Genomic DNA, 230686 nt, shown 5'->3' on the forward strand with positions numbered 1-230686 from the left:
TGTAAAAGTTACTACATCGCCTACATTTGGATTTGTATTACTTACACTTTTTAATAAACTTAAATCTGCAGTTTGTGGTGTAATGACTGAAGCTACTTCATCATCTTCACTCTGATCGCCATCATCATTATCTGGTGTACTATTTGGATCAAACTGATCACTTGCCGTAATCTCTGCGATATTAATATGGCTGATTCCTGATCCTGGCGCTAATACTCTTGCTGTATAGCTTAAATCTAACGTATTACTTCCTGCTGTTGCTGATACATTCAAGCCACTCCAACTTAATACATTTCCTATTTGTGTAGCTGTTCCTGAACTTACAATTACTAAACCATTCGGAACTGTATCTACAACACTTACTCCTGTGGCATCACTCGTTCCGTCGTTTGTAACTGTAACTGTATACGTAATAACATCGCCTACATTTGGATTCGATACACTTGATACTTTCGCTAATGATAAGTCTGCGCTTTGTGGAATTACTGTAAATGTAATTTCGTCATCGTCCTTGATTCCATCTCCTTTGTCATCAACTGTATTATCTGTTGATGGATCACTGTCTGGGTCAAATTGATCACTTGCTATTATACTTGCTGAATTCCTATATTCGTTTGCAGCACCAGTTGGTGCATTTACGGTTGCTGTATAACGAACTTTAATATTATCATTTATTGGAATATTTAAATTTGACCAAATAATTGTATTTGGTGTACTACCTATTGATCCTCCATTTAAAATGGTTCCTAATGTATATCCACTTGGTAATATATCCTCAACTGTTACTCCTGTTGCAGAACCACTACTTGCTGGCGCTGCTGCATTACTTACTGTTAATTCAAACGTTAATACATCTCCAACATTAGGAGTTACGCTTGAACCAGTCATTAAAGCTTTTGTTATACTTAAATCTGCTGATTGTAATGTAATTACCTGATTATCTTCATCATCTTCACTTTGATCACCATCATCATTATTCGGATTACTATTAGAGTCCTCACCATCTGCCGCTGTTATTTGTGCAATATTTTTATATTCATCTACAGCTCCTGTTGATGCATTAATGGTTGCCTGGTATGTTAGTTGAGTTCCATTAGAATTCCCTACCTGAACGGTTAAACCACTCCATGTAATAGTATTTCCTGTTAGCGTTCCTGCATTACTAATGTTAGTAATATTACTATACCCCACAGGTAAAACATCTGCAACACTTACATTTGTACCTATACTTGGACCTGAATTTATTAAAGTTATTTTAAAAGTTACTATACTTCCAACATTTGGAGTTGAATTATCTACACTTTTAACTAAACTTAAATTAGCACATTGCTCTATTATAACTGTAACAGGTACTTTTGCACTTTCACATATTCCATTTGAATTACTAACGTAATATGTTTTACTACCAACTGTTGATGTATTTGGTATAGGTGCTGATGATAACATCGTTGTTGCATTAGAATCATACCAAACAATTGTGCCTGAACCTGTAGCTGTTAACTGAGGTGCTGGACTATATTGACAATAAGTTATATTGCTTATTGTTGTTGGTAATTCTGGTACAGGAACTTCTTGAACCTCTACTTCTGTAGAAGTTGTATTTCCACAATTTTCTGCATCAGTTACTACCACTTTATAAAACCCAGGTTGTAATCCAGTATAACTTCCATCTAAATCACCATCGGATTGAGAAGCATTAACAAAACTCCCCCCAGAGCTAGTTGCATATATTAAATCATATACTAAAGGAGCTATGCCACCTGAAGCTGAAGCTGAAACCGACCCATTACTATAACCTTGACAACTATCTGTTCCATTTATTGATGATATTATAGCTGTTGTTGGGCCTACAATTGTTATAGTTACATCATCTGTATCTGGCACACATATTGGGCCATTAGATACTGTCCAGGTTAAAATGGCAGTTTCACCTGGCACAGCTCCCGTTAATGTTAACGATGTAGTTGGGCTACTTGGACTATCAAAACTAACGGTAAAATCTGGTGAAGAATTAACACTCCATGTACCTATACCAACTAAAGGTGGTATAGCGCTTAATTGTGGATTATCTGTACAAACATTTATTGACGCTGATCCTGCATCGGCTGTTGGCTGCTCATAAATTGTAATTGCTATGTCGTCTATTTTTCTACATGAAGAGCCTGATACTCCATTACTTGTTGTCCATCTAAAATAATAAACTCCCGGTGCTGTTAAACCACTTACTGGTGATTTAGGATCTGATGGTGTAAAAGCTGGTGTTGGTACACCAGATGTGCTTAATGAAGATAAAAAAGACCATGTACCACCTGTTGCAGCAGTAGCATCCATAGTCGCTGTACCTGGTGCTGCTCCACAAATATTAATATCAGGTCCAGCAATCGCTGCTGGTGGTTCTTGATTTGTTACATTCATTGTATCTGACAATGATGCTGGCGAACAACCACCTCCTGGTGCGTTTAATGTATATGTAAACACATAATCTTCCCCTGGTGTAATAGTAGCTGTAGCTATATTATCACTAACAGCTGTAATTGTTGGCGCAGGTCCTCCTGTACTTGAATTTAAAGACCATGTACCCTCAGAACCTGTTGTACCTTCTAATACTACTTCTGTAACACTACATAAGTTTTGATCTGATCCAGCATCTGCTGGAGCCACTACGGTTACCGTAACATCATCAGATGTAGTTAAAGTAGTATTACATGATGGATCTCTACTAGGTTCTTTTGGTGAAGTTACCCAACTAAACAAATAATCACCAGTAACTAAACCACTAATTCCTGTACTAGGATTATTCGCGTCTGTTATAGATGGGGAATTGGGTCCAGATATAAATTGCCAAGAACCTTTACCTACTTGTGGCGAAAATAATGCGTTTAAATTACCACTATTGCTATCACATATTGTAAAATCTGAACCTGCATTTGCTACTGTAGGTTGATTTGCAATGGTAAAAACTACTCTATCATTTGTTGTACAACTTGCGGTAAAAACCCTCCATTCAAACTCGTATAAACCATCAGCTAAATTAGAAAATATTGCTGTTGAGCTATTAATATTATCTACAGTCCAACCAGCACCACCGTAAGTTTGCACCCATGTACCCTGACTAACTGGTGTAGCAGCAGTCATTGTAATAGATCCTGACCCACAAACATCTTGATCTGCTCCTGCTGAATAAGGTGAAGCTGGAGTAACGGAAACTGTTACTTCATCTGAAGTAGTATTATTAGGACACGTAACACCTCCTGAAGCAGTCCATTTAAACACATAATTTCCTTCTTGTAAACTTGTTACTGTAGTATTAGGATCACTTAGTGTAGTAATATCACCACCAGCAGGACCACTTTCTTTTGTCCATTCACCACTACCACTCGTAATCGTTGAGCCATTTAAAGATGTTGTGTTACCTGTTACACAAATATCATTTCCTGCACTTGCTAAACTAGGACCTGTATTATTGTTAACAGTTATTACAACATCATCTGTTGCAGTACCACATTGATTCGTTATGGTATACGTAAATGTATACACTGTATTTGCTTGTAAACCTGTTACCAGTGTTTTTGGGTCATTTAAAGAAACTATTGTTGGTCCTAATGGAGAAACACTCCATGTTGCTAATTCATTTTCAAAAACATTAGTTCCATCTAGTTGATAATTCCCTAAACAAACTGTAGCATCTGCTCCTGCAAAGTTTCCTGAGTATGATGGGTTACTTATTGAAACTGCTACTTTAACTTCATCTGAATTACTTTCATTTAAAACTCCATTAGGTCCAGATGAAATGACCCATCTGAAGTAATAAACTCCTCCTACCAAACCTGTAACAGAAGTTGAAGGATCGTTTTCATTTGTAATTATTGCTGTATTTGGACCACTTACTTGCGACCAAGTTCCTACTCCTTGAGAAGGAGTATTACCCGTTAATGTTGTCTGAGTTGTTGGTACACATACATAAATATCTGTTCCTGCATTTGCATTTACAGCTAAACCTGATATTTTAACTATAATATCATCTGAAGCCACAGTACAACCTATATCTGTATTTCCTCTTGGTTCTCTTGTTGCTCTAATAACATAAGTACCTATTTGAGTGAATGTTCTTGTAAAACTATTAGCATTACCTATATTGATTACCCCGGTAGTAATTGGACCGCTTATTACTTGATAACGTGTAGGTGTATTTATAGTTGGACCTGTTTCTTTGGTTACACCAAATATAATATCCGCTTCACCTGAACCATTTAATGTTGCAAAAATACATTCTGAAGGAGAACCGTTATCTGTTAAAGTTACTGACAAAGGGTTTTTAATAAATTTAATTTGAACATCACCAGAACTTGTACAGGCTGTGCTTGTACCACTTGTTACAGTATATCGTAGCCTATAAACAGCGTTATCTCCCCCTGCATTAACGTCTAAACCATACACTGTAGGCGTTACAACTCCTGATACAATATCTTGTTGGGTAACACCATCACTATTAAAAGTAGCTGTACCAAAACCTGGCCCTGGGTTTGTAATAATCTCCCACATAACTGTTTCTCCTGGTTTTTCAGGCGGGTTTGCAGCTAATGTGTATTGTGTTGTTGGGTTAGAAGGATTATTACATATACGTATGTTACGGTCATTTATTAAAGAACCTGCATTTGTAACACTACCTGCTGGGGCAGGAACTGTAATTTCAACTGTATCTGTACCTGAAACACAAGCCCCGCTTACTGTCCATCTAAATGTATAGACTCCTGGTACTAATGGACTAACACTAGCGTTATTATTGGTTGAGTTACTAAAACTAGGGTTACTAGGTCCACTGACTAACTCCCAAATACCTGCTGGTTGACCAGAAGGTGTATTACCTGCAAAAGAACCTTGTAAATTATAACTTGTATTAACATCGTAACATGCACTAAGTGTCTCATCTGAACCTGCAGTAACAGGAGAATCTCCCCCTAAGTTTGTTACATTAATTCTTGAAACACCGTCACAAGTCGCTGGATTTCCGTCGGTAAGCCTCCACTCAACAATAGAAGTACCTGCTGAACCTGTTGGAAATGTAATACCAGATGTATTTGACGTAGCATCTGCAAAAGACACTCCTGCTCCATTACCTCCTAAAACCGACCATTCACCTGTAAAGCCAGCTGGTGGTGCTGTACCAGATAAAAAGTATCCTCCTGGACAACCTGTTATATCAGAACCCGCATCAGTTGTTGGAGCATTTGTTACAGTAATAGTAACATCTTGTGAAGTTGGCAAACCATTACTACATAGAACCATTAGCCTAAATACGTATGAATTACCACCTGTTGCCCCTGTTATTATAGGCTTGTAAATTGATGGATCACTTATACCAACGGTTGGCCCAGAAACCTGAGACCACGATATTGTTGATGTATTTACATTTGCATCACCTGAACCATCTAACTGTAATTCAACCCCTTCACAAAAAGAAGCACTTGCTCCTGCATTAACCCCACAGTTAGGATTGGTTGCTTGTGCATAAATTTTAAATTGAAAAATAAATAGAAAAAGTATTAAACTAAATTTAAAATATTTTTGTTTCATATACGTTAATTTACAATAAGCTAAAGATGATTTTGAATTAAACAACAATTTTTGAACAATACACGTTTATGAACACCGTTCTATTTTTAGTAAAAAACTTGGATAGTTTAATTTCTTTTTTTTAAAAGTAATAAATATTTTTAACATTAATGTTTACGCTAATGTTAAAAACCCAAAAATTAAAAGCGCTATTATAAATAAGACACTTATTTATTTATAATGTCACATAAAATAATTATCTATTTATATCTACAACTACTAAACCTATATTTTATAGATATATAAAAAAAAGCAACCAAATTTGGTTGCTTTTTTTATTTATTCAAAATTTAAACAGGAAACTCTTAAATAGATTCTCCTAATTCTTTTAGTTTAGAGGTATTTTCAGCCATCATTAACTCATCAATAATTTTCTGAATATCACCATTTATAATATTCGATAAATCATATAATGTTAATCCGATTCTGTGATCAGTCATACGACCTTGTGGAAAGTTATACGTTCTAATCTTAGCAGATCTATCTCCAGATGTAACCATGGTACCTCTTTTTAAAGCATCTTCGGCATTTTTCTTAGCCAATTCCATTTCGTATAAACGAGAACGTAATACTTTAAAAGCTTTTTCTTTATTTTTATGTTGCGATTTCTGATCTTGACATTGCGCTACTAAACCAGTAGGAATGTGCGTTAATCGTACTGCCGAATACGTAGTGTTTACCGACTGACCTCCTGGACCTGAAGAACAGAAAAAATCGATACGTACTTCTTTTGGGTTTATCTCTACATCAAATTCTTCTGCTTCCGGAAAAACCATACAAGTAGCTGCCGATGTATGCACACGACCTTGTGTTTCTGTTTGCGGTACACGTTGTACACGGTGCACACCTGCCTCAAACTTTAAAGTTCCGTAAACATCATCTCCAGAAACTTCAAACTGAATTTCTTTAAATCCACCATTGGTTCCTTCAGAATAATCTACTGTACTCACTTTCCAACCTCTACCTTCACAGTATTTAGTATACATTCTAAACAATTCACCTGCAAAAATACTTGCCTCATCACCACCTGCACCAGCTCTAAGTTCAACTACTGCATTCTTAGCGTCTTCTGGATCTTTAGGTATTAACATGAATTTTATTTCATCTTCTAAAACCGGAATACGCTTTTTAGCCTCATCCATTTCCATTTTAGCCATTTCAGTCATTTCTGCATCACTTCCGTCTGCAATAATTTCCTTAGCCTCTTCAATTGAATCAGTTAGACTTTTATACTCATTACCTTTTTCTACAACCTTACCTAAATCTTTATATTCTTTACTTAATTTAGCGTAACGTTTTTGATCCATTATAATATCTGGTTGGATAATTAAATCCGAAACCTCATCATAACGTTGTTTTATAATTCTAATTTTATCTAACATCTTCTAACTTTTCTGGTTTGCGAATTTACGTTTTTTATCGGAATTATTTTTAAAATTCAATTAACTATATTTGATTTAAAACCGATTTATTAATAATGAAAACATTGCAGCTTTATTTTCTTTTTTATAAAACTACGTTTTTCCTTCCCTTAGCGCTTACTCTTTTTGTTGTGCTAAAATATAGAATGATGCCATTGGCTGTACTTGCCTTATTTACAGCTTCTTTATTAGTTTGGTTTTATCAGAATTTTATTAGTGATCCAAAAAAAGAAAAACTCTATTTCTACTACAATTTAGGAATTACAGAACTAAGCCTATATACTTTTGTTTTTATTATCAACCTAATTATTTCCACAACACTAAATACTTGCCTAAAATGGATTGTTTAGAAATTGATAATATCGAACTAAATTTTGGCGCTACCGAAATTTTAAAGGCTATTTATTTTAAAGCTGAAAAAGGAAAAATTACAGGAATATTGGGAAGTAACGGGTCAGGAAAAACATCTTTATTAAGAATAATATTTGGCGAATTAAAACCAAAAACAAAATTACTTAGAATTGATAACAAACCTATTTTAACAGCTTTATATAAAAAAGGATACATAAAATACTTACCCCAATTTCATATTATTCCTGAAAATATTTCTTTAAAAAATGGATTTACTTTTTTTAATGCCTCTTTTGATGATTTTTTAATTGATTTCCCTCATTTTGAATCACAAAAACATCATTATTTTTCGGAGTTTTCTGGAGGAGAAAAAAGACTGATAGAAACGTACATCATCTTAAAATCTGATGCGAAAATTATATTGTTTGATGAACCTTTTTCTCATTTAGCGCCGCTTTATATTAAAAAACTAAAAGAAGTGCTACAAGTTGAAAAACAGCACAAAATAATTATTATTACCGATCATTTATATAAAGATATTTTAGATATTTCTAACACCTTATATTTACTAAAAGATGGCTGGAACAGGTTATTAAAATCTCCCGAAGAATTGATTCAATACAACTATATAAACGCCTTATAAAAACCTAAACTCATGAAAAACTACTTCCTTTTATTCTTTGCAATTGCATTATTCTCTTGTAAAACAGCACAAAAAACGCAACCAAATTGGCTCGTTGGTAAATGGGAACGTGTAAATGAAAAACCGGGTAAAAGCACCTTCGATTTTTGGAATAAAGATTTAACAGCTATCGGTTTTACGCTAAAAAATTCGGATACTATTTTTAAAGAAATAATGAGTATCGTAACTGTTAAAGACACGTTGCATTTAAAAGTTGAAGACGTAAACGAAAAACCTACTTTATTTAAGTTTACCCAACAAACAGACACTTCTTTTGTCTGTGAAAACAAAGAAAATGAGTTCCCTAAGAAGATTTATTATTTTTTAGACAAACAGCAATTAAAATGTAAAATATCTAATGAGGAGTTTTCTGTAGATTTTGTTTTTGATAGAACTGAATAAACAAACACCTCCACTAGAAACATTTTTTATATATTTAAACAAAATTGCAACACCTAACAACTCGACTTATTATATAATACTCTATTTTCGAGTTAAAAGAACCTTTTGTTCTTATATAGCGAGTTGCCAGCAAGCTAAAAATGACGAACCAATTAAAAACATATTTACTAGACTACTTTAATTTTGACTCTAACGATGATGAATTACTTGAGAAATATTTTGTAATAAAAAAGTACAAGAAAAAAGATTTCTTAATACAAGAAAATACAAAATCATCAGATTTCTTTCTAATTCTAGAAGGTTATGTTAGAACATTTCACATTTCTGAACAAGGGGAAGAAATAACAACTGAAATATTGGAGAACGGAGAGTTAGTATGCTCTATGTACAGTCTATTAAAAAATGAAAAAACATTTGAAAACAGTCAATGTATTGGTGACTGTCTGGTATGTATAATATCTGAAAAAACATTTGAAAAATTATGTACCGAAAACCCACAGTGGTTTCAGCTTGGAATGAAATTCTTGAAAAATGACATTTTAAAAAAAGAGGAAAGAATAAGAGGCTTTTCAAAACTTAAGGCAAATGAACGTTATCAAAAATTAATATCTGAAAAGCCAAATATTATTCAAAATGTTCCAATAATTTATATCGCGTCATATTTGGGTATAAAACCCGAATCTTTAAGTCGTTTAAGAAGTCAAACTATCATTTCCTAACAATTGTTATCTTTTATGTATTTTGGACTAAGTTTCTTTGTTGTCTAATTTAAACAATATAGAAATGCAAGAAACATCACTTATAACAGGTGTCAATGGACATTTAGGGAACAATCTTTTGAGAAACTTACTTTCAAAAGGAATTAATGTAAAAGGCACAGTAAGAAACATAAATAACAAAGAACCTTTCCGAGGTTTAGATTTTACACCAACCTATGCAGACTTAACCGATAAAGCATCATTGCTTAAAGTGTTAGAGGGAATAGATATATTATACCAAGTAGCAGCTGTATTCAAATTATGGACAAAAAATTCTGAAAAGGATATTTATGAAGCCAATATGTTAGCTACTAAAAACATTATGGAAGCTGCAGCTGAAATGAATATCAAAAAAATAATTTATGTGAGTTCTATTGCTGCAATTGGCAGAGAAACTATACCAATGAATCCCAATACTTTCAATGATGAGAAAGAGAATATATACTACAGGTCAAAAATTGATAGTGAAAAATTAGCTTGGAAAATAGCCCAAAAGCATAATATAAAAATGATAAGTGTTTGCCCATCTGCTATGATTGGAGAGAATTGCACAAAATTAACACCTTCCCACAATATGTTACGAATGGTGTTAAACAAAGAAATATTTGCAGATAGTCAATTTTATATTAATTGGGTTAATGTTAAGGATGTTGCTGAAGGATGTTACTTGGCAGCTCTAAATGGTAGAAATGGAGAACGTTATGGATTAGGAACTTCCAAAGCAATTGGTTTAACAGAAATAATTCACCTTGCTCAAGAGTTATTTCCTGAACAACAAATAAAGACTCCATTTAAAATGCCCAAATGGATGTTAGATTTAAGTGCTTTTTACTTTGAAATTATGTCAAGGTTTAATGGAAAAGAGCCAATGCTACAGAAAAATCAAGTTAGGATGTATTTTAACTTACATCAAGATATGGATATAAGTAAATCTGAAACAGAATTAGGCTATAAACCAACTGAACCTAAAATTGCGATTAAAAATGCTTTAAAGTTTTTGAATGAAAATAAAGCCATAATGTAAAAAATCCAGCAGGTAACAACGTATAAAAATAATAAGGAGTTAAGTGTCAAACTAAAACAGAGTGCTTTTCAACAAAGCCCGCCAAATTTACAATTTGTAAGATTTTAAAAAATAAATTAAAACTAAAATTGTAAATTTGGCTAAGTATCAACTGAAAAGTAAGTATCTTTTAATCTCTTACTATTATTATACAAACCGTTACAACATTGAATCCAATACTCTAAATTAAAAAAAAGCCATTGACTTTATTTATGGAAAATGAATTAATCAAAAGTGATATATTAAATATTGTAAAATCAATCATACCCTACGATAAATTAGAGGAGGAACACATAAAAGACATTATTGAATGGATTTCAAGTGGAGTGAATATTTTTAGAATAAAAAAAGATGCAATACCTCCAAAACACCTTGTCAGTTATTCAGTTGTAATTGATTTAGAAAAACAAAAAATATTGCTTTTAGACCACAAAAAAGCATTATTAATGCTTCCAAGCGGAGGTCATATAGATATAAACGAAATGCCATTTGAAACTGCTAAAAGGGAGCTCTATGAGGAATTGGAATTATCATTAGAACCAATTTTAAAAAATAAAGCAATACCATTTTTCGCTACCGTGACACAAACAGTTGGCATAAGCGAAAAGCATACTGATGTTTCATTATGGTTTTTGTTTAAAGGAGATTCAACTAAGGATATAAATAATGAAACGAGTGAATTTAAGAAAGAGTTTGAAGATTATCATTGGTTAGATTTTAATAAAATATTATCAATGCCAATATCTAGATTTGACCCACATATGCATCGGTTTGTTGAAAAACTGAAACTGAATTTAGTCGAATAACCTGAACCTAAAAAAACAACGAAATGGCAACACCTATATAATTTATTGCTGTTCTCGCCTACTTACTAAATTAGTTACCTAAACTACGCAAAAAACCATATACAAACACGATAAAAGAACCTCTATTCTTCATATAAGAAGTTGTAAAACATTTGTGAACGGAATCTTAAATTCGCTAGAATAAGTTAGCTGAAACTTATATATATTATTGGAATAAAATACACTATTTTTTATGCTTTAATTAACGTGTTTTTTTATTAAACTTAACATTTGTATTATTGAAATATGATAGGTTTGTATTGAACTATTTAATAATCTATTTTATGAAAAAAATTTTAATAATTACAATCTTATTTTCTATTTTTAATACTAATGCACAAACTGGAAACGAAATTAAAGGAAATCAATTAGAAAGGAAAAATGAAATAAAACTTAACGCTTATTTTACAGCTTTGGGACTTTTTGAAGTGACTTATGAAAGGAGTTTAAATAGAAAATCATCCTTAGGAATAACTGGATTATATACTTTTAGTAAAAAGTACGATGAGGATACAAATTTTCTAATATCTCCTTTTTATAGAAGATACTTTGGCAAGAAATATACTTCAGGTTTTTTTACTGAAGGATTTGCGACAATAGGCTCTGTTGATGGAAAACAATTAACTGATCTAAATGGAAATTTAACCTTAAATGAAGGTCCTGATGTAGTTGATTTATCACTTGGTTTAAGTCTTGGATATAAATGGACTACCAAAAACGGAATTACTTTTGAGGCTATATTTGGAATGGGAAGAAATTTATTTAATGATGATAAAACAGACCATAATATTATTAATCGTCATGCAATAAATATAGGTTACCGATTTTAGTCTAAAAAAAAGTTTTAAAACACCGTATATAATTTATTACCGGCTTCTTGCCTACTTACGAAAGTCCGCGAGGACTTTCTTGGTTAGTAATTATTTACTAAATTAGTTCCTTAAACCACGCAACAAACCATATACAAACACGATAAAAGAACCTCTATTCTTCATATAACAAGTTGTACATTATTAATAAAATCAATCAAAATGGACATTAAAAAAATAATTAACACCTCAAGTTTAACAGAAAACTCTAAACTTCAAATCATTACGATATATGATAAAATAACAAAGGTTTTTCTTAAATATGAAAATGAAGAACTAGGAGAAATAATAAAAGAGGAAAAATTATTAGCTCAACTTGAAAGTTTCATTCAAAGTATTGCAGATAATACATTAGGAAAGCTTTTAGTTTCTGAGTTATTTCCAAAAAAGGTTCAGAATACTGAAAAAATCATATCCTTTAGTATACGAATTAGCCGATATGAAGGATGGCTTACTTTATATAAATTTGAGAGCGAAAAGAATTATGATGATGTAGCAGATATTACGGTGGATTGTTTAGCGCAAATTGGTTGCTCTGAGGCTTTGAATGAAGCTGGTGAAAATGGACATTACTTAATTGAAGATCTACTGGATGATATTGATAAATTATTGAGGATCTGCTTAAAAGAATATCTTTCATTAGAAAAATTGATAGAATGGGAAATAAAACAACCAATTCCCATATATTATAGTTCAAACTATGAGGAAGAGTGGGATGATGCTCATGAAGGAATTTTACTTACAACGCTGAAATAAAAATATTTTACAGTAAAATAATGAAAAAAAATAAAGGAACAACATTAGTTCATTAGTTGTGATTAGAATGATGTTTACAATACTTGGATTAACTGTTTTTCCTGATAATTAAACTATAAAACCGTTAGTTTAACTCTAATTTATAACCAACACCATGTATGTTGGTTAATTTTACAGAACTGTCTTCTTTTAGTTTTTTACGCAGTTTAGAAATATAAGTATCTAAACTTCTACCTACAAAAACACCGTTATCTTCCCAAACCTTTTTTGTTAGCTCATCTCGTTTTATAATTTGATTTGGGTTTGCAACAAAAATTGCTAATAATTCACATTCTTTTTTAGAAAGATTTATCTCTGTTGCTTGTTTCACTAATTTATTTTGCTCTGGATAAAATTGAAAAATTCCTATTTTAGTTGCTTCATTTTTATCATCCGTAGGTAGTTCTTTTATTTTTTTCTTAGAGAGTTTATAATCGAATAAAAAAACAACTAAAAGCAAAACAAAAACAATTAAAAAGAGGTTTTTATTAAAAGGTACTATTGTTCTATTTGTAAATTTTAACTTTATAATGTAACAACTCTTTGGTAAAATTCTTCCCTTACAAGGAACAATATCCTTTTCTATTTTATTTTTTATTTCAAAGCTATACGCTACTTCATTATCTGAACATTGCAAAACTTCTACTCTATAATAATTAGATAATTCTGCTTTTTTAAAACTACTATCTACTATAGCAACTAAATTACTAGGTTCAAAAGAAAGCTGATTTTGAAACGATATTTTATATGTAAAATCATCAAACTTAGTTACTGGAAACACTAAAGAGGTAGCGTCTTTATTAGAAAGTAATAATTGATTACCTACATCACGCAAAGAAACTTTTACCCTTTCCGAAAAGTCTTCATTCTTTTTATTCGACGGAGAAAATATCCAACTTAAAAAAAGAAGGAGTACTAAAACACTGTATATATAAATTTTATTTCTGCTCATAATTACCGTAAATAACCTACATTTTTATGACTTTTTACAACAGTTGACACTTCTTTTACATTTTTTTGACACTCTTTGGAGTTGCTAACCTTAATTTTATCATGCTCCTAAAATAATAGATGAATTTCAATTCAATAATAACTCTTAAATCTCTATAAAATGAAAAATGTAATAATATGTTACTGCCTTATTTTTACCATAAGCTGTAAGAAACAAAATATTAAGGATACAAATTTAACTGCCGTCAACAATATAGCAAGTCAATATACAACTACACAAACTTCTTTAAACTATTTTGATAGTCTAAAAAGAAAAAATACTGAGCCTTACAAATTAAAATTAGCTTCAAAAAAATTACAAAATAATGAATATGACCTATCAATCTCAATGGAATTATTTAACAATGCTCATTTCATATCTCCGAATGCTAAACGTAAATTTAAAGGGAAGTTTAAAGTAGTTTTTGACACTACTGATAAATTTAGTTTATTAGACAAGCTTATTGAAATTCCTCTTTCTACAGAAGAATATGATGAACATCCTTTTGTAAACGGAACTGTTAATTGGGTACGAGAAAACACGGTGTATCATCAAAAAATAAAACGAACTAATAACGAGAGTTTTCAAGTAAAAGGGTATATTCAATTTACTATTGAACCAAAATGTACTTTAGAGAAAATTCCTTTTATTATAAAATATGAAAATAGTAAAATGAGAATTGAACTATTTGGTTGTTAATCTAGACATATGAAACATATAAAAACAGATATTATATTCAATAAAAAACTAACACAATGAATAATAAGATTATAACACTTATTGCTTTACTATTATTTAGTGCTACAACTATATTTTCGCAAAAGGATGAATTTAATTTAATTGCACTTGACTCTACTTGGGGGCAAGAAGTCATTCGTTTTCCTGCCAGGCATATGGATTATATAGGAGTTGGTGAAGTTAGATTCCCACCTAAAAGAGGCTGGATTAAACCTAAACACGATTTCTTTTGGTCGTACACCTATGCTTGGTCTATAGATGTTAATAGGAAAATCCCTGCTAAAGAATTAGAGATGGATTTAGTAAAATACTTTAATAGCTTGAATAAAATTGACATGAACGCTAAAGCGGATGAAAAATATTCATCAGCTGTAATATCAAAAATTAAAAAACAAAAATCTGTAACTTATTATAAAGGATCTGTAAAAATATTTGATCGTTTTGCAACTAAAAAAATGATTACACTAAATGTTTTAATTGAAAACTTTCATTGTAAAAAGAATGAAAAAACAATACTATTATTTAAATTTTCACCGAAAGATTTAACACATAAAACTTGGGCAACATTGAACGATATAAAATTGCTCTCAGATTTATGTAACTAAAAAAAAGCCTCAGAAAATTCTGAGGCTTTTTTAAAAAATTTATTTTTATCTACTAATACTCAAAAGTACCGTATTCACTTTTTATAGTTAACTTTTTATTAGAAGCATCTTCTACACGACCAATAATTTTAGCATCCACATTAAACGATTTTGAAATAGAAATAATATCTTCAGCTACTGATGGAGAAACGTACAATTCCATTCTATGACCACAGTTAAAAACCTGATACATTTCTTTCCAGTCTGTTTTTGATTGCTCTTGTATCAATTTAAACAATGGCGGAATTGGAAACATATTATCTTTTACAATATGTAAATTATCAACAAAATGTAAAATTTTAGTTTGTGCTCCACCAGAACAATGAATCATTCCGTGTACCTCATCCGAAGAAAATTTTGATAAAATTTCTTTAATAATTGGTGCATATGTTCTTGTTGGTGACAATACCAATTTACCTGCATCGATAGGTGAATCTTCAACTTTGTCTGTTAATTTTGTTTTTCCTGAATACACTAAATCCGAAGGTACCGAAGCATCAAAACTCTCCGGATATTTATCGGCTAAATATTTATGAAAAACATCATGACGCGCAGATGTTAATCCGTTAGAACCCATTCCTCCGTTATATTCAGTTTCGTAATTAGCTTGACCAAAAGACTCTAAACCAACAATTACATCGCCTGCTTTTATATTTGCATTATCAATAACATCGCTACGTTTTATACGTGCAGTTACCGTAGAATCTACAATAATTGTACGCACTAAATCACCAACATCGGCAGTTTCACCACCTGTTGAATGAATGGTTACTCCAAACTTTTTTAAATCATCAATCAATTCTTCTGTTCCGTTAATAATTGCTGATAAAACTTCTCCAGGAATCTTACTTTTATTACGTCCAATTGTTGACGATAACATAATATTATCTGTAGCACCTACACATAATAAATCATCAATATTCATAATTAGTGCATCTTGTGCAATTCCTTTCCAAACAGAAATATCTCCTGTTTCTTTCCAGTACATATATGCTAAGGATGATTTTGTTCCTGCACCATCGGCGTGCATTATCAAACAATAATTATCATCATTTGTTAAATAATCGGGTACAATTTTACAGAATGCTTTTGGAAACAATCCTTTATCAATGTTTTTAATTGCATTGTGCACATCTTCTTTAGATGCTGATACTCCGCGTTGTGCGTAGCGTTTAGAAATTTCTTGACTCATTTGTTGTGTTGTTGTTACTGCAAATTTAGTTTATCTAAATTTTAAATCAATAAAAAAGCGAACGTTTTTTAACGTTCGCTTTTTTATTGATTTAAAATACATTATTCCCAATCTGGCATTGTTGCATTTGTAAATAAAGTTACTCTTTCTATATTTCCAGATAAATTAGTTTTTACAACGTTTTGCTGAGAAACACCATCGTTAGAGGTATTTACAAAAATAACATCTGCTTCGTTTGGTGAAAATCTGGGATCCAAATCATTTGTTCCACTATCTTTATCATCTTCAGAAACATCTGTAAAAGTCATATCAGTAAAATCATAAATAAATATTCTAGTGTCTAATTGCCTATAATTTGTAGCTTGATGATTAGAAGCATCTCTTGTAAATAATAATTTATTACCAGAGGCTGATAAATTTAATCCCCCTAAAGCACCTTGCACTCCAGAGATCACGGTATTTAAAATATTCCCGTTTAAATTGATCATTAAAATTGATCCGTTATAACCATTTGCATCGTTTGTTTTTAAAGCTATTTTTAATCCATCGCTACTCCAATCACATTCTGAAATTAAGCTACCATCTGCAGTTTCATATATTTCTTCTAAGCCACTTCCATCTTTATTTATCGTATATAATTTATTAAAATAAGGATATAATAGTTTACTACCATCTGGTGACCATGAAAAATCTAACTCATTTAAGTTAAAACCTGCTACAGGAATCGTAGATGTTACTTTTTTTATATCGCCACCATTTGTCTTCATCGTATATATATGTGCTTCGTTATTATCTATTCTTAAAAAAGCTATTAAGTTGGTTACATTATTTTTTCTAGGTCTCCATGAGTTTAAATTTGAATTTGTTAGTGCTACAGAACTAGAAACAATTCCATTATCATCATTAAAACTCGATGAATAAATTATATTATTACTTGCTATATTTTTAACATAAAAATACCTATTCCCTGGGTCTTGTTTAATTGTAAAAGAGCGAGTACTACTTATTACATCTTCATTAATACCATCCGTTACTTCTATGCTCCAAAAATATTTTGCTCCATATTTTAAATTCGAAAGTGTATATATTTGCTCTTTTACATCTGTGATTCTAGTTACATCGTTATTAAAATCATTTCTAATTTCAATTGTGAATGTTAATTCATCCTCATCAAGATCTGTTGACTCCCAAGATAACTCAACTTCATTTAATAAATCGATAGTTCCATCTTCTGGTGTTAATAATACTGGTTGTGTTGGTGGTTTATTTAAAGCTGTTGAAATCTCCATTTCTAAAACAATATTTACCACACCATCTTTACTCACTGTAGCCCCCTCAAATGTATCTAAATGCCCCTCTTTTGTTGCCTGTATCGAATATTCTTGCACTTCAATTTCTTCAAAACTAAAATTACCATCAGTATCAGTAAATACCGTATTATTACTAGGCGAAATAGTAACTTTTACATTTTCTAACGGTGTAAAATCTTCTTTCTTAACAACTTTACCAGTTAAATTCCCAAATTCTACCAAACCTATTGTTCCGTCTTCTTCACAATTAATAAAAAAGATGGTAATTAATAGTATACTTATTGTTTTTATAACTTTTTTCATTTTTATTTTCGTTTAAAAATATACATTAATTCCTGCTCCGAAACGCCAAACTAAGTCGTTTTTCTCTCCTACAATTTGCCTATCTAAATTATCACTTAACAGCATATTATACTCGCCGTTTATAAAAATACCTACTTTGTTTGTTATTAAATACTCAACTCCCAAACCTCCTTGGAGTTTAAAAAAAGTATCCTCTAAATTTTTTCTAGATATTGAACCAACACCTCCATAAATATATGGCGTGAACTTCTCATATGGTAAAATAGTATATTCAATATTGAGCCCTGAAGTTATAAAAGCTTCATGAAAAATTCCTTTATTATCTAACTCAAACCGTCCCACAGTTCCCCAAAAATTAAATTTAGGATCATCAAATGTGTATTTGAACTTAAAATCAAAACCAAACTGATAAGTTGAATTCGCATAATCTCCTCTTATACTAGATACTCCTACGCCTGCACCTACTGCATACTTAGCTCTTCGGCTTTCTTGTTTTCGATCGTATAGTTTTGTTTTATCTGCTTCAATTTTCTCTTTCTCATAAGCTTTTGTTACATAATCTATCGCAGGCTTACCTCCTTTAGGTTGCCACACTCCATCAACAATTCCTTCAACGATTAATAAATCTACAGCTTTATCTATCGCTTCTTTTACGGCTAATTGTGCTGGTTCATTTTTTGTAACGCCCGTTTCAACCTCTAACAACCTTCTTAAAGCTACATAACGATATAAATTTGCTGAAATTCCTTGTGATAAAATAGTTTTCGAAACATATACGTTCTTTAATATTTCTCCTGTAGATGTTGATACTATTCTTAAATAAACTGTAATTCTATCTTGTCGATATTGATTTGACGCACCAACACCGAAATAACGTAAACCAGAACCTCCTGTTATAATATTTGAATCATATGAAACAACGCCTCCTTCTATAATAGTTCCTGCAAAAAGTAAAGGTGGCATTGTTACCTTTTTTCCGTTTGCATATTCCTGACGTGTATTTCTTATTATTTGTCGTTCATTTAAAAGATTCCCTATATTTTCTCTTTCAATAGGTCTAAACCAGCCCGATTCCTCCAGCGATTTTAATAAAATAGTAGTTCCTCCTTGTGTTATTGCTGTACTAAACGTAGATCCGTTTTGTACCGGTTTATACTGCCCTGTTTGATCTCTAAATTTATATACCCCTACAACAATTTTTTCTGATGGAAGAAAACTTTTAGCTAAAAACTCAGGAGAAGTACTTTCTCCTATCCTAGCTTTTGTTTGCGTAAATGGTTGATTAAAATAGGCTCCGCACCCCGTTAACATAGTAAGTGCTAACAAGTAAATAATACTTATCTTTTTTTTCATAGTAATTTTAATTACCCCCAGGGATTGTTATTTGAGTTTGTTCACCATTTGTAATATTTAGTATACTTACATTTAAACCATTTGTTCCTGGTGTTATTTCAACAACTAAATCGCCAAAAGTATAAGTACCTACTGTTAAATTAGTATCACCTAACTGCTGTTGAAATAAACTCTGCGACAGCGAACTAAGTAATCTATTATTTAAACTATTGGTAAAGTTTTCTAAAGCAGTTGGCACATCTCTCTGAGTATCTTCCTCCTCTGTAAATTCATTCTGAGCTGTAACTGATGCTATTATTTGCTGATAATTAAATGCATCTCCTCCAAAAAATGGACTTATTGGTTTATATACCAAATCTTGCGAATACACAAAACTAGAAATAAGAATTAAAATAAATAGTAGTTTATGCTTCATAACGGGTAGTTTTTAGTTGTTATATTTTATTTTGAAAGGTGTTTTTTTTTCTTTGATTATATACTCTTAAATTCCTCATTGCTCTTACAACATTTATCTTTAAATATTCTTCTTCTGGCCTAGCAAAAAACTCATGAATCTTCTTTCTATCAACCTCTACAGACAACATACTACTACGACCCATTGCTGGTTTTTCTACTATTTTTATAATAAATGGATAATTTTTTCCAGTAACTAAATACTCTTTATAAAAAAGATCATGATAATCTTTACCAATCTTAGTCATTGCTTCATCTATAACAATTCCTTTAATTAAAAACTGTTCTTCATCTACTATTTTTTTTGTTTTTACTTTTTCTTTAGGTAAGAGAAATAATGTATCCCTATTAATTAATTTACCTTTGTGTTTTATAAATAAATAAACCCTTAGTTCATCGTCTTTTTTAATATTTACTTTAATTGTAGACAACTGTTTTTCTTCTTTTGGCTTCAATGAAAAATCATCAGATTGATTGTTTTTTGAAATATTTCCCGAACTTCCTTTTTTTAATACCACAAAATTATAATTCAACTCATTTATAAAAAACGATTCTGCATTTACAACCTGAGCTCTTAGCGTTAAAAAATCATCTGTTCTTGCTAAATTTATTATCCCTTTAATTTTATACGCATCAAATTCTTGGGCGTGAGAATAAAACATCATAACAATTCCAAAAATCAAAAAAAATGTATGCTTTTTTTTCATTTTAAACAGTTATTTAATAATTAATGATATTCATTTTTGCTCCACCAAACTGAGCTATTTTCAAATTTTCAAACAACGAATTGGTTCCTTTTATTTTTAATAAATTTGAATTTCCTGTTTGTAGCACTCCTAAATTCATCGACTGTGTATTTCTATAGTTTAAAAATTGATAATTATTTTTATCCCCTATTTGATACACTTTATGCGTTCCTTTAGAAAATTTATCGTTGATGTTTGCCACATTTTTATCTCCTATTTGTTTTAACGAAATTGTACTAACCTCCTCTTGCTGTCTATTTGAGAAACTACCTGTGGCACTTTCAAATAATTGCAACGTGCTTAATTGTTTATCACTCGAAAAATAACTTGGTAATTTTTCATCTTGTGCTTTAACTAAAACTGAAAAAAGCAATACAAAAACAATAAGAATTCCTTTAATTAACTTCATCGCTTTATATTTTTAATTAAAAAAATGGAGTGAGAATAGTATTCTCACTCCATTTTAAACTGTTAAATACTACCTGGTCCAGATTGAACTACTTGTGCTTTATTCATATTACCTACTTGTAATACACACGAAGCATTGTTTCCATTAGCATAAGCATCTTGATTAACCTTAGATTGGTTGTTATTACCTATTTGATTTACTAAACTACAGTTATTACCTTCGTTTGAATATTGATCTACACATGATTTATTATCATCTCCTACTTGATTTACAGTAGATATATTACAAATTGACGCATCATCGGTAGTTGTTACTTGAGTTTCATTTGAGCTATTTCCATTACCTGTTTGATAAACCGAAGCAAAATTATGGCTACCTATTTGATCTTGTTCCACAGCATTATCATCACCTACTTGGTTAGCAAAAGCTTCACTACCACTAGATTGATTAGGTCCACTCGTTTGCTTTTGAACAACTGAGTTATTGTTACCTGTTTGATACAAAGAAGCTTGGTTATTATCATATCGTTGTTTTTGGTATGATTTGTTTCCATTTCCTATTTGTGACGCGTATGTTTCATTCCCTTCTGCCTGACCAACACCTACATCTTGTCTCGCATAGTTGTCATCACCTCTTTGCCAAATACGAGCTTTGTTGTCATTACCAAACTGCTTAATATCCGCTCCGTTTCTATAACCTGCTTGATCAGTAGACGCTAAATTACCATCCCCTCCAGGAATAAAGTTTGAGTTATCTTGTCTTATTAAAGACATATTGCTGTTTCCGTTTTGAGTTCCTTTCGCCTCATTACTATCTCCAACCTGCTGAATGTCTACTTTATTTTTTCCTATTGTAATAAAATTACTAGGCATTTGTGCTTGCTCAACTTCACAATCTGCACATGCAGGCCTCTCACTATTAACACGCTCCTCTGCATGAGCAGTTGAGAATACTGTTTTTCCTATTACACCAGTGTTACCTGTATATGTTTCAACATTTTGCGTTTGAGAAAACGCGATTCCTGTAGCTAAAAAAGCAGCTACTATTAATAATTTTTTCATAATAAAATAATTTTAAAATACGATTAATTAGTTTTTAGCACAACACAGTTACACCTATACTCTTAACGAAATATAAAACTGGAGTACCATTAAAATGCAGGGTAAAATAAAATTACTAGGGTAAAATGAATGACTAAGGAGCGTCATTTTTCATTTTCATCAACCTTAAAAAAGGCAGTTATAAAAACTATATATAGTTTGCGTGTTTAAACATAGCTAATATACAAACTATTCATCTCTATTTAAAAAGATAATTATAATCAACAAACATTTATTAATCTGTAAAATGCAAAAAAAGAAGAGAAACAAAGGGAGTTACATTCTTTTTAATTGTTTTTTTTAAAATAAAAAAAGGAGGAAAACACCCCCTTTTTTAAAGATATTTCTTCTGTTAAAAAGAGTATTTATTATCTAGTAAATAATAATTCTCTGTATTTTGTTAAAGGCCATAAATTATCATCTACAAGTAATTCTAACTTATCGCAATGGTAACGAATCTCCTCAAAATAAGGTTTTACTTTAATACAGTAAGTAGTTGCATTCTCTTGTCCTATTAACTTATTTGCTTTTTTACGCTCTTCTGTCATTTTCTCAATTTTAGAGTTTATTTCTGCAATATGTCCAGAAATTCTCTTAATCAAATCGATTTGTTCTTTTGCGTATTGCTCAAAATCTTTCCCGAAGATTTCTTTTAATCCTTTTACATTTTCTATTAATGTATTTTGATACTGAATTGCAGTAGGAATCACGTGATTTCTTGCGACATCTCCTAAAACTCTACTCTCTATTTGAATACGTTTAGAGTACTCTTCTAATTCAATTTCATGGCGGGCTGCAACTTCCACTTTATTCATTACACTCATTTCTTCAAAAAGCGAAATTGTTTTTTCAGAAATCTTTGCCTTCAATGCTTCTGGAGTCGTTTTATGATTACTCAATCCTCTTTTTTCAGCTTCCTTCTCCCATTCAGCAGCATAACCATCTCCTTCAAATCTAATTTTCTTCGATGCTTTAATATACTCTCTTAATACGTTAAAGACAGCTTCATCTTTTTTAAGATTTTTAACATCAATTAACTTATCAACTTCTATTTTAAATTCTTTTAATTGCTTAGCTATAATAGTATTTAAAACCGTCATAGGACCTGCACAATTAGACCAAGACCCAACAGCTCGTAATTCGAATTTATTTCCTGTAAAAGCAAAAGGAGATGTTCTATTTCTATCGGTATTATCTAATAATATTTCCGGAATTTTACCTACAATATTTAATTTTAAATCTGTTTTTTCTTGAGGGGATAACTTTCCTTTCGTTACATTTTCCAACTCATCTAACACTTCGGATAATTGCGAGCCTATAAATACAGAAATAATTGCTGGTGGTGCTTCATTTGTTCCTAAACGATGATCGTTACTTGCGCTTGCCATTGAAGCACGAATTAACTCTTCATAATCATGAACTGCTTTAATCGTATTTACAAAAAAAGCTAAGAACTGTAAATTTTTCATCGGCGTTTTCCCGGGGCTCAATAAATTAACTCCAGTATTTGTTGCCAATGACCAATTATTATGTTTTCCCGACCCATTAATTCCTGCAAATGGCTTTTCATGAAATAATACTTTAAATTGATGACGTTGCGATACTTTCTCCATCACATCCATTAATAATGAATTATGATCTACGGCTAAATTTGCTTCCTCAAAAATTGGCGCTAACTCAAACTGATTCGGTGCCACTTCATTATGACGTGTTTTTACAGGAACTCCTAACAACATACATTCTTGCTCCAGATCACGCATAAAACTCATCACTCTATCAGGAATCGACCCAAAATAATGATCGTCTAATTGTTGCCCTTTTGCTGATGAATGCCCTAATAATGTTCTTCCAGTCATCATTAAATCAGGACGTGCAGATACCAAAGCGGTATCAATTAAAAAATACTCCTGCTCCCACCCTAAAGTTGCATTTACTTTTGATACATTTTTATCGAAATATTTACAAACTGCTGTTGCCGCCGTATCTACAGCTTGCAAAGCTCTTAACAAAGGTGCTTTATTATCCAGTGCCTCACCGGTATAGGCTACAAAAATCGTTGGAATACATAATGTTGTACCATATATAAAGGCTGGCGATGTAGGGTCCCAAGCAGTATAACCGCGAGCTTCGAATGTATTTCTAATTCCGCCATGCGGAAAACTCGAAGCATCTGGTTCTTGCTGTACTAATTGTCCGCCATCAAAACGTTCCATTGCTCCACCACCCTCAATCGTTTCGAAAAAAGCATCGTGTTTTTCTGCTGTTGCACCAGTTAATGGCTGAAACCAATGTGTATAATGAGTAGCTCCTTTAGATAGCGCCCAGTCTTTCATGCTCACCGCAATTTGATCTGCTATTTTTCGATCAATTTTATTTCCGAATTCAACTGCATCCATCACACTTTTATACGCATCTTTTGTCATATACTGACGCATTGCTTGTTCATTAAAAACATTTTCCCCAAACAATTCAGAACGACGTCCTTTTTCTTCTATAGAAATTGATTTTCTGTGTAAAGCTTCTTTTAAAGCGTTAAATCTTAAAGTTGACATTATATAAGGTATAAATTCAATGTCAAAAATACACATTTTATTTAAAGCAACACCCCTAAATAAAATAGGGGTTAGATTAAATTAAAGTTAATTTTTAAATTTTAACCCCTATAAATTTTAATATTAAATATAAAATATTCATTTTTGCAATGAATTTAATCCTAAAATAGATTCACACAGTATCATGGCAAAAATTAAGTTAGAGTACATTTGGTTAGATGGGTATAAACCAACACAAAACCTAAGAAGTAAAACAAAGGTTGAGGAACACGAGAATTTTCAAGGAACAATTGAAGAGTTAGGAAACTGGTCTTTTGATGGTTCTTCTACAAAACAAGCTTCTGGTGGAGCATCAGATTGCTTACTTGTTCCTGTTGCAATCTACCCAGATCCTGCAAGAGACAACGGCTATTTAGTTATGACAGAAGTTATGAATGCTGATGGAACTCCGCATGAAACTAACGGAAGAGCTACTATTGATGACGATGATAATGATTTTTGGTTTGGTTTTGAGCAAGAATATTTTATTATGGATACAGCTACTCAATTACCTTTAGGATTTCCTATTGGAGGATACCCTGGACCACAAGGAATGTATTACTGCTCTGTAGGTGGAAAAAACACACACGGGAGAGATTTTGTTGAAGAACATGCTGATTTATGTATTGAAGCAGGATTAAATTTTGAAGGGATCAATCAAGAAGTTGCTTCGGGTCAATGGGAATACCAATTATTCGCACAAGGCGCAAAAAAAGCAGGTGATGAAATTTGGATTTCTAGATACTTATTAGATAGATTAACAGAAAAATTTGGTTACTATATAGAATATCATCCTAAACCTGTAAAAGGAGACTGGAATGGTTCTGGAATGCATGCAAACTTCTCTAATGAAGTTTTAAGAACTTGTGGTTCTAAAGAAGTTTATGAAACTATTTGTGAATCATTTAGAGCAGTAACAAAAGAACACATGGCAGTATATGGAGCATATAATAATGAGCGTTTAACAGGCTTACACGAAACTGCCTCTATAAACGACTTTAGCTATGGTGTTTCTGATAGAGGAGCTTCAATTCGTATTCCTATTATCACAGTTGAGAAAGGTTGGAAAGGATGGCTAGAAGACAGAAGACCTGCTTCTAACGGTGATCCTTATAAAATTGCAGCCAGAATTATTAAAACTGTAAAACCAGTAAGCGAACAATTCAAATAAATTATTTCCATAACAACACACACTAACAACAACTAAAAAGCCTTTAAATTAATTTAAAGGCTTTTTTTTATTTATTAGATCTACTTACTACTTCAAGGTTAAATAAATAAACGCAAAGTAAGACACTAACAATATAATTCCATCTTTCCAATTTAACCTTAATTTCCTAGGAAAAAACACCAATGGCAATACCGCTAATGAAATTGCTAACATCCAATAGATATCGTTATTTACCAAACTTAACGCATCCGACTTTATTTCTATCGGTGTAATCATTGCCGTGATTCCTAAAACAGCCAAAATATTAAACACATTCGAACCTATTAAATTCCCCAAAGAAATAGCTTTTTCTTTTTTTAATACCGCTATTATTGAAGCTGCTAATTCCGGAACACTTGTTCCTACAGAAACGATTGTAACACCAATAACAGCATCACTAACGCCTAAACTTTTAGCTAAATCAACTGAACCTGTTATCAACAATTCAGATCCTGCCCATAAGCAAAAACCTCCAATCGCTAAAAAAAACACAATTTTATACAACGGCAATGCTTCATCATCTTCTGGCATTTCATCTACCACTGCGGTTTTTTGAAAACGTAATAAGTAAATCAAAAACACCACTAATATTCCAAACATAATAATTCCTTCATATTGCTGAATTGTATTATCAAAAGCAATAAATAAATACAACAAAAAAGATGCAACCATCATTACTGGCCAATCTGTTTTATAAAAACTCTTTTCAACCTCTATCGTCGAAAGAATCAAAGTAATCCCTAAAACCAATCCTAAGTTTGCAATATTAGAACCAATTACATTTCCTACAGCCAAACCTGTCGCACCATTCAATGCCGATTTAATACTCACTATTAATTCAGGCGCTGAAGTTGCGAAAGAAACCACGGTCATACCAATTACAATCTTCGGTACATTTAATTTTAAAGACAAGCCTACTGCCGCTTTCAATAACCAATTACCACCAAGAACCAACAAGAACAATCCTATTACTATATATATGATACTCATCTATTATTATTTTTTGCGAAGATAGAACTTTGATATGAAAATATACAACCGTTAAAAAACATCAAAAACACAGGCGGTTCTTTTTTAAATTTTCTCTTTTTTTTATGATTGATTAAAAATCAAAAAGGCAAAAAAGCACATTTACAAAACCTATTTTCCTTTAGTTTTAAAAACTCATCACAAAAACCCCTTTATCTTATTACATATTTAAACTACTACATTAACTATAAGTTTCAATAAATAACACAAACAAAGTAAAATATGTTTTACTTTAAAACAAAAAACACTTTTTAAACTTAAATACAAATAAATTAAATCATACGAAACCTTTTGGAAGTATGATTCACTTTGATATATATTGATAAAACAATTCCGGAATCGATCAATATTAACTATTAAAAATACTAAAATCTATGATCACTATTACTCTTAAAATAATTACTATTGCAGTTAAAATTGCAACTATACTAACACTTTTATATTAATCAACTTTAAAATCACATTATAACTATGCTAACATTTATCGGAGTATTACTAATTATTACAGGGTTAACTACCATTGTATTAAATTCAATTATTAAAAACAATAAAACATTAAATTGGTTCACCCTACAAAGAAGCATCCAACTTACGGTACTCGGTGCTCTTATGAGCATCATAACAGGAATGTTTTTTTACGCTGATGCAGGTACAGCTTATGCAGTACAATATGTGTCTGGTGGAGACAAGATGATTACCACACAAGGTTTAAAACTTAAATGGTGGGGAAGAATTATTCCGCTTTCATATGAAACATCAATAAAAGATATTATTGTTGATGACGAAAGTGAACTACCAAAAAGTGACCGAGGAATTTACAATAGAAAAGCTCAAAAATGGGAATTCAGTGACGCAATTAAAGCAGAAATAAGTACTTCTGTAATTGTTGGAGTTAACATTAATGATGAAGAGGTTTTCTTGAATATGGCAGATAGAAACAGAAGTGAATCTAAATTGATTTACGGAAGAGTTTTACCTAATATTGACGCAGCTATTAAAAACACCTGTAAATTAATGGACGCACAGGATTACATTTCTGGTCAAGCATCTGATTTTGATAGATACTTTAGAGATCAATTAGAAAACGGAATGTATCAAGTAGAGCAATATTACGAAGCTGAAAATATGAACGAAATTGTAGGTGACACCACAACAATTAGAAAAATAAAAGTTGGCAAATCTAGTAAGCAAAAAAAATTCAGAATAAAAAGAAACGAAAACGGTACCATTATTAGAGACAATTCAAATACTTTAAAGCAATATGGTTTAAAAATTTACCAAGCTCAAGTAACTGGTATCGATTGGGAAGCTTCTTTTGATGAACGTTTAGATTTACAAAAAAATGAAGTTGCGCAAACACAACTAGAAAAACAACAAGCAGAACGCGAATATTATAGAGCTAAAAAAGAGGTTGCTAAAGGAGAATCTGAAAAAGCGAAAGAAAGAGCTCGTTTAGAGAAAATTCAAATTCAGCAAACCATTGAAGCAGAAACTGAAGCGAAGGTAGCTGGATTCAACTTAATAAAAGAGAAAAAACAGTTTGAAGTAGAGCAATACAAAGCTAAAAGTAAAAAAGTTGCTGCAGATGCTATGTATTATGAAAACTCAAAATTAGTTAGCGCTGGTTTAACGCCGCAAGAAAAAGCAGAATGGAATTACAAAACAGCTGTTGGTGTTGCAGAACAAATAAAAGATTTACAATTACCTCAAACCTATATTGAAGGTAGTAAAAACGGGAATAACGGAAATTTATTACAATCGTTAATTGGTGCTGATCTTGCAAAAAAAATGATGGAAAATAAAAAATAACCACATTTTCACAACAATAAGTGAAGTAATGCTTTTTACTTCACTTATTTTAACAAATTATTTTTCAGTATTTTTGAAACAGAATCAAACTTATAATGAAAAAACAATTCTTTAAATTTTTAGCTAAATTAAACAAAGCACTTTTTCCTTCTTTTACAAAAAGGGAGCTAGATATTTCTAAAGCATCAAAATTTCAATTAGCAATTATTGGATGGCGCGCTTTTGTAACCACAAATTCATTGGATTAAAATTTTACAATTATGAAAGAACACATAAAAATATATACCGGAACCACAATTTTAACAAACAGGCTTGCTTTTTTACTTGATGAAGCAAAAATAGCTACCTTAATTAAAGACAGTAAAGAATCTGGTCGATTAGCAGGATTTGGAACCACAGAAGCATCTTGCGAATTATTCATCTATAAATCTGATTCTGAGGCTGCTCAAAAAACCATAAATGACTTCAAGCAAGAACTTGGTGAATAATTAAAAAATTATTTTTAAAAAAAGTGTTTTTTTATTTTTTAGAATCAAAAAACAGCTGTATATTTGCACCCGCAAAACGGCCTCGTGGCGCAACTGAATAGCGCACTTGATTACGGCTCAAGAGGTTGCTGGTTTGAATCCAGCCGAGGTCACAATAAAAACCACATATTAATTTATGTGGTTTTTTTTATTTTAATAAAATACTTTTGTCCTTATAATATATAAACAGAATTATCTTGAATACTGTTTTTAATATATTTTAAAGTAATTAAAATATATTGAGGGTTTTTATTACAAAAAAACTGTAATTTATTGTTTTTTTATGATGTATACTTTTGTCTAACTTATAATTACCAAACCTTTTTTTGTGGTGCACCAAATAAAACCTTGATGATCTACGAGTCATTCACTTGTAAAAAACAGTACTTCTATCTTGTTTTATATTGTCGTTATAGGTTTCAAAAGCTTGAACGCGTAGAACTTATTGCCCTAATAAAAAGAACAAAATCCAGTAAAAAAATGTAAGGAAAAACGCATTAGAACTAATCATTTTACAAAATGAAAAAAATAAGAGTTTTGAATTTAATTAAGCAGATAAATAACACAACCTCTCCCTGAACGATTATCACAAATAAGTACCGTTTATTTCAAAATACAACCGATTATAATTTATCGATATTTTTACTGTTATCATGTTTATATTTGTACTATTAAAAATTAAAAAAGGTGTTAAAAAACTATACTATAGGTATTATTGATGACGATAAAAAAAGCATTGATTTACTATCTTTTTATTTAAAAGAATATTTCCCAGACCTTAAGATTAAAGCGACAGCGCAATCATTTAATGAAGGTTTATCACTTATTAACTCTGGAAACTTAGACCTTATTTTTATAGACATTCATTTAAATGATGACATTGGTTACGAACTCTTAGATATTGCGAGTACTAAATCTGCTCAAATTATATTTATATCTAGCTACGAAAAACACGCCATTAAAGTATTTAAATACAATCCTATAGATTATTTATTAAAACCTTTTGGTATTAAAGAACTATGCACTTCTGTAAATCGCGCTATTGAAGAAATTAAGCAAAAAAAAGAAGATAAAAACGAGATTAATAATCAAGAGTTTATCGCACTTCCAGTAGGAAACCTTATTAAAATGATTAAAATTAATACTGTAAAGTATGCTGAATCTAACGGGAATCTTACAAAATTCTATTTAAATGACAATACTTCTCTTATAGCTAATAAAAACATTGGTACCTATGAAGAGTTATTAGGGGATCAAAATCTATTCAGAATTCACAAAAAATACATCGTAAATTTACTACATGTAAAAACCATTCATAAATCTGATGGCTTTTATTGTGAACTAACCGACGGAACCACACTTGATGTTTCCCGAAGAAAACAAGAACCTTTGCAAAAAAAACTACTTTTAAAGTAACAACTCACTCTCCTTTAACATTTTACTCATAAAAAGGTAAAGAGCGGTATCGTTCTTTACCTTTTTTTTATGAATAATTTTTCAACATATAAAATAAACATCTCTAATTATAAACTAACCTTAATTAAAGAAGATAAATCGTTTTCGAACTACTTAAATTAATCTTTCCTCACCCTCTCTTTATACCGTTTATTTTAATATATCACCGTTAGTCATTTTACCTATTAAAAGCAATCTATTCCAACTTATTTTTGCTAATTAAATAAAACTGTTACCCCCTGATTCATCTAATATTTAATTATTAACTAATTTTTAAAACAATGAATAATTTAACTCGAAGTATCTTTAATACTTTGCGCTTTACTTCTTTAAGAACAAGTAAAGAGTCTAACTTTAAACTAATTAGAACAATACCAATTGTATTACTTCTTTGCTTAACAGCTAGTTTAACGTATGCTCAAAATTACGAGTTAGTAACAGTAAACTCTGTAGCAACAGGTAGTGGAACCAACAATGCATTATTTAATGTATCCTCTCCTACAATTCCTTTACTTGCTCATATTAGAGCTGAGAGAGTTTCTGGACCAGAAGATGGTAATTTTCAAATAAGTGGAGACAACATCAGATATACTAGTAATTCATCTGTTAGTGGAATTCCAAACAATCTGAGCCGAATTAGATTTACCTTTTTACAAGCAGATGGTATTACTCCAATACCTTTAAATGATTTTCGTTTTGTTGTTAATGATATTGATGGCCCTAACAATGAAGCCTTAGCTACCGATTGTGGTTCTAACGTACGTTTTTCAGCAACAGCAATTCCAACAAATTTAACTATTGACAATACACCTCCTGATTTAAATGCCGTAGGCTCACAAAACGAAAGCAACGGCTCTACCAGTAGGATAATGTATGAGTTTAATGACATTTCTTATGTAGAATTTGACAACTATGCAAATAGTGGCTATTTAAAAGATTTTGATTTAAATGACAATGATTTTCCCATTAGTACACCTTTATACACTGTATGTTTAGGTGACAATGATGGCGATAATATTACTGATGACATCGATTTAGATGATGACAATGATGGAATACTAGACGTTGTTGAAGCAGGCGGAAATGATCCTAACGGAGATCATGATGGAGATGGGCTACCTAACTATCTTGATATTGAAGATAACACAGGAGATCATCCTACTTATACAGCAAACGCTGATGGAACAACAACTATTTACACAGATAGTGATAGTGATGGAGTACCTGATATTTATGAAGCAAGTGCAGATGCAGATTCAATCCCAAATCACTTAGATAATGATTCTGATAATGATGGTTGTCCAGATGTTAACGAAGTTTATGGCTCAGGAACAGATACTGATTCAAATGGTTATTACGGAGCTGGAATACCTGTTGTAGATGCAAATGGTTTAGTAATAGCTGCAGGTATAACTGGGGCAACTTACAATACATTACCAAACGATCAAGATACAAATAGTGTCGATGATTACTTACAGGCTAGTATTGCTTTGGTTGGTATCACAACGCAACCTACTGATAATTTATTAGTTTCTACCAATTCTAATCAAACTTTTACCGTAACAGTAAATACTTCTGGCACAGGAACACCTGTTTCATACCAATGGCAGTTAGACTCAGGTACTGGTTTCAGTAATTTAACTAACGGAGGCGTATATAGCGGAGTTAATACACCAACACTTAGTTTAACAGGTGTTACAAATACTATAGACGGATATTCTTATAGAGTTGTTTTAACAACCCCATCATATATATGCGATACTGATTATACTAGTACTGCAGCAATAATAACTTTTGATTCAGACGGTGATGGTGACCCTGACACAACAGACCCCAATCCTTCTGACCCTTGTGATTATACACCAGGAAGTATTGCTGATACAAATGATGCCGTTTGGCAAGATGGAGACTGTGATGGTGATGGTGTAACAAATGGAGATGAAGATAACGATGGAACGGATCCTAAAGACGATTGTTCTTTCTTAACGGGAAATATTTCTATTACTGTTACCTCTACAAGTGATTGTGATGGTGATGGTGTTACTAATGCTGATGAAGATAACGATGGAACGGATCCTAAAGATGATTGTTCTTTCTTAACGGGAAGTATTTCTGTTGCTGTTACCTCAACAGGTGATTGTGATGGTGATGGTGTTACTAACGCAGATGAAGATAACGACGGAACGGATCCTAAAGATGATTGTTCTTTCTTAACGGGAAATATTTCTGTTGCCGTTACCTCAACAGGTGATTGTGATGGCGATGGTGTTACAAACGCAAATGAAGATAACGACGGAACGGATCCTAAAGATGATTGTTCTTTCTTAACGGGAAGTATTTCTGTTGCAGTTACCTCAACAAGTGATTGTGATGGTGATGGTGTTACTAACGTAGATGAAGATAACGATGGAACGGATCCTAAAGATGATTGTTCTTTCTTAACAGCAAGTATTTCTGTTGCCGTTACCTCAACAAGTGATTGTGATGGTGATGGTGTTACAAACGCAGATGAAGATAACGACGGAACAGACCCTAAAGACGATTGTTCTTTCTTAACGGGAAGTGTTTCTGTAGCCATAACCTCAACAGGTGATTGTGATGGTGATGGTGTTACAAACGCAGATGAAGATAACGACGGAACGGATCCTAAAGACGATTGTTCTTTCTTAACAGGAAGTGTTTCTATTGCCGTTACCTCAACAGGTGATTGTGATGGTGATGGTGTTACTAATACTGATGAAGATAACGACGGAACGGATCCTAAAGATGATTGTTCTTTCTTAACAGGAAGTATTTCTATTGCCGTTACCTCAACAAGTGATTGTGATGGTGATGGTGTTACTAACGTAGATGAAGATAACGATGGAACGGATCCTAAAGATGATTGTTCTTTCTTAACTGGAAGTATTTCTGTTGCTGTTACCTCAACAGGTGATTGTGATGGCGATGGTGTTACAAACACAGATGAAGATAACGACGGAACGGATCCTAAAGATGATTGTTCTTTCTTAACAGGAAGTGTTTCTATTCCCGTTACCTCTACAGGTGATTGTGATGGTGATGGTGTTACTAATGAAGATGAAGATAACGATGGAACGGATCCTCTAAGTAGTTGTTCATTCAATAACGGAAGCATTACTTTACCAGTTACATCAACAGGTAATTGTGATGAAGATGGAGATGGAGTTACCAACAGCGATGAGATTGCTGACGGAACAGACCCAACAAATCCATGTGAATTTAATCCAGCACACATTACGCTTACCCCTAGTTTAGCATGGAGTAATGGTGATTGTGATAATGATAACGTATTAAACGGAGAAGAATTTATTCATGGAGATACCGATGGAGATGATATTCCTGATTATTTAGATACTGATGATGATAATGATGGTATAGATACTGTAAATGAAGATTATAGCGATACAGATTTATCTGATGGAAATGTTGATGCTACAGGAGATAACGATCCTACAAATGATGATTCAGATAATGATGGAACTCCAGATTATTTAGATGAAGATGATGATGGTGATGGTATTTTAACTGTTGATGAAAATCCAGATCCTAACAATGATGGTAATGGTTTTGGTAACGATGCTTTTGATAGTGATGGTGATACCCTTTCTGATTATTTAGAGGTTAATGATATCGATTTATCAAATGATACTGATGAATTAGAAATATTCAATGCAGTAACCCCAGATGGTGACGAAAACAATGGCGTATTTACAATTCGTAATATTGAATTGTATCCAAACAATGAGTTACATGTTTATAATCGTTGGGGAGTAGAAGTTTACAATACAAAAGGCTATGGACAAGATGGAAAATACTTTTCAGGAGAATCTGGTGGTCGTATAACTATTCAACAGAATGAAAAATTACCTGTTGGAACTTACTTCTATGTATTATCATATAAAAACAATCAAGGAACAACAAAAAAGAGATCTGGTTATTTATATATCCAACGCTAAAAATTAAGAAAGGAAGTAGCATTCTTAAAAATGCTACTTCCATATCAATTTAAAAAAAAGAATCATTATAATGAAAAATATATTCTTAACATTAGTACTTATTATTACCTCGGTCTTTTGTACCGATGGTTTTGCTCAACAAGACGCTCAGTATACGCAATACATGTATAATACGATAGGCATAAACCCTGCCTATGCAGGTCAAAGAGGTGCTTTAAGCATCTTAGCCTTACATCGTTCACAATGGGTTGGTTTAGATGGTGCTCCAAAAACTCAAACTTTAAGCGTGCACTCTCCTATTGGAGTATCACAACAATTAGGTTTAGGTTTATCAATAATCAACGATAAAATTGGCCCTACTCAAGAAACAACAATTAGTGCAGATTTTTCTTATACAATTCCGGTATCTGAAAACGGTAATTTATCATTCGGTCTTAAAGGTACTGCGCATTTATTAAATGTAGATTACAATAAATTAAACATTTATAACCCAGGTGATAATTTACTAAACGAAAACATTAATGAATTTTCTCCTAACGTAGGTTTAGGATTGTACTATCGCCATGCTGATACTTGGTATTTAGGCTTTTCAGTTCCTAGCTTGCTAGAAACGGATCATTTAGATAATCAATCGCTATCTACGTCAAAAGAACGTATGAATTTTTACCTAACAGGTGGTTACGTATTTAACTTAAGCGAAAACACAAAGTTCAAACCTGCTTTTTTAACCAAAGCAGTTTCTGGAGCTCCTTTACAAGTTGATTTATCAGCTAATTTTATGTTGCATGAAAAATTTATTTTAGGAACAGCTTATAGATGGAGTGCTGCTTTTAGTGGAATGCTTGGTTTTCAAGTAAATGATCAATTTTTAGTTGGTTTTGCTTATGATCGTGAAACAACTGAGCTTGGTAATGCGCAGTTTAACGATGGTTCTTTCGAATTATTTCTTCGATTTGAATTGCAAAAAATAGGTAAAATATTTTCTCCAAGATTCTTATAAACGATATTACAATGAAAAAAAGAATACACATAATTGCAGCCATAGCTGTGTTAAGTTTTAATGTCTCTTTCGCTCAAACGGGTAAAATAAAAAAGGCAGATAAAGCTTATAATAAATTCTCTTACATTTCTACTACAAAAACACTCTTACAGTTAGTAGGAAACGGAACCGCTAACGTTAATCAATATCAACAGTTAGCAAATGCGTACTATTTTACAGGCGATATGGAATCGGCTACGAAAACATACAAAACTTTAATGGCTTCAGAAGAAAAAGAAGCTATCGAAACTGAAAGTTACTTTAGATATGTGCAAAGTTTAAAAGCAACAGAAAACTATACTGAAGCTGATAAATGGATGCGTGAATTTTGTGAATTAGAGCCTAACGACTCTAGAGCTAAAGCATTTAAAGCACAACCTGATTATTTAACTCAAATTGAAAAACTTTCTGATACTTTTAAATTAGAAAACTTAAGTATCAATTCAGAAAATTCAGATTTCGGTACGGCTTTAAACGATTCTAAATTAATTTTTGCTTCATCAAGAAAAGAAGGAAAAACCTACAATTGGAATGCACAGCCTTTTTTAGATTTATACACATTAAATTCTGATAATGAAGTTACTGAATTAAGAGGTGATGTAAACACAAAATACCACGAATCATCTTCTGTTATCACAAAAGATGGTAACACTTTGTACTTTACTCGAAACAATTATTTTAAAGGAAAATTCAAGAAAAATAAAGACGATGCGCATACTTTAAAAATATACAAAGCAACTAAAGTTAAAGGTGAGTGGACTAACATTGAAGCACTTCCTTTTAATAGCAATGATTATAATGTAGGCCACCCTGCTTTAAACAAAAACGGAACTGTTTTATATTTTAGTTCTGACATGCCTGGTGGTTTAGGAGCTTCTGATATTTATAAAGTAAACATTGCTGGTGATGGTTCTTTCGGTTCTGTAAAAAACCTAGGTAAGGGAATTAATACAGAAGGTCGTGAAAACTTTCCGTTCATCAGTCAAAAAGGAACATTATATTTTTCATCTAACGGTCACTTAGGTTTAGGGGGCTTAGATGTTTTTAAAGTAGATGATATGAATGCTACTAATAAAGTAATCTATAATTTAGGAGAACCTGTCAACAGCCCTAAAGATGATTTTGCTTATATGATTAACGAAACTACTTTAAAAGGTTTTGTAAGTTCTAATCGTGCTGGCGGAAAAGGAGATGATGATATTTATAGTTTCACCAAAAATCCTTGCGAGCAATTGGTTAGTGGTGTAGTTACTGATGTTACAACAAAAGCAATTATTTCTAATGCTACTGTTTTAGTATACGATGCAGCACAGCAAATTATTGCTACTTTGGTTTCAGATACTCAAGGAGCCTTTAGTTTTAAATTAAAATGTAAAGAACAAACGTATAAAGTTGTAGGTTCTAAATTAGATTTCGATCCTACTGAAATTTCTTTTGCTGTAGACAATTTTTTCAATGAACCTGTTCAGTTAGAGATAGCTTTAACACCAATACCAAAGGCCGCTGAAGTAGGTGCTGATTTATTTAAGCTTTTAGATTTAAAACCAATTTTGTTTGACTATGATAAATCGAACATTAGACCAGATGCTCAAATTGAATTAGAAAAGGTTATCGCCTATATGAAAGAATTTCCGAAGGTAAAAATTGATATACGTTCTCACACTGATTCTCGTGGTAGAGACGCTTACAATTTAGCTTTATCAGCTCGAAGAAACAGCTCAACTGTAACTTATATCATCACCAAAGGTGGTATTTCTAAAGAGAGAATCAAAGGAAAAGGTTACGGAGAAACAATGTTAACTAATAAATGTGCGAATCGTGTAAAGTGTTCTAAAGAAGAGCACCAAGCAAACCGTAGAAGTGAATTTATAGTAACAGAAAACTAAACACCCTTACAGATTATATTACTAAAAAGAGTTCCATAAAGGAACTCTTTTTTTTACCTTAATATAGAATTAACGAAACTCTAATAACCTTATTTACGCACCAAAATGAACAAACTAAAGCAACCAAACACTTTACACTAAAATGCGAGGATTAATTTTACTAAGGACATATAAAAATCGACTCCAATTCCTGAAATAGAGCACAAAACTTAATTCTTATAATTACATGTTCTCGTATAAATGAAGTTTTACTATAAATTTACAGGGTTTTAAAACCGAACCGGACACCAATAAACTCATTATCTTAATTGCATAAAAAAACCTCGAAGTTATAATTACTTCGAGGTTTTCATAAAACTAAAACACTTTAATTAGTTGTTTTTACGTTTGTTTTTCCTTCTAGAATATAAAAATAAGAACGCCTATTCTTTTGGTGCTCTTCTTTAGTACATTTATTTTTATTTGCATCATCACAGTGATTTAATAATTGACTTTCGCCAAAACCTAAGGCACTTTTAATCCTATTTGATGCTATTCCTCTTGATACTATATAATCTCTTGTTGAGATAGCTCTATTGGTTGATAAACTTTTATTATACCCTTTTGTACCTCTACTATCTGTGTGAGATTCTATTTTAATAACCATTTCTGGATGATTTTTCATTACCGATACAATGTGCTCTAATTCATATTCAGCATCTTCTCTAACATTAAATAAATCGAAATCAAAATAAATAGGGTTTATAACAATTTGATTTTCTATTATTAACGACTCTAATTGTAAATTAGCCTTCACGGTTTCTTTATTCACATCTAACGTTTGCGCATTTTTTTGATCATTTCTATAATCCTCTTTAGACGCTGTTACCGTAAACTTTCTTTCACAATCTATAGTTTCAAAAACATAACTACCATCTTCTTTAGTTGCTTGCTTTGAAACGGGATTACCTTGGTCATCTATCAACATCACCTGTACATCTGGCATTGGTTTACCTGTAATAGAATTTGTTACAATACCTGCAATATTTTGTTTACAATCATAAATTAAAAAACTATAAATATCATCATCTCCTTTTCCTTTTTTTCTATTTGACGAGAAGAATCCTTTACTCTTTTCTTTATTGATAACAAAAGAAAAATCATCTTTAGGTCCATTTACAGGCGCTCCTAAATTTATTGGATTTGTAAATTCTTTATTTTTGATTTTTGATTCAAAGATATCTAAAGCGCCTAAACCTAAATGACCATCCGAAGCAAAATAAAACGTATTATCAGCTCCTACAAAAGGAAACATCTCTCTACTTTCAGTATTAATTTGTTTTCCTAAGTTTACAGGAACTCCATAGGTGTCATTTTCTAATACAGCTACTTTATAAATATCTGTTTCTCCAAATCCACCAGGCATGTCAGACACAAAATAAAGCGTCTTTTCATCAGGACTTAATGCTGGATGACCACATGAATAATCATCTGTATTAAATGACAATTCTTTTACATCAACCCATTTATTGTTTTCTTTTCTTGCTTTATAAATTTTTAAGTGAACTGTACGATCTTCATCTTTTCTTAACTTCTTACCATCATAATTATCTCTTGTAAAATATATTGTATTACCATCACTGGTTATGATAATATTTGATTCGTGATAACGCGTATTTAAATCTACTAATTTTTCTGCTTCAGAAACATCGAAAACTCTATTTTCATCAACTTCTTTTAATTCTGAACTATAGATATTTAAAAAAGGTTGTTTATTCCAATCATATATTTTATTATCCTTTTTTAGACCTGTAGGCTTTGTTGAAGCAAAATACAATCTATCATTATATAAAAAACCACCAAAATCAGAATACTTTGTATTGGTAGAAACATTATAGATATCTACATAAATTTGTTCTTTATTCGTATACTTTACAAAATAATCTTCATTTTCTTCTAACGCAACTGCCCTACTATCTGTTTCTTTTAAAACTTTTAACTTCTGTAGCCATTTATCCGACTCCGTTACATTTCCGTTACTCTTAAGAACTTGAGCATATCTAAAAAAATGTTGCGTGGTTTCTTTCTTTTCAAAACTCTGCATCAATTTCTCATACCATTTCTCAGCTTTTTCAAATTCTGCATTATAGTAATATGAATCTGCTAATCTACTTAACACTACTTGCGAAGTATCTCCTTTTTCATATATTAACTCATACAGTTCTGCTGATTTTTTATATGCAAATTCTTCAAAAAACTTATTTGCTGCAGACTGTCGTTGCCCAAAACCAACAATGCTCGTTATTAATAATACAAATAGTATTGTTTTTTTCATAAGTTATTATTTTATAAAACCTTAATAATTTTATTATACTCTTTATTATCTACACAACACAAATTACAGATTTTCTGAAGACTAACTTTTATCTTTTTAAAAAAATATAATCAATGACAAAAGTATCATTTTTAATGTAAACTTCTTAAATTTAAAATTAGATATTTATTTTACAAAAATGCAACTACCTAATAATTAAGTAATTTACAGATACTACATCTTTTTTATCACTTACAATTCTTACAAAAAAAGACCTTAAACAAATGTTCAAGGCCTTTTAACCAAACTTAGTATAAAAACTAACTACTACTATTTTTAATTCCTCTAAGGCTTTCTACAAGAAACTTCTCTTTTCAAAAAATATCCTAAAAAAAGGAATACACAAGGGGAAATTTTTACTCAGAGAAGTAAATTTAAGGGGTACTTTTATAATTAATTCAATTATTTATTCCATTGTTTACACTCTTATGACACCTTTTTTTTCAAAAGGTCACATAAGCGTATAAAAAAACTCAAAAAAAAGTTTTTTTTGAGTTTTTAATCTAAATATTCCCTTAAAATTATTCGATGTTCAGGTGTTGATTTATCATAGTTTTCAATCAGTAACTCTACTATTTCAGGAGACTTAAAACCAACTTCCTTTTTTGATTTATATTTTGAAACATATAAATTATAAGCTTCTTTATTTTTTTCAAAAATTAAAAAATGTACTTCATTTAAAACACAAAAACAAATTTCATTTCCTGAAAAAGCTGTTGATTCATCCTTTATAAAATCAGAGAATTCGTAATACCTAAAAACATTTTCCATATTAAACGATCTCTGCTGATAAACCTAATTGCAATAATTTAGAACACCTTGGCTCTAACTCTTTATAAGCACCCGTTTTAACGGTACACTTACCTTTATAGTGTACTAAAACAGAACATTGCTCAGCTTGTTCTAAGGTATGATCACAAACAGCTACCAAACTATCAATTACATGATCAAAAGTATTTACATCATCATTATGTAAAATAATTTCGTGCTTTTTTGTTTCTTGAATCAAGACATCTAGCTCTTCTTGTATTTTCTCTATTGTACTCATTTTTACTATTTTTGATACTGCAAAGCTACCCAATTATTTCTGTTAATTGTTTTATTTAATGTTAAACCGTGCTTTGAAACCGCTGCATCTATAATCGAAATGTCTTCTTTATAAAATCCACTTAACAATAAAACTCCGTTTTCATTTAAGCAGTTTGTATAAATATCCATATCGCTCAATAAAATATTACGGTTAATATTTGCAATAATAATATCATATTTTTTATCCATTAAAAGAGACGAATCACCTTCATAAACCGTAATATTTTTACAATTATTTCTTTGAACATTTTCTAACGAATTTTCGTAACACCAAGCATCAATATCTATCGCATCTATTGGGTTAGCTCCTTTCATTTCAGCAAAAATTGCTAAAATCCCCGTTCCGCATCCCATGTCCAACACTTTTTTGTTGGCAACATCTAAATTAAGTAAATGTTGTACCATCATATGAGTGGTTTCATGATGCCCTGTACCAAAACTCATTTTTGGCTCTATAACGATATCGTACTTTAAATTAGGATTCACGTGAAATGGCGCTCTAATACTTACCAAGTCATCAACTTGAATTTGATTAAAGTTTTTTTCCCACTCTGCATTCCAATTTGTTTGGGCGATTTCATTGTGCTGAAAACTGATCGAAAACGCTGCTGATTTTAAAATAAAAACAGCGTCTAATAAATTTTCTTTCCAATCGTTTTTCTGAATATATGCGGTAACTCCGTTTTCATTCTCCACAAAACTTTCAAAACCAATTTCACCTAATTCAGCTATTAAAATTTCAGTTGCTGGTTCTTTTGGTGTTACTTCAAAAATATACTCTATATAAATATTATCCATTAAATTGATTTAATTATAGCTATAAAATCATCCGCTTTTAAGGCTGCTCCTCCAATTAATCCACCGTCAACATCTGGTTTAGAGAAAATCTCTTTAGCATTTGCTGGATTTACACTTCCGCCATATAGAATTGAAATATTTTCTGCCACTTCACTTCCATACTCTTTAGCAATAATATCTCTAATAAAAGCATGCATTTCTTGTGCTTGTTCTGGCGATGCTGTTTCTCCGGTTCCTATTGCCCAAACAGGCTCATATGCTAAAACAATTTTAGAAAAATCGCCTTTCTTTAAGTGAAACAATCCTTTTTTCAATTGACTTTCAACTACATTAAAATGATTTTCTGACTTTCTATCTTCTAAAACCTCACCAAAACAAAAAATTGTTTCTAGTTTGTTTTCTAACGCAGTGGTTACTTTTTTCGCGAGGATTTCATCTGTTTCTCCGAAATACTCTCTACGCTCAGAATGTCCAAGAATCACTAAATCTAATCCTAAAGAAGTTAACATATCCGCAGAAATTTCTCCTGTAAAAGCACCACTTTTAGATTGATGCATGTTTTGAGACGCTACTTCAATTTTTGATTTCTTAGTTCTTTTAAGTGCCGTTTGTAAATTCACAAAACTTGGAGCGATAATTACTCTAGTGTTTTTACCTACTTTTTTCTTTGTTCCTTTCTTAATCCCTTTGATTAACTTTTTAGTTTCATCAAAGTTCATATTCATCTTCCAGTTACCTGCAACTATTTTTTTTCTCAAAATTACGTTAATTTTATATTCTTACTACTGTTTTAATGCGGCTGTTAATCTTGGATCTATAGATTCTGCTACGTGCGCCAAAGATGTAATTCCTTTTTCATTTACAACCATATAACTTGGCACATCTTTTATTCCTAAACCTTTTGCATATCCTCCTTTAAGAGCTGCTGGTAAAAAATAATGTTCACCCTCTATATTAAAAAATCGCTCTATTCCTTTTTTCCACTGCGGAATTGTTTTATCTATTGATAAAAAAACAAAAACAACATCAGGGTTTTCTGCTTTCAACTTTTTAATTGCTGGTATTCCGGAAATACATTCTGCACACCACGAAGCACAAAGCTCAAACATTATTTTTTTTCCTTTATGCTTTGCTAAAATTTCTTTAAATGTGATTGATTCTTCATTTAAAGTTAAAAATTTCTCATTTAAAACTTCCTGTGGAAAAGCTAAAGGTTTTTCTGAATTACAAGACACAAATAAAACGAAAGCGAATAAGTAAATTATTTTTTTCATATACTAGGTTTTTATTTTTTTTAACAGTTAAAAGTACGTTATTTTTTTAATAGTTTAACTTAACTTCTGCGAAACCTTAGTTTCGTTAAAAACGATTATTTTTCCTGATTCATCAATTACCAAATAACGAGGAATCCAACTTAAACCAAGAAATTTACCGAAGCTTCCTTCCCAACCTGATTGCATAAAATAATGCTGCCCTTTTATTTTTAATCTTTCAACCCCTGCTTTCCATGAGTCCAAATCTCTATCTAACGATAAATATAAATATGTTATTTCCGGACTCTCTTCTTGCAGCTTTTTAATCTCAGGTAAGCTTTCAAGACAATCTTTACACCAAGATGCCCAAACATCAATCACCATTTTTTTTCCGTGATTTTTAGCTAAAATTTCTTTGAATGCAATCTCTTCATCTTCTATAGAAATAAAAATATCATTTAAAGCTTCATTAGAAAACTCTGAGGGGCTGTAAACCGAACATTGCAACAATAACATTGCAGTGAAAATTAATACTATACTTTTTTTCATCTTACTTAATCTTATTATTAATTTTATTAGATACACTTGATGATTTAAAAAGTTCTATTTCTCCTTTTTTACTCAAAATCATAAACCTCGGAATTGTTTTTAGTTTTAAAAACGCTCCTAGCTTCCCTTTTCCTTTCTTTGGAATGTAATAATGTTGTCCTTTTACTTTTATATTCTCAAGTCCTCTTTTCCAGTCGAAATAAGAATGATCTACTGACAAAAAAACATATTTAATTGACGGATTCTTCTTTTGAAATGCAATAACATCATCAAAACTATCTTGACTTACCGGACAATACGTTGCAAAAACTTGTACAAATTGTTTCGTTCCTTTATTATTTGCTAAAATTGTTCTTAACGTAATTGAATCTCTATCAATTGTAACTAATTTCTCATCTAAAGCATCATTTGTAAAAGATGTTGGTTGAAAAACAGCACAACTATTCAACGTTAAAAGGACTATCAAAAATAAAAATACTCTCATTTTAATTTAATTTTATTCGTGGATCTAACCAACTATAAATAACATCTACCAATATATTTATCAATATAAATAATGTTGCAACAACCAACACACTTCCCATAATCACAGGTAAATCTAACGTATTTAGCGAATTTACTATTTCTTTACCTAAACCGTTCCAATTAAAAATATACTCAACAAAAACCGCTCCTGCCAACATCGATGCAAACCAACCAGAAATAGCAGTTACCACAGGGTTTAACGAATTTTTTAAAGCGTGTTTACGAATTACCTGATACATTGTTAACCCTTTTGCTTTTGCGGTTCTTATATAATCTTGATTCATCGTTTCTAACAACGAGTTCCGCATTAATTGAATTACTACTGCTAACGGACGAATACCTAGCACAATTGCTGGCAACAACAAGTTTTTCCACTGAATACGCATTCCTTCCCCGAAATCATCAACTTCATACAAGCTACCTGTCATTTCTAAACCAGTATATTCATGCAATACAAATCCGAAAAACCAAGCAAATAAAATTGCCGAGAAAAAAGACGGAACGCTCATACCTAATGTACTAATTACCGCTATAATTCTGTCGAAAAAAGTATCTTTATATAAGGCTGATAAAATTCCTAAAACGATTCCTAATAACAACGCCATTACAATTGCAAAAATTGCTAAAACTGCTGTATTGGGCAATGTTTCTGAAATTACTTCGGATACATTCTTTCCATTTTTTTGAAATGATTGTCGTAAATACGGATATTTAATCACCAAATTTATATCGCTGATTGAAAATAATTTTTGCGCAGTATATTTTCCTTCGGATAAAAAAGTATAATCATCAGTATTATTACTATGCAACGACAACGGCGAAACATCATTTAAATAATACAAATACTGTGTAAATATCGGTTTATCAAAACCATACTTTTGTCGTATATTCTCAAGCTGTTCAGTATCTTCTCGCTGGTCTAACATCATTCTTGCCGGATCGCCTGGCAACACATTAAACAAAAAGAAAATAACAGTAACGACTCCAAACAAGGTTAAGAATCCGTAGAAAATTTTATTAATTATATATTGAAACATCTATAACAAAGATAAAAGAAAGTGTTAAAAAAGTGTACTTTTGTATAACTTTTACAACAACACATGACTACACAACAATTAGTTAACGAAATTAAAAGAAAAAAATCGTTTTTATGCATCGGTTTAGATGTCGATTTAACTAAAATACCGCAACATTTATTAAAAGAAGAAGATCCTATTTTTGCCTTTAACAAAGCAATTATTGATGCAACTCATCATTTATGTGTTGCTTACAAACCCAACACCGCTTTTTATGAAGCATACGGAATTAAAGGTTGGAAATCTTTAGCAAAAACAATAAAATATTTAAACGAAAAGCATCCTGAAATTTTTACTATTGCAGATGCCAAACGTGGCGATATCGGAAATACCTCAACCATGTATGCAAAAGCTTTTTTTGAAGATTTAGCATTCGATTCGGTTACCGTGGCACCATATATGGGAAAAGATTCTGTAGAGCCTTTTTTAGCTTTTGATGATAAACATACCATTATGTTGGCATTAACCTCTAACCAAGGTGCATTCGATTTTCAAACAAAAACTGTAGATGGTAAAGAGTTATATAAACAAGTTTTAGAAACCTCTAAATCTTGGAAAAATTCAGAAAACCTAATGTATGTTGTGGGCGCTACCAAAGCCGAATACTTTACAGAGATTAGAAAAATTATTCCTGATAGTTTTCTACTAGTTCCTGGTGTTGGTGCTCAAGGCGGAAATTTACAAGATGTTTGTAAATATGGAATGAGCGAAAACGTAGGTTTACTTATTAACTCATCTCGCGGAATTATTTACGCATCTAACAACGAAAACTTTGCAAGTGAAGCTGCTAAAAAAGCAGCAGAGTTACAATTGCAAATGAGTGTTATCTTAAACTAGTTACATGGATTTCAAAGACCAAATGAATAGAGTTTTTGAATTACCCGAAACTCCAAAAAGAATAATCTCTTTAGTTCCTAGTCAAACTGAATTATTGGTTGATTTAGGTTTGGAAGAACTTATTGTTGGTGTTACTAAGTTTTGTATTCACCCATCTTCTCTAAGAAAAATTAAAACAGTTGTTGGTGGTACAAAAACCATAAATATTGATAAAATTAAGGCTTTAAATCCTGATATTATTCTTTGCAATAAAGAAGAAAACACCAAAGAGATTGTTGAAGCTTGTGAACAAATTGCACCAACTCATGTTTCTGATATTTTTACACTTGATGATTCTATAGAACTTATAAAGCAATACGGTGAAATTCTTTCTTGTAGAAAAGAAGCCGAAAATATCATTGAAAAATTAGACAATGAGTTTGTTAAATTTCAACAATTTATTAAAAATACTGAAGAAAAAAAAGTAGCTTATTTTATTTGGAGAAATCCATGGATGGTTGCCGGAAAAAATACTTTTATCAATCATCTTTTAGAACTCAACAACTTTAAAAATATTTATAGTAACAAAGAGCGTTACCCAGAAATTAACTTAAAAAAGTTATCTAAAAATGATGCGCTGGATTTTATTTTGCTTTCTTCTGAGCCTTATCCTTTTAAAGAAAAACATATTAATGAAATATCAACCTATTATAAAGGTTCAAAAACTATTTTAGTTGATGGAGAAATGTTTTCTTGGTACGGAAGTAGATTATTAAAAGCTTTCGATTATTTTATAAAATTACACGACAGTATTAGATAAATCTTTATCTAAATATTTAACTCTATTTAATTTTTCTAGCACTTGCATTGCTTTAAATGCCGATCGATCACTCTTACATTCATCTTCATACTTATAATCACTTGCTCTTTCAACCAATTTACGATACCTCTCCTCAAGGTGTTTTCTGTAGCTATGTAATTGACTGATTCTTGACATTCTTACTTTAGTTTTACGGAACCTAAATATACATAATTATTTGAATTACAACGCTATAAAAATAACTCACTTATAAAAAACAGGTTTTTACCTATTATAAATAGGACACATATAAAATAAAACCCGAACAATTTCAAAAACATTGTTCGGGATTTTTAATTATTTAATACTAAAATTCGTCTTATTTTATATCTTTTAATAAAACCTCAACTGCTTTTTGCAACTGAGCATCTTCTCCTCTTTCTTTCCAACCCGGAGCATTTTTTACTAAATAATCTGGAACTGCAGGTGCTTCATTCTCCATGTTTTTTCCTGATTTTTTCACAAACCAAGCCCTAAACGGCATACGAATAGATCCGTTTTGTAATCTTGCAGATCCTGTAGAAACTACGGCCCCAAATGTTGGTTGCCCTACTAATTTACCTAAACCTAAGTTTTTAAATGCATGTGAAAAAATCTCAGCATTCGAATAACTATTCTCATTACACAAAGCAACTACAGGTTTTGTATTTACTGATAAAATTGCACGTTCGTTAAACGGATAATTTTTATTGAATTTTTTATTATTCTTTAAACTTTTAGCAGCACCTCTTGGTACCGTATACGCATGCTGATCTACATTTAAAACAGCCATTAATCGGTCGGTTGTCCAACCACCACCGTTATAGCGTACATCAATTACAATTCCTTTTTTTCCATATCCACTTGCTTTTAACTCACGTTCAAAACGCTCGAAACTTGGCATATTCATTCCTTGTATATGAATGTAACCTAATTGTCCGTTTGAATATTTAGCTACTAATTTTTTACGAGACGTTATCCAAGCTTCATACTGTTGACTCCTAATAGATCGTTGCGGTCTTAACACCACATCTTTACCATTTTTTAAACTTAACAACACTTCGTTACCTTGTGTATTTTTTAATAGTTGATAAAAATTAGTATTTTTAGCTATTTCTTGTCCATTTACAGCAGTAATAACATCCCCTACTTTTAAAGTACTTTTCGATTTATCTGCAACCGTGTTTTGTAAAATATAATTCACTTTTACGCCACCTTTCGTATTTACTACATCTACACCTAGTAAACCTACTTTATCGTTTATATTTCTAGGCGCAGTACCTCTATACCCCATATGGCTGGCATTTAACTGCCCTAATAATAAATTATACATGTACGTATAATCTTGATGTGTTGTTGCTGACAACACCCAAGGTCTATATCTTTTTACCAAACCATTCCAATCATAACCGTGAAATTCTGGATCGTAAAAACCAGCTGTTAACACTCTTATTCCCTCTTCAAAAACCTGCTCGTATTCTTTTTTAGTATTTTTAGTATAGGTAGCCGAATGTGGTAATTTAGTTACTTTATCTGATTTTGTATCTAACTGATTTAAACTTCCTCTTGATGTAAAGTAAACTTTTCCTTTATTTTCTGATATTCCTCTTGCTCCGCTTACACTTTTAATTGCTTTTGGTTTGCTTCCATCCCATTTTACTTTATAAGTGCTTCTTTTTTTATTTGCTGGATTTGTTGCTGAAAAATAAATAAATTTACTGTCGGCACTAAACATCGGACTGTATTCATCATCCTGTAAAGAAGTTACTTGTACCAAACGGTCGTAAATTTTATCTTGATCAATTTTAACAACAACAGTTTTTTTCTTCTTTTTCTTATCTTTTTTATCAGATTTACTTTTCTTTTTTTCTTTTTCTTCTGGATAATAACTTCCTTCTTCGTGATCTATTTTAGATTTTTCCCAATCGGTTTTATCTAACCAAACCATCCAAACATCATAATTCATTCCGCTTCTATTCGATAAAAATGCTAATTTTTTACCATCGGCACTCCAAACAGGATTTGCATCACTTCGTGGATGCATAGAAACGTTCATTTTTATAGATTTATCAGCAATCGACTGGATGAATATTTCGCTATCAAAATTTAAATCCTCTTGAGAATACGCTATGTACTTACTATCCGGACTCCAAGAAACGCCTTCGGCCGCAGCCCAAGAATTTGAATATTCTTTGGCCTTAATAATTTTCCCATCTTTTAAATCAGCAATCATTAAAATTCCACGACCAACTTGATAAGCTATTTTTTTTCCGTCAGGAGATACTAACGATCCCATTACATCTTCTTTATGATTCGTCAATTTCGTCACCTTTGTTTTTAAACTACGGTGTAAACCAACTAGTGTATCTGTAGAAACTGCGCTATATAATTGATAAACCCCGCCTCTATCCGAAGAAAAAACAACAGTTTTATCATTTATCCATTGCGGATTACGGTCTCTAAACAAGTGCTTACTTACGTTATTAGAATGCTTCTTTTCTTTATTGTTTTCTTTTACAAAAATTTCGCCGTTAATTTCAAGTGCAATACTTTTTCCGTTAGGTGAAACTGCGTAACTACTAATTCCGTTTGAAACTGTTTTTGTTATTTCTTCCTCAAATCGATTATCCGAAGCAATCTGTAAGTTTAATTTTTGTTTCGAACCATTTTCAACCTTAAATAAATTTACACCACTTAAATAAATAAACGCTCCATTATTACTTACTGAAAACTCTCTAACTCCATCTTTTTTTTCTGATGTTAATTGAGTGGCATTTCCATTAGCTGTTCCGTTTGATGAAATTGCTTGTTTATATACATTATAACGTCCGCTTTTTGCGCCTATATAATATAAGTTTCCGGTCGCATCCCACTTTGGAGAATGATCGTTTTTGTTACTTGTGGTAATTTGATTGTATTTTTTAGTATCTGTATTATAAATCCAAATATCTCTTTGAGCAGAACCCGAATAATCTTCACGCGCAATACGACAAGCTCCTTTGGTAAATGCTATTAATTTTCCGTTAGGAGAAACTGAGGCTAACTCACCATAAGCTGTTAATAATCGCTCTGGTGTTCCGCCGTTTTCATTTACAGTATACATTTGTTTATCCCATTCTGGACCACGATAAACTCTTCCTGTAGTAAATACAATGGCATCTTTTGAAGTCCAATCTGTAGGGATATTTGCCGTTGGATAATACGTTAATTGTTTGGGTACACCTCCATTAAGAAACGTTGTAAACACGTTATCATTTCCTTTTCTGTTTGATGAAAATGCAATTTCGGTATCGTCTGAGTTCCAAACAGGATTACTCTCATATCCTTTATGAATTGTTAGCCTTTTTGATTCTTTATTATTCAAATTATACACCCAAATATCTCCATGATAACTAAAGGCCATCTTTGAACCATCATTACTTATAGCAGGTTTTCGAATTAAAGAATTTTGCGAAATTGCAATACCAAAACTAAATAGCATTGCGAGTAGAAATATATTTTTTTTAGACATCCGTTTGATTTTATACAAACGAAGTTAAAGTATTCGTAATATTTTTAGAAAATTTTAAGACTTTTTAACTTTTCATTTTCTAAAAACTTAGTTAAACGACAACAATTTTCTCATTATTATTCACATATTTTACAATCATCTTTGTCTTGAATTTCACCAACAAGTTTACCTTCTTCATTTAATACAAAACCGCAACAATCCATAAACCCTTTTGCTATTAATTTACGAGCACGTTGAATTTGTGATTTTGTTGTTGGTAAACTTTGTTTTAAAATATTGGCAACTTCTTGCTGCTTCAACCCTTTAATATCAGATAAAAACAAAGGATCTCTATATATTTTAGGTAATTTTTGCAAAATGCCTTGTAAGCAATCTTTTTCAGTGTGCTCTTGTTCTTCTATTTTTGTTTCAGTTTCGAAACTAGCCAATTCAAAAGTTCTATTTGTGCTTTTAAAATAATCCATCACAGCGTTTCTAGCAATGGTAAAAATCCAAGATTTCAACTTGGTAACATCTTTTAATGTATGTAACTTGGTGTGTATTTTTATAAAAGTGTCTTGCAAAATATCATCTGCTATTGCAACATTTTTTACCTTACTTAAAATAAAGTATTTAACATCATCTGCATATTTTTTCCAAACTTGATTTGTTGTCATTCTATATTGAAATAAAAACAGAAATTATTCTTTATAAATTTAAGAATAATTTCTGTTATAATTAACAAACTTGTGGTTTAACAGTTGCAATTGTTACATGAACAGCTCTCGCAAGTACAATTTAAACAATTTCCTGTTTTACAACCATCACAATTACACGTACATTGATTTTTATATTTCATGATATTTAATCTTTAAATTCATATAGTAGACTTTATAATATCAAAAAAGATGCGTTTTTAAGTATAAAAAAACACGTTAAATAATAATTATTTAACGTGTTTTAAAAAGTTACTACTTTTATATCATTATAGTTCTTCTTTTAATTTACTTTTTCGCCGCTTACATACGTTGCTAAAACTTTTGTATTCGGAATTTCATCACCTTTAACAGTTACAATATCATTCTCTAAAATGATAAAATCAGCAAGTTTACCTACCTCAATACTTCCTTTTTCGGTTTCTTCAAAATTAGCAAAAGCATTCCAAATAGTCATTCCTTTTAAGGCATTTTCTCTAGATAAAGCATTATTCATTTGATAACCTTCTTTTGGATATCCTTTTAAATCTTTTCTGATAGTTGCAGCGTAATAGGTATACAACGGACTCACATTTTCAATAGGAAAATCTGTTCCTAAAGCAACTTTTCCGTATTGTTTTAGTAAATCCTTATATGCATAAGCACCTTTAATTCTTTCTGACCCAACACGATCTTCTGCCCAGTACATATCGCTTGTTGCGTGTGTTGGTTGAATTGATGGTAAAATGTTTTTAAAATGATAAAAGTCTTTTAAATCTACAATTTGAGCATGTTCAATTCTCCAACGACGATTTTCTTTATTTTTCAATACTTTGTTATACGTATTAAGCATTACATAATTTGCAGAATCACCAATAGCGTGCGTATTCATTTGATATTCTGAAGTAGCAATTCTTTTCGCTAAACGCTGAAGATCATCATACGAATTTACCAAAGCTCCAAAATGCCCTTTTTTATCAGCATATTCATCCTTTAAAGCAGCTCCTCGCGAACCTAAAGCTCCATCTGCATATACTTTTACCGAACGAACATGTAACTTATCAGTTTTAATAATTCCTTTTTTAAGATAATAATCTAGATTTTCTTTATTATTAGAAATCATTGCGTACATACGCATTTTTAAATCGCCTGATTGCTGCAAACTATCTATCAATTCTATTACTTGCTTATCTAAACCAGCATCATCAACAGTTGTTAATCCTAAATCAAAACAAATTTTCTCAGCATCTTTTAAAGCCTGAATTTGTTCTTGTTTATTCGGTTTTGGAACTTTAATAAAACTCATTGCATTATCAATTAACACCCCCGTAAGTTTTCCGTCTTTGATAAGAATTTCGCCTCCATCAATTTTAGTATCAATTGTAATACCTGCTAAATTGATTGCCGCCTGATTTACCAACATTGCATGTCCGTCAATTCTACGAACGGCTACAGGAATATTAGGAAACAATGCGTCTAATTTTTCTTTGGTAGGAAACTCTTTAATCTCCCAATCATTTTGATCCCAACCACGGCCAGTTATAAATACTGTGTTTTTTTCTTTTTGAAATGCAACTAACTTTTCTAATACCTCTTCGTAGCTTTTTGTTCCTACTAAGTTCACTTTTTGTTGTTGTAAACCTAAACCGTAAAAATGGCAATGTCCATCTATAAAACCAGGATATACCGCTTTGTTTTTAGCATCAATAATTTTTGATGATGTGTATTTATCTAGTATCTCTTTACTGGTTCCGATAGCTATAAATTTACCCTCTTTAATTGCAAAACTTTCAGCTTTATCAAAATTAGAATTAACGGTATATGTGTTTGAGTTAATTACAATCGCGTCTACTTTTTCTTGTTGTTTACAAGAAACAACAGCGATTGAAATTACAAAAAGTAATAATAATTTTTTCATGAGTTTGAATATATTAAATAAGCGATATATAAAAGTAAGAATTGTATAGGCAAGCGTATAATTGCGATTTTCTTAGAACCAATTGCAGGTTTTTCTTTAAATAAATCCCATATGTGTAATGGTAAAAAAATAACCATCAATATAAAAAAACCGATGGCTGCATTTTTTACTGTTGCATTAAATAAAAGACCTATTCCGATAACAAATTCTACAAAACCAGCAGCATAATTTACTAGTAACTTTGGTAATGGCTTTGGTATAAATCCGTTAAAAAAACGTGGCTTTACAAAATGCATAACCCCTATATATCCTAAAAACACTCCGAAGATTATTCGGAGTGTTAAAACTAAAATATCCATAATTTATGGCTTTAGTGTTTCTTTATTGTATAAATATTTATCCATCAAATACACAATACTTGCCATTGATGCGCTTCCTAATTCTAGTTCGCGTTTGTTTACCTTATCAAAAGTATCAGTAGCTGCATGATGGTAATCAAAATAACGTTGTGAATCTGGGCGATATCCAACCAGAGTAACATGTTCGTCTTTTAAAGGACCAATATCCGCACCACTTCCGCCTGCAGTAATATCATGCAATCCGTAAGGGGCTAATAATTTTTTCCAGCTTTGTAATAATTTCCTGTTTTTATCATTTGCATCAATAGAAAAACCTCTTGGTGTGTGTCCGCCTGCATCTGATTCTAGAGCACCAATATGATGTTCTTTATTTAATTTTGCTAAACGCGCATATTCTGTAGCACCACGCAATCCATTTTCTTCATTCATAAAAAAGACAATGCGAATGGTATTTTTAGGTTTAATATTGTTCTTTTTTAATAAGTAAGCTACTTCTAACGATTGTACAATTCCTGTTCCGTCGTCATGAGCGCCATCACCTAAATCCCAAGAATCTAAATGCCCACCAATAACCATAATTTTATCTGGATTTTCACTTCCTTTAATTTCTCCAACCACATTGTGTGAAGGTGCATCTGGTAGTGTTTCACAGCTTTGTTTTAAATAAAATTTAAGTGTTGGATTCTCTTTTAAATGCTTACTTAAATTTTCGGCAGCACGAGAACTAATTGCTGCTGAAGGAATATATTCTGATTTAGGAATATCTCCATATCCCATTGATCCTGTATGCGGATAGTCATCTATTCCATTTGTCATAGAACGAACAATAACTGCTTTCGCTCCGAACTTACCAACTGCTGCTGCTCCGCCAAAACGCTGACCAACACATCCGCCGTAGGCTTTAAATGTTTGAATTAATGTATTATCAAATGCTCCATTAAAAAAAACTATTTTTCCTTGTGCTTTGGCGCCTAATTTTTCAGCTTCTTTTAAACTTTTTACCTCAATAACTTCGGCTGTAATTCCGTTAATTGGTGTTGCAATAGATCCTCCGATAGCACAAACAGGCACATTAATTTCTTTGCCGTTAAAATTATAATTAGCTACTTCTTTTTCTCCACGAACCCAATGCGGTACCATAACCGGCTGTAACCAAACTGAATCCAACCCTACTTCGTTCATTAATTTTTCACTCCAAATAACTGACTTCGCTGCTCCTTCTGAACCAGATAAACGGCTACCAACATTTGTAGTTAAATCTCGTAACCATTCGTAGGATTTACCCTCGGTTAATGCAGCGTTAAATAAGTGTTTTATTTGCGTAGAATCTATTTTTTCTTCCGAAGAAAAACCTTTAGAAGTTAAAGATGTTTCTTTGTTTTTTGTTTTACAAGAAATTATAAATAGTCCTGAAATTAGTAGTAATGATAGTTTTTTCATTTATGACACTGTTTTAAAGTGCCATAAATGTAAGTTTTATATTTTAATATCAGAGCCGATAGCCAAGGTTTTAATTTAAAGCCGTTTGCTATGGATTAAGCACAACTATTCTTTATAAATAGTTACGTGTACAGATATTTAGATTCTTGTTTTAGAAAATAGAATCAAACTTCCAAGTTAAACCTCCCATGGCCTGAAATCCTTGTACATTAAAGTTATTAAATCTCTGATAACTATTATTTAATACATTATTAAGATTTAAAAACACAGAAAATGAGTCATTGAAATGATAACCACCATTAAAATTTATATCGAAATAATCATCTAAATCAATCGTTGAAAAAGTTTCTAATGGTAAAGTATCATATAATTTTCCTTTTCGCTGTCCTACAAAAAAGAAGTTAGCACCAGCAAACCATTTATTAGTTTTGTATGTACCAAAGAGTTCCCCTTTAATTTTTGGAGTATTCCAAGGTTCTAATTCATTTGTTAACGTAAATTTATTAAACTGTCCGTTTAAACCTACACTAAGGTTTTTAATTCCATCAAAAGCAACTTCACCAAAAAAGGATACTAATTTAATATCATCATATTCCGTATTAAAAGAATTTCCATAATCATATCCGAAGAAAGAAAAGGCATCTGTTCCTGCATTATTATTTCCGTCTGATTTTGATTGATTCAATGCAAAAAACGGATTGTTTTCTATCTCAGCATAACTTGCTTTAAAATTATAGCTAAATTGAGAATCTAACCTTCCTTTAATTCCCGCAAAAGCATTGTACTTTTTATTTGTTTGTAATATGTTTTGAGTTGGAGAAATGTAAGGGTTTTTATCTGATAATGATTTATAGGTATTTGTTTTTAGGTCTCCCGACACTCCAACAAAAACATTCGCAAAATCTTTCACTATAGGATACGAAACCTCTATATCTGGGCAGATAAAAAAGTTGTTATTTTTATTTTGAATGTCTAAAGAAAAGTATGCTTTTGCCCCTATTTTTATCGCTAAATCTCGTACTCTAAAGTTATATGTTGGGTGCGCACCAAAAGTAAAAAAACTATGTTTTAACTCACTTCTAGTATTATAACTATTTTCGAAACTGGTTCCTAAATAACTTAACGTTGTATTAATGTAAAGATCATTTAATTCGCGGTGAAAATTATTTAAAGGAAATTTAAATTTTGCATTTCCATCAATTAAAAACTCACTACTACTCATTGCATCTGTTAAAAGCGAAACGGCAGCATTTCCTTCTTCTAAATAAGAATCCTCGAATTTAATGTTTCCGAAAATTGTAAACGAATTGTAAGATTGTTCTTCTTCTATGGCGCTAACAGTGGCATCAGTGAAATTTATATTTGTTGGTAAACCATACCAATTGTGTTTATTTCTTTCAGCTTTTAAACCTGCTTTCCAACTTAAATAACGTTCTTGCTGCGCATAAAACAAACTTAAATTTAGATCATAAAAAGTACTACTTAAACGTGTTTTTTCAACAGGATCTGCAGATAACAAGAATTTTAAATGCGCTCCGAATTCACTATTATAACTTTCGTTTCTTCTTATATGAGCTTCCAAAAAAGGGCTAATTTTATTCCCCAATCCTAAAGAAAAATAATTATCATATAACGCTTCTTTTTTTCCTAAATCTAACTTTTTCATCACACCGCTTTTAGGAATAAAAGTTGAAGCAACAGGCACTGAAAAAATAGTATATTCTAATTCTTTTTTCTGCGTTTCTTTGGTGTGTTTTATTATTGGTTTTTGCTTAATTTTAAAAGCATCGGTAATTTTAGGAACATAAGAAGTAACTACATTAACAACTTCTGTTTTTATAATGGTATCCTTTGCTTTTTCGGGTGCTTTTTTTTCTTGCGCATTTGCAATTGAAATTACAAATAAAACAAGTAAACCTAAGTGCTTTTTAATTGATTTAATCATTGAACTCTTTTTTGTTTTTAACAAATTTTAGTTTTGGGTGTTTACTGATTCGTTTGTTTTTGCTTCTTTATTCTTTATCGAACGAAGTTCGTTTGTAGCTTCTTCGGTAACATCTTTATATTGTGTAAAATTCTTAACAATATTTTCTAATATATAAGTAGCCTGATATGCATCTTTTAAAGCGTAATAATTTTTAGCCATTATAATATAACTTTTAACACCCCAATATTTATATGATGAGTAATTGGCTATTAAATTTTGCACCGCTTTATTAGATGTTTCGTAATCTTTATAATCGTTTAAAAAGAAAGCATTATAATACAATGTTTCTGCTTTTAACTCGCCCGTTGCTGTTTTACCAACTTCGTTAAAAAACTCTTCAGCTGTTAAAAAATCATTTGTTTTAAAAGCCGCACGTGCCATAATTATTTTAGCATCCTCAGTTATATTTGCTTCCATTTTACCAGCTCCTAAAACTTTTTCAGCATAGGTAATCGCATTCGAATATTCTTTCTTTTTATAATACCCTTTCATTAAATTACTTTGAGCAAAAATGATATTCTGCGGATAGTTAGCTTCTTTTTCAAGTTGCTCTAAAACAGGCATTCCCTTATCCCAGTTTTCTTCTTCTAAATAAATTTTAGCCAATTTAGTTAACGCTTCTTCTGAAAATTCACTTTTATTTTGACTAATTACATAACTATAATGTGGAACTGCACTTTTAAATTGATGTGTATTATTATACGATTGTGCTAAATAAAAATGAGCTTTTAAAGCATTTATTCCAGTAGGAAATGTTTGAAGATATTTATTAAAACCTTCGATTGCTTTAGTGCTATTGTTCTCTAAAAATTTATTCTCTGCAGATTGGTAAGTCGCATTATCTAACTCGGCATCTGAAACATTTATAAATTTCACACCCTTAACCCATACAGCATACTCATCTACTTTACCAATATCTATATATACATTTTTAATATTGGTGACCGCTTGTTTTGCTTCTTTTGAATTTGGATGTTTTGCTACCACCTCTTTATATTTCTCTAAAGCTTCTGTATTTTTATTATTGTTATAATACAATAAACCCTGACGTAACAACACATTAGGTACATAATTACTACTTGCGTGTTTTAACAACAAACTATTGTAAGTTTCTTGCGCTTTGCTAGAGTTATTTATCGTTGTATATGTTGTTGCTATCTGAAACAAGGCATCATCTTGTAATTGAGAATCCGCATAATTATTAACTAGCGTTTTTAAATTTTTGATTTTAGTTTCGTTTTCTCCCATAAACCCGTAACTCATACCAGTTTGATATTGCGCATAATCTGCACCAACACCACCTTCGTTAATTACTTTTTTATATGAATTAATTGCTTTTGAAAAGTTTTTGGAAGCATAAAACGAATCACCTAGTCGGTTTGAAGCATCATCATTTATATCATTATCATCATATTTAATATCTAAGAACTCCTGAAAATGTTTCGCTGCATCCTCATATTTCTTTTGTTTAAAATAAGTGTAAGCAATGTTGTATTCTAACTTTTTAGTATCCTCTAAATTTGTGTCTGTAATTAGTAAAAAGTTCTTTAAAGCTTCGTTGTAATTTCCTAATAAATATTCCGTTTCTGCAAACCAAAAAGTTCCTTTATTAATAACAATATTATTTTCTGATAAAGTAGCCTGTAAAAAATAAGGCTTCGCGGCTAATAATTTACTTTCATTAAATAACTGAATTCCTCTATACAACGAAACTTCGTTTGCTATCTTTTCGTTTTCTGGTGATTTAACACTATTTAAATAATCTAAAGCACCTTGATAATCTTGCTGATGCAAATAAGAAGTAATTAATAACTCGTTTATTTCAGCAGTATTTGGTGAATTTGGATATTTTGCTAAAAATCCTTTTAAAACATCAGGAACACTTTCGTACGGATTTCCTTGCTCGTAACTTAATTTCGCATAACTTAACGATGCACTTTCAGTTATTTTAAGGTCAAATCCCATCTCGCTCGCATTTTTAAATGCATTTAAAGCTGCTGGTTTTTGCTGTAATTCTAAATAACATTCTCCTAAATGGTAGTAAGCATTTTGTGCTACTTTATTGTTACCTCCTATAATTTTATTAAAATTACCAATTGCTGCTTCGTAGTTTTTTTGTTGATAATAAGCATAACCTAAATAATAATAATCGGTATTTGTCCACTTACCTCTTTTACCTTTATAAGCTTTTAAATAAGGAATTGCTTGGTCATATTTTTTAAGATTGAAATAACTCTCTCCAACTATTTTAGAAATTTGAGATATCTCTTTTTCATCTTTTGATTCTTTTAAAAGTTTTTCACCAATTTTTACTGATTTATCAAAACGCCCGGCTTTAAAACTGATATCTAAAATATAGTAATTTGCTTTTGCTTGATAAGTAGCATCATTTGCTAATTGACTTAAATTATCCTCCGCTTCTCCAAAATTTTCTTGTTTGTAAGCAATATATCCGAAGTAATAACGCGCATCGTTTCCATAAATAGGGTTCCCTAACAAGGTTTGAAATCGAGACTTAGCATCTTTTAAATAATTAGAAACCAACAATGCATATCCCATTTTATAGTTCAACTCGTCTCTTTCTGGCTGACTTAATAGTTTTTCATTTACCTTTTGATACCATTTTAATGCGTGAGCCGCCTTTCTGTTTGCAAAATAATAGTTCCCTACGTTTAAAAAAGCCTTTTCTTTTTTGTTACTATATGGATGATTTTCTACAAACGCCAACACTTTATCATTTCCATCATCTTGAATCAGTTTTATAGCGCACATTGCATCATAATAGTCGGCATCAGCTTTGCTATTTTTATGATCTCCTGATTTTTGAGACACCTCAACAAACAACTCCTGTGCGGCTGCATAAGCTTTGTTATTATAAAGCTTTATTGCTTTATGATAATCGGATGTAATTTCTGAATTAATAGCTGATTCTTGGGCTATTATAGTTGTTGAAAAGACTATTAAAAATAACAAATAACAGCTTTTATTATAACAAATAAATCTCATGTTTTTTTAGATATATAAGAACTATAACGTTCTTTTTTTGTTTTTGTTGGTAAACGATGCATCAAAAGTAAGAAATGTTATAGAATTAAGTAATAAAATTTTAGATTTGTAAAAACGAATCGATATATGGAAAGACCTGTTTTACATCTTGAAAATGCTGATATTTATCAGCAAGATAATTTAGTATTATCAAAAGTTAACTTCAAATTAAATAGAGGTGATTTTTATTATTTGATAGGAAAAACAGGAAGCGGAAAAAGTAGCTTACTAAAAACCTTGTATGGCGATTTACGCTTGCAACGTGGTTTGGGCGAAATTGTAGGTTTTGATTTAAAACAGATGAAAGAAAATGACATTCCTTTTTTAAGAAGAAAACTAGGAATCGTTTTTCAAGATTTTAAACTTTTAAATGATCGAAATGTTTTTGAAAATTTAGAGTTTGTTTTAAAAGCTACCGGCTGGAAAAACAAAACCGATATGAAAGATAAAATCTATGAGGTTTTAGACAAGGTCGGTATGAAAGAAAAGTATTATAAGAAAACATTCGAACTTTCAGGAGGTGAGCAACAACGAGTTGCTATTGCAAGAGCATTATTAAATGATCCTGAATTAATCTTAGCAGATGAACCTACTGGTAATCTAGACCCAAAAACTTCGTTAGAAGTAATGCAACTTTTAAATAAAATTCATATTAGCGGAAAAACAATTTTAATGGCTACTCATGATTATCAATTAATTGTAAAATTTAAGCAAAAAACAATTAAGTGTGAAGGTGGAGAATTGTTTGAAGTTGTACAGCAACAACAATAAAAAAATAATTTTCATAAAAAATAACCCACTTCACGAATGAAGTGGGAAATTGCTATGAAAAACTATGAAAAAGAAACACTATTAATGTTTCTCTATAATAAAGACGTTGTGTTTTAAAGAACCTTACAACTTTAACATTAAAAAAAGACAAACCCCTGAATAATTAAGTTATTCAGGGGTTTTATAATATTTGTACTAAATACTGTTTATAAGTTTAAAGCAGCATTGTTATTTTTAACAGCTTCAGCAGAAGCAGCTAAATGCTCTTTTTCAGCAGCTGATAAATTGATTTCAACAATATTTTCAATTCCGTTTTTACCTAAAACAACAGGAACTCCAATACATAAATCGTTTAAACCGTATTCACCATCTAATAAAGTAGAACAAGGGAATATTTTTTTAGTATCACAAGCAATAGCTTGTACCATACCAGAAACTGCAGCACCTGGCGCATACCAAGCAGAAGTACCTAATAAACCAGTTAATGTAGCTCCACCAACTTTAGTATCTTGCATAACTTGTTCTAATCTTTCTTCTGATAAAAATTCAGAAACAGGAACAGAGTTACGAGTCGCTAAACGCGTTAAAGGCACCATTCCTTTATCAGAGTGCCCTCCAATAACCATTCCGTCTACATCAGAAATAGGCGCTCCTAAAGCTTCTGCTAAACGATATTTAAAACGAGCAGAATCTAAAGCTCCACCCATACCAATAATTCTATTTTTAGGTAATCCAGTTGCTTTATGCACTAAATAAGTCATTGTATCCATTGGGTTAGAAACCACAATGATAATCGTGTTAGGTGACTCTGCTACTAAACTAGCGGCAACCGTTTTTACGATACCTGCATTGATACCTAATAATTCGTCACGAGACATACCCGGTTTACGAGCAATACCAGAAGTAATTACACAAACATCCGATTCTGCAGTTTTACTATAATCACCAGTAGTACCTGTAATTTTAGTATCAAAACCATTTAAAGAAGCCGTTTGCATTAAATCCATTGCTTTACCTTCAGCAAAACCTTCTTTAATATCTACTAATACAACTTCTGATGCGAAATTTTTAATTGCAATGTACTCTGCACAACTTGCACCTACAGCACCTGCTCCTACAACTGTTACTTTCATTTTTTTATATATTTAATTGTGATGATTAATTTAAGTTGCACAAAAATAACGATTTGGCTATGGATATAAAAACAAAACCTCATTGAAATTTCAATGAGGTTTTGTTTTTATGTTATTTATTTTTTATCTAAAACTAAAAGCAATACCTGCATTTACAGAATTATATTCTTGCATTGTATAACTTCCAAATATTTTAAAGAAACCTAAACTTAAACGTGTACCTATAGTTGCGTTAAAGCCACCTGTACTTGTACTTAAAGATAAAGGGTTTTTACCAAGGTCTTCTCTAACAGTAACAGAAGGTATGGTTGAAGATTGGTAATTGGCATGAAAGCTGTCACCTTTTACATCTAATTTAGTATTACCGCCATTATAGCCAAAACCACCATAAAAATTAATGATAGGGAAGTTAATAGACGCAATTGCTTGTACTGTATATGTATTTAATCTAAATTCAGTAACTCCATTTCTAACTTCAATATCTCCATCAACATCACCGATAGTGTAATCAACATTCATGTTAGTGTATGCAGCTAATAAAGAAACATGTAATGGTAGTTTATCTAAAGGGCCAAACCAACTAGTAATTTCTTTTTTAAGACCAATACCAAATAAACCAGCTTTTACATCATCAGATCCTACTTTAGGAACATAACGTACCATCGCTTCTAATTTAAAAGGCAATCCTAAACCTACCTGAATTGCTGGTGCAGGGGCTATATTTACACCTTCACCTTTTGGCATTGTAAAATCAGTTGATACATCTATTCCATTTGATTTACCATTAAAAGTTAAGGTAGGTGTATTTATGTTATCTTCTGCAGCTATCGTAGGAGAGGTTGTGTTGCCATTAAGGTCAATATTATCTGATAAACCTAGCTTTGTTAAGTTAAAAATTTCATCTTTAGAGGGAACAAAAGAGCCACTTGCAGCGATTGTTATATCAAATCCAAATTTTTTATGGACTTTAGCGGTATGGTACCAACCATTATTCATACTATAAATTACCCCTTTCATAGCAGGATCTATATATGCGTTTGTTAGTTTTGAAGCATCTTCTTTTGCTAAAAGAATTGTTTCTAATTCTTGTGCTTTTGCATTAAAAGCTAAAGCGAAAACAGCTACTAATGATAAAATTATTTTTTTCATTTTACTAGGTTTTTATTTTCTACAAATGTAATAAAAAAGCTCAACCTTTTTAGATTGAGCTTTTTAGTTTTATTTAATTATGATTGTTACGCATCAATATTTGCATATTTTGCATTACGTTCAATAAAATCTCTACGTGGTGGTACTTCATCTCCCATTAACATAGAGAATACTCTATCAGCTTCTGTTGGACTATCAATTACTACTTTACGTAAGGTTCTAAACTCTGGATTCATGGTAGTATCCCACAACTGTTCTGCATTCATCTCCCCAAGACCTTTATAACGTTGAATATTTACGTTTCCTCCTAGTTTTTGAGCAATTAAATCACGTTGATTATCATCCCAAGCATATTCTCTTTTTTGTCCTTTTTTAACTAAATATAAAGGTGGCGTTGCAATATAAATATATCCTTGTTCAACCATTTCTTTCATGTATCTAAAGAAAAAAGTTAAAATTAAAGTTGCAATATGTGATCCATCTACATCGGCATCACACATAATAACTACTTTATGGTAACGAACTTTAGATAAGTTTAATGCTCTTGGATCTTCTTCTGTTCCGATAGAAACTCCTAAAGCTGTAAACATATTTTTGATTTCTTCGTTTTCAAAAACTTTATGCTGCATCGCTTTTTCAACATTTAAAATCTTCCCACGTAGTGGTAAAATTGCTTGAAAATTACGATCTCTACCTTGTTTTGCTGTTCCACCTGCCGAATCTCCCTCAACTAAGAAAATTTCACATTGTGCTGGATCAGTTTCAGAACAATCTGATAATTTACCAGGTAAACCACCAATACTCATTACAGTTTTACGCTGTACCATTTCACGCGCTTTACGTGCTGCATGACGTGCATTGGCTGCTAAAATCACTTTTTGAACAATGATTTTTGCATCATTAGGATTTTCTTCTAAGTAGTCAGTTAACATTTCTGAAACCGCTTGAGATACAGCTGAAGATACTTCTCTATTTCCTAATTTTGTTTTTGTTTGTCCTTCAAATTGTGGTTCTGCTACTTTTACAGAAACAATAGCTGTTAATCCTTCACGGAAATCATCACCAGCAATTTCAAACTTTACGTTTTTTAATAATCCTGATTCATCAGCATACTTTTTTAATGTATGTGTTAAACCACGTCTAAATCCAGATAAATGTGTTCCTCCTTCGTGTGTATTAATATTGTTTACATACGAGTGTAAGTTTTCTGAATACGAGGTATTATAAACCATGGCAACTTCTACCGGGATACCATTCTTCTCCCCTTCCATAGAAATTACAGTGGCTGTAAGTTGCTCGCGAGTAGAATCTAAATATTTAATAAATTCTGGTAAACCTTCATCACTATGAAAAGTTTCTGAAATAAAATTACCTTCATCATCTGTTGTTCTCTTATCTGTTAAGGTTATTGTAATCCCTTTATTTAAGAAAGATAACTCGCGCATACGAGTTGCCAATGTATCGTAATTAAATTCTGTAGTTTGCTTAAAAATTGATTTGTCTGGTAAAAAGGTTACAATTGTACCCGTAAAATCAGTTTCTCCTATTGTTTTAACTGGGTATAAAGCTTTTCCTTGAGAGTATTCTTGTTGCCAAACTTTACCTTCTTTATGAACCGTAGCAGTTAAAAGGTCTGAAAGTGCATTCACACAACTTACACCAACACCGTGCAATCCACCAGAAACCTTATAAGAATCTTTATCGAATTTACCACCAGCACCAATTTTTGTCATTACAACCTGTAATGCAGAAACACCTTCTTTTTTGTGAATTCCTACAGGAATACCACGACCATTATCTTTTGTCGTAATCGAATTATCTTCATTTATAATAACATCTATAGCGTCACAATGACCTCCCATTGCTTCGTCAATAGAGTTATCTACAACTTCATATACTAAATGGTGTAAACCTCTAACACCAACATCTCCAATATACATTGAAGGACGCATTCTTACATGCTCCATTCCTTCTAATGCTTGAATACTGGAAGCATCGTAATTATTTTTATTTTCTTCGCTCATGATAAGTGAATTATTTAAGTTTTAATTTGAATAAACTTCCTAAAATAAAGAAAGTTTAACTTAACAAACTTACGTTTTTTTAAGGTGAAATAAAAGGGTTTAAAAGAGTAGTAGTGCTTTTTTATTGTTTTTTGATAAAAATAAAAAACGCTTTAAAACAGTGTTAAAACACTTTATTGTTGATTTTGGTGTTTTTGCAAGGTAGTTGAAATGATTAATAACAATAAAACCCCGCATAAGCGAGGTTTTATTGTTGAGGTTCTATTTTTTTACGACAGTTTCACAACTAAATCTTCTGAATTTACCATTACTCCACCTTTTAAAACGATTTGTTTTATTGTTGAGTCTTCAGTCGCTGTAATTGTAGTTTCCATTTTCATGGCTTCAATAATAAACAACGGTTGGTTTTTTATAACTTTTTCACCTTCTTTTACTAAAATAGTAGATAGCATTCCTTGTAATGGAGCGCCTATTTCTTTTGAATTATTTTTATCCGCTTTAGCGTTAATGATTTTATCAATTTTTATGGATTCATCTTTTATTTGAACAGATCTACCTTGACCATTCACTTTAAAATAAACCGTTACCATTCCGTCGTTATTTGGTCGTCCCACAGAATCTAAAGAAATAAGTAATGTTTTTCCTTTGTCTAGTTCAACAATAATTTCTTCGCCTCTTTCCATACCATAGAAGAAATTTTTGGTTGGTAGGTTTAATAAACTATCATATTTTAAATGTTTATTAAAAGCATCGGTAAATACTTTTGGATATAACTTATAAGATAAAAAATCTGTAATATCAATAGGTCTACTTAAATCGTTTTCAAATATTTTTCTGAACTCTGCGTATTCTTTATCAATATTTAAAGGTTCTATATGAGCGTTTGGTCTATCAGTATACGGTTTTTGATCTTTTAAAATTAGTTTCTGAAGATCTTTAGGAAATCCATCAACTGGTTGGCCTAAATCGCCTTTAAAGAAACTAACTACAGATTGCGGAAAAGAAATTGTATCACCGCGCTCTAAAACATCTTGTACCGTTAAATTATTACTTACTAAATATTGCGCCATGTCTCCAACTACTTTAGAACTTGGAGTTACTTTAACAATATCACCAAAAAGATGATTTACGTCTCCATACATTTTGGTAATTTCATGAAAACGATCTTCTAATCCTAATGCTTGTGCTTGTGGTTTTAAATTTGAATACTGACCACCCGGAATTTCATGTTTAAAAACTTCTCCTGAACCTGCTTTTAAACCAGATTCAAACGGATAATAATATTCTCTAACAGCTCCCCAGTAATTAGAATACTCATTTAAAGAATCAATATTTAAATTACTTTCTCTGTCATTAAATTTCATCATTTCTACAACCGAATTAAAATTAGGCTGTGATGTTAATCCTGATAATCCGCCAAGGGCGACATCTACCACATCAACCCCAGCTTCAATGGCTTTTAAATAGGTGGCTGATTGAATAGATGAAGTATCGTGTGTATGTAAATGAATTGGAATGTTTATTTCCTGTTTTAATGCCGAAACTAATTCGAAAGCAGCATAGGGTTTTAACAAACCAGCCATATCTTTTATGGCAAGAATATGTGCACCAGCATTTTCAATGTCTTTGGCTAATTGCGTATAATATTTAAGATTGTATTTTTTGTTCTTCGGATTTAAAATATCGCTTGTATAACAGATTGATCCTTCGGCTAAACCATTTGTTTTATTACGAACATGTTCTATACAAGGAGCGATGGATTTCATCCAATTTAAAGAATCAAAAATTCTGAATATATCAACTCCATTTTCCCAAGATTGCTCAACAAATTTTTCAATTAAATTATCAGAATAAGCCGTGTATCCAACTCCGTTAGAACCTCTAATTAACATCTGAAGTAATACGTTTGGCATTGATTTACGCAATAATTGTAAGCGTTCCCACGGATTTTCTTGTAAAAAACGCATACAAACATCAAACGTTGCGCCTCCCCAAACTTCCATACTAAAAATGTCAGGATTGTTTTTTGCGTATCCTTCTGCTACTTTTAACATATCAAAAGTTCGCATTCTGGTAGCTAATAAACTCTGGTGAGCATCACGCATTGTGGTATCTGTAAAATGAACTTTCTTTTCATTTTTTAACCACTGAGAAAATTTTTCTGGTCCTAATTCTGTTAATAAATCTTTTGTTCCTTTAGGGAAACTAGCATTTGCATCAAACTTAGGAACGATAGGTTTTACGAATGTTTTTGTTGTGTCTATTTTTTTTACATCCGGATTTCCGTTTACAATAACATCACCTAAATAAGTAACCAATTTTGTGGCTCTATTTCTAGGAGCTTTAAAAATAAATAAATCAGGTGTTTCTTTGATAAAATTAACAGTTACTTCTCCTTTTCTAAAAGTTTCGTGCTTTAAAATATTATCAAGAAAAGGCATGTTTGTCTTTACTCCTCTAATTCTAAATTCAGCCAAAGCTCTACGAACTTTTCTACAGGCGCCATCAAGAGTTCTGCTGTTTGCAGTAACTTTTACTAGCATCGAATCGAAAAATGGAGAAATAACAGCGCCTTGATAAACACTACCAGCATCTAAACGAATTCCAAATCCAGAAGCACTTCTATAGGTAGTAATTTCTCCGTAATCTGGTTTAAAATCGTTCTGCGGATCTTCGGTTGTAATTCTACATTGTAGCGCATAACCATTTACTTTTACAGCTTCTTGGTTTGGTATTTTTATTTGTTGATCTGCTAGTTTATATCCGCCAGCAATAAATAGTTGAGTTTTTATTAAATCGATATTTGTTACCACTTCGGTAACCGTATGTTCTACCTGAACCCTTGGATTTACTTCAATAAAATAGATAGAATCATCATCGTCAACCAAAAATTCTACCGTACCAATATTATTATAATCAACTGCTTTACAAATATCGATTGCATATTTATAAAGCGCATCTTTTATTGTTTGTTTTAAATCGAATGAAGGTGCAAATTCAATTACTTTTTGATAACGACGTTGCACAGAGCAATCGCGTTCAAAAAGGTGTACTGTGTTTCCGAAATTATCGGCAACAATTTGTATTTCTATGTGTTTCGGATTTTCCACAAATTTCTCTAGAAAAACAGTGTCATCACCAAAAGCATTTAACGCTTCACGTTTACTTTCATTAAAAGCTCTTTTTAATTCGTCGGCTTTTCTAATAACACGCATTCCTCTTCCACCACCACCAGAAGCAGCTTTTAACATAATCGGATATCCAATTATTTCAGCTTCACTTAAAGCAACATCAATATTTACTAGCCGCTTTTCGTTACTTCTTATTACGGGAATATTATTTGCAACAGCAACTTCTTTTGCTGTGATTTTATCTCCTAAAGATTTTAATACAGATACTTTTGGCCCTATAAAAATAATACCATTGTCCTCACACTTCTGAGCAAGATCTGCATTTTCAGATAAAAAACCATAACCAGGATGCACTGCATCTGCACCACTTTCTAATGCAACCCTAATAATTTCGTCAATATTTAAATACGGTTTCAGCGGTGCATTATTTTCGCCTATTTGATAAGACTCATCTGCTTTATATCTGTGTAATGAATATCTATCTTCAAAGGTGTAAACACCTACCGTTTTAACATTGATTTCTGTACAGGCTCTAAAAATTCTGATAGCAATTTCCCCTCTATTTGCGACAAGTACTTTTTTAATTTTCATTCTTATTGTGGTGTGTTTAGAAAATAGTTAGCGAACATTCGCTATAAATGTAATAAATGCTGATGAGATTATCAATTAATTTTTAAATTAGAATATCATAGTTTGTTAACTATCAACTTAAAAACTAGTTTTAATACGCATCGTCATGTACGCTCATAATTGCTCTACCTGATGGTTCGTTCATGTTTTTAAAAGCCTCATCCCATTCTAATGCAATTTTTGTGCTACAAGCAACACTTGGCTCTTGCGGAACACTTAACGCAGCCGTATCACTAGGAAAATGGGCTTCGAAAATGGCTCTGTAATAAAACTCCTCTTTGTTTTGTGGTGTTTGTATCGGAAATCTAAATTTTGCATTAGCCAATTGTTCATCTGTAACTTCCTTGTCTACTACTTCCTTTAAAGTATCAATCCAATCATAACCTACACCATCAGAAAATTGTTCTTTTTGTCTCCAAGCAACGCTCTCTGGCAACATATCTTCAAATGCTTTTCTAATCACCCATTTTTCCATACGTTCTCCGTTAATCATTTTATCTTTCGGATTGATGCGCATAGCAACATCTATAAACTCTTTATCTAAAAACGGAACACGTCCTTCAATTCCCCAAGCCATTAAACTTTTGTTAGCTCGTAAGCAATCGTACATGTGTAATTTATCTAATTTACGAACCGTTTCTTCGTGAAATTCTTCGGCATTTGGGGCTTTATGAAAATATAAATAGCCTCCAAAAATTTCATCAGCTCCTTCACCAGATAAGACCATTTTAACCCCCATCGATTTAATAACACGTGCCATTAAATACATTGGAGTAGAAGATCTAATAGTGGTGATGTCATACGTTTCGATGTTGTAAATCACATCTTTAATAGCATCTAAACCTTCTTGAATAGTGAATTTTATTTCATGGTGAATTGTTCCGATATGATCGGCGACTTTTTGAGCAGCCGCTAAATCTGGCGAACCTTCTAATCCAACAGAGAAAGAATGTAATTGCGGATACCAAGCTTCCGATTTATCGTCTGATTCTATTCTTTTTTGCGAGTATTTTTTAGCAATTGCTGATATTACAGAAGAATCTAATCCGCCAGAAAGTAAAACACCATAAGGCACATCACTCATTAATTGTCTGTGTACAGCAGCTTCTAAAGCTTCTTTAACTTCTGTAATACTTGTTTCGTTTTCTTTTACAGCGTCGTAATCTGACCAGTCTCTTTTGTACCATTGCACAAACTTTCCATCTTTACTAGACATATAATGCCCTGGAGGGAATAATTCAATTTTAGCACAAACACCTTCTAGAGCTTTTAATTCAGAAGCAACATAAAAAGTTCCGTTTTGATCCCAGCCAATATATAAAGGAATAATCCCCATATGATCACGAGCAATAAAATACTCGTCTTTTTCAACATCATATAAAGCAAAACCAAAAATCCCGTTTAAATCATCTACAAAATCAACACCTTTTTCTTTGTAAAGTGCTAAAATCACTTCACAATCAGAAGCTGTTTGAAACTCATAAGAACCTGTAAGGTTTTTAGCTAATTCTCTGTGGTTGTATATTTCTCCGTTTGCGGCTAAAATTAATTTTTTATCGGCACTAAATAAAGGTTGCTGACCAGAAGCGGGATCAACAATAGCCAAACGCTCATGTGTCATAATAACTTTAGCATCACTATAAATTCCGCTCCAATCTGGGCCACGATGTCTAATCTTTTTAGACATTTCTAATAACTGAGGTCTTAAACTCTCAGAAGACTCTTTTAAATCAAACGCACATACAATTCCACACATAACTTTTATATTTTTATTACCTCAAACAAATTGAGATATTTAGTTCTTATTTATGCTGCAAATAACACTAATAAGTTTGTATATATAAACAAAGTTTTTATTTTTAGTTTCAAAACTAAACTTAAAAATATTTTTTTATATAAAAATGCAACCTACAGAATGATTTTTATTAAATAAACTTTCTTTTTTCTAAATGAGAATAAATATATACTTGTAAAATTTCATTAATTAATAAAACTGAATATATTTGCAGCGGTTTTTCTTTATGTTTTTAAAGAAAATTAAAAGGGAATTAGGTGCAACACCTAAACTGTACCCGCAACTGTAAACTTTAAGCCTAATTATTGGCTACTTGTTATGTTCTTACGCCACTGTTTTTACGGGAAGGCTATAACAAGATGTAAGTCAGGAGACCTGCCAAAAAATATTCATTAGTTTTTACTTTCGGGATTAAAAGTAATTGCAAATAATCTTATACATTTAACTATATAACAATAAATTAGGTATTGATATTTATAGATGTATAATTACGTTTTTAAAATTTTAAATTAATTATAGAATGACACGTATTTATAACGTAGTATTATTGTGCCTTGCTATGGCATTTTTTTCATGTTCAGAAGATTCAAAAGAACCTGAGCCTATTTATGACAACTCATTTATTTTAACTTTTGAAAGTGATAAAACTACAATAGGTCACCTAAATGAAAAACAAGAGTTTACCCCTAAAGTATATGAATCTTTAAATGAAAATACAATTTCTTTTTCGGGGTTTGATAAACAACTATTTTTAGTAAGTCAAAATGGGCCTACTTATGTATCAAAACTAAATTTAGAGAATTTAAATTCAGAAACGGAAATTACAAATTCTCAGATAACAAGCCCCTCTTATTTAACTATGTTTTCTGAAACTAAAGGATTAATGATATCAACCGGAGGAAGAGGAAGAAGAAGAACTTACAATTTATCTTATTTTGATGTTACCAATGGAATAGGAGAAAAAATAGATGAAATATCAACTAAAGTTTTATACGCTAAATCAGCACTTTTAGTAGACAACAAAAATGTTTTAATAGCAGATGATAAAGAACTAAAAATATTAGATATAGATAACAAATCTATTAAAGTTCAATTAACTTTTGAAGATGCTATTTGCGGAATTTTTAAAGACAAAGACAATATAATTTGGTTGGTCACAGAAAAAAGAACTGGAGATGCCAAAATCATTAGTTTGAATACAGATTATTCGATAAAAGAAACAGTAACCGTAAACGACACTACTCTTAATTTATTTAAAACAAGCATGTTTTCTATGAATAAGACAAGTAACCACATGTATTGGTCAGAAGTAGCTACAGGATTGGTGTATCGTTTTAACACAGAAACTAAAACTATTGAAGAGTTTGCAAATCCATCAACTAACAACATTTTATTAACTTCTGTAATAAGAGAACACCCAATTACTAAGCAAGTATATGTATTAGGTTTTGAAGATTTTTTTGATACAGAAAAAAGTGTATTAATAATATATAATCAAGATAAAACTGTTTTTAAAACAATTAAAAACGTAGGAAACTCTCCTATAGACATTTATTTTTCAAATGTTAAATATGAATAACATTTTATAACAAAATGCATTTTTAATAAAATAAATTTTGCAAACACAAAAACACTTTATACATTTGCCGTATAATGATGAAACAAAACAACATATGGTGGTGGAACTCTCTTAAAAATTAAGTGAGAAGAAACCTATATGTATATATTATAAAGAAAAGGCTTATCTCACGATAAGCCTTTTTTGTTTTTTAAGCATAAAAAAAATGAGCAAAACAATATTTAAAACAATTAGCAAAAAGCGTATTTCAGATACCATTACTCCAGTAGGTTTATACTTACGGTTTAGAGATAAATATGCCAACACACTACTATTAGAAAGCTCTGACTATCATAGTAAAGAAGAAAGTTTTTCGTTTATAGCTATTGATCCTATAGTAACTATGAAAGTTGAAAACGATGCTTTTATAGTTTCAAAACAAGGAAAAATTGTAACCAAAAACACCATCAACAAAAACTTTTACAGCTTGTTTGATGATTTTTCAAAATCAATCACCTTAGATTGTCCTGCTGAATTAAAATCATTCAACGGATTATACGGATATTCAACTTACGATAGCGTTCAGTATTTCGAAAACATACAGCTAAACGTAAAAGATTCGCCGTCAAAAATACCTGTAATGCAGTACAGTTTTTACCGATTTATTATAGCAATCAATCATTTTAATGATGAAATGACGCTGATAGAAAATATTGAAGAAGGAACGGAATCGAGAATTTCAGAAATAGAAACTATAATAGAAGCGCAGGCTTTTAATACGCAAAAATTTGAAATTAGCGGAGAAGAAACTTCAAATTGCACGAATGACGATTTTAAAGAATATGTAAAAAAAGCAAAAGCACATTGTAAACGTGGCGATGTTTTTCAATTAGTATTATCACGCCAATTTCAACAAAAATTTAAAGGAGATGAATTTAATGTGTATCGAGCATTACGCTCAATAAATCCTTCACCTTATTTGTTTTATTTCGATTATGGCTCATTCAAATTAATGGGATCTTCACCTGAGGCACAAATTAAAATAAATGCAGGAAAAGCGATCATCAATCCAATTGCTGGAACCTTTAGAAGAACTGGCGATATGGCTGAAGATATTAAGTTAGGTAAAAAGTTATCAGAAGACAAAAAAGAAACTGCCGAGCATGTAATGTTGGTAGATTTAGCCAGAAACGACCTAAGTAAACACGCCGAAAACGTAAAAGTTGAAATTTTTAAAGAAGTACAATATTTTAGTCACGTAATTCACTTAGTATCTACCGTGCAAGGTAAAATTAAAGGAAACCCAATTGAAATAGTAGGAGACACCTTTCCTGCCGGGACTTTAAGCGGCGCACCTAAATACAAAGCCATGCAGTTAATTGATACTTACGAAAATCAATCGCGCGGATTTTATGGTGGTGCAGTCGGAATTATAGGCCTAGACGGCTCGGTAAATTTAGCCATCGCCATTCGCTCTTTTGTTAGCAAAAACAACGTTTTGTATTACCAGGCTGGTGCGGGAATCGTAATTCATTCCGACGAAGAAAAAGAGTTGCAAGAAGTAAATAATAAATTAGCAGCATTAAAAAAAGCGTTGACTTTAGCTGAAAATATTTAGGGCGTTTTAACAGGCTTTCCACTATATCTTTTTATTGAAAATAATAAAAAGGATGCCGTTTCAATCCCTAACGCAAAAAAACAAAAGATGAAAATATTAGTACTAGATAATTACGATTCGTTTACCTATAATTTGGTACACATGATACAAGATATTACAGGTAATTTGCCTGATGTATATAGAAATGACGAAATTTCTGTAACAGAAATAGAAAGGTACGATGCCATTATTTTATCACCAGGACCTGGAATTCCTGATGAAGCAGGTATTTTAAAAGAGGTTATAAAACAATATGCAGGTAAAAAACCTATTTTTGGGGTTTGTTTAGGCTTACAAGCAATTACAGAAGTTTTTGGAGGAAGTATAGAAAACATGGGAGAGGTTTTTCATGGTGTTGCCACAGAAATGGAAGTTGTTAATAAAGAGGCTGTTATTTTTAAAGGAATTACACAAAAATTTCAAGCGGCAAGATATCATTCTTGGATTGCTTCAAATAAAAACTTCCCAACAGAAATTAACATTACAGCTGTAGATGAAGATGGCGGAATTCAAGCAATTGAACATAGCGTATTTAATATATCAGCAGTACAATTTCATCCTGAGTCAATATTAACTGAAGTTGGCGAGCAGATTGTTAGAAATTTCTTAGAGAATATTAAAAAGTAACGTCATTACGAGTACAACGAAGTAATCTCTTAATAGATAAACAGGTTGCCACAGCAAATTATCATTTGCTTGGCAATGACAAGATTAAATTATGAAACAAATATTAAACGATTTATATCAACATAAAAGATTAACAAAACTACAAGCAAAACAAGTTTTGATTGATATTGCTTCGGGTAAATTTAACGAAGCGCATTTGGCTTCTTTTATGACGGTTTTTATGATGCGTCCTATTTCGGTTGAGGAGCTTTCGGGTTTTAGAAATGCGTTGATAGAATTAGCAATAAAAGTAGACTTTTCTGATTATAACACCATCGACATTGTTGGTACAGGTGGCGACGGAAAAGATACTTTTAACATCTCTACATTAACGTCTTTTATTGTTGCCGGAACCGGACAAAAAGTAGCGAAACACGGTAATTATTCAGTGTCATCTCAATCAGGTTCGTCTGATATGTTAGAAAGTTTCGGATATAAATTTATCAATGACGAAGCTGTTCTAAAATCACAATTAGAACAAGCTAATATTTGTTTTTTACACGCGCCAAAATTTCATCCAGCAATGAAAGCAGTAAGCTCAACAAGAAAAGCATTAGCGTTAAAAACGTTTTTTAACATGTTAGGACCTTTAGTAAATCCTAGCTCACCTAAAAATCAATTATTAGGAACTTTTAGTTTAGAAGTTGCCCGTTTGTATAATTATATTTTACAAGAGGAAGATACAAATTATGGTATTGTTCACGCCTTAGATGGTTATGATGAAATATCTTTAACAAGCGGATTTAAATTGTTTACCAAAAACGGAGAGCAATTAATTAACCCGGAAGATGTAGGTCAAAAAAGAATAGAACAATCAGCTATCTTTGGAGGAAAATCTGTTGCTGATGCTGCAAAAATATTCAAAAATATAATTGAAGGAAATGGTACCGAAGCACAAAATAGTGTGGTATTAACAAACGCAGCATTTGCCTTAAAAATTGTTGATGACAAGAAGAGTTTTCAAGATGCTTACGAAGAAGCAAAAGATTCTTTGTTAGGATTAAAAGCGAAAGATTGTTTAAATAAATTAGTGAAATAAATTAAATGTCAGTTCGAGTAAATTTATGAAGAATGAATAAATTTGTATCGAGAACAAAATGACTTCTCGATATAATTTTCTCATAAAATCGAAAATCACTCGAAGTGACAAAGAACGAGAAAAAGAGTTTTCAAGATGCAATAGATTCTTTGTTAGGTTTAAAAGCGAAAGATTGTTTAAATAAATTAATGAAATAAATTAAATGTCAGTTCGAGTGAATTTATGAAGAATGAATAAATTTGTATCGAGAACAAAATAACTTCTCGATATAATTTTCTCATAAAATCGAAAATCACTCGAAGTGACAAAGAACAAGAAAAAGAGTTTTCAAGAAGCAATAGATTCTTTGTTAGGATTAAAAGCGAAAGATTGTTTAAATAAATTAGTAAAATAAATTAAATGTCAGTTCGAGTAAATTTATGAAGAATGAATAAATTTGTATCGAGAACAAAATAACTTCTCGATATAATTTTCTCATAAAATCGAAAATCACTCGAAGTGACAAAGAATAGCAATATGACAATACTCGATAAAATAATAGCGTTTAAAAAAACAGAAATAGCCAAGATTAAAGCAGAAGTTCCTGTAAGTAAATTGGTGGAAAGTCCGAATTTTAAAAGTGCTCCTTTTTCATTAAAAAAAGAACTATTAAAAGTTGGTTCAACAGGTATAATAGCAGAATTTAAACGTCAATCTCCATCAAAAGGAATCATTAACGATAAAGCTACTATCTTAGAGGTTACGGAAGGTTATTTAGACGCAAATGTAGCAGCGCAATCAATTTTAACAGATACTTCTTTTTTTGGAGGAACCATGGCGGATCTATTGGAAGCTAGAACCGTAAATCAATTACGACCAATTTTAAGAAAAGATTTTATTGTAGACGGATTTCAAATTGTGGAAGCTAAAGCAATCGGTGCTGATGTTATTTTATTAATAGCAGCTTGTTTAACCAAGCAAGAACTTAAAAATTACGGTCAGTTAGCAACAGATTTAGGTTTAGAGGTTTTGTATGAAGTTCACACGCAAGAAGAATTAGATAAAATTAACGATTTAGATAATAAGATTATCGGAATTAATAATCGTAATTTAAAAACTTTCGAGGTAGATTTAGAGCATTCTATAAAACTGGCAAGTCAAATACCAGATACAGCAATTAAAGTTTCTGAAAGCGGAATTTCTGACCCAAGAATTATTACTGGATTAAAAGAGCATGGTTTTCAAGGTTTTTTAATTGGTGAAACTTTTATGAAAACCGATAATCCGGGATTAGCGTGTAAGGAATTCATCGATCAAATACGATAGACAATATCAGTTCGAGTGAATTTTTAGAAACGATAAATTTGTAACAATAGTAAATTAACTTCTCGATACAATTTTCTCTTAAAATCGGAAATCACTCGAAGTGACAAAAAAAATAAATATGAAACTGAAAATCTGTGGAATGAAATACATAGAAAATATCCAACAAGTTGCAGCGTTACAGCCAGATTATTTGGGATTTATTTTCTATGAAAAATCAAAAAGAAATTTTGAAGGCATCATTCCTGATTTACCAAAAGAAATAAAAAAAGCAGGTGTTTTTGTAAATGAAATTCCCGAAATAGTGGTTTCATTAGTAGAAGAGTATGCTTTAAATATGGTGCAACTTCATGGCGATGAATCTCCAGAGTATTTACAAAAATTAACAACCATTTTTAAAGAAAGTATTGCAGAAAAACATCAAAAGGCAAAATACAACATGCCTGAGTTGGTAAAAGTTTTTGGAATTAAAGATGCGTTTGATTTTGATTCTTTACATCCATATTTAGAAACGGTTGATTATTTTCTATTTGATACAAAAGGAAAAGAACGAGGCGGAAACGGGGTTACTTTTAATTGGCAGGTTTTAGAGAATTATCCTTTTGAAAAACCATTCTTTTTAAGTGGCGGAATTGGACTAGAAGAAGCATCAGAAATTAAAAAATTACAAGCAACAGGTTTGCCTATTTATGCTTTAGATGTAAATAGTAAGTTTGAAGAGTCAGCTGGTTTAAAATCAGTAAAAGACATAAAGAAGTTTAAAGAAACTTTAAAAATATAATAAATCATCGAACAGAACCTGTTTCAGGTTGATGAAAAGTTAAAAAACAAAGAAATGGAATCAGAATTTAAACCAACTAAAGAAGGATATTACGGACAGTTCGGAGGTGCATTTATTCCTGAATTATTATATCCTAACGTTAAGGAGTTAGAAGATAATTATTTAAAAATATTAGGTTCAGATGCTTTTCAGGAAGAATATAAAGATTTGTTACAGCATTATGTTGGTCGCCCTAGTCCGTTGTATTTAGCAAAACGTTTATCAGAAAAATATGGTGCAACGATTTATTTAAAACGAGAAGATTTAAATCATACAGGAGCTCATAAAGTAAACAATACTATTGGTCAGATTTTAGTTGCAAAACATTTAGGAAAAACTAAAATAATTGCAGAAACAGGTGCGGGACAACACGGAGTAGCAACGGCAACGGTTTGTGCATTGATGGATTTAGAATGTGTTGTTTTTATGGGAGAAACCGATATAAAACGACAAGCACCAAATGTAGCGCGCATGAAAATGTTGGGAGCAAAAGTTGTTCCGGCAACAAGCGGAAGTAAAACATTAAAAGACGCAACCAACGAAGCAATTCGTTATTGGATTCAACACCCAGAGACTTATTATTTAATAGGATCTGTGGTTGGCCCGCACCCTTACCCAGATATGGTTGCACGATTACAAGCAGTTATTTCAGAAGAAATGAAAGTGCAATTAAAAGAATATACAGGTAAAGAAAATCCGGATACAATAATCGCTTGTGTTGGTGGAGGGAGTAATGCAGCAGGAGCTTTTTATCATTATTTAGATGATAAAGATGTTGAGCTAATTGCTGTTGAAGCTGCTGGTTTGGGAGTTAACTCTGGTGAAAGTGCTGCAACTTCTCAATTAGGAGAAGTTGGTGTAATTCATGGAAGTAAAACTATTTTAATGCAAGATGAATATGGTCAAATTGTGGAGCCTTATTCAATTTCAGCAGGATTAGATTATCCAGGAGTTGGTCCTTTACATGCTTATTTACATGAAACAAAACGAGCGAAATTTATGAATGCAACCGATAAAGAAGCGTTGGATGCAGCTTATGAATTAACAAAAATAGAAGGTATTATTCCGGCTTTAGAAACAGCACATGCTTTGGCTGTTTTACCAAAAATGGATTTGAAAAAAGACCAAGTTGTAGTTGTTAATTTATCAGGAAGAGGAGATAAAGATCTAGAGACCTACATTAAGCATTTAGAAGATTAAAATAAATATCACCTTGAGTGTAGTTGAAATGTTTTGACAATTTTAGCTTGTTCTCGACTGCGCTCGAACTGACAAAATTCAATAAAAATGAATTCAATAAAAAAAATTTTTCAAAATCAAAGTCAAAATTTATTATCTATTTTCTTTACGGCAGGTTTTCCGAAGTTAGATGATACAGCAAAAATTGTTACTGATTTAAGTAATAGTAGGGTAGATTTTATAGAAGTAGGTTTGCCTTATTCAGATCCTTTAGCAGATGGTCCGACGATACAACACAGTAGTTCGGTTGCGTTAAGTAACGGAATGAATCTTGATGTAGTCTTTGAGCAGTTATTAGCTATAAAAGATACAAATAAAACACCATTGGTTTTAATGGGATACTTGAATCAAATTATAAAATATGGTGAAGATAAATTTTGTAAAAAAGTAAAAGAAACAGGAATCGATACTGTAATTATTCCGGATTTACCAATGATTGAATACGAAAATCATTATCAAGCATTGTTTAAGAAATACGGAATAACAAACGTGTTTTTAATTACGCCAAATACATCGGAAGAAAGAATTCGTAAAATAGATTCGTTAACAGAAGCTTTTATTTACGTAGTAGCATCTGCATCAATTACTGGGGCAAAAGGAGAGATTTCGTCACAGCAAATCGATTATTTTAATCGAATTAACGCTATGAAATTACAGAGTAAATTAATTGTTGGTTTTGGTATTTCTGATAAAAAAACATTTACAACAGCTTGTAAATATATGAATGGAGCAATTATTGGTTCGGCTTTTGTTAAAGAATTGGACAAAAAAGGAACCGCAGGGATTAATAATTTTATAAAGCAGTTGCAATAAATCCGCTTGTTAGAAAACCTCAACTATTGAAAAAAAAGACTGCTGAAATCAAGCAAATTACCATTTTTGAAGTGCTCCCTATTCGACATAAAGTTATGTGGCCTGATAAACCGATGAGTTATGTTGAATTACCAAATGATGAAAAGGGCAAGCATTTTGGATTATTTGTAAACGGAGAAATAACATCAATTATTTCTTTATTTAAATCGAACAACGAGGCTCAATTCAGAAAATTTGCAACGTTAATCGAGCACCAAGGTTTTGGCTACGGAACAATATTATTAAACAAAGTAATCGACTTAATAAAAAAAGAAAAAATAGCAAAACTATGGTGTAATGCTCGAGTTGAAAAATCAAAATTTTATGAGAGATTCGATTTGACATCAACAACTAAAAAATTTAAAAAAGGCGGAATTGAATATGTTATTATGGAGAGAAATTTTCACAATTAAAGTCCATAAAAAAACTTAGTGCTTTTACACACTAAGTTTTTTTATTTTAAATATTTTACAAAAGAAGTTATATTACCTTCTTCTTTTTTTATTCTTAGGTGTTCTATAATTTTTACTTTCTTTCACCTCTGTTTTAGATCCTCTATAACTTTTAGTTTCTTTGTCTTCAGTTTTAGGAGCTCTATAATTTTTACTTTTACGCTGATTGAAAGGAACAGCATCATCAAAAGTGTTTTTTGCTTCTTTTGCTGATTTATTTTTCTTCCATGAGTTATTTTCGGGTAATAAAACTTTTAATAAGTCTTGTCTTCCTACTTTGTTTAACGTTTTTTTAATCCAGTCTTTGTTTTCTTTTTTATACCAAAAGAAAAACCTGTGCTGCTCTTCTTTTTCTTTGACAGTTTTAGGTGTTTTAGTAGGTTTTAATGTATACGGATGATATCCACTATAATAAATTACCGTAGCAACCGTCATTGGCGTTGGCGTAAAACCTTGCACCTGCTCTAACTGAAATCCCATTTCTTTTGTTTCGGCAGCTAAATTTGCCATATCCTCTTTTTCACATGCTGGGTGATTAGAGATGAAATAAGGTATTAATTGAAGTTTTAATTTTTTCTTGATATTAATACGATCAAATCGTTCTTTAAACATATGAAAATATTTAAATGACGGCTTACGCATTAATTTTAAAACAGGATCAGAAGTATGCTCTGGTGCTACTTTTAATCGTCCAGAAATATGTTTTGTCATTACCTCTTCGGTATAGGCATCTAACTCTTTCGGATCTGCATTTTTATTAAATTCAGGCACCAACATATCGTGTCTGATACCACTTCCAATAAACGATTTTTTTATCTTCGGATGTGCATCAACAGCTTGATATAATTTTGTTAACGGCTTGTGTGAAGTATCTAAATTACTACAAATTACTGGCGATATACAAGAAGGAGCAACACATTTATCACAGATAGATTGTATTTTACCCTTCATCTTATACATATTAGCAGAAGGCCCACCAATATCAGATAAATACCCTTTAAAATCATCCATTTGGGTAACTTTATCTACCTCTCTTAAAACAGACTCTTCACTTCGGCTTGCAATAAATTTCCCCTGGTGTGCTGAAATAGTACAAAAACTACATCCCCCAAAACATCCACGGTGAATATTTATTGAAAACTTAATCATTTCAAAAGCCGGAATTGGCCCTCGCTTGTTATATTTTGGGTGTGGTAAACGTGTAAAAGGTAAATCGAAAGATCCATCAATTTCTTTTTCAGTCATGGTAGGATAAGGCGGATTTATCATCAACTTCTTATCACCTACTTTCTGAAAAATACGTCGTGCTTTTAATTTATTTGACTCCTGCTCTATTACTTTAAAGTTAGAGGCAAACGTTTTTTTATCCTTTAAACAAGCTTCATGAGAATTGATTTCAATGTCTTCCCAATTTTTATTCTTCGGAACATCTTCTCCTTTATCAACAAAAACAGCAGTTTGTTTAATTGTTTTTAAACTCGAAAACGGAACTCCTTTTTGTAACAATTCTACAACTTCTCGTAAAGGCTGTTCTCCCATTCCGTATACCAGCATATCTGCTTTAGAAGTTTCTAAAATAGACGGCAGTAATTTATCCGACCAATAATCGTAATGTGTAACTCTTCGTAAAGAAGCTTCAATACCACCAATTAAAACTGGTACATCTGGAAATTTATCTTTTAATATTTTTGAATATACTGATGTTGCATAATCCGGTCGAAATCCTTTATCTCCATTTGGTGTATACGCATCTTTATCTCTACGACGCTTACTAGCCGTATAGTTGCTCACCATCGGATCCATACATCCGCCGGTAACTCCAAAAAACAATCTTGGTTTTCCTAACTTTTCAAAATCCTGTAAATTATCATTTACACTAGGTTGTGGTACAATTGCTACTCGCAATCCGTAACTTTCTAGTATACGCCCAATTACTGCAGGACCAAATGATGGATGATCTACATATGCATCTCCACTGAAAAGAATTACATCTAATTCTTCCCATCCTCTTAACTTAACCTCCTTATTTGTAGTCGGTAACCAATCTGAAACTCGTCTTATTCTCATGCCGTTGCAAAGGTACAATGTTTTAGTTGATATTACCGCTCTTAAAATGGTGTTAAATAAGCAACAAAAAGTGTAACAATTCATCTAAAATTAATACTTATGCAATAAATAAAAACTAATCATGAGAAAAATACTATTAGGAATCGCTTCTTTAGCTTTGTTAGCAAGCTGTTCTACTTACAAAACAGCTCAAAACAACAAACAAACAATAGAAATTGGAATCGACTTAAACACTGTTGTTAACGACAAAGTGATGGTTGAGGTAAATCCGCAAAAAATTAAAGAAGAGACCTTAATTTACAACATTCCTGCAATTGTACCAGGAACGTATGTAATGAGTAATTACGGGAAATTTGTTTCAGACTTTAAAGCTTTTGATTACAACGGAAAAGAATTAACTGTTAAAAAATTAAACGAAAACTCTTGGCAAATTAACAATGCTAAGACTATGGATAAACTTTCTTACTGGATTGATGATACTTTTGATTCTAAGAAAGAGCATAAAATTTATGTAATGGCAGGTACAAATATCGAAGAAGGAAAGAACTTCTTATTGAACCTACCAGGTTTTATTGGATACTTTAATGATAAAAAAGAATTTCCTTATGAGATTTCGATAACGCATCCAACAAACTTATATGAAACTTCATCTTTAATTAACAAGAATACTACAAAGACTGATAATAGTAAAGATGTTTTCTTAGCGCCAAGATATGACGAAATTTCTGACAACCCAATTATGTATGCGCCATTAAATAATGTAAATTTTACCGTAAACGGAATTGATGTTAATTTAGCAATATACTCGCCAAATAACAAACACAAAGCGGCTGATTTAGAAGAAGCTTTAAAAACAATGATGACTGCGCAAACAAACTTTTTAAAAGGTTTTGAAACTACAAACGAATACAATGTGTTAGTGTATTTATTTGACCCTGAAATTTATAAATTTCAAGGATATGGAGCTTTAGAGCATCGATCTTCTACAACTGTTGTGTACCCTGAAACAATGAGTAAGGAAAGGTTTGCTAGCAACATGATTAATGGAACAGTGTCTCATGAATTTTTTCATATTGTTTCACCTCTTTCTGTACATTCTGAAGAAATTCACTCGTTTGATTTTAACAAAGCAAACATGTCTGAGCATTTATGGATGTACGAAGGAATGACTGAATATTTTGCAAATCTTTTTCAAGTAAACCAAGGTTTAATTTCTGAAGAGGAATTTATTACTGAAATGAATAATAAAATTGGATCTTCATTACGTTTTAATGACGCAATGTCTTTTACTAAGATGAGTAAGAATATTTTAGAACCTGAATATGCCAAAAACTATAGTAATGTTTATTTAAAAGGTGCATTAATTGGAATGTGTTTAGATATTATTTTAAGAGAAGAGAGTAAAGGTACTTACGGTGTTAGAAACATGATGTTAGATTTATCTAAAAAGTACGGAAAAAACAAAGCCTTTAAAGATGAAAATATTATAGCTGAAATTGTAAAAATGACATATCCTTCAGTTGGTGAATTCTTTAAAACTCATGTACAAGGAGCAACACCTATTAATTACGAAACATACTTCAACAAAATAGGAGTTGCAAAAGAAACAAAAACTGAAAATTCAACTTATTTTTTAGATTCTAAAAGACAACCTTTTATTTCTGTAAATAGTGATAAAAAAATATTCTTTACTCCAAGAACTAATTCAGCTTTAGTTGCTTTAGGTATTAAAGCTGGTGATATTTTAGAATCTGTAAACGGAGAAAAAATTTCGTTAGCCAACATTCGTCCTATTTTAGGAAAAACAATGCAATGGAAAGCTGGTGACACAATAACAATGGAAATTACCAGAGATGGTAAACCTGTAAAAATATCAGGAAATTATGTACAACCAACTAGTAAATCAACTGGTTTAGTAATAGAAAAATTACCTGCAACAAACCCAAAAGTAATTTTACGAAATGCTTGGTTAAAAAACTAAACCATTCTTAGTTTTTTAAAATTTAAAAAGGCAACCAAATTGGTTGTCTTTTTTTTGCTTTAACAATTTATTAAGAAGAATACAACTTTCATTTAACTAAATTCGGTGCTTCATATTCAAACCAAATACAATGACACAAAGATTACTTTCAAGAATTTTGATTGTATTTCTTTTTTTAGGCGTTTCTTTAAACACTGAAGCACAACGTAAAAAAAAGAAAAAAAACGACAAAAAGGCAGCTGCTGTAAAACCAAAAAGCAAACCAGATAAAAACGCCATAAAGCCTTATGGCAAAGTCGTTACCAAAAAACATAAAACTGATAAAGGTCTATTTAAAATCCATTCGAAAGACAATAACTATCTGTTTGAAATTCCAGATTCGTTATTAAACCGTGAAATGTTAATGGTTACCAGAATTGCTAAAACCGCAAGCGGAATTGGTTTTGGAGGTGGAAAACAAAATACGCAAGTGTTACGTTGGGTAAAAAATCAGAAAAAAATATTATTAAAAGTTGTTTCACACAATGTAGTTGCAGATTCTATTTTACCTATTCACGAAGCAGTGGCTAATTCTAATTTCGAACCTATTCTTTTTGCTTTTCCTATAAAAGCATTCAGTAAAGATTCTACAGCTACAGTAATTGACGCGACTCCTTTATTTGCTACAGATGTTAAAGCAATCGGATTTCCTCAATTTAGTAGAAAAAATTACAAGATTTCTAAAATGGATAAAAACCGATCATATATTGATCGTATGAGTAGTTATCCAAAAAACATTGAAGTTCGCCACGTAAAAACTTATGTTGCTGGTAAAGCGCCATCAAACTCAAGTGTTGGTGCCGTTTCTTTAGAATTAAGTAACTCTATGATTTTACTTCCTAAAGTACCTATGAAACGTCGTTATTTTGACGAACGTGTTGGTTGGTTTACGAGTTCTCAAACAGATTATGGTTTAGATACTCAAAAAAGTAAATCAGTAACTTATTTAGACAGATGGCGTTTGGAAGTTAAAGATGAAGATTTAGCGAAGTTTAAAAGAGGTGAATTAGTAGAGCCTAAAAAACAAATTGTTTATTATATTGATAGAGCTACGCCTAAAAAATGGAGTAAATATATTAAAGAAGGAATTGAAGATTGGCAAGTTCCTTTTGAAGCTGCTGGTTTTAAAAATGCAATCATCGCTAAAGATGCACCAACAAAAGAGGAGGATCCAGAATGGAGTCCTGAAGATGTTCGTTATTCTGTAGTTCGTTATTTAGCGTCTCCTATTCCAAATGCAAACGGACCTCACGTTAGTGATCCTCGTTCTGGAGAAATTTTAGAATCTGATATCAACTGGTATCATAATGTAATGACTTTATTACATAACTGGTACTTTATTCAAACTGCGGCGATTAATCCTGAAGCTAGAAAAAACAAGTTTAAAGATGAAATTATGGGGCGTTTAATTCGTTTTGTTTCTTCTCACGAAGTTGGTCATACCTTAGGTTTACCACATAATATGGGAAGTTCTGCTGCTTATGCTGTAGACTCTTTACGCTCTGCTAGTTTTACTAAAAAATATAGTACAGCTCCCTCTATTATGGATTATGCGCGTTTTAATTACGTTGCACAACCAGAAGATAAAGGTGTTGCTTTAATGCCTAATATTGGACCTTATGATAAATATGCAATGAGCTGGGGATACCGTCCTATCTTAAACACTTCTGCTAAAGATGAAAAAGCTATTTTAAATAAATGGATTACTGATAAAAAAGGAGATCCTATTTACAGATTTGGTCATCAACAAGTAAGAAATACCATCGATCCAAGTTCTCAAACAGAAGATTTAGGTGATGATGCGATGAAAGCAAGTGCTTACGGTATTAAAAACTTACAACGTATTTTACCTCGTTTAGAAGAATGGACTACTGAAAACGGTGAAGACTATCAAGAGTTAAAAACAATGTATGGTCAATTAGTTGGTCAGTTTAACAGATATATGGGACATGTTAGCTCTAATATTGGTGGAGTTTACGAAAACTTTAAAACTGCTGATCAAGAAGGTACAGTATATACACATACCTCGAAAGATCATCAAAAAAGAGCCTTAGCTTTTGTTAATAATGAGTTATTTAAAACACCTACTTGGTTAATAGATCAAAATATTATTACAAAAACACAATATTCTGGTTCTGTTGATGAAATTAGAAGCTTACAAGTACGTACTTTAAACAAAATTTTAAAAACTGGTCGTTTAACTCGTTTAATTGAGAATGAAGTTTTAAACGGAACTAAAGCGTATACTTTTGTAAATATGATGACAGATCTTAGAAAAGGGATTTGGTCTGAACTATATACAAATAAAACAATTGATGGTTACAGAAGAAACTTACAAAGAGCACATTTAGATCGTTTAGACTTTTTATTAAACAAAGCTAAAAACCAAAGCGGAGTTAGAAGAAGCGGAGGTTATTTTAAACAAACTGCAGTAAATATTAGTCAATCTGATATTAAAGCAGTTGTTAGAGGCGAATTAAAAAGAATACAAAGAGATATTAAACGTAGTATTCCTAACGCTCGTAACACAATTTCTCGTTACCATTTACAAGATGCAGCAGATAGAGTTAATACTATTTTAAATCCAAATAAATAAGATTAATCTATTTATCTAAAATTTAAAAAGGCAACCAAATTGGTTGCCTTTTTTTATTAATCATTTATAATAAAATGCGGTACTTTAGCTACATTCCAATCTATTACCAAACCTTGTGCTAATGATTTTGCTATATCTGGCCCGTATAAATACTCACATAAATAAAGTGCTGCTTCAAAAGATTTTGCGCCTCCGGCAGACGTAATATATTTTCCGTCGTGAACAAATAACACTTCCTTTCTAATATCTAAATCAGGAAACATGGTTCGCATTTTATCAATATCCGAAGGAAATGTAGTTGATACTTTCCCGTTTAAAACTCCAGCCTTTGCCAATACAAAAGCGCCATCGCAATGAGAAGTTATAAACTGCGCCTCTTTATCAACCATTTGTACAAATTCAATCAGTTTTTTATTTTCTAAATCGGTATCTAAATGATGTTCCGCACTTGGCACCACTAAAATATCAATCTTTGGTAAGCTATCTTTTAAATAATTAAAATCAGGCAAAATTCGCATTCCTTCAAAAGTAGTAATCGGTTTATCAGTATCAGCAACCGTAAACACATTCATCGGTTTAATTCCTTTTCTAAAAACAGTGTGCTGAAAAATATCAAACGGCGCTGTAAGTTCTGTATTAAAAGTTCCGTCCATTATTAAAAATGCAACATTATACCTGTCTTTTTTTAATTTAGGAAACACCTTTTTAGTTACCTCTTTCCCTGTTTTGCTGATGTTTTTTTCACCGCAACCAATCAACATTAAAACAATAACACTTAACATTAAAACTCTCATAAAATACATTTTAATGCTAAAATATTAAATCTAGCTTGCTTTTAGCATTCGTTTTTTATATTTACTACTTAAATAACCAAATCACATGAAATCATTTTTAAAATTCTTGTTAATCATTTCACTTACAATTAGTAGTTGTACTTCAAAAAACACAGAAAAAATTGAAGTAGACGCGAAAGTAAAAAACACCTATGTAAAAGATAACTTTACTAAAAAAGAAGTTACTATTACGATGCGCGATGGTGTTAAATTACACACTACTATTTACACCCCTAAAGACACGAGCAAAACCTACCCAATTTTAATGCAAAGAACACCTTACAGTTCTAGACCTTATGGAGACGGTAAATTTAAAACCAAAATTGGTCCGAATACCATTTTAATGAAAGAAGGAAACATTGTGGTATATCAAGATGTTCGTGGTCGTTGGATGAGCGAAGGTGTATATGATAACATGCGTGCTTATATTCCGAATAAAACACCAAAGCAAGCTGATGAAACTACCGACACTTACGATACAATTGATTGGCTAGTTAAAAATACACCGCATAACAACGGAAAAGTTGGTACATGGGGAATTTCATATCCTGGGCATTACGCTACGGTTTCTACAATTGATGCGCATCCTGCTTTAAAAGCAGCCTCACCACAAGCTTGTATTGGCGATTTCTTTTTTGATGATTTTCACCACAACGGTGCTTTTTTACTAAGTTATTTCAGAGCAATTTCGTTATTCGGAACTTACAAAGATCAACCTACAGATTCTGCTTGGTATTCATTTCCTAAAATGGATACACAAGATCAATATCAATTCTTTTTAGATAAAGGACCTTTAAAAAACCTCAACGAATTTTTTCAATATGATAAATTAGATGTTGCTAGTACTGAAAAGAAAGATCAAATTGATGATTTTTTCTGGAAAGAAATTGTAGAACATCCAAATTACGATGAAACTTGGCAAAGCAAAGGAATTGTTCAACATTTAGATAAAGTTCCTGCTACTGTAGCAACCATGATTGTTGGTGGTTTGTTTGATGCTGAAGATTTATACGGACCTTTAGAAACCTATAAAAACATAGAAAAAAATCAACCTAACAATTACAATACGTTAGTTTTTGGCCCTTGGGATCACGGTGGATGGGCAAGAAATAAAGTAGCCAACAAAGTGGGGAACTATTATTTTGGAGATTCAATTTCTTTAAACTTTCAAAAAGAAATTGAAACTAAATTTTTTAATCATTTCTTAAAAGGTGACGGCTCTAAAAATAGCGGGTTACCTGAAGCATACGTTTTTGATAGCGGTAAAAAAGAATGGAAATCTTACGATGTTTGGCCTCCAAAAGAAGCAAAAAAACAATCGTTTTTCTTATCATCAAATCAAGAATTAACAGCATCAAAAAAAGACAATTCTAAAGTTGATTTCATCAGTGATATAAAACATCCAGTTCCGTATTCTGAAGATATTAAAACCGTATTCACACCAAGAAAATACATGACGGATGATCAGCGTTTTGCTGCACGTAGACCAGATGTATTGGTGTACGAAACTGATGTTTTAACAGACGATTTTACTCTTGCCGGAGATATTTTAGCAAAATTAAAAGTAGCAACAACAGGTTCTGCTGCCGATTGGATTGTTAAAGTTATTGATGTGCATCCTGCAGATTTAAAAAACGATAACAAAGAAATGCAATCGCATTTAAAACTAAGTAATTACCATATGATGGTTCGTAGCGAGGTTTTACGTGGTCGTTTTAGAAATAGTTTTTCGAATCCAGAACCGTTTACACCTAATATGAAAACGGATGTAAATATTAAATTACAAGATGTATTTCACACCTTTAAAAAAGGACATAAATTACAAATACAAGTACAAAGTACCTGGTTTCCTTTAATTGATTTAAATCCGCAAACCTATGTAGACAACATCTACAAAGCCGATGAGAAGGATTTTAAAACACAAACACATTCAGTTTTTTCAGATTCTAGTATTGAATTTACGGTATTAAAAAAATAATGATGGCTACAAATCATACCGACGTATTAATAATTGGTGCTGGATTATCGGGTATTGGCGCTGCTTGTCACCTATCAAGAAAAAAACCTAACAAGAGTTATAAAATTCTTGAAATGAGAGCCGAATTAGGCGGTACTTGGTCGTTATTTAAATACCCAGGAATTCGTTCAGATTCGGATATGTATACCTTCGGATATTCTTTTAAAACATGGGATGCTTCAAAATCATTTGCCGATGCGCCATCTATTTTAGAATATCTAAACGAAGCTACTGACGAATATAAAGTACGTGATAAAATATGTTATAACGAAAAAGTAATTTCCGTAAATTTTGATACTAAAAAAGCAATTTGGACGGTTATTACTCAGCATCAAAAAAGTAACGAACAACATACTTACACTGCTAACTTTTTATTTTCATGCAGTGGTTATTACAGCTATAAAAATGGCTACACGCCAGATTTTGAAGGGATGATTAATTTTAAAGGAACCATTATTCATCCGCAGCAATGGCCTGAAAATTTAGATTACACCAACAAAAAAGCAATTGTTATTGGTAGCGGAGCAACTGCTGTAACCTTAGTGCCAGAAATAGCTAAAAAAACAGCGCATGTTACCATGGTACAACGCTCGCCGACCTATATTGGTGCGCTACCTAATAAAGACAAAGTTGCTGGCTTTCTAAAAAAAGCACTGCCTAAAAAAACGGCACATAAAGTAATTCGTTTTAAAAACATTCTCTTTTCGATTGCTTTTTACAACACCTCTAAAAAGTTTCCGAATTTTATGAGAAATTTTATCATTAAAGGGGCAAAAAAACAATTGAATAGTTTTCCGGTTGAACCGCATTTTACACCAAGTTACAATCCGTGGGACCAACGTTTTTGTGTGGCACCTGATGGCGATTTGTTTAAAGCCATTAGAGAGAAAAAAGCGTCTATTGAAACCGATCATATTGAATGTTTTACCGAAAACGGATTGCGTTTAAAATCAGGAAAAGAACTTAAAGCTGATATTATTATTACAGCTACAGGTTTGCAATTAGTTGCTTTTGGTGATGCTAAAATTAGTGTTGACAACATTCCTTTTAATCCTTCGGATAAATTAACTTATAAAGGTTTGATGTTAAACGATTTGCCTAACTTTATATTTTTTGCGGGTTACACCAACGCTTCTTGGACCTTAAAAAGCGATTTAACAAGCGAATATGCAAGCCGACTTATTCATTTAATGGATAAAAAAGGACATAAAGTTGTGGTGCCTAAAGTTAGTGACATGAATATGGAAACTGTACCGCTTATTAATTTAAACTCGGGTTATATTCATCGTTCTACAGCAAACTTACCAAAACAAGGAAGTAAATTCCCTTGGAAATTATATCAAAATTGGATTTATGATTATTTTACATTGCGTGTAAAATCGGTTAAAGATGATACTTTAAAGTTCAATTAATAGCTATTTTAAAATTGGCTTAAATATTTTTTTCTAAACCTCGTAATTAAAATTACGAGGTTTATTTTATACAATTACGTCAACCTGAACTTGTTTCAGGTTCGCATCATAATATATAGTTTCTTATAGTGATGAGATTCTGAAATAAATTCAGAATGACGCGCTGTTATTTAACTTGATTTACCTTGTGAAAATGACTAAATTCGTTGTTGTGTGATATTCTGTATTAAAACTATGGATATTTTAATTATTAAGCTCTAATTTGAAAAAATGCCATCAATAATAACAAAATATAAGATTTTTTTAGCTTCACCAAGTGACGTTCAAGATGAAAGAGATTCAATAGATGAAGTTATAAATGAGTTAAATCTCACATTTGGAAAACAACAAGATATTCATTTAGAATTATTAAAATGGGAAACACATTCAGCGCCAGCAATAGCAATTAATCATCCTCAAGAAATAATAAATACTGATTTAGGAAAAGACTACGATTTATTTATTGGCCTTATTTGGAAAAAATTTGGAACACCAACTAACGAAGCAGATTCTGGAACAGAAGAAGAATTTTTAAATGCCTATAATAGATTTTTAAAAAACCCTAATTCCTTACAAATACTCTTTTATTTTAATAGTAGACCTGTATCTATGAATGATATGAACCCTGAACAACTATTAAAAATACAAAATTTCAGAACTGATATTGGAAAAAACAAGAAAATTCTATACTGGGAATATCAAGACACACAACAATTAAGTAAATTTTTAAGAATCCATATTCCTCAAAGAATATTAGAGTTAAGAAAGAACCAACAGAATAAAGCTCTTGCAATAGAGGTAAAAGAAGAATTAGAAGTTGATCTTTTAAAAGAAGAATATGGACTTATTGACTATCAAGAAATGATAGAAGACAATATACGAGAATCGACAGAATCATTAACAAGAATCTCTGATGCTACAGAGTGGATTGGAGAACAGCTAAATAAAAAAACTGCAGAAATGAATACGATGACTGCAAATAGTAATAAACCTGGTCGAAAAACATTAAAAAATTATTTTATTCGGACTGCAAAAGTAATGGATAATTATGCTAATCGCATAGAACCCGAAATCCCTATATTTCAAGAATATTTTGAGAAAGGAATAGATGCATTATCTAATGTAATAAACATCTCTATAAATGACTTTAGTGTAAAACAAGAAGAAATTGAAGAAACTAACGAGTTATTATCATCTCTTATAAATGGAATTACATTTTCAATTGAAAGTATGGATAGTTTTTTACAATCTGTAAAAGATTTACCTAGAATGTCAAAAGAATTAAATAAAGCTAAATCTAACGTAGGAATGAAATTAGAAGACTTACTTAAAAATTTAAGAATTAGTCTTTCTATAGCTATTGAATTAAAGAAAAGTCTCTTTTAAGAAAAAATGTGACTATCGCCATATATAAATAGTTACTAATTCTTGATTATTTACGAAAACCCTATCGAGCTATCTATACTTTAGTTCTTAAACCTCGATAACAAACCACACCTACAACATCTTCAAAAAATCATTTCTAGCAATTTCACGAGCACCTAAACTTTCTAGATGTTCGTTATGTACCTGACAATCTATGAGTTTGTATCCGCCATTTTTGGCTAAGTGAATAAAAGCAACTTTACTCATATTACTTGCTTTGCTAAACATACTTTCTCCACAAAAAACACCGTTTCCGGTATCAACTCCGTACAAACCAGCAACTAGTTTATCATCAATCCAAACCTCTATGGATTTTGCAATTCCTTTTTCGTGTAAATTAATATAGGCATCTTCCATATCGTCAGTAATCCACGTTCCTAACTGGTCATTTCTATCAATATGGCGACAATTAAAAATAACATTGTTAAACGCTTTGTTTTCGGTAATTGTAAAACCTCCTTTTCGCAATACTTGACGCATCGATTTAGAAACTTTTACTTCCTGAGGAAATAAAACCATACGTTCTGGTGGCGAATACCAAACAATTGGTTCACCTTCATTAAACCATGGGAAAATTCCGTTTTTATACGCATGTATTAACCGTTTGGCAGATAAATCTCCACCAAATGCCAAAACACCATCTTCATTTGCGAATTCGTAAGGCGGAAATACTATTTCTTCGGGTAACCAAATCATATAAAAACTGTAATAAACACTGCAAATATAATGCAGTTTTCACCATTACTAATAATAAAAAAACTGCTTTGATTTCATTTTTTATAATTCTTGAAGAAATAAAAACGTATCAATTCAATTTTGCATAATTTTGCAACATGGTAAAAGAACTTCAACTACGCGTTAATTTAATAGAAGAAAAGAAAGAAGATATCTTAAAAAAGAAAGCTTCTAGAAAATTAGACATCGCTATTACTAACATAACTACTGTAAAAGTGTTACGTAAATCTATCGATGCGCGTAAAAAAGAGGTTGTTTTTAATTATAAAGTAGCGGTTTATATCAACGAACCTTTACCTGATACTCCTGATTATATTTTTGATTATCAAGATGTATCTAATGCAAAAGAAGTTCATATTATTGGCTTCGGACCTGCAGGAATGTATGCAGCGCTTCGTTGTATAGAATTAGGTTACAAACCAATTGTTTTAGAACGTGGTAAAAATGTACAAGATCGTCGTAGAGATTTACGTGCTATTAATCAAGAGCATTTTGTAAACGAAGATTCTAATTACTGTTTTGGCGAAGGTGGTGCCGGAACCTATTCTGACGGAAAATTATATACCCGTAGTTTAAAACGTGGTGATGTTCGTAAAATATTCGAAAACTTGGTGCACCATGGTGCTGCTGAAGATATTTTAATTGATGCGCATCCGCATATCGGAACGAATAAATTGCCGAAAATTATTCAGAATATTCGTGAGAATATTATAAAATATGGTGGTGAAGTTCATTTTGATACCCGCGTTACCGATTTTGTAATAAAAAATAGCAAGCTACAAGCCATACAATTGCAAAACGGAAATGAAATGACTGTGAATTCAGTAATTTTAGCAACTGGGCATTCGGCTAGAGATATTTACGAGTTATTACATAAAAAAGATATTTTATTAAAAGCAAAGTCGTTTGCAATGGGAGTTCGTGTAGAGCATCCACAAGAAATTATTGATCAGATTCAATATAGTTGTACTGGCCAAAGAGATGAATTATTACCTGCAGCGTCATACAGCTTGGTGCATCAAGCAAATAACAGAGGTGTATATTCGTTTTGTATGTGTCCTGGCGGATTTATAGTGCCGGCCGCAACAGCAAACGGAGAAGTTGTTGTAAACGGAATGTCGCCTTCTCGTAGAAATAACAAATTTGCCAATTCGGGAATTGTCGTTGAAATTAACATCGATAAAGACTTATATAAATATGAAAAATTCGGAGCGTTAAAAGGCTTAGAATATCAGAAGGATTTAGAAAAACTAGCTTTTAACGCTGGTGGAAAAAGTCAGGTTGCTCCTGCACAACGTTTAACCGATTTTGTAGAAGGTAAATTATCATCTAGTTTAAACGAAACTTCTTATCAGCCAGGTTTAAACTCAGCACCAATGCATTCTTTATTACCTAAGTTTATTGGTAGTAGGTTGCGTAAAGGTTTTGATGCTTTTGGTAAAAAAATGCACGGATATTATACTGCCGAAGCAAATATTATTGGAGTAGAATCTCGCACCTCATCACCAGTTAATATCCCTCGAAAAGAAAGTTTAGAACACCCACAAATAGAAGGTTTATTTCCTTGTGGAGAAGGTGGTGGTTATGCAGGCGGAATTATATCTGCTGCAATGGATGGAGAACGCTGTGCTGAAGCTGCAACTGCTAACTTATAATTAACGATATTTCTTTGATTTATTTCTAATTACCTTGTATTTTTGTATTCTCTAAAAGAGGCTTAGAGCAACAAGGAAATGAAAGTTAAGAAAAGAAGAAATAAAAAGAATGTAAAACCGCACGTAGAACGTTTACATAACTACTACCATCGCACTGGTTTTTACATGTTTATTTGGGAAAGTTTAAAAAAAGCTTTTTGGCCAATAGTAGGTGCTGTTGTAGGTATATTTTTATTTAATAAATATGTTTATAATATTAACGACGGTTTACAAACGGTAACAGAAACTTTTTCTAGACTTGGTGTATTAACTACTTTTTTCATTTCTGAAACAATACTAGGTTTAATTCCGCCAGAGATTTTTATCGCTTGGTCTAAAAAAACAGCAGATCCTGTTTTAAATTTATCACTATTAGCAACATTATCTTATTTAGGAGGATTAACTGCTTATTTTATAGGTAGAGCTTCCTTAAAAATTGCTTCTGTAAAAACTTACTTAGAGGTTAAAATGGCTAAAAACCTTAAAAACACCAGTAAATGGGGTGGTTTTTTAATTTTAGTTGGTGCCTTATTACCATTACCTTTTGCTATTAGTTGTTTAACAGCTGGTATGATTAAATATCCGTTTAAAAACGTAGTGCTTTTTGGACTATTTCGTTTTTTACGTTTTGCCATTTACGCTTGGGCCATTTTTAAAATGGTTAATTAAAACAATAAAATATATTATTACTATGGGATTAACGAACAACGATATTTTTAAAAAATTAAGAGTAGCTCACAAATTTCGTGATACTGATATTATTGAAATCTGTGCTTTGGTTGACTTTAAAGTTTCTAAAGGTGAGTTAGGTGCTTTTTTTAGAAATGAAGAACATCCTAAATATATGGAGTGTGGTGATCAAATTCTTAGAAATTTCTTAAACGGATTAGTGATTCACTTAAGAGGACCAATGCCTAAAAAGGAAAAATAAAACGACATAGTAAAAAATAATAAAAAGCCTTCTGATAACAATATCAGAAGGCTTTTTCCCTTAAATACATCTTTTGTCTCTAGCTGATAAATGATAGATAGTACAAATATATTTTAATCTAGTACAGTAACAGAAGGGATATCCGCATTTAAAAGTGTGGACATCCATAAAACGTAAAAAGAGAGCCTATGGCTCTCTTTTTTATATGTATACTCCTTTTTTATATTAAAAAGGTAAATCGTCTGGTTCGTTAGCAGATAAGTCTGGTGCTGGTTGAAACTGATCTACAGGAGGTGTATTTTGAGCAGAAGCTTGTGCTAAATTCTCAATTCTCCATCCTTGAATAGAGTTAAAGTATTTTGCAACTCCTTCTGGATTAATCCATTCTCTACCTCTTAAATTAATAGATACTTTTACATCTTGACCAACAGCATAACTATTTAAAACATCACATTTATCCTGTACAAATTCAATCATAATCATTTGTGGATACTGCTCATCTGTAGTAACAACTAATTCACGTTTTCTAAATCCGCTAGCTCCAAATGTTTGTGTTTCGTTAATTAATTTAATCTTCCCTATAACTTCCATATTCTTATCTATTTAATTAAAAGCACTTTCCAAGCACTTTCTACATCATTACTCTTTAAGTATTCTTGTGCAAATGTATGTTTTTTTTCAGTTGAAAGCGAAACATATTTTGGATGTTCTTTCGCAAAGTTATTAACAGTTTCTTCATTTGGCAACTGCTCTACATTACCTAACATGCCTAAATTATTACCTGTTAAAACAGCACTATTTCTAATTTCAGTCGGAATTTGATCTACACCAATTCCTAAAGTTGAAATTGGTTTTGGAATTTCAAAAAACCCATCTCTTGCCCTAGAATAATAGCTTCCTCCTGCCCTAGCAACTAAATCTATTTTATGTTGATCAATACTTCCGTCTTCAGCTAAAACATCTTCGTTAATATGTAATTTAACCACCTCACAAACAATTAAATTCCCTGCGCCTCCTTCGGTTCCGGTATAAATAATATCGGTTACTTTACATTCAAATTGTACTGGCGATTCTGCTACTCTAAAAGGAGCTACTTTATCAGAAGGTAACATTGTAAATCCTGCTTTTTCAAACTCATTTACACCCTTCGGATACATGGTGCTGCTTAACGACATTTGTTGTACAATATCATAATTTACCACATTAATAACCACTTCTCTGGTTTCCTCAGCATTATCTAACGTATGTTTTGTTTTATTACCTCTTACACTTCGTGCTGGAGAAAAAATTAACATTGGTGGATTGGCTCCAAAAACATTAAAAAAACTAAACGGTGATAAATTCGGATTTCCTTCTTCATCAATAGTACTTGCAAAAGCAATAGGTCTTGGCGCTATAGCACCTAATAAATAACCATGTAGTTTTGTTACAGGCAATTCTTTAGGATCGAGTGATAACATATTTTATATTTTAATGTAAAGATACTACGCTTTTACAAATTAAGTTATTCTATAGAATAGTTTATATTTGACTAATGACATTTTTTAAGAATACTTATTGGATAAAGCGAATTACAATTTTTGTATCACTATTAATTGTACCTTTTATCTTGTGGAATACTTATGTGTTTTTTCAAAAATTTAAAGAAGAAGAAAGAGGTAAAATTGAAATCTTTGCGGTAGCTTTTAAAGAACTAGCCTCTAACCCCAATTTAAACGAAAACACCAACTTAATTAATAAAGTTTATGAAACTATTGAAAACATTCCTACAATTCTTGTAAATGAAGATGATACAATTAATTTACATAGAAATTTAGATAGTCTTAAGTCTAAAAACCCAACATATCTTCTAGAGCAACTAACGATAATGAAAAGGCAAAATGAGCCTATCATTATTGAATATTTTGGAATTACCCAATATCTTTATTACCGAAACTCCGATTTATTATACAAACTTAAATACTATCCGTTAGCTTTATTATTAATTTTAGGACTCTTTGTAACCATTGTATATATGGTGTATAAATCGAGTAAAGTTGCGGAACAAAACAAACTTTGGACAGGTATGGCCAAGGAAACAGCGCATCAAATAGGCACACCGCTATCTTCTTTATTAGGTTGGATTGCTATTTTAAGATCTGAAGATGTAAACGAAGAATATATTGTTGAAATTGAAAAAGATGTTGACCGATTAAGTACCATTGCCAATCGATTTTCTAAAATTGGCTCTTTACCTAAATTAAAGGAATATAATATTGTTTTAGAAACACAAGCAGCGTTTAATTATTTAAAAACTAGAAGCTCTAAACAAATTAATTTCTCTTTTTCTTCGGATAAAAAAACACTTTCTACATTGTTGAATATTGAGTTATATGGGTGGGTAATCGAAAATTTAATTAAAAATTCGATTGATGCCATGCAAGGAAAAGGAAGCATTTCATTAGATATTAAAGAAACCACTAAACTTATAAAAATTACTGTTACCGATTCTGGTAAAGGAATTCAGAAATCGCAATTCAAACAGATATTTAAACCCGGTTTTACCACAAAAAAACGTGGCTGGGGGTTAGGTTTATCACTCTCTAAACGTATTATTGAAGATTATCATAGTGGGAAAATCTACGTCTTAAAATCTGAAATAGGAAAAGGAACTACTTTTGAAATTCAGTTAAACAAGGTTTAAAGTGATTGTCTATAATTTTTACCTATTTAATTAACGTCAACCTGAACTTGTTTCAAGTTCTCATCATAAACTGGCGCTGTCTAGTGATTCTAAAACAAGTTCAGAATGACGCGCTGATGTTTAGTTTATTTTTCTTTGTGATTATGCCTCATAGACCAGCCAAAAGCAAAACTTGCTATTGTCCAGATTACTAAACTAATCAATGTTTTTCTTAATGTTATTTCTTCGCCATCAAAATACGGCCAAACAAATGTCATTATAACAAACATCCACAAACCCCAAACCAATCCTGATTTTTGCCATTTTTGTAATTTCATTTTATTCAAAATTACTTGCGATACTTTCTGCTAAAACAACAAAATCTTCATTAAGTAATTTTACTTTTTCTATAAACTGAATATCTGCCATGGTATTTAACGGAATTAAATGTACATGCACATGCGGTACCTCAAGTCCTATTACACTCATACCAACACGTTCACAAGTAATTGTTTTTCCTATCGCCTTTGCTACACGATATGAGAAAGACATCAATCCGTTATATTCTTCTTCTGACAAATCGAAAAGCTTATTTTCTTCTCTTTTAGGAACTACTAAAGTGTGTCCTTTTGCATTCGGATTTATATCTAAAAAAGCGATAAAATTTTCATCTTCTGCAATTTTATATGAAGGAATTTCTCCGTTTATTATCTTCGTAAAAATACTTGCCATAATTTTTGTTTTAATGTTTCCTCGAGCGCAATTGAGCGGTTAAAATTAAATCTCTACTCTACTCTGCTCTACCTCACAATAGTAAGTAAAAATAAAAAAAGCGCTGCAAATGCAGCACTTTTATCAATAAATATTTTAAAAGATACTATCTCGATATCTCCATAATTTCGAATTTCATAATTCCATTAGGCACATTAATTTCGGCGATATCACCTACTTTATTCCCTAACAATCCTTTTCCGATAGGAGAATTTACTGATAATTTTCCGTTTCTAATATCTGTTTCAGAATCTGCAACCAAAGTATAAGTAAATTCCATCCCATTAGTCGTGTTTTTTAATCTTACTACTGAATGAATTAATACCTTAGAAGTATCTAACTGACTTTCATCAAGAATACGTGCACTTGCAACTACATTTTTAAGTTGTGCAATTTTAGTTTCTAATAATGATTGCTCTTCTTTTGCCGCATGATACTCTGCATTTTCACTTAAATCACCTTTATCAATAGCGTCACCAATTTCTTGAGAAACTCTTGGCCTTTCCGTATGCTCTAAATGTGATAACTCGTCTTTTAATTTCTTTAATCCTTCTGCACTATAATATGATACTTCACTCATAATTTCTAAACTTTAAAAATCTCACACCGATAGGAATGAGATTGCAACAAATGTACAAAATATTTGTAAATTCGTTGCGTTAGATATATAACACTATTTTAAAATAATGAGAAAAATACTTTGTTTATTAAGTTTAGTAATGGCTATAAGTTGTAGTGACAACACAACTATTAATGGCTGTTTTAATGATGTTAATATGAATACTATTATTGATTCATCTTTATCTGAACATAATATTAGCCCATATAATTTATTGGTTCCAGGTGGACATTCAATTAGTTTTATTGAAGGTAGAAAAGTTTTAATTTCAAACCTTGGAAATAATAATTATCGTGCTTTTGATTTACAATGCCCTTCGAAAGATTGTACATCACCAATGGAATTTAATGGATTAAAATTAACATGTCCTTGTAATAAAGAGCAATATAGTTCTTTGTCTGGATGTCTTATTAATAGTAAAGGAGAATGCGTTGATAATAGTTCTTGCTCAGCTTTAATGTACTTTGTAACTTATCTTGGCAATTCTAAGTTAAGAATCTCCATTTAATTGTATTATCCTATACTTTAGATTCTTATTTTTGCGATAACAACAACACACTAAAATATTTATCTTGAAAAATTATTTTTCTTCAGACTTTAAATTGGGCGTTCTTGGTGGCGGACAATTAGGTAGGATGTTACTTACCGAAACACAAAAACTTGACATTTACACCTTAATTTTAGATGAAAACCCAGAAGCTCCTTGCGCACAGATTTGCAATGAGTTTCATCAAGGAGATTTATTTGATTTTGATACCGTTTACAACTTCGGAAAAAAAGTAGACGTACTAACCATCGAAATAGAAAATATAAACATTGATGCACTCGATAAATTAGAAGCCGAAGGTTTAACTATTTATCCAAAGCCTGCAAACTTAAGAGTAATTCAAAACAAGGCACATCAAAAATTATTTTATAAGAAACACCAAATTCCTACTGCAGATTTTTCTCATTATGCTTTTTTAGAAGAATTAAAGCATTCATACGAAAATAATGTCATCGAATTTCCTTTTGTTTGGAAAGCTGCACAGTTTGGCTATGATGGTAATGGCGTAAAAATAGTTCGTAATTATGAAGATTTACAATCACTACCTAATGTTGAATGTATTGCTGAAAAATTAGTTCCTTTTAAAAATGAATTAGCAGTAATCGTTGCTAGAAATTCATCCGGAGAAATAAAAACATATCCTGTAGTTGAAATGGAATTTCACCCAGAAGCAAATCAGGTTGAATATGTAATTTGCCCTGCAAGAATTGATAATTCTGTTGCTAAAAAAGCACAAGAAGTTGCTTTAAATATTGCTAAAACTTTAGACTTCGTCGGATTATTAGCCGTCGAAATGTTTCAGACAAAAGAAGATGAAATTTTAGTAAACGAAGTAGCGCCAAGAGCACATAATTCTGGTCATTATTCAATTGAAGCAAGTTATACAAGTCAGTTCGAGCAACATTTAAGAAGTATTTTAAACCTTCCTTTAGGGAATACAGAAAGTAAGGTTGCCGGAATTATGGTAAACCTAGTTGGAGAAGAAGGTTATACAGGCGATGTCGTTTACGAAAACATGACCGAAATTTTAAAAATTAATGGTATTACGCCACACATTTACGGAAAAAAAACAACCAAACCTTTCCGTAAAATGGGGCACGTAACGATTGTTAATAAAGACATTAATGAGGCGCGAAAAATAGCCCAACAAGTAAAAGAAACAATTAGAGTAATAGCTAAATAATTACTCGTCAAGCTGAATTTATTTCAGCTTCTCACCCAAACTCATGAGATTCTGAAAAAGGTTAAGAATCTCATTAAAAAAAACATAAAATTATGGTAGGAATTATAATGGGAAGCGATTCAGATCTTCCAATCATGCAAGAAGCAATTGATATTTTAGAAGGTTTTGATATTCAAATAGAAGTTGATATTGTATCTGCGCACAGAACACCCGAAAAATTAGTTGACTATTCTAAAAACGCACATACCCGCGGAATAAAAGTAATTATTGCTGGTGCTGGTGGTGCTGCGCATTTACCAGGAATGGTTGCTAGTATGAGCCCGTTACCAATAATCGGAGTTCCTGTAAAAAGTAGAAACTCTATTGACGGATGGGATTCTGTTTTATCAATTTTACAAATGCCTGGTGGCGTTCCTGTAGCAACTGTTGCTTTAGATGGTGCAAAAAATGCAGGGATTTTAGCGGCTCAAATTATTGGAGCTTCTGATAAGTGTGTATTAGATAAAATTATCGCATATAAAGAAGGCTTAAAGTTAAAGGTTGAAAAAGCTTCGGAACGTGTAAGAAAATAGATTATTATGAATAGACCTCACAGGTTTTAAAAACCTGTGAGGTCTGAAAAAAGAATAAATGAATCCACTTTTACAAAATTTTAATACACCTCCTTTTTCAAAAATTAAAAATGCTGATTTTAAACCAGCCATTGAAGAAGGAATAAAAATAGCAAAAACAGAAATTGCTGCCATTGTAAATAATACTGATGCTGCTACTTTTGATAATACCACAGTAGCTTTAGATTTTACAGGTGAAAAACTGAATAAAATAACTTCTATTTTCTTCAATTTAAATTCTGCCGAAACCAATGATAAAATTCAGAAAATAGCACAAGAGGTTTCTCCTTGGCTAAGTGAATTCAGAAATGATATCACGTTAAATGAAGATTTATTTAAAAGAGTTAAAACTGTTTTTGATGCTAAAGACAATTTAGATTTATCTCCTGAACAAGAAATGTTGCTAGACAAACAATACAAAAGTTTTGCTAGAAACGGTGCTAATTTAAATGAAACTGACAAAGTAGAATTACGCACAATTGATGCTGAATTATCTAAACTATCATTAAAATTTGGAGAAAATGTATTGGCTGAAACCAATGCCTTTGAAATGCATTTAACTGATGAAAATGATTTATCAGGTTTACCTGAAAGTGTAAAAGAGGCTGCCAAAGAAGTTGCAAAATCAAAAGAGAAAAAAGGTTGGATTTTCACTTTAGATTATCCAAGTTACATTCCTTTTATGATCTATGCTGACAATAGAGAATTACGTAAAAAATTAGCCATTGCTGCTGGTAAAAAAGGATTTCAAGATAATGACTTTAACAACGAAGAGATTGTTTTAAATATTGTAAAACTTCGTTACAAAAGAGCTAATTTATTAGGCTACAAAACACATGCTCATTTTGTTTTAGAGGAACGAATGGCAGAAACACCTGAAAAAGTTTTATCTTTTTCAAACGATTTATTAGCCAAATCAAAACCTGCCGCAAAACGTGAATTTGATAATTTAGCCGCTTACGCTAAGAAATTAGATGGCATAACGCAACTTGAAAAATGGGACGGCGCTTATTATTCAGAAAAATTAAAGAAAGAATTATTTTCTTTAGATCAAGAGTTACTAAAACCTTATTTTAAATTAGAAAACGTAATTGATGGTGTTTTTGAAATTGCTAATCGTTTATTCGACTTACAGTTTGAAGAAATAAATTCGATAGATAAATACCACGAAGATGTAAAAACATACAATGTAACTGATGCAAACGGAAATTTTGTATCACATTTTTATGCTGATTTTCATCCAAGGCCAGGGAAAAGAAATGGTGCATGGATGACGAGTTATAAATCGCAACAAATTAAAAATGGTGTTAATGAGCGTCCGCAAGTATCTATTGTTTGTAACTTTACTAAGCCTACCGAAACAAAACCATCATTATTAACCTTTAACGAGGTTACAACGCTATTTCATGAATTTGGACATGCGCTTCACGGAATGCTCGCTAACACAACTTACAATAGTCTATCAGGAACTTCAGTTTCTTGGGATTTTGTTGAATTACCTAGTCAGGTTTTAGAAAACTGGTGTTACGAAAAAGAAGCTTTAGAATTATTTGCGAAACATTATGAAACTGGAGAAGTAATTCCGATGGAATATGTTACAAAAATAAAAGAATCAGCAAGTTTTCATGAAGGAATGCAAACTTTACGTCAATTAAGTTTTGGTTTACTAGATATGCAATGGCATGGTGGTGAATCACCTGAAAAAATAACTTCTGTTAAAGAATTTGAATCAAAAGCTTTTGCTGATACTCAATTATATCCTGATGTTGCTGAAAATTGTATGAGTACTGCTTTCTCTCATATTTTTCAAGGAGGATATTCTGCCGGATATTATTCTTACAAATGGGCAGAAGTTTTAGATGCTGATGCTTTTGAGTATTTTTTAGAAGAAGGAATCTTTAATAAACAAGTTGCTGATAAATTTAAAGACAATATTTTATCAAAAGGAGGCACCGAAAAACCAATGGAATTATACAAGCGGTTTAGAGGAAAAGAACCTAAACCTGATGCACTTTTGAAACGCGCTGGGTTATTAACCAATAATTAACCTTTTTACTAATTCATCATTTTAAAAGAAGTTCTATTTTTATAAAAAATAATTTTATGAAAATAGGACTTTTTATTATTTTACATTTTCTTTTTATTTCCTTTATGTTTTCTCAAACAATAATAAAAGGAAAATTAAAAACTGCTGATAACAAACCTCTTGAAGGTGCTTCTGTTTACTTAAATAACACAACTATTGGCATCATTTCAAATAAAGAAGGAGAATTTCTATTAAAAGCAAAAAATGGAAATTACAATTTAATTATTTCATATTTAGGCTATACAACAATTCAAAAATCAGTAAACGCTAACAGTGAAACGATTATTTTAAACTTTACTTTAAAACCTGATAATACTGTTTTAAACGAAGTAGTTATTAAAAAAACAAAATACGATGCTGATTGGAAATACAATTTAACTCGATTTAAACAAGCTTTTTTAGGCAGAACAAAACTTGCTGATAAATGTGAAATTTTAAATCGCTACATTTTGAATATAATTACAAAACCAAAAGTTTAACTGCTTTCGCCAAAGAGCCTTTACAAATTAAACATAAAAGTTTAGGTTATTTAATAACTTACGATTTAGTTAATTTTGAAATAAAAGGAAAACAATTATTTTTTAGTGGCTACGCCAGATATAAAAACTTACGTAAATCAGTAACTAAAAAATGGAAAAACAATCGTTTGGAAGCTTTTAATGGTTCTCAAATGCATTTTTTAAGAAGCCTAATTGATAAACAGATAAAAGAAGACGGCTTTGTTGTTAATCAGTTTAAAAGAGTTTTAAATCCGGATAGACCTGCAGATAATGAAATAAAAATGGCGCATCAACTCATTAAATTACATGGAAGTAAAATTAACTTTTCGGATAACATAGCAGAACCAAAAACGCCTTTAGATAGCGCTTTAATAATTATAAAAAAAGCAAGACTTCCAAAATATAGAGATTATTTATACAAAAGAAACGTGCCTTATAATGGAATGATTTCTTTTAACAAGCATAAAGCATTTTTAAATTTTAAAGATTATTTAATGGTTATTTATACCAAAGAACCTGAAGAAGAAAACTACTTAAAAGGAATGTTTGGTAAACGTAAAAAGGCTTCTGGTGTACAAACTTCAAACATTGTTTTATTAGAAGGAAAAGCTGAAATTGATAAATCTGGTGTTTTGGTAAATCCTAACGCTATTATTAATGAAGGTTATTGGGGTTTTGAAGCTTTTGCTAACATGCTACCTTTAGATTATCAACTACCTAAAAAATAACTTCAACTCTCTTAAACCTGTAAAACAAAGTGTTATAAAAAATATATGAAGTCATCTTCTCAAAATTGATGATATATATATATATATATATTTGCACCCATAAAAATATAACAATGAAAAAAATATTGCTTTTATTAATTACCTTTTTTCTTTACCAATGTTCAAATGACAACCTTCCTAAAGAAGGTCAATTATCTTTTAAAATACAAAAAATACCAGAAAGTGTACAAGATAAATATAATTTTACTGATTTAAATGTCGATGTATATGCTAATAAAGAGGATTATTTACATGAAACGAATAAAGTTTATTCTGGAAAATTTAATTCCGAAGGGAAATTTACACTTTCAGAAAATATAAAGTATAATCATCTTTATTTTATTGATATATATACAGATGATAATTTCTTAAGTAGTTGGAGAGAAAATGACAACAATTCTTATAATTCTGTTGAAAATGAATATTTAATTCAATTAAGCGAAGGAGTAAGAGTATTTTTAGGAGAATGGAATTTTAACTCTTATAATCAAAATCATTATGGTCACACTAATCATGATAGAACCGAAAGAAAAAAACTTAAAATAAATAAAGATTTATCAATTACTTCTACAGAAGAGTATAATAATATTGAATTTACTATTCAATATAAAATTATTCGATCTCACGGTGGAAAAGATGGTCAATTGACTCTAAAACATATTTCAACAACTCCTGCCGACACGAATCTTTATCCTTATTTCAGTAGTGCACCAAGTTCTATTACAATAAATACAAGTGCTATAATAATAAATTATTTAAGTGATTTAAAAATGTTAGATTTTTATGATTATACAGATGAATACGTATATTACTCGAAATAAAAACTAAATTTTATTTTTAGCTTCAATCCACTTGCTCATGTATTTTGTAGCCTGTAAGGTTTGATGTTGTAATAAACTTCCAAGAAAATTATTTTGACGGTGTTCAATTATATTTTCTTGGATTTTTTTTATGCGCTCAACAAAAGGCTTCTCAATTTTTTCTTTATCATAAATAGCATTGATAATTTCTATTCCGTTTAATTGATGTTTTTTCCACAATTTTTCATCAGCAAATAACTCTATTGCTTTGTTTGAAAAAACCTCAAAATCATCCGCTATAAAGCCATTCCATTCAAAACCATCATGCATTCCTTCTGCTCCGATTAACGTTGTTACAGACGGTGTTCCACATAACATTGCTTCAGTAAGTTTCCCTTTAATTCCTGCGCCAAAACGTATCGGTGCCAAAACTACTTTTGCATTTCGTACAACTTCCATTGCATCATCAGCAAAACCTTTTACGATGAACCCTTCTTTTTTATTATGCAACTGATTTATTTGTTGCGTTGCATACGCCCCGTAAATATGTATTTCTGTTTTTGGTAGTTTTTTTCGAATAGAGTTCCATATCAATTTTAACTGTAAAACTGCATCAACATTTGGTGCATGGAAAAAGTTACCAATAAACACAAAATGCTCTCGATCTTTAAAAGGTTTCCATTTTTCAATAACCTTTTCTTCAATTTTTTCTAATAAAAAAGGAAGATGAAAGAGTAAATTTTCATCAATTTTAAAAACCTCTTTCAATAATTTTACTTCATAAGAAGAAATAATTAAACTCAAATCACATCGTAATATTGCTGCTATTTCTCGTTTTGCATCATCAGATTGCAACAAAGCATCGGAAGAAAATGTTTTCCCTTTTTTTAATTGTTGATGACGGGTTTTACGCAAAAAATGTAAATCTTCAGTATCAAGAATCCTTATAGCGTCTGGACAATTTTCTGCCACACGCCAACCGAATTGTTCCTCCATCATAAAACGATCGAACAACACAATATCCGGATTCACATCAACAATAAAATCATCAAAAGAAGTAGAATTTAATTCAATATTAACCTCTTTTACTCCAATTTCAGATAAATTAATTGCTTTTTCGCCCTTTTGTGCAGGCGATGCAAATGTTATTTTGTAGTTATTCTTTAAAAATAATTCAATTAATTGCAACATTCTACTTCCTGCGGCAGAAGAATTGGGTTCTACCCAAACATAGCCAATAATTAATAATTGCCTCATTAATTCATTAATTGCTTTTTATATACTGATTGCGCATTTTTTGCCCAGTCAACCACTTCTTTAATTTCTATTTCTGTTAATTTGGCATCAAAATGTGTCCAAGTATACGAATCAATCGGCATTTTTAGTTGTGCAACCTCTTCCCAAATTTCTTCCATTTTATGCTCTTTTCGTTTTAAAGAGTAACTTTTCCATTCAGAAAAATTTAATTCATCTTTCCCTTCTTTAACATGATCTGCCATCCAAAAATTAACAGGAGTAATGTTACTATACCATGGATAGTTAGTTGCGTTACTATGACAATCAAAACATGCCGATTTTAAAATTTTATGCAAATTTTTAGGCGGATTCGTTTCCGATACAAAAGGTTGAACAGTACTTAACTCTCCATTATTTTTTTTAGGTTGAAAAAATTGCATCACCACTAATACCACAATTATTAGTGCTATTATTTTCTTTAGAATTTTCATAAATTTCATTTGAGTTTTTAAAGATATGAAAACTTAATTTATCGACAAATAATTGTATTTTTGTAATCATTATTTATGAAAAAAAAACACAACTCATGAAATACGATTTAATCGTTATTGGTTCTGGTCCAGGTGGATATATTGCTGCAATTAGAGCCGCTCAATTAGGATCTAAAGTAGCAATTATCGAAAAATATTCAACTTTAGGTGGTACCTGTTTAAATGTAGGATGTATTCCTTCTAAAGCTTTATTAGATTCTTCTCATCATTATTACGATGCTGTGCATCATTTTGAAGAACATGGAATTTCGGTTGAAAAGCCTTCTTTCGATTTTGGAAAAATGGTAGACCGCAAAGCTAAAGTTGTAGAAACTACAACAGGAGGAATTAAATATTTAATGGACAAGAATGATATTACTGTTCATGAAGGTTTAGGTTCTTTTGAAGATGCAACACACGTAAAAGTTACTAAAAACGATGGGACATCAGAAGTAATTGAAGGGACAAACATTATTATAGCAACAGGTTCTAAACCATCTACATTACCGTTTATTTCTTTAGATAAAGAACGCGTTATAACATCAACCGAAGCTTTAAAACTTAAAGAAGTACCAAAACACTTATTAGTAATTGGTGGTGGAGTAATCGGTTTAGAGTTAGGTTCTGTTTACAAGCGTTTAGGTGCTGATGTAACTGTAATTGAATATGCTCCAAAAATCACTCCTACCATGGATGCTGATATTTCTAAAGAACTTCAAAAAGTTTTAAAGAAACAAGGTATGAAGTTTAACACAAGTCACGGTGTTACTTCGGTAGAAAGAAACGGAGATGAAGTTATTGTAAAAGCAACCAATAAAAAAGGTGAAGAAGTTACTTTTAACGGAGACTATTGTTTAGTTGCTGTTGGTCGTAAAGCTTTTACAAAAGGTTTAGGTTTAGAAAAAGCAGGCGTTAAGCTTACTGATAAAGGAATGGTTGACGTAAACGATCATTTACAAACTAGTGTTTCTAACATTTTTGCTATTGGTGATGTTGTTCGTGGAGCAATGTTAGCTCATAAAGCTGAAGAAGAAGGTGTTGTTGTTGCTGAATTTTTAGCAGGACAAAAACCTCATATCGATTATAATTTAATTCCTGGTATTGTGTATACATGGCCAGAAGTTGCTGCTGTTGGTAAAACAGAACAAGAATTAAAAGATGCTGGTGTTGCTTATAAAGCTGGTAAATTTTCTATGCGTGCTTTAGGAAGATCTAGAGCTAGTGGAGATACTGACGGATTTGTAAAAGTATTAGCTGATAAAAATACGGATGAAGTATTAGGAGTTCATATGGTTGGTGCACGTGTTGCCGATTTAATTATGGAAGCTGCCGTAGCAATGGAATTTAGAGCTTCTGCTGAAGATTTAGCAAGAATATGCCATGGACATCCAACATACTCAGAGGCTGTTAAAGAAGCTGCAAAAGCTGCTTGGGACGGAAAACCTTTAAATGCTTAATACAAAGCTTTAAAATATATTTTAAAAAAGCAATCTCGTTTGGGATTGCTTTTTTTTGTTACTAGTTTAATATCATAATTAAACTTTTAAGTATCTTGTAGTTATTATTCGAAAAGTTAAGTTTAGATGGAAGATGAAATTATAGATAAACTATTATTAGAAATATCAAATACAGATCAATATTTTTACTCTGTTAATCAAACAGATAATCCTAATGAATATATAAATAAGATGGATCCTTTGATTTATTTAAAAGATGAGCTTAAATTAATTCGTTTACCTTTTGACACTAACTATATAACGCTAACCCCTTTAGGAGTGGAAGTAATAGAAAAAGGTGGTTGGATTCAATATAAAAAATGGAAATCATTAAAGGAGAATTTAGAATTAAAAAAAACTAAAATTGACGTTGATTTATCTGAAAAAACACTCAAAGAATTTCCAAAGACTAAATGGTTTGCAAGAATTGGATTTATAATCGGAATATTACTTGCTTTAAAAGAATTATATATATTAATATTTCAAAAAACAAATCATTAAATAAAAAAATCCGAACTCATTGAGTTCGGATTTTTTATATTTTAACTTTTTTAGCTTATTGAATCCCGTAAAAAGAACTCATGTTATCTTCAATATTAGAAGCTTTTTTAATTGCTTCATACATTTGAAAAGATTTGTTTTTTCTTTCGTTTACTAAACGTTTTCTGTAAGAATCGTAGTTTGGTAAAGCTGTTGGTAATGTTTTAGAAGTAACTTCAAAAGCAAATAAACCTTTATCTCCTATTACATTTTTAACAACGGTGTTTTCTTTTGCGTTTAACATAGCTCCTACTACTTTTGGTTCAAATCCTACACCAGAAATTGTTGGTGATTGTAAGTTTACATCCGTAGCATTTTTAACTGTTACAGTTACTGATTTTGCCATTTCTGCTAAAGTAGCTCCGCTAATTTTAGCTTCAATTAATTTGGCTTTTCTTTCTTTTGTTAAAATAGGACGAACGATTGCGATTGCTTTTTCAACTGGCATTAAACCTTTTTCCGTTTTAGCAGTTAAAATAGCTACTACATAACCACCTTCAACATCAAAACGTTTAGATAATCCTGTGTTTACTTCTGAATCAAAAGACCAAGTGATTATTTCTCTTTCTTTACCAATACCTGGTACAACTTCATCTAAAGATTTTAAACCTACTGCTGGCAAAGCTGTTAAATTTTTCTCTTTTACAACTTCATCAAAGTTTTTACCGTTTGCTAATTCTAAAGCAAAAGTTTCTGCATTTTGAAAAACAGTATTTTCTGTTTCTTCAGAAGCTTCTATCTTACGACCAAATGTTGCTAATTTTACAACTGATTGAAAGTTCTTTTGATCATCAATTTTAATTATATGGAATCCGAATTGAGATTTAACAACTCCCATGTCTCCTTTTTTACCTTCAAAAACAAAATCTCTAAAAGCTGGTACCATTCTGTTGTAACCAAACCAATCGTAAAATCCTTCTTTTTCAACCGAACCTTTATCCGAAGAAAATTCTTTTACAAATTCGCCAAATTTAGATTTGTTTCCTTTTAATACAACTAACAAACTATCTGCTGTACTTTTTGCTTCTTCTTCTGTTTGAGATACAGTAGCATCTGCATTTGACAACCCTACAAAAGGAATTAAAATGTGACTTGCTTGCGCAGAGTCTGGTAACTGAACAACTGTCGTTATTTTAGATAACTTAAAGTGGTTTGCGTCTTTATATGGTCCAAAAACATCACCTTCTTTTCCATTAAAAATTTCTTCTGCAATTACCTGTGGTACCTGTACTTTAAACTTGTAATTGTTATCTAACGTAATGTCTGAATCATTTTCTGATAAAAACTCAGTATAATTAGTTGTATTTTTTAATCCTTTAACTGAAATATTAGCGCTCGTAACTGAATCTTCAATTAGCTTAGCAACTTCTGCCTTAATAGCTACTTCATCATCAGAAGTTGGTTTAATATCAAACTTTACAAAGTTAATATCTCTAGAAGCATCTACTTGAAAGTTTTGCTCGTGTTTATTTATATAAGTCTTAACATCGCTCTTTTTTAAAGTAACTAAACTATCAGCAATTGTTGTATAAGGAACATATACGTATTTACCTGAAACCTTTGTGTTTTCTGTTAAGTATTGTGCTTCACCTTCTTTTAAAGAAGCTCCTAAACCAGCTGCAACAAGATTATCGTATGCTGTTTTTTCAAGATTGTTTTTTAATGAAAACATGTAGTTTTGCCAATTTTTCCAATCAGCACCGTTTTCTTCTTTAATTGTTGCTAAAAATTCTTTGAATTTATTTTTATCAAGAATATTTGATGTTTGAAACCTTGGATCATTTAAGATAAACTCTGTTTCATACAATTTATTCATAATATCAGCATCTCCAACAGTAATTCCTGCTTCTTCTAACTGAGTTTTGTATATTTTTTGTCTGATTAAATTTCCCCAAACTGCTTTTGCAGCTTGCATTTCAGAAATACTATTACCAGTTTGTGCTTTATAAGCATCTAAAGCTTCCGCAAATTCTTGGCGCGAGATTGTTTCTCCATTTACTTCACCAATTTCATTTACTTTACTTGCATTAAAAAAATCTGATATTGTAGAAGGGTCTAATACAAAAGCGAAAAGTGCTAAACCAATTACAAGAATTAAGAACATTGAACGTTCTCTAATCTTCGATAAAATTGCCATACGTTATTTATTTTATTTACAGTGAGCGAAAATACAATTTCATAGTAAACAATGCAATCTTTTTTTAAGCTGTTTTCAATAGAGTTCTACTTTGCTTGGAATAAGTTACGATTACTCTTCTTTATCGACCTTTTTTAAGTAAAGTGCATCGATTTTAGTAGCACTAACTTTTAATATTTTAATGTAAAATTTATCGATTTCCAAAATCTCATCTTGTTCGGGAATCGTTTCTGTATGATCGATAATAAATCCACCTAAAGTTTCGTAGGCTTCTTCCTTAGGAATATTTAAATCGTATTCTTCATTTAAATAATCGACTTCTAAACGTGCCGAAAAATTAAATTCTTTATCATTTATTTTCTCCTCTAATAATTCTTGACTATCATGTTCATCTTCAATTTCACCAAACAACTCCTCTACAACGTCTTCAACAGTGATGATTCCTGATGTACCTCCATATTCATCAACAACAACAGCAATACTCTTTCTTTTTTTCATTAAACTGTTTAAAACATCATTGATAATCATTGATTCTGGCACAAACTCTACAGGTAATAATATTGATTTAATAGAGCTAGGTTTCTTAAACAACTCAAAAGCATTTACGTATCCTAAAATATCATCTAAAGAATTTTTGTAAACCAAAATTTTAGACAAACCAGTTGTTATAAATATGTTTTTAAGTGCATCTACTGATTGATGTATATCAATTGCCATAATTTCGGTTCGCGGCACCATAATTTCTCGTGCTTTTACCTTATGAAATTCTAATGCGTTTTGAAAAATTTGAATTTCAGAATCAACCACACCTTCATCGTCTCTACCTCCATCCAATTGTTCTGAGATATAATGTCCTAATTCTTCTTTGCTAAATTCTGTTTTAGCTTCATCTTCTCTAATTTTAAAAAAAACAAATAAGCAGAAGTCAGAAATTTTTGTGATAACCCAAGTTATTCCGTAAAACAGTAAGTAGAATACATATGCTGGAACTACAAAAACCTTAAGTGTTTCGTTTGCATAAATTCTGAAAATTGTTTTAGGTAAAAATTCAGCGGTTACTAATATAAGTACTGTAGAGACTACTGTTTGTGTTAACAGATTTAAATCATCTAATAAATAATTTATAAATGTAATGTTTGTTGGCAACAGTGTTTGAAACCAATTCATTAACAATTGTCCCATAAAGTAACTGTAAATTACTAACGCAACATTATTACCCACTAACATAGTGGTAATAAATTTTGATGATTTCTCGGTAAGTATTGCTAAAATTTTAGGTAAAAAACCAGCTCTTTTTTTTTCTAACTCAATATGTAATTTATTGGCAGAAACAAAAGCTATTTCCATTCCTGAAAAAAAGGCTGAAAACAATATAGAAGCAAAGATTATAATGATTTGGAATTCCATTATTGTTGTTGATTTCTCTTTGCTACTTTTCTTCTAAAGTGGCGTTTAAAAAAGAAAATTAAGGTAATAAATATACCAAAGCCAAACATAATAAGCGCTTCTTGTTTATCTGAACTCCATTTTAAGATTCCTTCAATAAAAAAGATTACTCCAAGTACAAGGTATCCGTATTGTAAATATTTCCAAAGTGTATTCATATTATTTTATTTTTGATCCGTCTGAAAGTCTCCAGTAATATCTTTAGCAATCCATTTGGTTAAATCTTCTCTAGACTCAAAACCAAATCCATTTATAGTATCTCTTAATGTAGTTAATCTAAAACCATCTTCGGTAAAAAAATAATGTTCTTTTTGATCCCAAAATAATTGGTTGGTTTCTAATTTTGTATGTTCCCTGTGATTTAAAATTACCACATTTCCTTTAATTTCAGAAACACTTGTTTTATTATACGCTATTGCATAATTACCTGTAATAGTTGTAGAATCCTTTCCTCCTTTATCAATCGAAACAATTTTTATTCCTTTAGGAAACTCGTTATAAGGATGCTCCTTACGGTTAGAAAAATCATAAAAAACAGCTGCATTTGTTTTTGATGTTATTTTACCTGAATCTTTTTTTATGTGATAAATATTTTTAGCCATCCCAATAGGCATGTTTTTATCTGCCAAAAAATCGCGTACTTCTTTTTTAGAGTTGATACAAGAAAAAAGCATTGCTACCATAAAAATGGTAGCAATGCTTTTACATATATGTATTGAATATGATTTCATTTCGTTTATTAAGGAATACGCACTGTTTCTCCTATCCAACATCCAATCCTATGAGTTCCTCCAGATGCTACACCTTTTTGAAATACTAATTTCTTAGATGGCATGTTCTTTCTATAACTAGAAATGTATCTGTTAGCCCCACAACCTGGATCTACTTTTTTAGCTTTTAATGCTTTATTTAAAGCAGCTACATATACCATTCTTTTTTCAAATTCATCACTACCACAAGAATTTGCACTCTTTTGGTATAAACTAGCAATAAACAAATAAGCTTTCCCCATATTAGGATTATACTTTAATGCTTGGTAAGCTAAAGCTCTTGCTCTTGCACCACTTGCACCTTGCGCTTCTCTTAATTTATACTTCGCCTTTACAAAAGGATCTGTTTCTAAATCGAATGCTTTTTTTCTCATTTTAGCAGCACCACTTCTATCTCCGTTCTTAGCTAAAACTCCAGCTACGAAATTAAAAGCATCCGAAGATTGAGTTACATCTGCATATGCTTTTGCCAATTTCTCGTATAAAGGATCTGTTTGACAACCTTTATTGTGCATTCTATTTACAGCTCTTTTTAACCAAACACCATCAGTTTTCTTTCCTTCAAAATCCCTAGTATAAATAGGTATTAATCGTTCGCATGTTGCAATTTTAGAAATCATAGCGTCTAAACCACCTTCTACTTGACCTAAAGCACCTGAATTAATAGTGAATGCTTTTAAGTTTCTTCCCTCTCTAGCGTCAATAGTTCCTAAAGAATCTTTTTCTTGTAACTTCGCTATTCTCTTATTGTAATCTTCTAATTTTACTTCTACAGATTCCATTACATCATCATAAGTATCAAATACTTTTTGAGGATCTGTATCTTTATTCTCTTCTGCAATAGCTTTAAAATATCTAAAAATATTTTTTACACTCATGTCTGTAGGAGAAATATCGTATGCCTTCTTTAAAATTTCAAAAACTTCTGCATCAGTAGCTAATTTATTTTTTATCAAAAGCTTAGCGTAATCACTATGCACTTTCGCAGGTCTTTTTCCTGGAAAATTTAACAATCTAGCGTTATAAATTCTTTTTGCTAACGGATAATCTTTAGTGTTCTTAGCAACTTTAGCTCCTAATACATATATATTGACTGATAATTTTGGGCAATTAGTTAATAAATGCTCTAAATTTATTTTAGCTGCGTCATATTTCTTTGTATTTGCATCTCCTTTAAAAAGATTATACTTTACATTACAATCTTGCCCCGTTTGTGCATTAACACCATTTACGGCTACAAACAAAAATAAACCTGTTAGTAAATACGTAATTTTTTTCATCCTGAATTAGTTTTTATTAATCAATTTTTCTTCTATTAAACCACTTAAGACTATTTAAAGATAAACTTAATCTAATATTAAAATAGTTTTCTTTTGCTAAGTTATTATCGGTTGTTCCTTTTTGCCCATATTCAAATCCAATGTTTACATTTGATAATTGTCTTGGCAATGGTAACCCTAAACCAACATTTATGCCAAAGTCTTTAATTGCTGTAAAATCATTAGTTGTTTTCACTAATAATCCAGTATCTTCGAAACGCAAACCTGCTCTATAGGTAACTCTGTCCCAGTAACTTGAAATTGAATTTACTTTAGGAATATAGTATCCTCCAATTGAAAACTTACTTGAATCGTCGTACTTATACCCTGCTCCATTAGATATCAAAGAACTATTAGTTTTCAATGCACTTTGCATCTGTTGATTTACTCCTACATACCATTTATTCTCTTTCCCTAAACCAACTCCAAAGACTGTTTTCATAGGCATATTTACATCTCCTGTTACTTCTCTATTAAATAACGTTTGTTTTACATCAAGTTCTCCATTAGTTGCAGAAAACGTAAACATTTTCTCATTTCCGCTTGCAGACAAATCGCTATCTACAGTAACTGACGCACCTAAAAATAGGTCCATTTTATTTTTCAATTCTCGTTTATACTGCGCTCCTAATTTAAATTGCCCCCCTCTAATATTAACAGATTCTTCATGCTTTGTTGGACGCAAATTATTTAGCCTTTGATTAATAATATTATTTTCTAAATTCCCAAAAACATAACCAGCCTCTATACCTAAAGACAGCCCTTCATAAACATACATACCAAAACTGGCATATATTTTATTTGTACCACCTTCTCCGCTGAACAAAGAAACATCTGTTTCATCTTTATTATCTAATAATGAATATCCTACAGATGAAAACGGCTGTAAACCTACCGAGAAACCAGCTTTTTTACCAATAGGAAACCCTAATGAAATGTATCTTAAATTTGTTGAATTACCTGATTGTGATGAATTTTCTTCCTTAAGTGTTAAAAAACTTACACTACCACCTATACCGTAAGTAGCAACAGTCAAGTCAGCATTTGCGGCTGGATTGGTAAAGTTTAAATGAAACTTATCTTTTAAAGCAACACCAATACCTCCCATAGATGCTTGCTCTACCGTTACTGCTTCAAAATTTTCTCCGATTCCAAAATAAGAATATGGTGATGCACTATTTCTTTGGGCTGATATTGTTACTGTGCTAAGCACTAACAATCCTAATATATATCTCTTAATCATTTGTTAAATTATATGTCAAAACAGTATGTAATCCTTCCAAAACAAAATTTGGATGGGCAAATATGCCACTTTTTAATTGTTTAGCCAAGAAATATGTGTCTCCTCCTGTTAAAACAACTGTTAAATCTCCATACTCACTTCTATATTGATTAATAACACCCTCAATTTCATTGCAAACACCATTTACAATTCCCGAATGTATTGACGTATTTGTATCCCTTCCTATAAATTCAGCAACTTCTTTTAATTCTAATAATGGTAATTTAGAAGTGAATTTATGTAACGCTTGATACCTCATTTTTAAACCTAATGATATTGCACCGCCTAAATACTCTTTTTTATTATTGATAAAGTCGAAAGTAATACAAGTACCTGCATCAATAATTAACACATTTTTATCTGGATATTTTTTTGTAGCGGCTGCGGCCAACGCTATTCTATCAACACCTAATGTTTCGGGAGTTTTATATTTATTTTTAAACGGAACTTTAGTTTTCGAATTTAAGTGTATCGGATTTAATAAATCACTAATTTCTTGTACTACTTTTTCTGAAATATTGGAAACTGAGGACATAATAGTTGCTGAAATAGAAAAAATTTTAATAATTTTTTCTATTTCAAACACAATTTCTTCCTTATTAAAAACAAAGATCTCTTTAATTGTATTCAATTCAAAAACAGCTGCTTTAACTCTTGTATTACCAACATCAATAATTAAATTCATCTTTACATTTCTTAGAATTCAAATTTACAATACATTTTTTTTAAAACAAATACTTTGTATAATTAAAAAACGGTTGTATATTTGCATCCGCTTAACGAAAGTAGCAAACTGGTGCCTTAGCTCAGTTGGTAGAGCAAAGGACTGAAAATCCTTGTGTCCCTGGTTCGATTCCTGGAGGCACCACTATAATTTTCTCAATGCAATTGCGAATTTTATTTTGTTACTTTAATAAAGCAATCAACGGTGCCTTAGCTCAGTTGGTAGAGCAAAGGACTGAAAATCCTTGTGTCCCTGGTTCGATTCCTGGAGGCACCACCGAAAAAACCCGAACTTTTGTTCGGGTTTTTTGTTTTTACAACATAAAAAACTCATTGTTTTAGCAATGAGTTTTTAAGTTTTATTTTAATCTGAATTGCATCTCTACGGGTAAATGATCGGAAGCCTCACCAAACTCATTTAAAACTTTTCCGCTTACATATTCAATAGAGTTTTCGGTATAAAAAATATAATCTATTCGTTCGAAAGGATTTTTACTATTAAATGTATTTGAAAGGTTTACAGCGTTAAAAGCAGCGTTTCCTATTCCCTTCATTTTAAATATTTTTTGAACTGCCGCACTTTCATCTCTTGCTCTTGAATTAAAATCACCCAATAATATTGTTGGATACTTATCCTTATACTGATTAAACAACTCTAAAACATATTCGAACTGACGCACTCGTGTTGACTTATCAAAAGCTTCTAAATGAATATTTATTAACACCACTTCTTTGCCTTCTAAAACAACTTTTACAACTTGCGCCAATCTTTCTAAATACAATGCATCTCTATAAAAAGGATTATCTGGTACACGCTCTAAAACAATGCGCTCGTACTCTTTTAATTTATATTTACTGATGATTGATTGCCCTGAAATTACTTTTCCGAAATGCATGCTTGGTGGCCAATACGGAAAAGGAACATATCGTTCATCCCAATTTACACCTCTTGCCGCATAATTATATCCTAAGTTCATAAAAGCTTTTTCTTGATCTACCTCATAAGATCTCGATGCTTTGTAATCAATTTCTTGAAAAGCAACAATATCTGGATTTACTTTCTTAAGTTCCGCTTCTACCTTTTGCTGATTATCTTCAAAAAGTTTCCTTGGTTTTGCTATCGGTAAATTATTTGTCATTCCACTTAAATAACCCACATTATAAGTTACAATACTGTATATTGAATCATTTATTACAGCTACTGGGTTTTCATTCTCTAACAACTCGGCATATTCTTTTTCATCTATTGTTGGTGATGATGCCCAGAAAAAAAAGGTTATAAATGCAATGATTACCAAAACAAGTAGCCTTAATATAGGTTTTATTATATTTTTCATAAAATTTAAAGAAATGTTAAAATTACTTTCAAATTTAAACTTTTTTAAAGAAGCATAGTCATAGATATATAAATAAACCCTTAAAATTTTACAAACATGAAAAAAATAATAGCAATATTAGTTGTAGCCCTTAGTTTTAGTTTTACGACTCAGGCTCAAAAAGGAAAGAAAAATAAATTAGAACGATTAACTGTAGCACAACAAACAGAGTTAGCTGTTAAAAAAATGACCTTAAATTTAGATTTAACAACGTCTCAACAAAACCAAATAAAACCTTTATTGGCTGAAAAAATTGCAAAACGTAAAGAAATGCATGAGCAAAAGAAAGCGATGAAAGAGAGTGGCGAAAAAAGAGTAAAATTATCTGCTGATGAACGTTTTGAAAAGAAAAATAAAGCTTTAGATAATAAAATTGCTTTTAAAGCCGAAATGAAACGCATCTTAGACAAACAACAATTTGAAAGGTTTGAGAAAATAAACAAGAAAAAAGCTCACAAAGCTAAAAAGAAAATGAAAAATAAAAAACGTAGAAAAGCTTCTAAAAAGAAACATAAAGAACACGAAAAAAAGTAAATAATAGTAGATTAGTTTTTTGATTGAAAGCCCGATTTTGGAAACAAAATTGGGCTTTTTACGTGATTCTGGTTTTGCGTTAGGGATTGAAGTGGCATCCTTTTTTGAGGTACGAAAAAAAGATACAACGTAAAGCCCGACCTTTAGGTAACGCCCAAATATTACTCCTTAAACCAACTTGAATATTTTACGTAATTATTAGCAATTCGGTCAATTTCTCCTGAAATTAATTCTTTAGAAACGTCTTTAATTTTTTTGGCTGGTACACCGGCATAAACGCTTCCGCTTTTTACAATCGTATTCTTAGAAACCACTGCTCCGGCTGCTATTATCGAGTTCGATTCCACAATACAATCATCCATAATTATACTTCCCATACCTATTAAAACATTGTCGTGAATGGTACAACCGTGCACGATTGCATTGTGCCCAACAGAAACGTTATTACCAATTGTTGTAGGTGATTTTTGATAGGTTGCATGGATTATTGCGCCATCTTGAATATTTACTTTATCACCCATTTTTATATAGTGTACATCGCCTCTTATTACGGCATTAAACCAAACGCTACACTCTTTTCCCATTTGCACATCGCCTACAATTGTGGCGTTTTCTGCGATGTAACAATCTGCTGGTATTTGAGGAGATTTACCGTTTACTGCTTTTATAATTTTCATTCGTTTTTATTTAAAATATGATAATAAATTTGCTTTTTTTGATGCGGATACCATTACTTCTTTTCCGTTAGATAAAAGTACGCTTCCGCCTTTACCTTTTTTATATTTTACAATTTCATTTACGTTTACCAAATATGATTTGTGCACGCGTGCAAAACCGCTTTCTTTTAAAAGATCATCAAAGTGTTTTAAGGTTTTACTAACTACTTTCTTCGTGTTTTCGAAATAGATTTCGGTGTAATTATCGTCTGCCTTGCAAAACAAAATATCACTAACCGAAACAACTTCAAATCCGTCTTGTTGCGGAATCGTTATTTTATTTAAATTAGCAATGCTTTTGGTTGTTAAAACAGTGTTTTCTAACGTTTGTTCTTTTGTTTTAATTTCTTCAACTAAGTTTACCGCTTTAATCAATTCATCTATTGAAATAGGTTTTAATAAATAATACGTTGCTTGATTGTTTAAGGCTTCTATTGCATAATGATCGTAAGCGGTTACAAAAATGGTTTCGAAGGTTTGATTTTCTATCTTTTCTAACAAATCAAATCCGTTTCCGTAAGGCATTTCTACATCTAAAAAAACCAAATCTAATTCGTGTTCTTCAATTAATGTTTGTCCGTCTTTTATATTATCCGCTTCTCCTAACAATTGAACATTTGGGCAATATTTTGTTATATAATTTCGCAAAATATCTCTACCAATAGCTTCATCTTCAATAATGATTGCTTTTAACTTCATCTTTAATTTTTCTTTAAAATCAGTTCGACTTTTGTTCCGCTTCCATCTTCAAAAACATCCGAAACTGTAACATCAATTTTATCTTTGTACATACTATTTAAAATAGCAATTCGATTTTCGATAGTACTTATTCCTTTCGATTTTTGCTTTAGCTGATGTTTTGTTTTCATTTCCATCGACTTTTTACGTCCTACTCCATCATCTTGAACAGTTATTAAAATTGTATTTACTGTTTGCTGACGCATAGAAATCTCTAAATTCCCTTTTTCTTTTTTATAACGGAGTCCGTGCCAAATAGCATTTTCGATATAAGGCTGTAATAACATTGGCGGAATAGAAAAGTTTTCTTTTTTGATTTTTTCATCAACAAACATTACATACTCAAACTTGTCTTTAAATCGATTATGCTCTAACTTCACATACAATTCTAACAGCTCTATTTCTTTTGCTAACGGAATAAAATCTTCATCAGAATTTTCTAAAACTGACCGCATTAATACTGAAAATTCCGATAAATAACGATTCGCACTTCGTTCGTCATTTACTGCTATAAAATTATTTACCGAGTTTAAAGCATTAAATATAAAATGCGGATTCATTTGCGATCGCATTGATTTTAATGCCAATAAATTGTTTGCTAGTTTTTGTTGTTTATTGGTTCGAAACATAAAATATGCCAACAAACTCATTAAAAAGAAACCTCCGATTAATGAATAAATAATCAGTTTTTGCTGTTTATTACTTTCCTGTATTAATTGTTGATCTTTATATGCCAAGCTTATTTTACTATCGCTTAATTGCTTATCTTTTTCTAGACTTCGGATTCGGTTTTGGTTGTTTGCTATTTTTTTTCCAAACCTTTTAACTTGTTGAATTTCTTGTTCTTTTTTTGAATACAATGTATCCACCAACTTCACATAATCCTGATAACTTTCTAACGCTTTTGTATAATCTCCTACAGTTGCATATACTTCTGATAGTTTACGCGTTGCATCTTTTTCTATTATTAAATCTTCTTTACTATTCGCGTCTTTTATACTTTTCTTTAAAAAAGGAATAGCTTCGTTATAAGATTCTTTTTGAATATAGGCGTTTCCTATCTTGTAATTTATTTTTTGAGAGGTAATAGAATCTACCAACGATTCTTTTTCTTCCGTTTCAATAACAATATCATCTGTTGCTACCAAACTTTGTTTTCGCAATTGAATTTCATCATCATATCTACGAGACAAATTATAAAAATCAGCTACTTTTTGCTGTTCTTTTAAAGCTCTTTTTTTATTTTCTTTGGATGCTAATTTTAAGGAGTTTTGAAAATACCCATCTGCTTTCTTTGTTTTTCCCTGAGCGGCAAAAACTTCTGCCAATTTTGAATTTAAATCGGTTATTTTAGGTGTTATATAATCGTTTTTTGCAATTTTTAAAGCTTTGGTATAATTAGTAGTAGCTTTAGCATAATTCTTCTTTGCCATAAACACATCTCCCAAACCTTCATAGCTCTTTAACTTTTCGTAATTGGTTAGTTTACCCTCCAGGCTTTCCTGATAATTCTTTTCACTATCATCATATTTATTTACCAAAAACTGTGTTTTAGCCAATAACAAACGAACACTTGCTTTGTTATCTTCTCTTAAAGACACGCTATAGTTTTCTACTGCTAAATCATACTGTTTCCAATAAAAATAAACATCACCTAACTCTTTATATGTAATTGCTTTTCGACTTTTAGAAGATGAATTTAAAAGCATTTTCTCAATAACGGCTAAACTTTTATCAATATCTTTTTTCTTGTAAAAATTTACAGAATCTAAATACTTCGGATATAAATCTACTTTTTTTCGACCATAAGAACTTAGTTTTGATTTCCTCTTCTGATTAAAATCTTCAACCACTACCTTAATATCTTCATTATCTTTAATCGTATAATAAATAGTTTCAAATCCCGAATGGGAAACAACTAATTGATTACCTGTTTTAGCGGTTACAATATATTGTCCTTTTATGTGTGAAAAATTAAATACATTACCATTTACTTCTACAACCGCATCTTTAATAGATTGATTTGTAGCCTCATCAACAACCTTAACTTTTACCGAAAACCCTTTCCCTTTCTCTTCAAAAACTTGAGAATAACTAAAAGAAAAATTCAACAATAATAATGTAAATACTATTTTAAAAAATCTATTCATATTTTATTTATTACTGTAAACATACACACAAAAACTGAGTTCAAAAAATGAGACTTCCTAAAAAACGACACTTCAAAATACTAAAAAGTTGCTTTCACTCATTTTACAAACCACTTTACTCATTCATTTTACACACATACTCATTCGCTGTTTTATAAAAAGAAAGTTGCTTGTAGATTTGACAGTATAAAACAACAAACTATGAAAGCATTCCATATTATTATTTTCCTTTTTTTATCAGCAACATTTTTTGGTCAAACATTAAAAGACAGCAAACCTTTTATTGAAGTTACTGGAAGCGCTGAACTAGAAATTAGTCCTGATGAAATTTACCTAGATCTTCGTTTAAAAGAAAAGATGAAAAATGGAAAAAAAATAACACTTACAACTTTAGAAAACACTCTAAAAACAGCACTAGAAGCTATTGATATTCCTAAAACTGATTTATTCATTTCTGATATTAATTCGGTTATTTCAAAAACGGGTTGGTTTAGTGAAGAAGTCTTATCTATTGGTAAATATTCATTAAAAGTTACCAGTCCGGATAAATTAAAAAAGGTATTTGAAGTTTTCAAGAAACTTAAAATCACAGACACAAAAATTACCAAAGCGACACATTCAAAATTAACATTTTACAAAAGAGAAAATAGAATTGCTGCAATAAAAGCCGCGAAAGAAAAAGCTAATTATTTATTAAATGCAATAAACTCATCTACAGGAAAGCCTTTAAAAGTAAATGAAACAGCACATCAATTGCAAAATTTCGCACAGTTAAATCATTTAAATATTACTTCTGAATATAGTAGTATTTCTAAAACGAAAAATTACAGAAAAGATATTGTTCAATTTGAAAACATAAAACTAACCTCTTCTATATATGTTGTTTTTGAAATTAAATAAACAACATAATCAAAATTCTATTAACAATTTAAAACATAAAATCATGAAAAATTACATCCTAAAAACAATCTTCATTTTTACTTTTTTAATATCAATAGCGGGCTATGCTACCAACCCTAAAAAAGACATCAAAAAACAAACAACCAAAGTTGCGCTATTATTAGATACGAGTAGTAGTATGGACGGGCTAATAAATCAAGCAAAAGCACAATTATGGGAAATTATTAACGAATTATCACACGCCAAATGTGATGGAAAAACTCCAACGCTAGAAATTGCTTTATACGAATATGGTAATAGTCGTCTTTCTTCTAAAGAAGGTTACATCCGTCAAGTTTTACAATTTACAAGTGACTTAGATGCTATTTCTGAACAGTTATTTTCTTTAACTACCAACGGCGGTAGTGAGTTTTGCGGAGAGGTAATTCAAACCTCTTTAAATGAGCTAGAATGGGGAGATAATAAACGTGATTTAAAGATGATTTTTATTGCAGGAAACGAACCTTTTACACAAGGAAAATTAAATTATAAAGATGCTATTACCAACGCTAAAAAAAATGACATTACAGTTAACACTATTTTTTGTGGTAATTACGATCAAGGTGTTTCTGGAATGTGGCAAGACGGAGCTACTTATGGTGGCGGAGATTATATGACAATTAACCACAACAAAAACATTGTACATATTGTAACACCGTATGATAATGACATTATTATTTTAAATAAACAACTAAATAAAACCTATATTCATTATGGAAGTGTTGGACATTCAAAATACACTAATCAAGCAAAACAAGATGCCAATGCTGAAGTTTTAGATGAAGTTGTTGTTGTAAAACGTGCTATTAGTAAAAGTTCTAAATTATATAACAATGCTGAATGGGATTTGGTTGATGCTTCTAAAGAAAAAGAAATAGATTATAAAAAACTAAAAAAATCTCAACTTCCTAAAAAACTACAAGGAAAGTCATCCGAAGAAATAAAAAAATATGTTGTTACTAAACGAAAAGAAAGAGCTAAAATTCAAGAAAAAATTCAACATTTAAATAAAAAAAGAAAACAATATGTTGCTAAAAAACAACATGAAAAAAACTCTAAAAATGAGTTAGAAAACGTAATGATTAAAGCGATAAAAAAACAAGCAAAAAAGAAAAAATATTCTTGGTAAAATATAAATAACAAAAAAAACGTCATTCTTTGCAAAATGCTAGAATGACGTTTTTTACCTAATGTCTTTTTACTTTACCTGTAAATCTTGTCCGATACTAATTTCATTAGTGCTTAATCCGTTTACCTGTTTTAATTTACTAACAGATAATTGATATTTTCTTGCTATAGAATATAAAGTATCTCCTTTTTGCACTTTATGATATTCATTTGTTGCAACAGTTTTAACCCCTTTTGTATGCTTAGCCTTTATTCTGTCGTATTTTGTTAAACCGTATTTTTTTATAATCGATATTAATTTTTGCGGATATTTTTTATCCGTCGCGTACCCTGCTTTTCTTAATCCATAAGCCCAACCCTTGTAATTGGTATGTCCTAATTTAAACAAACTCGTATAACGACTTCTTGTGAGTAGGAATTGCGAATGATCTTCGTATGAAGTTTCTGGATATTTATATTTCCTAAAACATTCTCCCTTTTCATCATCATCATGAGTTACACTTTTTCCTTGCCAACCTTTATGGCATTTTATTCCAAAATGATTGTTCGAACGAACCGCCAAGGCACTTCTTCCACTTCCCGATTCCAATACTCCTTGAGCTAGAGTAATACTTGCAGGAATTTTATGCTCATGCATTTTTCTTACCGCAATTGGTGCAAACTTATAAATATATGTAAGTGTATGATTTCCGTTTGTTTTTATCGGTTTTGGTATTTGCTCTAACTGTGGAAGCTCTGGGTAAACTTCTTTTTGCTCTAAAACAACGATTTTTTTACGGCTTTTAGTAACTATATTTTTATTCGATCCACAACTCACTAAAAAAGTGGCGCTTATTACTATATAAAAAACTGATTTTATTTTCATTAAACTTTTATTAACACTTGATTTTTATTTTTCAACTTTTGATTAACTCCTGTAATTCCCTGTAAGCCACCTGTATGAATTGCAACAATTTTACTGTTTTCGGGAAATTCATTGTTCTTAATCATTTCTATAATTCCAAATAACATTTTAGCTGTGTAAATAGGGTCTAACGGAATTTTTGTGTGTTCCTTAAACTCGTTTATAAAACGAATTAAATCTGTATTATATTTTCCGTAACCTCCAAAATGATATTCGGTTTGTAAACTCCAATTATCATATACTCTTACTAACTGCTCTATTTCTCTCTGTAAGAAATCACCTTTTAAGGCAGGAAAACCAATTACTTTTTGATGCTTTTTTGCTGCATTTATCAATCCCGAAATTGTTCCTCCAGTTCCTATTGCAGCACAAATATAATCGAAATTCTTATCTTCTTCTGTTAAGATCTCTTCGCATCCTTTAATCGCCAATTCATTCGTTCCTCCTTCAGGGATTAAATAAAAATCACCAAACTCGTTTTTTAACTTACTTATAAATTCTTCGGATGTTTTATTTCGATACACTTCTCTTGAAACAAACTTAAACTGCATTCCGTTTTTATGTGCTTCTCGCAAAGTTGAATTTCCTGCCAACGTTTTTTCGAGATTCTCGCCCAACTCATCACCACGAATAATTCCGATAGTCTTAAAATCAGATAAATTTCCCGCAACTGCTGTCGCTACAATATGATTAGAAAACGCCCCTCCAAAAGTTAATAACACTTTTTTTTGTTGATTTTTTGCAGCTTCAATATTATATTTCAATTTACGAAACTTATTTCCTGAAACAAATGGATGTATTTTATCTTCTCTTTTTATAAAAAGTTCTACTTTTTTCTCTTCCAAGACAGGAAGAAAAATTTGTTGGTTTTCACTCGTAAAAACCTGATTAAAAAAAGAGTTATATATACTGTTCAATGCAAAAAATATTTATGTAAAAATAATAGAAATCTCAATTAATTTATAGCTATTTTTCACTTGATTTTATAATAAAAAAACGATTTTAGCTTATTAAACTTACGTCATTATATAAAAACAATGGATTTAAATTTTGAAGAAATAATTAAAGAAACTTTTTTTAAAGTTAAAAATATGGATGACAGTGGAAAAACTGCTTCTTATATTCCTGAATTAGCACTTATAGATTCCGAAAATTTTGGGGTTCATATAACTACTATCAATCAAGATAACTTTGGTATAGGTGATTGTTATAAAAAATTTTCGATACAAAGTATAGCTAAAGTGTTAGCACTTAGTTTAGCCTATAAACTTTTAGGGAATAAAATATGGAATCGGGTTGGGGTTGAACCATCGGGTACCGCATTTAATTCTTTAGTGCAGCTTGAGGCTGATAATGGTATACCAAGAAATCCTTTTTTAAACGGCGGTGCGCTTGTTATTTCTGATATTTTATTAAGTCATTTAAAAAATCCTAAAGAAGATTTTTTAAATTTTGTTCGTCAAATTTCTAACAATACTACAATTGATTATTCTAGTAAAATTGCAGAGTCAGAAAAAGCGGTTGGCTATCGAAATATAGCCTTGTGTAATTTTATTAAATCCTTCGGATGTATTGATAATAACCCCTCAGATGTTCTTGACTTTTACTTTAACCTTTGTTCATTAGAAATGAGTTGCAAAGAATTATCTGAAATGTTTTTATTTTTAGCTAACAATGGTATTGGAGCACCTTCTAATCAAAACATTATAAGTGAAAGTGAATCTAAAAGAATAAATGCTTTGATGCAAACTTGTGGATTTTATGATGAATCTGGTGAGTTTGCTTTTAAAGTTGGACTTCCAGGAAAAAGTGGTGTTGGTGGTGGTATTATAGCAATACATCCAGATCAATATGCTATTGCTGTTTGGAGTCCGAAACTTAATAAAAAAGGAAACTCTTATAAAGGAATGAAGTTTTTAGAGGAGTTTACCTCAAGAACTGAGCTTTCTATATTTTAAAAAATCAGCAATCATCGTATTTATGATTGCTGATTTAAATGAGCTAACACACTATTACACTCTAAAAACCTGTAACCTGTTCTTCTACTTTTTCCCAGTCGTGCATTAAATTTTCTAAGCTTGCCTTTTTAGCTTTATATTTTTCAAAGAAATTAGGACGAGATGAAACTTCGTCATAATTATTTGCTAATTCTAAATCTATCTTTTCAATTTCTTTTTCTAAATCAGCAATTTGAGTTTCAATTTTATTCAGTTTATTTTTAAGTTTTTTCAACTCTTTTTCTTGCTCTCTAGATAATTGATGTGCCTCTTTTTTAGCTACTGGTTTATCAACTTTAACAACCGTTCTTTTTTCAGCTTCTCTAAGGTTTTCCATCTTATGCTGATCTAAGAAATAATCAATATCTCCTAAATACTCTTTTATAACCCTGTCTTTAAATCCGTAAACAGTTGATGTTAATCCTTGTAAGAAATCTCTATCGTGAGAAACCACGATTAAAGTTCCGTCAAAGTTTTTTAAAGCTGTTTTTAATACTGTTTTAGAAGCAATATCTAAGTGATTTGTTGGCTCATCCATTATTAACACGTTAAATGGCGATAACAATAATTTACATAAAGCTAAACGGTTACGTTCTCCACCCGACAATACTTTGGCTTTTTTATCTACAGCGTCTCCACCGAATAAAAAAGACCCTAACATATCTCTAACACGCATTCGGTTTGTATCCGAAGCAGCATCTTCCATTATTTCTAAAACTGTTTTTTCTGGCGGTAATTCTTCGGATTGGTTTTGTGCAAAATATCCTATTTCTACATTATGTCCTAGTTTAAGGTTTCCTGTAAACGGAATTTCACCAACCATCATTTTTGCTAAAGTAGATTTCCCTTGACCGTTCTGACCAACAAAAGCAATTTTACTGTTGCGCTCAATCATTAAATCAACATCTTCTAAAACATGCTTATCTCCGTAACTTTTACTTAAACCATCAGCTTCAACAATAATTTTACCTGGCTCTTTAGAAATATTAAAACGAACATTCATTGCCGCATTATCATCCCCATCCACCTCAATAAGTTCTACTTTATCTAATTGCTTCATTAACGATTGCGCCATCGAAGCTTTACTTGCTTTTGCCTTAAACTTATTAATTAAGTGTTGCTTTTGCTTAATTTCTTTCTCTTGATTTTTCTGCGCCTGTAATTGCTTTTCTTTGATTTCAGCTCTTAAAACCAAAAATTCAGAATATGGTTTTTTATAATCATAAATCTGACCTAAAGAAATTTCAATCGTACGGTTGGTTACATTGTCTAAAAACATTTTATCATGCGAAACCAATACAATGGCTCCAGAATACGATTTTAAAAAATTTTCTAACCAAATAATAGACTCAATATCTAAGTGGTTTGTTGGCTCATCTAACAGTAAGATATCATTGTCTTGTAATAATAGTTTTGCCAATTCGATACGCATTCTCCATCCACCAGAAAAGGTATTGGTTAATTTATCAAAATCTTCACGCTGAAAACCTAAACCTTGTAAAATTTTCTCGGTATCTCCTTGGTAATTATATCCACCTAAGAGCTCGTAACGTTCAGTTAAATCTGTTAAATCAATAATCAACTGACTATATGCTTCACTTTCATAATCGGTTCTTGTAGCTAGCTGATTGTTAATATCATCTAACTTCAACTCAATTTCTTTTATTTCTTCAAACGCTTGATAAGCTTCTTCTAAAATAGTTCTTCCTTCTACAAAATCGATATCCTGACGTAAGAATCCCATGCGAATATCTTTATCAAAAGCCATCGTACCACCACTGGTTTCAATGTCTTTAGAAAGCACTTTTAAAAGTGTAGATTTCCCGGCTCCATTCTTACCAATCAATCCGATTCTATCACCTTTATTTAATTTAAAAGTAATTCCTGAAAACAAATCAGACCCCATAAAAGAGACTGACAAATTGTGTACGTTTAACATAAAATTTTGCGTAAATTTGAAAAATGCAAAGCTACTTAAATTATGATTAGAAAAGGAACAAAGTTATATAGTGTTTTAAAAGGTAAATGTCCTCGTTGTCACGAAGGTGAATTTTTTAAGCATAAAATTACTCTTAACCCAAAAAAAGTAACGCAGTTACATGATAACTGTCCGAGTTGTAATTTAAAATACATGATGGAACCTTCTTTTTTCTTCGGGGCAATGTATGTAAACTATGGCTTATCTGTTGCTTTATTTGTAGGTGTTTTTATTATTTCTAAAATGATTTTTGGCTTAACAATATTGCAAAGCTTTATTTCTATCATCGTAGTTTCATTATTACTAATACCTTTTACACTGCGTTTATCTAGAATAATATGGATAAATATTTTTATCGGATATAATAAAAACGCAAAAGAACTACAGTCTGAAAGATAATTAATCTACAAATCTTTTTATATCAGTATCTCTATCTAATTCGTCACCGTTTTCTAAGTGATTAAATAGGTTTTTAGCTATTGTAGGCCCAATCATAACACCACGTGTTCCTAAACCGTTTAAAACAACTAATTGTTTATATTTAGGATGAACACCAATCATTGGTCTTCTATCGCTTACTGTGGGCCTAATACCTGCTGTATGATCTTTTATGGTGTAGGGAACTGTAATTATTTTCTTTAATTTTTCTTCTAACTCTTGTTTAGCTTCTTGTGTCGGGTCACAGGTTTTATCCGTCCAATTAAATGTAGCTCCTACTTTATAGTTATCATTACCAATTGGCATTACAAAAAAACCTGATTTTAATAAAAAATCAATTTTTAAAGACGGTGCATGAATTACGATCGATTCTCCCTTTACCTCATTTAAGGGTAAGTAATTAAAAAAAGGATTCTTTTTTATTCCAAAACCTTCACAAAAAACGATTCTATTCGCTTTTATATGCTGATATTGAATATCTTCTTCTGATATATTTAATAAATCATACTCAAAAGGACTTTCTATTAATCTATTTGAATTTCTAATAAAATCTCTGTAAGATTTTACAAGTAAAGCTGTATCTATTCTTCCTGTTCCTGTAAGTTCTCCAAAACCAAAATCACCAACAACACCTTCAATATTTTCCTTACTAATTTTAGGATTCATATAATGTAATAAAGTTGGTTTATCTAAAGCTGAAAACCAATTATTACCATCACCAACACTTGTAAATGCTTTTTTAATAGAAAACTTGTGATCTAATTTTACACTTAACTTATCTTCTAAAACTTTATAAAAAGGTAGTGCTATTTTTATTTGTTCATGCCCATTCCATGCAGCATTAAAACGCTTTAATATAACAGGATTATAAACGCCTCCTGCTACTATAGATGAAGTTTGTGAATTGTTTTCAAAAATCAAAAATGATTTATTTGCATTCTGCAACTCTTCTGCAAATGCAATTCCTGCCAAACCTAAGCCTACAATAATATAATCTACCTCAATTTTCATAAGTCAAAAATACTATTTATTACAACAAAAAAGAGCTTGCAATGCAAGCTCTTTTTAATTTTTATAATAAGTCCGAAATTAATAATTCCACATATCCATTTCGCGATTACGAATACTTTCTTTAACTCTATCAGCTTCTAATAACTGAAATAAAGAATTACCTCTAACATAGTCTTTAATAGATCTATCTCCGTAAATATTCTCTTCTTTCATTATAGTAGAAGTAAATCTTCTAGCGTTTAATAAGTTATCATAAGACAAAGGATGCGCTGAATTTTTTGGATTGAAAACTTTAGAAGTATGTAGCGTATTTCTTGCATTTGGAAAAAACACCCAAAATAATTCGTACACATTTTCTTTATCGTCAATTTCTTCAATCCCTAAAGCTTGAACATCTGGTCCCATAGGTGCTAATGCTAACATACGATACTTTAATTCACCTCCACGCTTATCGAAATACCAAAGACCTTTAATTAAGTACCCTTTAATATCAGCAGATTGTATTGAATAAGGATCCATATTTCCGTAACCATCGTCACGTTCCATATAGGTTTTTTCTTTAATTTCATTGATACCTATTTTCATAGTGAAGTAAGAATCATTATATACTTCAGTGATTTCACCATTACTAATACCTTTTAATAAGGTATCAAACAATGAACGTCTCGTTAAACCAGCACTTGTAGTATCAATTGGGTAATAATAAGGTAAATTAATTTTTTGATTTAAATCAACATATTCCCACACCACTTTAGACCATAACACATCTCTATCGCTAATATAGCCATAAGGAAGTGGTTTATCGTCTTCTGAAGCTATTTGGGCTTCAGATTTAAATCCAATCTCTTCAACCTTTTGAGAATTTAAGAGGTTAGCTTGTGCACTTGCTATACTTGTAGTAGCAAAGGCAAATAAAACCATATAAAAACGCTTCCAATTCATACTTTAATTTTTTACTTATTAATTTGTAATTTCTATGCTTACAGGTAACACTTTCTTAATCTTGTAATTAGATCCTGAAACAGATGCTTTAATATCATAAATAGTAATTACATCATTTCTTCTAGCTTTACCTAACGCTTGTTTTGCTCTAGCTGATAAATTTCTACCATTTACTGGAATAGTTAACTGCCCTGGAACTTTAATTTTAAAACTAGATACATTTAATTTTAAATCGAATAAGAAATCTGGTAAACCTGCTGCAACGCTAATTCTAGCAACACTAGCTTTAGGCATTCTTACTGTACCGTATTGACCTCTTACCATACCAACAGCTGGTGGTATATCTTTAATTCTGTATTTCTTAGGAGTACTAATTTTCCCTCCTCCTGGTAATGTTGCAGAAACTCTAATTGTTACTTCGCTTCCTTTACCTGGGTTCATTACATATTTATCTCCTTTAACTCTTCTTAAACCTGGTGCTGATGCAGAAACTTTATTTCCTGAAACTCCTGGTACTGATATCGTTAATGGATTTGATAATCCACGGTATACAACATTCATTTTATCTGCAGAAACAACTGCTTCATTTGGCTTAGGAATTACTGAATAGCCTCCTAAAATAGGGATAGTTACTAAAGAATCGTTTTCCATAAACTGAAACTCTCCTTTTAACTCCTTATCTCCAACTGAACCTGCTGGTCCATCTAAGATAACCTGACCTGCTTGAATTTTATCAGCTGGCATTTCTTTACCGTTAACGATAACTTTTTCAGCTGTTAAATTAGGGTCATTTTTACCTAATACAATTTTACCAGATAATTTTTCACCAGGATAATACGCGTTTTTATCAAAAATAACCATGGCATCATAGTTTGTCATTGATACTGCGCTTTCTAATTCACCTTGTAATAAAGCTGTTAATGCATCAGATTCAGTCGTTTTAATATCTGCCTGAATTTGTGTTAGCTTTGTTAAAGATGCAATTAAAGGAAACCCTTCGTAGTTATAACTTAACCAGTTTTTTGTAATTCCGTCTTGTCCTTTAACATCTTCTGTACTAAAACGAGCTTTTACTACTGTAGATAATTTAGACTCTCCTAAAACACCTAAAGACTCTTCTCTAAACTGATTCATTTTATCTACAAACTCTTTCCCTTTAGGTGTAATTTTTCCGCTTGCGAAAAAATACTGATCTAAAAACCCAGATTTATCCATAGATTCATAAGCTTTCTTGTCTTCTAAATCACTTGTCATTTGAGTTTTTAATGCCCCAATATAAGTGAAGAAGTCGTCTGCCATTACTCTAAGCTTATCTGTTTTCTCTTTAGCTTCACCATACTGCTTTGCTTGTTCAGTTGCTTTCAGGGCTAAAGTTTCATACGAAGCTTTATTTTTTTCGGTAGCTCTAATATTAGACTCCGATAATTTTTCATTCATTAATCCGAAGGCTGATAAAACTTCTTTACTCATGTTCATTGCTAACATCGCAATAAATACAAGGTACATTAAGTTTACCATCCTTTGCCTTGGTGACTGTTTTCCTCCTGCCATCTTTAATTAGTTTGTTTAGTTAATAAAAATTAGATAAAACTAATTAATTATTTAGTTGACATTGCCGTTAACATACCACCATATACTCCGTTTAAAGAAGATAAATTAGTTGCTAATGATTGCATTTGTTCTTGTAAACGTTGAGAGTTTTCAACTAAAGAAGAGTTTAAATCAGCTTGTTTACCTGCGTTTTCAACTTGCGTAGTATACAACCCGTTTAAAGATTCTAATTTTGCAGCTGCCATAGACATTTGCTCGTTGTATTGATTTGTAGAAGATACTGTTTTAGAAGTAGCTGTTAATCCTTCTGCAGCTCCTTGGAAATTTTTAATACTATCTCCTAAACTAGAAATTAAAGTAGCATCTAATTTTGCTTCTTTTAAAATACCATCTAATTTTTGAGATAACATACTTTGCGCTTCTTCTGGTGAAGCTTCTTTTCCTTTTTTACCTAAAGATTGTCCGTCTGCTAATTCAGGATAAACTTTTGTCCAATCTAAGTCATCTTCAATTGGTTCGAATGCAGAAATAGCAAAAATAATTGCTTCTACAACTAAACCTAATGTTAACATTACACCACCTGTTAATGGTCCTATTTTAAAGTGCATGATTTTAAATAAAGCTCCTAGTATTACTACTGAGGCTCCTAAACCATACGCCATGTTAAAAATTTTCTTAGTTGATTTTGATTGTGCCATAATTTTTTGTGATTTTTGGGGGTTATTATTGTTTATTCTTGTTTGTTTTTGTGCTATTTATTTTTACTTGTACCTAAGTAATCTTGTACCGTTCTAAATCCGATATAGCTTCTTGCTGTATCTGCATATTCCCAGTCACGTGAACTTACTTCTAAAAAGTATGCTACATCTTTCCAAGAACCTCCACGGATAATTTTTCTACGGTTTTCTTTAATCTCTACGTTAGGATTCATTGTTGATCCCATATAGTAAGACATTTGATTATAAGCTGTATTGGTCCATTCTGCAACGTTACCTGCCATATTATACAATCCATATTCATTCGGATTAAAAGAAACAGCTTCTACAGTATATAATGCTCCATCAGCAGCATAATCTCCACGTACTGGCTTAAAGTTTGCTAAGAAACATCCTCTATCACTTGTAGTACTTGGTCCACCCCAAGGGTATTTACCATAATTTAATCCACCACGAGCAGCATATTCCCATTCTGCTTCTGTAGGTAATCTAAAAGAAGGAACTAATCCTAATTTTTTTCTAGAACGTTGAAAATTGTTTTTAGTTTGTGTTCTCCAGTGACAAAATGCTTTTGCTTGATTCCAAGTAACTCCAACTACGGGGTAGTTTTCATAAGCTTTGTGTGCAAAATATTCTTGGTGCATTGGATCGTTATAAGAATAATTAAAATCTTTAATCCACACAGTTGTATCAGGATATACATTAATAACTTCATCTTTCATAAAGTCTTTTCTGTTTTTTCCTGTTTTAGCTGCTTGCTCATTATCGAACCAGTAATATCTATAATTTAATAACTTCGTATTAAATGTTCTTATTCCGTTTAAAGACTCATCTTTCTTTAAATATAAAGAATCCATTACTTCAACATAGTCTACATCTGGATATTCTTGTTGTTCCCAAACAAGTTCTTCTTGCCAATTCAATGGTTTTAAAGAATCCATTCCTTCTCCTAACTCGTAATAGTTTTCACGCATGTACTTTCCGTATGGCGACTCATTTACTGTATCTGCTGAAGCAAATGCATACAACTGAATACCCTCTGCATTTTTACCTGCGGTTGCCGGGTCGATGTCTCCTCCTGAAGCAAATTCAGCTTGATATGCTAATTTTGTTCTTGTAATAGAATCTCGCACCCAAAATACAAACTGTTTGTATTCGCTATTTGTAATTTCAGATTCGTCCATATAAAAAGGCTGAACCGTAACAGTTTTAGTTGGTGCATTCATTGCTCCTAACGGGTCTTCATCTTGCTTACCCATAGTAAAAGAACCTCCAGGTATTTTAGCCATTCCGAATGGTTTCTCTGCAAACCACTTTCTTTTTGACTTCTCACCTACTAATTCTCCTCTATCACCACTTGAACCACAAGCGTATATTAAAGATACTAACAATGTAAATACTACTATTTTCTTCATATTATTTCTTTCTTATAAAAGAGGTCGTAAACCTATTATTTTTTTTATTAAAAAACAATTACGTGTTATAATTTTTTCATAAACAAAAAATACACAGCCTTTAATTGAGCTTTTGCAGGGCTTTAAACCACCTGTTTGGCATTTTTCGTTTAAGCGCTTGCTCGTAATCTTTATAGTTACAAGGTATTAACGCATGTCTTTTATGTTTATTATTCGTTATTAAATTTATTTCCATCCACCAACGACCACTTTTATCACTTTTATAAAAATTTATTGGATCGTCATCACTTAAAAGTACTGTGAATTTCTGATAATTTTCTTTTGTTACAAACGGGTAATCTTTTGCACGAGCATTAACTCCTTCAATAAAATACCAAATCATCTGAGCAATTAAACTTGCTGTTTGATTATTTGAATCTAACCTATGATTATATTCATAAACTCCAAAAGAAGTTACTTTATCACTTATTCCTGCATATCTTGCAATTGCACAGATATCTTCTCCATAAAAACCATTTGGTGACGCATTATTATTTGCTGGTGCTTCACTTTGACGGACACAACCAATATCGATACTAACCAAATCTGCGTCTCTTAATATAGGTTCGACTAAAGTTACATCTTTTACCTCACCTAACCTAAAAGCATCAAAATATAATTTATCTAACAACTCAATTTCTTCTTGTGAATTAAAAAAAGTTTGATACCCTATATTACTGTAATTAAACAAATTATTAGGCTGTTCCATAATCACTTTACTTAAAAAAGAATTAGAAGACAGCTCTTCATCTATAGTACCTAAATCGAAACGACTATCTACAGACACCAAGTTAACAGTTTGCTCTAAAGCATCGTAACCTCTGTAATTTGCATATGTTACGTCTTGACTACCGCCAATTATAATCGGAATAATTTTTTTCTTTAATAAGTATTCTATGGTTGTTTTTACAGCAAAATAAGTATCTTTAAGAGTATCTCCTTGTGCTATATTTCCTAAATCGGCTATTTGAGTTTGCCAATTACCTGGAAACAATTCATATAGTTTTTCGCGAATAGGTTGCAAATTCTCGCCACAACCTTCGTTATTTACTGCGCCCCTTCCGTCTTTTACACCTAAAATGGCAATATTTATTTCAGAAAGATCAGGAAATCCATTTTCAAGAGTATGAATTACTATATTTTTCCCCAAAGCACTTAATGATTGCGACATTAAGTGCGCAACCAAGGTATCATTGATAGGAGTAAAAAAACTAAAATTCATCTTTTCTGGGGACTAAAGAATTGGCAATATACTATTTTTTATGAAATCTTTTTTATTTCTTTTTTGTTGCTTTCTTTTTAACAACCTTCTTTTTTGTTGTTTTTTTCTTAGGAGTCTTAGCTTCTATTAGCTTCACAGCTTCTTCTTTTGTCATTTTCTCAATTTCTGTAGTTTTCGGTAATTCAACTTTAATTTTACCTTTAATTACATTGAAACGACCCCAACGAGCTTTTTCCACTCGAATACCAACATCTTCCCAATTATGAAGTACTTTATCTATCTCCTTTTGCTTTTTAACCTCAATCAACTCAATAATATCATCCGTAGAAAGGTTATCAAAATCGTATTTTTTATTTACGTTGATAAAAATAGAATTCCATTTTAAGAAAGGTCCAAAACGACCTACTCCTTTTTGTACTGGTAAATCTTCATAATGATAAATTGGCGCATCTGCTTTTTGCTTCGCAACAATTAATTCTTCTGCTCTTGGCAAGTCTACCTCCATCGGATTTTCACCTCTATCTAAAGACACGAACATTGTTCCGAATTTAATATAAGGACCAAAACGTCCATTAGAAACAATTACTTCTTCCTCTTGAAAAGTTCCTAAATTTTTTGGAAGCAAGAATAACTCTAACGCCTCCTCCATCGTGATGGTTCCTAAATGCTGATCTTTATTTAAGCTCGCAAATACTTTCTCTTCATCTTCGGGAGCACCAATTTGTGCTATCGGACCAAATTTACCTAAACGTACTAAAACTGTTTTTCCAGATTCTGGATGTTTCCCTAAAATACGTTCTCCACTTTCTCTTTCTGCATTTTCCTTAACATCTTCTACGTTTTCATGAAATTTAGTATAGAAACCTTTTATCATTTCTATCCAGTCTTCATCTCCTTCAGAAATATCATCAAAAGAATTTTCAACTCTCGCTGTAAATCCGAAGTCTAAAATATTTGAAAAATTTGCAACCAAGAAATCGTTTACAATATTTCCGATATCTGTAGGGACTAATTTATTTTTATTTGAACCCGTTTTTTCCGTCAACATTTCGCTTTTAACAGCTCCGTCAGACAAAATCATTTGTTCGTAATTTCTCTCTACACCTTCATTTTCTCCTTTTTCTACATACCCTCTTCGTTGTACTGTAGAAATTGTTGGTGCATATGTTGATGGCCTACCGATACCTAACTCTTCTAATTGTTTTACTAAAGATGCTTCTGTAAAACGATACGGTGGACTCGTAAAACGCTGCGTTGCGTTTATAAAAGTATATGCTAAGCTTTCACCAGTTTTTAAATTTGGCAACATTCCTGCTTGCTCTTCTTCTTCATTATCGTTTCCTTCTAAATACACTTTTAAGAAACCATCAAACTTTATCATTTCACCGTTAGCAGTGAATATTTTTTCGTTTCCTGAGTTCTCAATTTTAACGTTGGTTCGTTCTAATTGCGCATCACTCATTTGTGAAGCCAACGTTCTTTTCCATATTAAGTCGTACAATCTTGTTTGATCGTACTCACTATTTATAGCATGCTTTTTCATATCGGTAGGACGAATTGCTTCATGGGCTTCTTGAGCTCCTTTTGCCTTCGACTTAAAAACACGTTGCTTACTATATTCTTTTCCGTAATAGTTACTAATTTCTTCTTCGGCTGCATTTCTTGCATCTACAGATAAGTTTACACTATCTGTTCTCATGTAAGTAATTAAACCGGCTTCATACAAACGCTGTGCTACTTGCATTGTTTTCGCTACAGGAAACCCTAATTTCCTAGAAGCTTCTTGCTGTAATGTTGATGTTGTAAATGGTGCTGCTGGAGATTTTTTTGCTGGTTTTTTGGTTAAATCAGCAATAGAAAAATCGGCAGCTGAACAAGACTTTAAGAAATCTTCAGCTGATTTTTTTGAATCGAAATTTTTCGGAATCGTTGCTTTAAACGTTTTCCCTTCTGTATTAGAAAACTGAGCAATTACTTTATAATGAGTTTCTGATTTAAAATCAAGAATACTGCGTTCTCTTTCTACAATTAAACGAACTGCAACAGATTGTACTCTACCTGCTGATAAGCCTCCTTTTACTTTACGCCATAAAACAGGCGATAATTCATACCCAACAAGCCTGTCTAAAACTCTACGTGCCTGTTGTGCATTTACCATATTATAATCGATATCTCTTGGATTTTCGACTGCTTTTAAAATGGCGTTTTTTGTTATTTCATGAAAAACAATACGTTTTGTATTATCATCATTTAATTTTAATTGTTCTTTTAAATGCCACGCAATTGCTTCACCCTCTCGATCCTCATCACTCGCTAACCAAACAGTTTCTGCTTTTTTTGCTAAAGCTTTTAACTTCTTAACAACGGGCTTTTTATCATCAGAAACAATATATTTCGGACTAAAATCACCATCAACATCAATTCCTAGTTCTTTCGATGGTAAATCTGCGATATGACCATAGCTAGATTCTACTTGAAAATCTTTACCTAAAAATTTCTCAATTGTTTTTGCTTTTGCTGGTGACTCAACTATAACTAAATTCTTTGCCATATCTCTCTTCAATTATCTCTTTTTACACCATATATATAATGATGTTTAGAATCTGCAAAAGTAGAATGTTTTTTTTAAAAAAAAACTTTTTGTTTAAAATTCGACTTAAAAACAAAAAAACAGCCCAATATATTTCTGCCAATTTGTCACTTAAGTTGCTTTTTGGTTGTATCTTTGCAATCATTTTTATTATGAATATGGAGCACACTGAAAAGGTTATAGATGAACAATTACAAGGACAAGCACTTGTAACTGAAAAGAAGACAGAAAACACTAAAAAATTATTTATAGAAAGTTACGGTTGTCAAATGAACATGAACGACAGCGAAATTGTAGCTTCTATTTTAGCTGAACAAGGTTTTAACACCACTCAAGTTTTAGAAGACGCTGATTTAGTTTTGGTAAATACTTGCTCTATTAGAGAGAAAGCTGAAACTACAATTCGTAAACGTTTACAAAAATACAATGCTGTTAAAAAAGTAAATCCAACCATGAAAGTGGGGGTTTTAGGATGTATGGCAGAACGTTTAAAAGAAAAATTTTTAGAAGAAGAGAAAATTGTTGATTTAGTTGTTGGACCAGATGCTTATAGAGATTTACCTAATTTATTAGAAGAAATTGATGCTGGTAGAGATGCCATTAACGTAATTTTATCTAAAGAAGAAACCTATGGTGATGTAGCTCCTGTTCGTTTAAACTCTAACGGAGTTTCTGCATTTGTATCTATTACGCGTGGTTGCGATAATATGTGTACTTTTTGTGTGGTTCCGTTTACCCGTGGTCGCGAAAGAAGTAGAGACCCCAAGAGCGTTTTAGAGGAAATTAAATCGATGCATGATCAAAACTTTAAAGAAATTACTTTACTTGGTCAAAATGTAGATAGTTACCTGTGGTATGGTGGCGGATTGAAAAAAGATTTTACTAAAGCTTCTGAAATGGCGCAAGCTACCGCGGTAGATTTCGCTCAGTTATTAGATATGTGCGCTACAGAATTCCCTAAAATGAGATTTCGGTTTGCAACTTCTAATCCGCAGGACATGAGTTTAGATGTAATTCATACCATGGCAAAACATAAAAACATTTGCAAATACCTTCACTTACCTGTTCAAAGCGGAAGTAACGCCATGTTAAAAGCCATGAATCGTCAACACACACGTGAAGAATACAAAGAATTGGTTGACAACATCTTTAAGATAGTTCCAGAAATGTCATTATCGCAAGATATGATTGTTGGTTTTTGTGGCGAAACAGAAGAAGATCATCAAGATACTTTAGATTTAATGAGATATGTAAAATACGATTTCGGTTTTATGTTTGCTTATTCTGAAAGGCCAGGAACTTTAGCTGCCAAGAAAATGCCAGATGATGTTCCTTTCGAAACTAAAAAAAGGCGTTTACAAGAAATCATCGATTTACAGCAAGAACACGCTTTATATAGAACACAGCAGCATATAGGTAAAACGGAAGAGTTTTTAATTGAAGGAACTTCTAAGAAAAACCCAAATGAATGGAAAGCCAGAAACACACAAAATACCGTATGTGTTTTTCCTAAAGAAAATTATAAATTAGGTGAATTTGTAATGATAAAAATAGAAGATTGTACGTCGGCAACCTTAAAAGGAACTGTGCTTGGCTATTCAGATAATAATTAATTTTTAGAAAAGAGAAGCAAGAGAAAAGATCAGTCCTTTTCTCCCTATTCTTTTTTCTCTATTCTAAAGAAAAAATATGGAAAACCTACAAGCGATAAAACAACGTTTTGGAATTATCGGTAACGACACACAATTAAACCGCGCTATCGAAAAATCTATTCGTGTGGCTCCTACTGATATTTCAGTTTTAGTTACCGGAGAAAGTGGTGTAGGTAAAGAAAATATCCCAAAAATAATTCATCAGTTATCACACAGAAAGCACGCAAAGTATATTGCGGTTAACTGTGGTGCTATTCCTGAAGGAACAATTGACAGTGAATTATTCGGACACGAAAAAGGTGCTTTTACAGGAGCTACAACTGCTCGTAAAGGGTATTTTGAAGTTGCCGATGGCGGAACCATTTTTTTAGATGAAGTAGGTGAATTGCCATTAACAACACAAGTACGTTTATTACGTGTTTTAGAAAATGGTGAATTTATAAAAGTAGGATCATCACAAGTACAAAAAACCGATGTTCGTATTGTTGCGGCTACCAATGTAAACATGCAACAAGCTATTTCTAAAGAAAGATTTAGAGAAGATTTATATTATCGTTTAAGCACTATTGAAATCGATTTACCAGCTTTACGCGATCGTAACGAAGATATTCATTTATTGTTTCGAAAATTTGCTTCAGATTTTGCACAAAAATACCGAATGCCAACAATTCGCTTAGATGATAATGCCACAAAAATATTATTGAATTATCGTTTTCCGGGTAACATTCGTCAATTAAGAAACTTAGCAGAACAAATTTCTGTTGTTGAAGAAAGTCGCTTAATCACTGCCGAAAAATTGATACAATATCTCCCGAAAAACAATGGGAATTTCCCTGCGGTAATAGGGCAAAAATCTAGCAATTCTGATTTTGCCAACGAACGAGATATTATGTATAAAATCTTGTTTGATATGCGTAATGACATCAATGATTTAAAAAAATTGACGTTAGATTTAATGCAAAATGGAGATGCAGAACAAGTTAAAGAAGAAAATCATGGATTGATAGAAAGAATCTATCAAAAACAAGAACAACCAGAAGATCAAAATATTGAAGTTGTTCAAATTCCGCAATCATCCGCTACTCAAAACAATTACGAGTATGCTGAAACGATTGAAGAAGACGAAAATTTATCTTTACAAGAAAAAGAAATTGAAATGATACGTAAATCTTTAGAAAAAAACAGTAACAAACGTAAATTAGCAGCTAAAGAACTAGGGATTTCTGAACGAACTCTATACCGAAAAATAAAACAATACGATTTATAAAAAAACAACTGTTCGAGTACTTTCGTTTTTTGGTCGAAAATCGATTACTTCTCGATACTTTTTTTTATTTTTCGCTACCGTTTCAATTCAAAAAACAAAGTGACAATACGCTTAAAACAATGAGAAAAATTATTTACATCACATTAATTTCTATCGCCGCAACAATTTTAATGATAAGTTGTGGAGCGTATTCGTTTACAGGTGGAAATACAGGAAAAGCAAAAACCATTCAAGTTGATTTTTTCCAAAATCAGGCGCCTTTAATCGAACCTACATTAAGTCAGAAATTCACACAAGATTTACAAGACTTATTTACACGTCAAACAAATTTAACCTTAGTAAAAGCAGGTGGCGATTTACATTTTTACGGTGAAATTGTAGATTATCGTATTACACCAATGAGTGCAACTGCCGATCAAACAGCAGCACAAAATCGTTTAACGATTTCGGTAAATGTTATTTACGAAAATAAGTTAGAAGAAAAAGATAATTTCGAAAAACGCTTTTCTTTTTATTTTGATTATGGTGCTACGCAACAATTATCAGGAGGTGTATTAGACAGTGCCTTAAAAGAAATTTTAGAGAGAATTACACAAGATATTTTCAACGCATCAGTTGCTAAATGGTAATCATTGGATAAAAAAAACTACATACAAATTTTAGAGAAACCAGTACTTATTTCACAGGAAATTAGTGCTGAGCTAAAAAATGTTATTCAACAATATCCTTATTTTCAATCAGCAAGAGCTTTGCAATTAAAAACTTTAAAAAGTCAGCACAGCTTTAAATACAATAACGAATTAAAAAACACCGCTGCTTATACCACAGATCGCACTGTTTTATTTGATTTTATTACTTCAGAAACATTTAAAGAAAATTCAACTGTAAAAGAAGAAAAAATACGCTTAAGAGAAATTATTCTTCCAAAGAAAAAAACAAAAGAGATAACGAAAATTAAAGAAGAGTTATCAATAGGTAAACCTCTTTCTTTCTCTAAGCAGGAATCATTTTCTTTTAACCAATGGATGCAACTTTCTTCTAAAAACACAATAATAAGAGAAACAGCTCCAGACCCTAAAAAAATCATTCCTGCAAAAAGTTTAGTTAAAAAAGATATCATCGATCGTTTTATAGCATCCTCACCCAAAATAACACGCCCAAGTAAAACGAATCCTACTGAAATTAAGCCTGTTAAAAGCAAAAAGAAATCGCAATTAGCAACCGAGACTTTAGCCAAGGTGTATCTTGAACAAAAAAAATATGACAGCGCAATACAGGCTTATAAAATATTAAGTTTGAAATATCCAGAAAAAAGTGGTTTCTTTGCAGACCAAATTAAGAGAATACAAATTTTACAAAAAAATAAATAATGACAACGTATACTTTACTTTTAGTGTTAATATTGATTGTTGCAATAGCATTAATCTTAATTGTAATGGTGCAAAACCCTAAAGGAGGTGGATTATCTTCTGCTCTTGGTGGTGGTAGCGCTCAAAACATTGGTGGCGTACAAAATACAAATAGCTTTTTAGATAAATCTACTTGGACTTTAGCTATCGCAATGTTTGCTTTAATTTTAATCGCAAACTTCGCTATACCTAGAGGTAACTCAGCTGATGCTCCTCAATTAGATAGCGCTTTAGAAAACGTAGAAGCTACAAGTCCTGTTGCAGTTCCTACAACAAACGATACTACAAAAGATAGTGTAAACTAATCTTAACAACATATAATATCAAATGCCAACGTAATGACACGTTGGCATTTTTTTTACATACAATTTAATGGATTTAGAAAAAGTGGCATATAATTTTTAATGGCATAATTTCTGACTATTTTTAAAGCATAAAAACAAACACTTAATCATAACTTATATAAAATGGGATTAAATATTAAACCTTTAGCAGACAGAGTTCTTGTAGAACCAGCTGCAGCAGAGACTACCACAGCATCAGGACTTATTATTCCAGATAACGCGAAGGAAAAACCACAAAAAGGAACTGTTGTTGCTATAGGAAACGGAACTAAAGACGAGCCTTTAACGGTAAAAGTTGGTGATACTGTTTTATACGGAAAGTATGCTGGAACAGAGTTAAAACATGAAGGAAGTGATTATTTAATTATGAGAGAAAGCGATATTTTCGCTATCATATAATTTTTTCACTCACTTAATAATTAATAAAAAAAAGATCATAAAATGGCAAAAGATATAAAATTTGATGTAGACGCTCGCGATGGTTTAAAACGCGGAGTAGATGCATTAGCAAATGCAGTAAAAGTAACTTTAGGACCTAAAGGAAGAAATGTAATTATTTCTAAATCTTTCGGTGCGCCACACGTAACTAAAGATGGTGTTACCGTAGCAAAAGAAATTGAGTTAGAAGATTCTTTAGAGAATATGGGAGCTCAAATGGTAAAAGAAGTAGCTTCTAAAACCAACGATTTAGCTGGTGACGGAACTACAACTGCAACCGTATTAGCACAAGCTATTGTAAAAGAAGGTTTAAAAAATGTTGCCGCTGGTGCAAATCCTATGGATTTAAAGCGCGGTATTGACAAAGCCGTTACTGCTATTACTGCTGATTTAGCAAAACAATCTCAAGAAGTTGGTAATTCATCAGAAAAAATACAACAAGTAGCTTCTATCTCAGCAAATAACGATAAAGTTATTGGTGATTTAATTGCTACCGCTTTTGGTAAAGTTGGTAAAGAAGGAGTTATTACTGTTGAAGAAGCAAAAGGAATGGAAACGTATGTTGACGTTGTGGAAGGAATGCAATTCGACCGCGGATATTTATCTCCGTACTTTGTTACTGATGCTGATAAAATGGTAGCTACTTTAGAAAATCCATATATTTTATTATTTGATAAAAAAATCTCTAACCTACAAGAAATTCTTCCAATATTAGAACCTGTTTCTCAATCTGGAAGGCCTTTATTAATTATTGCTGAAGATGTTGACGGACAAGCATTAGCTACTTTAGTAGTTAATAAATTACGTGGTGGTTTAAAAATTGCTGCTGTTAAAGCTCCAGGATTTGGTGATCGTAGAAAAGCAATGCTAGAAGATATTTCTATCTTAACTGGTGGAACTGTTATTTCTGAAGAAAGAGGTTTTTCTTTAGAAAATGCTACTTTGGATTTATTAGGAACTGCTGAAACTGTTACTATCGATAAAGACAATACTACAATTGTTAATGGTGCTGGTAATGAAGAACTAATTAAAGGGCGTGTAAACCAAATTAAAGCACAAATTGAAACGACTACTTCTGATTACGATCGTGAGAAATTACAAGAGCGTTTAGCGAAGTTAGCCGGTGGTGTTGCTGTTTTATACGTTGGTGCTGCTTCTGAAGTAGAAATGAAAGAAAAGAAAGATCGTGTTGATGATGCTTTACACGCAACTCGTGCTGCTGTAGAAGAAGGTATTGTTGCCGGTGGTGGTGTTGCCTTAGTGCGTACTAAAAAAGTATTAGAAGCTTTAGCTACTGAAAACTTAGACGAAACTACAGGTGTACAAATCGTTAACAAAGCTATTGAAGCACCTTTAAGAACAATTGTTGAGAACGCTGGTGGCGAAGGATCTGTTGTTATTAACAAAGTATTAGAAGGTAAAAAAGATTTTGGTTATGATGCTAAAGCTGAAGTATATGTTGATATGCTAGAAGCTGGAATTATCGATCCTAAAAAAGTAACTCGTGTAGCGCTAGAAAATGCAGCTTCTGTAGCTGGAATGATCTTAACAACCGAATGTGCTTTAATTGATATTAAAGAAGATGCTCCTGCAATGCCTCCAATGGGTGGTGGGATGCCAGGAATGATGTAGTGGCGAGTCGCTACAGACAGATATAAAAAACCTCGATAATTAATTATCGAGGTTTTTATTTTTATATCTTTTTACTATGATTGATTCTCTTATATAAATTAGGTTAAATGAAATGCTAGTAGAAATAAGTAAATCCATTTTAAATCTTACGCTCTACAACATAATCTATCATTTGTTGCAAGGAGTTTTTATATGCTGATTCTGGGAAGTTATTTAATATTGCTAATGCCTTATTTTTATAACTATGCATTTTAGTTGTTGCATACTCTAAGCCGCCATTTGTGTTCACAAAAGCTATAACTTCTTTTACACGTTTTTTATTAGTGTTATGCTTTTTTACAGAATTGATCAACCAAGATTTTTCTTTTTTAGAACAGTTATTTAAGGTATAAATTAACGGCAATGTCATTTTTTGTTCCTTTATATCAATACCGGTTGGCTTCCCTATTTCGTCTTCTGTATAATCAAATAAATCATCTTTAATTTGAAAAGCGATTCCGATATATTCTCCAAACTTTCGCATTTTCTGCACTATTTCATTACTTGCACCTACTGATGCTGCTCCAATACCACAACAAGCAGCTATTAAGGTTGCTGTTTTCTGTCGGATGATTTCAAAATATATTTCCTCGGTAATATCTAGTTTCCGTGCTTTTTCTATCTGTAATAATTCACCTTCACTCATTTCACGCACTGCGATAGAAATCAGTTTAAGAATATCAAAATCTTCATTATCAATAGAAAGCAATAGCCCTTTTGACAATAAAAAATCACCTACTAAAACGGCTATTTTATTTTTCCAAAGTGCATTTACAGAGAAAAATCCACGACGACGATTACTATCGTCTACAACATCATCATGTACTAAAGTTGCGGTGTGAATTAATTCTACTACCGAAGCTCCTCGATAAGTTCGTTCGTCAAAACCACCATCAGAAACCATTTTGGCTACTAAAAAAACAAACATCGGCCGCATTTGTTTTCCTTTTCTACGAACAATATAATACGTAATTCTATTTAATAAAGGAACCTTTGACAACATCGAATCTTTGAACTTAGTCTCAAAGAGTTCCATCTCGTTTTTAATGGGAAGTTTAATTTGTTCTACTGGCTTCATTGTTTATCAAAAGTAAGAAAATTTTTAGTTTTCAATAGCTCTAATTCTTTTTAATCTAGCCCAAGCTAATTTATGTCTTCTTTTATAAAAAGACATGGTTCCTCTATCTAATCCGAAGTAAAAAAAACTAATTCCGGCTGGTGGATTGGCACTTGGTAAAAAACTAAAAGTATCGAACGCTGTTGTTGGCCACCACCAACATTGGTAAGTAGTTCCTATAAGTTCTAAACAGGCTACTACGAAATACATTGCTAAATAAAATAATCGTTCATTTGGGTGTTTTCTTAAAAAATAAAAAACCAACAATGTTAAACCAAAGCCAAACACATCGTTTTTAGCTATTAAAAAGTAGGTGGCAAAAATTAATATTATTACAGAAAACACTTTCTCAATCTTCTCTCGATATTTTTTAACTTTCGATTTCCTGCTAAAATAATAAACTCCTAAAAAAACAACGGCGTGTCCTGGCGGTACATAATGCGGTACATTTTCTAATCTGTAAGTATACATCCCCAATACTATTGAAAAGAAATATTCTCCAATAATTGCGATTAGTACTGCATAAATTATTTGTTCTTTAACTCTTGCTGTAGCTGCAAAATATAAGTAAAGCAAAACGATACACATTATAGCTGTTGAAATCCACTGAGCATATTCAGTATAAGCTACAAAATACTTACTATCAAAATACAATCCTACAGCAATAAAAAAAACTAATAAACCTAACGTTTTAAAAGTTTGACCAAAAAGGGTTTTAGATAAATTCATTACGATTTATTAGCTAATTGACCACAAGCTGCGTCGATATCTTTTCCGCGTGAACGACGAACGTTTACGGTAATATCATGCATTTCTAAATTCGATATATAATTGTTGATTGCTTCTGGACTTGCTTGTTGAAACTCACCATCATCAATAGGATTATATTCTATTAAATTAACCTTACAAGGAACGTATTTACAAAATTGAATTAAGGCATTAATATCCTCTCTTTTATCGTTAATTCCTCCCCAAACTACATATTCGTACGTAATCATTCTCTCGGTTTTCTCGTACCAATATTCTAACGCTTCTTTTAAGTCTTTTAACGGAAAAGTAGCATTAAATGGCATGATAGATGTACGAACCTCATCAATAGCAGAGTGTAATGAAACAGCTAAATTAAATTTAACCTCATCATCTGCCATTTTCTTAATTATTTTAGGCACGCCTGATGTAGAAACCGTAATACGTTTAGGAGACATTCCTAAACCTTCTGGAGACGTAATTTTATCGATCGATTTAATTACGTTGTTGTAATTCATCAAAGGTTCTCCCATCCCCATAAAAACAATATTAGAAAGCTTTCTATCATAGTACAACAAGCTTTCTTTATTGATGGCTGCTACTTGATCGTAAATCTCATCTGGATTTAAGTTTCGCATTCTTTTTAAACGAGATGTTGCGCAAAAACGACAATCTAAACTACAACCAACTTGGCTAGATACACAAGCAGTTGTTCGTGTTTTTGTTGGTATTAAAACCGACTCTACCACTAAACCATCGTGTAAACGAACTGCATTTTTTACAGTTCCGTCTTTACTACGCTGCATATTATCAACCTGAATGTGGTTAATTACAAAGTTTTCGTCTAGCATTTTACGAGTATCTTTCGATAAATTGGTCATATCATCAAATGAATGTGCCGATTTACTCCACAGCCATTCATATATCTGATTACCACGAAATGCCTTATCTCCGTTTGCTACAAAAAAATTACGTAATTGTTCTTTTGTTAATGCGCGTATGTCTTTTTTCTTAATTTCCATTGGGTGCAAAAATACACAAAACCTCACAAGTAATCTTGTGAGGTTTTATAATTCGTTTAAATCTATAGTATTATAAAATCAACATCGCGTCTCCGTACGAGTGAAATTTATATTTCTCTTTAATTGCCTCTTCATATGCTTCCATCATAAAGTCGTGTCCTGCAAAAGCAGAAACAGTCATCATTAAGGTTGATTTTGGTGTATGAAAATTTGTAATCATACAGTTTGCAACACTAAAATCAAATGGAGGAAATATAAATTTATTTGTCCAACCATCAAATTCCTTTAACTTACGTTTAGAAGTAATTGCAGATTCTGTTGCTCTCATTACAGTTGTTCCAACAGCACAAACTCTTTTCTTTTTAGCTAAAGCATCGTTTACCATATCTGCAGTCGCTTGCGTTACGTTAATCTTTTCAGAGTCCATTTTATGCTTCGATAAATCTTCTACCTCAACCGGATTAAAAGTTCCTAAACCTACATGTAACGTAGTTTCAGCAAAATCTATTCCTTTAATTTCTAAACGCTTCATTAAGTGTTTAGAAAAATGTAATCCTGCTGCTGGTGCTGCTACAGCTCCTTCATGTTTTGCATAAATTGTTTGGTAACGATCTTCATCTGTTGCCTCTACCTCACGCTTTATATATTTAGGCAATGGTGTTTCACCTAACTTTACTAATTTTTCTCTAAACTCTTCGTAAGGCCCGTCGTATAAGAAACGTAAAGTTCTACCACGAGATGTTGTATTATCAATAACCTCAGCTACTAAACTTTCGTCATCACCAAAAAACAACTTGTTTCCGATTCTAATCTTTCTTGCTGGATCTACTAATACATCCCACAAACGATTTTCAGCATTTAACTCACGTAATAAAAATACTTCAATACGTGCGCCAGTTTTTTCTTTATTCCCGTACATACGAGCAGGAAAAACCTTTGTATTGTTTAACATCATTACATCTCCTTCATCAAAATAATTGATTAAATCTTTAAATAATTTATGTTCAATTTTTTGAGTATCTCTGTGCAACACCATTAAACGTGCTTCATCTCTATGCTCTGATGGATATTCTGCTAATAATTCATCTGGTAATTCAAAACTAAAATTCGATAACTTCATAAATCTTTTTTTCCTATGCGCAAATATACAATCTCGACATAGGCCTTGTCAAGCAATTCGGCTTTTATTTTCCTTTAATCATTTCTATTCCTACTTGTTGCATATCTTTCCAAAAATTACGGTACGATTTCGTAACTACTTCTGCATCTAAAATTTCAATACTTGTTTTTAATGCTAGTGGTGTAAATGCCATTGCCATTCTATGATCGTTATAAGTGGCTATATTTATATTTTTATTGATGCTATTTGCAACCTTTAAATGCAAACTTTGATTAGTTATACTAATATTTGCCCCTAACTTAGTTAATTCTGCTTTTAAAGCTTCTAATCGATCGGTTTCTTTTATTTTTAAGGTATGTAATCCTGATAAATCACAAGCAACTCCTAATCCAAAACAAGTTACTGTAATCGTCTGAGCAATATCTGGCGCATTTTTTAAATCTTCGTTTAAAATAGCAGTATTATGTATTGCTTCTTTCGTTAAAACAATGGTATTTTCTTGAAACGTAGTTACAACTCCAAAATGATTATAAATTCTTGCTAAGCAATTATCACCCTGTAAACTATCTTTTTTATAGGCTGATAATTTCACTGACGATCCTATTTCACTCAATGCAATTAGCGAATAAAAATAAGATGCAGAACTCCAATCTGATTCTACTACGATATCCTGAGCAGATACTTCAGGTTGATTTTTAATAGTGATAACACTCCCCTCAAAACTTGCAGAAACACCTATTTGATGTAACAAAGTTAATGTCATTTTTATATACGGAACAGAAGTAATATTACCTTTTAATTCAATTACTAATCCGTTTTTTAAACTTGATGCAATTAACATTAAAGCCGAAATATACTGACTACTTACATTGCCATCAATAGCAACTTTAGTTATCAATAATTCTTTTCCTGTAATTTTAATTGGCGGATATCCGTCTTTTTCTAAATACTCAATATCGGCACCTAAGTCACGAAGAGCATTTACTAATATTTCAATCGGTCGATTATGCATTCTGTCTGACCCTTGTAACACTTTTACTGCACCTTTTTTACTAGCAAAAAAAGCAGTTAAAAAACGCATTGCTGTACCAGCGTGACCAATATCTGCAATTTCATTTTCCGACGACAATGCTTCTTGTAAATGATGCGTATCATCAGAGTCTGATAAATTATGAATGCTAATATTCGGATATAATTGCTGTAAAATTAATAACCTGTTAGATTCACTTTTTGAACCCGAAATAGTTACTTCAGTATTAATTTTAGAGGCTTTTTTTGTTGCTAGTTGTAAGTTCATTTATGTAGACTTCCTTATGTTATATCGATTCAGAATGACGTTTTGATATTGAATTAGACATTCATATTATTTATTTTTCCATGCATTATTCCATCCTTTTCTTACAGCGTGAAAAACTCTAAAGAAAATTGAAAAAAAGATGGCTTGAATTAAAATTTGTCTCCAATCAAAACTCATTGATTCAAAAAACAAACTTCCTATAAAATTTGTTGTTACAAACATTAAAAATAACAAAGGAACATAAACAACAATGTATTTTAAAATTGATATTTTGTTTATCAATTCGGTTTCTTCATTGATGTTTTTGGTTAGTTTATCCTCTATTTTTTTAACATTCATTTTTACTTCATTCTTTTATTTACCACATAAACAGCATATAAAATACTCACTACAACTTTGGGTAAGAAAAAACGCATCCATAATTTATTTGCAAAGTGAAAATTATAAACGGTTTCAAAATCTCCTGAAAAAAGTGCGCCTCCTGTTTTAAAAATTACAGAAAATAACGAGATTATTATAATCAGAAAAATGGCCAATTTTAATACATTAATCCAAAATAAAGATTGTTTACTATTTTTACTAAAACTCATTATTTTAATTTTTCGTTGTTATGATGACGATCGTGATCGCGTTTTGTTTTTATATCTAATTTTTTATCAAAAGCTTCTTGAAGGTTAATTCCGGTTTGGTTTGCTAAACACAATACTACAAACATAACATCTGCTAATTCCTCACCTAAATCTTTATTTTTATCGCTCTCTTTTTCACTTTGTTCGCCATAACGACGTGCAATAATCCTTGCTACTTCTCCTACTTCTTCTGTTAATTGCGCCATGTTTGTTAATTCGTTAAAATAACGAACTCCATGATTTTTAATCCAATTATCAACTTCTTTTTGAGCGTCTTGTATATTCATTTTTACTTCATCATTTAAAATTCAAATATAAATATTTCTTTTGGGCTAATTAATTCGCCATGGCGGATTTTTTCTATTCTTTCCTGCTTTAAACAAAACAATCTTATTTCCATCAGGATCTAACAAATGTGCTTCTCGCCACAACCAACTTTCGTCTTTTGGTAATTGTGAAAATACAATACCTTTTTCTTGAAGATTCTTTACCAACTCATCTAAATTTTCATCTTCAAAATAAACAACAACACCGTTCTCTTTAGGCAACGCATCTACCAAATGAATTGAAAAAGTAGCTTCACCTTCTGGTACTTCAAAACGGACATACCTAGGTTTTGCATTTACAATAAGATGTAAACCTAGTTTTTGGTAAAAAAGCGTTGCTTTTTCAACATCTAAAGACGGAATTGTAACTTGATTTAAATTCATGCTACAACCTTTTCTTTTTTAACTACTCTAGATAACATCCATAAGAAAAACAAACCTATTATAGTCATAATTGTTATAATCCACCAAGTTTTATCAAACCCCAAAGCAGCTACTAACTGCATTCCTGAATTATGACCAAAAATATGTGCCAACGAAAAAGCAATACTATAATACGCCATATATTCTCCTTGATTTCCTTTTTTTGCGCGCTCCATTACAAAAGCATTCGAAAACGGAAAAGCAATCATTTCTCCTATTGTCATAAACAACATTCCGATAATTAAAACACCTACCCAACCTGTTAAGTTTAGTACTAAAAAACTTATTCCTGTTAAAAACAAACCTACAAACATTAAGCGTTCTTTTGAATATTTACTTTCTTCTAACCACTTAATTAATGGCATTTCTAATAAAAAGATTAAAAAACCATTCATCCCCATTAACAAACCAATCTCTAATTCAGATAAATAATGAGCATCTTTATAATACAACGGAATTGTTGAAAAATACTGTAAAAACACAAATCCGAAGATAAACATCGCTACAAAAAACACCCAAAAAGCCTTATCTGAAAACACAGAAACAGGGTTCTCTACTTTTAATTCATCTAATGTTTTTGCTTTTTTAGGATTCAATACATTCATTAATAAAAAAGTAGCCAAAATACACGTAATACCATCAACCCAAAACAGTCCATTATAACTTAAAGAAGTAATAATAATTCCTCCAACTGCTGGTCCTGCAGAAAAACCTAAATTTATTGCCAAACGAATAAGTGTTACCGAACGTGTTTTATTTTCAGGCTTACTGTAAGCACTTAAAGCAACAAACATTGCAGGTCTAAAAGTATCTGCAACTAACATTACAAAGAAAATACCAATACAAAAACCATAAAAAGTAGTTACAAATTGTAATGCTAAAAAGAGTAAACCTGTTAAAAACAAGCTTGTTTTCATTACTTTATACGAGCCTATTTTATCGGTTAACTTTCCGCCTAACCAAGAACCAATAACAGAACCTAAACCAAAACAAGTCATAATCCAACCAATATCAGGCTTCGAAAATTCTAGTTTTTCTGATAAATAAATTGACAAAAAAGGAATTACCATTGTACCCGCTCTATTTATTAAGGTGATTAAAGCGAGCCACCAAACTTCGGTAGAGAGCCCTTTAAAAGTCTCGATATAATTAAAATATAGTTTTTTCATAATCTGTGGTTTAGTTGTTTTGAGTTTGATATAAAAATAAAAAGTCCGACTGTGAAGTCGGACTTTTTATAATTGATATATTTTATATTTAAATAATCATAATACATAAATAGCCCGACAGGTACCGTATCTCACGGTCCATTTACATTGCTTATATGTATTAAAATTTGTCATTTTAGTATTAATTGAAGCGTAAAACTATAAAAAAAAGAAATAGGTTTTACAAAACACTATTTTAAAACCTTATTTCATATTGATTCTAAATAAATCACTCCTAATTACTTGTTCACTTCAAAGTAATTCTCGACTCTGCTCGAACTAACAACTATTGTAAATTTATTTCTATTGAATTTTATACAAAATAGGCTTACTTGGAGTGGCATCATTCTCAAAAGGAGCAATCATTAAATTTAAAAAATAGGCTCCGTCTTTTATTGAATTTTTCACGTAAACAAACTCTGTAATCGTTGCTTCAAAACGAATTTCATTTGCGGTATTCCAAAAAGCATTATGTGCTAACAACTTCCCTTCATCTTTTTCTTTATCTACCGAAGGTAAATCTATTAACAAATGTTTTATTCCTATTTCTTTCAAATAAGAAGCGGCTGCTTCTAATAAGTAAGGCGGGTTTGTATTTGAATAACGAGTGCTTGTTTTTTTATCAGAATTTGGTAAAGTTCTAATAACAACTGCTTCGCTTTCTTTTCCTTTTAAAATCTTTTCTAACTGTTCTTTGGTAATAACAAAATCTCCATTTTTTATTTCCTTCGGCATTACTGTTACCACCTCAGCTAAGAAGAAAAATGTTTGTAAGTTTTTATTTACCGAGTGTATTTGTTTTGTAATATGCCCAACACACTCGGTATGTGTTATGTGCGCATGCGGATTAAAAGAAATATTGTTAAAATTAACATCTGCTCCTTTAGAAACGCTTCCAATCCAATCACCTTCTTTTACTGGCTTAATTTCTGGTTCACCAACATACCATGCATTTATATTTTCTTTTAAAACATCTATTGAAATAGAAATATCTAACGGTTCTGATAAATCTATTTGATATTTTTTCGAATTATGATGTATCTCTGCAATCATGTTTTTCTTATTTAATTATAAATAATTCTGAAGCTAAACCGTCTGCCAAAAACTTTCCTTTTGGAGTTGTTTTTAACTTCTCGACTCCGCTCGAAGTGACACTAATTTCTAGCAAACCTTCCTCTATAAATTTTTGTGATGAAATTAATAATTGCTCTTTAAAATCTTCATCAACCTCATTTAATGAAACACCCCAAATTGTTCGTAAGCCTGTCATTAAATATTCGTTAAACTGATCTTCTTTTGATAATTCTTCTATTTCATTAGGGAGGTTACCTTGCTGAAGTTCCTTTATATATTTTGCATTGTTGGCAACATTCCAACTACGATGTGTTTTACTAAACGAATGTGCAGATGGACCAATACCAATGTATTTTTTACCCAACCAATAACTTGTATTATGTTTCGAAAAATAAGCTGGTTTTCCAAAATTTGAAATTTCGTAATGTATAAATCCGTTTTTGGCAGTTTCTGCTACTAAAATATCAAAATGTTCTTTTGCAACAGTTTCATCGGGTGCGGGATATTTTCCGTTTTTCACAAAACTATCTAACACCGTTTTAGGCTCAACTGTTAATGCGTAACTTGAAATATGATTCACGCCAAAATCGAACGCTATTTGTAAATTCTCTTTCCAACGTTCGTTACTCATATTCGGAACACCATAAATTAAATCGACTGTAATATTATCAAAGCTGCCAATGGCAGCAGATAGGCAATCTCTAGCTTCTTTTGAATTATGTGCACGATTCATGCTTTTTAAATCTTCTTCAAAAAAAGATTGCACGCCAATACTTAATCTGTTTATAGGTGATTCTGCTAATTCTAAAATTTTAGCTTCGGATAAATCATCAGGGTTGGCTTCTAAAGTAATTTCTGGATTTTCTATTACTTTATAATTTTGATGAATAGCATCTAACAACGTTTCTATTTCTTCTTTTGATAATAAAGACGGGGTTCCGCCACCAAAATAGATAGTTTCTATGGTTTCGTTTTCTAATTCTTCTTTACGTATTTCAAGCTCTTTTACCATGCATAAAACCAAATCATCTTTCCTTTTTAAAGAAGTAGAAAAATGAAAATCGCAATAAAAACATGCTTGCTTACAAAACGGTATGTGTAGATAGATTCCTGCCAAATTAAATTACTTTTTAACTCTTTTTTCGTTTTGCTTTACAAAACTTGCCCAACCGGTATAATTTTTACCACCTACAACTCTTCCTGAATTATAGTGATGACAAACCGCGGCTGCTAATCCATCAGTTGCATCTAAATTTTTAGGCAAGGTTTTTAAATTTAATAAAGATTTTAACATTAGTGCTACTTGCTCTTTACTAGATTTTCCGTTACCAGTTATTGCCATTTTAATTTTTAGCGGAGCATATTCTGTAACTGGTATTTCACGCGACAATGCTGCTGCCATCGCAACTCCTTGTGCACGCCCAAGCTTTAACATCGATTGTACATTTTTACCAAAAAAAGGTGCTTCTAAAGCTACTTCATCAGGTTTATAAGTATCTATTAATTCAATCGTACGTTCAAAAATTAACTTTAGTTTTAAATAATGATCGTCGTATTTTTTTAAAATCAATTCATTCATCTGAACGAATTCCATTTTTTTTCCTACCACTTTTATAATTCCGAATCCCATAATAGAAGTTCCGGGATCAATTCCTAAAATAATTTTCTCTGTCTTCAAATTTTAATTTCTATAAAGCTAAACTAATCAATTAAATAATGATTTTTATTAAGTAGTATTTTACTGAACTTCCAATGAAGTAAACTTAAAAATATTTCCGTCAAACAATCCTTTATCAGATAATTTTAATGCCGGTATTACCAACAATGCCATAAAAGACAAGCTCATATAAGGTGCTCGTAATTTACTTCCCATTTGTTTAGCCATTTCATCTAACGCGGCATACGCTTTACCTATTTCTTCAGCGGGTTTATCAGACATGATTCCCGCAACAGGTAACGAAACTATTTTTTCTTCGGATGCTGAAACAGCACAAACTCCGCCTTTATTAGCTATTAATAAATTTACGGCCTTACATATAGCTTCATCAGAAACTCCGACTGCTATTATATTATGAGAATCGTGCCCAACCGAACTAGCAATAGCACCTTCTTTTAACCCGAAATTTTTAATAAAAGCTATTGATGGATCAGCATTTTTATAACGATTCACAACCGTCATTTTTAATACATCAGTTTCTGTATTAGAAACTAAATTTCCATTTTTAATCAAAACATCCGCTTTAACTTCATTCGTTACCAATTCACCATCTAATGCTTCAATAACTCTAATTTTTGCAGCAGTAGATTTAAATTCAAAATCAACTACTTCTTTTTTATCTGTATTAAAATTATTCAACACTTTAAAAGGAACTGACTTTACAAACGACTTTCCGTTTTCAGCAACCAATTCACCGTTTATATATGTTTGTAAAACTTTAAACTTCTCTAAATCTTCAACAACAATAAAATCTGCATCATCTCCTTGTTCTAACAAACCAACATCTAAATTATAGTGTTTTACAGGATTTATACAAGCCGCTTGTAATACTTTAAAAACATCTATTCCTTTTGCTACCGCACGCTCACATAACTCATTTAAATGACCTAACAATAAATCATCCGGATGCTTATCATCAGAGCAAAACATCATATTTTCGAAATGATCAGGCAATAAATCAATCAATGCTTCGAAATTTTTAGCCGCACTTCCTTCACGAATAATTACTTTCATTCCTTTTTGAAGTTTCTCTAAAGCCTCATCATAAGTAAAACATTCGTGGTCGGTAGAAATTCCTGCCGATATATATTTTGTAACATCATCGCCTCTTAAACCTGGTGCATGACCGTCAATAGGTTTGTTATTATTTTTTGCATGCTGAATCTTTTTTAAAACCTCTTCATCATCAAATAAAACTCCAGGGTAATTCATCATTTCTGCTAAATACTTAATATCAGGGTTTTCTAGCATCAATTTAATATCTTCAGAATCGATAATTGCCCCTGCACTTTCAAAAGATGTTGCAGGTACACAACTTGGTGCACCAAAATTAAATTTTAACGGAACTTTTTTTCCGTTTTCAATCATAAACTCAACACCTTTTACACCTAATACATTTGCTATTTCATGCGGATCAGAAACAGTTGCAACCGTACCATGAATAACTGCTATTTTAGCAAATTCTGAAGGCACTAACATTGAACTTTCAATATGAATATGCGCATCTACAAAACCTGGAAGAATATAATTGTCGACAGCGTGATTAACTTCTCTAATTACTGTTATTTTTCCGTTTACAACCTCAACTTCTCCTTTATAGATTCGTTTGTTTTGTATGTCTACTATATTTCCTTGTACAATCATGCTATTGGTTTTAAAGCTACAAAAATAGGTAGTATTTACACATAAAAAAAGCATCCTTTCGGATGCTTTTTACTATTTATTTTTTAACATTTGGTGGTCCACCTGCTAAAATTTCAGCATTTGCATTTTCTTCAAACTTCTTAAAGTTTTCTCTAAATGAATCTGCTAATTTATGTGCTGTTTTATAGTACTCTTCATCGTTATTCCAAGCTTGTCGTTGGCTTAACATTTCTGAAGGAACTCCTGGACATTTTCTTGGTTGTGCTAAACCAAATACTGAATGTGTGTGGTAGTTTTCTTCGTTTACATCACCTAAAGCTCCGCTTAATGCAGCGTTAATCATGGCACGTGTATATTTCAACTTCATTCTATGACCAATTCCGTAAGGACCTGCTGTCCAACCAGTATTTATCAACCAAACATTTACCCCTGTTTCTTTCATTTTTTCGCTTAACATTTCTGCATAACGAGTTGGATGTAAAGGCATAAATGGCGCTCCGAAACATGCTGAAAAACTTGGTAATGGTTCTGTAACTCCCGCTTCTGTACCTGCTACTTTAGCTGTATAACCTGATATAAAATGGTATGCTGCCTGACCTGGTGTTAACCTAGATATTGGAGGCAATACACCGAAAGCATCAGCCGTTAAGAAAAATATGTTTTTAGGATTTTTTCCTATTGATGGTGTTTGAATATTTTCGATATGATGTATCGGGTAACTTACACGCGTGTTTTGTGTAATTGATGTATCGTGAAAATCTACATCTCCTTTAGCATCCATCACAACATTTTCAAGGATTGCTCCTCTTTTAATAGCTGCGTAAATCTCTGGTTCTTTATCTTTAGAAAGATCAATTACTTTTGCGTAACAACCACCTTCAAAATTGAAAACAGTGTTTTCAGAAGTCCAACCATGTTCATCATCACCAATCAAACTACGATTTGGATCTGTAGATAATGTTGTTTTTCCCGTACCTGATAATCCGAAGAAAATAGCCGTATCACCTTCTTTACCAATATTTGCAGAACAATGCATTGGTAAGGTGTTTTTAAACACCGGTAAAATAAAGTTTAATGCAGAAAAAATTCCTTTTTTAATTTCACCTGTATAACCTGTTCCACCAATTAAAGCAATCTTTTTTTCGAAGTTTAAAATAGCAAAGTTATGCTGACGTGTTCCGTCAACTTTTGGATCTGCCATAAAACCTGGTGCATTAATTACAGTCCATTCTGGAGAAAAATCTTTTAATTCTTCAGCAGTTGGGCGTAAAAACATGTTATATGCAAACATGTTACTCCAAGGATATTCGTTAACTACTCTAATATTTAATTTGTAATCTGCGTCTGCACAAGCATAACTATCACGTACAAATATTTCTTTATTAGAAAGATAATCCGTTACCTTATTATATAACTTATCAAATTTATCTGAATCGAAAGGTAAATTTACATCCCCCCACCAAACTTCATCTTTTGTTATAGCATCTTTAACAATAAAGCGGTCCATTGGTGAACGCCCAGTAAATTCGCCTGTTTCAACAGCTAACGCTCCTGAACTACTATTTACTCCTTGTTTTTTCTCAATTGTTATGTTGTGTAATTCGTCTGAAGTTAATTGATAACGAACCGTAGCATCCTTAATTCCTAAGTTATCTAACGATATCGTTTTCGTATCAATATTTGTCATCTTAAATTAATTTAGTTGTGTTTAATTTCACACAAAAATAGTGCTTTTTGATTAAACTGATTAATCATTGAAATATTTTATCAACTATTATTACTTAATAACTTTTTTTAAGAACCGAAAAGCCATCAAAGACCAACCTATTATTAACAACAACCCTCCTAGTGGAGTTACAAACCAAATCGACTTAGCCGGTACTCCTACTAAGTGTATCATATAAATTGATCCTGAAAATAAAATAATCCCGCCTATTAATAAAAAACTAATACTATTCTTTTGTTTTAAATTAAATTCTTTAAATGTATTTACAAAAAGTAAGAGTAAAACATGTAAAAATTGATATCTCACTGCTGTTTCAAAACTTTGCATTGCTGCTGGACTTAATTTTGATTTCAAAGCATGGGCTCCGAAGGCTCCTAAAACAACTGCGATAATTCCTAACACAGCTGTTATTGTTAAATTTTTATACATTTATAGTGTTTTTGTTTAATTTTAAACTTTTTTAACGATATTGTGACTTCAAATTTTAAGACAACTAAAGTACATTATAAATGAGAAATATATTAATTATTGGAGCAGGTAGATCTTGCTCGTCTCTTATAAAATATTTATTAGATAAATCTACATCTGAAAACCTACACCTAACTATTGGTGATGTTTCTATTGAAAATGCAACATCAATAATTAATAACCATAAAAATGCGACTGCAATAGAGCTAGATGTTTTTAATACAGCGCAACGTACGGAAGCTGTAAAAAAAGCTGATATTGTTATTTCAATGCTCCCTGCTCGTTTTCATATTGAAGTTGCCAAAGATTGTATAAATTATAATAAACACATGGTTACAGCTTCTTATGTTTCTGACGAAATGAAAGCTTTAGACGAGCAAGCAAAAACGAAAGGTTTAGTGTTTATGAATGAAATTGGCTTAGACCCAGGAATAGACCACATGAGCGCAATGCAAATTATTGATAAAATTCATGACAAAGGTGCTAAAATGTTACTTTTCGAATCTTTTACTGGTGGATTGGTTGCTCCTGAGAGCGATACTAATTTATGGAATTACAAATTTACATGGAATCCAAGAAATGTTGTATTAGCTGGCCAGGGTGGCGCTGCCATGTTTATTCAAGAAAACACGTATAAATACATACCTTATCACAAACTTTTTAGAAGAACCGAATTTTTAAATATTGATGGTTATGGTAAATTTGAAGGCTATGCAAATCGCGATTCTTTAAAATATAGAAGCATCTATAATTTAGAAAACGTACCAACAATGTACAGAGGTACGATTAGAAAGGTTGGTTTTTCTAGAGCTTGGAATGTTTTTGTTCAATTAGGAATGACAGATGACTCTTATACTATTGAAAATTCTAAAAACTTAAGTTACCGTGATTTTACTAACTTATTTTTAGCATATTCTCCTACTGATTCTGTAGAATTAAAATTCCGCTCTTATCTAAAAATAGATCAAGATGATATTATGTGGGATAAATTTTTAGAATTAGATATTTTTAATGCTGATAAAAAAATAAGTCTTGCAAATGCAACTCCTGCTGAGATATTACAAGAAATATTGTCAGAAAAATGGACACTTGAAGCTGATGATAAAGATATGATTGTAATGCATCATAAATTTGGGTACGAAGACAAGCAAGAAAAGCATCAAATAGAAAGCAGCATGGTTATTAAAGGCGATGATCAAACGTATACTGCAATGGCAAAAACTGTTGGTTTACCTGTAGCAATGGCTACTTTACGTATTTTAAATGGCAATATTACAACCCCTGGTGTTCAGTTACCAATTACCAAAGAAGTGTATGCACCTATTTTAAAGGAATTGGAAGAATATGGAATCACTTTTGTAGAGAAAAAAGTACCGTATTTAGGTTATAACTCAGAAACTTTATAGCAATATATTTAACTTAATTCTAAATTTATTTTCTAATAACTTAGATAAGTTACAACATAGTAAACTACTATTTCATAATATAAAAAAGGCATCAATTTATTGATGCCTTTTTTATATATCTCTTTTTTTTTAAAGAGTAAATATAGCTTGATTTTTAAATAATTTAAAGTTAGTTTTGCAGCCCCCGATTTTTACTAATTAAAACAGTATCACATCCTTAACACTATTTAGTTAAATTTTAAAAATCAACAATGAAAAAATCAGTCTTTTTTTTAATCACTTTCTTTCTTTTATTTTTCCAATCCAATACTACCACTGCTCAAGCCAATTTTAAAACTCCTTACGGAAACAATAAAGCTGTTGGAAAATATGTTAAAATAAATGGTGCTAAAATTTATTATGAACAGTACGGAAAAGGAGAACCACTATTAATAATACACAGTTGTGGTACAGATATTAAGGCGATGGAGTATCAAATTGACTACTTTAAAGATAAATATAGAGTAATTGTTGCTGATAGTAGAGGGCAAGGTAAATCTGAATTAAAAACAAGATCTTTAACCTATCTTCAAATGGCAAAAGATCTAGAAAAACTTACAAAACATTTAAATTTACCTTCAATAAACATTCTTGGTTGGAGTGATGGTGGTATCATTGGGTTAAAAATGGGTATCAGAAATAAAGTGAAAATTAATAAAATCGTTACCATGGGGCCGAATTTAAGATTCGACAATACTGCGGTTAACGACTGGGCAATTCAGCAAGTTAAAGATATGCACGCTCAAACATTAAAAATGATTAAAAAAGGTGATACTTCTAAAGACTGGAAAAAAGAATTAAAATTAGATGAACTACTTTTAAACCAACCAGATATAAGTCATGCCGATTTACAAAAAATAAACGCACCTGTATTAATTACAATTGGAGATAGAGATATTATTAAAAACCAACATGCTGTTGAAATTTTTGATAATATTAAAAAGTCTCAATTATGTATCGTTCCTGGTGCTAATCACGGAATACCTCGTAATAGCGCAAAAAACTTTAACGAAATAGCGGAGAAATTTTTAGCAAGCGATTTTGATTACAGTGATAAAAACTAACTGTAAAAATTACATTTTTAAATAAAAATTTTTGGTAAGATTCACATAGGCATCAGTATACTGATGCCTTTCTTCTTCTATAACTAAATTTTCTTTTTCAATCTCTTTTTCTTCAAAAGAAAACGCTAATAAACTTCTTTTTATTTTGGTGTTTTTATTGCCTTTTACATGGCAAACTTTATTTAAGAACAAATTATTAGTATTCGCTAACTTCACAAAGTTCTCTTCTTCCTTAAAAGGAATAATAACAGAGAATATTCCTTTTTTTGATAAAATTTTTGAAACCCCTATTATTAATTCTTCAAAAGATAATGACGAGGTAAAGCGTGCTTTATTACGAGCTTCATTCTCAGTCTCAAAATTATCAGTATAAAATGGTGGATTAGAAACTATAACATCGTATTGCTCTTCCTCTTCTGCCATCTCTTTAGCAAATTCATTAAAAGAAGCATTGTAGCAAAACAATCGATCTCCCCAATCTGATTGCTCAAAATTTTCTACCGTTTGCTCATAAGCATCTTCATCAATTTCAACAGCATCAACAGTCATAGCATCACTTCGCTGCGCTAACATTAGCGAAATAACACCTGTACCAGAACCGATATCTAAAAGGGTATCCGGATATTCTCCTAAAGAACACCAAGCTCCTAACAAAACAGCATCAGTACCAATTTTCATGGCTGTTTTATCCTGGTTTACAGTAAACTCTTTAAATTGAAATGGTTTCATTTAGAAAAATCTTCCGATTATTTTATCTGCATTAAAAAACAAGTACAAAACAACAACTAGCACTGCTATTAAGTACAATCCTTTCTTTGGCTTTGTTTCTTTTTTATTACCAAAACGTCTTTTAAATTTCATTTTTATTATATTTTATGATGAACAAAATAATTTTAATTTACAGGTTTTATAGCTCGCAGCATTTCTCTTTTTCCGGGAGGACCAGGCAAACGCTCAACAGTAAAACCGACAGCTTGCATTGCTCTACGCACACTTCCTTTTGCTGAATAAGTAACTAAGATTCCGTTTTCTTTTAAAGCTTCAAACATCCGTTTAAAGATATCTTCTGTCCATAAATCAGGTTGATGTTCTGCTCCGAATGCATCAAAATACACTAAATCAAATGCTTTTTTATCTTCTATATCTTTAAAAAACTGTTGACGCTTTGTTAAATAAAAGTTTTTAGTTATTTGATGTTTCTCTTCCCAAGATAGCGAATGCATCTTATCGAAAACTGCTTGTTTACTTGTTGCCTTTAACTCAACAACATAGTTCAACTTTGCTACTTCTTCACTTACTACTGGGTAGGCTTCTACACCTACATAATTAACTGTTTTATCACTTTCCAAAAAAGTGATAAAACAGTTTAAACCTGTACCAAAACCAATTTCTAAAATAGAAATTTTGGGTTTATTTTGTAACGATAACCCGCTTTTTATAAAAACATGATATGCTTCTTGTATTGCACCGTGTTTAGAATGATAGTGCTCATTCCAATCTGGTAAATGGATCGTTGTAGAACCATCGGACGTTATAATAATTTCTCTTTTAATAATCTATTAATTATTTCATTAACACTCCGTGTGCTAAAAAAGAAAATTCTTTTTTAGGTTCAGTAATTTTTTCAATTTCTTCTTTTGATTTCCCTGCATCTTCAGCGTAATGGCGTAATTCATCAATAGGAGTTACTTTTACAAAAGCTTTACCTTCAATAATTACTTCTTTGCCTTGGCTATCTAATGGCATAAAAAAACCATAATCTTTAAATTTAACCATTGTTTTTTTATCCGCCGCAGGCAAAACCATCCAACATCCTTTTTTAGTACAAACCTCACCTATTTTAGAAGCAAACTTTACGTTTATCGTATCTCCAATTTTTAATCCATCAAATTTATCAGACATTTGAGTTTCAGAAAGCGCATTTGTACTTTCTATCTTTTCCCCAAATGAAGTAAATTCAATTTTTGGTGTCACATTTTCTTTCGTTTCTTCTTTCTTTTCTGTTTTACAAGCAACCATTAGTACGCTTAAAAACAGGCAACAAATTAGTATTCTTTTCATTATCAAAAGGTTAAAGTTAATATATAGCAAATATAATTATAATTTATGAAGTACTTCTATTAACAAATCTTTATACAGCTACTTTTTGTACCTTTGTAACACTGATAAACCAGTATTTTATGGACTTAAATATTCAACAAGTAGCACAATCAAAAATTGATTCAGTAGATTTTAACAACCTAGCTTTTGGTCGCACTTTTACAGACCATATGTTTGTATGTGATTTCGCTGACGGTGAATGGAAAAACCCAACAATTAAGCCTTACGGTCCTATGCAGTTTGAGCCATCGGCTAGAGTTTTTCATTACGGACAGGCTGTTTTTGAAGGTATGAAAGCATTTAAAGATGATAATGATGCTGTTTTCTTGTTTAGACCTGAAGACAATCATACGAGAATAAATGTATCTGCAGAACGTTTAGCAATGCCCGCTGTACCTAAAGAGGTGTTTTTTGAAGGATTAGAGAAATTATTGAATTTAGATAAAGAATGGATCAAAAAAGGATTGGGAAATTCTCTTTACATACGTCCTTTTATTATTGCTACCGAAGGTGCTATTGCAGCTTCACCTGCTGAAGAATATAAATTTATTATTATTTGTTCACCAGCACAATCATATTATGCTGGTGAGGTTAGAGTATTGTTTGCTGAAGAATATAGTCGTTCTGCTAATGGTGGTGTTGGTTATGCAAAAGCTGCTGGTAATTATGCTGCTCAGTTTCACCCAACGCGCTTAGCCAACGAAAAAGGATTTCAACAAATAATTTGGACTGATGCTAATACGCATGAATATTTAGAAGAGGCAGGTACCATGAATATCTTTTTTAGAGTTGGTGATAAATTAATTACAACACCTACCAATGATCGTATTTTAGATGGAATTACCCGTAAATCTATCATTCAGCTTGCTGAAGATAATAAGATAGCCATTGAAATTCGTAGAGTATCAGTAGCTGAAATTAAAGAAGCTGCTAGATTAGGGGATTTAAAAGAAATATTTGGATCGGGTACTGCGGCGGTTATAAACCCAATTAAAGGTTTTAAACATCAAGAAGATGTTTTTGAATTACCTGAAATTGACGACTCATATGCAACTCTTTTCAAAGAAAAACTAGTGAATATACAATACAATAAGGCCGAAGACAAACATAACTGGAGGGTTAAAATTTAGGTTTCATCAAAAAAAAACTATCTTAGTCATTCAAAATAAGATATTTAAATTCTAAAGGGGGAAAATGAGAAATATTATACTTGCATTATTATCAATAATTATAGGGTTTGCTTTATCGTTATTTACTTTAAATACCTATTTAAAAGGTGCTAGTAAAAATGATAAATCTGAAGAAACAGTAAAAAAAGAGGCTGTAGTAGCCGAGAAAGTTACTCCTGAAGTAAAAGAAATAGAAAAGCCTATTGAGGTTGAAAAACCAGTAGAAGTTGAGGAAGCAGCGACCAATGACACGGAAGAAAAAGAAGAATCAGCAATAAATACTGATAACGTTCAGGAAAGCTTTGAAAACTGGAACGCCTACAATAAACAAAATATCGATTTAATGTCTACTTTTATTCCTCTTGATAACAAAGGAGCAATAATGGACAAAGGTATCTTCTTAGTTTCATTACGTACAGGAGCTTATATTGCTATTAAGTCTATAAATGAAAAAAATGAGATTCAATATCAATTAACCAATATTGAAGATCCTACCAGTATTAAAATTAAAAAATCAATGGTCAGTAAAGCTACCATCGCTTATCAATATTTTAAAATGGAAGGAAAAAAACTTCCTCGTTATGATTTTGTAGATTTAGAAGGAACATCACATAATAAAGCAGATACAGAAGGTAAAATAGTTGTTTTAAAATGTTGGTTTATTACTTGTAAAGTTTGTGTAGAAGAATTTCCACAATTAAATGCTTTAGTTGATAAATATAAAGATGATGATATTGAGTTTGTTAGTTTAGCTTTTGATGAAAAAGATAAACTGGTTGAATTTTTAAAAACAAAACCTTTTAAATACACTACTGTACCGAACCAGAAAAAGTACATGGCTAAGAAGTTAAAAGTAAAACAATATCCAACACACCTTATCGTAGATGCTAACGGAGTTATCCTTAAAATGGTTAACAATGTAAAAACCTTAACATCAGAATTAGAACGCGTTGTAGGTAAATAACTACCAAATATTATAAACAAAAAAGAGCCTCGTTAATGAGGCTCTTTTTATTTTTCTAAAATCTCTTTTATATTTGGTTTAAAGTAATTTGGCCCTTTTAATACCTTACCATCTTCACGATATATTGGTTTACCATCTTCACCCAACTTACTCATATTACTTCGCTGAATTTCATTAAAAACTTCTTCTATCTTATCTTGCATTCCGTGTTCGATAATCGTTCCACATAAAATATACAACATATCACCCAAGGCATCCGCAACCTCTACTAAATCGTTATTTTCTGCGGCTTCTAAATACTCTTCATTCTCTTCTTTCATCAACTCAAAACGCAGTTTTTTTCTGTCGTCAGAAATTGTTACTGTTGGTTTGTTTTGAATATTTAATTTAAACGCTGAATGAAACTCGTGTACTGCTTTTATTTTATTCTTCATTTGGTGTATTTTAATTCAATTTATATTTTATTCAAATAATTAGTTTAATCTTCTTCATTATAAAATCATTCTTTAACTTTGCTGAAAATATAATTTTATGTTTAATCTTATCGCTGCAAAAATGTTTACTCCTGGCAGAATTGTTTTTGCTTGTATATTCGTTATTGCTTTTATCATTTTAATGTTTTATAGCTATAAGAAAGATGCAAATAACAACAACAAACACTATAAAAATTCCGCTATTTATGTAGCCATAGGAATATTGAGTTTAATCATTCTTTTATTTCTTGCTAAATTTTTGATTAAAGGTTAAGCCATTTTTTCTACTTCACTTAATTTATCGTGATTTAGTATTGTGTAACCTTCCTTATCAAAATAAGAGGAAGCCGCATATTTCATATCTATTTCTAAATTAGAGAAATTATAAGATGTTGCTTGATATACATTTTGCCCAAAAGATTCTTCGTAATATTTAAGTAAAATATACACTTGCCCATCCATTTTTTTTATTTGTTCTGTTGTGTATTTAAATAACGGACTTTCATTACCTATTTCATGTACCACCGTCCAAATTGTTGGTAAGTACATTATACTATCTCTTTCTAGTTTTAGTTGATAAAATTCTCGTTTATACTCCCCTTCTTTATTTTCTTCATTTAAAACCAAAGTAACTTTAATTTCAGGCTCAATCATTACCGTTTTTCGATTATTCATTAACCGAAACATTAACGCTTTATTTTCTTTAAAGTCTCTTAAAACTAAATTATCACTAAAACGGATGGCTGCTTTTGGTTTAGAAAATCGACCATATAACAATCCAGTAATAAAAGAAAAAGATAACAAACCTAACATAGCTTCAAAAGAAGCAACAATATTAGATGCTACACCATGCGGAGCAATACCTCCATAACCTACTGTTGTTAATGTTTGTGCGCTAAAAAAGAAACCATTTAAAAAATCATATAAAAAAAATTCATCTGGCTGTGTAATTTCTTCAATACCTATTAAAGTATATAGGAGCCCGAAAAAAATGTTTAAAAAGGTATATCCTACAAATACTAAAAGAAAAAATTTAGTCCAAGACATCTCAACGAAATAGGTGTATAAATCATCTATATTAACGTTTTTGTTTACATGAATTACATTAGAACTTCCGTCTTTATTAATAAGCCCTCTACTGTTTTCTTGGGAATTATAACCCAATCCTGGATCTTTAATTTTTCTTGCCATTACATTATTTTACTTTGTAAAAATACAAAAACCGATTCTTTAATAAAGAATCGGTTTTTCATGAATGAATTAAACTATTTACTTAGTTTTTTACTGATAAAAAATTATAGTTTTTAGCGTAAAAATTCATTTGTTCTTCAAATGTTGTAGGCTGTGTAACTTTTACATTTGTAATATTACCTTCTTCATCTACTTCTGTTACTAAAACAGGGTTTACAAATCCGCTATAAGGAGCTGATGTAAATTTTTCATTACGATCTAAAACCTCTTTATGAATTGCCTGATCTACTTTAACACCGTAACCTTCAACTAATGCTTTAGCCGCTTCAAAATCTCCTTCAGATTTAATTCTTTGTGTTTCTTTTAATAAACGCCCAAAAATTTCACGAAGCTTCATATAATCGTTTACAACGAAATAAGTTTTACCATCTTTAGTAACTTTCTCTATTACATTTTCTTTTTGTCCTTGCTCGAAAGACCAAGCAGAAACCCATTGGCGATTTACCATATGATCTTCTTCAATATCATCTCCTAATTTAATACGAATTAATTGTGCCATTAATCCGTTTCTGATATAACCATCATAAGCTGCCTTACCAACTTTTTCCCAATCACTTACCAAGCCTAATTCTTGTAATTTAGGATCCATTAAATAATACAACCCTACTAAATCAGCCCTACCTTCTTCCATCGTAGATGCATAGTTTTTTAATGTTTCTTTTGGCTGCCCTACTCCTTCGTTTATAAGACCCGAAGCATGACCGATTACCTCGTGTAAAGCAGTGTGTAACTTATCCGCTAATTTCCCGTATTCAAGTTCTAATTTTACTTCTTCTTCACTATACGCAAACTCTTTTAATCTACCAGAACCACCAGCATTGTTGTAAGCGCCAATAATGTTTCCTAATGAAACTGATTTAGAACCGTGCTCTTGGCGAATCCAGTTATTGTTTGGTAAATTTACTCCAATTGGTGTACTTGGTGATGCATCACCAGCTTCACCTGCAACATTTACAGTTTTATAAGAAACTCCTACTACATTTTTCTTTTTATGATTTTCATCTAACGGAGAATTATCTTCAAACCATTGTGCGTTATCAGATAAAACTTTCATCTTTTTAGACATATCGAAATCTTTTATTTGCACTACAGTCTCGTAAGAACCTCTATATCCTTTAGGATCATTATACACTTCTATAAAACCGTTTATCCAATCTATATTTCCTTCTGTTGACGTAGCCCAAGAAATACAATATTTATCCCAAACATCTAAACTACCTGTTTTGTAGTACTCTATCAACAATCCTAAAGTTTCTCCTTGTTTTTCATTTTCTGCAACACCCTGAGCCTTCTCTAACCAATACACAATTTTATCGATCGCAGCTCCATACATTCCGCCCGATTTCCAAACTTTTTCTACTAATTTTCCGTTTTCACGAACTAATTTAGAGTTTAATCCAGCTTCTATCGGCTGCCCTTTTGGTCCTTTATATGCTGTTTTATAAAAAGTTTCAACATCTTTACTTGTAATATCTGGTCCGTAAAAATTAATTGCTGAGGCTAAAACATTATCAACTCCGGCTTTTTTATTTACCTTTTTGGCATCCTTTTTATTAAAAACAACTTCTAATGCTTCTGTAGATAAAGTAACGTTCACTTCTTTTAATAAACCAACTAAATAATCTTTAGAAAAAGCAGGCTTAATTTTATCGTTAGAATAATGGTGATGAATTCCGTTTGAAAACCAAACACGCTTTAAATAGGTAGTAAATTTTTTAAAGTCTTCTGAGTTTTTATCTCCTTTATAATTAGTGTTTACTTTCTCTAAAGCAGTTCTTATCTCTAAATTATGACGGTAGTTTTGATCCCACATAATATCACGCCCTGATAAACCAGCTTGCGTTAAATAATACACTAACTTTTTTTCTTTTAACGTTAATTCCTCAAACCCCGGAATTTGATATCTTAAAACTTTTATATCCGCAAATTGCTCAACCTCATGGTTAAACTTCGCTTCAGTTTTTACTTCTTCTTTTGTTTCTTTAGCTTCTTTTTTATTATCCACTCCACAAGAAACCAATAAGCTAACTGCAGCAGCAGTATAAAGCATTTGTTTTAATTTCATTTTTATAGTTTTAAATTGATTTTTCAGTTGATAAATGTACAAATTTTAAATTTCGTTATATCTAAAACAATCGGTTGTATGATCGTTTACCATACCTGTAGCCTGCATATAAGCATACATAACCGTAGAGCCCACAAACTTGAATCCGCGCTTTTTTAAATCTTTTGATATTTTATCCGACAAAACTGTTGTTGCAGGTACATCTTCTCTTTTATCGAATATATTTTTAATTGGCTTACCATCAACAAAACCCCAAATATACTTCGAAAAAGAACCGAATTCTTTTTGAACTTCCATAAAAAGTTGCGCGTTAGAAATTGCTGATTTAATTTTTAATTTATTTCTTATAATTCCGCTATTCAATAGCAACTCATTATATTTATCTTCATTATAAGTTGCAATTTTTTTATAATCAAAATCATCAAATGCTTCTCTAAAATTTTCTCTTTTCTTTAAAATGGTAATCCAACTTAAACCTGCCTGAAAAGTTTCTAAAATCAAAAACTCAAATAAGGCTTTATCATCGTAAACAGGAACGCCCCACTCTTTGTCGTGATACGCTATATATAACGGATCATCACTCACCCAAAAACATCTTTTCTTCATTTTCTTGTCTTTAAAAGTTGAAAATTACTGTTAAACAAACTAAAAATCAATGAAAAACGGAATAATTTTTGCAACTTTATAGGTATCTAATTTACAGATTATGAAAACTTTAAAATATTTTTCGACAGTAATCATCTTAATAATTTCCTTTTATGCTTGTGGTACTTCGCCTATAAAAAACAAAAATACCGTAAAAGAAGAACCTGTTGTTATTAAAAATGACAGCTTAGAGTATGAAATTACAATTATTGATATTGGTTTTACGACTTATTTAAACACCATTGCAAGATCGCCAGGATTTCATTCGCAATTTTATTTAGAAAATAAAAACCGAAGATATGTTTCTGTATGGAATTCTAGAGTTAACAACCCTATTAATTTTAACACCAACATTTACGAGAACATCATCGACTATAACCAAAATGTTAATTACGGCTACGACGTAAACTACAAACTTTTTAATTATTTTGAGTTTGCACAACGTAAATACCGAATGACTTTACGCTAAAAAATAAATAACTTTGTAAAATGTATATTTGCCAAAAAATTAACAGTACAATATGAAGTTTTTACGAAATTTACTAGCATCAATTATTGGTTTTTTTATAGCCATCTTTTTAATCTTTGCCTTTTTTATTGCCATCGCCTCTATTGTTGGCTCTGATGAAGAAATCATCGTAAAATCAAATTCTGTTTTAGAATTAGATTTATCAGCAACCATAAAAGATTACGCTCCTAAAGACGACAATCCGTTAGCCGAAATTTTAGAGTTAACTGATGAAAAGCTAGCTTTAAACAAAATAATTAACGCTATCGAAAATGCTAAAACAGATAGTAACATTAAAGGAATAAGTATCAAAACAGCATTAGTAAACGCTGGTGTAGCACAAACGCAAGCCATCAGAAATAAAATTGAAGAATTTAAAGAGAGTGGTAAATTTGTGTATGCCTACAACGATGTATATTCACAAAAAAACTATTATTTAAGTTCGGTTGCCGATAGTTTATTCTTAAATCCTGTTGGTGCTATTGATTTTAAAGGTTTGTCTACCGAAGTTTTATATTATAAAGATTTTGAAGATAAATACGGAATTAAAATGGAAGTGATTCGTCACGGAAAATACAAAAGTGCAGTTGAGCCATATTTAACGAATAAGATGAGTGATGCTAACCGCGAACAAACTACTTCGCTTTTAAAATCTATCTGGTCAGAAATTACAGATGACATTAGCAAAAGCAGAAATATAACTACCCAACAATTAAATTTAATTGCTGATAATGCCAATGGTAGAAATGCAATAATGGCTAAAAATCATAAATTAATTGATGCTATTATTTATGAAGATGAATACGACGCTAAACTAGCCTTAAATGCTGATAAAAAAATAAACACAATCTCTTTAGCTGATTATATTAAATCTGGAAAAGGACGAATTTCTTCTACCGCAAAAAATAAGATTGCTGTAATTTATGCACAAGGAGAAATAATGTATACTGAAGGAAATGAAAATATTATTGGTCAAGGAATTATAAACAAAGCATTACGAAAAGCAAGAAAAGATAAAAATGTAAAAGCAATTGTTTTACGTGTTAATTCACCAGGAGGTAGCGCTTTAGCTTCTGAATTAATTTGGCGCGAGTTAGAATTAACAAAAAAAGAAAAACCGTTAGTAGTTTCTATGGGTAACGTAGCCGCTTCTGGCGGATATTATATTGCTTGTAATGCTGATAAAATATTAGCCGAACCTACCACAATTACCGGTTCTATTGGTGTTTTTGGAGCCATTCCAAATTTCAACAAATTTGCAGACAACATTGGTATTAATGCCGAGCAAGTATCTACAAACAACAACCCTAACTATAGTATTTTTGAACCTATGGATAAAAAATTCTATGACGTTACCAAAGAAGGTGTAGAACAAATCTATACTACTTTTGTAAACCGTGTTGCAACTGGTCGTAATATGACTTTCGAACAAGTAAATGAAATTGCACAAGGAAGAGTTTGGACAGGTAAAGAAGCGCTTGAAAATGGTTTAGTTGATAAATTAGGTAACCTAAATGATGCTATTAAAATTGCAGCTGAATTAGCCAAAGTAGAAACATATAAGATTCGTAATTACCCTAATTATAAAAAAGATTTAAAGGAAGCTTTTAATTTTTCTCCTTTTGCGAAAGTATCTAAAGAAGAAATTTTAAAAGAAACATTAGGTGATGAAAATTACCAACTCTATAACAACATCAATCAGATGAAAAAATTAAAAGGAATTCAAGCAAGAATGCCTTACATACTTCAAATAAAATAAGCGCAATAAAAAAGCCTTGACAATGTCAAGGCTTTTTTATTATAAGTAATTTATAATCGTTTTATAAACCGAAACTCTCTTTTACTTTCGCTACATAATCTAACTTTTCCCAAGTAAATGTTTCTACTTCTCGCTCAACAGTTTCTCCCATTGGGTTAGAAAATGTTACCGTTTTCTTTTCTGATTTTCTTCCCATGTGCCCATAAGCAGCAGTTTCAGAATAAATAGGTGACCTAAGTTTTAAACGTTGCTCGATAAAGTATGGACGCATATCAAAAATAGTTTCTACTATTTTACTAATCTCTCCGTCTGTTTTATCAATCGTTGCAGTACCATATGTTTCTACATTAATACTTGTTGGCTTTGCAACACCAATAGCATAAGAAACCTGTACTAAAACTTCTTTACATAATCCTGCTGCCACTAAGTTCTTTGCAATATGACGTGTAGCATAAGCTCCAGAACGATCTACTTTAGATGGATCTTTTCCTGAAAATGCTCCACCACCGTGTGCTCCTTTTCCACCATAAGTATCTACAATAATTTTACGCCCTGTTAAACCAGTATCTCCATGAGGACCACCAATTACAAAAACTCCTGTTGGGTTAATGTGGTACGTAATACTATCTGTAAATAACTTCTGGATACTAGCAGGTAATTTAGCTACAACTCTTGGAATTAAAATAGAAACAATATCAGACTTGATTTTAGCTAACATTACATCATCATTTGCATCAAAATCGTCATGTTGTGTAGAAATAACAATCGCATCAATTCTTTGCGGTACATTATCATCAGAATACTCAATAGTTACTTGAGATTTCGCATCTGGTCGTAAATAAGTAATATCGCTATTCTCTCTGCGCAACTCAGCTAACTCAATTAACAAACGATGAGATAATTCTAATGCCAATGGCATATAGTTTTCAGTTTCATCGGTTGCATAACCAAACATCATTCCTTGATCACCTGCTCCTTGATCTTCTGGATTTGCTCTTACAACACCTTGATTAATATCTGGTGATTGCTCATGAATTGCAGAAAAAACACCACAAGAACTACCATCAAACATATACTCACTTTTGGTATATCCTATCTTGTTTATTACATCTCTTGCAATTTGTTGAACATCTAAATATGTTTTAGATTTCACTTCTCCTGCCAAGACTACCTGACCTGTAGTTACTAATGTTTCACAAGCAACTTTCGATGTAGGATCAAAAGCTAAAAAATTATCGATTAAAGCATCAGAGATCTGATCCGCTATCTTATCCGGGTGTCCTTCAGAAACACTTTCCGAAGTAAATAAATATGACATAAAAATTCTTTTTAAAAATTAAATAAAAGAAAAACTTGGATTGCTTGGTCGCGTAAAGGAGTAGATAATTACTGCTTTAGCATTTTATTTATGAACTCGCGTTCAAAGAGGTTGCAATCAGTCAAATTTTTCCTCAAAATTATATTGCAAAGTTATACATTATTTAACACACAGAAAAACAAACGGGTAAAGAAATAGAAACTATTGATACAATGATAATAAAAAGTAATTTTCGTAAAATTGTTTTGGTGAAATATTTGATTACTTTTGTAGTGTACAAATAAGACATTAACCTAAATAAAACAGAATAAAATGGCATTAGAAATTACAGATGCAAACTTCGAGGAAGTAGTATTAAAATCAGACAAACCAGTATTAGTTGATTTTTGGGCAGCTTGGTGTGGACCTTGTAGAATGGTTGGGCCAATTGTAGATGAAATTCATACTGAATATGAGGGAAAAGCTGTAGTAGGTAAAGTAGATGTTGATAACAATCAAGAATTTGCGGCTAAATACGGTGTAAGAAATATACCTACTGTTTTAGTATTTAAAAACGGTGAAGTTGTAGACAAGCAAGTTGGTGCAGCTCCTAAAAAAGCATATACTGATAAAATTGATGCTGCTATATAAACAGCACATTTATAATATATCATTGAAAAGGTTTGGCTAACGCTAAACCTTTTTTTATTTTCGAAAGATATATGATTGATTTAAATAACACTTCATCAGAAATAAGAAACTTAGAGTTACTTGCCAAACAAGTTGTTGAAGGTTTTATTACAGGGATACATAAAAGTCCGTTTCACGGATTCTCTGTAGAGTTTTCAGAACACAAACTATATAACAAAGGAGAAAGCACTCGCCATATAGATTGGAAGTTATTTGCTAAGACCGAAAAACTATATATTAAGAAGTACGAAGAGGAGACAAATTTACGTTGTCATTTAATTATAGACAATTCCGCCTCTATGCACTACCCTATTCTAAAAACCCAGTCGGTACACAATTTAAACAAAATTGGTTTTGCTGCAGTTGCCGCTGCATCGTTAATGGAAATTTTAAAAAAGCAACGAGATGCCGTAGGTTTAAGTATTTATTCTGATACTTACGAATACTATGCTCCAGAAAAAGGAAGCGAACGTCACCGTAAGATGTTATTAAATCAATTAGAAAGTTTACTTACCTCAAATTCTAAAGCAACAACAGAAACCTATAAGTATTTGCATGAAATTGCAGAAAAAATTCATAGACGTTCTTTAATTTTTCTTTTTACGGATATGTTTCAAACATCAAAAGACGAAGAAGTACTTTTCGACGCATTAAGACACTTAAAATTTAACAAACATGAGGTGATATTGTTTCATACTTATGATAAAAAAACAGAATTTTTATTCGATTTTGACAATAAACCTAAAAAATTTATTGACGTAGAGACAGGAGAAGAAATAAATTTACATGCCGAAAACATTCAAGAAAACTACACAGAGTTAAGCTCTAAATTCTTCAATAATCTAAAAAACAAATGCTTACAATATAAAATAGATTACATACCTGTTGATATTAATGAAGGCTATAATAAGATACTAACTGCTTACCTTGTTAGCAGACAAAAAAAACATAATTAATCTCTTTTTTATTTAAAAAAAGGTTCTATATTTGCAACCGCTTAGAGCAATTAGCAACGGTCTGGTAGTTCAGCTGGTTAGAATACCTGCCTGTCACGCAGGGGGTCGCGGGTTCGAGTCCCGTCCAGACCGCAAAATTATCTAAGCAATAATTATAGTACAATGCTACAAGCAACGGTCTGGTAGTTCAGCTGGTTAGAATACCTGCCTGTCACGCAGGGGGTCGCGGGTTCGAGTCCCGTCCAGACCGCAAAAAGCTTCTCTTTTCAAGAGGAGCTTTTTTAGTTTACAGTAATTACAAGGGATTCACTACTACTCTACTCTTTCAAAACCTTATAAAAACAACTACAAAGGAGTACTTTTAGGTGTACATAGCTAAAAAAGCTAGGTGTATCAAAAGTGTACCATTGGGTGTACCACTCTTATTTTCAGGTGTACCATTACTAATTACACACAACACAATGAATAACAATAGATTAATTATTCTATTCTTCTTACAAAAGAATAGAACTAACAAACAAAATAAGTGTCCAATTAGATGCAGAATAACTTACTATAAAAAACGAAAAGAATTCTCAACTGGTTTTTTTATAAATCCAGAATATTGGAATAGTAAAGAACAATTAGCTAAACCACCTGATAAAGACAATACTTTTATAAACACCCAACTAAGTCTGATTAAACAACAAATTAATCAGGCTTTCTTGTTTTTACAGGTAAATGAAAAAGAGTTTGATGTTGAAGATATTTATTTACAATACAGGGGTAAAAGCATAAAATCTGAAAAAACATTTCTTGAGGTATTTGACTATCACAATTCAAAAATTAAAAAGATGATTAGTATTAGCTATGTAGAATCAACTTACAAGAAATTTGAAGAATGTAAAAAGCTAATAAAAAGATTTATTAAACATAAATACAAGAAAAATGATTTAGTACTCAAAAATATAAAACTCATATTTTTAGAAGATTTAGATTATTATTTAAAAACCGAAAGAAAACAAAGTCAAAGTACAATAAACAAACACATACAGAGAACCCGCAAGATTATCAAATTAGCCTTTCTAGAGGGATATATTGACAAAGACCCATTTGTGTTTTACAAAGCCAAGAAAACCTATAAAAAGCTAATTTTCTTAACTGATAAAGAATTAAAATTATTAGAAACTCATCAGTTAAAACAAAAGAAACTATCAGTTGTAAAAGACTTATTCATTTTTTGTTGTTATACAGGATTAGCTTATGTAGATATGTCAAAATTAAATATTAAACACATTCAAATTGGATTTGATGGCAATGAATGGATTGAGATGGAGAGAAAAAAAACAAAATCTAAAGTTTCAGTTCCATTATTACCCAAAGCAAAAGAAATCTTATTAAAATACAATAATGATTTACCTGATATATCTAATCAAAGATTTAATTCTTATTTAAAAGAAATCGCAGATATAGTAGGACTAAATAAAAACCTTACTCATCATATAGCTAGAAAAACATTTGCTTCTACTGTATTGCTTTATAATGGTGTTCCTATGGAAATTGTATCTGAATTACTAGGGCATTCTAAAATCACAGTAACACAAGAGCACTACGCTAAAGTAGTTAAGAAAAAGATTAGTGATGAAGTTTTTATGCTTCAGGCTAAACTAAAAGATAATTCTTAATAGTAAATTAAATAATTAGAATATTCAAGAAGATGAACTTAGGTTCATCTTTTTGTTTTTTAGAAAAGTGTTATTTTAGGGTTTATAAATAAAATTAGCTATGAATACTGAATTTAAGGACTACCCTATTGAGTATAAAGAAGTAAACCCTGATGACTTTATTTGTGAAACTGATATAGTTGGTTCTAGGACTAATAATAGTACACTTAAGATTGAACCTAATGGACAGAAAATAATTATACCACCTGATGAAAATGGTTATATAAATAATTCTCTTCAAGCTCAAATAACCATAGATTACAAAAATACAGTAATTGTAAATGCAGCTGTAGGTCAAGGTAAATCTTATGGAATTATAAAAACTATAAAAAGATACTACGAAGATACATCTAGACAAAAATATTTAATAATTGTAGCATCACCTTTTGTTAGCTTAGTTAAGCAGTATGTAAATGATATTCATGTAGATGGTGGAATACCTAAAGAGAAAATATTTGATTATAATAACCTGGGAAGAACATCAAATATAGATTATTTAAATAAGTTCGTGCATGTAGTTACAGCAAATACATTATTAGGTAACCCAGGAGAAGATGGCTTTAAGAACTCCGAAATTAAAAGAGAATACTTAAGTTTATTATCTAAGTATTGTGAAAAAAACAGCATAAAGGTTGTTTTTATATATGATGAAATACATGATTCACATCATAACTTTAGGCAAGAATATATTTTTAATCTATGGAAATGGCAAAAGGTTATCCACAAGAATTTCATAATAAGTGCCACCTTTAATGAAGCTTCAAAAGTTGTAGTTGAATATTTAGCAGAACTCACTGACAGAAAAATTAAAATAATAGAATCTAAAAGAACAAGGTTTTCAAGAAAACAAAGTGCTCTTTACCTACATTATAGTGATGATTATAATTTTACTACTGAGACAAAAGAAATAAAGAATACAATTTTTAGGCTATTAGAGAGAAAGAAAGATATTGATGTACTGTGTTATTCAAAATCACTTTCAAAGGATATAATAAACCCAAGAGAAGATATAGGTAAGGAATTACGTAAGATGTATGGAAATGATGGGATTAAAGATTGCACCTCTCAATTAGCTTCAAATAGTAGAGAGGAAAATATAGAGCAACAAAATCAATTTGATAACTCAATGTGTAATGTTGGTACTAATTTCAAGACAGGAGTAAGTATAAAGAAACACAATCATGCGTTGGTGATTATTATGCCATCTAGAAGTACAAGGCTACATTTTAAAAATCAATACGGAATATTTTCTGGTGGAATTAATTCAGTGATACAAGCCTTAGCAAGACAGAGATATATGAAGCCTGAAGAAGAAACACAAGAGAAAAACCAAATTCATATTATTTTATCTAGACCCAACCAATTTGATTATACTTCACTTCAGTATACTTTGATGAATCAAGCACAAAAGCTTCAATTTTCAAAACTCTATTCAAGAGTACATGATGTAAATGAACAAGAAGAATGTGTAAAATATTTTAAGTTTGGTATACAAAATAGGTTATTATATCAATTTTATTCAGTTGAATTACAAGGCTACTTATCTAATGAAATTGATATAGTTGGTACTAGGAACAGAAGAGGATTACCAGCTTTAAATTTTCCAGAATTCAAAACTTTTGTATTAGAAAAAGGAGAAGATTATTTAGCAAATACTTATCCAATCTTCGGGAGAGATATTAGTGGCTATATAACCTATGCTGCTATTACAAATCAATTTATAAATTGTAAACTAGAAAAGGTATTTGCAAGTAAAATGCTATGGTTTAGTGAAACTAACATAGAAGAAGAACTTACTAGATTTTACAGCAATCATGCTATTGAATATAAACTTAGACTTCATTTAGACTACGGAAATTTTAGCGCATACTATTACGAGCTAAGAGATTATGTATTTAATGTGTGCAAAGTATCCTATAAAAGAAAAAGGTTAAATCAAGAACAGGAAACTTATCAAAGGAGTAAAGAAGCACTTAAAGCATTTGAAATACAACTCATTTCTAGAGCTAAGAAATGGTTCTTTGGAGCTGAGCACACAGAAGATTATTCAAGAGCAGATTATCTCTTAGATAATATAAAAACAGCTTCTGAGATAGAGACTCCTACTGCTGAAGATGAAGTACAACAAAAAAGAATAACCCTATTTAAAGCTATAGGACATTTTAGGAATAAACTACTTGTAAATATTAAGAAGTATGATAGTAAGGGGAAACAATACTACTACTTAAGAACTGATAATAAGTTCGGATTAGATTCAATAGATTTAGATGTATTAACTCAATTAGAAGGATTATTAACATATGATGATTTTTTAAACAATGATATTTTTATATTTAGAAGAAGCTTAGAGAATAAAACTCCAAGACAAAAGATAAACTCCCTGTATAAGCTTTTGAAAAAGGACTTTGTAGTGTTAGGAAAAAGAAAAGAGCATTATGTAAGTGGTGAAAGGGTGCTTGTTAAAGAAGTAATTTCTATTAAAATAATGAATCACAATTCCATCAACTTTCTAAACCCTAGTATCAATTGGGAGCAAATAAAGCAGGAGAGAATAGATTACTTAGGTCAAGAAGAATATGATAGATTATATTCAGAATTAGCTCTTGATGATATAGATACTTCTGGTTTTTAAACAATCCACACTTTTATGTATTTGTATAGTATATAAAAAACAATAAAGTGGAGTTTTACTGTTTGAATAAAGTAAGACTCCTTTTTAATCCTAGTACCCACCAATTAAATCAAAACTTTATAGATTTAAAAGAGGAATTAGTTGTGAGGTATAAAAGTTACCTCCCCTCTCTTAAAAACACACCCCACCTCAAAATACTTTAGTATTTCAAGATTTTCTCTCCTAGAAATCTTGTTAGGCAAAGGTAGTGAAAAAAATTTAGAATTAGGTCTTTCAAATGTTAAAAAAACACTAATTAAGTGATTTATTTTCAAGTAATTAGATGCGTTTTTAAATTTAAGATTATACACATAGATATTAACTAATTTAAACAATAAAATTATGCAATTAAAACAAAGTAAAAGAACAAATGTAAAACTCAGATTAGGAATATCTGGAGCAAGTGGATTTGGTAAAACTCACTCTGCTTTACTATTAGCTTATGGTATGACAAAAGATTGGAATAAGATAGCTGTAATTGATACAGAAAACTCATCAGCTAGTTTGTATTCAGATTTAGGAAGTTTTAATGTAGTAGACTTACAAGCTCCTTATTCACCAGAAAGATATATTGAAGCTATAGAATTATGTGAAAAGTCCAATATGTCAGTAGTTATCATTGATTCTATGAGTCATGAATGGAATGGTACGGGAGGATGCTTGCAGATACACGAAAAATTAGGTGGCAGGTGGCAGGATTGGGCAGTTGTAACACCTAGACATCAGAACTTTATAAACAAAATATTACAATCATCTTGCCATATTATAACTACTACTAGAAGAAAAGTAGATTACTCTTTAGATTCAGTAGGTAATGGTAAAACTAAAGTTGTAAAACATGGAACTAAAGAAATTACAAGAGAAGGTTTTGAATATGAATTGACTGTAAATTTTGAATTAGTTAATGATAGGCATTTAGTTAAAGCAAGTAAGGATAGAACAGGTTTGTTTATGAATAAACCAGAGTTTGTAATTACAGATAAAATAGGTGAGAGATTATTGAAATGGTGTAATACCATGCCTCTTACAGTTAAAGAAATGATGCATAAAATTAATAACTCTTTATCAGTATCAGAATTAACTGAACTTTATAATGATAATCCAAAATACCAACAGTCTTTACAATCTCAGTTTAAGAGTAAAAAAGAACAATTAGAAAAATTAAGTAACCAACAAAACTTTAGTACAAATGGAATTACAACTCATACCAACTAGAAAAAATACAGATATTCAAAAAACTACTAACATAATAGAGTATAATGATATTGTAAGTAGTGAAAATAATTCTCCTTTTATAGAGGCTAACACAAAGAGTGTTAGTCTTTCTCATTTAAAGGAGAAATGTATTATTCCTGTATTCTCAAAAGACAATGAAAGAACTATTAGCCATCATGAGTTTATTGAAGTAGTGCAAGATGCTGTAAGAAAAGTTTTTCCTCATCATATTATTTCAAAAGCTGAAATCAGAGTTTCTCATCAAATAAAAGGAAGAGTACCTTCTGCAATAAATAAATCTGTTAATGAGCTCTTAGAACATGAGAAAACAACCTATTATGAAAGAATGGCTTTTATAATAAGGATACCAAGTATTACTGATACTATTAATGGTAATAAAATATCTTTAACATTAGGAGGAGTTAGAGCCTATAACCAAGAGAATTTATATAGTAAAAAGACTATTGAGAAATTCAAATTTTTTGTGGGCTTTCAAAATTTAGTCTGTTGTAATTTGTGTGTAAGTTCAGATGGTTTTATAGATGAAATGCGGGTGGGTTCTTATACTGAACTAGGAAATAAGGTAACTACAGTTTTACAGCAATATCAAGCTGAACAGCACTTACAAGAAATGAAAAATCTTACTCAGTATCAATTAACAGAACATCAATTTGCTCAACTTATTGGTAGGATGAGGTTATATCAGTACTTACCTAAAGAACAAAAGGCTATCATACCTGATTTCTTATTAAATGATGGGCAAATTTCTACCATTGCAAAAGATTTCTACCAAGATGAAAGGTTTTGTAAAAGCAATGATAGTACAATTAATTTATGGAATGTATATAACTTATTTACTTCTGCTAATAAGAGTAGTTATATAGATACTTTCTTAAATAGAAACTCAAATGTTTTTGAATTTACTCAAGGTTTAGCTAAAGCACTCAATGGTAATGGAGATTATCATTGGTTTTTGAGTTGATAGAAGCCCAACCTATTTAGTTAGGGAGGGCTTTATCTTAAGTAAATTATAACTATTTATTTTTTTTATTTCAAGATGCTCTAATAACTTCTTTCTTATTAAGTTTTCAAGTTTCTTTTTTCTATTCTCTTTATCTAGCTTGAAATTAATAGATACTTGAAGTTCAGAGTCTTCATTTTTATTTCTCATATAATCTGGAAAAGAAAGTATTATTATAGCTTCTCCTTTTACATCATCAGAATAATTAAGTTTATACTTTAATTTAACAGATGAGAAAATAAGATTCGGATGATACTCTTCTTTAGATAATAGAATATGGTTTTCCAAACCTTTACCATTTAATTTTAAATTTACAATCTCATCAAGAAATTTTTTAATATCAATATGACTTTTTTTATCAGAATCCCTATATAAATCTATATCAGTTATTGATTTGAAATCTAAAAATAAAGAGAGATTTTCCATGAAAGAATTAAAAAACTTAATCCTTGACTCATTATCAAAGTCTTTAAATTTTATAGAAATAAAATCATCTTGAGGATTAATAATTGAATTATAATTCAACAATCTCTTTGTTTCATTAATTATAATATTATTTACCTCAAAGGTTTCCCTAGATGTAGAGTTCTGTTGAACTGAAATTTGAACATTACCATCAGAGGTTTTTCTTAGCATTACAGAACCATTATGGTATGTTTTGTTATCTGTCCAATCATTTAGAACATTTTCTCTTTCAATTCTATACTCTACCATAACAGTATTTTTATCTGGAATGGTAAAATTAGGTGCTCCTATTACTTTATAACCTGGGTTGTAAGTGTGTATTTTACTTATCTTAGAGTTTAAATCTAGTTCAGATGAAAAAACTTCGGATAAATCAAAATCCTTACTACACTTTATAGAAGATGTTCGATATTTTAAACTCTCTTCTTTGCTTTTTTGCGCACTATACAATTCCTCAAAATCATCTGGACTAATTATACTCTTCATTAGCATTGGGATTGAGTCATTTTTTTTGCTTCTCCCTATAAAAACCCCCTTCTCTCTTAATAAATTATTAATCTTTGAACTTGATATTTCTGATTTGATAAGTAATTGCCTTACTTTATCTCCTTGTGGTAAAAAATCTTTTTTCATTTTTAATTTCTAAAGTCTGATGGGAATTTTTCTACAAATAGATTTTCATTGAATTTGTAATTTTCAAATTTTGAAAGCTTTTCTTTCACTAAGTTCCCATCAATTGATGAATTATAGTTTTTAAATTTAAAAATGGTTTCATCTACAGCATTTAATAAGTCAAAAGACTTTGTAAAGTTTAACACTTGAGCAAAACTTTTTTCATCAAAGTCATCATTAATAAATACTTTTAATATGATTTGATTATTATCTTTTATTCTCAATGGGATTATATCAGAGTATAAATAATCTAAAGGGAAAGTTTTCCCATAAGATTTCTCTTGAATTAACTCTGTATTTATACCAGAATTATGGTAAACAAAATCTACATTCTCATGCTTATATTTGTCTTTTGTCTTAAAAATGCTTTCATAAAAAAAATTTATCTTTTGATTATCAACTAATATGATTTTATCAAAATTTAAGTCACTATCTATTATAGCATTTTTCAAAAAAGGAGATAAATCATAATTTAAAGGACTTGCATCAGACAACCAGACTAAAACACCAGTTATAGTGGTTTTACTAACATTGATATACTCCTTATCTATTTTACTTTTTTTTTCACTAAAACGGAAACACTCAATACCATAAGCTAAATCTTTGATATACTTTTTAAACTCTGTCTTTAATGTTGATTTACTACTAGGGTATTCTTTACCTGTATATTTTGAAGAAATGAGACCTATATCTAGTAAATAATCTTCAACAGGGCTTTTATAATTTATTAGACCATCCAATCCATGAGTGGTTCTTTCTTTTTTAGCTTCTACTCTTTTATGTTTTTTACCTTTTACACAGTTGATTGATGTATTCTCTTCTAATGAATTAAAATTTAAAATATCTTCAAATAAGAATTTAGAAATTTTTTCTCCTTTCTCACCTATTGATTTAGACCATTCTCCCATTTCTTTTTCTTTTTCTTTTTCGGGGTTAAGGCATTAAATATAGAATATAAAATTTTATATAAAAAATTTAAAGTAAACTTTTCTCACATGTAAGTCTCTCTATCCAAACTACCCCCACTTATTCTAGATTTTGAAATGCCCCTTGGTGTTTCTGTATAGAAAATATTCTTACTTCCTAGATTAAAAAACAAGATGATAGCTGTTTTTAAAGGAGAAGATATTTTCTAGAATCAACTTATTTATCAACTCAAAAAAATAAATTATGGTACAAATTGTAGGTTACAGAGGGTGTAACAAAGATGATGGTTCTGAATTCTACTTGTTAGAGTTACAGGGAGGTATAGAAATGGTAATTAGTAAAACAACAGGACAGTTCTATGCTACAGCTAAAAAAGCTGTAATAACATCAACTTTTGATGAGGTTACTTGTAAGGCTCTTATTGGAACTCAAATGAAAGGAAGTATTGTTAAGCAGGAAGTAGCTCCTTATGAATATGTAATTAAAGAAACAGGAGAAGAAATTATTTTAACTCATAGATGGGTTTATACACCAGATGAAGCTCCTAATGTAGAGAAGTTATTTCAAACTAATGTTGATGCTTTTTCTCCTAATGGAGTAAATCAATAATTAAGCAGAAGCTGTATAACTTAATTCTGTCCAAGTTTTGTGTTTATTATAATAAGTGATTACGAAAGTTGGACAGAATTTAATTTTTAAAGAAATGAATGTAGCAGAAATAAAAGTTTCTTATTCAACTAATGATAGAAGAAAAGTTAAAATTACAGATAGTAAAGATGCTTATAAGTTAGTTCTAGATAACTGGAATCAAGACCTTATAGAATTACAGGAAGAAGTGAAAGTCATTTTGCTAAACAGAGCTAATGTGGTACTAGGTATATATAATCTATCTAAGGGAGGTACAACAAGCTGTATAGTGGATATAAAGTTAATTATAAGTGTAGCATTGAAATGCGTTGCTCACAGTATTATTTTATGTCATAATCACCCAAGTGGAAACTTAAAACCAAGTACATCAGATAAGAGTATTACTATTAAATTAAAGTCAGCATGTATGTATATGGATTTGAACTTATTAGACCATCTAATTATAACTAAGACAGACTACTTTAGCTTTGCAGATGAAGGAATTTTATAATTATACTACTTGTAGTGTCTGCAATTTGTATACTATTGGTATTATTTTTTAGTCTAGTACCAACAAGGATGAGTGTATAAACAAGTTATAAAGGCACATGAGCTACAGGAATAAAAAAACCTAGATAATTAATTATAGCTTTTTTATAATAGAAAGAGCATTACAAGAGGTAGTTTTAGTGTATTACATTAGATAATAGCTTTTATCCTATAGTTCTATTGTGATTTGGATATAATAGCTAAAACTTATTCTTCCTCTTCAAATGACACATTTACTAAATCAGATAATGGAACTTCTAAAGCTTCACTAATTCTATATAAAGTAAAAAGAGTGGGGTTAGTTCTTCCAGATTCAATCCTAGAAATATTTGTAGTGTCAAATCTACCAAGCATTTTACTAGCTAAATCAACTTGTGATAAACCTTTAGACTCTCTAATGGTTTGTACACTCTTACCCACTTCTTTTTGAATTGAAATCTGTAATTGTTTTAAATCTTGAATCATTTGTTACTTGTCTTATTTGACAAGTCAATAAAAGATTTATATTTGTTTAACATAATGCCATTTATGGCAACATCTAATATTTATGAGTGTATTAAATTTTTTCATACTAAGAGTATTAGTAGCTATTGTAGTTTATACTATACTAATCTCTTACATTGGTAAAAAAGAAGAAAAAGAAAAAGCATTAAAAAAAGAACTAGGAGGGTTGTTTTCCGAAACAGAAAACAAAGAAGTTTCTTGGGGATTTAGAATTTTCCAAGAGTTAATAGGGTTTGTATTTGTTTTAATGATAGTTTCAATGTTTATGTATGTACTAACTTTTTTGTGGAGGTTAATATTTTAGAATATGATAACAAATTATATCAAGTATAAACTGATGAGTTCTTTTGATGTAAGCAGTATTGAATTAACTTACTTAACTACTTTTAGTAACGGAATTAAATACTGTAAAAGCAATAGGCTTCATGAGTTATATCTCCCCAATAAGATTATCTCTGTAGAAACTTATTTAAGTTTTTATAAAGATGAGTTATTAGCAATAGTATTTAATGCTAGTGAGCAAAATCTTAATTACCTAGTTGAGTTTATAAACTCTTTTGCTAATAATGAAGATGAATTTTTATTTGAAGATGTATTAGGAGGTAATTCAGATTTGTTTTGTATTCAAGATGATGTAGCTATTTCTATTAATAATAGAGAAAATGATACAATAGATTTTAAAATAGCAGTGCCTATAAGTAAAAGAAAAAACAATGTGTTTGTATGAAGTTAAAAGAACTACCCTTTAAAATAGGTATGCAATATGAAAATTGGGAGTTTGATTTAGAATTAGTAAGCACAAAAAAAAGTTATGAAGTTTATAAATACATTAAAGAAGATATAGAAGAAATAAATGAGGAACTAATAGAGCAGATTCATTTGTATTTTGAATTAGACATCTTATTTAAAGTGGAAATCAAAACTCACTATAATCTATTTACTCTATTATGAGAGTAAATTTAAAACAGTAACAATTAAAAATAGATAATATGAAGAAAACAATTTTACTTTTAATGAGTATTTTATTATTATACTCTTGTGGAGAAAATAATGATGATATACAGTCAGGCATCATTGGAAAATGGAATAAAACAAAAGAGACTAAAGAGTATCAAGATGGAAGTATTGATGAAATAAGTTTATCAGCTTGTGACTCCAAAGAAACATTAGAGTTAAAATCTAATAGTCAAGTAATACTGACTAAATATTCAGGTACTAACTGTGATGATTTAAAAATCTTGGAGGGAAACTATTCTTATGATGAATCAAACAATGAATTAACCCTACCAGGAAATAACAAACAAATTGTAGAGGTTAATGGAAATAATATGAACTTTAAATTCACTGTAACAGGTATTGAAAGTTATATTAAGACTGTATATTTTGTTCGTGTAAATTAAGAAAAGGCACACATTTAGGCATACATCAAAAATGTAATCCTTTGTAAGCCTCAATAGCATTAACAAAAGTAAAAAAGTGGAGAGTCCCGTCCAGACCGCAAAAAGCTTCTCTTTTTTAGAGAAGCTTTTTTAGTTTTAAAAACACCCTACACCGCATTCCTAATTACAACTTAATGTACCTCCTTCTCAAGAATTAAAACTAATTATTTAGTTACAACTTCAATCCTTTTATTATATTAGCATGCTTTTAGTATTTTGATGTCTACTAAAAACAGCTTAAAAAAGCACATCAATAATAATATAAAAAAAAATAAAATGAAGAAAATTTTATTATTGGCTTTATGCATTACCTTCAATTACAATGCTATAGCCCAGCGTATTAATTTAGAAACGCCTTTACCAGAAGAGCAAAGTATTAAAAAAGGTGTTTTAAAAAATGGACTAACTTACTACATTCACAAAACTACCGTTACTAAAGATGTTGCTAGTTATTACATCATACAAAATGTAGGTTCTGTTTTAGAAAAAGATAATCAGCAAGGATTAGCTCACTTCTTAGAGCACATGGCTTTTAACGGAACAAAAGACTTCCCTGGAAAAGGAATTTTAGATAAAATGCAAGAACACGGACTTGTATTTGGTAGAGATATTAATGCATACACATCTTTCGATGAAACTGTTTATAATGTAAATAATATCCCTACAACACCTGAATTGATAGATACTGGTTTATCAATACTACATAACTGGTCTAACTATTTATCTTTAACTGAAAAAGAAATTGATTCAGAAAGAGGCGTTGTTAAGGAAGAGTGGAGAACTCGCCAAAACGGTGGTATGCGTGTATTACAGCAAAATATTGGTACAATGTTTAACAACTCTATTTACTCTAAACGTTTACCTATTGGTAAAATGGATGTTATAGAAGGTTTTAAATATAAAGCTTTACGAGATTTTTATCATGACTGGTACAGAACAGATTTACAAGCCATTGCAATTATTGGTGATGTAAATGTTGATGAAATTGAAGCTAAAATTAAAAAATTATTTTCAACTATACCTGCTGTAAAAAACCCTATCAAACGTACTGAGGTTCGTATTTCAGATAATGAAGAACTTATTTATGATATGGGAATGGACAAAGAAGTAACTTCTTCTAGTATTTCTTTCGGTATCCGTCACAACAAGTCTTTAAAAAATGAAACTATTGCCGATTTAAAAGAAAGCCTTTTAAACGGTATGGCAACATCAATTATTTCTACAAGATTAAATGAAATCAACCAAAAACCAGATTCGCCTCTTTTATTTGCTTCTGTTCGTTATGGTAGTCTTTCTAGATTAAACAATGAGTTTAGTGCTCGTATTGTACCAAAACCAAACATGCAACATAAAGCATTCGAATTGGTAATTTCTGAAATTAACAGAGCTGTTAAATTCGGATTTACAAAAGCTGAAATAAGTAGAATTATTGCTCAGTATACAAGTTCTTACGAAAACCAAATTGCAGGTTTCGGAAATAGAAGTCATGGTCAGATAGTAAGAGGAATTCAAACTAATTACTTAGAGAATTCTCATATTACAGACATCAAAAAGGAATTTGAAATTGCTAAAGTAATTTTTGGTCAATTAACTCAAAAAGAATTGTTAGCTCAAATTCAAAAATTATATCTTAAAAACAACAGATCTATTGTTGTTACAGGAGTTAAAGGAAACAAAAACTTAACTAAAGCAGCAGCTCTTAAAATCATTACTACTGTTGAGAATGATAAAACATTAAAGGGATACGCAGAAGAAACAAATGTAAAACCTTTAATGTCGGGTGTTAATTTAGTTACTGGTTCTATTACTTCTGAAGAAGAGAATAAAGAAATTGGTTCAACTATATTTACATTAAGTAACGGAATTCAGGTTCACTACAAATTTGTTGACAAAAACAAGAATGATGTAAATTTAAGCGCTGTTAGTTATGGAGGTCAATCTTTATTAGATGAAGAAGACTTACCATCAACAGTATTATTAGGCAACGTTATTCAAATGTCTGGTTTAGGTGAATTTTCAGCAGTTGATTTACCAAAAGTACTTGCTGGTAAAAAAGCAAGTTCTAGAACAAGTGTTGGTAACACCTCTGAAAGTGTATCAGGATCTTCTTCAACAAAAGATGTTGAAACAATGATGCAATTAGTAAACTTACGTTTTACAAAACCTCGTTTTGATGAGACTTCTTACAAAGTATTAATGCAACAAGTAGAAGCTTTTTTAATTAGAAAGAGCGAGCAACTTCAATCTAAGATGCAAGATAGTGTAACAACTATTTTATACGGAAAAAATCACCCTACAGAACGTTTATTTGATAAAAAATTAATGTCTGAAATGTCTTTTGATAAAATGAAGACTATTTATACAAGTAGATTTGGAAACGCTGGAGATTTTAAATTCTTTATCGTAGGAGATGTAAGTAAAGAAACTATCAAACCTTTATTAGAAAAGTATATTGCTAGCATACCTACAACTAATGAAAGAGAAGAGTGGAAAGACAATTCAGTAGATTGGATTAACAATAAAATTGATAAGGATGTGTTTTTAGAAATGAAAGATCCTAAAACCTCTGTTCGTGTAGTGATTAAAAACGACATGAAATACTCTTTAAAAAACTCAATTTTAATGAGAGCTATAGGAGACGTGTTACAATTACGTTACACAGAATCTTTAAGAGAAGAAGAAGGAGGAACTTATGGTGCTAGAACTAGAGGTTCTATTTCTAGAAGACCTACTCAAGAAGCTACAATATCTGTAAATTTTGATTGTAATCCTGACTTAGCTGAAAAGTTAATCGCGATTGTTCATAAAGAAATTAAAGCACTAGAAAGTGGTGATATTAAACAAGCTGACTTAGATAAAACTCTTGCTAACTTCTTAAAAGCTAGAGAAGAAAGTAAAAACTACAATAGATTTGAAATGAGTTTATTAAAAAACGCTGTATTAGAAGGATATAATATGAATGATCCTAAAAACTATGAAGATATTGTAAAGTCGATAACTATTAAAGATTTAAAAAACATCACAAAGAAGTTGTTGAAAAATAGCAAATCTTACGAAATTGTTTTTAAACCTAAAAAGTAAAAAATAATTATTTTATAAAAAGCTTCTCATTTATGAGGAGCTTTTTTAGTTTTATATCGGCTCATTTATACTACTTATAGCTTTACATAATCCGTTTATCTAAAGATTTTACTTTTTAAGTAAATTAAATTTGTTTTTGACAATTTAATTTCTAGATTTGTCTTTTATAACAACAACAGTTACAATGACATTACAAAACATTTGGCAAGGTTTCTATTTTTACTTTTATTTTTTTAATAAGAGCTGAGACTTTGTACCATATTGTTAACCAACAAATATAAATTATAAAGTCTCGATATATCGAGGCTTTTTTTTTGATTAAAAATGAAACAAATTATAGCAATTCAAGGAGCAGAAGGATCTAATCATCATAAAGTTGCTCGCGATTTTTACGGTACAACAATTCAATTAAAAGAATGTATGTCTTTTGATGTTTTGGTAGATAGCTTATTAAACAAAACAGCTACTATTGGCATTATGGCGCTAGAAAACACAATTGCTGGCTCTATAATTCCAAACTACGCTTTAATTGATAAAAACAATTTACACATCATTGGAGAAGAATATTTAAATATTCACCATCATTTAATGGCACTTCCTAATCAACAAATTGAAGACATTAAAGAAGTTTGTTCACATCCAATGGCATTATTACAATGCAAAGAATTCTTTAAAAAATATCCGCATATAAAATTAGTAGAAGATGTAGATACTGCCGAAGTTGCTAAAAGAATTTCAACAAATAAATTAAAAGGAGTTGCCGCTATTGCTCCAAAAATTGCTGCTGATATTTTTAACTTACATATTATTGAAGATGAAATTCAAACTATAAAAGACAACGCTACACGATTTGTAATTATACAAACAACAGCTCCTGATAACGGAATAGACCGAATAAACAAAGCATCTATAAAATTTCAATTAGATCATAAAAGAGGAAGTTTAGCCGCTATTTTAAATGTATTGAGCGACTGCAAAATGAATTTAACAAAAATACAATCGCTACCGGTAATAGAATCACCATGGAAATATTCATTCTTTGTTGATGTTACTTTTAATGATTATAAAGACTACCAAAAAGCAATTGCTATAATAAAAATCATGGCATTAGAAACAAAAGTATTAGGAACCTACAAAAACGGAAGAAAATGATTCAGCCTGCAAAAAGATTAGAAACCGTTCAGGAATACTATTTCTCTAAAAAACTAAGAGAAGTTAGAGCGTTAGCTGCTGCCGGAAAACCAATAATTAATATCGGAATTGGAAGTCCTGATTTACAACCTCCAACAAAAGTATTAACAGCCATTCAACAAAGTTTTAACGATGCTGTTGCTCACAAATATCAAAGCTATCAAGGATTACCTGAATTAAGAAATGCTATTGCAGAATTTTATAAACACAAATTTAAAGTTACTGCAAAACCTGAGGATGAAATACTTCCGTTAATGGGCAGTAAAGAAGGTGTAATGCATATTTCAATGGCTTTTTTAAATGAAGGTGATAAAGTTTTAATTCCAAATCCTGGCTACCCAACATACACTTCTGTAACAAAATTAGTAGGAGCTGAACCTGTTTTTTATAATTTAAGCGATACTAATAATTGGCAGCCAGATTTTGAGGAATTAGAAAAGTTAGATTTAGCTGATGTAAAAATTATGTGGGTAAATTATCCGCATATGCCAACAGGAGTAAACGCAACTATAGCAACTTTTAAAAAACTAATTACATTCGGAAAAAAACATCAAATTTTAATTGTAAATGATAATCCGTATAGTTTTATTTTAAATGATAAACCTCTTAGTATTTTACAAATTGATGGCGCTAAAGAAATTGCTTTAGAATTAAATTCATTAAGTAAAACCTTTAATATGGCCGGTTGGCGAGTTGGTATGGTTTTAGGAAATGCTAATTTTATTGAATCAATTTTAAAAGTAAAAAGCAATATGGATTCTGGAATGTTTTATGGCATTCAAAAAGGAGCTATCGAAGCCTTACACCTATCAGATGATTGGTTTTTAAATCAAAATAAAGTTTACGAAGAACGCAGAAATTTAGTATTTCAACTTGCTGATAAATTAAACTGTACTTACAACAAAAACTCAACAGGATTATTTGTTTGGGCAAAAATCCCCGGAGGAAAAACAGCTGAACAATTTGCTGATAAAATTTTATATCAGAAAGATATTTTTATTACTCCCGGTACTGTTTTTGGCTCTCAAGGAGAAGGCTATATTCGATTTTCATTATGTGTATCAACAGAAACGATTAAAGCAGCAATCAATAGAATTTAAAACAGCATTCTGAATCTATTTTCAGAAGCACATCAAAAAGACAAAAAAAATGAACGTATTTGTAATCGGTGTTGGTTTAATTGGCGGAAGCATGGTTTTAGATATTCAAAGAGAATACCCTGAGGCTATCGTTTACGGAATTGACACTAACGAAGAACATTTAAAAAAAGCGTTAGAAATTGGTGTAATTCAACAAAAAGCAACACTTAACGATTTAAAAAAAGCAACTATTGTTATCATTTCTGTTCCTGTTGATATTCAGCTAGAAATACTTCCTAAAATATTAAACCTTGTCACTGAAGATTGTTTGGTTTTAGATGTCGGCTCTACAAAAGTTCAAGTTTGTGAAATTATTAAAAATCATCCGAAGCGAAGAAATTTTTTAGCAACCCACCCTATTGCCGGAACCGAATTTTCAGGCCCAACAGCCGCGCATCAAAACCTGTTTCAACAAAAAACAAATATTATTTGCGAAGTAGAAAAAACAGCGTTTAAATTACAGGAAAAAGCCTTAGCAATATTTTCAAAATTAGGAATGCGTATTCGTTATATGGATGCAAAATCACACGATAAGCACATTGCTTATGTATCACATTTATCACACATAAGTTCATTTATGTTAGGCAAAACAGTCATCAATAAAGAAAAAAACGAACGCGATATTTTTGATATGGCAGGCTCAGGGTTTGCCTCTACCGTTCGTTTAGCAAAAAGTTCGCCCGCCATGTGGACACCTATTTTTAAACAAAACAAAGAAAACGTAATTGAAACATTAGATGAATATATACACAACCTACAGCAATTTAAAAAATTGATGCTACAAGACGATTTTACTAAAATTTATGATGAAATGGAAAGCACAAATCACATAAAAAAAATATTAAACGGAATAAAATAAAACTAAAATAGCTGTAATTTTGAGTACTTTTTAAAACTGTAATTTTATTACTATCAAAAACTTAAAGAGCAACTTGCTAAGAAAACGGCACAAATAATTAAAAGATGGAAAACAAAAAAGAATTAAGAACATGGTTAAACGACATGAAACTAGCACATCCATTAGTAATTGCTGGGCCATGTAGTGCCGAAACCGAAGAACAAGTTTTAAAAATTGCACACGAATTAAAAGATACTGACACCAATTATTTTCGTGCCGGAATTTGGAAGCCAAGAACACGTCCAGGTAATTTTGAAGGTGTTGGTGCTTTAGGTTTAAAATGGTTACAAAAAGTTAAGGCAGAAACAGGTATGAAAACCTGTACCGAAGTTGCCAATGCTGCTCACGTAAAGTTAGCTTTAGAGCACGATATTGATTTATTATGGATTGGTGCCCGATCTACAGTATCGCCATTTATCATGCAAGAAATTGCTGATGCTTTACAAGGAACCGATAAAATTGTATTGGTAAAAAACCCTGTAAATCCAGATTTAGCCTTATGGTTAGGCGGAATTGAAAGATTATATACTGCCGGAATTAAAAACTTGGGCGCGATTCATAGAGGGTTTTCTACTTACGAGAAATCAAAATACAGAAATATTCCAGAATGGCAATTAGCTATTGAATTTCAAAATAAATTTCCCGACTTACCTTTAATCTGCGACCCATCACACATTACTGGTAATAGAGATATGATTTTTGATGTTTCACAAACCGCTTTAGATTTAAATTTTGATGGTTTAATGATTGAAACACATTTTGATCCTGATAACGCTTGGTCGGATGCTGCACAACAAGTAACACCAAATACCTTGAAAAAAATTACCGAAGATCTTAAAATCAGAAAAGAAACCGAAACCGACTCTTCTTACAGAGAATCTTTAGATAATTTAAGAGCGCAAATAAATGTTGTCGATGATCAGCTTATCGACATGATGAGTAAAAGAATGAAAGTTGCTGACAAAATCGGACTTCTAAAAAAAGAGAAAAATGTAGCCGTTTTACAATCTAGGCGTTGGAATGAAATTTTAGGAAAAATGATTTTAGAAGGTGAAACAAGAGGTTTAAGTGAAGAGTTTGTACTAAAAATGTTTAAGGCAATTCACCAAGAATCTATCAATCATCAAGAAAAAATCATCAAAGGATAGTTTTAGGGCGTTACCACAAGGGTCAGGCTTTCGTTACTCGCTTTTTTTGTTTTTCAACAAACAAAAAAGAGCTCAAACAAACCACTCAATCCTTAACGCGTAACCCTTTTTACAAAGTGAATTTTTAACTAAATAAAGATCCTTTAGGTATAAAAAAAACAAAAGGATCTTTTTTATTTTATAGTTACATCGTTTTTTATAAACATTCGTTTGGATTCATAATCTAATATTAATGCGTCATTCTGAATTTATTTCAGAATCACATCCATATAATAAACAATAAATTATAATGAGAACCTGAAACAAGATTAAAACATCGTAAAGTGAGTTATTATAAATTACGGAATCATTTTTTTTATAAAATTGAAAATCAATAGAAGTGACACTCATATTTTTTAAAAATTTCTCATCTTTGCAACATGACAGGAACGGTTTATAAATCTACAGGAAGTTGGTATTGGGTTAAACATGAAGATGTTTTATACAAATGCCGAATTAAAGGAAAATTCCGTTTAAAAGGAATAAAAAGTACCAATCCAATTGCTGTTGGCGACAAGGTTGACTTTGATCTTGAAACCAAAAACAATGAAGAAACTGGTGTAATTACTGAAATTCATGAACGCGAAAATTTTATTGTTCGTAAATCTGTTAACTTATCGAAGCAAACACATATTATTGCTTCTAACATCGATCAGGTATTTTTGTTAATCACTATTAACAACCCACCTACTTTTACCACATTTATCGATCGTTTTTTAGTATCAACAAGAGCTTATCGAATTGATACTATTTTAGTATTTAATAAAATAGATGCATACGAATTAGAACAACGTGCAGAAATATTATATTTAAAAGACATTTATCAAGCTATTGGCTACACATGTATTGAAGTTTCTGCCAAAGAAAACACCAATATTGATGCCATTAAAAAAATGATGCTTAACAAAACATCTATGTTTGTAGGGCATTCTGGTGTTGGTAAAACCACGTTAGTGAATGCTATTGATGCCGATTTAAACTTAAAAACCAAAGAAATTTCCGATCAACACAATCAAGGAAAACACACCACTACATTTGCCGAAATGTTTGATTTAAATCTCGAAACCCCTAAAGATGCTCGAATTATAGACACACCAGGTATTAAAGGTTTTGGAGTGGTTGATATTGACAAAGAAGAATTAGGTGATTATTTTCCTGAGTTTTTTGCCCTAAAACAAGATTGTAAATTCAATAATTGTATTCACGTAAACGAGCCAAAATGTGCTGTAAAAGATGCTTTAGAAGAAGATACTGTTTCATGGTCTCGCTATAAAAGTTATTTACAAATTTTAGAAGGGGAAGAAGAACATTACCGTACTGACATTTGGGAAAAAGATCAAGAATAAATGAAAGCTGTTATTCAAAGAGTATCTAAAGCAAGCGTAACTATTGAAGGTGAAAAAGTTGCTGATATTAAAAGTGGATTACTTATTCTTTTAGGTATTACGAATGATGATACGAAAGAAGATATTGATTGGTTGTCTAAAAAAATAAACAATCTTCGTATTTTTAATGATGCTAATGGCGTTATGAATAAATCGTTAATCGACAGTTTAGGTGATGCTATTATTGTAAGTCAGTTTACGCTACAAGCCTCCACTAAAAAAGGCAATCGCCCAAGTTATATGAAAGCTGCAAAACCAGAAATTGCAATCCCTTTATATAAAGAATTCATACATCAGTTTGAAAAAGATTTAGGCAAAAAAGTACAAACAGGTGAGTTTGGTGCCGATATGAAAGTAGAATTATTAAACGACGGCCCTGTTACTATTATTATTGATACTAAAGATAAGATATAAAAACGTTGGTTATGAAATTTATCAACGTACATACGCATCAAAAATCTAATGACAATTCAACGATATCAATTTTAAATTGTGAGCCCAAATCAATAGATTTTAGCATTCCTTTTTCTATCGGAATTCATCCATGGAATATTAATGAGGAAAAAATTGATCCCGAAATTAATTTTATCGAACAACAATTACAACTTAAAAACTGTTTTGCTATTGGCGAATGTGGTTTGGATAAGTTAAGTAAAACGGATTATGAACTTCAATTAAAGGTCTTTAAAAAACAGATTCATTTATCAGAAAAATATCAAAAACCATTAATCATACATTGTGTAAAATCATTTGAAGAGTTATTTCATTTAAAAAAAACACTAAAACCTCAACAAAAATGGATTATTCATGGTTTTAACAAAAACAGTCAAGTAGCTTTATCCCTAATAAAAAATGGTTATTTTTTATCCTTCGGAAAAGCATTAACTACTGCTGCTAAATTGCAAAAAACGTTTAAAGAGGTTTCTTTAGATGCTGTTTTTTTAGAAACTGATTCCGATGAAATTGATATTAGTGCTATTTACCAAAAAGCAGCTTCTATAAAAGAGTTAAAAACTGAAGAATTAACAAGGAGAATATATCAAAATTTTAATACTATATTTATAAAATGAGTTGGTTAGAGAGAACGGAATTATTAGTTCAGAAAGAAGGAATTGAAAAACTACAGAATTCAAATATTTTAATTGTTGGTTTAGGTGGCGTTGGTTCTTTTGCTGCCGAATTTATTGCAAGATCAGGAGTTGGAAAAATGACAATTGTGGATGGAGATGCTTTTGATGAAACAAATATAAACAGACAATTACCCGCTTTAAAAAGCACCATAGGTAAATCGAAAGTAACTGTAATAGCAGACAGAATTAAAGACATAAACCCTGAAATAGAATTAAAGGTATTGGAAGAGTTTTTATCGCCAGATAGAGCTTTTGAAATAGTAAATAAAGAATACGATTATGTTTTAGATTGTATTGATAGTATTACGCCTAAAATTAATTTAATTGTTGCGGCTAGAAGAAAAAAAGTAAAACTAATTAGTGCAATGGGTGCTGGCGGAAAATTAGATGCAAGCAAGGTGGTTGTTAAAGATATTAGCAAAACTAAAAACTGTAAAATGGCACGCGCCCTAAAAAAGAGGTTAAAAGAACTAAATGTTAACAAAGGTGTAATGGCTGTTTATTCTGAAGAAGTTCAAATACCTGAAAGTTTACAACTTACAAACGGTGCTAATTTTAAAAAATCTTTTTACGGTACTATTAGTTATATGCCTGCTGCTTTTGGATTGCAAGCAAGTTCATTTGTTATAAATAAAATTTTAACAAAAAAATAATCTCCACGGAAACTATTTTTTAATTATATTTGTTCTAAATAAATTCAATTATTAAAAATAAATCATAATGAAAAAATCAATTTTAGCCATTGCTCTTATTGCAATTACTGCTGTTTCTTGTAAATCAGAAAAAAATAAAGTAACTGCTAACGAAGAAGTTAAAGAGGTTGCAAAAGTAGAAAACGTACTTAATTCTTATAAAGCAAATGTAACAGAATCTACCGTTACTTGGAAAGGAAACAAACCAACAGGTTCTCATAACGGAGTTGTTAGTATTACAACTGGTATGTTTGATATTGAAAACGGTGTTGTTAAAGCTGGAGAATTTGTAATTGATATGACTACAATTTCTTGTACTGATTTAGAAGCTGGTAATGGTAAAGAAAAATTAGAAGGTCATTTAAAAAATGAAGACTTTTTTGATGTAGCTAAATTTCCAACAGCTAAATTCGTAGTTGCAAGCTCAGAAACTAAAAATGGTAAATTACAAATAACAGGTAACTTAACACTTAGAGGAACTACAAAAAGTATTACAATTCCTGCTACAGTAACTGAAAACGAAGGTACTGCTACTTTTAAAAGTGATGTTTTTAGTATTGACAGAACAGATTTTGGAGTAACTTATAGCTCTAAAAAGTTTGACGCTGCTTTAAAAGATAAATTCATTAATGATTTAATGGAAATTTCTTTTGACATTAAAGCTAAAAAATAATTTTAGAATTCCTAATAAAAAAAGGGTTGACATTGTCAACCCTTTTTTTATGCTTTAATATATTCTTCAACCTCAAAGAGTACTTTAAAATGTTTTAATATTTTTTCTTTTACTTCTTCTTCGGATATTTTTTTACCGAGTTCAACTTCCATCGAAGTAACCGCTTTACCTCTGATTCCACACGGAATAATATTATCGAAATACCCTAAGTTTACATTTACGTTTAAAGCAAAACCGTGCATGGTAACCCACCTACTTGCACGAATTCCCATAGCGCAAATTTTTCTAGCAAACGGTGTTCCAACCCCAAGCCAAACTCCGGTTTCACCTTCACTGCGTTCTCCTTTTAAGCCATATTCTGCTATCGTTAATATAATTGCTTCTTCTAGTAAACGTAAGTATTTATGTATATCTGTAAAGAAATTTTCTAAGTCAATAATAGGATAGCCCACTATTTGTCCGGGACCATGATACGTTATATCTCCTCCTCTATTAATCTTATAAAAAGTAGCTTTTTTTTCTTTTAACTTTTCTTCGTTTAATAATAAATTACTGATATCGCCAGACTTACCTAAGGTATATACATGCGGATGTTCTACAAATAAAAAATGATTAGGTGTTACAATTTCTTCTGTCGTATTCCTTTTCTTTCTTTTTAAAGCAACAATTTCATCCAATAACTCAGTTTGATAATTCCATGTTTCTTTATAATCTTTTCGACCTAAATCGCTGACTGTTATTTTTTTATTCATAAATTAGCGTTCTAAACAAGTCCCCAAAGGTAGGTAAAAATAGTTTTAAGCTGTTATATTAAATACCCGATTAACTCGATAATTATGATTAGAAAAAACGTTCTTTTAGTAGTATTAACTTTCATTTTGTATGCTAGTAATTCATTCTCTCAAAACTACTGGAATAAAACAGTCAAAAAAACTTTATCTTTTCAAGAAAACGAAATACTTACTAGAAAAAATACGCCACAAAAATACGCTTTAGCTTCTTTAGACTTAAATAGCTTCAAAAACTCCCTAACAAATTTACAATCAAAAAATAGTGAAAAAATAATTACGCTTCCTAATTCAAAAGGGAAATTAAATAGATTTTCTATTCAAGAGACTTCATATTTAGCACCTAAGTTAGCAGCAAAATTTCCGATGATTAAATCGTATGCTGCCCAAGGAATTGATGACCCAACTGCAACTGCAAAAATCAGTATAGGTACCAATGGTTTCCATGCTATAATTTATTCAGTTACTGATAATATCATATATATAGATCCGTATACTAAAAACAGAAAGCAATATATCATTTATAAAAAAAATGACTTAATAAATGATAAAAATGATTTTACCTGTAATGTTGAAGCTGTAGCTGATAAAAAAACAATAACCACATCAAGCCAACGAAGAAATGCTAATGATGGTAAATTAAGAACTTTCAGGATTGCTATTGCCTGTACTGGGGAGTATTCACAGTTTCATTTAAATAATCAAGGAGTTAATATTGCTGCAACTGATGCTGTAAAAAAAGCAGCTGTTTTATCAGCTATAAATACTACAATGAGTCGTGTAAACGAAGTTTACGAAAGAGATTTAGCCGTAAAAATGGTTCTTGTAAATAATAATGATGATTTAATTTTTTTAGATGCAGCTACTGATGGATTAACAAATAATGATTCTGATGACTTAATTGATGAGAGTCAACAAAAATGTGACGATATAATTGGTGATGCTAATTACGATATTGGTCATACTTTTAGTACTGGTGGTGGTGGTTTAGCTAGTCTAAGATCTGTTTGTGTTACTAACCATAAAGCTAGTGGAATTACTGGTCGTAGTCAGCCTATTGGAGATCCTTTTGACATTGACTATGTAGCACATGAAATTGGCCATCAATTTGGTGCTACTCATACACAAAACAATGATTGTAACAGAACAAATGCTACTGCGGTAGAGCCTGGAAGCGGTTCTACAATCATGGGATATGCTGGTATTTGCGATCCTGATGTTCAAGGAAACAGTCATGCTAATTTTCATGCAGTAAGTATTTCTCAAATGTGGGCACATGCACAAAACAGCGGTAATTGTGCTACTCTAACAAATACAAACAATGATGCCCCAGTAATAATTGCTGGTACAGATTTTAGCATTCCAAAATCTACTCCTTTTGTTTTAAAAGGAACTGCTACAGATGCGCAAGGACTAAGTAGTTTAACGTATAATTGGGAGCAAACAGATAATGAAATAGCAACAATGCCTCCTGAATCAACAAATACAGCAGGCCCTACATTTAGAGCTTTACCTTCTAGCTCTTCTCCTGACAGATACTTACCTACTCTTGCGAATGTTGTTAACGGAACTTCTAACCCATGGGAAGTTCTTCCTGAAGTTGCTAGAAAACTAAATTTTGCACTTACTGTAAGAGATAACCATCTTGGAGGAGGAAGTTCTGCAAGAGATGATATTAAGATTACAGTTACCGATGCAGCAGCTTTTACTGTAACAGCACCAAACACTAATGTTACTTGGAGTACAGGGGATACTAAAACGATAACGTGGAATAAAGGAACTACAGATATTGCTCCTATAAACTGTACTAAAGTTAATATTAAACTTTCTATTGATGGCGGATTGACTTTTCCGATTATTTTAAAAGAGAATATTAACAATGATGGTACCGAAAATATTACAATACCTAATAATGCAACAACACAAGCTCGTATACTTGTTGAAGCTAATGACAATATCTTCTACAATGTAAATGCTACTAATTTTACTATTATCTCAACGATTCCTACTTTTTTAATCACAAATAATACTGAGAAACAAACGGTTTGTAACATTGGTAATAATTCTGTTGATTATACTTTAAATTTTGATTTTGTTAACGGATTCACAGAAACAGCAAGTCTGTCCGCTACTGGTTTACCTGCCGGGTCAACAGCCAGTTTTAACCCAACCACTATTAATGCAGATGGTAATGTTATAATGACAGTTAGTAATTTAGATGGAAGCACACAACAAGACTATACAATAATCATTAAAGGAGAATCTACTACAGTTACGCAAACAACGGAGGCGCTCTTAAAAGTTATTGGTACTAATTTTTCAACTCAAAATTTAACTACGCCAGCAACAAATGCTACAGACATTAATATTATACCTAATTTTGAATGGGAAACGAATTCAAATGCAACTTCTTATAACATTGAAGTAGCAACAGATGTTAATTTTAATTCTATTATAATTAACGAGACAACGACAACTAATTCATATATACATTCTACGCCCTTAACTGAAAGCACAAATTATTACTGGCGTGTAAAATCTATAAATAATTGTGGAGAAGGCTCGTTTTCCAACAGCAATATGTTTACAACAGAAGCCCCGTCTTATTGTGATTCAACTTTTACTGACGAAACCTATGGATCCGAACATATAACCAATGTTACTTTTAATACAATTAACAATACTTCAGGTAATAATTCTGTAGATGGATACGAAGATTTCACCGCGATAACAACAAACATTGAAAAGAAAGAAGAGTACCAAATAAGCGTAACTTTTAATACGGATGGCTACCAAGATCATTGCTATGTTTTTATTGACTGGAATCAAGATTATATATTCGATAAGGCAACAGAAAGATATGATTTAGGAAATCAAACAGCTGATGTTGCAACGGCAACACTAAACATAACAATACCTGAAGACGCATTACTAGGAGAAACTCGTATGAGAGTTATTATAGAATATTATGAATTAGGAACATCATCGAATGGAGATGGGGCTTGTGATTCTGATCATGAAAGTGAATGGGGAGAAACGGAAGATTACACCGTTAATATTGAAGAAAGTTTTGCTACTGATAATAATTTATTCACTGATTTAAACATATATCCGATACCTTCTGACGGAAAATTAACCATTGATTTTAAAGTAAAAGATAAAAATTTAACAATCATTAGATTGTTTGACTTGGTTGGTAATTTATTAAATACTCAAAATTTCTCAACAGTTTCGAGTAATTTCTATAAAGAAATTCAGTTCCCTAAAATAAGTAGCGGTGTTTACTTACTTCAAATAGAAAATGGCGGAAAAACAAAAACACAGAAAATAATTATTCAATAAAAATTTACAAATAAAAAAAGCGAGCTTAATAGCTCGCTTTTTTTATTTGTAAAAATCTTAGTATTATAAATTATACTTTACTGTAAACATTGCAATTCTAGGTTGAATTACATATGTTGAATTACTTACGAAAATATCATTATTACTATTTTGATTTAATGCTTTAGAATCCAATAAATTGGTGGCACTTAACCTAAATTCCCATTTACTATCTTTTTTCTGATAAGTTAAATCTGCCCTTAAAAAACCATATTCATCAATAGTTTTACCTCCGTTAACTACTTTATTGAAGGTGTATTTAGAGGTGAATATAAATTCCTTTAAGAAAAGTATATCTAAATTAGCATACGGACTATGTGTTGTAAACTTATTTTCAACTCCTCCAATATCCGAATTATTAATTGATACATTGTAACCTACATCAAAATTTGGTGCTTTTTTAAAATTCGTACTAAACCTTGAAGTATATGATTGTGAAAATGTTTTTGTTAATCGATTTGAAACTACATTCGTTTGACGATTCGAAATCAAACTATTCGATTTAGAATGTGATACATTACCTCCGAAACGCACTTTAAATTTTCTAAAACTTTTTTGAAAATTTGCTCTTGCTGAAATTGTTTCATCAGGAAAAGCTGAATTAACAGAAGTTCTTACACTATTCACATCAATAAACTGCGTGTTATTTTTTATCACATCAGCTCGTTTACTATAATTTACTGACCCAAAAATATTCGTGTAATTAAACATATTAAAACTAAAATAGTTTAAACTCAAATTATGATATAATGAGTTTTCTAGTTCTCTATTACCAGAATACAAACTATTATAATTATTAAAAACATACCCTTCTGCTAACTGATTTACATCAGTAAAACTAGTTTGCATATTATAGCTTAATCGTAAAGTTTCAGATTTTTTTAAGCTAATTTTAATTGAAGCATCAGGTAATATTTTCGTAAAACTATTTCTAACCTCCGAACCTAACTGTGTGTTTTTAGATACATAATTATGTGCTGTAAATCCTTGATCGAAAGTAAAAATTCCTGTTATAAATTTATAGTGTAAACCGGCATAAATATCACTGAATGTAAAATCTACATCGTTTATACTACTAACCTGTGTTATCGCATTTTTAGCACCTCCTAAAATCTCAAAAATATCAGAGTTAAATTGTTGGTTACTTTGTGTGGTACCTAAAGTGATGTTTAAATTACTTTTAGGATTAATCACGTAGAAGTAATCTAATTTCGCATCAAATTTGTTGGTTTTTATTCTTTTATTCTGACCTAAATTAAACGGATTTGCATTTACATCAGCACCTATTAAATTTGCAAAAGATAACTTCTCTAACTCTGCATTATAAAAAGGATCTTCATCTTGCCATAAGTGCAATGCCTCAAAAGCAAAAATATTTTTTTCGTTTAACGTATAATAATACTTTAAATTCTGATTGATAGAAAAAGGACTCTGCTCAGAAACCTGATCAATAGGTACTATTTCATCTGCTGCATTTAAGTATGTTCTTGATGATAAAGTGTTTTGTAATTGCTTTTGTTTTGAAATTTTAGCAAAAATATCATAATCAAACTGATTATTACTATCAGGCTTATAACTTGAACTTATTTTAAATAATCCTAAATCACTTGTTTGATTGGTTGTGTTCTGAGTTAGTTCTGTATCGATATACTTTACTGATGAAGGGTCATTCGAATCATAAGCAGGTAAATTGTTGCTATCTATACCTGCATTTGAGTATACACGACTTGTAGCCTCTTCCATATCGGTTTCATTACCCGAATAAATTGCAAACCCGCTTAAATCCCATGTTTTTTTTGGTGAATAACTAAAGTTTACTGCTCCGAATCGAGATTCAATTTCTTTTGCTCTATTATTCTTCATTGTTAAAAAAGAAATATCGCTAGAACCTACATTAAAGTTTGTTCCATTACTTTCACTTAATCCTCTAAAACCACCTGTAAATTTAAAATAATCTCTCATTGTAAACGGTACTTCTCCAATATCATTTACATCAGTTATAATATTTACACTGTATTTTGGGTTGTAATAAAATAACTTAGGTGTTACAATATATCTATTGTTTTTCATTCCTACTCCTAAACCAGCAGTAATCTCACCAAACCAAAAGTTTTTCTTTCCTTCTTTTAATTTAATATTAATTACGATGTTATCTTCATTGTCTGTTACGCTACTCATTTGCCCAACTTCACTATGATTTTTTAAAACCTGAATTTTATCAATCGCATCAGCAGGAATATTTTTGGTTGCTATTTTAGTATCACCATCAAAGAAATCTTTTCCTTCAACCATAATTTTCTTTACAGCTTTTCCTTCTACTTCTATTTCTCCATCATCATTTACTTCAACTCCAGGAAGGTTTTCTAATATTTCTCCTAATTTTTTTTCAGTTCCGTTTTTAAAACTATCCGCATTATAAACAATCGTATCGCCTTTTACTGTTACGGGCATTTTGTAGGTAATATTTACCTCATCTAAGCTATTATCTTTTTGTAAACTAATGTCTTTTAAAAGATCTTGTTCCTTAGTTTTTATAATAACGTCAGATGTTTTAAAACCTATATAACTTATCTTAATGCTATAACTTGAATTCTTTTTAAGATTTAATTTAAAATTCCCTTTCGAATCTGTAAATCCATAAGAATCTAATTTTTTTGTAACCGTATTAATCGCGATTGCATTTGCCATTTCTAGAGGTGCTCCAATACTATCTTTAACAACTCCTTTTAGCGTTATTTGGGCATTGGTTATCCATGTAGTCAAGAAAATGACTATTAGTAGTGCTTTTTTCATTTGTAAAATGTGTGTATGATTTTAATGTTTTGTTATTTAGAAACGACCACCTCTTCCGCCACTTCTTCTTCCTCCACTAAAACGTTCTCTCATTTCTTCCATCTTCACTTTCATTATTTCAGTGTATTCTTTTCTAGTAACTTTTTTCCCTTTTTCAGGTTTAGTTATTTCAATTTTTTCTGATGGATTCATTGTAATTTCTGAACACAAAACAGTAGTTCTTCCTTCATTAATTTCTAAAATTAATCCAGGTAATCCCCAGTAATTCCCAGGACCGTTACTAACTGGCACTTGTGGAGTGTACCAAGCAGTAACTATCGTTTCTTTTGGTAATTCTAATTCCTTTTTAACCTTTGTTGAATCTTTTTTAGCCTCATTTCTTCTAGGTCTTCTCATACTTCTCCAGTTAAAAGCTGTATTCTTTTTTACTAAAGTTGCTTTATAACATGTGTAATTACCTATCTGTTTGGTTTCACTTCCTAATTCCCAATTTGGTTTTTCGGCTGCTTCAGAAATTAAAAATTTTTTACCAAAAGCTTCTGTCGATTCTAACAACGTTCCTTCTTTTACATTCTTGTATTTTATTCCACCTCCAGAAAAACCTCCAAACCTACGGCCTCTTCCAGTAGTAGGTGCTGCTAATTTTTCTTGTTCTTTATAAACAGATTCTTCTCTCGTAAAACTTAAAATAAACGTTTTCTCCAACATACTTTTCATACGCTGCATGATTTGTTTTTTTCGTTCTTCAGACATATCTCTTCCTCCAAAATCACTATTCATAGTAGTCTTAGATTCATATACTGCCTTACCTTGAAAATTAGCTTGTGAAAAAATCGTAATCGATAAACACAGAAAAAAGATGGTTGTAATTTGTTTCATTTTTTACTTTTTAATTTTATAACTCTTAATTGTAATTAAATGTTAGACTCAACAAAACTAAAAAGGTTTAGTGCTACCCCTGAATTTCTATACTTATTGAATTGCCATCTTTATTTTTACGCTTACTTTTAAAACGCTCCATCATTTCTTTTGAATGCTTATCCATTATTTTATCAAACTTTTCTTGCGTTACTTTTTTTCCTTTTGATGGTTCTTTGATGTTAATTTTATCTGATGGATTCATTACAATTTCTGTACAAACTATTGTTTGTTTTCCATCTTGAATTTCTAAAATCAACCCTGGTAATCCCCAAAAACTTCCAGGACCATTACTTACTGGCACTTGTGATGTGTACCAAGCAACTGTTTCTATAGTTACTTTTTCTTTTTTCTCTTCTCTTTCTCCATCTGTCATAGAAAAAGAAGTTCTAGTTTCTTCCCTTTTTCTTGTTGCTTTATAACAAGTATAATTACCAATATTTTTTGTTTCGCTTGTCATTTCCCAATCAAGTTCACTTAACTTGTCTTTAATAAGAAACCGCTTTCCACTAATTTCAGTTTTATTTACAAATCGTTTATCAACAACATTTTTATACAAAACATCAGTTCCTCCACCATTTCCCATAATTTGAATGCTTACTCCGTTTTGAGCCTGTGGAGTAGATAATTCCTCATTTTGCTTATAAGTAGATTCTGATTTGGTAAAATTTAACGTATATGTTTTCTGAAATTGCTTTAACAACTGAGCTTGTAACTGTTTTTGTAGATCTGAATTGCCTCCTTTTTTATCTTTCATTTTAAAATCTACCTTTCTATGCGTTTTATAAGTAGCCTTTCCTTGAAAATCTTGTGCGTTAATTACTACACTTAAAAACAATGCTGCTAAAAATATGCTTTTTTTCATTTTTATAATTTTATATTGTTTGATAGTACAAATATGAGTAAAGAAACCTTCTATCAAAGTTAACGAGTGTTAACTAATGTTAAGCAACCTTTATAAATTCAGTATTACATGTATCTTTGAAACATGGAAAACAAAAAGCATCGTTGGGTTTTATATTTTATCATTACAACTATACTTACCACAATTAGTGTACAGTTGTATTGGAACTATAAAAACTATGAACAAAACAAGCAACGTGTTTTAAATGAAATTCAGCAAAGTTTAAACGATGCTGTAAATAGTTATTTTACTGATTTATCTAAAGATAAGTTTTATGCGGTTATAAGAGGAAAAGATGCTGATTCTAGTACAGGGAAAAACATTTTTAAAAGTCTTTTTCCAGGGTTAAAAAGAAAGAAAAATACTGTAAAAAAAAACATTGCAACTAAAGATTCTGTTGATTTTAAAATAAATAGTATCAGTTTTAGTAGTAATAATGCATCTGAATTTAAAAGTATTGATTCGGCTTTTATTAGTAGTATGAAAATCAAAAAAGATTTGGATACAAATAAGTCATTAATAACAATTCGTCAAGATTTTCATCAATCAGATAAAAACAGCATAAAACATAAAACAACTGTTTTTACAGGAAAAAAATCAATAGATAGTTTAAAAATATTGAAAAATTTAGAAACTATATTTATTTCTATTCAGTCGGATACTATTGATATTAAAAAATTAGATTCATTAGTTTCTAATCGATTAAAAAGTAAAAAAATACAATCTGATTTTAGTTTAAAACATTTTAAATCGGATACACTTTTTAATTCATCTTTAAAAAATAACACAGCAGTTTTTCTTTTAGAAACCAATGCACAAACTTCGTTTTTGAAAAAAGATGAACAAATTAAACTTCAGTATTCAAACCCAACTTACGAGGCGTTAAAAAGAAGTTCAATCGGAATTTTATTGTCATTTTTATTATCGCTTGCTGTAATATCTAGTTTGTTTTATTTGCTGAAAATCATCAATCAGCAAAAAGAATTAGCTGAGATAAAAAATGATTTAATCAGTAATATAACACACGAATTTAAAACACCAATTACAACAATATCAACAGCTATTGAAGCTATTGAAAACTTTAATATGATTGATGATAAGGAAAAAACTAAAAAATATCTTTCATTATCATCATTTCAGTTGAAAAAATTACATCAAATGGTAGAAAAACTATTAGAAACTGCCACACTTGATAGCGAGAAATTAATGCTAAAAAAAGAAACGGTTGATATTACTGATGTTATTGAACGTATTGTAAATAAACATCGATTTGTAACTACCGATAAAACCATCAATTTTTCAACAAACAAAAAAGAAATTGTATATAATGTAGATGTTTTTCATTTTGAAAATGCTATTTCAAATTTAATTGACAATGCTATAAAATACGGTGGCGATATCATTGAAGTTAATATTAATTCGGTATTAAATAATATTGAAATTAGTGTTGCTGATAACGGAAAAGGAATAGAAAAACAGCAACAGGAAAAAATATTTGATAAATTTTATAGAGTTCCGAAAGGAAATACACACGATGTAAAAGGCTTCGGAATTGGATTGTATTACACCAAAAAAATCGTTGAAAAACATCTTGGAACTACAAGTTTGAGTTCAGTTGTAAAAAGAACCATTTTTAAAATAGATTTACCAAATGACTAAAAAAATAAAAATTGTTTTAGCTGAAGATGAGCCTAGTTTAGGTCAGATTGTAAAGGAAAGTTTAGAAACTAGAGATTTTGAGGTTTTCCATGCCGAAAATGGAGAAATAGCATTAGAACTATATCAAAAAGAACAACCTGATATTTTAGTATTAGATGTAATGATGCCTAAAAAAGATGGATTTACATTAGCCAAAGAAATTCGACAACAAGATGCGCAAATTCCTATTATATTTTTAACGGCTAAATCGCAAACAAAAGATGTTTTAGAAGGCTTTGAGCATGGTGGAAATGATTACTTAAAAAAACCATTTTCTATGGAAGAACTTATTGTTCGTATTCATTCGTTATTAAATAGATTGGTTTTAAAAAATGATAATAAACAAATTGTTATTGGCGATTATATTTTCAATCATCAAAAACAAGTATTACAACATGAATCAACCGAAATAATACTTACGCATAGAGAATCGGAATTATTATTTCATCTTTATCAAAAGAAAAACGAAATTTTAGATCGTTCTTTTATTCTTAAAAAATTATGGGGTAATGACGATTTTTTTAACGCACGTAGCATGGATGTATTTATTTCTAAATTACGTAAGAAATTAAAACACGACGAAAATATTCAAATTGTAAATGTACGAGGCTACGGATATAAATTGATCTGCTAAAACCTTTTGAAATCCCTTTTTTTATGTAATTTTACCATCTTGAAATTCAAAAACTATGCATGTAGCAATTGCCGGAAATATAGGCGCAGGTAAAACAACATTAACACAATTACTAGCTAAACATTATAATTGGGAACCTCATTTCGAATCGGTAGATGAAAATCCTTATTTAGATGATTTTTATGGTGAAATGGAACGTTGGTCTTTTAATTTGCAAGTTTTCTTTTTAAACAGCCGTTTTCGTCAAGTTTTAGAATTAAGACAGTCCGGTAAAAAAATTATTCAGGACAGAACAATTTATGAAGATGCTCACATTTTTGCACCCAACTTACATGCAATGGGTTTAATGACAAATCGTGATTATAGTAACTATTCTTCATTATTCGAATTAATGGAAAATTTGGTAACTCCACCAGATTTATTAATTTATTTACGTGCCGATATTTCTACACTTGTAGGGCAAATTCATAAACGTGGTCGTGAATACGAAAACTCAATTAGCATTGATTATTTAAGCCGATTAAATGAGCGATACGAAGCTTGGGTTAGTAAATATACCAAGGGAAAGTTGTTAATTATTGATGTTGATAATTTAGACTTCGTTAAAAATCAAGAAGATTTAGGTTCTATTATCGATCGAATAGACGCTCAAATTAACGGATTATTCTAAACCTCTTTTAAACTCACTTAATAAAATAGCAGTTGCAGTAGCAACATTTAAACTCTCAGTTTGCTGAATTTCACCAAACCTGGGAATGGTTAATTTATGCTTTACAATTGCTGAAATTTCTGTAGAAATTCCGTTTGCTTCATTTCCCATTACTAAAACAGCTTTTTCTGGTAATGCGGCTTTGTACACATTACTTCCGTCCATATCTGCCGTATAAATTGGTAATTGAGTGTTAGATAAGAAATCAGGTAAATCAACATAAGAAACATTCACTCTAGTTAAAGATCCCATGGTAGATTGCACTACTTTTTGGTTATAACAATCAACCGTGTTTTTAGAACAAACAAGCTCTGATACTCCAAACCAATCACATAAACGAATAATAGTTCCTAAATTACCAGGGTCATTTACTTCATCTAAAGCCACTATTAAACCTGTTTCATTAATTTCTTTATCTTCTGGTATTTTAAACAATCCTAAAACCTTATTCGGATTTTTTAAAGTGCTAATTTTTTTTAATTCATTAGCTGATATAACAGTAAGCGCTATTTCATTTGCAACAACGAAAGATTCATCTACTGTAAAAACATGTGATGCCTCTAAAGAAGAATTTAATAATTCTTTTACAACCTTTATACCTTCAGCTACAAATAATTTATGCTTTTGGCGATACTTTTTTTGCTGTAAACTTGTTATTAACTTCAGGTTGCTTTTAGATAAACTCATTATTATTTTTTTAACACATTATAACCACTAAAAAACAGTATTTTTGATCTTTAAAATACGAGGCGTAAAGTTAATGAAAAAACTTACTATCTTCTTTTTATTAGTAGTCTTATTCAGTTCTTGCAATACGATAAAGTATGTAAAAGAAAATGAGTTATTGTTGGCAAAAAACACTGTATATATTGACAGTGTAAAAAACTCAAGCGAAAAAATTACTGAATTATTAATGCAACGACCTAATGCAAAAGCATTAGGTGTACCTTTATCTTTATATTTTTATAATTTAGGAAACCCAGAAGCGCCAAAAACACCTAGTAAATGGGGCAAAAAACATCCAAATACGTATTCTTTTTTCAAAAAAGGTTTTTCTGAGAAGCAAAGTATTTCAGTCGCTAAAACTTTTATAGGCCTTAACAATTGGTTTTTAAACAGTGGAGAAGCGCCTGTTGTTATTGATGATAAAAAAACAAAAAGAACAACTGCTAATCTAAATGCTTATTTTCAAACTGAAGGTTATTTCCGATCAAAAGTAACCTCAAAAAAAGATACCATTGCTCATAAAAAAGGAGCTGTATCTTATTCGGTAACAAAAGGGAATCCTTCTTTTTTAGATTCAATTCATACAAAAATATCTTCTACTATTCTCGACTCTCTGTATAAAGAATCCAAAGAAAAAAGTTTTCTTAAAACCGGCGATCAATATAACGATGGTAATTTTATAAAAGAAGCTAATCGTTTGGTTGAATTATTTAGAAACAAAGGAATTTATCATTTTAATGAAAATTATATTTCTTTTGATAATGATACGACTAATAATTATCAAAAAACAGGGGTAGATATTAATATTTCTGATCGCGTTATCCCTTTTAAAGTTCAAAAAATAAAGAGAATAAATGTATATACCGATTACACTTACAACAAAAGAGATTCTCTTCATAAGGATTCTACTTTATATAAAGGTGTTAACTTTTATGCTCATAAAAAATTAAAATACAATCCAAAGTTCTTATCCCAATCATTATTTATTAAACCTAACACGGTATATAATGATGTGTCTAGAAATTTAACCCGTACACATTTAAGAGGTTTAAAAAACTTTAAATCAACTTCTATTCGTTATAACGAATTAAATGATCACGAATTAGAAGCAAATGTTTTTTTAACACCTATCGAAAAGTACACCTTAGGTATAGATTCTGAATTATCTCGTTCTAATATTCGAAATTTTGATGTTTCTCTAAAATTTTCTCTAACAAACAGAAATACTTTTAAAGGTGCTGAGATTTTTAAATTTTCAACTTTTGGCTCTTACTTTAATTCTAATAATGGTCCTGGTTGGGAAATTGGTGCGGATCTTTCGTTAGAAGTACCTCGTTTTATGGCTCCGTTTGGCTTACAAAGACTGGTTCCTAAAAAGATGTTTCCTAGAACAAAGTTTTTTGTAGGTGGTGGAGTGCAAAAAAACATAGGTCTTGATAATCAAAACGTCACAGTTGGAATCGATTATAAATGGAACTATAACAAACAAAAATCTATCCAACTAGAGTTCTTTAATACCCAATATATTCGTAATTTAAATGTAGACAATTATTTTAGTGTATACGCTTCTGAGTATTCAAAACTTAAAGAGGTGGACAACGCAACTGTTACTCATACACTACCACAAAACAGCCCGAGTAATTCAGCAGATATTTTACAATTTATTCAAAATGTAGCACGAGACATCCCTTTTGCCAACACAAACCCTTCGGAATACCAAGACAATCTTAACATTCTGAATCGTTACAATATAATTACTTCTGATTTTTTAATTCCAGAAATTGCCTATAGCTACACTTATAACAATCAAGAAAATGCGAAAGATGCTAATTTTTCTTTTTTAAAGCTTAGAATTGCAAATTCTGGAAATATTATGGGAATACTATCTAAGCAAACAAATAACAGAGGTCAAAAAACTGTTTTTAAAATTCCTATTGCTCAGTATTTTAAAACAGATGTAGAGTATAAAAAATATTGGAATTTGGGAAACAACACTGTCTTAGCGCACCGAACTTTTTTAGGGGCAATTATAACCTACAATAAATCAAGTGTTCCTTTTTCTCGTAGTTATTTCGCAGGGGGCTCAAATGATATTAGAGCTTGGAGAACCTATGATTTAGGCCCAGGAACTAGACAAACAGGTTTAGAATATAATATTGGTAGTATGAAGTTTTTATCGAGTTTCGAATATCGATTTAACATGCTAGGATCTTTAAAAGGGGCATTATTTGTTGATGCTGGAAATATTTGGGATATTACAGACTCTCAATTTACAGAAGAAACTGCTAAATTTAAAAATATAAAATCAATAACAGACATCGCTGTTGGTTCAGGTTTTGGACTCCGTTATGATTTTAAATTTTTAATTGCCCGACTAGATTTAGGATTCAAAGTACGAGAGCCATACTTAGTTGATAATCGTTGGTTTAAAAATTTTAATTTTAAAAGTTCTGTTCTAAATATCGGAATTAATTACCCTTTTTAACTAAAACGTTATCGGTAAAAGTTATAGCAACTTAGCTAAAAATTTGTAGCTTTGTCATTCAAAATAACAACTGTAAACTAAAATTTCAAAGAATGATAAAAGCTGGCGTTGCTACAGGAAAAGAAGTACAAGAAATATTTCAATTAGCAAAAGATAAAAAATTTGCGCTACCTGCTGTAAATGTTGTAGGGTCTGATACCGTAAATGCTGTTTTAGAAACTGCAAAAGAATTAAACTCACCTGTAATTATTCAATTCTCTAATGGAGGAGCTCAATTTAATGCTGGAAAAGGTTTATCTAACGAAAATGAAAAAGCTGCTATTGCTGGCGCTGTTGCAGGAGCAAAACACGTTCATTTATTAGCTGAAGCTTACGGAATTCCTGTTATTTTACATACCGACCATGCTGCTAAAAAATTATTACCTTGGATTGATGGCTTGTTAGATGCAAGTGAACAGTTTTATAAAGAAACAGGGAAATCTCTTTACAGTTCTCATATGATTGATTTATCAGAAGAACCAATCGAAGAGAATATTGAAATTTGTAAAGCATATTTAACTCGTATGAGTAAAATAGGAATGACTTTAGAAATTGAATTAGGAATTACCGGAGGAGAAGAAGATGGTGTTGATAATTCGGATGTTGATGTTTCTAAATTATATACACAACCAGAAGAAGTTGCCTTTGCTTATGAAGAATTAATGAAAGTAAGCGATCAATTTACAATCGCCGCTGCTTTTGGTAATGTACATGGAGTTTACAAGCCTGGTAATGTGAAATTAACACCAAAAATATTAAAAAATTCTCAGGAATATATTTCAAAAAAATACAATGTTCCTCATAATACTATCGATTTTGTTTTTCACGGAGGATCAGGATCTACTTTAGAAGAAATTAGAGAAGCTATTGGCTACGGAGTTATAAAAATGAATATTGATACTGATTTACAATATGCTTTTACAGAAGGTGTTCGTGATTATATTTTAACTAAAAAAGAATATTTAGCAAGTCAAATAGGAAACCCTGATGGAGCAGACCAACCAAACAAAAAACACTACGACCCACGTAAATGGTTACGAGAAGGTGAATTAACTTTTAAAGCGCGTCTTAAAAAAGCTTTTGAAGATTTAAATAATGTAAACACATTATAAGCTTTAACTACTTATAATAAAGCACTTAGAATATTCTAAGTGCTTTTTTTTGTTGAAAAAACTAAAGTTCATAAAAATCATTTACATTTGTAGCCAGCTCATTTTCTTAAAATGAATGAGTTAATTACAAACAAACAACAAAATATAAACTAAACTATGGCTTGGTTTAAACGTAAAGACAAGGGGATTCAAACCCCTACAGAAGAAAAAAAAGACACTCCTAAAGGCTTATGGTATAAAACACCAAGCGGTAAGGTAATTGATACAGATGAACTAAAGAAAAACCTATATGTAAGTCCGGAAGACGGGTACCATGTTCGTATTGGAAGTCATGAGTATTTTGAATTATTTTTTGACGACAATAAATTTAAAGAGTTAAATTCGAAATTAACATCTAAGGATCCTTTAAAATTCGAAGACACTAAAAACTACCCAGATCGTTTAAAAGCGGCTCAAAAGAAAACTGGTTTAAAAGATGCTGTTCGTACAGCTGTAGGAAAATCAAACGGAAAAGATATCGTTATCGCTTCTATGGATTTTGCTTTTATCGGTGGATCAATGGGAAGCGTTGTAGGAGAAAAAATAGCAAGAGCTATTGATTACTCTATAAAAAACGAGCTTCCTTTCTTAATGATTTCAAAATCTGGAGGAGCACGTATGATGGAAGCATCATTATCGTTAATGCAGTTAGTAAAAACATCAGCTAAACTAGCACAATTGGCAGAAGCTAAAATTCCTTATATTTCATTATGTACTGATCCTACTACTGGAGGAACAACTGCTTCATTTGCTATGTTAGGAGACATTAATATTGCTGAACCTAATGCTTTAATTGCTTTTGCCGGCCCACGTGTTGTAAAAGACACTACAGGTAAAGAATTACCTGAAGGTTTTCAACGATCGGAATTTGTATTAGAACATGGTTTCTTAGACGGAATTTACGAACGTAAGAATTTAAAAAAACAAGTAAACTTATATATCGATTTAATACAGAATCAACCTATAAGAGCATAATAAAAAAGCTAGCTAACGCTAGCTTTTTTATTATTACATTTTTTATGAATTTAAAAAATAGTTGTACATTTGCCCCTTCAATGCAAAAGCATTGTATACATTAAAATCATTTAAAACAATATTGGTATGTATTTAACTAAAGAAACAAAAGAAGAGATTTTCACTAAACACGGTAAAGGAGCAAACGATACCGGTTCTGCAGAAGGTCAAATTGCATTATTCACACACAGAATTAATCACTTAACTGGGCACTTAAAGCAAAATCGTAAAGATTTTAACACAGAGCGTTCATTAGTTAGAATGGTTGGTAAGCGTAGAAGCTTGTTAGATTACTTAAAGAAAAAAGAAATCAACAGATATCGTGCAATTATTAAAGAATTAGGAATTAGAAAATAATTTCTTTCAAAAAAAGAGGCTCTATAAACGTGCCTCTTTTTTATTTTACAAAAAGTTCATTTCTATCTAACTAATAGAAATTTATATAAAAAACTCAAAATTTTTAACAACAATTTTGAATTTCCATTGCAACAACAAACAGTAACAACACAACAACAAACAATTTAACAATTTAGAATTAAAATTTATGATTCCAAAAGTATTTAGAGAGGTCATTGACCTTGGAGATGGAAGAACCATCTCATTAGAAACGGGTAAGTTAGCAAAACAAGCCCATGGTTCGGTTGTTGTTCAAATGGGAAAAGCAATGTTGTTATGTACTGTAGTATCTAGCTACAAAGCAGGAACAGTTGATTTCTTACCATTAACGGTAGATTATAGAGAAAAGTTTGCAGCTGCAGGTCGTTATCCAGGTGGTTTCTTTAAAAGAGAAGCTAGACCAAGTGATGGTGAAGTATTAACAATGCGTCTTGTAGACCGTGTTTTACGTCCATTATTCCCAAAAGATTACCATTCTGAAGTACAGGTAATGATCCAATTAATGTCTCATGATGAAGATGTTATGCCAGATGCATTAGCAGGTTTAGCTGCATCAGCAGCTATTCAATTATCAGATTTCCCTTTCGAATGCCCAATTTCTGAAGCACGTGTTGCTAGAGTAAATGGAGAATTCGTAATTAACCCAAACAGAGCACAATTAGCGGAATCTGACATCGATATGATGATTGGAGCATCAGCTGATTCTGTAATGATGGTTGAAGGTGAAATGGATGAGATTTCTGAAGAAGAAATGGCAGATGCAATTAAATTTGCTCATGAATCTATTAAGATTCAGTGTGCTGCTCAAGTTCGTTTAGCTGAAGCTTTCGGAAAGAAAGAAACAAGAGAATACGAAGGAGAAAGAGAAGACGAAGAAGTTGCTGCAAAAATAAATGACCTTGCCTACGATAAGTGTTATGCTATCGCTAAAAAAGGAACATCTAAAGCAGAACGTTCTGCTGCTTTTGCTGAAGTAAAAGAAGAAGTAAAAGCTGCTTTTACAGAAGAAGAATTAGCAGATTATGGTGATTTAGTTGGGAAATATTTCAATAAATCTCAAAAAGCTGCTGTTCGTGAATTAACTTTAGCTGAAGGATTACGTTTAGACGGTCGTAAGACTGATGAAATTAGACCAATTTGGTGTGAAGTAGACTACTTACCATCAACACATGGTTCATCAATCTTTACTCGTGGAGAAACACAAGCATTAGCAACAGTAACTTTAGGAACATCTAGAGATGCAATGAAAATAGATATGCCATCTTATGAAGGTGAAGAAAATTTCTATTTACACTATAACTTCCCTCCTTTTTGTACAGGTGAAGCAAGACCATTAAGAGGAACATCTCGTAGAGAAGTTGGTCATGGTAACTTAGCGCAACGTGGATTAAAAGGAATGATTCCAGACGATTGTCCTTATACAGTAAGAGTTGTATCTGAAGTATTAGAATCTAACGGTTCTTCTTCTATGGCTACAGTTTGTGCTGGTACAATGGCATTAATGGACGCAGGTGTTAAAATGACAAGACCAGTTTCTGGTATTGCTATGGGATTAATTTCTGATGGTGATCGTTACGCAGTTTTATCTGATATTTTAGGGGATGAAGATCACTTAGGTGACATGGACTTTAAAGTAACTGGTACTTCTGAAGGAATTACTGCATGTCAGATGGATATTAAAGTAAAAGGATTAGGTTACGAGATTTTAGTGAATGCATTAAAACAAGCTCGTGACGGTCGTTTACATATTTTAGAAAAATTAACAGATACGATTGCTGATGCAAACGAAGAAGTTAAAGAGCATGCTCCTAAAATGATTAACAGACGTATTCCTAATGATATGATTGGTGCATTTATTGGGCCAGGAGGTAAACATATTCAAGAATTACAGAAAGAAACAGGAACTACAATTGTAATTACTGAAGATGCTGTAACTGAAGAAGGAATTATTGAAATCTTAGGAACTGATCCTGCTGGAATAGAACAAGTTATTACTCGTATTGAGTCTATGCTTTTTAAACCACAAGTAGGTAGTGCTTACCAGGTTAAAGTAATTAAAATGTTAGATTTTGGTGCGGTTGTAGAATATATGGATGCTCCAGGAAACGAAGTTTTATTACACGTTAGTGAATTAGCTTGGGAACGTACAGAAAATGTTACCGATGTAGTAAATATGGGTGATATTTTTGACGTGAAGTATTTTGGTCAAGATCCAAGAACTCGTAAAGAAAAAGTTTCTCGTAAAGCATTGTTACCAAAACCAGAAGGTTTTGTTGCAAGACCACCAAGAGATGACAAACGTTCTGGAGGGCGTGATAACAGAAGCAGAGATAATCGTGGACGTGATGACAGAAAACCAAGAGAACCTAGAAAAGAAGAATAAGAAATCTTTCCTATAAATTAAAAAAGGCAACCAAATGGTTGCCTTTTTTTGTTTTAAACTAAAATAGGCTGCTAAAAATAGTAACCTATATAAAAAGAGTATATTACTTTGATCATTCCCCAATAATCCTAAACTAAATAGTTACTCTTTAAATAATCCCTACAACAAAACAAGAAAACATTGTTTTACCCTACTTTAATTTAAAAAAATAAAACTCTACTTTTTCGCGTATCTTATTTTAGTTTTATTTTTCTTTGCATTCTACTCATGAAAATACAACGAATAACATATTTATCAATAGGAACCAACCAAGGTGATAAGTTCAATAACATTCAAAATGCAATAAATTTAATTGCTGATAAGATTGGTGCCATCCTTAAAATTGCGTCCGTATATAAAACACCTTCATTAGGTTTTGATGGCGCAGATTTTTACAACACTTGTATTAAAGTTTCCACTTATTTACCTCCAGAAAGCTTAATTAAAAACTTACTTGCCATAGAGAAAGAATTAGGAAGAGCAAGAAAAGGTACAAATGGTTATGCCGACAGAATTATTGACTTAGATATTATTTTATTTGAAGATGAAATTATTTTCTCTAAAAATCTTATTGTACCGCATCCGCGGATGTTAGATCGAAAGTTTGTATTAATTCCTTTAGTAGAAATTGCTAGAAACACTATTCATCCGATAGAAAAAAAACATTTATATATTTGTTTAGAAAACTGTACAGACGATTCTGAAATTACACCTATTAAAGAGCAATTAAAAAGACCGACTCCTATTACTGAAAAATACAATTACATTGCTATAGAAGGAAATATTGGTGCAGGAAAAACATCCTTAGCTAATATGATGTCTGACGAATTTAATGCTAAAGTTGTGTTAGAACGTTTTGCTGACAATCCGTTTTTACCAAAATTTTATGAAGACAATGAGCGTTATGCTTTTCCGTTAGAAATGAGTTTTTTGGCCGACAGGTATCAGCAATTAACAGATGATTTAGCGCAGTTCGATTTATTTAAAAACTTTATTGTTTCTGATTACTATATTTTTAAGTCTTTAATTTTTGCTCAAGTTACTTTGCAAAAAGACGAGTATAAATTATACCGTAAAATGTTCGATTTAATGTACAAAGAAATCACTAAACCCGATTTATATGTATACTTATATCAAAACACAGAACGTTTGTTAGAAAACATAAAAAAGCGCGGGAGGGATTACGAGCAAAATATAGAAGCTAGTTATTTACAAAAAATACATGACGGCTATAGCAATTTTATAAAAACACAACAAGGGTTAAATATTTTAATTATTGATGTTTCTGATTTAGACTTTGTAAATAACTCAGAAGATTATGAGCTTATCATTAATAAAATAAAAAACCATACTATAATTACGGGCTTTATGGGTTAATGCCCTTTTACATAACAATTATATTCTTTCTATTTCGATATTAATAATAGTTCCTCTACCCTTTTTAGAATCTACCATTAAAGTCCCGTCTATTTTGTCCAACCGATTTTTTATATTTACATAACCCAAACCTTTTGGAGTTTCATAAAAGTTAAAACCTACGCCATTATCTTCAAACATAATACTTAAGCGTTTGTTATCCGATAAATTTACATTTAACTCCATAAAAGAAGCCTTTGCGTGTTTAAGTGTATTGGTTATTAATTCTTGAATTATTTTAAAAACTTCTGCTTTTATATCTTGAGGCAATCCATTTATTTTTTTCTTTGGATACACAGTAAACGAAGTAACAATATTACTTGAATCACCAATATTATTTAAATAAATTTCAATAGCATCACAGAAATCATCTCCTTTTTTTTGATCAGAAATTAATGAATGAGATATATTTCTTACTTGTGTATACGTATCATCTATCTGAATACTTACTTTTTTAAGGTGTGCTGGGTTTGTAATTTTCGTACTTCCTAATTGAAGTTTAATTGCCGCCAAATTACCACCAATGCTATCATGTAATTCTTGAGCAATTCTTTCTCGCTCTATATCTCTTCCTGTTATATTTGCCTTTATTAATTCTAGTTCTTTTTCTTTATATAATGTTGTTACTTTTTGCAAATTAATTTCTTTCTCTTTTTTATTTAATTCACTTTGTGCTTGAAGTCTTAAATAATAATTAACAAGTACACCTATAACAAGTACTAGAAGAATTAAAAAAGAAGCCAACATCAATTTTTTATTCTCCTTTTCTTTTTTCAAATTAAACTCTTGTAAATCTTGATCTTTCTTAAGCAATACAATTTCTTTTTCTTTTTTTATTGTTTCATATTTAACCTCTAGTTCATTAATTTTTTCAACTTTTTGTAATTCATTAATAGAGTCTCTTATTTTAAAATAATTTGAATTATGGTAATAGGCATCTTTATAATTATTTCTTTTTATTGCTAATTTCTTTAGCTTTTCATAAATTTTCAATTGCCTTCCTAACAACCCATATTCTATTGCATCAATAAGAGCTACACTATAAGTTAAACCTGCATTCTCGTAGCTTTTAAGAAAAACATATATATTACCTAAACCAATTTTAGCTTCTGTTTTTAATTGATAAAAGCCTTCTTTATTACTTATAGCTATTGTTTCGGTATAAAGTTCTTTTGCCTTATCTGTATTTTTTTGTTCTACTGCATTATCAGCTAAATTTAAAAGAATTACAGCCATTGCTTTGGCGTTATTTTCTATTAAACTAATATCATATGCTTTTTTAAGAAACTCATTAGAAGCATTGTATTGTTTCAATTCGCCATAAATCATACCTATATTTATATAACTCCCATAGGTAATTTCTTTGTCTTCAACATAAGACAAACATTCTTTAAAGGTACTGAGTGCTTTTTTTAAATCTTTATCATTGTAATATGTTAAAGCTAAACCGTGTGTGTTAGCATAATAAGAGTATTTTTCATTATATTTTTGAGCTTCTTCTATTCCTTTTATATACCATTTTTTACTTTCGCTATTCAGTCCTTTTACATTATAATTTTTTCCTAAAAGATTATAAATAGTTGATTTTCTTTTTGCTTTTAAGGAATCTCCTCCTTCTGTATTTAATCTAAGTGATTCTTTAGCGTAAAAAATTGAAGAATCTATTGCTACTTTTCGATTAAAATAATAGGCTAAAATCATATTACTATTCATTAAAGCATATCGAGATTTAATCGATTTCTTTAACTCTTTAGCCATCACATACGCCTTTTCTGGCTCATTATTATTCAAAAGAAAAAAAGCTTCACCAATTAATTCTTTTTCACTTTTAATACTGTTGTCTCTTAATTTATTTATTTGACTGTTACTTGCAATGCTACACAGAAACAACCACAGTCCTAAATATTTAAAAATAAATTTAATCATAATCAAAAATAGTCATTTATAGCTATAAATATTTTCTAAAAAACACAGTAATTATTCGCTTTAATATAATTTTAGAGCACATAATTTAGTCAAACAATCTCAATGAATATCACATTTATTATAGCAACTAAAAAAAGCAGCTTAAAAGCTGCTTTTCTTATTTTTTCAATTCTAATTTCTCTGCAAAATAATCACAAAAATCTCGCATAGTTGCGCCCATTTTAGCATCGTCTGTAGCTCTTTCAAATGAAGCTGCCATAGATACTAATGTTTGATGATAAAACTGCTTCATTTCATCAACAGGCATATCTTTTGTCCAAAGATCCATACGTAAAGTATCTTTTTTCTTATGATCCCAAACCGATAACATGATTGCCTTAGAAGGTTCGTTATCAATTCCGCCATCTTCAGCATTCCATGAAATTTCTTCAGGAACTTTATTCTCGTCTAACCCTACCTTAAATGTTATTTTAGAAGTGTGCTCTATCGCCATTATTTCTTTGGTTTATATTTTGATTTTTTGAAGATTTCCTCTTCGTTTTTTTGTAATAATTCTTGCAAAGATACATCATTCTTTTGCATGTACGAACGCACAATTTGCCAACCAATAAACTCTCCTATTCTACCTGGTGACTGATTATCTTGCTCCATATAAAACTTAGAAAAAGGTGCAATATCTATAAAGCGTTTATCTAATTCCTTACTGGTACTATACAGCATATCTTTTTCAATAAAATATTTCCAAATATGTTCTTCATTATTTTTTGCCCAATCATATTTAACTAGAGAGTATCCTATTTTTTGTTGATCAGAAACCATCGGTAAATAGGTATCTAACAAATACATTCTCTTTCCTTTTTGAATTATCTTATCAATAAAACTTCTTTGTTTACCCGCAAACACTTGTGCATTTATTATTGCTTTTGCTGCATCTACAATAATATGTTTTTTATCATTGTTTTGTTTTACATAAACAGGATAATCGTTATAAAATGGATGCTTTTTACCAAGATAAGCATCTAAAGAAATTAGCAATAAACTATCTGCATATACAATTCGATTATCATAATCGATATTTGTTAACATTGTAATTACTCTCGGACTTTTAAACTTCGGATTGTAATATTTTAAATGCTTAAAAAGTGATGTTAACTCAGCTCTTAAACTATCTATGTTTTTATAAACTTTTTGAGTTTCGTTAAACAATTCTCTTTCATCCTCGTTTTTTATTTTATTTACCCAAACACTATCGGGTTGTGGTGGAAACAACAACGGATATTTATTTTTTGTTTCATTTAAATTATTTGAAGTCGTAGTATAAAAATCAACGTCAAACCGATCTATATTTACAACAACATCAATATTAGAAACATCAACCTTAAAATTAATAGTTGCCTCTTTTTTACAAGACATTAAACCAGTAACTAAAACACAAAGTGCTAAAAATTTTCTCATGAAGTTTAGTATATTTACATTCAATATTACAACGTCAAAATTACTAAAATAGTTTATATCCTTTTTATATAAATCTTTAAAAATCTATCTGATTATGAATACACCTAAAGTTTCAGAACATATTGTACAATGGCTAAAAGAATACGCAACAAATGCTGGCGTTAACGGGTTTGTAATTGGTATTTCTGGTGGTATAGATAGCGCTGTAACCTCAACTTTATGTGCAAAAACGGGTTTATCTACTTTATGTATTGAATTACCGATTCATCAGGCAGAAAGCCAAGTAAACAGGGCAAATGAACATATTAAACAGTTAAAAGAGCGCTTTAGTAATGTTACCGAAGGTGAAGTAAACTTAACAAGTACTTTTGAAAATTTTAAAAACATAGTTCCTAAAGTTGAAAAATCAGCGAAAACCGATTTAGCCTTAGCAAATACACGTGCGCGTTTACGCATGACTACTTTGTATTATTTTGCAGGTTTACACGGATTATTAGTGGCCGGAACGGGTAATAAAGTAGAAGATTTTGGCGTAGGTTTTTACACCAAGTATGGTGATGGAGGTGTTGATTTAAGTCCTATTGCAGATTTAGTTAAATCGGAAGTATTTGACTTAGCTGCGCATTTAGAAGTGCCACAATCAATTCAAAAAGCACAACCTACAGATGGTTTATTTGGTGATAGCAGAACAGATGAAGATCAAATAGGTGCGTCTTATGATGAATTAGAGTGGGCAATGCAAATGCAAAATGAAGGTAAAAGCAATGCTGATTTTTCTGATAGAAAACTAGAAGTATTTAAAATATACACTCGTCTTAATCGAATTAATCAGCATAAAATGGTACCTATTCCTGTTTGCGAAATACCTAGTAACTTAAAGTAAATTAACCAACAGCATTTGTCGTTTAATCTTTTGATAGGCATGTTTTTTATGTCCGTTCGAAATTTTAAACGGCAACAATACAATCAATCTTAGTAGTTCAAAAAAATCTAGCAATTTTTTCATAATATCTTTTTCTTTTTTTCGTTTCGAAATTACAGAAAATATATGATATAATAAAAGAGGATAAACACTTATATATTAATATCTAAACCACGCGGTTAAGCTTCTCGAATAATCGCTTTTTTAAATCGGTGTAATTAGAAATTTCTTCGAGGTCTAGTACTGCATTTTGAGTTTGTACTTCGTGCATAATCTCTTTAATTTTTTCTTCAATCAAAATTCTTCTTAAATTTAACACGGCATCTGAAACTAGTTTAGGTAATATTTTTACCGTTTCTGTTACAAAAATCTCTTTTCGCTCCCAATCGCTTAAAGAATATTTTTCTTCATCCATTAAGATATTGGTTACTAAATTTGATATTTCTTGATTTTCATGCATTATTAATTGATCAATAGAAATTTTTTCATCTTGATTTAACTGATGCACTAATTGATAATAAGTTAATTTAAAAATTTCGTTGGCAAACTCAATTTCATCTTCTTGTAAATTTAAGTACAACTCATTAGAAACTGTATTTTGATATTCTTCTTTTTCTAAAACAGGACGTCCTTTTTCATCAACTCCATCTACCCAGTTTACAAAATCGATTACTTCATTTCCGTATAGCAATAATATTCTTATAATTTCTTTTTCTAAAATATTAAGTTGATCTATTTTTTGACGACCTTTTCCTCCTCCTTTTACAAGACCTAAAGCTGTTTCTTGTTGTGGAGAATATTCTGCTTGCGGCTGATAAGAACTATTACCTTGACCCTGTTTATTTGAACTAGCCATTCCTTTACTAATTAGCTGCGCTAATTCGCTAAACAAAACACGTTCAGAAATATCCATAATACGCGCACATTCTTGCACGTATACTTCTCTTTGAATACCATCAGGAATTTTAGAAATACTGGTAACAATATCACGAATTAATCCCGCTTTTTTTACAGGGTCGTTCGCAGCGTCCTCCATTAATAAAGACACTTTAAACTCAATAAAATCTTGTGATTTTTCGTCTAAATATTGTTTTAATTCTTCTGTAGAGTGTGCTTTTGCAAAACTGTCAGGGTCTTCTCCTTCAGGAAAAGAAACTACTTTCACATTCATACCTTGTTCGAGAATCAAATCGATACCACGAATAGAAGCTCTAATTCCGGCAGCATCACCATCAAATAAAACAGTAATATTTTTAGTTAATCGATTTACCAATCGAATTTGATCAGAAGTAAGCGCAGTACCAGAAGAAGCAACCACATTTTCTACTCCCGATTGATAAAAAGAAATAACATCGGTGTATCCTTCTACCAAATAACAGTTATCTTGTTTTGCGATCTCTTTCTTTGCGTGATAAATTCCATATAAAATTTTACTTTTATGGTAAATATCACTTTCTGGAGAGTTTAAATATTTTGCTGCTTTTTTATCATTGGTAAGTATTCTACCTCCAAAACCTAAAATTCGCCCCGACATACTATGTATCGGAAACATTACACGACCTTTAAAACGATCGAATTTTTTGATTTGTGGCCCACCTTCCTTTACAATTGTTAAACCTGTAGATTTTAAATACTTTAAATCATAGCCCTTTGCTAATGCAGCATCAGTAAAATTAGTCCATTCATCTTTACAATACCCTAAATCGAATTTTTCGATAATATCTTCTCTAAAACCTCTTTCTTTAAAGTAAGACAATCCGATTGCACGCCCCTTTTGACTGTTCATTAATACATCGTGAAAATAATCTTTAGCAAATTTAGATGCCAAAAACATACTTTCTCTTTCGTTCAGCTGCTCTTTTTGCTCGTCAGATTGCTCGGTTTCTTCAATTTCTATATTATATTTTTTCGCCAACCATTTAATTGCCTCCGGATATGTATAATGCTCATGTTCCATCAAAAAAGAAACCGCGTTCCCTCCTTTTCCTGTACTAAAATCTTTCCATATCTGTTTTACAGGCGATACCATAAAAGACGGTGTTCTCTCATCTGTAAACGGACTTAAACCTTTAAAACTACTTCCAGATTTTTTTAATTGCACAAACTCTCCTATCACCTCAGCTACTTGGGCGGCTTCAAAAACTTTCTCTATCGTTTGTTGGGTTATCATATAGTGTAAAATACAGCGAACAAATATACTCGTTTTATATATTTTGTTGATTAAAAAGAAATAACATCAGTATTTTATTTGCTAAAAACTTATAAATATATAGTTTTGCCACAAATTACCCATCATGAAAACATATATATCATTCATATTTACAATATTACTAAGTTTAAATGTTGCTTCACAAGAAACAATTACCATTCCTGATATTGGTTTAGAAGAATGTCTAATCGATTTAGGAATTGACTCTAATGGTTTAAACGGAAGCATTTTAGTTAGCGATGCAAGATATGTCGTTAATTTAAATATAAATGACCCTATAACCAATAAATTATTACCAAACGTACATTCGAAAGTTAAAGATTTAACAGGTCTTGAAAGCTTTCCTAATTTAAAACGTATCGATTGCTTTGGTAATAATATTACTAAAATAGATTTATCTAAAAGCACCTCTATTACTTTTTTAAATTGTAGTGATAATAAAATAGAGCGTCTTGACCTTCGTAACAACACCGAATTAGTTTATGTGAGTTGTGATAATAATGAGTTAACAGAACTTATTATTGGGAAAAATGAAAATCTTGAAAGTTTATATTGTAGCTTTAATCGTTTAACCAACTTAGATGTTAAAGGCTGTACAAAACTAGAAAGTTTAGATACTACTAGTAACGAAATTGATGCTATTCTTGTAAATGACAAACAACTTAACAATATCCCTCAAGGGTGGTATAAAGACGATACTGCTGCATACACAAACAACTTAGACATTAACGAAAGTGTTGAAGTTAAAACTGAACAAGAAAGCAAGCCAACGGTAACAAAACCAGTTAAAAAAGCGCAACCCGTACAGAATAGCTCATCAAAAGAAACAGCTTCTAATTATTATGAAAAGTTTCAACTTTCTGTCGTTACTGAATATGATAAATTAGTTTTAACAACGGCACATTTACAAAGTAAAAAGAACGAATTACAACAGCAATATAATTTAAATCCAGCTCAGTTAACCGAATGGATTAATAAATACTCAAGCTTACTAGTTGCTAATAAAAATGCTGTTAAAAGTACTGATGTTGGCTTACCTCAAAAACATTCTGTTGCTTATTATTCTAAATTCAAGAAATCAGCTGTAGAAGAGTATGAAAAAGCTATTTTAACACCTTCTTACTTACAAAGTAAAAAAGAAGAAGTGCAAAAGAAGTACAATTTAAATACTAAAGAGTTTACTGAGTGGATTAATTTACTTGGAAATTCTGCACTTAAAGCTAAAACTGTACACCCACAAGAAACAGCAGGGAGTTATTATGAAAAATTCCAAAAATCAGTTGCTAAAGAATATGAATATGCTGTTTTAAATGCAACTCATTTACAAAAGAAAAAAAGCGAAATACAGCAAAAATATAATTTAACTGCAGATCAACTTAATCAATGGATTAAAAAACATAGTAAAGTTATAACGCACTAAAGCACTTTTAACACAAAATAAAAGAGACCACATTTATTAAAATGTGGTCTCTTTTTTGTTTTACTTTATCAAGTTTGCTCGAGCTAAAATGTTTTTAACTATAAAAATGTTATTCTGAAAATAGATTCAGAATAACGCTTTGACACTGAATTACGAAACAGCTCTTAATTTCTTTAAAGCTGATTTTGTAACTTTAGATTCTGCATATTCTTTGGTTACCTTTAACTCTTTCTCATCA

The 230686-nt window shown here is 31.0% G+C and carries 202 protein-coding genes, 5 tRNA genes and 1 riboswitch (1 of these 208 cut by a window edge); of the genes, 104 read left to right on the forward strand and 103 right to left on the reverse strand.

All coding sequences use genetic code 11. The annotated features are described in order from the left end of the window. The coding region (locus N2251_RS07655) for a PKD domain-containing protein (RefSeq protein WP_260586161.1) at positions 1-5574 on the reverse strand (5574 nt) is incomplete at its 3' end. A 344-nt stretch (positions 5575-5918) separates the two neighbouring features. Then, positions 5919-6995: a peptide chain release factor 1 gene (gene prfA / locus N2251_RS07660; RefSeq protein WP_218771254.1), complete on the reverse strand. Its 1077-nt coding sequence runs from the start codon at positions 6993-6995 to the stop codon at positions 5919-5921. 376 nt (positions 6996-7371) lie between these two features. On the opposite strand from prfA, the gene N2251_RS07665 reads away from it, so the two are divergent. The 7 genes from N2251_RS07665 to N2251_RS07695 all read left to right on the forward strand — a co-directional run bounded on the left by N2251_RS07665 (position 7372) and on the right by N2251_RS07695 (position 12760). Next, on the forward strand, positions 7372-8028 hold the full coding sequence (locus N2251_RS07665) for an ATP-binding cassette domain-containing protein (protein WP_260586162.1): 657 nt from the start codon (positions 7372-7374) through the stop codon (positions 8026-8028). Positions 8029-8040: 12 nt separating this feature from the next. Next, positions 8041-8469 carry a DUF6265 family protein gene (locus N2251_RS07670; protein ID WP_260586163.1) on the forward strand — a complete coding sequence of 143 codons (429 nt, stop codon included), beginning with the start codon at positions 8041-8043 and terminating at the stop codon, positions 8467-8469. Positions 8470-8609: 140 nt separating this feature from the next. Next, on the forward strand, positions 8610-9188 hold the full coding sequence (locus tag N2251_RS07675) for a Crp/Fnr family transcriptional regulator (protein ID WP_260586164.1): 579 nt from the start codon (positions 8610-8612) through the stop codon (positions 9186-9188). 64 nt (positions 9189-9252) lie between these two features. Continuing rightward, positions 9253-10251 carry an NAD-dependent epimerase/dehydratase family protein gene (locus N2251_RS07680; protein ID WP_260586165.1) on the forward strand — a complete coding sequence of 333 codons (999 nt, stop codon included), beginning with the start codon at positions 9253-9255 and terminating at the stop codon, positions 10249-10251. 251 nt (positions 10252-10502) lie between these two features. Beyond that, positions 10503-11096, forward strand: coding sequence for an NUDIX domain-containing protein (locus N2251_RS07685; RefSeq protein ID WP_260586166.1), 594 nt, complete (start codon positions 10503-10505; stop codon positions 11094-11096). A gap of 323 nt (positions 11097-11419) precedes the next feature. Further along, the gene (locus tag N2251_RS07690; RefSeq protein WP_260586167.1) at positions 11420-11965 is read left to right on the forward strand and encodes a DUF3575 domain-containing protein; all 546 of its coding nucleotides are present in this window, start codon (positions 11420-11422) and stop codon (positions 11963-11965) included. Positions 11966-12166: 201 nt separating this feature from the next. Further along, positions 12167-12760: a hypothetical protein gene (locus tag N2251_RS07695; RefSeq protein WP_260586168.1), complete on the forward strand. Its 594-nt coding sequence runs from the start codon at positions 12167-12169 to the stop codon at positions 12758-12760. A 124-nt stretch (positions 12761-12884) separates the two neighbouring features. Here the strand turns inward: N2251_RS07695 and N2251_RS07700 are convergent, their stop codons facing one another. Further along, positions 12885-13751, reverse strand: a complete 867-nt coding sequence (locus tag N2251_RS07700; RefSeq protein ID WP_260586169.1) for a winged helix-turn-helix domain-containing protein — start codon at positions 13749-13751, stop codon at positions 12885-12887. A 159-nt stretch (positions 13752-13910) separates the two neighbouring features. Here N2251_RS07700 and N2251_RS07705 point away from each other — a divergent pair, with 159 nt between their 5' ends. Together N2251_RS07705 and N2251_RS07710 are read left to right on the forward strand one after the other, a co-directional pair. Further along, positions 13911-14489, forward strand: coding sequence for a hypothetical protein (locus N2251_RS07705; protein ID WP_260586170.1), 579 nt, complete (start codon positions 13911-13913; stop codon positions 14487-14489). A gap of 56 nt (positions 14490-14545) precedes the next feature. Further along, entirely contained in the window at positions 14546-15133 is a 588-nt protein-coding gene (locus tag N2251_RS07710) for a hypothetical protein (RefSeq protein ID WP_260586171.1), read from the forward strand. A gap of 52 nt (positions 15134-15185) precedes the next feature. Here N2251_RS07710 and N2251_RS07715 read toward each other — a convergent pair whose 3' ends face one another. The 8 genes from N2251_RS07715 to N2251_RS07750 form a co-directional block, all read right to left on the reverse strand. Continuing rightward, positions 15186-16364, reverse strand: a complete 1179-nt coding sequence (locus N2251_RS07715) for an AIR synthase related protein (RefSeq protein ID WP_260586172.1) — start codon at positions 16362-16364, stop codon at positions 15186-15188. Between the two features lie 101 nt (positions 16365-16465). Further along, the gene (locus tag N2251_RS07720; RefSeq protein ID WP_260586173.1) at positions 16466-17977 is read right to left on the reverse strand and encodes a carboxypeptidase regulatory-like domain-containing protein; all 1512 of its coding nucleotides are present in this window, start codon (positions 17975-17977) and stop codon (positions 16466-16468) included. A gap of 12 nt (positions 17978-17989) precedes the next feature. Next, complete coding sequence (locus N2251_RS07725; protein ID WP_260586174.1) at positions 17990-19330, reverse strand: CsgG/HfaB family protein; 1341 nt, start codon at positions 19328-19330, stop codon at positions 17990-17992. 7 nt (positions 19331-19337) lie between these two features. Next, positions 19338-19745, reverse strand: coding sequence for a curli assembly protein CsgF (locus N2251_RS07730; protein ID WP_260586175.1), 408 nt, complete (start codon positions 19743-19745; stop codon positions 19338-19340). Between the two features lie 19 nt (positions 19746-19764). Next, positions 19765-20490 (reverse strand): curli-like amyloid fiber formation chaperone CsgH, encoded by a 726-nt coding sequence (csgH, locus tag N2251_RS07735; RefSeq protein ID WP_260586176.1) that lies wholly within the window; start codon positions 20488-20490, stop codon positions 19765-19767. Between the two features lie 13 nt (positions 20491-20503). Further along, positions 20504-20938, reverse strand: coding sequence for a hypothetical protein (locus tag N2251_RS07740; protein WP_260586177.1), 435 nt, complete (start codon positions 20936-20938; stop codon positions 20504-20506). A 62-nt stretch (positions 20939-21000) separates the two neighbouring features. After that, positions 21001-21999 carry a hypothetical protein gene (locus N2251_RS07745; protein ID WP_260586178.1) on the reverse strand — a complete coding sequence of 333 codons (999 nt, stop codon included), beginning with the start codon at positions 21997-21999 and terminating at the stop codon, positions 21001-21003. Positions 22000-22406: 407 nt separating this feature from the next. Beyond that, positions 22407-24590: a glutamine synthetase III family protein gene (locus N2251_RS07750; RefSeq protein WP_260586179.1), complete on the reverse strand. Its 2184-nt coding sequence runs from the start codon at positions 24588-24590 to the stop codon at positions 22407-22409. A gap of 184 nt (positions 24591-24774) precedes the next feature. Here N2251_RS07750 and N2251_RS07755 point away from each other — a divergent pair, with 184 nt between their 5' ends. After that, positions 24775-25800, forward strand: coding sequence for a glutamine synthetase beta-grasp domain-containing protein (locus N2251_RS07755; RefSeq protein WP_260586180.1), 1026 nt, complete (start codon positions 24775-24777; stop codon positions 25798-25800). An 87-nt stretch (positions 25801-25887) separates the two neighbouring features. On the opposite strand, the gene N2251_RS07760 is transcribed toward N2251_RS07755, so the two are convergent. After that, the gene (locus tag N2251_RS07760; protein WP_260586181.1) at positions 25888-26829 is read right to left on the reverse strand and encodes a calcium/sodium antiporter; all 942 of its coding nucleotides are present in this window, start codon (positions 26827-26829) and stop codon (positions 25888-25890) included. 510 nt (positions 26830-27339) lie between these two features. Between N2251_RS07760 and N2251_RS07765 the strand changes: the two genes are divergently transcribed. From N2251_RS07765 to N2251_RS07800, 8 genes are all read left to right on the forward strand, one after another. Next, the gene (locus N2251_RS07765; RefSeq protein ID WP_260586182.1) at positions 27340-28677 is read left to right on the forward strand and encodes an SPFH domain-containing protein; all 1338 of its coding nucleotides are present in this window, start codon (positions 27340-27342) and stop codon (positions 28675-28677) included. Between the two features lie 95 nt (positions 28678-28772). Continuing rightward, entirely contained in the window at positions 28773-28925 is a 153-nt protein-coding gene (locus N2251_RS07770; protein ID WP_260586183.1) for an SsrA-binding protein, read from the forward strand. Positions 28926-28937: 12 nt separating this feature from the next. Then, entirely contained in the window at positions 28938-29165 is a 228-nt protein-coding gene (locus N2251_RS07775) for a DUF2007 domain-containing protein (RefSeq protein ID WP_260586184.1), read from the forward strand. A gap of 78 nt (positions 29166-29243) precedes the next feature. After that, positions 29244-29317: transfer RNA gene (locus N2251_RS07780), tRNA-Arg, on the forward strand. 574 nt (positions 29318-29891) lie between these two features. Then, complete coding sequence (locus N2251_RS07785) at positions 29892-30620, forward strand: LytR/AlgR family response regulator transcription factor (RefSeq protein ID WP_260586185.1); 729 nt, start codon at positions 29892-29894, stop codon at positions 30618-30620. Positions 30621-30940: 320 nt separating this feature from the next. Further along, positions 30941-34636: a T9SS type B sorting domain-containing protein gene (locus tag N2251_RS07790; RefSeq protein WP_260586186.1), complete on the forward strand. Its 3696-nt coding sequence runs from the start codon at positions 30941-30943 to the stop codon at positions 34634-34636. Positions 34637-34706: 70 nt separating this feature from the next. Then, entirely contained in the window at positions 34707-35636 is a 930-nt protein-coding gene (locus N2251_RS07795) for a PorP/SprF family type IX secretion system membrane protein (RefSeq protein ID WP_260586187.1), read from the forward strand. Positions 35637-35647: 11 nt separating this feature from the next. Then, a complete protein-coding gene (locus tag N2251_RS07800; protein WP_260586188.1) occupies positions 35648-37561 on the forward strand; it encodes an OmpA family protein in 1914 nt (637 codons plus the stop codon). A 367-nt stretch (positions 37562-37928) separates the two neighbouring features. Here the strand turns inward: N2251_RS07800 and N2251_RS07805 are convergent, their stop codons facing one another. The 9 genes from N2251_RS07805 to N2251_RS07845 all read right to left on the reverse strand — a co-directional run bounded on the left by N2251_RS07805 (position 37929) and on the right by N2251_RS07845 (position 45165). Continuing rightward, entirely contained in the window at positions 37929-39875 is a 1947-nt protein-coding gene (locus N2251_RS07805; RefSeq protein ID WP_260586189.1) for an OmpA family protein, read from the reverse strand. A 537-nt stretch (positions 39876-40412) separates the two neighbouring features. Further along, positions 40413-40685: a hypothetical protein gene (locus N2251_RS07810; RefSeq protein WP_260586190.1), complete on the reverse strand. Its 273-nt coding sequence runs from the start codon at positions 40683-40685 to the stop codon at positions 40413-40415. Position 40686: 1 nt separating this feature from the next. After that, positions 40687-40962 (reverse strand): ATP-dependent Clp protease adaptor ClpS, encoded by a 276-nt coding sequence (locus N2251_RS07815; RefSeq protein WP_260586191.1) that lies wholly within the window; start codon positions 40960-40962, stop codon positions 40687-40689. A 5-nt stretch (positions 40963-40967) separates the two neighbouring features. Beyond that, entirely contained in the window at positions 40968-41801 is an 834-nt protein-coding gene (gene prmA, locus N2251_RS07820; protein WP_260586192.1) for a 50S ribosomal protein L11 methyltransferase, read from the reverse strand. Continuing rightward, on the reverse strand, positions 41801-42559 hold the full coding sequence (gene tpiA / locus N2251_RS07825; protein ID WP_260586193.1) for a triose-phosphate isomerase: 759 nt from the start codon (positions 42557-42559) through the stop codon (positions 41801-41803). Before tpiA ends, prmA begins: the two co-directional genes overlap by 1 nt. A gap of 24 nt (positions 42560-42583) precedes the next feature. Beyond that, entirely contained in the window at positions 42584-43075 is a 492-nt protein-coding gene (locus N2251_RS07830) for a TlpA family protein disulfide reductase (RefSeq protein ID WP_260586194.1), read from the reverse strand. 54 nt (positions 43076-43129) lie between these two features. Next, entirely contained in the window at positions 43130-43603 is a 474-nt protein-coding gene (locus tag N2251_RS07835; RefSeq protein ID WP_260586195.1) for a TlpA family protein disulfide reductase, read from the reverse strand. Between the two features lies 1 nt (position 43604). Continuing rightward, complete coding sequence (locus N2251_RS07840) at positions 43605-44087, reverse strand: TlpA family protein disulfide reductase (protein ID WP_260586196.1); 483 nt, start codon at positions 44085-44087, stop codon at positions 43605-43607. Position 44088: 1 nt separating this feature from the next. Then, complete coding sequence (locus N2251_RS07845) at positions 44089-45165, reverse strand: ABC transporter permease (RefSeq protein WP_260586197.1); 1077 nt, start codon at positions 45163-45165, stop codon at positions 44089-44091. A 63-nt stretch (positions 45166-45228) separates the two neighbouring features. Between N2251_RS07845 and pyrF the strand changes: the two genes are divergently transcribed. Together pyrF and N2251_RS07855 are read left to right on the forward strand one after the other, a co-directional pair. After that, complete coding sequence (gene pyrF, locus N2251_RS07850) at positions 45229-46041, forward strand: orotidine-5'-phosphate decarboxylase (protein ID WP_260586198.1); 813 nt, start codon at positions 45229-45231, stop codon at positions 46039-46041. A 4-nt stretch (positions 46042-46045) separates the two neighbouring features. Next, positions 46046-46840, forward strand: a complete 795-nt coding sequence (locus tag N2251_RS07855; protein ID WP_260586199.1) for an ABC transporter substrate-binding protein — start codon at positions 46046-46048, stop codon at positions 46838-46840. Here the strand turns inward: N2251_RS07855 and N2251_RS07860 are convergent. From N2251_RS07860 to N2251_RS07895, 8 genes are all read right to left on the reverse strand, one after another. Then, positions 46820-47017: a Lacal_2735 family protein gene (locus N2251_RS07860; RefSeq protein ID WP_260586200.1), complete on the reverse strand. Its 198-nt coding sequence runs from the start codon at positions 47015-47017 to the stop codon at positions 46820-46822. The two genes, N2251_RS07855 and N2251_RS07860, sit on opposite strands and share 21 nt — an antisense overlap. A 181-nt stretch (positions 47018-47198) precedes the next feature. After that, positions 47199-50369, reverse strand: a complete 3171-nt coding sequence (locus N2251_RS07865; protein WP_260586201.1) for a S41 family peptidase — start codon at positions 50367-50369, stop codon at positions 47199-47201. Between the two features lie 116 nt (positions 50370-50485). Further along, positions 50486-51025, reverse strand: coding sequence for a sigma-70 family RNA polymerase sigma factor (locus tag N2251_RS07870; protein WP_260586202.1), 540 nt, complete (start codon positions 51023-51025; stop codon positions 50486-50488). A 322-nt stretch (positions 51026-51347) separates the two neighbouring features. After that, positions 51348-52961 (reverse strand): amidohydrolase, encoded by a 1614-nt coding sequence (locus tag N2251_RS07875; protein WP_260586203.1) that lies wholly within the window; start codon positions 52959-52961, stop codon positions 51348-51350. Beyond that, positions 52958-53320, reverse strand: coding sequence for a DoxX-related protein (locus N2251_RS07880; protein ID WP_260586204.1), 363 nt, complete (start codon positions 53318-53320; stop codon positions 52958-52960). Before N2251_RS07880 ends, N2251_RS07875 begins: the two co-directional genes overlap by 4 nt. Positions 53321-53323: 3 nt before the next feature. Continuing rightward, positions 53324-54760: a M20/M25/M40 family metallo-hydrolase gene (locus N2251_RS07885; RefSeq protein ID WP_260586205.1), complete on the reverse strand. Its 1437-nt coding sequence runs from the start codon at positions 54758-54760 to the stop codon at positions 53324-53326. A 151-nt stretch (positions 54761-54911) separates the two neighbouring features. Further along, on the reverse strand, positions 54912-56705 hold the full coding sequence (locus N2251_RS07890; RefSeq protein WP_260586206.1) for a TonB-dependent receptor: 1794 nt from the start codon (positions 56703-56705) through the stop codon (positions 54912-54914). A 27-nt stretch (positions 56706-56732) separates the two neighbouring features. Then, positions 56733-59720, reverse strand: a complete 2988-nt coding sequence (locus N2251_RS07895) for a tetratricopeptide repeat protein (RefSeq protein WP_260586207.1) — start codon at positions 59718-59720, stop codon at positions 56733-56735. A gap of 159 nt (positions 59721-59879) precedes the next feature. Between N2251_RS07895 and N2251_RS07900 the strand changes: the two genes are divergently transcribed. After that, positions 59880-60563: a cell division ATP-binding protein FtsE gene (locus tag N2251_RS07900; protein WP_260586208.1), complete on the forward strand. Its 684-nt coding sequence runs from the start codon at positions 59880-59882 to the stop codon at positions 60561-60563. A 206-nt stretch (positions 60564-60769) separates the two neighbouring features. On the opposite strand, the gene mdh is transcribed toward N2251_RS07900, so the two are convergent. From mdh to asnB, 5 genes are all read right to left on the reverse strand, one after another. After that, positions 60770-61696 carry a malate dehydrogenase gene (gene mdh / locus N2251_RS07905; RefSeq protein ID WP_260586209.1) on the reverse strand — a complete coding sequence of 309 codons (927 nt, stop codon included), beginning with the start codon at positions 61694-61696 and terminating at the stop codon, positions 60770-60772. A gap of 123 nt (positions 61697-61819) precedes the next feature. Next, on the reverse strand, positions 61820-62845 hold the full coding sequence (locus tag N2251_RS07910) for a DUF6588 family protein (protein ID WP_260586210.1): 1026 nt from the start codon (positions 62843-62845) through the stop codon (positions 61820-61822). A gap of 86 nt (positions 62846-62931) precedes the next feature. Next, positions 62932-64869 carry a DNA topoisomerase (ATP-hydrolyzing) subunit B gene (gene gyrB, locus N2251_RS07915; protein ID WP_260586211.1) on the reverse strand — a complete coding sequence of 646 codons (1938 nt, stop codon included), beginning with the start codon at positions 64867-64869 and terminating at the stop codon, positions 62932-62934. A gap of 269 nt (positions 64870-65138) precedes the next feature. Further along, complete coding sequence (locus N2251_RS07920; protein ID WP_260586212.1) at positions 65139-68591, reverse strand: pyruvate carboxylase; 3453 nt, start codon at positions 68589-68591, stop codon at positions 65139-65141. Between the two features lie 130 nt (positions 68592-68721). Beyond that, the gene (asnB, locus tag N2251_RS07925) at positions 68722-70386 is read right to left on the reverse strand and encodes an asparagine synthase B (protein ID WP_260586213.1); all 1665 of its coding nucleotides are present in this window, start codon (positions 70384-70386) and stop codon (positions 68722-68724) included. 236 nt (positions 70387-70622) lie between these two features. Further along, a riboswitch (cobalamin riboswitch) is annotated at positions 70623-70822 on the forward strand. Positions 70823-70984: 162 nt separating this feature from the next. Between asnB and N2251_RS07930 the strand changes: the two genes are divergently transcribed. The 9 genes from N2251_RS07930 to N2251_RS07970 all read left to right on the forward strand — a co-directional run bounded on the left by N2251_RS07930 (position 70985) and on the right by N2251_RS07970 (position 79971). Next, positions 70985-72004: a DUF5074 domain-containing protein gene (locus N2251_RS07930; protein WP_260586214.1), complete on the forward strand. Its 1020-nt coding sequence runs from the start codon at positions 70985-70987 to the stop codon at positions 72002-72004. Positions 72005-72209: 205 nt separating this feature from the next. Further along, on the forward strand, positions 72210-73601 hold the full coding sequence (locus tag N2251_RS07935; protein ID WP_260586215.1) for an anthranilate synthase component I family protein: 1392 nt from the start codon (positions 72210-72212) through the stop codon (positions 73599-73601). A gap of 87 nt (positions 73602-73688) precedes the next feature. Beyond that, positions 73689-74267 carry an anthranilate synthase component II gene (locus N2251_RS07940; RefSeq protein WP_260586216.1) on the forward strand — a complete coding sequence of 193 codons (579 nt, stop codon included), beginning with the start codon at positions 73689-73691 and terminating at the stop codon, positions 74265-74267. Positions 74268-74358: 91 nt separating this feature from the next. Continuing rightward, positions 74359-75345: an anthranilate phosphoribosyltransferase gene (gene trpD, locus N2251_RS07945; protein ID WP_260586217.1), complete on the forward strand. Its 987-nt coding sequence runs from the start codon at positions 74359-74361 to the stop codon at positions 75343-75345. 516 nt (positions 75346-75861) lie between these two features. Then, positions 75862-76650, forward strand: a complete 789-nt coding sequence (gene trpC, locus N2251_RS07950; protein WP_260586218.1) for an indole-3-glycerol phosphate synthase TrpC — start codon at positions 75862-75864, stop codon at positions 76648-76650. A 118-nt stretch (positions 76651-76768) separates the two neighbouring features. After that, the gene (locus N2251_RS07955; protein WP_512701090.1) at positions 76769-77428 is read left to right on the forward strand and encodes a phosphoribosylanthranilate isomerase; all 660 of its coding nucleotides are present in this window, start codon (positions 76769-76771) and stop codon (positions 77426-77428) included. 54 nt (positions 77429-77482) lie between these two features. After that, entirely contained in the window at positions 77483-78667 is a 1185-nt protein-coding gene (gene trpB, locus N2251_RS07960) for a tryptophan synthase subunit beta (protein ID WP_260586220.1), read from the forward strand. Positions 78668-78754: 87 nt separating this feature from the next. After that, the gene (gene trpA / locus N2251_RS07965; protein ID WP_260586221.1) at positions 78755-79519 is read left to right on the forward strand and encodes a tryptophan synthase subunit alpha; all 765 of its coding nucleotides are present in this window, start codon (positions 78755-78757) and stop codon (positions 79517-79519) included. 26 nt (positions 79520-79545) lie between these two features. Then, the gene (locus tag N2251_RS07970; RefSeq protein ID WP_260586222.1) at positions 79546-79971 is read left to right on the forward strand and encodes a GNAT family N-acetyltransferase; all 426 of its coding nucleotides are present in this window, start codon (positions 79546-79548) and stop codon (positions 79969-79971) included. Between the two features lie 72 nt (positions 79972-80043). Here N2251_RS07970 and N2251_RS07975 read toward each other — a convergent pair whose 3' ends face one another. Beyond that, positions 80044-82077 (reverse strand): YgiQ family radical SAM protein, encoded by a 2034-nt coding sequence (locus N2251_RS07975; RefSeq protein WP_260586223.1) that lies wholly within the window; start codon positions 82075-82077, stop codon positions 80044-80046. Positions 82078-82198: 121 nt separating this feature from the next. Here N2251_RS07975 and N2251_RS07980 point away from each other — a divergent pair, with 121 nt between their 5' ends. Together N2251_RS07980 and N2251_RS07985 are read left to right on the forward strand one after the other, a co-directional pair. Then, complete coding sequence (locus tag N2251_RS07980; RefSeq protein ID WP_260586224.1) at positions 82199-84058, forward strand: M61 family metallopeptidase; 1860 nt, start codon at positions 82199-82201, stop codon at positions 84056-84058. Positions 84059-84188: 130 nt separating this feature from the next. Next, positions 84189-86693 (forward strand): zinc-dependent metalloprotease, encoded by a 2505-nt coding sequence (locus N2251_RS07985; protein WP_260586225.1) that lies wholly within the window; start codon positions 84189-84191, stop codon positions 86691-86693. A 56-nt stretch (positions 86694-86749) separates the two neighbouring features. On the opposite strand, the gene N2251_RS07990 is transcribed toward N2251_RS07985, so the two are convergent. Continuing rightward, on the reverse strand, positions 86750-87487 hold the full coding sequence (locus tag N2251_RS07990; protein WP_260586226.1) for a DJ-1/PfpI family protein: 738 nt from the start codon (positions 87485-87487) through the stop codon (positions 86750-86752). 85 nt (positions 87488-87572) lie between these two features. Here N2251_RS07990 and N2251_RS07995 point away from each other — a divergent pair, with 85 nt between their 5' ends. From N2251_RS07995 to N2251_RS08005, 3 genes are all read left to right on the forward strand, one after another. After that, on the forward strand, positions 87573-89504 hold the full coding sequence (locus N2251_RS07995; protein WP_260586227.1) for a CocE/NonD family hydrolase: 1932 nt from the start codon (positions 87573-87575) through the stop codon (positions 89502-89504). Between the two features lie 2 nt (positions 89505-89506). Continuing rightward, a complete protein-coding gene (locus N2251_RS08000; RefSeq protein ID WP_260586228.1) occupies positions 89507-90955 on the forward strand; it encodes a flavin-containing monooxygenase in 1449 nt (482 codons plus the stop codon). Positions 90956-91225: 270 nt separating this feature from the next. Further along, complete coding sequence (locus N2251_RS08005; protein WP_260586229.1) at positions 91226-92380, forward strand: DUF4062 domain-containing protein; 1155 nt, start codon at positions 91226-91228, stop codon at positions 92378-92380. A gap of 111 nt (positions 92381-92491) precedes the next feature. Here N2251_RS08005 and aat read toward each other — a convergent pair whose 3' ends face one another. Then, positions 92492-93115, reverse strand: coding sequence for a leucyl/phenylalanyl-tRNA--protein transferase (gene aat / locus N2251_RS08010; RefSeq protein WP_260586230.1), 624 nt, complete (start codon positions 93113-93115; stop codon positions 92492-92494). Positions 93116-93252: 137 nt separating this feature from the next. Here aat and N2251_RS08015 point away from each other — a divergent pair, with 137 nt between their 5' ends. From N2251_RS08015 to N2251_RS08025, 3 genes are all read left to right on the forward strand, one after another. Continuing rightward, entirely contained in the window at positions 93253-94809 is a 1557-nt protein-coding gene (locus N2251_RS08015) for an NAD(P)/FAD-dependent oxidoreductase (RefSeq protein ID WP_260586231.1), read from the forward strand. 78 nt (positions 94810-94887) lie between these two features. Further along, entirely contained in the window at positions 94888-95517 is a 630-nt protein-coding gene (locus N2251_RS08020) for a YqaA family protein (protein WP_260586232.1), read from the forward strand. A gap of 22 nt (positions 95518-95539) precedes the next feature. Further along, entirely contained in the window at positions 95540-95779 is a 240-nt protein-coding gene (locus N2251_RS08025; RefSeq protein ID WP_218771333.1) for a DUF1456 family protein, read from the forward strand. Between the two features lie 225 nt (positions 95780-96004). Here the strand turns inward: N2251_RS08025 and N2251_RS08030 are convergent, their stop codons facing one another. Beyond that, a complete protein-coding gene (locus N2251_RS08030) occupies positions 96005-96370 on the reverse strand; it encodes a DUF3127 domain-containing protein (protein WP_218771334.1) in 366 nt (121 codons plus the stop codon). Positions 96371-96378: 8 nt separating this feature from the next. Further along, complete coding sequence (locus tag N2251_RS08035; protein WP_260586233.1) at positions 96379-97239, reverse strand: flavin reductase family protein; 861 nt, start codon at positions 97237-97239, stop codon at positions 96379-96381. A 74-nt stretch (positions 97240-97313) separates the two neighbouring features. Between N2251_RS08035 and N2251_RS08040 the strand changes: the two genes are divergently transcribed. Next, entirely contained in the window at positions 97314-98462 is a 1149-nt protein-coding gene (locus tag N2251_RS08040; protein WP_260586234.1) for a sensor histidine kinase, read from the forward strand. Positions 98463-98587: 125 nt separating this feature from the next. On the opposite strand, the gene N2251_RS08045 is transcribed toward N2251_RS08040, so the two are convergent. From N2251_RS08045 to greA, 3 genes are all read right to left on the reverse strand, one after another. After that, positions 98588-98779, reverse strand: coding sequence for a hypothetical protein (locus N2251_RS08045; protein WP_260586235.1), 192 nt, complete (start codon positions 98777-98779; stop codon positions 98588-98590). Position 98780: 1 nt separating this feature from the next. Beyond that, entirely contained in the window at positions 98781-99173 is a 393-nt protein-coding gene (locus tag N2251_RS08050) for an HIT family protein (protein WP_260586236.1), read from the reverse strand. 145 nt (positions 99174-99318) lie between these two features. Beyond that, positions 99319-99792: a transcription elongation factor GreA gene (greA, locus tag N2251_RS08055; protein ID WP_260586237.1), complete on the reverse strand. Its 474-nt coding sequence runs from the start codon at positions 99790-99792 to the stop codon at positions 99319-99321. 106 nt (positions 99793-99898) lie between these two features. Between greA and N2251_RS08060 the strand changes: the two genes are divergently transcribed. From N2251_RS08060 to N2251_RS08090, 7 genes are all read left to right on the forward strand, one after another. Further along, entirely contained in the window at positions 99899-100339 is a 441-nt protein-coding gene (locus N2251_RS08060) for a Rieske (2Fe-2S) protein (protein WP_260586238.1), read from the forward strand. A 64-nt stretch (positions 100340-100403) separates the two neighbouring features. Then, positions 100404-101561, forward strand: a complete 1158-nt coding sequence (locus N2251_RS08065; protein ID WP_260586239.1) for a 5-(carboxyamino)imidazole ribonucleotide synthase — start codon at positions 100404-100406, stop codon at positions 101559-101561. A 92-nt stretch (positions 101562-101653) separates the two neighbouring features. Beyond that, complete coding sequence (gene purE, locus N2251_RS08070; RefSeq protein WP_260586240.1) at positions 101654-102133, forward strand: 5-(carboxyamino)imidazole ribonucleotide mutase; 480 nt, start codon at positions 101654-101656, stop codon at positions 102131-102133. 58 nt (positions 102134-102191) lie between these two features. Beyond that, positions 102192-104219, forward strand: a complete 2028-nt coding sequence (locus tag N2251_RS08075; RefSeq protein ID WP_260586241.1) for a M3 family metallopeptidase — start codon at positions 102192-102194, stop codon at positions 104217-104219. Between the two features lie 56 nt (positions 104220-104275). Continuing rightward, on the forward strand, positions 104276-104737 hold the full coding sequence (locus N2251_RS08080; RefSeq protein ID WP_260586242.1) for a carboxypeptidase-like regulatory domain-containing protein: 462 nt from the start codon (positions 104276-104278) through the stop codon (positions 104735-104737). A gap of 191 nt (positions 104738-104928) precedes the next feature. Next, positions 104929-105486: a hypothetical protein gene (locus N2251_RS08085; protein ID WP_260586243.1), complete on the forward strand. Its 558-nt coding sequence runs from the start codon at positions 104929-104931 to the stop codon at positions 105484-105486. 113 nt (positions 105487-105599) lie between these two features. Then, positions 105600-106346, forward strand: a complete 747-nt coding sequence (locus tag N2251_RS08090) for a hypothetical protein (protein WP_260586244.1) — start codon at positions 105600-105602, stop codon at positions 106344-106346. Positions 106347-106349: 3 nt separating this feature from the next. On the opposite strand, the gene N2251_RS08095 is transcribed toward N2251_RS08090, so the two are convergent. Then, positions 106350-107582 carry a glycosyltransferase family 4 protein gene (locus N2251_RS08095; protein WP_260586245.1) on the reverse strand — a complete coding sequence of 411 codons (1233 nt, stop codon included), beginning with the start codon at positions 107580-107582 and terminating at the stop codon, positions 106350-106352. Beyond that, on the reverse strand, positions 107582-108052 hold the full coding sequence (locus N2251_RS08100) for a heme-binding domain-containing protein (RefSeq protein ID WP_260586246.1): 471 nt from the start codon (positions 108050-108052) through the stop codon (positions 107582-107584). The genes N2251_RS08095 and N2251_RS08100 overlap by 1 nt, the downstream gene beginning before the upstream one ends. A 95-nt stretch (positions 108053-108147) precedes the next feature. On the opposite strand from N2251_RS08100, the gene lpdA reads away from it, so the two are divergent. Further along, positions 108148-109548 (forward strand): dihydrolipoyl dehydrogenase, encoded by a 1401-nt coding sequence (gene lpdA, locus N2251_RS08105; RefSeq protein ID WP_260586247.1) that lies wholly within the window; start codon positions 108148-108150, stop codon positions 109546-109548. 126 nt (positions 109549-109674) lie between these two features. After that, positions 109675-110088 (forward strand): hypothetical protein, encoded by a 414-nt coding sequence (locus N2251_RS08110; protein WP_260586248.1) that lies wholly within the window; start codon positions 109675-109677, stop codon positions 110086-110088. Positions 110089-110143: 55 nt separating this feature from the next. Here the strand turns inward: N2251_RS08110 and N2251_RS08115 are convergent, their stop codons facing one another. The 7 genes from N2251_RS08115 to N2251_RS08145 form a co-directional block, all read right to left on the reverse strand. Then, the gene (locus N2251_RS08115; protein WP_260586249.1) at positions 110144-112264 is read right to left on the reverse strand and encodes a peptidylprolyl isomerase; all 2121 of its coding nucleotides are present in this window, start codon (positions 112262-112264) and stop codon (positions 110144-110146) included. A gap of 111 nt (positions 112265-112375) precedes the next feature. Next, positions 112376-113671, reverse strand: a complete 1296-nt coding sequence (locus N2251_RS08120) for a hemolysin family protein (RefSeq protein ID WP_260586250.1) — start codon at positions 113669-113671, stop codon at positions 112376-112378. Then, positions 113671-113868, reverse strand: coding sequence for a hypothetical protein (locus N2251_RS08125; protein ID WP_260586251.1), 198 nt, complete (start codon positions 113866-113868; stop codon positions 113671-113673). The genes N2251_RS08120 and N2251_RS08125 overlap by 1 nt, the downstream gene beginning before the upstream one ends. 6 nt (positions 113869-113874) lie before the next feature. Beyond that, entirely contained in the window at positions 113875-114441 is a 567-nt protein-coding gene (gene lptC / locus N2251_RS08130; RefSeq protein WP_260586252.1) for an LPS export ABC transporter periplasmic protein LptC, read from the reverse strand. 8 nt (positions 114442-114449) lie between these two features. Next, entirely contained in the window at positions 114450-115760 is a 1311-nt protein-coding gene (locus tag N2251_RS08135; RefSeq protein WP_260586253.1) for a tetratricopeptide repeat protein, read from the reverse strand. A gap of 16 nt (positions 115761-115776) precedes the next feature. Next, a complete protein-coding gene (gene bamG / locus N2251_RS08140) occupies positions 115777-117042 on the reverse strand; it encodes a BamG family beta-barrel-assembly machinery protein (RefSeq protein ID WP_260586254.1) in 1266 nt (421 codons plus the stop codon). Further along, a complete protein-coding gene (locus tag N2251_RS08145) occupies positions 117035-117766 on the reverse strand; it encodes a type III pantothenate kinase (protein WP_260586255.1) in 732 nt (243 codons plus the stop codon). Before N2251_RS08145 ends, bamG begins: the two co-directional genes overlap by 8 nt. Positions 117767-117876: 110 nt before the next feature. Here N2251_RS08145 and N2251_RS08150 point away from each other — a divergent pair. Further along, positions 117877-117949: transfer RNA gene (locus N2251_RS08150), tRNA-Phe, on the forward strand. A 59-nt stretch (positions 117950-118008) separates the two neighbouring features. Then, positions 118009-118081, forward strand: a tRNA-Phe gene (locus tag N2251_RS08155). Between the two features lie 82 nt (positions 118082-118163). Here the strand turns inward: N2251_RS08155 and N2251_RS08160 are convergent. After that, a complete protein-coding gene (locus N2251_RS08160) occupies positions 118164-119141 on the reverse strand; it encodes an endonuclease/exonuclease/phosphatase family protein (RefSeq protein WP_260586256.1) in 978 nt (325 codons plus the stop codon). 96 nt (positions 119142-119237) lie between these two features. On the opposite strand from N2251_RS08160, the gene N2251_RS08165 reads away from it, so the two are divergent. After that, positions 119238-119714 carry a hypothetical protein gene (locus tag N2251_RS08165; protein WP_260586257.1) on the forward strand — a complete coding sequence of 159 codons (477 nt, stop codon included), beginning with the start codon at positions 119238-119240 and terminating at the stop codon, positions 119712-119714. A gap of 161 nt (positions 119715-119875) precedes the next feature. On the opposite strand, the gene N2251_RS08170 is transcribed toward N2251_RS08165, so the two are convergent. Genes N2251_RS08170 through N2251_RS08180 form a run of 3 tightly spaced genes read right to left on the reverse strand, consistent with a single transcriptional unit; the run spans position 119876 to position 123318 of the window. Further along, positions 119876-120391, reverse strand: a complete 516-nt coding sequence (locus N2251_RS08170) for a gamma carbonic anhydrase family protein (RefSeq protein ID WP_260586258.1) — start codon at positions 120389-120391, stop codon at positions 119876-119878. Positions 120392-120397: 6 nt separating this feature from the next. Continuing rightward, the gene (locus N2251_RS08175; protein WP_260586259.1) at positions 120398-121129 is read right to left on the reverse strand and encodes a LytR/AlgR family response regulator transcription factor; all 732 of its coding nucleotides are present in this window, start codon (positions 121127-121129) and stop codon (positions 120398-120400) included. 2 nt (positions 121130-121131) lie between these two features. Continuing rightward, a complete protein-coding gene (locus tag N2251_RS08180; RefSeq protein ID WP_260586260.1) occupies positions 121132-123318 on the reverse strand; it encodes a tetratricopeptide repeat-containing sensor histidine kinase in 2187 nt (728 codons plus the stop codon). Between the two features lie 201 nt (positions 123319-123519). On the opposite strand from N2251_RS08180, the gene N2251_RS08185 reads away from it, so the two are divergent. Together N2251_RS08185 and N2251_RS08190 are read left to right on the forward strand one after the other, a co-directional pair. Beyond that, positions 123520-124218 (forward strand): SIMPL domain-containing protein, encoded by a 699-nt coding sequence (locus N2251_RS08185; protein ID WP_260586261.1) that lies wholly within the window; start codon positions 123520-123522, stop codon positions 124216-124218. A 43-nt stretch (positions 124219-124261) separates the two neighbouring features. Further along, the gene (locus N2251_RS08190; RefSeq protein WP_260586262.1) at positions 124262-125386 is read left to right on the forward strand and encodes a vWA domain-containing protein; all 1125 of its coding nucleotides are present in this window, start codon (positions 124262-124264) and stop codon (positions 125384-125386) included. A 69-nt stretch (positions 125387-125455) separates the two neighbouring features. Here N2251_RS08190 and N2251_RS08195 read toward each other — a convergent pair whose 3' ends face one another. Both N2251_RS08195 and N2251_RS08200 read right to left on the reverse strand, forming a co-directional pair. Then, positions 125456-126250 carry a glucosaminidase domain-containing protein gene (locus tag N2251_RS08195; RefSeq protein WP_260586263.1) on the reverse strand — a complete coding sequence of 265 codons (795 nt, stop codon included), beginning with the start codon at positions 126248-126250 and terminating at the stop codon, positions 125456-125458. Then, entirely contained in the window at positions 126250-127206 is a 957-nt protein-coding gene (locus N2251_RS08200) for a 1-aminocyclopropane-1-carboxylate deaminase/D-cysteine desulfhydrase (RefSeq protein ID WP_260586264.1), read from the reverse strand. The genes N2251_RS08195 and N2251_RS08200 overlap by 1 nt, the downstream gene beginning before the upstream one ends. A 120-nt stretch (positions 127207-127326) precedes the next feature. On the opposite strand from N2251_RS08200, the gene N2251_RS08205 reads away from it, so the two are divergent. Then, positions 127327-128247 (forward strand): glutaminase, encoded by a 921-nt coding sequence (locus N2251_RS08205; RefSeq protein ID WP_260586265.1) that lies wholly within the window; start codon positions 127327-127329, stop codon positions 128245-128247. Positions 128248-128308: 61 nt separating this feature from the next. Here the strand turns inward: N2251_RS08205 and N2251_RS08210 are convergent, their stop codons facing one another. Continuing rightward, complete coding sequence (locus N2251_RS08210; RefSeq protein ID WP_260586266.1) at positions 128309-130225, reverse strand: ABC-F family ATP-binding cassette domain-containing protein; 1917 nt, start codon at positions 130223-130225, stop codon at positions 128309-128311. A gap of 42 nt (positions 130226-130267) precedes the next feature. Between N2251_RS08210 and N2251_RS08215 the strand changes: the two genes are divergently transcribed. Continuing rightward, the gene (locus N2251_RS08215) at positions 130268-130663 is read left to right on the forward strand and encodes a DUF983 domain-containing protein (RefSeq protein WP_260586267.1); all 396 of its coding nucleotides are present in this window, start codon (positions 130268-130270) and stop codon (positions 130661-130663) included. Here N2251_RS08215 and N2251_RS08220 read toward each other — a convergent pair whose 3' ends face one another. The 7 genes from N2251_RS08220 to topA all read right to left on the reverse strand — a co-directional run bounded on the left by N2251_RS08220 (position 130664) and on the right by topA (position 140149). Further along, positions 130664-131707: an NAD(P)/FAD-dependent oxidoreductase gene (locus tag N2251_RS08220; RefSeq protein WP_260586494.1), complete on the reverse strand. Its 1044-nt coding sequence runs from the start codon at positions 131705-131707 to the stop codon at positions 130664-130666. 84 nt (positions 131708-131791) lie between these two features. Then, positions 131792-132655, reverse strand: coding sequence for a type IX secretion system ring subunit PorN/GldN (gene porN, locus N2251_RS08225; RefSeq protein WP_260586268.1), 864 nt, complete (start codon positions 132653-132655; stop codon positions 131792-131794). An 18-nt stretch (positions 132656-132673) separates the two neighbouring features. After that, positions 132674-134206, reverse strand: a complete 1533-nt coding sequence (porM, locus tag N2251_RS08230) for a type IX secretion system motor protein PorM/GldM (RefSeq protein ID WP_260586269.1) — start codon at positions 134204-134206, stop codon at positions 132674-132676. Between the two features lie 47 nt (positions 134207-134253). After that, positions 134254-134904 carry a type IX secretion system motor protein PorL/GldL gene (gene porL, locus N2251_RS08235; RefSeq protein WP_260586270.1) on the reverse strand — a complete coding sequence of 217 codons (651 nt, stop codon included), beginning with the start codon at positions 134902-134904 and terminating at the stop codon, positions 134254-134256. 53 nt (positions 134905-134957) lie between these two features. Beyond that, entirely contained in the window at positions 134958-136337 is a 1380-nt protein-coding gene (gene porK / locus N2251_RS08240; RefSeq protein ID WP_260586271.1) for a T9SS ring complex lipoprotein PorK/GldK, read from the reverse strand. Between the two features lie 100 nt (positions 136338-136437). Further along, entirely contained in the window at positions 136438-137598 is a 1161-nt protein-coding gene (locus tag N2251_RS08245) for a formimidoylglutamase (protein WP_260586272.1), read from the reverse strand. Between the two features lie 52 nt (positions 137599-137650). Beyond that, a complete protein-coding gene (topA, locus tag N2251_RS08250; RefSeq protein WP_260586273.1) occupies positions 137651-140149 on the reverse strand; it encodes a type I DNA topoisomerase in 2499 nt (832 codons plus the stop codon). Between the two features lie 197 nt (positions 140150-140346). Here topA and miaB point away from each other — a divergent pair, with 197 nt between their 5' ends. The 7 genes from miaB to groL all read left to right on the forward strand — a co-directional run bounded on the left by miaB (position 140347) and on the right by groL (position 146930). Further along, complete coding sequence (miaB, locus tag N2251_RS08255) at positions 140347-141801, forward strand: tRNA (N6-isopentenyl adenosine(37)-C2)-methylthiotransferase MiaB (RefSeq protein ID WP_260586495.1); 1455 nt, start codon at positions 140347-140349, stop codon at positions 141799-141801. A gap of 76 nt (positions 141802-141877) precedes the next feature. Next, positions 141878-143107, forward strand: a complete 1230-nt coding sequence (locus N2251_RS08260; RefSeq protein WP_260586274.1) for a sigma 54-interacting transcriptional regulator — start codon at positions 141878-141880, stop codon at positions 143105-143107. A 119-nt stretch (positions 143108-143226) separates the two neighbouring features. Beyond that, positions 143227-143736, forward strand: a complete 510-nt coding sequence (locus tag N2251_RS08265) for an LptE family protein (protein ID WP_260586275.1) — start codon at positions 143227-143229, stop codon at positions 143734-143736. A gap of 3 nt (positions 143737-143739) precedes the next feature. Continuing rightward, positions 143740-144477, forward strand: coding sequence for a DUF8458 domain-containing protein (locus N2251_RS08270; RefSeq protein ID WP_260586276.1), 738 nt, complete (start codon positions 143740-143742; stop codon positions 144475-144477). Next, a complete protein-coding gene (gene secG / locus N2251_RS08275) occupies positions 144477-144821 on the forward strand; it encodes a preprotein translocase subunit SecG (protein WP_260586277.1) in 345 nt (114 codons plus the stop codon). The genes N2251_RS08270 and secG overlap by 1 nt, the downstream gene beginning before the upstream one ends. 162 nt (positions 144822-144983) lie before the next feature. Continuing rightward, on the forward strand, positions 144984-145259 hold the full coding sequence (locus N2251_RS08280) for a co-chaperone GroES (RefSeq protein WP_260586278.1): 276 nt from the start codon (positions 144984-144986) through the stop codon (positions 145257-145259). 42 nt (positions 145260-145301) lie between these two features. Beyond that, positions 145302-146930 carry a chaperonin GroEL gene (gene groL, locus N2251_RS08285; RefSeq protein WP_260586279.1) on the forward strand — a complete coding sequence of 543 codons (1629 nt, stop codon included), beginning with the start codon at positions 145302-145304 and terminating at the stop codon, positions 146928-146930. Positions 146931-147069: 139 nt separating this feature from the next. Here the strand turns inward: groL and N2251_RS08290 are convergent, their stop codons facing one another. The 16 genes from N2251_RS08290 to N2251_RS08365 form a co-directional block, all read right to left on the reverse strand. Next, positions 147070-148047, reverse strand: a complete 978-nt coding sequence (locus tag N2251_RS08290; RefSeq protein ID WP_260586280.1) for a polyprenyl synthetase family protein — start codon at positions 148045-148047, stop codon at positions 147070-147072. Positions 148048-148071: 24 nt separating this feature from the next. Next, positions 148072-148815 carry a hypothetical protein gene (locus N2251_RS08295; RefSeq protein ID WP_260586281.1) on the reverse strand — a complete coding sequence of 248 codons (744 nt, stop codon included), beginning with the start codon at positions 148813-148815 and terminating at the stop codon, positions 148072-148074. Further along, a complete protein-coding gene (gene rlmN / locus N2251_RS08300) occupies positions 148815-149855 on the reverse strand; it encodes a dual-specificity RNA methyltransferase RlmN (RefSeq protein ID WP_260586282.1) in 1041 nt (346 codons plus the stop codon). The genes N2251_RS08295 and rlmN overlap by 1 nt, the downstream gene beginning before the upstream one ends. Positions 149856-149925: 70 nt before the next feature. Beyond that, the gene (gene queA, locus N2251_RS08305; protein ID WP_260586283.1) at positions 149926-150975 is read right to left on the reverse strand and encodes a tRNA preQ1(34) S-adenosylmethionine ribosyltransferase-isomerase QueA; all 1050 of its coding nucleotides are present in this window, start codon (positions 150973-150975) and stop codon (positions 149926-149928) included. 64 nt (positions 150976-151039) lie between these two features. Then, positions 151040-152272, reverse strand: coding sequence for a 3-phosphoshikimate 1-carboxyvinyltransferase (locus N2251_RS08310; RefSeq protein WP_260586284.1), 1233 nt, complete (start codon positions 152270-152272; stop codon positions 151040-151042). Positions 152273-152338: 66 nt separating this feature from the next. Next, complete coding sequence (locus tag N2251_RS08315; protein WP_260586285.1) at positions 152339-152611, reverse strand: hypothetical protein; 273 nt, start codon at positions 152609-152611, stop codon at positions 152339-152341. Between the two features lie 2 nt (positions 152612-152613). Beyond that, on the reverse strand, positions 152614-152862 hold the full coding sequence (locus N2251_RS08320; protein ID WP_260586286.1) for a hypothetical protein: 249 nt from the start codon (positions 152860-152862) through the stop codon (positions 152614-152616). Then, entirely contained in the window at positions 152862-153188 is a 327-nt protein-coding gene (locus tag N2251_RS08325) for a nucleotide pyrophosphohydrolase (RefSeq protein ID WP_218771382.1), read from the reverse strand. Before N2251_RS08325 ends, N2251_RS08320 begins: the two co-directional genes overlap by 1 nt. Positions 153189-153233: 45 nt before the next feature. Next, positions 153234-153611: a VOC family protein gene (locus N2251_RS08330; RefSeq protein ID WP_260586287.1), complete on the reverse strand. Its 378-nt coding sequence runs from the start codon at positions 153609-153611 to the stop codon at positions 153234-153236. Continuing rightward, positions 153608-154819: an MDR family MFS transporter gene (locus N2251_RS08335; RefSeq protein ID WP_260586288.1), complete on the reverse strand. Its 1212-nt coding sequence runs from the start codon at positions 154817-154819 to the stop codon at positions 153608-153610. Before N2251_RS08335 ends, N2251_RS08330 begins: the two co-directional genes overlap by 4 nt. Positions 154820-155161: 342 nt before the next feature. Further along, positions 155162-155911, reverse strand: a complete 750-nt coding sequence (locus N2251_RS08340; RefSeq protein WP_260586289.1) for a cyclase family protein — start codon at positions 155909-155911, stop codon at positions 155162-155164. 7 nt (positions 155912-155918) lie between these two features. Further along, entirely contained in the window at positions 155919-157049 is a 1131-nt protein-coding gene (gene hemW, locus N2251_RS08345; RefSeq protein WP_260586290.1) for a radical SAM family heme chaperone HemW, read from the reverse strand. A 6-nt stretch (positions 157050-157055) separates the two neighbouring features. Continuing rightward, entirely contained in the window at positions 157056-157610 is a 555-nt protein-coding gene (gene ruvC / locus N2251_RS08350) for a crossover junction endodeoxyribonuclease RuvC (RefSeq protein ID WP_260586291.1), read from the reverse strand. Between the two features lie 60 nt (positions 157611-157670). After that, on the reverse strand, positions 157671-159293 hold the full coding sequence (gene ade, locus N2251_RS08355; protein ID WP_260586292.1) for an adenine deaminase: 1623 nt from the start codon (positions 159291-159293) through the stop codon (positions 157671-157673). A gap of 76 nt (positions 159294-159369) precedes the next feature. Beyond that, positions 159370-160980, reverse strand: a complete 1611-nt coding sequence (pckA, locus tag N2251_RS08360) for a phosphoenolpyruvate carboxykinase (ATP) (protein WP_260586293.1) — start codon at positions 160978-160980, stop codon at positions 159370-159372. A gap of 90 nt (positions 160981-161070) precedes the next feature. Continuing rightward, complete coding sequence (locus N2251_RS08365) at positions 161071-161448, reverse strand: DUF423 domain-containing protein (RefSeq protein ID WP_260586294.1); 378 nt, start codon at positions 161446-161448, stop codon at positions 161071-161073. A gap of 80 nt (positions 161449-161528) precedes the next feature. Between N2251_RS08365 and N2251_RS08370 the strand changes: the two genes are divergently transcribed. Continuing rightward, entirely contained in the window at positions 161529-162893 is a 1365-nt protein-coding gene (locus N2251_RS08370; RefSeq protein ID WP_260586295.1) for a saccharopine dehydrogenase family protein, read from the forward strand. A 251-nt stretch (positions 162894-163144) separates the two neighbouring features. After that, positions 163145-163996 (forward strand): alpha/beta fold hydrolase, encoded by an 852-nt coding sequence (locus N2251_RS08375; RefSeq protein WP_260586296.1) that lies wholly within the window; start codon positions 163145-163147, stop codon positions 163994-163996. Positions 163997-164005: 9 nt separating this feature from the next. Here the strand turns inward: N2251_RS08375 and N2251_RS08380 are convergent, their stop codons facing one another. Genes N2251_RS08380 through N2251_RS08395 form a run of 4 tightly spaced genes read right to left on the reverse strand, consistent with a single transcriptional unit; the run spans position 164006 to position 166057 of the window. Continuing rightward, positions 164006-164725 carry a tRNA1(Val) (adenine(37)-N6)-methyltransferase gene (locus N2251_RS08380; protein WP_260586297.1) on the reverse strand — a complete coding sequence of 240 codons (720 nt, stop codon included), beginning with the start codon at positions 164723-164725 and terminating at the stop codon, positions 164006-164008. Then, positions 164726-164857 carry a hypothetical protein gene (locus N2251_RS08385; protein ID WP_260586298.1) on the reverse strand — a complete coding sequence of 44 codons (132 nt, stop codon included), beginning with the start codon at positions 164855-164857 and terminating at the stop codon, positions 164726-164728. A gap of 32 nt (positions 164858-164889) precedes the next feature. Beyond that, the gene (mnmC2, locus tag N2251_RS08390) at positions 164890-165549 is read right to left on the reverse strand and encodes a tRNA (5-methylaminomethyl-2-thiouridine)(34)-methyltransferase MnmC2 (protein WP_260586496.1); all 660 of its coding nucleotides are present in this window, start codon (positions 165547-165549) and stop codon (positions 164890-164892) included. 10 nt (positions 165550-165559) lie between these two features. Next, positions 165560-166057 (reverse strand): DUF4920 domain-containing protein, encoded by a 498-nt coding sequence (locus N2251_RS08395; RefSeq protein WP_260586299.1) that lies wholly within the window; start codon positions 166055-166057, stop codon positions 165560-165562. 119 nt (positions 166058-166176) lie between these two features. Here N2251_RS08395 and N2251_RS08400 point away from each other — a divergent pair, with 119 nt between their 5' ends. Further along, positions 166177-167226, forward strand: coding sequence for a branched-chain amino acid aminotransferase (locus N2251_RS08400; RefSeq protein WP_260586300.1), 1050 nt, complete (start codon positions 166177-166179; stop codon positions 167224-167226). 64 nt (positions 167227-167290) lie between these two features. Then, positions 167291-168229, forward strand: coding sequence for a TlpA family protein disulfide reductase (locus N2251_RS08405; protein ID WP_260586301.1), 939 nt, complete (start codon positions 167291-167293; stop codon positions 168227-168229). Positions 168230-168276: 47 nt separating this feature from the next. Here N2251_RS08405 and N2251_RS08410 read toward each other — a convergent pair whose 3' ends face one another. The 4 genes from N2251_RS08410 to N2251_RS08425 form a co-directional block, all read right to left on the reverse strand. After that, positions 168277-168663, reverse strand: coding sequence for a pyrophosphohydrolase domain-containing protein (locus tag N2251_RS08410; RefSeq protein WP_260586302.1), 387 nt, complete (start codon positions 168661-168663; stop codon positions 168277-168279). Between the two features lie 309 nt (positions 168664-168972). Beyond that, positions 168973-169893, reverse strand: a complete 921-nt coding sequence (locus N2251_RS08415) for an ion channel (RefSeq protein WP_260586303.1) — start codon at positions 169891-169893, stop codon at positions 168973-168975. Positions 169894-169975: 82 nt separating this feature from the next. Then, positions 169976-172018, reverse strand: a complete 2043-nt coding sequence (locus N2251_RS08420; RefSeq protein WP_260586304.1) for a dipeptidyl-peptidase 3 family protein — start codon at positions 172016-172018, stop codon at positions 169976-169978. Positions 172019-172063: 45 nt separating this feature from the next. After that, the gene (locus tag N2251_RS08425; RefSeq protein ID WP_260586305.1) at positions 172064-172624 is read right to left on the reverse strand and encodes a DNA-3-methyladenine glycosylase I; all 561 of its coding nucleotides are present in this window, start codon (positions 172622-172624) and stop codon (positions 172064-172066) included. A 100-nt stretch (positions 172625-172724) separates the two neighbouring features. Between N2251_RS08425 and N2251_RS08430 the strand changes: the two genes are divergently transcribed. Next, a complete protein-coding gene (locus N2251_RS08430; RefSeq protein ID WP_260586306.1) occupies positions 172725-173132 on the forward strand; it encodes a DUF6146 family protein in 408 nt (135 codons plus the stop codon). 52 nt (positions 173133-173184) lie between these two features. Further along, positions 173185-174930 (forward strand): signal peptide peptidase SppA, encoded by a 1746-nt coding sequence (gene sppA / locus N2251_RS08435; protein WP_260586307.1) that lies wholly within the window; start codon positions 173185-173187, stop codon positions 174928-174930. 61 nt (positions 174931-174991) lie between these two features. Here the strand turns inward: sppA and metK are convergent, their stop codons facing one another. Continuing rightward, entirely contained in the window at positions 174992-176248 is a 1257-nt protein-coding gene (gene metK / locus N2251_RS08440; protein WP_260586308.1) for a methionine adenosyltransferase, read from the reverse strand. 312 nt (positions 176249-176560) lie between these two features. On the opposite strand from metK, the gene trxA reads away from it, so the two are divergent. The 8 genes from trxA to N2251_RS08480 all read left to right on the forward strand — a co-directional run bounded on the left by trxA (position 176561) and on the right by N2251_RS08480 (position 184444). Beyond that, entirely contained in the window at positions 176561-176878 is a 318-nt protein-coding gene (gene trxA, locus N2251_RS08445; RefSeq protein ID WP_260586309.1) for a thioredoxin, read from the forward strand. A 71-nt stretch (positions 176879-176949) separates the two neighbouring features. After that, positions 176950-177873: a DUF58 domain-containing protein gene (locus N2251_RS08450; RefSeq protein WP_260586497.1), complete on the forward strand. Its 924-nt coding sequence runs from the start codon at positions 176950-176952 to the stop codon at positions 177871-177873. Positions 177874-177931: 58 nt separating this feature from the next. After that, positions 177932-178005 (forward strand) — tRNA-Asp (locus N2251_RS08455). A 44-nt stretch (positions 178006-178049) separates the two neighbouring features. Then, positions 178050-178123 (forward strand) — tRNA-Asp (locus N2251_RS08460). Between the two features lie 211 nt (positions 178124-178334). Beyond that, the gene (locus N2251_RS08465) at positions 178335-179537 is read left to right on the forward strand and encodes a site-specific integrase (protein ID WP_068703068.1); all 1203 of its coding nucleotides are present in this window, start codon (positions 178335-178337) and stop codon (positions 179535-179537) included. A 100-nt stretch (positions 179538-179637) separates the two neighbouring features. Beyond that, positions 179638-182208, forward strand: coding sequence for a DEAD/DEAH box helicase family protein (locus tag N2251_RS08470; RefSeq protein WP_068703066.1), 2571 nt, complete (start codon positions 179638-179640; stop codon positions 182206-182208). Between the two features lie 381 nt (positions 182209-182589). Beyond that, positions 182590-183462, forward strand: coding sequence for an AAA family ATPase (locus N2251_RS08475; RefSeq protein WP_068703064.1), 873 nt, complete (start codon positions 182590-182592; stop codon positions 183460-183462). Further along, entirely contained in the window at positions 183437-184444 is a 1008-nt protein-coding gene (locus tag N2251_RS08480; protein ID WP_068703062.1) for a DUF3871 family protein, read from the forward strand. The genes N2251_RS08475 and N2251_RS08480 overlap by 26 nt, the downstream gene beginning before the upstream one ends. A 12-nt stretch (positions 184445-184456) precedes the next feature. On the opposite strand, the gene gapS4b is transcribed toward N2251_RS08480, so the two are convergent. After that, entirely contained in the window at positions 184457-185581 is a 1125-nt protein-coding gene (gene gapS4b, locus N2251_RS08485) for a GapS4b family protein (protein WP_068703054.1), read from the reverse strand. 2 nt (positions 185582-185583) lie between these two features. After that, positions 185584-186528: a GapS4a family protein gene (gene gapS4a, locus N2251_RS08490; RefSeq protein WP_068703052.1), complete on the reverse strand. Its 945-nt coding sequence runs from the start codon at positions 186526-186528 to the stop codon at positions 185584-185586. 262 nt (positions 186529-186790) lie between these two features. Between gapS4a and N2251_RS08495 the strand changes: the two genes are divergently transcribed. Beyond that, positions 186791-187156 carry a hypothetical protein gene (locus N2251_RS08495; RefSeq protein WP_068703050.1) on the forward strand — a complete coding sequence of 122 codons (366 nt, stop codon included), beginning with the start codon at positions 186791-186793 and terminating at the stop codon, positions 187154-187156. 94 nt (positions 187157-187250) lie between these two features. Next, complete coding sequence (locus N2251_RS08500) at positions 187251-187685, forward strand: JAB domain-containing protein (protein WP_068703948.1); 435 nt, start codon at positions 187251-187253, stop codon at positions 187683-187685. Positions 187686-187930: 245 nt separating this feature from the next. Here N2251_RS08500 and N2251_RS08505 read toward each other — a convergent pair whose 3' ends face one another. After that, positions 187931-188188, reverse strand: coding sequence for a helix-turn-helix domain-containing protein (locus N2251_RS08505; protein ID WP_068703048.1), 258 nt, complete (start codon positions 188186-188188; stop codon positions 187931-187933). Between the two features lie 82 nt (positions 188189-188270). Here N2251_RS08505 and N2251_RS08510 point away from each other — a divergent pair, with 82 nt between their 5' ends. From N2251_RS08510 to N2251_RS08575, 14 genes are all read left to right on the forward strand, one after another. Further along, positions 188271-188531, forward strand: coding sequence for a hypothetical protein (locus tag N2251_RS08510; RefSeq protein WP_068703044.1), 261 nt, complete (start codon positions 188271-188273; stop codon positions 188529-188531). Positions 188532-188534: 3 nt separating this feature from the next. Continuing rightward, positions 188535-188954 carry a hypothetical protein gene (locus N2251_RS08515; protein WP_141677649.1) on the forward strand — a complete coding sequence of 140 codons (420 nt, stop codon included), beginning with the start codon at positions 188535-188537 and terminating at the stop codon, positions 188952-188954. Continuing rightward, positions 188951-189178 (forward strand): hypothetical protein, encoded by a 228-nt coding sequence (locus tag N2251_RS08520; protein ID WP_068703041.1) that lies wholly within the window; start codon positions 188951-188953, stop codon positions 189176-189178. The genes N2251_RS08515 and N2251_RS08520 overlap by 4 nt, the downstream gene beginning before the upstream one ends. A gap of 38 nt (positions 189179-189216) precedes the next feature. Continuing rightward, a complete protein-coding gene (locus N2251_RS08525; RefSeq protein ID WP_141677648.1) occupies positions 189217-189627 on the forward strand; it encodes a lipocalin family protein in 411 nt (136 codons plus the stop codon). A gap of 315 nt (positions 189628-189942) precedes the next feature. Further along, positions 189943-192747 carry a M16 family metallopeptidase gene (locus N2251_RS08530; RefSeq protein WP_260586310.1) on the forward strand — a complete coding sequence of 935 codons (2805 nt, stop codon included), beginning with the start codon at positions 189943-189945 and terminating at the stop codon, positions 192745-192747. A 324-nt stretch (positions 192748-193071) separates the two neighbouring features. Then, a complete protein-coding gene (locus tag N2251_RS08535) occupies positions 193072-193899 on the forward strand; it encodes a prephenate dehydratase (RefSeq protein ID WP_260586311.1) in 828 nt (275 codons plus the stop codon). Then, positions 193896-195038 (forward strand): pyridoxal phosphate-dependent aminotransferase, encoded by a 1143-nt coding sequence (locus tag N2251_RS08540; protein WP_260586312.1) that lies wholly within the window; start codon positions 193896-193898, stop codon positions 195036-195038. Before N2251_RS08535 ends, N2251_RS08540 begins: the two co-directional genes overlap by 4 nt. A gap of 49 nt (positions 195039-195087) precedes the next feature. After that, positions 195088-195936 carry a prephenate dehydrogenase gene (locus N2251_RS08545; protein WP_260586313.1) on the forward strand — a complete coding sequence of 283 codons (849 nt, stop codon included), beginning with the start codon at positions 195088-195090 and terminating at the stop codon, positions 195934-195936. Between the two features lie 104 nt (positions 195937-196040). Then, the gene (locus tag N2251_RS08550) at positions 196041-197123 is read left to right on the forward strand and encodes a bifunctional 3-deoxy-7-phosphoheptulonate synthase/chorismate mutase type II (RefSeq protein WP_068703023.1); all 1083 of its coding nucleotides are present in this window, start codon (positions 196041-196043) and stop codon (positions 197121-197123) included. A 419-nt stretch (positions 197124-197542) separates the two neighbouring features. Next, complete coding sequence (rsgA, locus tag N2251_RS08555; protein ID WP_260586314.1) at positions 197543-198508, forward strand: ribosome small subunit-dependent GTPase A; 966 nt, start codon at positions 197543-197545, stop codon at positions 198506-198508. Continuing rightward, positions 198509-198961: a D-aminoacyl-tRNA deacylase gene (gene dtd, locus N2251_RS08560; protein WP_260586315.1), complete on the forward strand. Its 453-nt coding sequence runs from the start codon at positions 198509-198511 to the stop codon at positions 198959-198961. It begins immediately after the preceding gene. An 11-nt stretch (positions 198962-198972) separates the two neighbouring features. Then, positions 198973-199617: a TatD family hydrolase gene (locus tag N2251_RS08565; protein WP_260586316.1), complete on the forward strand. Its 645-nt coding sequence runs from the start codon at positions 198973-198975 to the stop codon at positions 199615-199617. Next, positions 199614-200330, forward strand: a complete 717-nt coding sequence (locus N2251_RS08570; protein WP_260586317.1) for a tRNA threonylcarbamoyladenosine dehydratase — start codon at positions 199614-199616, stop codon at positions 200328-200330. The genes N2251_RS08565 and N2251_RS08570 overlap by 4 nt, the downstream gene beginning before the upstream one ends. Before the next feature lie 67 nt (positions 200331-200397). Further along, entirely contained in the window at positions 200398-201042 is a 645-nt protein-coding gene (locus tag N2251_RS08575; RefSeq protein ID WP_260586318.1) for a YceI family protein, read from the forward strand. Positions 201043-201089: 47 nt separating this feature from the next. On the opposite strand, the gene lipB is transcribed toward N2251_RS08575, so the two are convergent. After that, a complete protein-coding gene (gene lipB / locus N2251_RS08580) occupies positions 201090-201794 on the reverse strand; it encodes a lipoyl(octanoyl) transferase LipB (RefSeq protein ID WP_260586319.1) in 705 nt (234 codons plus the stop codon). Positions 201795-201878: 84 nt separating this feature from the next. Between lipB and N2251_RS08585 the strand changes: the two genes are divergently transcribed. Beyond that, positions 201879-205172: a reprolysin-like metallopeptidase gene (locus N2251_RS08585; protein WP_260586320.1), complete on the forward strand. Its 3294-nt coding sequence runs from the start codon at positions 201879-201881 to the stop codon at positions 205170-205172. 63 nt (positions 205173-205235) lie between these two features. Here the strand turns inward: N2251_RS08585 and N2251_RS08590 are convergent, their stop codons facing one another. The 3 genes from N2251_RS08590 to N2251_RS08600 all read right to left on the reverse strand — a co-directional run bounded on the left by N2251_RS08590 (position 205236) and on the right by N2251_RS08600 (position 209787). Beyond that, positions 205236-208004 (reverse strand): carboxypeptidase-like regulatory domain-containing protein, encoded by a 2769-nt coding sequence (locus tag N2251_RS08590; RefSeq protein ID WP_260586321.1) that lies wholly within the window; start codon positions 208002-208004, stop codon positions 205236-205238. A gap of 36 nt (positions 208005-208040) precedes the next feature. Next, a complete protein-coding gene (locus tag N2251_RS08595) occupies positions 208041-208883 on the reverse strand; it encodes a GLPGLI family protein (RefSeq protein ID WP_260586322.1) in 843 nt (280 codons plus the stop codon). Between the two features lie 73 nt (positions 208884-208956). Then, on the reverse strand, positions 208957-209787 hold the full coding sequence (locus N2251_RS08600) for a GLPGLI family protein (protein WP_260586323.1): 831 nt from the start codon (positions 209785-209787) through the stop codon (positions 208957-208959). A gap of 123 nt (positions 209788-209910) precedes the next feature. On the opposite strand from N2251_RS08600, the gene N2251_RS08605 reads away from it, so the two are divergent. From N2251_RS08605 to N2251_RS08615, 3 genes are read left to right on the forward strand one after another with little or no spacing between them, the layout of a single operon-like run. Then, a complete protein-coding gene (locus N2251_RS08605; protein ID WP_260586324.1) occupies positions 209911-211485 on the forward strand; it encodes a sensor histidine kinase in 1575 nt (524 codons plus the stop codon). Continuing rightward, positions 211478-212158, forward strand: coding sequence for a response regulator transcription factor (locus N2251_RS08610; protein WP_260586325.1), 681 nt, complete (start codon positions 211478-211480; stop codon positions 212156-212158). Before N2251_RS08605 ends, N2251_RS08610 begins: the two co-directional genes overlap by 8 nt. A gap of 55 nt (positions 212159-212213) precedes the next feature. Then, complete coding sequence (locus tag N2251_RS08615) at positions 212214-212828, forward strand: deoxynucleoside kinase (RefSeq protein ID WP_260586326.1); 615 nt, start codon at positions 212214-212216, stop codon at positions 212826-212828. On the opposite strand, the gene N2251_RS08620 is transcribed toward N2251_RS08615, so the two are convergent. After that, positions 212820-213554, reverse strand: a complete 735-nt coding sequence (locus N2251_RS08620; RefSeq protein WP_260586327.1) for a TrmH family RNA methyltransferase — start codon at positions 213552-213554, stop codon at positions 212820-212822. The two genes, N2251_RS08615 and N2251_RS08620, sit on opposite strands and share 9 nt — an antisense overlap. Before the next feature lie 73 nt (positions 213555-213627). Between N2251_RS08620 and tamL the strand changes: the two genes are divergently transcribed. The 6 genes from tamL (at position 213628) to folK (ending at position 222477) form a co-directional block, all read left to right on the forward strand. Beyond that, positions 213628-216078: a translocation and assembly module lipoprotein TamL gene (tamL, locus tag N2251_RS08625; protein ID WP_260586328.1), complete on the forward strand. Its 2451-nt coding sequence runs from the start codon at positions 213628-213630 to the stop codon at positions 216076-216078. Positions 216079-216170: 92 nt separating this feature from the next. Beyond that, positions 216171-217229: a class II fructose-bisphosphate aldolase gene (gene fbaA, locus N2251_RS08630; protein WP_260586329.1), complete on the forward strand. Its 1059-nt coding sequence runs from the start codon at positions 216171-216173 to the stop codon at positions 217227-217229. A 156-nt stretch (positions 217230-217385) separates the two neighbouring features. Beyond that, positions 217386-218243, forward strand: coding sequence for an acetyl-CoA carboxylase, carboxyltransferase subunit beta (accD, locus tag N2251_RS08635; RefSeq protein ID WP_260586330.1), 858 nt, complete (start codon positions 217386-217388; stop codon positions 218241-218243). Between the two features lie 126 nt (positions 218244-218369). After that, a complete protein-coding gene (rpsO, locus tag N2251_RS08640; RefSeq protein WP_260586331.1) occupies positions 218370-218639 on the forward strand; it encodes a 30S ribosomal protein S15 in 270 nt (89 codons plus the stop codon). Positions 218640-218826: 187 nt separating this feature from the next. Next, the gene (locus N2251_RS08645) at positions 218827-221061 is read left to right on the forward strand and encodes a polyribonucleotide nucleotidyltransferase (protein ID WP_260586332.1); all 2235 of its coding nucleotides are present in this window, start codon (positions 218827-218829) and stop codon (positions 221059-221061) included. A gap of 267 nt (positions 221062-221328) precedes the next feature. Then, on the forward strand, positions 221329-222477 hold the full coding sequence (folK, locus tag N2251_RS08650) for a 2-amino-4-hydroxy-6-hydroxymethyldihydropteridine diphosphokinase (RefSeq protein ID WP_260586333.1): 1149 nt from the start codon (positions 221329-221331) through the stop codon (positions 222475-222477). An 18-nt stretch (positions 222478-222495) separates the two neighbouring features. Here the strand turns inward: folK and N2251_RS08655 are convergent, their stop codons facing one another. The 3 genes from N2251_RS08655 to gldB form a co-directional block, all read right to left on the reverse strand. Beyond that, positions 222496-224442, reverse strand: coding sequence for a tetratricopeptide repeat-containing sensor histidine kinase (locus N2251_RS08655; RefSeq protein WP_260586334.1), 1947 nt, complete (start codon positions 224440-224442; stop codon positions 222496-222498). Between the two features lie 157 nt (positions 224443-224599). Beyond that, complete coding sequence (gldC, locus tag N2251_RS08660; protein WP_218771432.1) at positions 224600-224935, reverse strand: gliding motility protein GldC; 336 nt, start codon at positions 224933-224935, stop codon at positions 224600-224602. Continuing rightward, positions 224935-225897: a gliding motility lipoprotein GldB gene (gldB, locus tag N2251_RS08665; RefSeq protein WP_260586335.1), complete on the reverse strand. Its 963-nt coding sequence runs from the start codon at positions 225895-225897 to the stop codon at positions 224935-224937. Before gldB ends, gldC begins: the two co-directional genes overlap by 1 nt. Positions 225898-225991: 94 nt before the next feature. On the opposite strand from gldB, the gene nadE reads away from it, so the two are divergent. Continuing rightward, positions 225992-226780, forward strand: coding sequence for an NAD(+) synthase (nadE, locus tag N2251_RS08670; protein ID WP_260586336.1), 789 nt, complete (start codon positions 225992-225994; stop codon positions 226778-226780). A 205-nt stretch (positions 226781-226985) separates the two neighbouring features. Here the strand turns inward: nadE and dnaG are convergent, their stop codons facing one another. Beyond that, positions 226986-228989, reverse strand: a complete 2004-nt coding sequence (gene dnaG, locus N2251_RS08675; RefSeq protein ID WP_260586337.1) for a DNA primase — start codon at positions 228987-228989, stop codon at positions 226986-226988. Positions 228990-229113: 124 nt separating this feature from the next. Between dnaG and N2251_RS08680 the strand changes: the two genes are divergently transcribed. After that, on the forward strand, positions 229114-230448 hold the full coding sequence (locus N2251_RS08680) for a leucine-rich repeat domain-containing protein (protein WP_260586338.1): 1335 nt from the start codon (positions 229114-229116) through the stop codon (positions 230446-230448). A 150-nt stretch (positions 230449-230598) separates the two neighbouring features. Here N2251_RS08680 and clpX read toward each other — a convergent pair whose 3' ends face one another. Further along, positions 230599-230686 carry the final stretch of an ATP-dependent Clp protease ATP-binding subunit ClpX gene (clpX, locus tag N2251_RS08685; RefSeq protein WP_260586339.1) on the reverse strand. Its footprint extends 1151 nt past the window's final position, so only the last 88 of its 1239 coding nucleotides appear in the window; the start codon falls outside the window, past its right edge — the gene reads right to left on this strand; the stop codon is at positions 230599-230601.

The organism is Tenacibaculum haliotis (assembly GCF_025215075.1).
Lineage (GTDB): Bacteria > Bacteroidota > Bacteroidia > Flavobacteriales > Flavobacteriaceae > Polaribacter > Polaribacter haliotis_B.

What these genes read in the sequence shown, in the direction of transcription:
- N2251_RS07845 (WP_260586197.1), bottom strand. Translation starts at nt 45,165, where the DNA reads ATGTTTCAATATATAATTAATAAAATTTTCTACGGATTCTTAACCTTG.
- lipB (WP_260586319.1), bottom strand. Translation starts at nt 201,794, where the DNA reads ATGAATAAAAAAATAACAGTCAGCGATTTAGGTCGAAAAGATTATAAA.
- rpsO (WP_260586331.1), top strand. Translation starts at nt 218,370, where the DNA reads ATGTATTTAACTAAAGAAACAAAAGAAGAGATTTTCACTAAACACGGT.
- N2251_RS08120 (WP_260586250.1), bottom strand. Translation starts at nt 113,671, where the DNA reads ATGGAATTCCAAATCATTATAATCTTTGCTTCTATATTGTTTTCAGCC.
- N2251_RS08180 (WP_260586260.1), bottom strand. Translation starts at nt 123,318, where the DNA reads ATGAATAGATTTTTTAAAATAGTATTTACATTATTATTGTTGAATTTT.
- N2251_RS08005 (WP_260586229.1), top strand. Translation starts at nt 91,226, where the DNA reads ATGCCATCAATAATAACAAAATATAAGATTTTTTTAGCTTCACCAAGT.
- N2251_RS07690 (WP_260586167.1), top strand. Translation starts at nt 11,420, where the DNA reads ATGAAAAAAATTTTAATAATTACAATCTTATTTTCTATTTTTAATACT.
- trpA (WP_260586221.1), top strand. Translation starts at nt 78,755, where the DNA reads ATGAATTCAATAAAAAAAATTTTTCAAAATCAAAGTCAAAATTTATTA.
- N2251_RS08680 (WP_260586338.1), top strand. Translation starts at nt 229,114, where the DNA reads ATGAAAACATATATATCATTCATATTTACAATATTACTAAGTTTAAAT.
- csgH (WP_260586176.1), bottom strand. Translation starts at nt 20,490, where the DNA reads ATGAAAAAAAAGCATACATTTTTTTTGATTTTTGGAATTGTTATGATG.
- N2251_RS07865 (WP_260586201.1), bottom strand. Translation starts at nt 50,369, where the DNA reads ATGTCTAAAAAAAATATATTTCTACTCGCAATGCTATTTAGTTTTGGT.
- folK (WP_260586333.1), top strand. Translation starts at nt 221,329, where the DNA reads ATGAAAATACAACGAATAACATATTTATCAATAGGAACCAACCAAGGT.
- N2251_RS07920 (WP_260586212.1), bottom strand. Translation starts at nt 68,591, where the DNA reads ATGAAAATTAAAAAAGTACTTGTCGCAAATAGAGGGGAAATTGCTATC.
- N2251_RS08470 (WP_068703066.1), top strand. Translation starts at nt 179,638, where the DNA reads ATGAATACTGAATTTAAGGACTACCCTATTGAGTATAAAGAAGTAAAC.
- N2251_RS08035 (WP_260586233.1), bottom strand. Translation starts at nt 97,239, where the DNA reads ATGTTATCACTCGATCCTAAAGAATTGCCTGTAACAAAACTACATGGT.
- N2251_RS08205 (WP_260586265.1), top strand. Translation starts at nt 127,327, where the DNA reads ATGGATTTAAATTTTGAAGAAATAATTAAAGAAACTTTTTTTAAAGTT.
- metK (WP_260586308.1), bottom strand. Translation starts at nt 176,248, where the DNA reads ATGTCATATTTATTTACTTCGGAAAGTGTTTCTGAAGGACACCCGGAT.
- N2251_RS08615 (WP_260586326.1), top strand. Translation starts at nt 212,214, where the DNA reads ATGCATGTAGCAATTGCCGGAAATATAGGCGCAGGTAAAACAACATTA.
- N2251_RS08050 (WP_260586236.1), bottom strand. Translation starts at nt 99,173, where the DNA reads ATGGCAAGTATTTTTACGAAGATAATAAACGGAGAAATTCCTTCATAT.
- N2251_RS07940 (WP_260586216.1), top strand. Translation starts at nt 73,689, where the DNA reads ATGAAAATATTAGTACTAGATAATTACGATTCGTTTACCTATAATTTG.
- N2251_RS08170 (WP_260586258.1), bottom strand. Translation starts at nt 120,391, where the DNA reads ATGAAAATTATAAAAGCAGTAAACGGTAAATCTCCTCAAATACCAGCA.
- N2251_RS08525 (WP_141677648.1), top strand. Translation starts at nt 189,217, where the DNA reads ATGAAGAAAACAATTTTACTTTTAATGAGTATTTTATTATTATACTCT.
- N2251_RS07930 (WP_260586214.1), top strand. Translation starts at nt 70,985, where the DNA reads ATGGCATTTTTTTCATGTTCAGAAGATTCAAAAGAACCTGAGCCTATT.
- prfA (WP_218771254.1), bottom strand. Translation starts at nt 6,995, where the DNA reads ATGTTAGATAAAATTAGAATTATAAAACAACGTTATGATGAGGTTTCG.
- porN (WP_260586268.1), bottom strand. Translation starts at nt 132,655, where the DNA reads ATGAATTGGAAGCGTTTTTATATGGTTTTATTTGCCTTTGCTACTACA.
- purE (WP_260586240.1), top strand. Translation starts at nt 101,654, where the DNA reads ATGGTAGGAATTATAATGGGAAGCGATTCAGATCTTCCAATCATGCAA.
- N2251_RS08295 (WP_260586281.1), bottom strand. Translation starts at nt 148,815, where the DNA reads ATGAATTTATCTAAAACCCTTTTTGGTCAAACTTTTAAAACGTTAGGT.
- N2251_RS08195 (WP_260586263.1), bottom strand. Translation starts at nt 126,250, where the DNA reads ATGAAAATAAAATCAGTTTTTTATATAGTAATAAGCGCCACTTTTTTA.
- N2251_RS07880 (WP_260586204.1), bottom strand. Translation starts at nt 53,320, where the DNA reads ATGGATATTTTAGTTTTAACACTCCGAATAATCTTCGGAGTGTTTTTA.
- N2251_RS07885 (WP_260586205.1), bottom strand. Translation starts at nt 54,760, where the DNA reads ATGAAAAAACTATCATTACTACTAATTTCAGGACTATTTATAATTTCT.
- N2251_RS07860 (WP_260586200.1), bottom strand. Translation starts at nt 47,017, where the DNA reads ATGTCAAGAATCAGTCAATTACATAGCTACAGAAAACACCTTGAGGAG.
- N2251_RS08505 (WP_068703048.1), bottom strand. Translation starts at nt 188,188, where the DNA reads ATGATTCAAGATTTAAAACAATTACAGATTTCAATTCAAAAAGAAGTG.
- topA (WP_260586273.1), bottom strand. Translation starts at nt 140,149, where the DNA reads ATGGCAAAGAATTTAGTTATAGTTGAGTCACCAGCAAAAGCAAAAACA.
- N2251_RS07765 (WP_260586182.1), top strand. Translation starts at nt 27,340, where the DNA reads ATGCTAACATTTATCGGAGTATTACTAATTATTACAGGGTTAACTACC.
- N2251_RS08080 (WP_260586242.1), top strand. Translation starts at nt 104,276, where the DNA reads ATGAAAATAGGACTTTTTATTATTTTACATTTTCTTTTTATTTCCTTT.
- N2251_RS08600 (WP_260586323.1), bottom strand. Translation starts at nt 209,787, where the DNA reads ATGAAAAAAAGCATATTTTTAGCAGCATTGTTTTTAAGTGTAGTAATT.
- N2251_RS08045 (WP_260586235.1), bottom strand. Translation starts at nt 98,779, where the DNA reads ATGAAATTACAAAAATGGCAAAAATCAGGATTGGTTTGGGGTTTGTGG.
- N2251_RS08465 (WP_068703068.1), top strand. Translation starts at nt 178,335, where the DNA reads ATGAATAACAATAGATTAATTATTCTATTCTTCTTACAAAAGAATAGA.
- N2251_RS08215 (WP_260586267.1), top strand. Translation starts at nt 130,268, where the DNA reads ATGATTAGAAAAGGAACAAAGTTATATAGTGTTTTAAAAGGTAAATGT.
- ade (WP_260586292.1), bottom strand. Translation starts at nt 159,293, where the DNA reads ATGATTGTACAAGGAAATATAGTAGACATACAAAACAAACGAATCTAT.
- N2251_RS08025 (WP_218771333.1), top strand. Translation starts at nt 95,540, where the DNA reads ATGGGATTAACGAACAACGATATTTTTAAAAAATTAAGAGTAGCTCAC.
- N2251_RS07760 (WP_260586181.1), bottom strand. Translation starts at nt 26,829, where the DNA reads ATGAGTATCATATATATAGTAATAGGATTGTTCTTGTTGGTTCTTGGT.
- N2251_RS08370 (WP_260586295.1), top strand. Translation starts at nt 161,529, where the DNA reads ATGAGAAATATATTAATTATTGGAGCAGGTAGATCTTGCTCGTCTCTT.
- N2251_RS07740 (WP_260586177.1), bottom strand. Translation starts at nt 20,938, where the DNA reads ATGAAGTTAATTAAAGGAATTCTTATTGTTTTTGTATTGCTTTTTTCA.
- N2251_RS08000 (WP_260586228.1), top strand. Translation starts at nt 89,507, where the DNA reads ATGGCTACAAATCATACCGACGTATTAATAATTGGTGCTGGATTATCG.
- lpdA (WP_260586247.1), top strand. Translation starts at nt 108,148, where the DNA reads ATGAAATACGATTTAATCGTTATTGGTTCTGGTCCAGGTGGATATATT.
- N2251_RS07705 (WP_260586170.1), top strand. Translation starts at nt 13,911, where the DNA reads ATGAAAAATGTAATAATATGTTACTGCCTTATTTTTACCATAAGCTGT.
- mdh (WP_260586209.1), bottom strand. Translation starts at nt 61,696, where the DNA reads ATGAAAGTAACAGTTGTAGGAGCAGGTGCTGTAGGTGCAAGTTGTGCA.
- N2251_RS07835 (WP_260586195.1), bottom strand. Translation starts at nt 43,603, where the DNA reads ATGAAAAAAAGTATAGTATTAATTTTCACTGCAATGTTATTGTTGCAA.
- N2251_RS08400 (WP_260586300.1), top strand. Translation starts at nt 166,177, where the DNA reads ATGGACTTAAATATTCAACAAGTAGCACAATCAAAAATTGATTCAGTA.
- N2251_RS07935 (WP_260586215.1), top strand. Translation starts at nt 72,210, where the DNA reads ATGAGCAAAACAATATTTAAAACAATTAGCAAAAAGCGTATTTCAGAT.
- dnaG (WP_260586337.1), bottom strand. Translation starts at nt 228,989, where the DNA reads ATGATAACCCAACAAACGATAGAGAAAGTTTTTGAAGCCGCCCAAGTA.
- N2251_RS08375 (WP_260586296.1), top strand. Translation starts at nt 163,145, where the DNA reads ATGAAAAAATCAGTCTTTTTTTTAATCACTTTCTTTCTTTTATTTTTC.
- N2251_RS07870 (WP_260586202.1), bottom strand. Translation starts at nt 51,025, where the DNA reads ATGACAACAAATCAAGTTTGGAAAAAATATGCAGATGATGTTAAATAC.
- N2251_RS07750 (WP_260586179.1), bottom strand. Translation starts at nt 24,590, where the DNA reads ATGTCAACTTTAAGATTTAACGCTTTAAAAGAAGCTTTACACAGAAAA.
- N2251_RS08135 (WP_260586253.1), bottom strand. Translation starts at nt 115,760, where the DNA reads ATGAAAAAAATTACGTATTTACTAACAGGTTTATTTTTGTTTGTAGCC.
- N2251_RS08420 (WP_260586304.1), bottom strand. Translation starts at nt 172,018, where the DNA reads ATGAAATTAAAACAAATGCTTTATACTGCTGCTGCAGTTAGCTTATTG.
- N2251_RS07665 (WP_260586162.1), top strand. Translation starts at nt 7,372, where the DNA reads ATGGATTGTTTAGAAATTGATAATATCGAACTAAATTTTGGCGCTACC.
- N2251_RS07695 (WP_260586168.1), top strand. Translation starts at nt 12,167, where the DNA reads ATGGACATTAAAAAAATAATTAACACCTCAAGTTTAACAGAAAACTCT.
- porK (WP_260586271.1), bottom strand. Translation starts at nt 136,337, where the DNA reads ATGAAGAAAATAGTAGTATTTACATTGTTAGTATCTTTAATATACGCT.
- N2251_RS08090 (WP_260586244.1), top strand. Translation starts at nt 105,600, where the DNA reads ATGAAAAAAATATTGCTTTTATTAATTACCTTTTTTCTTTACCAATGT.
- N2251_RS08540 (WP_260586312.1), top strand. Translation starts at nt 193,896, where the DNA reads ATGATTCAGCCTGCAAAAAGATTAGAAACCGTTCAGGAATACTATTTC.
- pyrF (WP_260586198.1), top strand. Translation starts at nt 45,229, where the DNA reads ATGACTACACAACAATTAGTTAACGAAATTAAAAGAAAAAAATCGTTT.
- N2251_RS07800 (WP_260586188.1), top strand. Translation starts at nt 35,648, where the DNA reads ATGAAAAAAAGAATACACATAATTGCAGCCATAGCTGTGTTAAGTTTT.
- N2251_RS08545 (WP_260586313.1), top strand. Translation starts at nt 195,088, where the DNA reads ATGAACGTATTTGTAATCGGTGTTGGTTTAATTGGCGGAAGCATGGTT.
- N2251_RS08100 (WP_260586246.1), bottom strand. Translation starts at nt 108,052, where the DNA reads ATGAAAATTCTAAAGAAAATAATAGCACTAATAATTGTGGTATTAGTG.
- N2251_RS07855 (WP_260586199.1), top strand. Translation starts at nt 46,046, where the DNA reads ATGGATTTCAAAGACCAAATGAATAGAGTTTTTGAATTACCCGAAACT.
- N2251_RS07985 (WP_260586225.1), top strand. Translation starts at nt 84,189, where the DNA reads ATGACACAAAGATTACTTTCAAGAATTTTGATTGTATTTCTTTTTTTA.
- N2251_RS08425 (WP_260586305.1), bottom strand. Translation starts at nt 172,624, where the DNA reads ATGAAGAAAAGATGTTTTTGGGTGAGTGATGATCCGTTATATATAGCG.
- N2251_RS07840 (WP_260586196.1), bottom strand. Translation starts at nt 44,087, where the DNA reads ATGAGAGTATTTTTATTTTTGATAGTCCTTTTAACGTTGAATAGTTGT.
- N2251_RS08030 (WP_218771334.1), bottom strand. Translation starts at nt 96,370, where the DNA reads ATGGAAGTTATAGGGAAGATTAAATTAATTAACGAAACACAAACATTT.
- rlmN (WP_260586282.1), bottom strand. Translation starts at nt 149,855, where the DNA reads ATGGAAATTAAGAAAAAAGACATACGCGCATTAACAAAAGAACAATTA.
- N2251_RS07805 (WP_260586189.1), bottom strand. Translation starts at nt 39,875, where the DNA reads ATGAAAAAAACAATACTATTTGTATTATTAATAACGAGCATTGTTGGT.
- N2251_RS08480 (WP_068703062.1), top strand. Translation starts at nt 183,437, where the DNA reads ATGGAATTACAACTCATACCAACTAGAAAAAATACAGATATTCAAAAA.
- N2251_RS08210 (WP_260586266.1), bottom strand. Translation starts at nt 130,225, where the DNA reads ATGTTAAACGTACACAATTTGTCAGTCTCTTTTATGGGGTCTGATTTG.
- dtd (WP_260586315.1), top strand. Translation starts at nt 198,509, where the DNA reads ATGAAAGCTGTTATTCAAAGAGTATCTAAAGCAAGCGTAACTATTGAA.
- N2251_RS07995 (WP_260586227.1), top strand. Translation starts at nt 87,573, where the DNA reads ATGAAATCATTTTTAAAATTCTTGTTAATCATTTCACTTACAATTAGT.
- N2251_RS07810 (WP_260586190.1), bottom strand. Translation starts at nt 40,685, where the DNA reads ATGGAAAATGTTTTTAGGTATTACGAATTCTCTGATTTTATAAAGGAT.
- miaB (WP_260586495.1), top strand. Translation starts at nt 140,347, where the DNA reads ATGGAGCACACTGAAAAGGTTATAGATGAACAATTACAAGGACAAGCA.
- trpC (WP_260586218.1), top strand. Translation starts at nt 75,862, where the DNA reads ATGACAATACTCGATAAAATAATAGCGTTTAAAAAAACAGAAATAGCC.
- N2251_RS07875 (WP_260586203.1), bottom strand. Translation starts at nt 52,961, where the DNA reads ATGAAAAAATTATTATTACTTTTTGTAATTTCAATCGCTGTTGTTTCT.
- N2251_RS08330 (WP_260586287.1), bottom strand. Translation starts at nt 153,611, where the DNA reads ATGAATTTAAATCAAGTTACAATTCCGTCTTTAGATGTTGAAAAAGCA.
- N2251_RS08655 (WP_260586334.1), bottom strand. Translation starts at nt 224,442, where the DNA reads ATGATTAAATTTATTTTTAAATATTTAGGACTGTGGTTGTTTCTGTGT.
- N2251_RS07795 (WP_260586187.1), top strand. Translation starts at nt 34,707, where the DNA reads ATGAAAAATATATTCTTAACATTAGTACTTATTATTACCTCGGTCTTT.
- N2251_RS07745 (WP_260586178.1), bottom strand. Translation starts at nt 21,999, where the DNA reads ATGAAAAAATTATTAATAGTAGCTGCTTTTTTAGCTACAGGAATCGCG.
- N2251_RS08015 (WP_260586231.1), top strand. Translation starts at nt 93,253, where the DNA reads ATGGTAAAAGAACTTCAACTACGCGTTAATTTAATAGAAGAAAAGAAA.
- N2251_RS08190 (WP_260586262.1), top strand. Translation starts at nt 124,262, where the DNA reads ATGAAAAATTACATCCTAAAAACAATCTTCATTTTTACTTTTTTAATA.
- gapS4b (WP_068703054.1), bottom strand. Translation starts at nt 185,581, where the DNA reads ATGAAAAAAGATTTTTTACCACAAGGAGATAAAGTAAGGCAATTACTT.
- N2251_RS08590 (WP_260586321.1), bottom strand. Translation starts at nt 208,004, where the DNA reads ATGAAAAAAGCACTACTAATAGTCATTTTCTTGACTACATGGATAACC.
- N2251_RS07710 (WP_260586171.1), top strand. Translation starts at nt 14,546, where the DNA reads ATGAATAATAAGATTATAACACTTATTGCTTTACTATTATTTAGTGCT.
- N2251_RS08450 (WP_260586497.1), top strand. Translation starts at nt 176,950, where the DNA reads ATGATTGATTTAAATAACACTTCATCAGAAATAAGAAACTTAGAGTTA.
- N2251_RS08475 (WP_068703064.1), top strand. Translation starts at nt 182,590, where the DNA reads ATGCAATTAAAACAAAGTAAAAGAACAAATGTAAAACTCAGATTAGGA.
- N2251_RS07900 (WP_260586208.1), top strand. Translation starts at nt 59,880, where the DNA reads ATGGAAAGACCTGTTTTACATCTTGAAAATGCTGATATTTATCAGCAA.
- N2251_RS08175 (WP_260586259.1), bottom strand. Translation starts at nt 121,129, where the DNA reads ATGAAGTTAAAAGCAATCATTATTGAAGATGAAGCTATTGGTAGAGAT.
- nadE (WP_260586336.1), top strand. Translation starts at nt 225,992, where the DNA reads ATGAATACACCTAAAGTTTCAGAACATATTGTACAATGGCTAAAAGAA.
- N2251_RS08380 (WP_260586297.1), bottom strand. Translation starts at nt 164,725, where the DNA reads ATGAAACCATTTCAATTTAAAGAGTTTACTGTAAACCAGGATAAAACA.
- N2251_RS08115 (WP_260586249.1), bottom strand. Translation starts at nt 112,264, where the DNA reads ATGGCAATTTTATCGAAGATTAGAGAACGTTCAATGTTCTTAATTCTT.
- porL (WP_260586270.1), bottom strand. Translation starts at nt 134,904, where the DNA reads ATGGCACAATCAAAATCAACTAAGAAAATTTTTAACATGGCGTATGGT.
- N2251_RS07890 (WP_260586206.1), bottom strand. Translation starts at nt 56,705, where the DNA reads ATGATTAAATCAATTAAAAAGCACTTAGGTTTACTTGTTTTATTTGTA.
- N2251_RS08575 (WP_260586318.1), top strand. Translation starts at nt 200,398, where the DNA reads ATGAAAAAATCAATTTTAGCCATTGCTCTTATTGCAATTACTGCTGTT.
- secG (WP_260586277.1), top strand. Translation starts at nt 144,477, where the DNA reads ATGACAACGTATACTTTACTTTTAGTGTTAATATTGATTGTTGCAATA.
- trxA (WP_260586309.1), top strand. Translation starts at nt 176,561, where the DNA reads ATGGCATTAGAAATTACAGATGCAAACTTCGAGGAAGTAGTATTAAAA.
- N2251_RS07990 (WP_260586226.1), bottom strand. Translation starts at nt 87,487, where the DNA reads ATGAGAGTTTTAATGTTAAGTGTTATTGTTTTAATGTTGATTGGTTGC.
- trpB (WP_260586220.1), top strand. Translation starts at nt 77,483, where the DNA reads ATGGAATCAGAATTTAAACCAACTAAAGAAGGATATTACGGACAGTTC.
- N2251_RS08085 (WP_260586243.1), top strand. Translation starts at nt 104,929, where the DNA reads ATGCATTTTTTAAGAAGCCTAATTGATAAACAGATAAAAGAAGACGGC.
- lptC (WP_260586252.1), bottom strand. Translation starts at nt 114,441, where the DNA reads ATGAAATCATATTCAATACATATATGTAAAAGCATTGCTACCATTTTT.
- N2251_RS08415 (WP_260586303.1), bottom strand. Translation starts at nt 169,893, where the DNA reads ATGGCAAGAAAAATTAAAGATCCAGGATTGGGTTATAATTCCCAAGAA.
- N2251_RS07730 (WP_260586175.1), bottom strand. Translation starts at nt 19,745, where the DNA reads ATGAAGCATAAACTACTATTTATTTTAATTCTTATTTCTAGTTTTGTG.
- N2251_RS08265 (WP_260586275.1), top strand. Translation starts at nt 143,227, where the DNA reads ATGAGAAAAATTATTTACATCACATTAATTTCTATCGCCGCAACAATT.
- N2251_RS08385 (WP_260586298.1), bottom strand. Translation starts at nt 164,857, where the DNA reads ATGAAATTTAAAAGACGTTTTGGTAATAAAAAAGAAACAAAGCCAAAG.
- N2251_RS08550 (WP_068703023.1), top strand. Translation starts at nt 196,041, where the DNA reads ATGGAAAACAAAAAAGAATTAAGAACATGGTTAAACGACATGAAACTA.
- N2251_RS08125 (WP_260586251.1), bottom strand. Translation starts at nt 113,868, where the DNA reads ATGAATACACTTTGGAAATATTTACAATACGGATACCTTGTACTTGGA.
- N2251_RS07955 (WP_512701090.1), top strand. Translation starts at nt 76,769, where the DNA reads ATGAAACTGAAAATCTGTGGAATGAAATACATAGAAAATATCCAACAA.
- N2251_RS08605 (WP_260586324.1), top strand. Translation starts at nt 209,911, where the DNA reads ATGGAAAACAAAAAGCATCGTTGGGTTTTATATTTTATCATTACAACT.
- N2251_RS07720 (WP_260586173.1), bottom strand. Translation starts at nt 17,977, where the DNA reads ATGAAAAAAGTTATAAAAACAATAAGTATACTATTAATTACCATCTTT.
- groL (WP_260586279.1), top strand. Translation starts at nt 145,302, where the DNA reads ATGGCAAAAGATATAAAATTTGATGTAGACGCTCGCGATGGTTTAAAA.
- N2251_RS08430 (WP_260586306.1), top strand. Translation starts at nt 172,725, where the DNA reads ATGAAAACTTTAAAATATTTTTCGACAGTAATCATCTTAATAATTTCC.
- N2251_RS08365 (WP_260586294.1), bottom strand. Translation starts at nt 161,448, where the DNA reads ATGTATAAAAATTTAACAATAACAGCTGTGTTAGGAATTATCGCAGTT.
- accD (WP_260586330.1), top strand. Translation starts at nt 217,386, where the DNA reads ATGGCTTGGTTTAAACGTAAAGACAAGGGGATTCAAACCCCTACAGAA.
- N2251_RS08500 (WP_068703948.1), top strand. Translation starts at nt 187,251, where the DNA reads ATGAATGTAGCAGAAATAAAAGTTTCTTATTCAACTAATGATAGAAGA.
- N2251_RS08570 (WP_260586317.1), top strand. Translation starts at nt 199,614, where the DNA reads ATGAGTTGGTTAGAGAGAACGGAATTATTAGTTCAGAAAGAAGGAATT.
- tamL (WP_260586328.1), top strand. Translation starts at nt 213,628, where the DNA reads ATGAAAAAACTTACTATCTTCTTTTTATTAGTAGTCTTATTCAGTTCT.
- N2251_RS08315 (WP_260586285.1), bottom strand. Translation starts at nt 152,611, where the DNA reads ATGAATGTTAAAAAAATAGAGGATAAACTAACCAAAAACATCAATGAA.
- gapS4a (WP_068703052.1), bottom strand. Translation starts at nt 186,528, where the DNA reads ATGGGAGAATGGTCTAAATCAATAGGTGAGAAAGGAGAAAAAATTTCT.
- N2251_RS07670 (WP_260586163.1), top strand. Translation starts at nt 8,041, where the DNA reads ATGAAAAACTACTTCCTTTTATTCTTTGCAATTGCATTATTCTCTTGT.
- N2251_RS08290 (WP_260586280.1), bottom strand. Translation starts at nt 148,047, where the DNA reads ATGAAGCCAGTAGAACAAATTAAACTTCCCATTAAAAACGAGATGGAA.
- N2251_RS08510 (WP_068703044.1), top strand. Translation starts at nt 188,271, where the DNA reads ATGAGTGTATTAAATTTTTTCATACTAAGAGTATTAGTAGCTATTGTA.
- N2251_RS08410 (WP_260586302.1), bottom strand. Translation starts at nt 168,663, where the DNA reads ATGAAGAATAAAATAAAAGCAGTACACGAGTTTCATTCAGCGTTTAAA.
- prmA (WP_260586192.1), bottom strand. Translation starts at nt 41,801, where the DNA reads ATGGATAATATTTATATAGAGTATATTTTTGAAGTAACACCAAAAGAA.
- N2251_RS08260 (WP_260586274.1), top strand. Translation starts at nt 141,878, where the DNA reads ATGGAAAACCTACAAGCGATAAAACAACGTTTTGGAATTATCGGTAAC.
- N2251_RS08280 (WP_260586278.1), top strand. Translation starts at nt 144,984, where the DNA reads ATGGGATTAAATATTAAACCTTTAGCAGACAGAGTTCTTGTAGAACCA.
- N2251_RS07755 (WP_260586180.1), top strand. Translation starts at nt 24,775, where the DNA reads ATGGCAAAAATTAAGTTAGAGTACATTTGGTTAGATGGGTATAAACCA.
- N2251_RS08020 (WP_260586232.1), top strand. Translation starts at nt 94,888, where the DNA reads ATGAAAGTTAAGAAAAGAAGAAATAAAAAGAATGTAAAACCGCACGTA.
- N2251_RS08565 (WP_260586316.1), top strand. Translation starts at nt 198,973, where the DNA reads ATGAAATTTATCAACGTACATACGCATCAAAAATCTAATGACAATTCA.
- N2251_RS08520 (WP_068703041.1), top strand. Translation starts at nt 188,951, where the DNA reads ATGAAGTTAAAAGAACTACCCTTTAAAATAGGTATGCAATATGAAAAT.
- N2251_RS08110 (WP_260586248.1), top strand. Translation starts at nt 109,675, where the DNA reads ATGGAAGATGAAATTATAGATAAACTATTATTAGAAATATCAAATACA.
- N2251_RS08040 (WP_260586234.1), top strand. Translation starts at nt 97,314, where the DNA reads ATGACATTTTTTAAGAATACTTATTGGATAAAGCGAATTACAATTTTT.
- rsgA (WP_260586314.1), top strand. Translation starts at nt 197,543, where the DNA reads ATGACAGGAACGGTTTATAAATCTACAGGAAGTTGGTATTGGGTTAAA.
- asnB (WP_260586213.1), bottom strand. Translation starts at nt 70,386, where the DNA reads ATGTGTGGAATTGTATGTGCGTTTGATTTAAAAGAGTCTTCTGAGAGT.
- N2251_RS08165 (WP_260586257.1), top strand. Translation starts at nt 119,238, where the DNA reads ATGAAAAAAATAATAGCAATATTAGTTGTAGCCCTTAGTTTTAGTTTT.
- N2251_RS08585 (WP_260586320.1), top strand. Translation starts at nt 201,879, where the DNA reads ATGATTAGAAAAAACGTTCTTTTAGTAGTATTAACTTTCATTTTGTAT.
- N2251_RS08245 (WP_260586272.1), bottom strand. Translation starts at nt 137,598, where the DNA reads ATGAATTTTAGTTTTTTTACTCCTATCAATGATACCTTGGTTGCGCAC.
- N2251_RS08405 (WP_260586301.1), top strand. Translation starts at nt 167,291, where the DNA reads ATGAGAAATATTATACTTGCATTATTATCAATAATTATAGGGTTTGCT.
- N2251_RS08075 (WP_260586241.1), top strand. Translation starts at nt 102,192, where the DNA reads ATGAATCCACTTTTACAAAATTTTAATACACCTCCTTTTTCAAAAATT.
- gldB (WP_260586335.1), bottom strand. Translation starts at nt 225,897, where the DNA reads ATGAGAAAATTTTTAGCACTTTGTGTTTTAGTTACTGGTTTAATGTCT.
- N2251_RS07790 (WP_260586186.1), top strand. Translation starts at nt 30,941, where the DNA reads ATGAATAATTTAACTCGAAGTATCTTTAATACTTTGCGCTTTACTTCT.
- N2251_RS08530 (WP_260586310.1), top strand. Translation starts at nt 189,943, where the DNA reads ATGAAGAAAATTTTATTATTGGCTTTATGCATTACCTTCAATTACAAT.
- gldC (WP_218771432.1), bottom strand. Translation starts at nt 224,935, where the DNA reads ATGGCGATAGAGCACACTTCTAAAATAACATTTAAGGTAGGGTTAGAC.
- N2251_RS07910 (WP_260586210.1), bottom strand. Translation starts at nt 62,845, where the DNA reads ATGAAAAAAATAATTTTATCATTAGTAGCTGTTTTCGCTTTAGCTTTT.
- N2251_RS08395 (WP_260586299.1), bottom strand. Translation starts at nt 166,057, where the DNA reads ATGAAAAGAATACTAATTTGTTGCCTGTTTTTAAGCGTACTAATGGTT.
- N2251_RS07680 (WP_260586165.1), top strand. Translation starts at nt 9,253, where the DNA reads ATGCAAGAAACATCACTTATAACAGGTGTCAATGGACATTTAGGGAAC.
- N2251_RS07775 (WP_260586184.1), top strand. Translation starts at nt 28,938, where the DNA reads ATGAAAGAACACATAAAAATATATACCGGAACCACAATTTTAACAAAC.
- N2251_RS07975 (WP_260586223.1), bottom strand. Translation starts at nt 82,077, where the DNA reads ATGAGAATAAGACGAGTTTCAGATTGGTTACCGACTACAAATAAGGAG.
- N2251_RS08060 (WP_260586238.1), top strand. Translation starts at nt 99,899, where the DNA reads ATGAGAAAAATACTTTGTTTATTAAGTTTAGTAATGGCTATAAGTTGT.
- N2251_RS08620 (WP_260586327.1), bottom strand. Translation starts at nt 213,554, where the DNA reads ATGAGTTTATCTAAAAGCAACCTGAAGTTAATAACAAGTTTACAGCAA.
- N2251_RS08335 (WP_260586288.1), bottom strand. Translation starts at nt 154,819, where the DNA reads ATGAAAAAACTATATTTTAATTATATCGAGACTTTTAAAGGGCTCTCT.
- sppA (WP_260586307.1), top strand. Translation starts at nt 173,185, where the DNA reads ATGAAGTTTTTACGAAATTTACTAGCATCAATTATTGGTTTTTTTATA.
- gyrB (WP_260586211.1), bottom strand. Translation starts at nt 64,869, where the DNA reads ATGAGCGAAGAAAATAAAAATAATTACGATGCTTCCAGTATTCAAGCA.
- N2251_RS07700 (WP_260586169.1), bottom strand. Translation starts at nt 13,751, where the DNA reads ATGAGCAGAAATAAAATTTATATATACAGTGTTTTAGTACTCCTTCTT.
- N2251_RS08645 (WP_260586332.1), top strand. Translation starts at nt 218,827, where the DNA reads ATGATTCCAAAAGTATTTAGAGAGGTCATTGACCTTGGAGATGGAAGA.
- N2251_RS08535 (WP_260586311.1), top strand. Translation starts at nt 193,072, where the DNA reads ATGAAACAAATTATAGCAATTCAAGGAGCAGAAGGATCTAATCATCAT.
- aat (WP_260586230.1), bottom strand. Translation starts at nt 93,115, where the DNA reads ATGATTTGGTTACCCGAAGAAATAGTATTTCCGCCTTACGAATTCGCA.
- trpD (WP_260586217.1), top strand. Translation starts at nt 74,359, where the DNA reads ATGAAACAAATATTAAACGATTTATATCAACATAAAAGATTAACAAAA.
- N2251_RS07980 (WP_260586224.1), top strand. Translation starts at nt 82,199, where the DNA reads ATGAGAAAAATACTATTAGGAATCGCTTCTTTAGCTTTGTTAGCAAGC.
- N2251_RS08325 (WP_218771382.1), bottom strand. Translation starts at nt 153,188, where the DNA reads ATGAATATACAAGACGCTCAAAAAGAAGTTGATAATTGGATTAAAAAT.
- fbaA (WP_260586329.1), top strand. Translation starts at nt 216,171, where the DNA reads ATGATAAAAGCTGGCGTTGCTACAGGAAAAGAAGTACAAGAAATATTT.
- N2251_RS08610 (WP_260586325.1), top strand. Translation starts at nt 211,478, where the DNA reads ATGACTAAAAAAATAAAAATTGTTTTAGCTGAAGATGAGCCTAGTTTA.
- N2251_RS08185 (WP_260586261.1), top strand. Translation starts at nt 123,520, where the DNA reads ATGAAAGCATTCCATATTATTATTTTCCTTTTTTTATCAGCAACATTT.
- N2251_RS08145 (WP_260586255.1), bottom strand. Translation starts at nt 117,766, where the DNA reads ATGAATTTAATTATTGATGTTGGTAATACAAGAGTTAAAGCAGCTGTT.
- N2251_RS08310 (WP_260586284.1), bottom strand. Translation starts at nt 152,272, where the DNA reads ATGAACTTACAACTAGCAACAAAAAAAGCCTCTAAAATTAATACTGAA.
- N2251_RS07715 (WP_260586172.1), bottom strand. Translation starts at nt 16,364, where the DNA reads ATGAGTCAAGAAATTTCTAAACGCTACGCACAACGCGGAGTATCAGCA.
- N2251_RS08095 (WP_260586245.1), bottom strand. Translation starts at nt 107,582, where the DNA reads ATGAGGCAATTATTAATTATTGGCTATGTTTGGGTAGAACCCAATTCT.
- queA (WP_260586283.1), bottom strand. Translation starts at nt 150,975, where the DNA reads ATGAAGTTATCGAATTTTAGTTTTGAATTACCAGATGAATTATTAGCA.
- greA (WP_260586237.1), bottom strand. Translation starts at nt 99,792, where the DNA reads ATGAGTGAAGTATCATATTATAGTGCAGAAGGATTAAAGAAATTAAAA.
- N2251_RS07815 (WP_260586191.1), bottom strand. Translation starts at nt 40,962, where the DNA reads ATGAGTACAATAGAGAAAATACAAGAAGAGCTAGATGTCTTGATTCAA.
- N2251_RS07685 (WP_260586166.1), top strand. Translation starts at nt 10,503, where the DNA reads ATGGAAAATGAATTAATCAAAAGTGATATATTAAATATTGTAAAATCA.
- N2251_RS08515 (WP_141677649.1), top strand. Translation starts at nt 188,535, where the DNA reads ATGATAACAAATTATATCAAGTATAAACTGATGAGTTCTTTTGATGTA.
- porM (WP_260586269.1), bottom strand. Translation starts at nt 134,206, where the DNA reads ATGGCAGGAGGAAAACAGTCACCAAGGCAAAGGATGGTAAACTTAATG.
- N2251_RS07830 (WP_260586194.1), bottom strand. Translation starts at nt 43,075, where the DNA reads ATGAAAAAAATAATTTACTTATTCGCTTTCGTTTTATTTGTGTCTTGT.
- N2251_RS07725 (WP_260586174.1), bottom strand. Translation starts at nt 19,330, where the DNA reads ATGAAAAAAAAGATAAGTATTATTTACTTGTTAGCACTTACTATGTTA.
- N2251_RS08595 (WP_260586322.1), bottom strand. Translation starts at nt 208,883, where the DNA reads ATGAAACAAATTACAACCATCTTTTTTCTGTGTTTATCGATTACGATT.
- N2251_RS07675 (WP_260586164.1), top strand. Translation starts at nt 8,610, where the DNA reads ATGACGAACCAATTAAAAACATATTTACTAGACTACTTTAATTTTGAC.
- pckA (WP_260586293.1), bottom strand. Translation starts at nt 160,980, where the DNA reads ATGACAAATATTGATACGAAAACGATATCGTTAGATAACTTAGGAATT.
- N2251_RS08495 (WP_068703050.1), top strand. Translation starts at nt 186,791, where the DNA reads ATGGTACAAATTGTAGGTTACAGAGGGTGTAACAAAGATGATGGTTCT.
- N2251_RS07770 (WP_260586183.1), top strand. Translation starts at nt 28,773, where the DNA reads ATGAAAAAACAATTCTTTAAATTTTTAGCTAAATTAAACAAAGCACTT.
- bamG (WP_260586254.1), bottom strand. Translation starts at nt 117,042, where the DNA reads ATGATTAAGAGATATATATTAGGATTGTTAGTGCTTAGCACAGTAACA.
- N2251_RS08320 (WP_260586286.1), bottom strand. Translation starts at nt 152,862, where the DNA reads ATGAGTTTTAGTAAAAATAGTAAACAATCTTTATTTTGGATTAATGTA.
- N2251_RS08340 (WP_260586289.1), bottom strand. Translation starts at nt 155,911, where the DNA reads ATGATTGCAGAGATACATCATAATTCGAAAAAATATCAAATAGATTTA.
- N2251_RS08160 (WP_260586256.1), bottom strand. Translation starts at nt 119,141, where the DNA reads ATGAAAAATATAATAAAACCTATATTAAGGCTACTTGTTTTGGTAATC.